This window comes from Trichloromonas sp. (genome assembly GCF_034006665.1).
GTDB lineage: Bacteria > Desulfobacterota > Desulfuromonadia > Desulfuromonadales > Trichloromonadaceae > Trichloromonas.
Genome location: NZ_JAVESI010000001.1, coordinates 1 through 224549, shown reverse-complemented (window position 1 = coordinate 224549; position 224549 = coordinate 1). Strand labels below are relative to the sequence as shown.

220 protein-coding genes, 1 tRNA gene and 2 pseudogenes (1 of these 223 running past the window's edge) are annotated in these 224549 nt (G+C 61.4%); 116 read left to right on the top strand and 107 right to left on the bottom strand.

Annotation, left to right across the window (positions count from 1 at the left end):
* From RBR25_RS01115 to RBR25_RS00945, 35 genes are all read left to right on the top strand, one after another.
* A protein-coding gene (locus tag RBR25_RS01115) for a hypothetical protein (protein ID WP_432817676.1) crosses the window boundary here: on the top strand, nt 1-2360 show its 3' portion. It extends 52 nt beyond the left edge of the window; only the last 2360 of its 2412 coding nucleotides appear in the window; its start codon lies off the left edge, out of view; its stop codon occupies nt 2358-2360.
* Nucleotides 2361-2403: 43 nt separating this feature from the next.
* Entirely contained in the window at nt 2404-2817 is a 414-nt protein-coding gene (gene flgB, locus RBR25_RS01110; protein ID WP_432817675.1) for a flagellar basal body rod protein FlgB, read from the top strand.
* Between the two features lie 10 nt (nt 2818-2827).
* Complete coding sequence (flgC, locus tag RBR25_RS01105) at nt 2828-3259, top strand: flagellar basal body rod protein FlgC (RefSeq protein WP_432817674.1); 432 nt, start codon at nt 2828-2830, stop codon at nt 3257-3259.
* A gap of 3 nt (nt 3260-3262) precedes the next feature.
* Entirely contained in the window at nt 3263-3565 is a 303-nt protein-coding gene (gene fliE, locus RBR25_RS01100) for a flagellar hook-basal body complex protein FliE (RefSeq protein WP_432817673.1), read from the top strand.
* Nucleotides 3566-3622: 57 nt separating this feature from the next.
* Nucleotides 3623-5179 carry a flagellar basal-body MS-ring/collar protein FliF gene (fliF, locus tag RBR25_RS01095; protein ID WP_432817672.1) on the top strand — a complete coding sequence of 519 codons (1557 nt, stop codon included), beginning with the start codon at nt 3623-3625 and terminating at the stop codon, nt 5177-5179.
* A gap of 1 nt (nt 5180) precedes the next feature.
* Nucleotides 5181-6200: a flagellar motor switch protein FliG gene (gene fliG / locus RBR25_RS01090; protein WP_432817671.1), complete on the top strand. Its 1020-nt coding sequence runs from the start codon at nt 5181-5183 to the stop codon at nt 6198-6200.
* Nucleotides 6187-6876 carry a FliH/SctL family protein gene (locus tag RBR25_RS01085; RefSeq protein ID WP_432817670.1) on the top strand — a complete coding sequence of 230 codons (690 nt, stop codon included), beginning with the start codon at nt 6187-6189 and terminating at the stop codon, nt 6874-6876. The genes fliG and RBR25_RS01085 overlap by 14 nt, the downstream gene beginning before the upstream one ends.
* Entirely contained in the window at nt 6877-8181 is a 1305-nt protein-coding gene (locus tag RBR25_RS01080) for a FliI/YscN family ATPase (RefSeq protein ID WP_432817669.1), read from the top strand.
* A gap of 171 nt (nt 8182-8352) precedes the next feature.
* Complete coding sequence (gene fliJ, locus RBR25_RS01075) at nt 8353-8784, top strand: flagellar export protein FliJ (RefSeq protein WP_432817668.1); 432 nt, start codon at nt 8353-8355, stop codon at nt 8782-8784.
* A gap of 14 nt (nt 8785-8798) precedes the next feature.
* The gene (locus RBR25_RS01070; RefSeq protein ID WP_432817667.1) at nt 8799-9314 is read left to right on the top strand and encodes a MotE family protein; all 516 of its coding nucleotides are present in this window, start codon (nt 8799-8801) and stop codon (nt 9312-9314) included.
* Between the two features lie 1691 nt (nt 9315-11005).
* Nucleotides 11006-11926, top strand: coding sequence for a flagellar hook-length control protein FliK (locus tag RBR25_RS01065; protein WP_432817666.1), 921 nt, complete (start codon nt 11006-11008; stop codon nt 11924-11926).
* A 190-nt stretch (nt 11927-12116) separates the two neighbouring features.
* Nucleotides 12117-12860, top strand: a complete 744-nt coding sequence (locus RBR25_RS01060) for a flagellar hook assembly protein FlgD (RefSeq protein ID WP_432817665.1) — start codon at nt 12117-12119, stop codon at nt 12858-12860.
* Between the two features lie 16 nt (nt 12861-12876).
* A complete protein-coding gene (locus tag RBR25_RS01055) occupies nt 12877-13263 on the top strand; it encodes a TIGR02530 family flagellar biosynthesis protein (RefSeq protein ID WP_432817664.1) in 387 nt (128 codons plus the stop codon).
* Nucleotides 13264-13337: 74 nt separating this feature from the next.
* Nucleotides 13338-16025: a flagellar hook-basal body complex protein gene (locus tag RBR25_RS01050; RefSeq protein WP_432817663.1), complete on the top strand. Its 2688-nt coding sequence runs from the start codon at nt 13338-13340 to the stop codon at nt 16023-16025.
* Nucleotides 16026-16219: 194 nt separating this feature from the next.
* Nucleotides 16220-16987, top strand: coding sequence for a motility protein A (locus tag RBR25_RS01045; RefSeq protein ID WP_432817662.1), 768 nt, complete (start codon nt 16220-16222; stop codon nt 16985-16987).
* A gap of 25 nt (nt 16988-17012) precedes the next feature.
* Nucleotides 17013-17750, top strand: coding sequence for an OmpA/MotB family protein (locus RBR25_RS01040; RefSeq protein ID WP_432817661.1), 738 nt, complete (start codon nt 17013-17015; stop codon nt 17748-17750).
* Nucleotides 17751-17806: 56 nt separating this feature from the next.
* The gene (locus RBR25_RS01035; protein ID WP_432817660.1) at nt 17807-18313 is read left to right on the top strand and encodes a flagellar basal body-associated FliL family protein; all 507 of its coding nucleotides are present in this window, start codon (nt 17807-17809) and stop codon (nt 18311-18313) included.
* A gap of 8 nt (nt 18314-18321) precedes the next feature.
* Nucleotides 18322-19311, top strand: a complete 990-nt coding sequence (locus RBR25_RS01030; protein ID WP_432817659.1) for a flagellar motor switch protein FliM — start codon at nt 18322-18324, stop codon at nt 19309-19311.
* Entirely contained in the window at nt 19311-19607 is a 297-nt protein-coding gene (fliN, locus tag RBR25_RS01025; RefSeq protein ID WP_432817658.1) for a flagellar motor switch protein FliN, read from the top strand. Before RBR25_RS01030 ends, fliN begins: the two co-directional genes overlap by 1 nt.
* Nucleotides 19608-19620: 13 nt before the next feature.
* Nucleotides 19621-20010, top strand: coding sequence for a flagellar biosynthetic protein FliO (locus RBR25_RS01020; protein WP_432817657.1), 390 nt, complete (start codon nt 19621-19623; stop codon nt 20008-20010).
* The gene (gene fliP, locus RBR25_RS01015) at nt 20007-20741 is read left to right on the top strand and encodes a flagellar type III secretion system pore protein FliP (RefSeq protein ID WP_432817656.1); all 735 of its coding nucleotides are present in this window, start codon (nt 20007-20009) and stop codon (nt 20739-20741) included. The genes RBR25_RS01020 and fliP overlap by 4 nt, the downstream gene beginning before the upstream one ends.
* 54 nt (nt 20742-20795) lie before the next feature.
* Nucleotides 20796-21065: a flagellar biosynthesis protein FliQ gene (gene fliQ, locus RBR25_RS01010; protein WP_432817655.1), complete on the top strand. Its 270-nt coding sequence runs from the start codon at nt 20796-20798 to the stop codon at nt 21063-21065.
* An 8-nt stretch (nt 21066-21073) separates the two neighbouring features.
* Nucleotides 21074-21853: a flagellar biosynthetic protein FliR gene (gene fliR, locus RBR25_RS01005; protein WP_432817654.1), complete on the top strand. Its 780-nt coding sequence runs from the start codon at nt 21074-21076 to the stop codon at nt 21851-21853.
* Between the two features lie 162 nt (nt 21854-22015).
* Nucleotides 22016-23083: a flagellar biosynthesis protein FlhB gene (gene flhB, locus RBR25_RS01000; RefSeq protein ID WP_432817653.1), complete on the top strand. Its 1068-nt coding sequence runs from the start codon at nt 22016-22018 to the stop codon at nt 23081-23083.
* Nucleotides 23080-25161: a flagellar biosynthesis protein FlhA gene (flhA, locus tag RBR25_RS00995; RefSeq protein ID WP_432817652.1), complete on the top strand. Its 2082-nt coding sequence runs from the start codon at nt 23080-23082 to the stop codon at nt 25159-25161. The genes flhB and flhA overlap by 4 nt, the downstream gene beginning before the upstream one ends.
* Nucleotides 25151-26404: a flagellar biosynthesis protein FlhF gene (gene flhF, locus RBR25_RS00990; protein ID WP_432817651.1), complete on the top strand. Its 1254-nt coding sequence runs from the start codon at nt 25151-25153 to the stop codon at nt 26402-26404. Before flhA ends, flhF begins: the two co-directional genes overlap by 11 nt.
* 5 nt (nt 26405-26409) lie before the next feature.
* Complete coding sequence (locus RBR25_RS00985; RefSeq protein ID WP_432817650.1) at nt 26410-27318, top strand: MinD/ParA family protein; 909 nt, start codon at nt 26410-26412, stop codon at nt 27316-27318.
* Nucleotides 27319-27320: 2 nt separating this feature from the next.
* Nucleotides 27321-28082 carry a FliA/WhiG family RNA polymerase sigma factor gene (locus RBR25_RS00980; protein WP_432817649.1) on the top strand — a complete coding sequence of 254 codons (762 nt, stop codon included), beginning with the start codon at nt 27321-27323 and terminating at the stop codon, nt 28080-28082.
* A 3-nt stretch (nt 28083-28085) separates the two neighbouring features.
* Nucleotides 28086-28490 carry a hypothetical protein gene (locus RBR25_RS00975; protein WP_432817648.1) on the top strand — a complete coding sequence of 135 codons (405 nt, stop codon included), beginning with the start codon at nt 28086-28088 and terminating at the stop codon, nt 28488-28490.
* A gap of 259 nt (nt 28491-28749) precedes the next feature.
* Nucleotides 28750-29478 carry a flagellar hook basal-body protein gene (locus RBR25_RS00970; RefSeq protein ID WP_432817647.1) on the top strand — a complete coding sequence of 243 codons (729 nt, stop codon included), beginning with the start codon at nt 28750-28752 and terminating at the stop codon, nt 29476-29478.
* 21 nt (nt 29479-29499) lie between these two features.
* Complete coding sequence (flgG, locus tag RBR25_RS00965; protein WP_432817646.1) at nt 29500-30288, top strand: flagellar basal-body rod protein FlgG; 789 nt, start codon at nt 29500-29502, stop codon at nt 30286-30288.
* Nucleotides 30289-30450: 162 nt separating this feature from the next.
* Nucleotides 30451-31395 carry a flagellar basal body P-ring formation chaperone FlgA gene (flgA, locus tag RBR25_RS00960; protein ID WP_432817645.1) on the top strand — a complete coding sequence of 315 codons (945 nt, stop codon included), beginning with the start codon at nt 30451-30453 and terminating at the stop codon, nt 31393-31395.
* A 2-nt stretch (nt 31396-31397) separates the two neighbouring features.
* Nucleotides 31398-32087, top strand: coding sequence for a flagellar basal body L-ring protein FlgH (locus tag RBR25_RS00955; protein ID WP_432817711.1), 690 nt, complete (start codon nt 31398-31400; stop codon nt 32085-32087).
* A 21-nt stretch (nt 32088-32108) separates the two neighbouring features.
* Nucleotides 32109-33209, top strand: coding sequence for a flagellar basal body P-ring protein FlgI (locus tag RBR25_RS00950; RefSeq protein ID WP_432817644.1), 1101 nt, complete (start codon nt 32109-32111; stop codon nt 33207-33209).
* 59 nt (nt 33210-33268) lie between these two features.
* On the top strand, nt 33269-33628 hold the full coding sequence (locus tag RBR25_RS00945; protein WP_432817643.1) for a rod-binding protein: 360 nt from the start codon (nt 33269-33271) through the stop codon (nt 33626-33628).
* Nucleotides 33629-33684: 56 nt separating this feature from the next.
* On the opposite strand, the gene RBR25_RS00940 is transcribed toward RBR25_RS00945, so the two are convergent.
* Both RBR25_RS00940 and ttcA read right to left on the bottom strand, forming a co-directional pair.
* Entirely contained in the window at nt 33685-34464 is a 780-nt protein-coding gene (locus RBR25_RS00940) for a PP2C family protein-serine/threonine phosphatase (RefSeq protein ID WP_432817642.1), read from the bottom strand.
* Nucleotides 34465-34504: 40 nt separating this feature from the next.
* Entirely contained in the window at nt 34505-35296 is a 792-nt protein-coding gene (ttcA, locus tag RBR25_RS00935; protein ID WP_432817641.1) for a tRNA 2-thiocytidine(32) synthetase TtcA, read from the bottom strand.
* Between the two features lie 115 nt (nt 35297-35411).
* Here ttcA and RBR25_RS00930 point away from each other — a divergent pair, with 115 nt between their 5' ends.
* A complete protein-coding gene (locus tag RBR25_RS00930) occupies nt 35412-35861 on the top strand; it encodes a Crp/Fnr family transcriptional regulator (protein WP_432817640.1) in 450 nt (149 codons plus the stop codon).
* A gap of 72 nt (nt 35862-35933) precedes the next feature.
* Here RBR25_RS00930 and ccsB read toward each other — a convergent pair whose 3' ends face one another.
* From ccsB to RBR25_RS00915, 3 genes are all read right to left on the bottom strand, one after another.
* Complete coding sequence (ccsB, locus tag RBR25_RS00925; RefSeq protein ID WP_432817639.1) at nt 35934-36776, bottom strand: c-type cytochrome biogenesis protein CcsB; 843 nt, start codon at nt 36774-36776, stop codon at nt 35934-35936.
* A 30-nt stretch (nt 36777-36806) separates the two neighbouring features.
* The gene (gene resB, locus RBR25_RS00920) at nt 36807-38171 is read right to left on the bottom strand and encodes a cytochrome c biogenesis protein ResB (RefSeq protein ID WP_432817638.1); all 1365 of its coding nucleotides are present in this window, start codon (nt 38169-38171) and stop codon (nt 36807-36809) included.
* A gap of 86 nt (nt 38172-38257) precedes the next feature.
* Nucleotides 38258-38659 (bottom strand): hypothetical protein, encoded by a 402-nt coding sequence (locus tag RBR25_RS00915; RefSeq protein ID WP_432817637.1) that lies wholly within the window; start codon nt 38657-38659, stop codon nt 38258-38260.
* Nucleotides 38660-39003: 344 nt separating this feature from the next.
* Here RBR25_RS00915 and RBR25_RS00910 point away from each other — a divergent pair, with 344 nt between their 5' ends.
* From RBR25_RS00910 to RBR25_RS00870, 9 genes are all read left to right on the top strand, one after another.
* Nucleotides 39004-39585, top strand: a complete 582-nt coding sequence (locus RBR25_RS00910; RefSeq protein ID WP_432817636.1) for a MarR family winged helix-turn-helix transcriptional regulator — start codon at nt 39004-39006, stop codon at nt 39583-39585.
* 116 nt (nt 39586-39701) lie between these two features.
* On the top strand, nt 39702-40883 hold the full coding sequence (locus RBR25_RS00905) for a quaternary amine ABC transporter ATP-binding protein (RefSeq protein ID WP_432817635.1): 1182 nt from the start codon (nt 39702-39704) through the stop codon (nt 40881-40883).
* On the top strand, nt 40883-41722 hold the full coding sequence (locus RBR25_RS00900) for an ABC transporter permease (protein WP_432817634.1): 840 nt from the start codon (nt 40883-40885) through the stop codon (nt 41720-41722). The genes RBR25_RS00905 and RBR25_RS00900 overlap by 1 nt, the downstream gene beginning before the upstream one ends.
* 36 nt (nt 41723-41758) lie before the next feature.
* Nucleotides 41759-41908 (top strand): hypothetical protein, encoded by a 150-nt coding sequence (locus RBR25_RS00895; RefSeq protein ID WP_432817633.1) that lies wholly within the window; start codon nt 41759-41761, stop codon nt 41906-41908.
* Nucleotides 41909-42147: 239 nt separating this feature from the next.
* The gene (locus RBR25_RS00890) at nt 42148-43032 is read left to right on the top strand and encodes a glycine betaine ABC transporter substrate-binding protein (RefSeq protein WP_432817632.1); all 885 of its coding nucleotides are present in this window, start codon (nt 42148-42150) and stop codon (nt 43030-43032) included.
* Nucleotides 43033-43060: 28 nt separating this feature from the next.
* Nucleotides 43061-44404, top strand: a complete 1344-nt coding sequence (locus tag RBR25_RS00885) for a hypothetical protein (protein ID WP_432817631.1) — start codon at nt 43061-43063, stop codon at nt 44402-44404.
* A 48-nt stretch (nt 44405-44452) separates the two neighbouring features.
* Nucleotides 44453-44638: a hypothetical protein gene (locus tag RBR25_RS00880; protein WP_432817630.1), complete on the top strand. Its 186-nt coding sequence runs from the start codon at nt 44453-44455 to the stop codon at nt 44636-44638.
* Between the two features lie 103 nt (nt 44639-44741).
* Nucleotides 44742-46496, top strand: coding sequence for a histone deacetylase family protein (locus RBR25_RS00875; RefSeq protein WP_432817629.1), 1755 nt, complete (start codon nt 44742-44744; stop codon nt 46494-46496).
* 52 nt (nt 46497-46548) lie between these two features.
* The gene (locus tag RBR25_RS00870) at nt 46549-47304 is read left to right on the top strand and encodes a GAF domain-containing protein (RefSeq protein ID WP_432817628.1); all 756 of its coding nucleotides are present in this window, start codon (nt 46549-46551) and stop codon (nt 47302-47304) included.
* 31 nt (nt 47305-47335) lie between these two features.
* Here RBR25_RS00870 and RBR25_RS00865 read toward each other — a convergent pair whose 3' ends face one another.
* Nucleotides 47336-48367 (bottom strand): rod shape-determining protein, encoded by a 1032-nt coding sequence (locus RBR25_RS00865; RefSeq protein ID WP_092055619.1) that lies wholly within the window; start codon nt 48365-48367, stop codon nt 47336-47338.
* Nucleotides 48368-48545: 178 nt separating this feature from the next.
* Between RBR25_RS00865 and rnk the strand changes: the two genes are divergently transcribed.
* On the top strand, nt 48546-48971 hold the full coding sequence (gene rnk / locus RBR25_RS00860; RefSeq protein WP_092055622.1) for a nucleoside diphosphate kinase regulator: 426 nt from the start codon (nt 48546-48548) through the stop codon (nt 48969-48971).
* Between the two features lie 266 nt (nt 48972-49237).
* On the opposite strand, the gene RBR25_RS00855 is transcribed toward rnk, so the two are convergent.
* The 7 genes from RBR25_RS00855 to abc-f all read right to left on the bottom strand — a co-directional run bounded on the left by RBR25_RS00855 (nt 49238) and on the right by abc-f (nt 55101).
* Nucleotides 49238-50461, bottom strand: coding sequence for a YbfB/YjiJ family MFS transporter (locus RBR25_RS00855; protein WP_432817627.1), 1224 nt, complete (start codon nt 50459-50461; stop codon nt 49238-49240).
* Nucleotides 50462-50581: 120 nt separating this feature from the next.
* Nucleotides 50582-51460, bottom strand: a complete 879-nt coding sequence (locus tag RBR25_RS00850; RefSeq protein ID WP_432817626.1) for a hypothetical protein — start codon at nt 51458-51460, stop codon at nt 50582-50584.
* A gap of 35 nt (nt 51461-51495) precedes the next feature.
* Entirely contained in the window at nt 51496-52533 is a 1038-nt protein-coding gene (locus RBR25_RS00845) for a PilC/PilY family type IV pilus protein (RefSeq protein ID WP_432817625.1), read from the bottom strand.
* Between the two features lie 53 nt (nt 52534-52586).
* Complete coding sequence (locus tag RBR25_RS00840) at nt 52587-52802, bottom strand: hypothetical protein (RefSeq protein ID WP_432817624.1); 216 nt, start codon at nt 52800-52802, stop codon at nt 52587-52589.
* 27 nt (nt 52803-52829) lie between these two features.
* Nucleotides 52830-52967: a type II secretion system protein gene (locus tag RBR25_RS00835; RefSeq protein ID WP_432817623.1), complete on the bottom strand. Its 138-nt coding sequence runs from the start codon at nt 52965-52967 to the stop codon at nt 52830-52832.
* Nucleotides 52968-52971: 4 nt separating this feature from the next.
* Nucleotides 52972-53358, bottom strand: coding sequence for a type IV pilus modification PilV family protein (locus RBR25_RS00830; protein WP_432817622.1), 387 nt, complete (start codon nt 53356-53358; stop codon nt 52972-52974).
* Nucleotides 53359-53466: 108 nt separating this feature from the next.
* The gene (gene abc-f / locus RBR25_RS00825) at nt 53467-55101 is read right to left on the bottom strand and encodes a ribosomal protection-like ABC-F family protein (protein WP_432817621.1); all 1635 of its coding nucleotides are present in this window, start codon (nt 55099-55101) and stop codon (nt 53467-53469) included.
* A 374-nt stretch (nt 55102-55475) separates the two neighbouring features.
* Between abc-f and asd the strand changes: the two genes are divergently transcribed.
* Both asd and tsaA read left to right on the top strand, forming a co-directional pair.
* Nucleotides 55476-56573, top strand: coding sequence for an aspartate-semialdehyde dehydrogenase (gene asd, locus RBR25_RS00820; protein WP_432817620.1), 1098 nt, complete (start codon nt 55476-55478; stop codon nt 56571-56573).
* A gap of 120 nt (nt 56574-56693) precedes the next feature.
* Nucleotides 56694-57413, top strand: coding sequence for a tRNA (N6-threonylcarbamoyladenosine(37)-N6)-methyltransferase TrmO (gene tsaA / locus RBR25_RS00815; protein WP_432817619.1), 720 nt, complete (start codon nt 56694-56696; stop codon nt 57411-57413).
* 130 nt (nt 57414-57543) lie between these two features.
* On the opposite strand, the gene RBR25_RS00810 is transcribed toward tsaA, so the two are convergent.
* Together RBR25_RS00810 and RBR25_RS00805 are read right to left on the bottom strand one after the other, a co-directional pair.
* Nucleotides 57544-58671, bottom strand: a complete 1128-nt coding sequence (locus RBR25_RS00810; protein ID WP_432817618.1) for a DUF362 domain-containing protein — start codon at nt 58669-58671, stop codon at nt 57544-57546.
* Between the two features lie 85 nt (nt 58672-58756).
* Entirely contained in the window at nt 58757-59926 is a 1170-nt protein-coding gene (locus RBR25_RS00805) for a diguanylate cyclase (RefSeq protein ID WP_432817617.1), read from the bottom strand.
* A gap of 159 nt (nt 59927-60085) precedes the next feature.
* On the opposite strand from RBR25_RS00805, the gene RBR25_RS00800 reads away from it, so the two are divergent.
* Entirely contained in the window at nt 60086-60526 is a 441-nt protein-coding gene (locus RBR25_RS00800) for an Hsp20/alpha crystallin family protein (protein WP_432817616.1), read from the top strand.
* 56 nt (nt 60527-60582) lie between these two features.
* On the opposite strand, the gene glnE is transcribed toward RBR25_RS00800, so the two are convergent.
* The 7 genes from glnE to gatC form a co-directional block, all read right to left on the bottom strand.
* A complete protein-coding gene (gene glnE / locus RBR25_RS00795; RefSeq protein ID WP_432817615.1) occupies nt 60583-63786 on the bottom strand; it encodes a bifunctional [glutamate--ammonia ligase]-adenylyl-L-tyrosine phosphorylase/[glutamate--ammonia-ligase] adenylyltransferase in 3204 nt (1067 codons plus the stop codon).
* Nucleotides 63786-64832 (bottom strand): S-methyl-5-thioribose-1-phosphate isomerase, encoded by a 1047-nt coding sequence (gene mtnA / locus RBR25_RS00790; protein WP_432817614.1) that lies wholly within the window; start codon nt 64830-64832, stop codon nt 63786-63788. The genes glnE and mtnA overlap by 1 nt, the downstream gene beginning before the upstream one ends.
* Nucleotides 64833-64906: 74 nt before the next feature.
* Nucleotides 64907-65233: a nucleotidyltransferase family protein gene (locus tag RBR25_RS00785; protein WP_432817613.1), complete on the bottom strand. Its 327-nt coding sequence runs from the start codon at nt 65231-65233 to the stop codon at nt 64907-64909.
* Entirely contained in the window at nt 65215-65613 is a 399-nt protein-coding gene (locus RBR25_RS00780; RefSeq protein ID WP_432817612.1) for a nucleotidyltransferase substrate binding protein, read from the bottom strand. The genes RBR25_RS00785 and RBR25_RS00780 overlap by 19 nt, the downstream gene beginning before the upstream one ends.
* Nucleotides 65614-65689: 76 nt before the next feature.
* Nucleotides 65690-67138, bottom strand: a complete 1449-nt coding sequence (gatB, locus tag RBR25_RS00775) for an Asp-tRNA(Asn)/Glu-tRNA(Gln) amidotransferase subunit GatB (RefSeq protein ID WP_432817611.1) — start codon at nt 67136-67138, stop codon at nt 65690-65692.
* 112 nt (nt 67139-67250) lie between these two features.
* A complete protein-coding gene (gene gatA, locus RBR25_RS00770) occupies nt 67251-68720 on the bottom strand; it encodes an Asp-tRNA(Asn)/Glu-tRNA(Gln) amidotransferase subunit GatA (protein ID WP_432817610.1) in 1470 nt (489 codons plus the stop codon).
* A 232-nt stretch (nt 68721-68952) separates the two neighbouring features.
* Nucleotides 68953-69240, bottom strand: a complete 288-nt coding sequence (gene gatC, locus RBR25_RS00765) for an Asp-tRNA(Asn)/Glu-tRNA(Gln) amidotransferase subunit GatC (protein ID WP_432817609.1) — start codon at nt 69238-69240, stop codon at nt 68953-68955.
* Between the two features lie 220 nt (nt 69241-69460).
* On the opposite strand from gatC, the gene RBR25_RS00760 reads away from it, so the two are divergent.
* The gene (locus RBR25_RS00760; RefSeq protein ID WP_432817608.1) at nt 69461-70132 is read left to right on the top strand and encodes an OmpA family protein; all 672 of its coding nucleotides are present in this window, start codon (nt 69461-69463) and stop codon (nt 70130-70132) included.
* An 87-nt stretch (nt 70133-70219) separates the two neighbouring features.
* Here the strand turns inward: RBR25_RS00760 and tatA are convergent, their stop codons facing one another.
* Nucleotides 70220-70405 (bottom strand): twin-arginine translocase TatA/TatE family subunit, encoded by a 186-nt coding sequence (gene tatA / locus RBR25_RS00755; RefSeq protein ID WP_432817607.1) that lies wholly within the window; start codon nt 70403-70405, stop codon nt 70220-70222.
* Between the two features lie 45 nt (nt 70406-70450).
* Between tatA and RBR25_RS00750 the strand changes: the two genes are divergently transcribed.
* Entirely contained in the window at nt 70451-70894 is a 444-nt protein-coding gene (locus tag RBR25_RS00750) for a hypothetical protein (RefSeq protein ID WP_432817606.1), read from the top strand.
* Between the two features lie 64 nt (nt 70895-70958).
* Nucleotides 70959-72638: an energy-dependent translational throttle protein EttA gene (ettA, locus tag RBR25_RS00745; RefSeq protein ID WP_432817605.1), complete on the top strand. Its 1680-nt coding sequence runs from the start codon at nt 70959-70961 to the stop codon at nt 72636-72638.
* Nucleotides 72639-72726: 88 nt separating this feature from the next.
* Here the strand turns inward: ettA and RBR25_RS00740 are convergent, their stop codons facing one another.
* On the bottom strand, nt 72727-73284 hold the full coding sequence (locus tag RBR25_RS00740) for a ferritin (protein ID WP_432817604.1): 558 nt from the start codon (nt 73282-73284) through the stop codon (nt 72727-72729).
* A 123-nt stretch (nt 73285-73407) separates the two neighbouring features.
* A complete protein-coding gene (locus tag RBR25_RS00735) occupies nt 73408-73869 on the bottom strand; it encodes a hypothetical protein (RefSeq protein ID WP_432817603.1) in 462 nt (153 codons plus the stop codon).
* Nucleotides 73870-74158: 289 nt separating this feature from the next.
* On the opposite strand from RBR25_RS00735, the gene yihA reads away from it, so the two are divergent.
* The 12 genes from yihA (at nt 74159) to RBR25_RS00675 (ending at nt 84506) form a co-directional block, all read left to right on the top strand.
* Nucleotides 74159-74794 (top strand): ribosome biogenesis GTP-binding protein YihA/YsxC, encoded by a 636-nt coding sequence (gene yihA, locus RBR25_RS00730; RefSeq protein ID WP_432817602.1) that lies wholly within the window; start codon nt 74159-74161, stop codon nt 74792-74794.
* Complete coding sequence (cobS, locus tag RBR25_RS00725) at nt 74791-75546, top strand: adenosylcobinamide-GDP ribazoletransferase (protein ID WP_432817601.1); 756 nt, start codon at nt 74791-74793, stop codon at nt 75544-75546. The genes yihA and cobS overlap by 4 nt, the downstream gene beginning before the upstream one ends.
* Nucleotides 75547-75554: 8 nt before the next feature.
* Nucleotides 75555-76160 (top strand): alpha-ribazole phosphatase, encoded by a 606-nt coding sequence (cobC, locus tag RBR25_RS00720; protein WP_432817600.1) that lies wholly within the window; start codon nt 75555-75557, stop codon nt 76158-76160.
* Nucleotides 76161-76176: 16 nt separating this feature from the next.
* Nucleotides 76177-77943, top strand: a complete 1767-nt coding sequence (pabB, locus tag RBR25_RS00715; protein WP_432817599.1) for an aminodeoxychorismate synthase component I — start codon at nt 76177-76179, stop codon at nt 77941-77943.
* A 65-nt stretch (nt 77944-78008) separates the two neighbouring features.
* A complete protein-coding gene (locus RBR25_RS00710; protein WP_432817598.1) occupies nt 78009-78395 on the top strand; it encodes a sirohydrochlorin chelatase in 387 nt (128 codons plus the stop codon).
* 228 nt (nt 78396-78623) lie between these two features.
* Nucleotides 78624-79835 (top strand): precorrin-6y C5,15-methyltransferase (decarboxylating) subunit CbiE, encoded by a 1212-nt coding sequence (gene cbiE, locus RBR25_RS00705; protein ID WP_432817597.1) that lies wholly within the window; start codon nt 78624-78626, stop codon nt 79833-79835.
* 101 nt (nt 79836-79936) lie between these two features.
* Nucleotides 79937-80953 carry a cobalt-precorrin 5A hydrolase gene (locus tag RBR25_RS00700; protein ID WP_432817596.1) on the top strand — a complete coding sequence of 339 codons (1017 nt, stop codon included), beginning with the start codon at nt 79937-79939 and terminating at the stop codon, nt 80951-80953.
* 7 nt (nt 80954-80960) lie between these two features.
* The gene (cbiB, locus tag RBR25_RS00695) at nt 80961-81896 is read left to right on the top strand and encodes an adenosylcobinamide-phosphate synthase CbiB (RefSeq protein ID WP_432817595.1); all 936 of its coding nucleotides are present in this window, start codon (nt 80961-80963) and stop codon (nt 81894-81896) included.
* 89 nt (nt 81897-81985) lie between these two features.
* The gene (locus tag RBR25_RS00690) at nt 81986-83017 is read left to right on the top strand and encodes a GGDEF domain-containing protein (RefSeq protein WP_432817594.1); all 1032 of its coding nucleotides are present in this window, start codon (nt 81986-81988) and stop codon (nt 83015-83017) included.
* Nucleotides 83010-83978: a tRNA dihydrouridine synthase gene (locus RBR25_RS00685; RefSeq protein WP_432817593.1), complete on the top strand. Its 969-nt coding sequence runs from the start codon at nt 83010-83012 to the stop codon at nt 83976-83978. The genes RBR25_RS00690 and RBR25_RS00685 overlap by 8 nt, the downstream gene beginning before the upstream one ends.
* 2 nt (nt 83979-83980) lie before the next feature.
* The gene (locus tag RBR25_RS00680; RefSeq protein WP_432817592.1) at nt 83981-84214 is read left to right on the top strand and encodes a DUF3820 family protein; all 234 of its coding nucleotides are present in this window, start codon (nt 83981-83983) and stop codon (nt 84212-84214) included.
* Nucleotides 84215-84224: 10 nt separating this feature from the next.
* Entirely contained in the window at nt 84225-84506 is a 282-nt protein-coding gene (locus RBR25_RS00675; RefSeq protein WP_432817591.1) for a hypothetical protein, read from the top strand.
* A gap of 184 nt (nt 84507-84690) precedes the next feature.
* Here RBR25_RS00675 and nikR read toward each other — a convergent pair whose 3' ends face one another.
* Nucleotides 84691-85110, bottom strand: a complete 420-nt coding sequence (gene nikR, locus RBR25_RS00670) for a nickel-responsive transcriptional regulator NikR (RefSeq protein WP_432817590.1) — start codon at nt 85108-85110, stop codon at nt 84691-84693.
* 250 nt (nt 85111-85360) lie between these two features.
* Between nikR and RBR25_RS00665 the strand changes: the two are divergent.
* Both RBR25_RS00665 and RBR25_RS00660 read left to right on the top strand, forming a co-directional pair.
* Nucleotides 85361-87520, top strand: a pseudogene (locus RBR25_RS00665) (ribonucleoside triphosphate reductase).
* 67 nt (nt 87521-87587) lie between these two features.
* On the top strand, nt 87588-88283 hold the full coding sequence (locus RBR25_RS00660) for an anaerobic ribonucleoside-triphosphate reductase activating protein (RefSeq protein WP_432817589.1): 696 nt from the start codon (nt 87588-87590) through the stop codon (nt 88281-88283).
* A gap of 251 nt (nt 88284-88534) precedes the next feature.
* Here the strand turns inward: RBR25_RS00660 and RBR25_RS00655 are convergent, their stop codons facing one another.
* From RBR25_RS00655 to RBR25_RS00645, 3 genes are all read right to left on the bottom strand, one after another.
* Nucleotides 88535-89125, bottom strand: a complete 591-nt coding sequence (locus RBR25_RS00655; protein WP_432817588.1) for a putative metallopeptidase — start codon at nt 89123-89125, stop codon at nt 88535-88537.
* Nucleotides 89122-89397 carry a cytochrome C gene (locus RBR25_RS00650; protein ID WP_432817587.1) on the bottom strand — a complete coding sequence of 92 codons (276 nt, stop codon included), beginning with the start codon at nt 89395-89397 and terminating at the stop codon, nt 89122-89124. The genes RBR25_RS00655 and RBR25_RS00650 overlap by 4 nt, the downstream gene beginning before the upstream one ends.
* Nucleotides 89398-89492: 95 nt before the next feature.
* Nucleotides 89493-89825 (bottom strand): hypothetical protein, encoded by a 333-nt coding sequence (locus RBR25_RS00645; protein ID WP_432817586.1) that lies wholly within the window; start codon nt 89823-89825, stop codon nt 89493-89495.
* Between the two features lie 171 nt (nt 89826-89996).
* Between RBR25_RS00645 and murI the strand changes: the two genes are divergently transcribed.
* The 10 genes from murI to RBR25_RS00595 all read left to right on the top strand — a co-directional run bounded on the left by murI (nt 89997) and on the right by RBR25_RS00595 (nt 99688).
* A complete protein-coding gene (gene murI, locus RBR25_RS00640) occupies nt 89997-90794 on the top strand; it encodes a glutamate racemase (RefSeq protein WP_432817585.1) in 798 nt (265 codons plus the stop codon).
* Between the two features lie 54 nt (nt 90795-90848).
* Nucleotides 90849-91451, top strand: a complete 603-nt coding sequence (locus tag RBR25_RS00635) for a GerMN domain-containing protein (RefSeq protein WP_432817584.1) — start codon at nt 90849-90851, stop codon at nt 91449-91451.
* Between the two features lies 1 nt (nt 91452).
* Complete coding sequence (locus RBR25_RS00630) at nt 91453-93852, top strand: homocysteine S-methyltransferase family protein (RefSeq protein ID WP_432817583.1); 2400 nt, start codon at nt 91453-91455, stop codon at nt 93850-93852.
* Nucleotides 93853-93932: 80 nt separating this feature from the next.
* Entirely contained in the window at nt 93933-94475 is a 543-nt protein-coding gene (locus tag RBR25_RS00625; RefSeq protein ID WP_432817582.1) for a hypothetical protein, read from the top strand.
* On the top strand, nt 94476-95027 hold the full coding sequence (locus tag RBR25_RS00620; RefSeq protein WP_432817581.1) for a type II secretion system protein: 552 nt from the start codon (nt 94476-94478) through the stop codon (nt 95025-95027).
* A 19-nt stretch (nt 95028-95046) separates the two neighbouring features.
* Nucleotides 95047-96534, top strand: coding sequence for a sensor histidine kinase (locus RBR25_RS00615; RefSeq protein WP_432817580.1), 1488 nt, complete (start codon nt 95047-95049; stop codon nt 96532-96534).
* Nucleotides 96535-96536: 2 nt separating this feature from the next.
* A complete protein-coding gene (locus RBR25_RS00610; protein ID WP_432817579.1) occupies nt 96537-97907 on the top strand; it encodes a sigma-54-dependent transcriptional regulator in 1371 nt (456 codons plus the stop codon).
* A gap of 198 nt (nt 97908-98105) precedes the next feature.
* Nucleotides 98106-98273 carry a hypothetical protein gene (locus RBR25_RS00605; protein ID WP_432817578.1) on the top strand — a complete coding sequence of 56 codons (168 nt, stop codon included), beginning with the start codon at nt 98106-98108 and terminating at the stop codon, nt 98271-98273.
* A 109-nt stretch (nt 98274-98382) separates the two neighbouring features.
* The gene (locus RBR25_RS00600) at nt 98383-99033 is read left to right on the top strand and encodes an NAD(P)/FAD-dependent oxidoreductase (RefSeq protein WP_432817577.1); all 651 of its coding nucleotides are present in this window, start codon (nt 98383-98385) and stop codon (nt 99031-99033) included.
* A 220-nt stretch (nt 99034-99253) separates the two neighbouring features.
* Complete coding sequence (locus tag RBR25_RS00595; RefSeq protein WP_432817576.1) at nt 99254-99688, top strand: hypothetical protein; 435 nt, start codon at nt 99254-99256, stop codon at nt 99686-99688.
* A gap of 105 nt (nt 99689-99793) precedes the next feature.
* Here RBR25_RS00595 and speA read toward each other — a convergent pair whose 3' ends face one another.
* On the bottom strand, nt 99794-101707 hold the full coding sequence (gene speA, locus RBR25_RS00590; protein WP_432817575.1) for a biosynthetic arginine decarboxylase: 1914 nt from the start codon (nt 101705-101707) through the stop codon (nt 99794-99796).
* Nucleotides 101708-102021: 314 nt separating this feature from the next.
* Between speA and proC the strand changes: the two genes are divergently transcribed.
* Nucleotides 102022-102831, top strand: a complete 810-nt coding sequence (proC, locus tag RBR25_RS00585; RefSeq protein ID WP_432817574.1) for a pyrroline-5-carboxylate reductase — start codon at nt 102022-102024, stop codon at nt 102829-102831.
* A 92-nt stretch (nt 102832-102923) separates the two neighbouring features.
* Here proC and gspN read toward each other — a convergent pair whose 3' ends face one another.
* The 14 genes from gspN to RBR25_RS00515 all read right to left on the bottom strand — a co-directional run bounded on the left by gspN (nt 102924) and on the right by RBR25_RS00515 (nt 118025).
* Entirely contained in the window at nt 102924-103823 is a 900-nt protein-coding gene (gene gspN, locus RBR25_RS00580) for a type II secretion system protein GspN (protein ID WP_432817573.1), read from the bottom strand.
* Nucleotides 103820-104347, bottom strand: a complete 528-nt coding sequence (gene gspM / locus RBR25_RS00575) for a type II secretion system protein GspM (RefSeq protein WP_432817572.1) — start codon at nt 104345-104347, stop codon at nt 103820-103822. Before gspM ends, gspN begins: the two co-directional genes overlap by 4 nt.
* 3 nt (nt 104348-104350) lie before the next feature.
* Complete coding sequence (gspL, locus tag RBR25_RS00570) at nt 104351-105739, bottom strand: type II secretion system protein GspL (RefSeq protein ID WP_432817571.1); 1389 nt, start codon at nt 105737-105739, stop codon at nt 104351-104353.
* Nucleotides 105740-105746: 7 nt separating this feature from the next.
* Nucleotides 105747-106694, bottom strand: a complete 948-nt coding sequence (gene gspK / locus RBR25_RS00565; RefSeq protein WP_432817570.1) for a type II secretion system minor pseudopilin GspK — start codon at nt 106692-106694, stop codon at nt 105747-105749.
* Nucleotides 106691-107335: a type II secretion system protein GspJ gene (locus tag RBR25_RS00560; protein ID WP_432817569.1), complete on the bottom strand. Its 645-nt coding sequence runs from the start codon at nt 107333-107335 to the stop codon at nt 106691-106693. The genes gspK and RBR25_RS00560 overlap by 4 nt, the downstream gene beginning before the upstream one ends.
* The gene (locus tag RBR25_RS00555) at nt 107316-107696 is read right to left on the bottom strand and encodes a type IV pilus modification PilV family protein (RefSeq protein ID WP_432817568.1); all 381 of its coding nucleotides are present in this window, start codon (nt 107694-107696) and stop codon (nt 107316-107318) included. Before RBR25_RS00555 ends, RBR25_RS00560 begins: the two co-directional genes overlap by 20 nt.
* A complete protein-coding gene (locus RBR25_RS00550) occupies nt 107686-108201 on the bottom strand; it encodes a pilus assembly FimT family protein (protein ID WP_432817567.1) in 516 nt (171 codons plus the stop codon). Before RBR25_RS00550 ends, RBR25_RS00555 begins: the two co-directional genes overlap by 11 nt.
* Nucleotides 108176-108622 (bottom strand): type II secretion system major pseudopilin GspG, encoded by a 447-nt coding sequence (gene gspG / locus RBR25_RS00545; RefSeq protein WP_432817566.1) that lies wholly within the window; start codon nt 108620-108622, stop codon nt 108176-108178. The genes RBR25_RS00550 and gspG overlap by 26 nt, the downstream gene beginning before the upstream one ends.
* 108 nt (nt 108623-108730) lie before the next feature.
* A complete protein-coding gene (gspF, locus tag RBR25_RS00540) occupies nt 108731-109957 on the bottom strand; it encodes a type II secretion system inner membrane protein GspF (protein WP_432817565.1) in 1227 nt (408 codons plus the stop codon).
* 3 nt (nt 109958-109960) lie between these two features.
* Nucleotides 109961-111652, bottom strand: a complete 1692-nt coding sequence (gspE, locus tag RBR25_RS00535) for a type II secretion system ATPase GspE (RefSeq protein WP_432817564.1) — start codon at nt 111650-111652, stop codon at nt 109961-109963.
* Nucleotides 111649-113655, bottom strand: coding sequence for a type II secretion system secretin GspD (gspD, locus tag RBR25_RS00530; protein ID WP_432817563.1), 2007 nt, complete (start codon nt 113653-113655; stop codon nt 111649-111651). Before gspD ends, gspE begins: the two co-directional genes overlap by 4 nt.
* Before the next feature lie 83 nt (nt 113656-113738).
* Nucleotides 113739-114650 carry a type II secretion system protein GspC gene (gspC, locus tag RBR25_RS00525; RefSeq protein WP_432817562.1) on the bottom strand — a complete coding sequence of 304 codons (912 nt, stop codon included), beginning with the start codon at nt 114648-114650 and terminating at the stop codon, nt 113739-113741.
* Between the two features lie 178 nt (nt 114651-114828).
* Nucleotides 114829-116688, bottom strand: coding sequence for a methyl-accepting chemotaxis protein (locus tag RBR25_RS00520; protein ID WP_432817561.1), 1860 nt, complete (start codon nt 116686-116688; stop codon nt 114829-114831).
* Between the two features lie 302 nt (nt 116689-116990).
* Nucleotides 116991-118025 (bottom strand): phospholipase A, encoded by a 1035-nt coding sequence (locus RBR25_RS00515; RefSeq protein ID WP_432817560.1) that lies wholly within the window; start codon nt 118023-118025, stop codon nt 116991-116993.
* 209 nt (nt 118026-118234) lie between these two features.
* On the opposite strand from RBR25_RS00515, the gene RBR25_RS00510 reads away from it, so the two are divergent.
* Entirely contained in the window at nt 118235-118771 is a 537-nt protein-coding gene (locus RBR25_RS00510) for a DUF4136 domain-containing protein (RefSeq protein WP_432817559.1), read from the top strand.
* 123 nt (nt 118772-118894) lie between these two features.
* On the opposite strand, the gene RBR25_RS00505 is transcribed toward RBR25_RS00510, so the two are convergent.
* Nucleotides 118895-119446 carry a Spy/CpxP family protein refolding chaperone gene (locus RBR25_RS00505; protein WP_432817558.1) on the bottom strand — a complete coding sequence of 184 codons (552 nt, stop codon included), beginning with the start codon at nt 119444-119446 and terminating at the stop codon, nt 118895-118897.
* 77 nt (nt 119447-119523) lie between these two features.
* Nucleotides 119524-120153 carry a DUF6515 family protein gene (locus RBR25_RS00500; RefSeq protein ID WP_432817557.1) on the bottom strand — a complete coding sequence of 210 codons (630 nt, stop codon included), beginning with the start codon at nt 120151-120153 and terminating at the stop codon, nt 119524-119526.
* A gap of 195 nt (nt 120154-120348) precedes the next feature.
* On the opposite strand from RBR25_RS00500, the gene RBR25_RS00495 reads away from it, so the two are divergent.
* The 3 genes from RBR25_RS00495 (at nt 120349) to RBR25_RS00485 (ending at nt 124738) form a co-directional block, all read left to right on the top strand.
* A complete protein-coding gene (locus RBR25_RS00495; protein WP_432817556.1) occupies nt 120349-121803 on the top strand; it encodes an ATP-binding protein in 1455 nt (484 codons plus the stop codon).
* Nucleotides 121800-122474, top strand: coding sequence for a response regulator (locus tag RBR25_RS00490; RefSeq protein ID WP_432817555.1), 675 nt, complete (start codon nt 121800-121802; stop codon nt 122472-122474). The genes RBR25_RS00495 and RBR25_RS00490 overlap by 4 nt, the downstream gene beginning before the upstream one ends.
* Nucleotides 122475-122596: 122 nt before the next feature.
* Nucleotides 122597-124738: an exonuclease domain-containing protein gene (locus RBR25_RS00485; protein WP_432817554.1), complete on the top strand. Its 2142-nt coding sequence runs from the start codon at nt 122597-122599 to the stop codon at nt 124736-124738.
* 174 nt (nt 124739-124912) lie between these two features.
* On the opposite strand, the gene zupT is transcribed toward RBR25_RS00485, so the two are convergent.
* Genes zupT through xthA form a run of 4 tightly spaced genes read right to left on the bottom strand, consistent with a single transcriptional unit; the run spans nt 124913 to nt 127306 of the window.
* Nucleotides 124913-125719, bottom strand: coding sequence for a zinc transporter ZupT (gene zupT, locus RBR25_RS00480; protein WP_432817553.1), 807 nt, complete (start codon nt 125717-125719; stop codon nt 124913-124915).
* A gap of 19 nt (nt 125720-125738) precedes the next feature.
* A complete protein-coding gene (locus tag RBR25_RS00475) occupies nt 125739-126140 on the bottom strand; it encodes a HEPN domain-containing protein (protein ID WP_432817552.1) in 402 nt (133 codons plus the stop codon).
* The gene (locus tag RBR25_RS00470; RefSeq protein WP_432817551.1) at nt 126137-126475 is read right to left on the bottom strand and encodes a nucleotidyltransferase domain-containing protein; all 339 of its coding nucleotides are present in this window, start codon (nt 126473-126475) and stop codon (nt 126137-126139) included. The genes RBR25_RS00475 and RBR25_RS00470 overlap by 4 nt, the downstream gene beginning before the upstream one ends.
* 6 nt (nt 126476-126481) lie before the next feature.
* Entirely contained in the window at nt 126482-127306 is an 825-nt protein-coding gene (xthA, locus tag RBR25_RS00465) for an exodeoxyribonuclease III (protein WP_432817550.1), read from the bottom strand.
* A 338-nt stretch (nt 127307-127644) separates the two neighbouring features.
* Between xthA and RBR25_RS00460 the strand changes: the two genes are divergently transcribed.
* The 5 genes from RBR25_RS00460 (at nt 127645) to RBR25_RS00440 (ending at nt 131921) form a co-directional block, all read left to right on the top strand.
* Nucleotides 127645-127845 (top strand): cold-shock protein, encoded by a 201-nt coding sequence (locus RBR25_RS00460; protein ID WP_092057518.1) that lies wholly within the window; start codon nt 127645-127647, stop codon nt 127843-127845.
* 123 nt (nt 127846-127968) lie between these two features.
* Nucleotides 127969-128103: a hypothetical protein gene (locus RBR25_RS00455; protein ID WP_432817549.1), complete on the top strand. Its 135-nt coding sequence runs from the start codon at nt 127969-127971 to the stop codon at nt 128101-128103.
* Nucleotides 128104-128361: 258 nt separating this feature from the next.
* The gene (gene hflK / locus RBR25_RS00450) at nt 128362-129387 is read left to right on the top strand and encodes an FtsH protease activity modulator HflK (RefSeq protein WP_432817548.1); all 1026 of its coding nucleotides are present in this window, start codon (nt 128362-128364) and stop codon (nt 129385-129387) included.
* Complete coding sequence (gene hflC, locus RBR25_RS00445; protein ID WP_432817547.1) at nt 129384-130313, top strand: protease modulator HflC; 930 nt, start codon at nt 129384-129386, stop codon at nt 130311-130313. Before hflK ends, hflC begins: the two co-directional genes overlap by 4 nt.
* Nucleotides 130314-130529: 216 nt before the next feature.
* Entirely contained in the window at nt 130530-131921 is a 1392-nt protein-coding gene (locus RBR25_RS00440) for an MATE family efflux transporter (RefSeq protein ID WP_432817546.1), read from the top strand.
* 94 nt (nt 131922-132015) lie between these two features.
* Here RBR25_RS00440 and RBR25_RS00435 read toward each other — a convergent pair whose 3' ends face one another.
* The 13 genes from RBR25_RS00435 to RBR25_RS00375 form a co-directional block, all read right to left on the bottom strand.
* A complete protein-coding gene (locus RBR25_RS00435) occupies nt 132016-132456 on the bottom strand; it encodes a toxin-antitoxin system HicB family antitoxin (RefSeq protein ID WP_432817545.1) in 441 nt (146 codons plus the stop codon).
* A gap of 403 nt (nt 132457-132859) precedes the next feature.
* Nucleotides 132860-134062, bottom strand: coding sequence for a restriction endonuclease subunit S (locus RBR25_RS00430; protein ID WP_432817544.1), 1203 nt, complete (start codon nt 134060-134062; stop codon nt 132860-132862).
* The gene (locus tag RBR25_RS00425; protein ID WP_432817543.1) at nt 134059-135753 is read right to left on the bottom strand and encodes an HsdM family class I SAM-dependent methyltransferase; all 1695 of its coding nucleotides are present in this window, start codon (nt 135751-135753) and stop codon (nt 134059-134061) included. The genes RBR25_RS00430 and RBR25_RS00425 overlap by 4 nt, the downstream gene beginning before the upstream one ends.
* A 98-nt stretch (nt 135754-135851) precedes the next feature.
* Nucleotides 135852-137894, bottom strand: a complete 2043-nt coding sequence (locus tag RBR25_RS00420) for a DEAD/DEAH box helicase family protein (protein ID WP_432817542.1) — start codon at nt 137892-137894, stop codon at nt 135852-135854.
* 159 nt (nt 137895-138053) lie between these two features.
* On the bottom strand, nt 138054-138338 hold the full coding sequence (locus tag RBR25_RS00415) for a nucleotidyltransferase family protein (protein WP_432817541.1): 285 nt from the start codon (nt 138336-138338) through the stop codon (nt 138054-138056).
* Between the two features lie 109 nt (nt 138339-138447).
* Nucleotides 138448-138720, bottom strand: coding sequence for a type II toxin-antitoxin system RelE family toxin (locus RBR25_RS00410; protein WP_432817540.1), 273 nt, complete (start codon nt 138718-138720; stop codon nt 138448-138450).
* Nucleotides 138704-138928, bottom strand: a complete 225-nt coding sequence (gene relB, locus RBR25_RS00405; protein ID WP_432817539.1) for a type II toxin-antitoxin system RelB family antitoxin — start codon at nt 138926-138928, stop codon at nt 138704-138706. The genes RBR25_RS00410 and relB overlap by 17 nt, the downstream gene beginning before the upstream one ends.
* Before the next feature lie 101 nt (nt 138929-139029).
* Nucleotides 139030-139197: a hypothetical protein gene (locus RBR25_RS00400; protein WP_432817538.1), complete on the bottom strand. Its 168-nt coding sequence runs from the start codon at nt 139195-139197 to the stop codon at nt 139030-139032.
* A 12-nt stretch (nt 139198-139209) separates the two neighbouring features.
* Complete coding sequence (locus RBR25_RS00395; RefSeq protein ID WP_432817537.1) at nt 139210-140496, bottom strand: hypothetical protein; 1287 nt, start codon at nt 140494-140496, stop codon at nt 139210-139212.
* A gap of 109 nt (nt 140497-140605) precedes the next feature.
* Nucleotides 140606-141991: a sodium-dependent transporter gene (locus tag RBR25_RS00390; RefSeq protein ID WP_432817536.1), complete on the bottom strand. Its 1386-nt coding sequence runs from the start codon at nt 141989-141991 to the stop codon at nt 140606-140608.
* A 54-nt stretch (nt 141992-142045) separates the two neighbouring features.
* Nucleotides 142046-142732 (bottom strand): YggS family pyridoxal phosphate-dependent enzyme, encoded by a 687-nt coding sequence (locus RBR25_RS00385; RefSeq protein ID WP_432817535.1) that lies wholly within the window; start codon nt 142730-142732, stop codon nt 142046-142048.
* A gap of 82 nt (nt 142733-142814) precedes the next feature.
* On the bottom strand, nt 142815-143420 hold the full coding sequence (locus tag RBR25_RS00380) for a Maf family protein (protein WP_432817534.1): 606 nt from the start codon (nt 143418-143420) through the stop codon (nt 142815-142817).
* A gap of 52 nt (nt 143421-143472) precedes the next feature.
* Complete coding sequence (locus RBR25_RS00375) at nt 143473-145464, bottom strand: diguanylate cyclase (RefSeq protein WP_432817533.1); 1992 nt, start codon at nt 145462-145464, stop codon at nt 143473-143475.
* Between the two features lie 183 nt (nt 145465-145647).
* Between RBR25_RS00375 and RBR25_RS00370 the strand changes: the two genes are divergently transcribed.
* A complete protein-coding gene (locus RBR25_RS00370; protein ID WP_432817532.1) occupies nt 145648-146001 on the top strand; it encodes a hypothetical protein in 354 nt (117 codons plus the stop codon).
* A 10-nt stretch (nt 146002-146011) separates the two neighbouring features.
* Here the strand turns inward: RBR25_RS00370 and trmFO are convergent, their stop codons facing one another.
* The 6 genes from trmFO to ybgF form a co-directional block, all read right to left on the bottom strand.
* On the bottom strand, nt 146012-147373 hold the full coding sequence (gene trmFO / locus RBR25_RS00365) for a methylenetetrahydrofolate--tRNA-(uracil(54)-C(5))-methyltransferase (FADH(2)-oxidizing) TrmFO (protein ID WP_432817531.1): 1362 nt from the start codon (nt 147371-147373) through the stop codon (nt 146012-146014).
* Between the two features lie 82 nt (nt 147374-147455).
* Nucleotides 147456-149804, bottom strand: a complete 2349-nt coding sequence (gene topA, locus RBR25_RS00360) for a type I DNA topoisomerase (protein WP_432817530.1) — start codon at nt 149802-149804, stop codon at nt 147456-147458.
* A 65-nt stretch (nt 149805-149869) separates the two neighbouring features.
* Nucleotides 149870-150337 (bottom strand): DUF494 family protein, encoded by a 468-nt coding sequence (locus tag RBR25_RS00355; RefSeq protein ID WP_432817529.1) that lies wholly within the window; start codon nt 150335-150337, stop codon nt 149870-149872.
* A 34-nt stretch (nt 150338-150371) separates the two neighbouring features.
* Complete coding sequence (gene dprA, locus RBR25_RS00350; protein WP_432817528.1) at nt 150372-151472, bottom strand: DNA-processing protein DprA; 1101 nt, start codon at nt 151470-151472, stop codon at nt 150372-150374.
* An 86-nt stretch (nt 151473-151558) separates the two neighbouring features.
* Nucleotides 151559-152548: a LysM peptidoglycan-binding domain-containing protein gene (locus RBR25_RS00345; RefSeq protein WP_432817527.1), complete on the bottom strand. Its 990-nt coding sequence runs from the start codon at nt 152546-152548 to the stop codon at nt 151559-151561.
* A gap of 30 nt (nt 152549-152578) precedes the next feature.
* Nucleotides 152579-153262 carry a tol-pal system protein YbgF gene (ybgF, locus tag RBR25_RS00340; protein WP_432817526.1) on the bottom strand — a complete coding sequence of 228 codons (684 nt, stop codon included), beginning with the start codon at nt 153260-153262 and terminating at the stop codon, nt 152579-152581.
* Nucleotides 153263-153537: 275 nt separating this feature from the next.
* Between ybgF and RBR25_RS00335 the strand changes: the two genes are divergently transcribed.
* From RBR25_RS00335 to nudC, 7 genes are all read left to right on the top strand, one after another.
* Complete coding sequence (locus RBR25_RS00335) at nt 153538-154755, top strand: peptidase U32 family protein (protein WP_432817710.1); 1218 nt, start codon at nt 153538-153540, stop codon at nt 154753-154755.
* A gap of 18 nt (nt 154756-154773) precedes the next feature.
* Nucleotides 154774-156051, top strand: coding sequence for a sensor histidine kinase (locus RBR25_RS00330; RefSeq protein ID WP_432817525.1), 1278 nt, complete (start codon nt 154774-154776; stop codon nt 156049-156051).
* 3 nt (nt 156052-156054) lie between these two features.
* Entirely contained in the window at nt 156055-157422 is a 1368-nt protein-coding gene (locus RBR25_RS00325) for a sigma-54-dependent transcriptional regulator (protein ID WP_432817524.1), read from the top strand.
* 266 nt (nt 157423-157688) lie between these two features.
* Nucleotides 157689-159776, top strand: a complete 2088-nt coding sequence (locus tag RBR25_RS00320) for an LTA synthase family protein (protein ID WP_432817523.1) — start codon at nt 157689-157691, stop codon at nt 159774-159776.
* A gap of 224 nt (nt 159777-160000) precedes the next feature.
* Nucleotides 160001-160906, top strand: coding sequence for a diacylglycerol/lipid kinase family protein (locus tag RBR25_RS00315; protein ID WP_432817522.1), 906 nt, complete (start codon nt 160001-160003; stop codon nt 160904-160906).
* Nucleotides 160907-160939: 33 nt separating this feature from the next.
* Nucleotides 160940-161515 carry an NUDIX hydrolase gene (locus tag RBR25_RS00310; protein WP_432817521.1) on the top strand — a complete coding sequence of 192 codons (576 nt, stop codon included), beginning with the start codon at nt 160940-160942 and terminating at the stop codon, nt 161513-161515.
* A gap of 18 nt (nt 161516-161533) precedes the next feature.
* Entirely contained in the window at nt 161534-162385 is an 852-nt protein-coding gene (nudC, locus tag RBR25_RS00305; protein ID WP_432817520.1) for an NAD(+) diphosphatase, read from the top strand.
* A gap of 66 nt (nt 162386-162451) precedes the next feature.
* Here nudC and RBR25_RS00300 read toward each other — a convergent pair whose 3' ends face one another.
* From RBR25_RS00300 to RBR25_RS00220, 17 genes are all read right to left on the bottom strand, one after another.
* Nucleotides 162452-163117 (bottom strand): endonuclease III domain-containing protein, encoded by a 666-nt coding sequence (locus RBR25_RS00300; protein WP_432817519.1) that lies wholly within the window; start codon nt 163115-163117, stop codon nt 162452-162454.
* On the bottom strand, nt 163114-164205 hold the full coding sequence (locus RBR25_RS00295) for a hypothetical protein (RefSeq protein ID WP_432817518.1): 1092 nt from the start codon (nt 164203-164205) through the stop codon (nt 163114-163116). Before RBR25_RS00295 ends, RBR25_RS00300 begins: the two co-directional genes overlap by 4 nt.
* A 64-nt stretch (nt 164206-164269) precedes the next feature.
* Nucleotides 164270-164947 carry a spermidine synthase gene (locus tag RBR25_RS00290; protein WP_432817517.1) on the bottom strand — a complete coding sequence of 226 codons (678 nt, stop codon included), beginning with the start codon at nt 164945-164947 and terminating at the stop codon, nt 164270-164272.
* 33 nt (nt 164948-164980) lie between these two features.
* Nucleotides 164981-165724: a ComF family protein gene (locus RBR25_RS00285; RefSeq protein ID WP_432817516.1), complete on the bottom strand. Its 744-nt coding sequence runs from the start codon at nt 165722-165724 to the stop codon at nt 164981-164983.
* A gap of 46 nt (nt 165725-165770) precedes the next feature.
* Entirely contained in the window at nt 165771-167294 is a 1524-nt protein-coding gene (gene gpmI / locus RBR25_RS00280) for a 2,3-bisphosphoglycerate-independent phosphoglycerate mutase (RefSeq protein WP_432817709.1), read from the bottom strand.
* A gap of 8 nt (nt 167295-167302) precedes the next feature.
* Nucleotides 167303-168685: a tetratricopeptide repeat protein gene (locus tag RBR25_RS00275; RefSeq protein WP_432817515.1), complete on the bottom strand. Its 1383-nt coding sequence runs from the start codon at nt 168683-168685 to the stop codon at nt 167303-167305.
* 37 nt (nt 168686-168722) lie between these two features.
* The gene (locus tag RBR25_RS00270) at nt 168723-169076 is read right to left on the bottom strand and encodes a TraR/DksA family transcriptional regulator (protein ID WP_432817514.1); all 354 of its coding nucleotides are present in this window, start codon (nt 169074-169076) and stop codon (nt 168723-168725) included.
* Nucleotides 169077-169108: 32 nt separating this feature from the next.
* Nucleotides 169109-169585: a 23S rRNA (pseudouridine(1915)-N(3))-methyltransferase RlmH gene (locus RBR25_RS00265; RefSeq protein WP_432817513.1), complete on the bottom strand. Its 477-nt coding sequence runs from the start codon at nt 169583-169585 to the stop codon at nt 169109-169111.
* On the bottom strand, nt 169582-169959 hold the full coding sequence (rsfS, locus tag RBR25_RS00260) for a ribosome silencing factor (RefSeq protein ID WP_432817512.1): 378 nt from the start codon (nt 169957-169959) through the stop codon (nt 169582-169584). The genes RBR25_RS00265 and rsfS overlap by 4 nt, the downstream gene beginning before the upstream one ends.
* Before the next feature lie 5 nt (nt 169960-169964).
* Entirely contained in the window at nt 169965-170621 is a 657-nt protein-coding gene (gene nadD, locus RBR25_RS00255) for a nicotinate-nucleotide adenylyltransferase (RefSeq protein WP_432817511.1), read from the bottom strand.
* Nucleotides 170622-170716: 95 nt separating this feature from the next.
* Nucleotides 170717-171973 carry a glutamate-5-semialdehyde dehydrogenase gene (locus tag RBR25_RS00250; protein ID WP_432817510.1) on the bottom strand — a complete coding sequence of 419 codons (1257 nt, stop codon included), beginning with the start codon at nt 171971-171973 and terminating at the stop codon, nt 170717-170719.
* A 70-nt stretch (nt 171974-172043) separates the two neighbouring features.
* A complete protein-coding gene (gene proB, locus RBR25_RS00245; RefSeq protein WP_432817509.1) occupies nt 172044-173189 on the bottom strand; it encodes a glutamate 5-kinase in 1146 nt (381 codons plus the stop codon).
* A gap of 79 nt (nt 173190-173268) precedes the next feature.
* Nucleotides 173269-174309: a GTPase ObgE gene (obgE, locus tag RBR25_RS00240; protein ID WP_432817508.1), complete on the bottom strand. Its 1041-nt coding sequence runs from the start codon at nt 174307-174309 to the stop codon at nt 173269-173271.
* Between the two features lie 104 nt (nt 174310-174413).
* Nucleotides 174414-174671, bottom strand: a complete 258-nt coding sequence (gene rpmA / locus RBR25_RS00235) for a 50S ribosomal protein L27 (protein ID WP_432817507.1) — start codon at nt 174669-174671, stop codon at nt 174414-174416.
* 12 nt (nt 174672-174683) lie between these two features.
* Nucleotides 174684-174992 carry a 50S ribosomal protein L21 gene (gene rplU, locus RBR25_RS00230; RefSeq protein WP_432817506.1) on the bottom strand — a complete coding sequence of 103 codons (309 nt, stop codon included), beginning with the start codon at nt 174990-174992 and terminating at the stop codon, nt 174684-174686.
* Nucleotides 174993-175079: 87 nt separating this feature from the next.
* Nucleotides 175080-176594 carry an Rne/Rng family ribonuclease gene (locus tag RBR25_RS00225; RefSeq protein WP_432817505.1) on the bottom strand — a complete coding sequence of 505 codons (1515 nt, stop codon included), beginning with the start codon at nt 176592-176594 and terminating at the stop codon, nt 175080-175082.
* Between the two features lie 77 nt (nt 176595-176671).
* Nucleotides 176672-179200 (bottom strand): TIGR03960 family B12-binding radical SAM protein, encoded by a 2529-nt coding sequence (locus tag RBR25_RS00220; RefSeq protein WP_432817504.1) that lies wholly within the window; start codon nt 179198-179200, stop codon nt 176672-176674.
* Between the two features lie 164 nt (nt 179201-179364).
* Here RBR25_RS00220 and RBR25_RS00215 point away from each other — a divergent pair, with 164 nt between their 5' ends.
* Together RBR25_RS00215 and RBR25_RS00210 are read left to right on the top strand one after the other, a co-directional pair.
* Nucleotides 179365-180087 carry a phosphatase gene (locus tag RBR25_RS00215; RefSeq protein ID WP_432817503.1) on the top strand — a complete coding sequence of 241 codons (723 nt, stop codon included), beginning with the start codon at nt 179365-179367 and terminating at the stop codon, nt 180085-180087.
* Nucleotides 180088-180184: 97 nt separating this feature from the next.
* Complete coding sequence (locus RBR25_RS00210) at nt 180185-180808, top strand: carbonic anhydrase (RefSeq protein ID WP_432817502.1); 624 nt, start codon at nt 180185-180187, stop codon at nt 180806-180808.
* A gap of 6 nt (nt 180809-180814) precedes the next feature.
* Here RBR25_RS00210 and RBR25_RS00205 read toward each other — a convergent pair whose 3' ends face one another.
* Nucleotides 180815-181105 (bottom strand): J domain-containing protein, encoded by a 291-nt coding sequence (locus tag RBR25_RS00205; RefSeq protein WP_432817501.1) that lies wholly within the window; start codon nt 181103-181105, stop codon nt 180815-180817.
* Nucleotides 181106-181298: 193 nt separating this feature from the next.
* Here RBR25_RS00205 and RBR25_RS00200 point away from each other — a divergent pair, with 193 nt between their 5' ends.
* The 7 genes from RBR25_RS00200 (at nt 181299) to RBR25_RS00170 (ending at nt 191957) form a co-directional block, all read left to right on the top strand.
* Nucleotides 181299-181478, top strand: a complete 180-nt coding sequence (locus RBR25_RS00200; protein WP_432817500.1) for a hypothetical protein — start codon at nt 181299-181301, stop codon at nt 181476-181478.
* Between the two features lie 134 nt (nt 181479-181612).
* The gene (locus RBR25_RS00195) at nt 181613-182677 is read left to right on the top strand and encodes a branched-chain amino acid aminotransferase (protein ID WP_432817499.1); all 1065 of its coding nucleotides are present in this window, start codon (nt 181613-181615) and stop codon (nt 182675-182677) included.
* A gap of 375 nt (nt 182678-183052) precedes the next feature.
* A complete protein-coding gene (locus tag RBR25_RS00190) occupies nt 183053-184159 on the top strand; it encodes a class II glutamine amidotransferase (protein ID WP_432817498.1) in 1107 nt (368 codons plus the stop codon).
* Nucleotides 184147-185790, top strand: a complete 1644-nt coding sequence (locus RBR25_RS00185) for a glutamate synthase-related protein (protein ID WP_432817497.1) — start codon at nt 184147-184149, stop codon at nt 185788-185790. The genes RBR25_RS00190 and RBR25_RS00185 overlap by 13 nt, the downstream gene beginning before the upstream one ends.
* A gap of 85 nt (nt 185791-185875) precedes the next feature.
* The gene (locus tag RBR25_RS00180) at nt 185876-188188 is read left to right on the top strand and encodes an FAD-dependent oxidoreductase (protein ID WP_432817496.1); all 2313 of its coding nucleotides are present in this window, start codon (nt 185876-185878) and stop codon (nt 188186-188188) included.
* A 301-nt stretch (nt 188189-188489) separates the two neighbouring features.
* Complete coding sequence (locus tag RBR25_RS00175; RefSeq protein ID WP_432817495.1) at nt 188490-190100, top strand: diguanylate cyclase domain-containing protein; 1611 nt, start codon at nt 188490-188492, stop codon at nt 190098-190100.
* Between the two features lie 57 nt (nt 190101-190157).
* Complete coding sequence (locus tag RBR25_RS00170; RefSeq protein ID WP_432817494.1) at nt 190158-191957, top strand: hypothetical protein; 1800 nt, start codon at nt 190158-190160, stop codon at nt 191955-191957.
* A gap of 120 nt (nt 191958-192077) precedes the next feature.
* Here the strand turns inward: RBR25_RS00170 and RBR25_RS00165 are convergent, their stop codons facing one another.
* The 3 genes from RBR25_RS00165 to RBR25_RS00155 all read right to left on the bottom strand — a co-directional run bounded on the left by RBR25_RS00165 (nt 192078) and on the right by RBR25_RS00155 (nt 195429).
* Nucleotides 192078-193820: a carbon starvation CstA family protein gene (locus tag RBR25_RS00165; protein WP_432817493.1), complete on the bottom strand. Its 1743-nt coding sequence runs from the start codon at nt 193818-193820 to the stop codon at nt 192078-192080.
* A gap of 89 nt (nt 193821-193909) precedes the next feature.
* Nucleotides 193910-194413, bottom strand: a complete 504-nt coding sequence (locus RBR25_RS00160; protein WP_432817708.1) for a DUF6933 domain-containing protein — start codon at nt 194411-194413, stop codon at nt 193910-193912.
* A 14-nt stretch (nt 194414-194427) separates the two neighbouring features.
* On the bottom strand, nt 194428-195429 hold the full coding sequence (locus tag RBR25_RS00155) for a methyltransferase (protein WP_432817492.1): 1002 nt from the start codon (nt 195427-195429) through the stop codon (nt 194428-194430).
* A gap of 71 nt (nt 195430-195500) precedes the next feature.
* On the opposite strand from RBR25_RS00155, the gene RBR25_RS00150 reads away from it, so the two are divergent.
* A tRNA-Thr gene (locus RBR25_RS00150) sits at nt 195501-195576 on the top strand.
* 135 nt (nt 195577-195711) lie between these two features.
* Here RBR25_RS00150 and RBR25_RS00145 read toward each other — a convergent pair.
* The 8 genes from RBR25_RS00145 to RBR25_RS00110 all read right to left on the bottom strand — a co-directional run bounded on the left by RBR25_RS00145 (nt 195712) and on the right by RBR25_RS00110 (nt 202587).
* Nucleotides 195712-195942 carry a GSU3473 family protein gene (locus tag RBR25_RS00145; RefSeq protein ID WP_432817491.1) on the bottom strand — a complete coding sequence of 77 codons (231 nt, stop codon included), beginning with the start codon at nt 195940-195942 and terminating at the stop codon, nt 195712-195714.
* 47 nt (nt 195943-195989) lie between these two features.
* Nucleotides 195990-196283 carry a DUF2845 domain-containing protein gene (locus RBR25_RS00140; RefSeq protein WP_432817490.1) on the bottom strand — a complete coding sequence of 98 codons (294 nt, stop codon included), beginning with the start codon at nt 196281-196283 and terminating at the stop codon, nt 195990-195992.
* Between the two features lie 137 nt (nt 196284-196420).
* Nucleotides 196421-197707 (bottom strand): amidohydrolase family protein, encoded by a 1287-nt coding sequence (locus tag RBR25_RS00135; protein WP_432817489.1) that lies wholly within the window; start codon nt 197705-197707, stop codon nt 196421-196423.
* A 21-nt stretch (nt 197708-197728) separates the two neighbouring features.
* Entirely contained in the window at nt 197729-198742 is a 1014-nt protein-coding gene (locus RBR25_RS00130) for an adenosine deaminase (protein ID WP_432817488.1), read from the bottom strand.
* A gap of 256 nt (nt 198743-198998) precedes the next feature.
* Complete coding sequence (locus tag RBR25_RS00125; RefSeq protein ID WP_432817487.1) at nt 198999-199328, bottom strand: cupin domain-containing protein; 330 nt, start codon at nt 199326-199328, stop codon at nt 198999-199001.
* Nucleotides 199329-199556: 228 nt separating this feature from the next.
* On the bottom strand, nt 199557-200267 hold the full coding sequence (locus RBR25_RS00120) for a type IIL restriction-modification enzyme MmeI (RefSeq protein WP_432817486.1): 711 nt from the start codon (nt 200265-200267) through the stop codon (nt 199557-199559).
* A 181-nt stretch (nt 200268-200448) separates the two neighbouring features.
* Nucleotides 200449-201765: a putative bifunctional diguanylate cyclase/phosphodiesterase gene (locus RBR25_RS00115; RefSeq protein ID WP_432817707.1), complete on the bottom strand. Its 1317-nt coding sequence runs from the start codon at nt 201763-201765 to the stop codon at nt 200449-200451.
* Between the two features lie 9 nt (nt 201766-201774).
* Nucleotides 201775-202587: a PAS domain-containing protein gene (locus RBR25_RS00110; protein WP_432817485.1), complete on the bottom strand. Its 813-nt coding sequence runs from the start codon at nt 202585-202587 to the stop codon at nt 201775-201777.
* 317 nt (nt 202588-202904) lie between these two features.
* Between RBR25_RS00110 and RBR25_RS00105 the strand changes: the two genes are divergently transcribed.
* The 6 genes from RBR25_RS00105 to RBR25_RS00080 all read left to right on the top strand — a co-directional run bounded on the left by RBR25_RS00105 (nt 202905) and on the right by RBR25_RS00080 (nt 210842).
* The gene (locus RBR25_RS00105) at nt 202905-203897 is read left to right on the top strand and encodes an NAD(P)H-quinone oxidoreductase (protein ID WP_432817484.1); all 993 of its coding nucleotides are present in this window, start codon (nt 202905-202907) and stop codon (nt 203895-203897) included.
* 240 nt (nt 203898-204137) lie between these two features.
* Nucleotides 204138-204818 carry a winged helix-turn-helix domain-containing protein gene (locus RBR25_RS00100; RefSeq protein ID WP_432817483.1) on the top strand — a complete coding sequence of 227 codons (681 nt, stop codon included), beginning with the start codon at nt 204138-204140 and terminating at the stop codon, nt 204816-204818.
* On the top strand, nt 204805-206169 hold the full coding sequence (locus RBR25_RS00095; protein ID WP_432817482.1) for a sensor histidine kinase: 1365 nt from the start codon (nt 204805-204807) through the stop codon (nt 206167-206169). The genes RBR25_RS00100 and RBR25_RS00095 overlap by 14 nt, the downstream gene beginning before the upstream one ends.
* 183 nt (nt 206170-206352) lie before the next feature.
* Nucleotides 206353-207750, top strand: coding sequence for a DegQ family serine endoprotease (locus RBR25_RS00090; RefSeq protein WP_432817481.1), 1398 nt, complete (start codon nt 206353-206355; stop codon nt 207748-207750).
* An 11-nt stretch (nt 207751-207761) separates the two neighbouring features.
* Nucleotides 207762-208781: an SPASM domain-containing protein gene (locus RBR25_RS00085; protein WP_432817480.1), complete on the top strand. Its 1020-nt coding sequence runs from the start codon at nt 207762-207764 to the stop codon at nt 208779-208781.
* Nucleotides 208782-209333: 552 nt separating this feature from the next.
* Nucleotides 209334-210842, top strand: a complete 1509-nt coding sequence (locus RBR25_RS00080; RefSeq protein ID WP_432817479.1) for a hypothetical protein — start codon at nt 209334-209336, stop codon at nt 210840-210842.
* Between the two features lie 286 nt (nt 210843-211128).
* Here RBR25_RS00080 and RBR25_RS00075 read toward each other — a convergent pair whose 3' ends face one another.
* Nucleotides 211129-211365 (bottom strand): hypothetical protein, encoded by a 237-nt coding sequence (locus tag RBR25_RS00075; RefSeq protein ID WP_432817478.1) that lies wholly within the window; start codon nt 211363-211365, stop codon nt 211129-211131.
* A 314-nt stretch (nt 211366-211679) separates the two neighbouring features.
* Here RBR25_RS00075 and RBR25_RS00070 point away from each other — a divergent pair, with 314 nt between their 5' ends.
* Nucleotides 211680-212111: a universal stress protein gene (locus RBR25_RS00070; RefSeq protein ID WP_432817477.1), complete on the top strand. Its 432-nt coding sequence runs from the start codon at nt 211680-211682 to the stop codon at nt 212109-212111.
* A gap of 133 nt (nt 212112-212244) precedes the next feature.
* Here the strand turns inward: RBR25_RS00070 and RBR25_RS00065 are convergent, their stop codons facing one another.
* Nucleotides 212245-212772: a hypothetical protein gene (locus RBR25_RS00065; RefSeq protein ID WP_432817713.1), complete on the bottom strand. Its 528-nt coding sequence runs from the start codon at nt 212770-212772 to the stop codon at nt 212245-212247.
* Between RBR25_RS00065 and RBR25_RS00060 the strand changes: the two are divergent.
* A pseudogene (locus RBR25_RS00060) lies at nt 212674-212985 on the top strand (SLC13 family permease); the annotation flags it as partial. The gene RBR25_RS00065 and the pseudogene RBR25_RS00060 overlap by 99 nt on opposite strands.
* 343 nt (nt 212986-213328) lie before the next feature.
* The gene (locus RBR25_RS00055; protein ID WP_432817476.1) at nt 213329-214036 is read left to right on the top strand and encodes a 16S rRNA (uracil(1498)-N(3))-methyltransferase; all 708 of its coding nucleotides are present in this window, start codon (nt 213329-213331) and stop codon (nt 214034-214036) included.
* Nucleotides 214037-214222: 186 nt separating this feature from the next.
* Here the strand turns inward: RBR25_RS00055 and RBR25_RS00050 are convergent, their stop codons facing one another.
* The 4 genes from RBR25_RS00050 to RBR25_RS00035 are packed head-to-tail and all read right to left on the bottom strand — an operon-like array spanning nt 214223 to nt 217975.
* The gene (locus RBR25_RS00050) at nt 214223-215467 is read right to left on the bottom strand and encodes a GGDEF domain-containing protein (RefSeq protein ID WP_432817475.1); all 1245 of its coding nucleotides are present in this window, start codon (nt 215465-215467) and stop codon (nt 214223-214225) included.
* Between the two features lie 43 nt (nt 215468-215510).
* Entirely contained in the window at nt 215511-215975 is a 465-nt protein-coding gene (locus RBR25_RS00045) for an SRPBCC family protein (RefSeq protein ID WP_432817474.1), read from the bottom strand.
* 2 nt (nt 215976-215977) lie between these two features.
* The gene (locus RBR25_RS00040; protein ID WP_432817473.1) at nt 215978-216448 is read right to left on the bottom strand and encodes a hypothetical protein; all 471 of its coding nucleotides are present in this window, start codon (nt 216446-216448) and stop codon (nt 215978-215980) included.
* A 45-nt stretch (nt 216449-216493) separates the two neighbouring features.
* Nucleotides 216494-217975 carry a helicase HerA-like domain-containing protein gene (locus RBR25_RS00035; RefSeq protein WP_432817472.1) on the bottom strand — a complete coding sequence of 494 codons (1482 nt, stop codon included), beginning with the start codon at nt 217973-217975 and terminating at the stop codon, nt 216494-216496.
* Between the two features lie 286 nt (nt 217976-218261).
* On the opposite strand from RBR25_RS00035, the gene RBR25_RS00030 reads away from it, so the two are divergent.
* The 3 genes from RBR25_RS00030 (at nt 218262) to nhaA (ending at nt 221966) form a co-directional block, all read left to right on the top strand.
* Nucleotides 218262-219572, top strand: a complete 1311-nt coding sequence (locus tag RBR25_RS00030; RefSeq protein WP_432817471.1) for an HDOD domain-containing protein — start codon at nt 218262-218264, stop codon at nt 219570-219572.
* A gap of 311 nt (nt 219573-219883) precedes the next feature.
* Complete coding sequence (htpX, locus tag RBR25_RS00025) at nt 219884-220741, top strand: zinc metalloprotease HtpX (RefSeq protein WP_432817470.1); 858 nt, start codon at nt 219884-219886, stop codon at nt 220739-220741.
* A 46-nt stretch (nt 220742-220787) separates the two neighbouring features.
* Nucleotides 220788-221966 (top strand): Na+/H+ antiporter NhaA, encoded by a 1179-nt coding sequence (gene nhaA, locus RBR25_RS00020; protein ID WP_432817469.1) that lies wholly within the window; start codon nt 220788-220790, stop codon nt 221964-221966.
* 58 nt (nt 221967-222024) lie between these two features.
* Here nhaA and selA read toward each other — a convergent pair whose 3' ends face one another.
* From selA to RBR25_RS00005, 3 genes are all read right to left on the bottom strand, one after another.
* Complete coding sequence (gene selA, locus RBR25_RS00015; protein ID WP_432817468.1) at nt 222025-223425, bottom strand: L-seryl-tRNA(Sec) selenium transferase; 1401 nt, start codon at nt 223423-223425, stop codon at nt 222025-222027.
* Between the two features lie 158 nt (nt 223426-223583).
* Nucleotides 223584-223811: a hypothetical protein gene (locus tag RBR25_RS00010; protein ID WP_432817467.1), complete on the bottom strand. Its 228-nt coding sequence runs from the start codon at nt 223809-223811 to the stop codon at nt 223584-223586.
* Between the two features lie 55 nt (nt 223812-223866).
* Nucleotides 223867-224091, bottom strand: a complete 225-nt coding sequence (locus RBR25_RS00005; protein WP_432817466.1) for a hypothetical protein — start codon at nt 224089-224091, stop codon at nt 223867-223869.
* Nucleotides 224092-224549 lie beyond the last annotated feature (458 nt).

Here is a 224549-nt window from a genome sequence, read left to right as displayed (position 1 = left end):
TGCCGGCGGCGGCGCCGATCCAATTGCACCGCATCACCAAGGCGGACGAGACTACCTCGACCCACCTGAGTCTCGACTTTTCCGCTCTCCCCGCGCATCGCCTGGAAGTCTCCGGGCAGCGTGTCGACCTTTTTTTGACCGACGCCGATGCTTCGACCTTGCCGGCGCCGCCGGAGGACGGCAAGGTGCTGAAGGTGCTGCTCGCCCGGAAAGGGCCGGAGCTGATGGTTTCTTTTTTGCTGCGCACGGCTCCGGCGAGTGTCAAAGTCTTGACCGATGCGGAAAATCGCCGCCTGCTTCTTCACCTCGACTGGGGGAACGGTCGTGCGCCGGCGCGCCTGGCCATCTCCCGAAATGCGCCCCGGCTGACGGCGCTGCAGGGCGGAGAGGTGGTGAAGAACATTCTCGAAGGGAAGGATTTCGCCGCTTCCTGGCAGCGTTTCTGCGAGGATCATGAAACGCCCCTGCGTGTTGCCGTTCCGGTGCGCTACGCTTTGCCCCCCTTGCCGCTGCTGGTTTTCAGTCCGGCGACCACCGGTGCCGTTGGCGCCCGTCTGGCCCAGGGTGTGGAGGCGTTGCGGGGCGGGAGCTGGCGCCGGGCGCGGGAGCTTCTCGACGCTGTCGCTCCGGAGGGACTCCAGGGCGTGGATCGCGAAGCGTACGCCCTGCTGTTTGGCGAAACCCTGCTGCGCCTCGGTGAATCCGCACGTGCCCAGACGGTGCTCGACGAGTTCCTGCGCGCTTTTCCCGAATCGCTTCTGCGCAGTCGCGCCCTCTACCTGCTCGGCTATCTGCGGGCCCTGCGGGGGGAACCCTATGATTCGGGCTTTCTTCTCGATACCCTCCAGCAGACGGCGACGGACGCCGCCTACTACCGGCAGTTGGGACGGTTGCTGCAGGCCGAGGTCGAACTTGCCACCGAGCGGCCGAAGGCGGCACTGGCGAACCTCGACCAGGAACCTCTGGCTGCGCCGCTCTCCCTCTACGGCGAGCGCGTCCGCGCCGACGCCCTCTTCGATCTCGGCGATAGCGCCGCGGCTCTCGACCGTTACCGGGCCCTAGGCGAACAGATCAGGGCCTGGGGGGCCTTTCCCCAATCCCTGGCGCGTCTGGCCGAGGCCTGTTACCGCAAAGGGGATTTCGCCGCCGCCGTCGCCCGCTACGCCGAGCTGGCCCAAGTCGCCGGCAATGACTCTGCCGGGAATCTTGCCGCTTTCGGCCATGCCCGCGCCCTGATCCGCGACGGCCGGGTGGATGCGGGAATGTCGCAGCTGCGGACCCTGGCCGCCGGACCGGAGGGGGAGGAAGCCGCGCAGCGGGCACGACTGCTGATTCTCGATCGGGAGGTGCTGGCTGCCCCCGCCGAGAAAGGGTTCATGAAAGTCCTCGACTATCAGCAGCTGGGCGTGACCGCCGCCAGTCGGGAGTTGCGCGAGGAGGCGGCCTTCAAACATGTCCTGCTCGCGGCTCTGCAAAGTGTCGATCGCTCTTCCCTGGGGTTTCTCGAAGAATTCATCCGTCAGCACCGCCAGGGCCGGTTCCGGGATTTTGCCCAGGCCCTGCTCAATGAAATCCTGCCCCGGGTTATCCGCCTGGAGGTCGGTCGGGAGAACTATTTTGGGGCCTTGGTCTTGGTGGAAAAATACCGGGACCGGCTGGTGGCGCTCGGCGCGGACAGCGGCCTGCTCCTCGATCTGGGCAGTGCCCTGCGCCGCTTGGGGCTGCTTGACAAGGCCGCCGAGGTCTATTTCTACATGCTCGATGCCTACCGGGGGGAGGCGGGGGAGGAGCCTTTCTATGAACCGCTGTTGACGGTTTTGGCGGCCAGGGACGATCACCGGCTGGTTATCGAATACGCCGACCGTTATCTGGAGCGCTTCCCCAAGGGCGCGTTGCGTTCCGAGGCGTTGTTTTACAAACTGAAGGCGCTGACGGCACGAAAGGCGTATCCGGAGGCTGCCAAAATTTTGACTTCCACCGAACTGAAGCGTACCCTAGAGCTCGATTTTCTGGCCGGAACGGTCTTCTGGGAGGTGGCGGACATGAACCGGACGGCCGAGTCTCTGGCCCGGGCCTTGGCCGATCCGGCGGCTCGCGCGGCGCACCCGCAGCACTTGCTGTTGTGGGCCGAGGCCGAGTTCAGCCGCAAGCGCCACGACGCGGCCCTGCCCCTCTATCGCGAGCTGGAAGGGGTCGCCGGCCTCGCCGATCAGGCCCGCTACCGGCAGGGGCAGATTCTTCTTGCCCTCGGTCGCCGGGGAGAAGCCCTTAAGTTATGGGAGGATCTGGCCGAAAAGGGGGAAGCTCCCCAGTGGCGCCAGGCCGCTTCGGGCGCGTTGTTTGCAGAGACATCCCGGTAGCGGGATCATTCATCCCGTCATCTGCGGTAAAGGAACCCAAACCATGCCCAAATTGGAACTTTTCGATTCATCGATCCGCCTGCTGGAAAAGACCCTGGATATGCGCCAGCGCGCCCAGGAGGTCATCGCCTCGAACATCGCCAACGCCGAAACTCCCGGCTATACGCCCTCGCGTCTGGAGTTCGAAGAGCAGCTGCGCCAGGCCCTCAAGCCTTTGCCCGGGGGCCCGGCGACGAGTCATCCCGCCCATTTCCCCATTGGCGCCGGCGACCTCTCAGGGGTGCGAGGGAAGCTCATCCGCGAACCGGACACCCTCGGCTTCGGCGACCGTAACGGGGTCGATCTGGAGCGGGAGATGATTGCCCTGGCGGAAAACCAGCTTTTGTACGAAACCGCCACCCAGGTCATCAGCAAGAAGCTCGGATTGCTCAAATACGTTGCCCAGAACGGGCAATAGGGAGGACTAGATGGACATCTTCGATTCGCTCAAGATCAGTTCCTCGGCGCTGGCGGCGCAACAGGTTCGCCTCAATACCATCAGTTCCAACCTGGCCAACATCGAAACCACCCGCACGCCCGACGGCGGTCCCTATCGTAAGCGGGAAGTGGTCTTTCGTTCCACCGAGAGCCCTTTTGCGAAAAAATTGGAACAAAGCTTGAAAGGAGGGGTGCAGGGCGTGGAAGTCGCCGCCATCCAGGTCGACAACGCTCCCCCCCGAGTCATTTACGATCCCTCCCATCCCGATGCCGACGAGGCCGGTCAGGTGCTGCTCCCCAACGTCAACCTGCTCGACGAGATGGTCGACATGACCAGCGCCACCCGGGCCTACGAGGCGAACGTCACCGCCATCAAGGCGGCCAAGCGGATGGCTCTCAAAGCTCTTGAAATAGGACGGTAAGCCATGAGCGATATTACCCTGCTCTCCCATCTGCGCCAGATTTCCACTCCCCCCGCCCCATCCGGCGCTCCGGCGCAGGGGGGTAACGGCGGTTTCGCCAAGGCTCTGGGCGAGGCTCTCGACTCGGTGAACAGCGCCCAGGCCGAGGCCGATCTGGCGGTGGAACAGTTGCAGACCGGTGAATCGCGGAATCTGCACGAGATTATGATCGCCATGGAAAAAGCCGATATCTCGCTGAAACTGGCGGTGCAGATGCGCAACAAGGTGCTTGAGGCCTATCAGGAAATCATGCGGATGCAGGTCTAATCTCCCGGGTCGGAGGGATGGTCGATAATTCGATTGTGTTGAAGAGAGGTTTCGGCAATGGCGGTGGCAACGAATAGAAATCTGATGCGCACGGTGGGTGCTTGGCCGACGTCCCGCAAACTGAGTCTGCTGGCGGTGGCGCTGATCTGCGCGGCGGTCTTTGCCGCCATCATCCTCCAGGCGCGGGTGGCCGACTATCACCTGCTCTTCGCCCAGATGGAGAGCGCTGATGCCGCCGAGGTGGTGGCGTGGCTCAAGGAACGGAAGATCCCCTATCGCCTGGAGAGCAACGGCACCGCCATCCACATTCCCGCCGACCAGGTCTACGAGACCCGTCTGGAACTGGCCGGCGCCGGCCTGCCCCGGGGGGGCGGCGTCGGTTTCGAGATCTTCGACCAGCAGAGCTTCGGGATGACCGACTTCGCCCAGAAGATCAACTATCTGCGCGCCCAGCAGGGGGAACTGTCGCGGACCATCGCCTCCCTGGCGCCGGTGGAAGGGGCGCGGGTGCATCTGGCCCTGCCGGAAAAACGCCTCTTCAGCGAACAGCAGAAAGTCGGCAGCGCCTCGGTCATCCTCAAACTGGGGGCCGGTCGTCAGCTCAAGGAGAGCCAGATCCAGGGGATCATCCATCTGGTCGCCGGCAGTGTTGACGGCATCGAGCCCGAGAATGTCACGGTTGTCGACTCCAGCGGCAAGATTCTCAGCACCAACCCCTCTGATGAAATCGCCGGGCCGATGACCCCGGGCATGCTCGATTACCAGCAGACCCTGGAGCGGCGTCTGGAAAGTCGCGCCCAGTCCCTTCTCGACCAGGCCCTCGGGGCCGGCAACTCGGTGGTGCGGGTCACCGCCGCCGTCGATTTCATGCAGCAGGAACAGACCGAGGAGAGTTACGATCCCAACCGCACCGCCGTGCGCAGCGAGCAGAGCAGCCAGGAAAAGAACGGCGCGCCCACCGCTGCCGGGGTGCCGGGCGTGGCCTCGAACCTGGGGGAGGCGGCGCCGGCGACCGGCATGAGTGCATCGAGCCGCAATGAAGAGACGATCAACTACGAGGTCAGCAAGGTCGTCAGCCGCAAGGTCTTCCCCGTCGGTACCGTCAAACAGCTCTCCGTGGCGGTGCTGGTCGCCGACCGCCCGGCACCGGCGGGCGAAGGGGAGGCGGAGGCCGCGCCGGTTCCCCGCGATGCCAAGGAACTGGAGGCGATTCGCGCCATGGTGAGCAGCGCCCTGGGCATCGACGCGACCCGCGGCGACAAGCTCGAAGTCAGTTCCATGCCCTTCGAGAGCACCCTCTTCGAGATGGCCTCCACCGAGAGCCTGGAAGGTCCCGGACTGTACCAGTACATGCCCTTCATCAAGTACGGACTGCTCCTCGTCGGCGCGCTCCTGCTCTATCTCCTTCTTGCCCGGCCGATGCTGCGCACCCTGCAGGGCTCCGCCCGGGTGGTGACGCCGATGAAGACCGTCGAAGAGCTGGAGGCCGAGCTCAATCGCACCGAGGCCCTGCCCCGGCCGCAGAACGATCCGGCCGAGCGCCTGCGCGAGCTGGCCCTGCAGGAACAGGGGGCGTTCGCCCAGATCATCAAGACCTGGTTGAGAGAGGGCTGAGATGGCGGGAACGGGTCTCTTATCGCGTCTGTCCGGAGTGGAGCGGGCCGCCATGTTGCTCTTCTGCCTCGGCGAGGAGGCGACCGCGCGCATCTTCGAGCGTCTCGACGACAGCGAAGTGCGCAAGATCAGCCGCTGCATGATGAGTATTGAGCATGTGCCCGCCGATGTCGCCAAGCAGGTGGTGGATCATTTTCTCAAGGCCGAGGAGGAACTGGCGGGGCTTTTCGTGCGCGGCGACGAGTTCGTCAAGAAAGCCATCTCCGGCAGCTCCAACAAAGACCGCAGGGCGGCGCTCATGGATCAGCTCGCTGCCGGGGCCAGTTTTCGCCCCTTGGAGACGATCGCCATGATGGAGCCGCGTATGGTCGCCGGCATCCTCCAGAACGAGCATCCCCAGACCATCGCTCTGATCCTTTCGACCCAGACCCCGGAGCATACCAGCAAGATTCTCGAAGGCTTCAGCGAGGCGATGCGGGCCGAGATCGTCTATCGCATGGCGCGCATCGACAAAGTTTCGCCTGAGGTCATCAACGATATCGAGGAGTCCCTGCGCCGGGAGATCGGCGCCGTGGTCGACAGCGAACAGCAGCAGGTCGGCGGCGTCGACAAGGTCGTCGATATCCTCGGGCGCATGAAGAAAGGAAAGGATCGCGTCATCCTCGGCATGATCGAGGAGACCGACGCGGAACTGGCGGAGACCATCCGTCGCCGGCTCTTCGTCTTCGACGATCTGGTCTACATCGACGGCCGGGGCTTGCAGCAGATTCTTCGCGAAGTCAACAACGACACCTTGGTGGTGGCCCTTAAAACCGCCTCCGAGGAGCTCACCAACAAGCTTTTCGCCAACATTTCCAGTCGCGCCGTGGACATGATCAAGGAGGACATGGCGGCGATGGCGCCGGTACGCCTCGCCGACGTCGAAGCGGCCCAGCAGGAGATCATCCAAGTGGCGCTGAAGCTGGAGGAAGAGGGCAAGGTCGTCATCCCGGGAAGAGGAGTCTCCGATGTCCTGGTCTAGAATTTACAAAGGGAACGAGTGCAGCGACCTGCAACGCCTGGTCTTTGCCGACTTCGCCGGTGGCGACGGCGGAATGGTGCCGGGGGGTGCGGTTTTCCGCGAGGCCGTTGCCGCTGCGCCGGCGGCCGCCGCCGATGGCGCCCGGGTTCATGCCCCGGCAGGTCCGTCCCGGGAGAGCGAGGCCCAGGCCGCCGAAGCCTATGCCCGGGGCAAGCGGGAAGGGGCCGAAGAGATGGAAAAACGCCTCGGTCCGACCATTCAGGCCTTCGCTTCGGCGGTTGAGGAGCTCAGTCGCCTGCGGGAATCGATCCTGAAAAACAGCTCCGACGACATGCTGCGCCTGGTTCTGGCCATTGCCGAACAGATCATCCCCTGCGCCGTCTCTCTCAATCCCGAAATCATCCATCACACCATCGTCAAGGCCCTGCAGGCCGCCGCCGATGCCGACAGCTATCACATCAAGGTGCATCCCGACGACATGGCGGTGGTCATGGAGAAAAAGCCTCTGCTTATGGCGAGTATCAGCGGGCTGAAGAATCTGACCGTAGAGGAAGACTCGGCCATCGCCCGGGGCGGTTGCCTGGTTGAGTCGGAACTGGGGCAGGTGGACGCCACCATCGAAAGCCAGCTGGACGAGATCCGCGAAAAGATTCTGCGCGCCGCCGGAGGGGGTTAGATGACCAACCTGGTTGGTGAGCTGCAAGGCTTCAATCCCATGCGGGTGCGGGGCAAGGTCACCAATATCGTCGGCTTGGTGGTGGAGGGCTACTGTCCCGACGCCTCGGTCGGCACCCTGTGCATGCTCACGCCCAAGGACGGCGGCGCGCCGGTTCCCGCCGAAGTCGTCGGTTTCCGCGATTCCCGGGCGCTACTCATGCCTCTCGGCGAACTGCGCGGCCTCGGGCCGGGAAGCCTCATCCAGGTCTGCCGCAGCAGCGCCACCCAGAAGGTCGGCGACGGCCTGCTCGGGCGGGTGGTGGATGCCATGGGCGAGCCTATCGACGGGCCGCCCCTGCCCCCTCTCGATCACGAAATGCCCATTTACGCCCTCCCCGCCGGTCCTCTGGAACGGCGCAAGATCACCACCCCTCTCGATCTTGGGGTGCGGTCCATCAACGCCCTGCTGACCTGCGGCACCGGTCAGCGCATGGGCATCATGGCCGGTTCTGGGGTCGGCAAGAGTGTTCTCCTCGGCACCATGGCTCGCTTCGCCCGGGCCGATGTCAACGTCATCGCCCTGATCGGCGAGCGCGGTCGCGAGGTCGGCGAATTCATCGAGCGCGACCTAGGGCCCGAGGGTCTGGCCCGGTCGGTGGTGGTCGTCGCCACTTCCGACCAGTCACCGCTGTTGCGCATGCGCGGCGCCTTCGTGGCGACCACCATCGCCGAGCATTTCTGCGCCCAAGGCAAGAACGTGCTGCTCATGATGGATTCGGCGACCCGCTTCGCCATGGCCATGCGCGAAGTCGGCCTGGCTGTCGGCGAGCCGCCCACCACCAAGGGTTATACCCCCTCGGTCTTCGCCACCCTCCCCAAGCTGCTGGAACGAGCCGGAAATTTCAAGGCCGGTGGCAGCATCACCGGCCTCTACACCGTGCTCGTCGACGGCGACGACATGAACGAGCCGATCGCCGACGCGGTGCGCTCCATTCTCGACGGCCACATCGTCCTTTCCCGGCAGCTGGCGGCCCGCAACCACTATCCGGCCATCGACATCCTCGCCTCGGCCAGCCGCGTCATGCGCGACATCGTCGATCCCCAGCATTTCAAGCGCAGCGGTCTTTTGCGGGAGGTTCTCGCCACCTACCGCGAGGCCGAGGATCTCATCAACATCGGCGCTTACGTCGCCGGCAGCAACCCCCGCATCGATCGGGCGGTAGCCAAGATCGATGCGGTCACTCGCTTTCTCCGTCAGGAGATGGGGGAATGGTTCGATATGCCGACGACGCTCACCCAGCTCAAGGAACTGGGCCTCGACTGAAAGGCTGATAAAAAACGCCTATCTGCGGCGTTGCCCTCATCCTCATCGCTGCGACGTACCTACGGGTACGCCTCACTCTTCGGATTTCGGGCGCCTTGCATCTGGGCATTTTTGATCAGCCTTAGGTAACGATTCCAGAAAGCTCGCACCACGGCGTAAAGGATTTTGGTCATGGCGAAATTCAAGCTGCAAACCGTGCTCGACTACCGGGAACGCCTGGAGAGCCTGGCGCAGCAGGCCCACGCCGAGGCTCTCGACCAGGAGAACCGCCTGCTCGGGGAATTGACCGCCAAACGCCGTGAGTTGGATGCCCTGCGGGAGGAATTCGAGGATTTGCAGCGCAAGGGGCTGGATGCTTTCGAGTTCTCGCTCTACAGCAATCACATCGGCCATGCCATGGGCCAGGTGGCGGAGCTGGTGGAGCGCTTAGAGGCCGCCCGCGACGAGGTCGAGCGCCGACGCCAGGCGCTGTGCGTCGCCAGTCAGGAGCGGCAACTGCTGGACAAGCTCAAGGAAAAGCATCTGCGTGAAGCCTATGCCGAAGAACTGCACAAAGAGGCGGTGCAGCTCGATGAAGTCGCCGTGCGAAATTTCAGGAAGTAGTCAGGAGTAAGGCCATGCGTCCCGGATTTCTGCTCTTATCGATCACCTTGACGGGCCTTCTGCTCGTTGGCGGAGCGCCGCCCACCGGCGGCGAGGATAGCCTGCTCCCCGCCATCGATTCCCTGGAACAGCGCCGTCTGCTCTTTTCCCTGCAAGAGGAGCGAGAGGCGTTGCAGCAGGAATTCGCCGCTCGGGAAGAAAAACTCACCCTGCGGGAATTAGAACTAAAGACCCTGGAGACCGAGGTCGATAAGAAGTTAGCCCAGCTCCAGCAGGCGCGGGACGACCTGAGTCGTCTGCTGGAAGCCAAGGACGAGGTGGAGGCCCAACGGATCCAGGGGCTCGGCAAGATGTACGAAAAGATGGACCCCGCCCAGGGCGCGGTTCTTCTCGCCGAGCTCGAACGGGAACTGGCGGTGCGGATTCTGGCCGGTATGAAGGCCAAGGCCGCCGGCGCCCTGCTGGAAAACATGCCTCCGGAACAGGCGCGTCTCCTGAGCACTTCCTATTCCACCCTCGTCAAGGATTAAGCCGGGCTCTTCCATTCTTCCGTGAAGGGTGAGCCAGTATGCAAATTCCCCCCGTTTCCCTCGACAGCCTGTTGCCTACGGCGAACCCGACCGCCCCTCCCGCGTCGGACGGCGGTGGTTTTGCCCGCTCCTTGCGGCAGCAACAGGACGCCCTCGCGTCGACGGTGACCACATCCGCCGCCCCCCCACAGAATCAATCCTCCTCACGGGAAGGCGACTTCCCCCAGAATAGCGATAATTCCCTTTCAGCAGAAAAGGGAACCTCCTCCCGGGATAAATCCACTCCCGCGACCCCGGGACGGGTATCCCAGAAAACTGAAATCCTTCCGCTTGCCGAATCGCAGCCTTTGTTCTCTGCTACAGGTCCAGTGGTGGAAGCGAAGGCCCTTTTCGCCTCCGCGCCCCAGGCTGCCAAAAGCCCTTTGGTTGATGGCACGCAGATAGCGTCGTCGCCGGAGGTGTTGCCACGCCCTTCGCTAACCTCTCCCGCTACCGCCGGCATTGGCCATTCCGATACCCCTGACCTGCTCGCCGGCGTTCCCGAAGCGATTCTCGATTCTTCTTCAGAGGTTCTGGAGACAGCCTCCGTACCCCCGGCGGGTCAAAAGCCCGGGCTGGCCTTGAATAAGGGAAACCGGATTTTACCGTCTTCCACAGATTCGGCTGTGGATCTGTCTTCCGCGGACATTCACTCGGTCACAGTTTCGGCCCAAAGCCTTGGGTCGCCTCCACTGAAAGAGGCGGGCGGCAGAGATGAAGGGAAATTTCCCCCGGTTTCTTCATTTGTGACGGAAGAGGACGTCGTTCCAGTCTCTGCCGCGACTTCCCCCGAAGGAGCGGAGGCGCCGACAATTGCTCCAGTCTTGGAAAAATCTGACGGTGCTGCCTCAGTCTCGGAAAGGACGCCTGAAATCGACTTGGCATCGGCACAAGCTGGTGAGGGAACTTCTCTGTTCGCTGATCAGCCTGGGGTAGAGCCCGTTCTTATGGATAAGGCGGGGGCGCTTCCGGCCGCTTCGCCGCTGCCGGAAGCCGAAGATGTGGCGTCCATTCCGGAGCGGGCGGCAAAGACCGTTGAGTTCGCCGCCCCGACCGTTGTGCCTGAGAATGTTGCACCTGAACGGGCGACACATGCGTCAATCCCCGATTTGACTCGTCCTGTCGTTGATCCTCTGGCGGCAGAAGTCGGCATGCAGGCAGAATGGACTGTTGAAAATCCCGTGGTGCTCGACCGACCAAGGTTTTCGGGAGAAGAGCTTGATTCGGAATCTGTTGCCATAAATAAGGCGGGTGCGCCTTCGGTTGCATCGTCGCGCCCGGGAGTCGACATTGCGTCCACTCCGGGGCGGGTGACGGCTCAGGTCGTTGAGTCCGCCGCCCCGACCGTTGCGCCTGAGAATGTTGCTCCTGAACGGACGACAAGTGCGTCAATTCCCGATCCGGTTCGTCCTGTTGCCGATTTCACGGGGGGGGATGCGAATTCTCCCGTGAAACGAGCCGTCGCAAATCCGGAGTCGGCCGCTCCGCACATTTCTTCGAGAACGGAAGCCGCGCCTGGGGAGGGGGACACAGAGCCCGTTCTTTCACAAAAGTGGATTAATGGCGAAAGGGCTGATTCTCAAAAAGTTGCAATGCCTGGATTACAACCACAACCTTCCGGAAACAAGGCGGTTGTCCCCCCGACTTTTCGCATGGGTGAGCGCGGGGCGGAAGTGATCGAGTCCTTGCGGGTCGCTTTGCCGCAATCGCCTGCCGTGCAAAGTTCCCCATCCTCCCCCAGCACTCCCACCTTCGATCCGATTTCGGCTTCGGCCGTCGTCATTCCGCCGGAAATGACGACGCCGTTAAGGTTGCGGGAAGATTTTCGTGGGCAACGACTGGATACCTCTTCGGATCGCCGTTTCGCCCAGCTCTTGGGCGAAGCGCCAGGGGCGGTTCGTGTTTCGGTCGCGCAAGGGGAATCGTTGCCGGTGATGGACGCCGGCAAAGGGGAGGGGGTCGAATTGCTCTTCCGTGAGCCCGGGGCGCAGGCGGAAACGGGAATTTTCCGGGCCTCTGCCGATAATGGGGCGAATTCCCCGGTATTTTCCGCCGTGGGGCAAGGGGCCGCAACCCCCCAGGCCGCCTCTGCCGGCGCCGGTACGCCGGCCGCCGCCACGCCCTTGACTTTGCCGGTGCCCGAGGAGCAGGTCTATCAGCAGGTGGCAAGCCGTCTGACTCTGGTCGACGGTCAGCGGCACAGCCGTCTCACCATGCGCCTCTATCCGGAAGAATTGGGGCAGGTCAAGCTCGATCTGACGGTGGAAGGGGACCGGGTGCGGCTTCAGTTGCACGCCCAGAACCAGCAGGTTCAGGAAGTGCTGGAAAAATATTTGCCGCGTCTGCGCGAATCTTTTGAACAGCAGGGTTTGAAGCTGGAAGAGGCCCAGGTCACTTACGATTCACCGGGGCAGGGGGGGCGCGGCTCATTTCAGGAATCCCGCCAGTCCTTTTTCGCCGCCCGATCTGCCGGACGTTCCGGCGAGCGTACGGCCGGCGAGGAGGAACCGCTGGTTACGCCCCCGCCTTCTCCGGCCAACTCCCGCCCCGGCGGTATCAGCCTGCGGGTCTGAGGGTCTTTTCTTCAAGATTGACGCCCCTGTTCGAGAAATCGGATGGGGGTTTTTTATGAGTGAAAATTTCGTGCAAGGTGAAAAGAGCCCTAAAGACTTCCCCGAGAGATTCCGATAAGTCTGGCAAAGAGAAGCTATTTCGCCGAACCGGGCGATGAAGTTTCGCGCATTGGAAGGGAGTGTCAAAGTTATGACAGACGTCAGCGCAATAGGCGCCGCCAGCGCCGTTTCCACGAAGAGCGGCGAGAGCAAGTCTGCCGCCTTGAGCAAGGAGATCGGCAAGACCGAGTTTCTGACGTTGTTGGTGGCGCAGCTGCAGAACCAAGATCCGCTCAATCCTCAGGATCCCACGGAATTTACCGCGCAACTGGCCCAGTACAGCTCGCTGGAGCAACAGTTTGCCACGAACGAGCATCTGGCTAAAATGAGCGAATCGAGCGCCGATGTGCAGCGTCTCACTGCTCTCAGCCTCATTGGTAAAGAGGTGGTGGCCGAGTCGACAGATCTGACTCTCGCCCCTTCCCCGGATGCGGAATTGAACGATCGTCTCGGCTTCCCCGCCGGCGTTCTCGACGGCCAACTCGGCTATCGGCTGGAGAGTGCTGCGACCGAGGTGGAGCTGAACATCTTCGATGATCAGAATGTTTTGGTAGCCACCATCAAGGAGCCGCCGGCGGCCGCCGGCGATCACTTCGTCGCTTGGGACGGCAAGGGTTCCAGCGGCAATCTCCTTCCCGCTGGGAACTACACCGTCGAAGTCAAAGCCAAAAACGCGGCGGCCGCCAGTGAGGATGAAAGCAAGGTCACGGCTTCAAGCCTCATCCGCGGAACGGTCTCCGGAGTCGAGATCGGCGCTGCCGGCAACGAACTGATGACCACGGCCGGCGCGGTTTCCCAGGCCGCCATCAGCAACGTCAACCAACTGCTCATGTAACCCGGGCGAGGATGACATGGACGAGCAACTGCGGATTTTCCCTACCCCGATCCAGCCTGCCGGTAACCCCGGCCCGGCCAGGGTCAACAAGGGTTCGCCCCGGCCCGGCCCTTCCTTCGGGGAGATCCTCGAAGGCCGGCTGGGAAAAGAACCTTTACGCTTTTCCCAGCACGCCCGCCAGCGCATGGAGAGCCGCGGCATTGCCCTGGCGCCGGAGCAGTTGGCCCGGGTCGAACAGGCGGTTGCCCAACTCGACGCCAAAGGGGGGCGAGATTCCCTGGTCCTGATCGATCAGACTGCCATGGTCGTCAGTGTCAAAAACCATACGGTCGTTACCGTGGTTGATCAAAACAGTTTGAAAGACAACGTCTTCACCAACATCGACAGCGCAATCATCGCATAGCCGAACCGGTCCCCGCGCGGGAGGTTCGCGGATCGCCAACCGACAGCGGCGATCCTCTCGACAGGAGGCACATCATGAGTATCCTCTCTTCATTGTACAGCGGCGTTAGCGGTCTCAACACCAACGGGAACGCTCTCAGTGTCATTGGTAACAATATCGCCAACAGCAACACCATTGGTTATAAGTCGGGACGTTCGGTCTTTGCCGACCTGCTTTCCAGTACCATTTCTGGCTCCGGTGGGGCATCTCAGATTGGTCGCGGAGCAGGCATGTCATCCGTCGACAATATCTTTACTCAAGGTACCTTCGAAAATACCGCCAAGAACACAGACCTAGCGATTGAAGGGGACGGTTTCTTCATCATTCGTGACCCCGGCACCAATACGGATTCTTATACCCGAGCCGGGTCTTTCCGCTGGGACGCTGAGGGCTACTTGGTGTCCCCCGAAGGGTATCGCGTTGTCGGTTACTCTCTCAACGATGCTGGTAACGTTTCCGGTGACCTGACTGAGATCAAGGTCGACACCACCACTCTGAGTCCGCCTAAAGCGACCGAGAACGTCACCTTTACCACCAACCTCGATGCTGCTGCACAATATCCGGCGCCGATCATCGGCAAATTCATCGGCGTCGGCCGTACCCTTCCTACGTCCGAACCCACGGTTCAGTGGGTAGAAGCTACAACTGGGACGTATGATGTGGGTAGCCGTGTTTATGATGGTCCGGCAGGAGACGCCACAGACCCCAACTGTGCCGCAGACCCCAACGGTATTTTGAAGATCAATGGAGCACTCCTCGCAGTTGCTGGAGCTGGCACCTATAATCAAGGTTCAGCCAAAGAAATCAAAGCAGCCATCGACTCCAGTGCTGCTGATCCTGCAGTTGCTTCTACAATCAATCCAAGTTCTATCAACTTGGGTAAGATTATAGTTGCAGATCCTCCGGCCGACTGGACGATTACAGGTCTGACAATAAATGGGGTTTCTTTTGATACAAAAGTCATAACCGGAGCGGACCAAGCAACTTATAACAATAACTTGATAAATACACTGAATGCTGACTTGGCCGCAAAAGGGGTCGAGGCTTCAGTTGGGGCAGATAATACCCTGATTATAAGAAGCCTTGATGGAAGTAACATTGAAATAAATTCTCCTGCAGATCTTTCTGCGAAAATAGAATCTCTTTCACTAGGCTATGAAAAAACAGTTTTCAGTGCTTTAAGTATTGAATCCGCTCCATTAAATATAGAAGTTGGTACGGGAGAGGCTTTCGGTCTGGCTTTCGAACAAGGGATCTATGGTCGAGAGGCTGGCTACTATCCTGTTGGAGGCGGTGCCACAGACTTTACTGATCCTAGTGGACAACTTGTAATAAATTTTGACGATCCTAGTGGCCAACTTGAAATAGATGAATATGCGCTCGAAGTCGAAGGGGCAGGAACTTACAATCAGGGTTCTGCACTCGAAATTAGTAAAGCAATTGCCAATGTTCCAGGGATCAATGCCGAAGGTATCGTTATTCCAGGCTCTTTTAGCTTGGGTAAAGTAGAAGATCAGCATCTTACTGGCTGGTCGATCGTTGATACCGAACTCCCTGAAACTGAAGGTGCACCTCTTCCTGAAAACCCCATGCCCAAACTGCTCATTAATGGAGTGAGCCTCGAGGGGACGATTAGCCCGACATTAGATCAAGCTAGTTATGATAGCGCCGTGGAGCAACATTTCAATGATAAGCTTAACCCTGTCGGTGTAAAGGCTGTTATAGATCCGAATACCCATGTGATGACTTTGACCAGCATCGATGGGAGCAATATTGAAGTGATCAACATTGGGGCGGAGGCGAATCTTTCCGAGTATATTGTGGGTCTCAATGGAAATCTGAAAACTACTGTTTTCAGCGGGCTTGAAATTCAAGCCAAGGGAACCGACATTGGCGAATTGACGATCAATCGAGGAACGGATAGTACTTACGGTTTGGTTTTCAACGAAGGTACAAACGGCCGCGATGCTGGTTTTGACATCGCTGTTCCGGAAGAAACATCCAACTACGCCAACTCGGTGACGATTTATGACTCTCTGGGAAACCCCCATCAGGTCACGGTTTACTTTTCCAAGCTGAATCCTCAGACAAACCCCCTAGAGTGGGAATATAACATCACTGTAAACGCCGCCGAATTAAATCTGAACCCTCCGCAAGATGGACCTTATTTGATCTCCAGCGGCGTTCTACGATTTCTTGAAGACGGTACCCTTGATCCGAATTTTCCTAGCGGTCTGACTTCCTCGCCCAATGACCTGTCGTGGAACAACAACTCGGATCCGTCCGTGCAACTCAATATCGACTTCAACACCACCCAGTGGTCCAACGCCTCGGTGGTTATCAGCCAGGATCAGGACGGCTATGGTACCGGGACCGTCGCCCAGCTCTCCCTCGACAACGAAGGAAATATTTTGGGTAACTATTCCAACGGTCTGCCTCGCAGCCTGTACCGTATCGCCTTGGCCAAGTTCAGTAATGCCGCAGGGCTGACCAAGGTTGGTAATAACATGTTCAGTGCTTCGGGATCGTCTGGTGCCGCCATCGTCGGTACCGTCGGTTCCGGTATCGGGCAGATCTTCACCAACTCGCTGGAGCAGTCGAACGTCGACTTGGCCGCCGAATTCGTCGCCATGATCACCACCCAGCGCGGCTTCCAGGCCAACTCGAAGATCATCACCACCACCGACGAGATGCTCAACGAGCTGATCAACCTGAAGCGTTAATCTATAAGTCAATATTTTGACAGAAAATGGCCGGGATGGGTTCCCGGCCATTTTTTTGCCGCGGGAATGGAGGTTTCATCCGCTTTTCGCCGCATTTTCATCAACCGCACTCACTGGCATGGCATTTGCTCATAGTCTCGGCAGGCATGCCGGACGGCTCGCGCCGCTGGCCTTTCTCTCTGGAGTAGCCCCTCGTGGATCTCTCGACTGTCGTCGGAATTGTTGCCGCTTTTGCCCTCATGATCGTCGCCATCATGTCGGGGGGATCGTTGATGCTCTTTGTCGATCCGCCCTCGATGATGATTGTGCTCGGCGGAACCGTCGGCGCCACTCTGGTTCACTATCCCTTCAAGTCCGTCTTTGGGGCCATGGCGGTTTTCAAAAAGACCGTCTTTCATCAGGAGACGGCGCCCCAGGCGATCATCGCCCAGCTTATTCAATTCGCCGGCAAGGCGCGCAAGGAAGGGATCCTGGCCCTCGAATCCTTTCTCGACGAAGTCAAGGATCCTTTCTTCCAGAAGGCGCTGCAGATGGCGGTGGACGGACAGGAGGCCGAGGCGATGAAGGAAATGCTCGACAAGGAGATCGAATACATTCAGGAACGGCACGAGTCGGGGGCGGATATCTTTATCGCCATGGGCAGTTACGCCCCGGCCATGGGGATGATCGGCACCCTGATCGGCCTGGTGCAGATGCTCCAGAGCATGAGCGACCCTTCTTCCATCGGTCCGGCCATGGCGGTGGCGCTGTTGACCACCTTTTACGGCTCGATCATCGCCAACATCCTTTGTCTGCCCATCGCCGGGAAATTGAAAAACCGCAGCGGCGAGGAAATTTTGAGCAAAACCCTCATCGCCGAGGGGATGCGCTGCGTGCTGGCGGGGGAGAATCCCCGGTTGATGGAGCAGAAGCTGCATACCTTCGTGGCGCCCAAGCTGCGCGAGAGCAATTTCAAGAAGTAGCGGCACCCCAAAAGGCGGCATGCAGATGGCAAAAAGACCGAAAAAACAAGACCCCGGCGCTCCGGCCTGGATGGTCACCTTCAGCGACATGGTGACCCTGCTGCTGACCTTCTTCGTGCTCCTTTTGTCCATGGCCAATATGGATAAGATCAAATTCGAGGAAGCGGCCGGATCGCTGCGCAGTGCCTTCGGCGTAATGGGTGGCGGGAGCCAGACGACGATTTCCAAGCCGAAAGTGGTTGAGTTCGCGCCGATTCAGGACGATTTCACCAGCCGCCTCTATCAGCGCATGCTCACCCAGATGAATCAGCTGAAGATCGACCGGCGTATTCAACTGGTCAAGGATCGCGGCGCGGTCATCCTGCGGGTCGACGCGGCGATCCTTTTTGCTTCCGGCCAGACCGAGGTGAGCCCCGAGGCCTACCCGGTACTGCGGGATGTCGCCGCCCTGATCGCGAATCTGCCTCTCAATCTGCGTATTGAAGGGCATACGGACGATACGCCTCCCGCGAGCGGTCTTTCCAACTGGGATATTTCCATCGCCCGAGCCGTTTCGACCCTGAAGTTCTTCGAGCGGGAAAACCTCGTCCCCCTCGATCGCATGTCGGCGGTGGGTTACGGTTCCCGCCGTCCCCTGACCCCTGATAAAAGCGAGGCGGCCCAGGCCCTCAACCGGCGGGTCGAGTTTGTTCTGGAAAGTATCGGCGGCAATCGCGAGGGGCTCCCCTATCTGATCGATGCCGGAAAACAAGTCCCCTTTTAAGGCGGAAATGAATCTCACGGGGCGTGCCCCGTTCCGCCGGGAAACGAGAAGAAATCATGGCCGAAAACAAGAGCGACGATAAAGGCGAAGCAAAAGGCGGCGGCAAGCTCAAGCTCATTCTCATCATCGTCGGAGCGGTGCTGCTTCTTGCCGGGGTAGGCGTCGGTGCCTACTTTCTTGGTGCCGGCAGCGCCGCCAAGCCGGAAGCCGCCAAAACGCCCGCCGCCGCGGACAAGCCGGCCGAGACGGGGGTGGCGCCGGTTGGGCCGATGCTGCCGCTGGACGATTTTATCGTCAACATCCTCGACGCCGAAGGCACCCGCTATCTCAAGGTCTCCATGACCTTGGAGCTGCTCACCCCCGAAGGGCTGGCGGAAGTCGAGGGGCGCAAGGCCCAGGTGCGCGACACCATTCTGCTTTATCTGGGAAGCAAGACCTTCGATGAAATCCGCGATCTTCAGGGAAAGCTGCAACTGCGCGCCGATCTGATCGGCAAGCTCAACGCCCTGTTGACCACGGGCAAGATCAAGACCATCTATTTCACTGATTTCGTGGTTCAGTAGAGGCGACCGTGGATCGTATCCTCAGCAGGGAAGAAATTGCGGAACTTCTCTCGGCGGTCCAGCACGGGACCATCGAGACCGCCGTCGAGGTGCCGCCGCCGCCGAGCGATCAGCCGGTGCGCGGACTCAACCTGGTCGGTGGCCGGGGCGGTCTGGGGCGCTGGCGGATTCCCAATCTCGATCTCATCTTCGAGGCTATCGGCCGCAGCTACGGCATTACCCTGACCAATCGCCTGCAACGGCAGGTTACGGTCAAATATACCGGTAGCGACTCCCTCGGCTTCGCCGAATATCTGGAGACGGTGCAAAACAACGCCGCCATTGGTCTGCTCGATCTCGAACCCTTCAAGTCGGGGGCGCTGCTCATTTACAGCGGCGAGCTTGCCTTTATCCTTCTGGAAATTCTCTTGGGCGGCGCGATCAAGAAGATCGTCCCTTTGCAGCGCTCCCTGACCAGCATCGAAACCACCCTGCTCAAGGGTTTGATGACCTCCCTCTGTCCCGATCTGAAAAAGGCCTTCGAGCCGGTGGAGCAGTTACATCCGCAGCTGCTCAAGGTTGAGACCAACCCGCGGCTGGTCAACATCGTTCCCCCCGAGGCGGGGATTCTGGTCGTGACCTTCGGGGTGAACCTGGAGGGTCTTTCCGGGGTGATGACCCTGGTCATTCCCCACGCCTCCCTGGAGCCGTTGCGGGAGAGGCTGCGTGAGTCGACCCTGTCGGTGGAACTGCGCAACAGCGACGAATGGCCGGGACTGCTCGCCGAAGGGGTGGCGGCTATGCCGGTGGAAATTTCGGCCCAGGTCGCCGAGGTGGTGGTCATGGTGCGGGACATCCTCAACTTTCAGGAGGGGGATATTATCGACCTGGGCTGCGCCCCCAACGTTCCCCTCAAGGTGCTGGTCGAAGGCCGTCCCAAGTTCTGGGCGACGGGGGGAACCCAGAACGGCAATAAAGCGATTCGCATCATCAACCGGATGCCGCAACGGAGTAAATAATGGACAACGGCAAACAGGCCCAGGGCCAAGGCGAGGTGAAGAACCTCGAATTTCTGCTCGACATTCCCCTGCAGATTTCCGTGGAGGTCGGCCGCAGCCGCATTCTCATCAAGGAACTGCTGGAAATGCAGGAGGGAACGGTCATCGAGCTCGATAAACTGGCGGGGGAGCCCCTCGACGTCTACGTCAACGCGCGGCTCATCGCTCGGGGCGAGGCGGTGTTGGTCAACGAGAAGTTCGGTATCCGCTTGACCGATGTGGTCAGTCCCGCCGAGCGCATTGAGAACCTGGGCTGAAAAGGCGGGCGGTATGCGGTTGATGATGAAGGCGCAAGCCATCCTTTTGCTCTTGGCAACGGCTTCTCCGGTCGGGGCCGAGGCGGTCTCCGGCGGCGGGGATCTTTTCATCCCCTGGGTGAAGTTGATCGTCGCCCTGCTGCTCGTCCTCGGCTTGATCCTTCTGCTCTATGGGGCGAGCCGCAAGGGTTTCGGCCTGCTGCCCGTAGCCCGGGGAGGGCAGATCAGGGTCCTGGAGATGCGCTCCCTGGGAACGAAAAAGGGCGTCTGTCTGATCCGGGTGCGGGACGAGGAATTCCTCCTCGGCCTGGGGGGCGACCGGGTCGAGCTGCTGGCGCGCCTGGAGGGCCCGAAGACGAGCTTCGCCGAGACCCTGGAGAAAGAACCGGGGGAATCTTCATGAAAGCCGCCTTTGCCGTCGTTTTTCTGCTGCTGTTGCCCGCCCTGGCCCAGGCCCAGGGCTTGCCGACGTTGACTTTCGGCATCGGCGAGGCGACGGCGCCGGGGCAGGTCTCCACGGCGCTGCAAGTCTTGATGGTGCTGACGGTTCTCTCCGTGGCGCCGGCGATCCTGCTCATGACCACCGCCTTTACCCGGGTGGTCATCGTTCTCTCCTTCGTCCGCCAGGCGATGGGCACCCAGCAGCTTCCTCCGAATCAGGTGGTGATCGGGCTGGCGCTTTTTCTGACCCTTTTCATCATGGCGCCGGTCTGGACCAAAATCAACGAGACCGCTCTGCAACCCTATCTCAAGAACGAACTCAACCAGCAAATCGCTTTGGAGCGGGCCCTCGATCCCATGCGCGACTTCATGCTCGCGCAGACCGCCGAGAAGGATCTGGCGCTGCTCATGGAGATCGCCCGGGTCGAGGCGCCGGCGACCAAGGACGACGTGCCGACTCTGACCCTGATTCCGGCTTTCATGCTCTCTGAGCTGAAACGGGCCTTCCAGATGGGCTTCATGATCTACATCCCCTTTCTGGTGGTCGACATGGTCGTCGCTTCGGTACTCATGGCCATGGGCATGATGATGCTGCCGCCGCCGATCATCTCGCTCCCTTTCAAGATTTTGCTCTTCGTGCTGGTGGACGGCTGGGCGCTGGTGGTCGGTTCCTTAGTCAAAAGTTTTTATTAGCAGACGGATGAAAAACGCCCATTCGCAAAACGCAGGAACCACCGGAGGAACCTTATGACCCCCGAATTCGTCGTTGCCCTCGGTCGCCAATCGGTAGAGCTGGTTCTGCTTTTGGCCGCGCCCATGCTCATCTGCGCCCTGGTGGTCGGCCTGCTCATCAGCATCTTCCAGGCCGCGACCCAGATCAACGAGCAGACCATGACCTTCATCCCGAAGATCGTCGCGGTTCTGGTGTCGCTGATCATCTTCGCTCCGTGGATGATCCAGAAACTGCTCGCCTTCACTTCCGGCATCCTCGTGGGCATCGCCGGCACCGGGATCTGAGCCGCCCCATGGACGGCCTGCCCTTCACCGTCGCCGGTTTCCAGCTCTTTCTCATCTGTCTGGCGCGCATGGCCGCCATGCTCGGCACCCTGCCGGTCTTCGGCAGCGGCACCGCCCCGGCGCGGGTGCGCCTCGGTCTGGCGGTGATGCTGGCGCTGCTGATCTTTCCCGTGGTCCGTCCCTATCTTCCTGCCCCCGACTTTTCCCCCGTCATCCTGGTTCAGCTGATTCTTGCCGAATCGCTGCTCGGCCTGATGGTCGGGTTCATTGCCCAGCTGGTGCTGACCTCCGTCGAGGTCGGCGGCACCATCATCGGCTACAAGATGGGTTTCGCCGCGGCCAACGTCTTCGACCCCCAGAGCCAGCGCCAGATCGAGCTGGTCTCCCAGTACCAGAACGTGATCGCGGTTCTCATCTTTCTCGCGTTCGACGCCCATCATCTCTTCATTCGTGCCGTGGTGCGTTCCTACGAACTGCTGCCGCCGGGCGGCATCGATCTGGGCGGCGACGCGGTTCCGTTTCTGATGACCCTGGTCAGCCGCATGTTCGTCCTCGGCATTCAGCTTGGCGCGCCGATTCTGGCGGTGCTGATTTTGGCCAGCCTGGTGATGGGCATCCTTGCCCGTGTCTTCCCCCAGCTCAACGTCTTCATGCTTTCTTACCCCCTCAATATCGGTGTCGGCTTCCTTGTCATGGGTTTGACACTCAGCCTTCTGGTGCTGGTGCTGGAGCGGGAATTCGCCATGGTTCCCGATCGGATTCTCCATCTCATCCAGGCTCTCAGATAGCGGGAAGCGACGCTCTTTTCGCCCTTCATCCCTTCCGCAGGCCGGTTTTAGACGAAAAAGCCGCGCCCGTTTCATCCCTCAGGAAAAATTGGACCGGGTTTTGCTGATGAGAAACCGTAGGCCGCGGCGTGGTGCCGCGGCTGGATGAAAAGGTAAGGCGGCATGGCCGACGAGGACAAGGATTCCAGAACCGAACAGGCAACAGCGAAGCGGCGCCGGGACTTTCGCGAAAAGGGGCAGGTCGCCCAGAGCCGCGAAGTCCACACCGCCGCGCTGATGACCTTCTTTTTACTCCTCTGGTTCTTTTACGCCCCCTATTTTTGGGATCAGCTGGAATTGCTGACCCGGGGTCTGCTGGGGATGGTGGGGAGCTTCGACGTGACCCCCGTCTCGATCCAGGGCCTTTTGCTCTTTATTCTTACCCGTCTCGGTCTGCTGGTCGCGCCCCTGCTGGTGCTCGTGCTGGTGGTCGGTTTCTTCTCCAGTTTCATGCAGATCGGCTGGCTCTTCACCACCAAGCCTCTGGAGCCGGATCTGACCAAGCTCGATCCGATCAAAGGGGCGAGCAAATTCATCTCCAAGCGCTCCTTTATCGAGGTGCTCAAGTCGCTGGTCAAGGTTCTGGTCATCGGCTATTTCGCCTATCAGACGGTGCGTAACGAGTTCGAACAGTCCCTCTATCTGATCGACATGCCGCCGGTCAGCACCCTGGTTTTTACCGGCCAGCTGGCTTTTTCCGTGCTTCTCAAGACCTGCGGCATCCTCATCGTCCTGGCGCTGCTCGACTACCTTTTTGTGCGCTGGGAGATGGAAGAGAAGATGAAGATGACCAAGCAGGAGCAGAAGGAAGAGTACAAGGAGACGGAAGGGGATCCGCTGATCAAGGGGAAGATCCGCCAGATCCAGATGCAGATGGCGCGCAAGCGGATGATGGCCGAGATCCCCAAGGCCGACGTGGTCATCACCAACCCGACCCATCTTTCCGTCGCTATCGCCTATCGCCGTGACGAGATGGATGCCCCGCAAATCGTCGCCAAGGGCGCCGATGCCCTGGCCATGAAGATTCGCGAGATCGCTAAGGAGCATAAGGTGCCGCTGGTGGAGAACGTGCCGGTGGCGCGGGCTCTGTACAAGTTCGAAGTGGGGGAGGCCGTGCCCGAGGAGCTCTATACGGCGGTGGCGGAAATCCTCGCCTACGTCTACAGCCTTAAAGGGAAAACGAAACAATGAGTTGGGTCACCGAGAACAAATGGGCGGCGCTGATCGTGCGCAGCGACGTCATCGTGGCGTTGGCCCTGGTCGCCATCCTGCTGGTGATGATCATTCCCATCCCGCCGTTTATGCTCGACATTTTTCTGGCGACCAACATCACCATTTCGCTGATGATCCTGATCATCTCCCTTTATACGGCCAGGGCCCTCGATTTCACCGTCTTCCCCTCGCTGCTGCTGGCGACTACCCTCTTTCGCCTCTCCCTCAACGTCGCCTCGACCCGGCTGATTCTTCTCAATGGTCATGAGGGGGTCGGAGCGGCGGGGGCGGTGATCATGTCCTTCGGCCAGTTCGTGGTCGGCGGCAACTATGTGGTCGGGATCGTCATCTTCGTCATCCTCGTCGTCATCAACTTCATGGTCATCACCAAGGGCGCCGGGCGCGTCGCCGAAGTCGCCGCCCGTTTCACCCTCGACGCCATGCCGGGCAAACAGATGGCCATCGATGCCGACCTCAACTCCGGCATGATCAATGATGAAGAAGCCCGCACCCGACGCAAGGAAATCTCCATGGAGGCCGACTTCTACGGCGCCATGGACGGTGCCAGCAAATTCGTCCGCGGCGACGCCATCGCCGGCATCATCATCACCCTGGTCAATATCGGCGCCGGTTTTATCATCGGCGTCGCCCAGCAGGGGCTGGCCATGGCCGACGCGGCCCAGACCTACACCATTCTCACCGTCGGCGACGGTCTGGTCGGACAGATTCCGGCCCTGATCATCTCCACCGGCGCCGGTATCCTGGTGACCCGCAGCGCCGGTTCCGGCGATTTCGGTTCCGACCTGAAGACCCAGTTCACCCTCCACCCCCGCGCCCTCTGGGTCGTCTCCGGCATCCTCTTCTTTTTCGCCCTGATCCCCGGCTTGCCGACCTTTTCCTTTCTGGTTCTTTCAGCGGCTCTGGCCGGTATCGCCTGGCTGGTGCAGAAGCAGGAGCAGGCCAAGGCCGCCGCGCCGCCACTTCCCGTCGAGGAGATCGAGGCCCCCCGCGAGGAGAACTACGAGGAGATGCTCACCGTCGACCTGCTGGAACTGGAGGTTGGCTACGGGCTTATACCCTTTGTCGACGCCGCCCAGAAGGGCGAACTTTTGACGCGCATCCAGGCAATCCGCCGTCAGTTCGCCCTGGAGATGGGCTTCATCGTCCCGCCGATCCACATCAAGGACAATCTGCAGCTCAAGCCTAACGAGTACGCCGTCTTGCTCAAGGGGGTGCGCATCGCCGGCGGCGAGATGCTTCCCGGGCATTATCTGGCGATGAATCCCGGCACCGCGAGCGACAGCCTGCGCGGAGTGGCGACCACCGAGCCGGCCTTCGGCCTGCCCGCTACCTGGGTTTCCGAGGACAAGCGCGAACGGGCGCAGATGCTGGGCTACACGGTGGTCGACTGCACCACGGTCATGGCCACGCACCTGGGAGAGATCATCAAGAAACACGCCCATGAGCTGTTGGGCCGCCAAGAGGCACAGAACTTGCTCGATAATCTTGCCAAGAACTATCCGAAACTGGTCGAAGAGCTGGTGCCCAACCCGTTGAGCCTCGGGCTGGTCATGCGGGTGCAGCAAAACCTTCTGCGCGAACAGGTGTCGATCCGCGATATGCGAACTATTCTCGAAACCCTGGCCGATTGGGTGGCCTCGACCCACGATCCCGACTTGCTTACGGAGTATGTACGCCAGGCCATGGGTCGCTCGATTAGTACCCGCCACGCCGCCGACGGCGAAACCCTGCCGGTGCTGGTCTTCGATCACGATGTGGAGTCGCGCCTGCAGAATGCTCTGCAGCAGTCGGCCCAGGGCAGCTACCTGGCTCTCGACCCGGGGACCGCCCGCTCGGTTCTGGAAGGGCTCTCCGAGCGCATCAAGGCGCTGGTCGGCGTGGCTCAGCCGGTGCTGCTCTGTGCCCCGACCCTGCGGCCCCATGTCAAAAGGTTGACCGAACGCTATCTGCCCAATCTGGTGGTTCTCTCCCACAACGAGATCGCGTCCCACCTCAAGGTGAAGTCGGTCGGAACGGTACGCCTCCATGCAAGTTAAAGTCTTCGAAGCTCCGGATATGGCGACCGCCCTCAAGCTGGTCAAGGAAAGCCTCGGTCCCGAGGCCCTGATCCTCTCCACGCGTTCGGTGCGCAAGGGTAAGGGCGGGCTGCTCGGCAAGCCCGTGCTGGAAGTCACCGCCGCCATCGACTCTTCGGAGCCGGCTCCCCGGCCGATGGTACCGCCTGCGGCGGCGGCCAATCTCTACGGTCGCGCCCTCGGTGCCGAGCCCGTCGCTGAGCGCGCCCCGGTCGAGCCGGAACTGAACTATGCCGACATCTGGCGGCGGCGGAAGGTGATCGACCCCCTGGAGCAGGAACTTGATGCCCTGAAAGGGCAGGTTTCCTCCCTTAATGTCGATTCCCTGCGCAGTGAAATCAACGAACTTAAAGAACTGGTCAAGGGCGCCGTCGAGGCGCGGATCCCGGTGGAGTCCGCGCCCCCCGCGCGCCGCCCCGGGCAGCCGGCCATCGTGCGCATGATGGAAGCGCTGCTGGCCCGCGGCCTCAGCGAAAACGTGGCGGAGATGATCGTCAAGCGCGCCCTGCGCAACTATCCCCCCAAGGATCGTTCGGTCACTCTGGAAGCTTTTCTCGCTGCCGCCATGGTTGACCTGATTCGCGTCACGCATCCTCTGGCGCCGGGGCGTGGCCCGCGCACCCTGGCCCTGATCGGCCCGACCGGGGTCGGCAAGACCACCACCGTAGCCAAGCTGGCCGCCGATTTTCTGCTCAACCAGGGGCGTAAGATCGCCCTGGTGACCATCGACATCTACCGCATCGCCGCCGCCGAACAGCTCAAGGTCTATGGCGAAATCATGCAGGTGCCGGTTGACGTCGTCCTCTCTCCCGAACAGCTGCGCCAGGTGCTGGAGCGCCATCGGGACAAGGAGTTGATTCTCATCGACACCGCCGGGCGCAGCCCCCGGGACAAGGCCGGAATCGACGAACTGGAGAAATTCATCGGTGCCGGCAGCGGCGTGGAAAACCATCTGGTGCTTTCGGCGACCACCCGCGAGCAGGAACTTTTCGGGGCTATCCGGCGCTTCGGGCGGTTGCCCGTCGACAGCCTGATCTTCACCAAGCTCGACGAGTGCGAGGGCCTTGGCTCGATTCTGAATGTGCACTTCAAGCATGATTGCCCGATTTCGTATCTGACCAACGGCCAGCGCGTCCCTGAGGATCTGCTGCCGGCTGATCCCCGTCGTCTGGCGGGGATGGTCATGGGGAAACTCAAGGAATGAGAGATATGGATATGGTCAAGGAACCTGTCGATCAGGCCGGAACCCTGCGCTCCCTCAGCGGCAACTTCGCCCGCCCGGCGTTTTCTTCGGCAGAGGGGCGCAAATTCCCGCAGGTCATCTCCGTTACCAGCGGCAAGGGCGGAGTCGGCAAGACCGCCGTGGCGGCCAACATCGCCATCGTTCTGGCGCGCTCCGGCAAGAAGGTGCTGATCATCGACGCCGACCTCGGTCTGGCCAACGTCGATGTCGTCTTCGGTCTGACCCCCCAGTACAATCTCAACCATTTCTTCGCCGGGGAAAAGACCCTTAACGAAATCGTCGTCGAAGGCCCCGAGGGGGTACGCATCCTGCCCGCCGGGTCCGGTCTCCAGTCCACCACTCATCTCAGCGCTGAGCAGCGGCTGCGGTTCCTCGACGCCATGGAAGCCTTTCACGGTGATTTCGACATCATCATCATCGATACCGAGGCGGGCATCTCCGAGAACGTCACCTATTTCAACGTCGCCGCCCAACAAATTCTGGTCGTGACCACCCCCGACCCGACGGCCATCACCGACGCCTACGCGATCATGAAGCTGCTCTCGACCAAGTATCACGAAAAGCGCTTCAATCTCATCGTCAACTCGGTGGTCGATCCCGACGAGGCTCTCGACGTCTACAAAAAACTGACCCTGGTGGCCAATCGCTACCTTGATATTTCCATTGACTACCTGGGCTGTATTCCCTACGACAAGCGCATGCGCGAGTCCATCTCCCGGCAGAAGGTCATGGTCGAACTCTATCCCAAGAGCAAGATCAGCAGCGCTTTCGAGGATCTGGCCGAAAGTCTGACGGCGATGATCCAGAACGTGCAGGCCAAGGGGACCCAGCAGCTCTTCTGGCAGCGGCTCCTTTCCTTCGGTCAGGGCGAATAGCCATGGATCTGGAGACCTTCATCTATCCTCAACCGCCGCTGGTGCCGGTGGATCGCGAAGCGCTGATCCGCGAGCATCTGCCGATGGTCGACTTTATCGTCGAGCGCATGGTCTGTCAGGTGCCCGCCTACATGACCCGGGACGATATGGCCAGCGCCGCCATGGTTGGGCTGATGGATGCCGCGAGTCGCTTCGATCCCGGCAAGGGGGTGCTCTTCAAGACCTTCGCCGAACAGCGCATGCGCGGGGCGATTCTCGACGAGGCGCGGAAGATGGGCTGGTTTTCCCGGGGTCTTCGGGACAAGCAGGGGCGGGTGGCCGATGCCCTTTCCACCCTCGAACATCGCCTCGGGCGTTCCCCGGAGGAAGAGGAGGTGGCCCGCGAGCTGGGGCTGAGCCTGGCCGATTACCATCAGCTTTTGGGCGAGGTTAATCATCTCGGCCTGGTCAGTCTGCAGGAGACCCTGGACGATGCCGGCCAGGGGCGCAGCCTGCAGGATACCCTGGTGGACCGGAACGCTCCGAGCGCTCTCGATCGTCTCGAAGCCAAGGAATTGACCCGGGAGATCGCCGCCTGTCTGAAGACCCTGTCGGAAAAGGAAACCCAGGTCATCGCTTTGTATTACTACGAGGAGTTGACCCAGAAGGAGATCGCCGAAGTCCTCGGCGTCACCGAGGGACGGGTTTCCCAGTTGCACAGCCAGGCCCTAGCCAAGCTCAAGGGCAAGCTTGCGCGGCGCGGCCTGGGCCGCGATGGCAGGTAGATCATGCCCGGGCGGGATCTTTTCTTTGTCTTTCTGCTCCTCGCCTGTCTCGGCCTAGCGCTGCGTTGCTGGCTGCTGGAGCGGCGCCTGGAGCAGCGGCGCAAACAGCTGGCGGAACAGGATCAGCTGCTGCGCGAGGTGGTCGAGCGTCTGCGCCTGATGCCGGATCGCGCTCCGGCGAAGGAGGGGGCGCGGCCCGAGGCCTTCGCCGCCGATCTCGCCCAGGCCGATTTCAAGCAGCGCCTCAAGGGGGGGGACGGGTCCAAGCCGATCCCTGAGCGCTACCGGCTGGTCGCGGCCCTGGCACGACGCGGTCTGGTCGCCGCGGACATCGCCGAGATTCTGGAGATCGCGCCGGGGGAGGCGGAGCAGCTGATCGCGCTGGCCCGGGTTTCGGGCGAACGGTAAGGACTGATGAAAAACGCCCATCTGCGACGTTGCCCTCATCCTCGTCACTGCAACGTACCTGACTGGTACGATTCGCTCCTCGAATTTCGGGCGCCTTGCACCTGGGCATTTTTGATCAGCCCTAAGGCATAATGGATTATTTATGACAGTCAGAGGCGACGCATGCGTCGCTTTTTTTTTGAGCGGCAAAGAAATCCCTAAAGGAATGGGGCGTGAGCGCCGATAACATGGGCAAGATGAGAACTACAGCGAGGTAGCCATGAGTTCAGGAAAATACGCAGCGCTTTCGGCGGCCCGGACCGCCATGCAGAGCCTCGATACCATCACCCACAACATGGCCAACTTGCGCACTTCCGGTTACAAGCGGGGACGCGTAGCTTTCGCCGCGGCGCTCAGCGAAGCCCAGTCCTGCAACCAGGGAAAGGGGCTCAACTTCGCCAAGGGGCAGGAAGGTTTCAGCGATTTCTCCCAGGGTGTCATCACCACCACCGGCCAGCCTCTTGATCTGGCCATCGCCGGTTCCGGCTACTTCAAGGTCGGCGATGATCTCGGCAACGTTTTTTACACCCGCCAGGGCAATTTTTCACAGAACACCGAAGGCAACATGGTCGCCGCCGGCGGCTTCAAGCTGCTCAACGAGGGGAACGCGCCGATCGTCATCGACGGCAAGGTCAAGATCATCGGTGAAGACGGCACCATCCAGATGGAATCGGGCGCGACCGCGAAAATTCCCCTCTACGAACTGGACGACAGCACCCTGCTGGAGCGCTCCGGCGGCGCCTACTTCACTCTGCAAGAGGGTGCGGCGGTCGAACCGTCGCCCAACTCCCGGGTGATGCAGGGGAGCATCGAGGAATCGAACGTGAGCATCCTGCAGGAAATGGCGCGCATGGTGGAAATCCAGCGGGTCTTTGAAAACAGCCAGAAGGCCATGCTCAATTACAGCACCATTTCCGAAAAAATTAACGAAATCGGCATACTCGCGTAAGAAAGCGAAGGAGGATAGACTATGATCAGGTCACTGTGGACCGCCGCGACGGGGATGGAAACGCAACAGCTGAATATGGACGTGATCGCCAACAACCTGGCCAACGTCAACAGCAACGGTTTCAAGAAGAGCCGCGCCGATTTCCAGGACATCCTCTACCAGACCAGCAAACTGGCGGGGGCCACGGCGGCTGGCGGCGGCGAAGTTCCCACCGGTATCCAGGTCGGTCTGGGTTCAAAAGTAGCGGCGGTGCAGAAGGTCTTCACCACGGGCGACATCCGCACGACCAATAACGAACTCGACCTGGCCATCGAGGGGGAAGGCTTCTTCCAGGTGACCCAGCCCAACGGTGAGATCGCCTACAGCCGCGGCGGTGCCATGAAGATGGACAGCACCGGGCGCATCGTCACCTCCGAAGGTCTGGCTATCGAGCCGGAAGTCGTCATCCCGGCGGGCGCGACGCAGATCTCCATCGGTTCCGACGGCATCGTCGAAGTGCTCGAAGACGGCAGCAACACCCCGACCGAGGTGGGAACCATCGAACTGGCCCGCTTCAGCAACCCGGCCGGTCTCAAGAGCCTCGGCCACAATCTCTACGGCGAAACCGTCTCCTCCGGCGCGCCGGAAACGGGCATCCCCGGCGAGAACGGCATGGGTTCCATTTCCCAGGGCTACCTGGAAGGTTCCAATGTCAGCATCATGGAAGAGATGGTCAATATGATCGCCGGCCAGCGTGCCTACGAGATCAACTCGAAGGCCATCCAGACCGCCGACGAGATGCTGCAGATGGCCAACGGACTCATCCGCTAGGCGAAAAATTTCTAACAACGAACCACGAAACTCAGGAGTCGGAATGGGGAGAGAGGGCCGAGCCGGCCGTCTCGAACCCGAAATCCGGTTCCTGAGTTGCGTTTTTGGCACGCCAATCGCAGTGCTTATGGGGCAAGACCAACCTCAGTCGCAAGGAACGCCATGCCACAGCTCGTACCGATTGCCCTGCTTCTTTTGTTCCTGTTTGGCGCTGCCGGCGCCTCGGGCCAGGAAATCTCCTTGCGTTCCGACGCCTTGGTGGCGGATGCCATGGTGACCCTGGGGGAACTGGCCGAGCTTGACGCGGAAACCGCCCCCTTTGCCGAACTTCAGCTCATGCGGAGCCCGGAACCGGGGCAGGAGCGCACTCTCTCCGCCGCGCTGATCCGCCAGGCCCTTCTGCAACGGGCTCCCGAACTGAATCAGGCGACCTGGGCCGGTGCGCAGACGGTGACGGTGCGCCGCGACGGCCTGGTCATCGATCAGCCGGCGTTGGAGAAACTCCTTTCCGGTTACCTGGAGGCCAACCGGGAGCGTCTGCCCAAGGCCCGCATCGCCTTCAAAAATATGCAGTTTCCCCCGAGTTTCGTGCTGCCCAAAGGCAAGCTTGCGACCGAAGTGATCCCCGCCGATTCGCGCATTCTCGGCAGTCGGCGCTTTACCGTGATCTTTCGGGTGGATGGGCAGGTCGTGCGCAATCTCAGCCTGCGCGGCGAACTCGAAGCCCTGGCGCCGGTGGTGGTGGCCGCCGCCGATCTCGACCGGGGGACGATTCTGAATGAGGCGGATCTCGATAGGGTGGAGATGGATCTGACCTCCCTGCGTAACCCCTGTCTCGACCCCGACGAGTTTCTCGGCAAGAAGCTCAAACGCCCGGTGCGTCAGGGAACGCCCCTTGATCCGGCGACGGTGGAGATGCCGCCGGTCGTTAGCCGGGGGGAGACGGTCACCATTCTGCTCCGTCGCGGGACGCTGAGTCTGACGGCCCGGGGCCAAGCCCTGCAGAACGGACTTCGGAACGAAACCATCCGCGTGCGCAACAACGACAGCCAGCGGGATATTTCCGGGCGGGTCGTGGAACCGGGCGTGGTCATTGTGGAGCAGTAATGATGAAACGATTGGCGGCAATAGTAATCTGCGGGCTGGTTCTCGGCGGGTGCGCCCATCAGACCAGGCCTCTCAGCGAGACCGAGGAGTTGCCCGACGCCTCGTCGGTGGTCATCGAGCCCCCGAAACCGGCGAGCCCCGGTTCCCTTTGGACCCAGCAACAGGGAAGTCTCTTCTACGATACCAAGGCGCGTTCGGTGGGGGATATCGTGACCGTAGCCATCTACGAGCGGGCCAGCGCCAGCAAGGAAGCCAAGACCAGCACCGGTCGGTCGAGCAGCATGTCGGCGGATATCTCCAAGGCTTTTGGCCTGGAGCGCAATATGGCCACCATCAACAAGGCGATCGATCCCACCGCCCTGGTTTCAGCCGGTTTCGACAACGATTTCGAAGGGTCGGGACGGACTTCGCGTAAAGAAGATCTCATCGCCACCCTGACCAGCCAAGTGGTGGAGGTCTATCCCAACGGCAATCTGCGCATCTCCGGAGCGAAGACAGTGACGGTCAACAACGAAAAGCAGATCGTCAAACTCACCGGCATCGTGCGGCCCAAGGACATCTCGGCCCAGAACGTGGTCAATTCGGAAAATATTCTCGATGCCCGTATTGCCTATACCGGCAAAGGGGTGCTCAGCGACAAGCAGAAACCAGGTTGGCTGATGCGCCTTCTCGACAATGTCTGGCCCTTCTGAACCACGATGGGGAACCTTTCTATGAAAAAGCCTCTTGGCCCTTTCGCTCTCTGCCTGCTGCTGCTGCTTGGCGCCGTTCCCAGCGAGGCGGCGCGCATCAAGGACATCGCCACCCTCGAAGGAGTCCGGGAAAACCAGCTGGTCGGCTATGGCCTGGTGGTCGGCCTGAACGGCTCGGGGGACAGCGATAAGACCCAGTTTACCGTGCAGTCGCTGGTCAACATGATGGAACGTCTCGGCGTCACCGTCGATCGCGAGGAGGTCGAGGTCGACAACGTGGCGGCCGTCGTCGTCACTGCGGCTCTGCCCCCCTTTGCCCGCGCCGGCAGTACCATCGATGTCCAAGTCTCCTCAGTCGGGGATGCCGACAGCCTCGTCGGCGGCACTCTGCTGATGACCCCTCTGAACGGGCCGGACGGCCAGGTTTACGCCGTCGCCCAAGGGCCGCTGGTGGTCGGTTCCCTGGCCTTCGGCGGCAAGGCCGCCAAGGTGCAGACCAACCATCCGACGGTGGGCAGGATTCCCGGCGGGGCCATTGTCGAGAAGGAGGTCGGTTACGAGTTCGGTACCGGCGAGGTTCTGGTTTATCGCCTCAAGACCCCCGATTTCACCACTTTGACACGCATGAGCGAAGCCATCGCCGGGCGCTTCGGCGGCAGCATCGTCCGCCCGGTGGACAGCGGCAGCCTGCGCGTCCTCATCCCCGACGACTATCGCGGCCGCGCCGTGGAGTTCGTGGCGGCGTTGGAAAGTCTCGATGTCACCCCCGATCTGGCGGCGCGGGTGGTGGTCAACGAAAAGACCGGCACCATCGTCATGGGCGAGGATGTTCGCATCTCGACGGTGGCCGTTTCCCACGGCAACCTCAGTCTGGTGATCAGCGAAGAAGCCGAGGTTTCCCAGCCTGCGCCCTTCTCCCAGGGGCAGACGACGGTGGTACCCCGGACCACCATCGAGGTCTCGGAAAAGGACAGCGAACTGGTGGTGCTCGAAAAAGGGGTCAGCATCGGCGACGTGGCCCGCAGCCTGAACGCCATCGGCGCCACCCCCCGCGATCTCATCGCCATCTTCCAGGCGATCAAGGCCGCCGGGGCGTTGCATGCGGAGCTGGTTATTCTGTAATGCGGAGTGATGAATGATGGGAGGGCGTTTCCGATGAGAACCAGCGATAGGGGGGTGTCATGAAATTGACTCAGGTCGATCCGAGTTTGCTCGTCGCTCAGAATCTTAAAGCGGCCGCGAAGGACACAGCCACGCAGGACGACGCGGCGCTGCGCCAGACCTGCCGGGAGTTCGAGGCGATTTTCGTCCAGTCGATGTTCAAGGCGATGCGTTCCACCGTCCCCGCCGGCGGCCTCTTTCCGCGCGGCATGGCCCAGGATTCGTTCCAGGACATGATGGATCTCGAAGTTGCCAAGGCTTCGGCCGAGCAGGGCCGGTTCGGCATTGCCGAGGCCCTCTATCGTCAGCTGCACCGGGATGTGGAGGTCGAGGGTGCCGCGAACCTTGAGGAATCCGTTCCACCCCCCGCCGAAGATTGAAAACCACATTCAGCCGCATTCCGGCCCGGCGGCTGCCGCTGGTCCGGCGGAATCCCTTATGACACGGAGTAAGCAGAGAGCGGGTCGTGAAAGTCGGCGACGATGGCGGTGCAGTCGTCCTTGAGGGTTTCGGCGGCGCCGAAGGCGGCGATGGCCCGGTAGATCTCGTCGAGGAATTCCAGGTGATCCCCCTGGAAGGAGCGCAGAGACGCTTCCAGGCGCCCGTAGCCGAAGAATTCGCCGAGGTCGTTGTTCGCATCGGTGATGCCGTCGGTGGTGAGCAGCAGACGATCCCCCTTGAGGAACTGGAAGGAGCACATGAACATTTCCGGATCGTCGAAAAAGCCCAGAGGAACGCCGGTGGGCAGGAGATGGAAGATTTCGTCGCCGCGGCGCACCATCGGGGGAACATGGCCGGCATTGACGTAGCGCATGCTCAACGTCGCCGGATCGATGACGCTGAAGAAGAGGGAGGAGGAGAAGAGGTAGTCGAAACGGTCGGAGCGGGTGGCGAAGGAGCGCAGGAAGCTGTTGACCCTGGCCACCGTCTCCAGGGGGGTACACTGGCGCGCGGTGGCGTGGTGCAGGTAGCCGTAGATCAGGGACATGACCACCGAAGCGGTGAGCCCGTGGCCGGTGACATCGCCGAGAAAGATCACCTGGCAGCCGTTGGGGGCGGTGAGAAAGTCGAAGTAATCCCCGCCCAGGCCGATGGCCATGCGGTTTTTCACTCCCAGACAGCACCAGTCGCAGGTCGGGGAGTTCTTCGGCAGCAGCAGTTGCTGAATCTCCCGGGCCAGATCGATGTCGAAGACGATATGGTCGGCGCTTTTCATTATTCCCCCGTTTCCCGCACTATTCATCACTGCGACCATTCTACACTATATCGGGCTGCTTGCCGAGGGGCGCGAAGGGGGTCAGGCGAGGATCCATGAGATGCCGGGGCTGGACGTTGCCGCAGGCGCTGAGCAGGCTTCGGCGCAGCTGGGGGTTTTCCCGGGAAAGTTCGGCGATCAGCTGTTTCATGCGCTGACGCTTCTGATCGACGGCGCCGACCACCGGGCAGGAACAGCAGACGATGGGAAAGCCGTTGCGCGCGGCGAACTCGGCGATGTCGGCTTCCTCCACGTAAACCAGGGGACGGATTACCGTATGGCGGCCGTTGTCGGCGAGCAGGCAGGGACTCATGGCCGCCAGGGTGCCGATGTAGAACTGGTTGAGGAGCAGCGTTTCGATGACGTCGTCGAGATGATGACCGAGGGCCAGCTTGTTGCAGCCGAGGCGGTCCGCCACGGTGTAGAGGACGCCGCGCCGCAGGCGGGCGCAGAAGGCGCAGTAGGAGGAGCCGGGGCGCAGCTTGGCGTCGATGATTTCCGCGCAGTCGGTACTTTCGAAGTGCTGGGCGAAGCCGTGCTCGCGCAGATGCTTCTCGATATGCTCCTTGCGGTAGCCGGGAAAGCCCGGGTCGACATTGACCGCCACCAGCTCGTAGCGCACCGGCGCCCGCCGGCGCAGACTGTCGAGAATGTGCAGCAGGGTGTAGGAGTCCTTGCCGCCGGAGATGCCGACGGCAATACGGTCGCCGTCTTCGATGAGGTTGAAGTCGCCGATGGCCTTGCCCGTCAGTTTTCTGATCTTGCGAAAGAGCTGGTCTTCGATAAGGGGCACGGGGTCTCCGGAAAATCCTTGAATACCGGGGCTTCGGGACAATGGTTTTGCGATGAGTGCGGGCTTAAAATTTGCAGCGGATTGAGCGTTGCTGACCAGAAGGAGGACTTGTCCCATGCCCGTCGCCGGACTTCGCAGGCTCTTCCCTTTTTTTAACAACCTGGAGAACGAGGAGATCGAGCGTTTTCTCTCCTGTTGCCGGCGGGTCAGGGCCGAGGCCGGAACCGTTCTCTGGCAAGAGGGAGAGACCGATAACTTCACCGCTTTCATTCTTTCCGGCAAGCTCGGCATCAAGAAGCGAACGGAATTCGGCGGCGGCCAAGTGGTCGTCGGACTCTATGGGCCCGGCTCGATTGCCGGTGAACTCTGTCTGCTGACCCGCAATCCCCGTACCGTAAGCGCCGAACTCATCGAAACCGCCGACCTGCTTCTTTTGCACAGCGGAAAATTCGAAGAGATGCTTTGCCACTATCCCCAACTCGGCCTTGCCCTGCTGCGGCACATGTTTTTGACCACTGCCCGACGTCTCAGCAAATCCTACGAACGTATTGCTTCGATCTTCTGACACCCCTGGGGCGTGGAGTAAACGCCTTTCCTCGCCTTTCCCTCACCCCTTACCCCTTACCCCTCACCTTCCCTAACTCCCGTAGGAGTGCAGGCCCGCGAGCAGCAGGTTGACGCCGAGATAGCAGAAGATTGTTGCGACGAAGCCGATGACCGACAGCCAGGCCGCCTTGCGCCCGACCCAGCCCCGGGTGAAACGGGCATGCAGGAAAGCCGCGTAGATGAACCAGATGATCAGACTCCAGGTTTCCTTCGGGTCCCAGCTCCAGTAGGTGCCCCAGGCGTAGTTTGCCCAGGCGGCGCCGGTGATGATGCCCAAAGAGAGCATGGGAAAGCCGAACATGATCGCCTTGTAGTTGATGTCGTCCAACACCTTGGCGCTTGGGAAAATCCCCGTCAGCCCCTGCTTGTCCCCTTTGCGCTCTTCGCGCCCAATCACCAGCAGATACATGATCGATGCCCCGCAGGCGACGGCGAAACCGGCGTAACCGAGGAAGCAGGTGATGACGTGGTAGGTCAGCCAGTTGCTCTGCAGGGCCGGCACCAGCGGCTGGATCTGGGCGTTTAAGCCGAGCTGCGCCCAGATCATGAAGATGAAGGCGAAGGGGATGACGAAGGCCCCGACCGCGCGCTGTTTGTACTTGAAATCCATGAGCAGATAGCAGAGAGCGATGCTCCAGGCGAAGAAGACCACTGACTCGTAGAGGTTGGAGAGGGGTGCCTGCTCAAAGCCCAGGGCGTAGGCCTCGCGCCAGCGCAGGCCGATGGCCAGGGTGTTGGCGGCGAAACCGGCCCAGACCGCCCCGGTCGCGGCCAGGGCGACGGCTCGGCTGCGACTGACGAGGTAGATGATGAAGAGCACCATCGCGGCGAAATAGGCGATGGTCGTGATATTGAAAAAGAGGGAACTGGTCATGATGGCATTCTCCGTGGATTAGCGCGAAGTTCAGGCTTTGATGGCGTCGTTGGTTCGTTGTTTCAGATCATCGAAAAAGAGAGCGAAGGCCGGCTGGTTGCGATGGGCGTTGCCGCCGAGAAGAATTTTCGAGCCTTTGCCCGCCGGCACGATGCACGCCCAGAGGCGGCGGTGCGAGAGGGTGAAGGCGGCGATGGAGCCGAGCACCAGCAGAGCGCAGCCCAGCCAGACCACCCAAACCCCAGGGTCTTTTTTCACCTGCAGGCCGGTGTAGTGTTTCTGCTGGTAGTCGAGCAGGGCGAAGCTGAAGGGCGAGTCCTGCTTGCCGCCGAAACCAGGGAAATTCTTTAGCACCACGAAGGGCGCTTTGTGCAGTCCCTCCGGGGTATTGACATGCATTTCCACCGCCGGACCGAACTGCCCGTAACTGTCGGTATAACCAGTCACAGCAAAGGAATAGCCAGCGGAGAGGGGATAGTGGCGGCCCTCGGTGACCGTGACTTCCCGCACCTCGCCGCTCGCCTTGTCCGTGATTTCAAGGTTCAGTTGGGGATTGCCGGCTGGGCCGAAGCTCGACTGGTAGAAGGTGATCCCCTTGTATTTCAACGGGTCGTTGACGACAACCTTGCGATTGCTGACGACCTCCTCGCCGTTGTCGATGATATTGAGGATGCTCATGTACTCTTTGGGGCGATTGGTTCCGTCATAATAGGTCACCGCGAAGTCGTCGCAGCGCACCGTGAAGCCGAGATCCAGAGGCTCTTGCCCGCCCGCGGTCCAGACCTTGTCGGTCGAAGTTCCCTCCTCGATGGAGACGAAAGCCTTGAAGCCCCAGAGATTGCCGATGATTGCCCCGACGAAGATGATCAGGATCGACAGGTGGGTCACATAGACCCCGAAACGCGACCAAGGATGTTTTTCGGCGTAAAGGTGGATGCGTCCGTCGGCCTCGGTCGTTACCGGGGCGGCCAGCGCCTCGCCGAAAAGCGGAGCCAGGCGGTCGCGGGCGGCTTCCGGAGCCAGCGGCACACGCAGTTCGTGGCGGTTGCTCAGGCTGTTGTAGTGGGCGTCATCGGCGACCGTCAGGGGCTCGAAAACCTGCTTCCAGACCCTGGGCAGACGCTTCAGCGAGCAGGTCGTGAGGTTGACGGCGAAGATGCCGAGCAGCGCCAGGAACCACCAGGAGTGGTACATATCATAGAAGTTCAGCAGGTCGAAAAGGCGATGCAGGGTTTCACCGTACATCTGCTGATATTCCTGGGGAGAGCGGTTCTGCTGGATGAGCGTGCCGATGATCGAGGTGGCGGCGAGCAGGATGAGGAGAATGATGGAAAGTTTCAGGGAAGCGAAAAAATCCCAGAGGCTATAGAGAAAGGAACGTTTTTGTGTCGTCACGGGGAAGACTCCTAGCGAAAACGAGGTCGAGCGACGGGGCCGGAACGGACCCGGTCCGGAAATCGGCGTCGGACGGGGACGGGCGGCTAGACGATGAGGACCACCGTCCCCAGATGGCGCTGCGCCAGAAGAGGGCCCAGCACCCAAGGCTCGTGGTAATCCCGGACCGGTTCCCGGGGGGGTGCCCCCCAGGTCGCGAGGTTGCGCGGCGGCTTGGCGGCGGTTGGCGGCAACGGCCCCGAAAGGGCGGCGCGGTGCGGCGGGGTCTGGGAGAGGAGGTGGAGCTGTCCATCGAGACACCGGCCGTGACAGGTCCCGGCTTTGTCAGCGAAGAGCGGGCAGGGGGAAAATGCGTTTTCCGGTGCGTGGTGGGCGTGCTCTTCGGCCGCAGCGCATCCGCCGCAGACCAGGGTCAGCGCCACGCTGCTCATCACATAGAAGAGCAGGATCAGTCCGGACAGATGTTTAGCAAGCCAGTATCGCACCAAGGAAGCTCCATTCCCATATGTCATAAAATTTAACCGGATTAGTCAGCTGGACGCAATAGTCAATGGAACAGTCCATTACTGCGCATTCCCGCGAGAGACTCAGTCGTTGCGCACGATGTCGATCCGATAGCCGTCGGGGGCGGCGGGAAAACGAAAACCGAAGCGAACCCCCGGTCAGCCTTTCAGGGGGCTGTGTCGCGGGAGCGGCAGCGATTTCGAGTGCCGCGCATCATGCCACAGCTTGGCTGAGAAGAAAAGACAGGTCGGTTTTTTGACAGGGAGAATGGTTTGTGTTATAAACGTTTGGATTCAAACTATTGGATTCGAATGTTTCAGGAGCAGTCATGGAAATCAGGCAGGGTCTGCAAGATACGGGGTTGACGGAAGAAAATCACGCGGGAGAAGTCATCCCTCTGCACGAGTCCCCCACAATTCCCGACAGCCAGTATGATTTGCGTATCCTCCAGTCGTTACGGCGTATCATCCGGGCGATTGAAATCCATTCGCATAAGCTGGCGCACAGCTACGGCATTACCGGGCCGCAGCTCTCCTGCCTGCTCGCCATCCGCGATCAGGGGAAGCTTACCGCCGCCCGGCTGGCCAAGATCGTTTATCTCAGCCCCAGCACTCTGGTCGGTATCCTTGATCGGTTGGAAGAAAAGGGGTTGGTCAGCCGCTCTCGCAGTCCCCGTGACCGTCGGCAGGTGCTGATCGAGGCGACCCCTTCCGGGGCGGCGCTGGCCGCCGACGCGCCCTCGCTGCTCCAGGATACGCTTAGGGATTCCCTGGCGGCCCTGTCGGAACTGGAGCGGGTCTCCATCTCCCTCTCCCTCGAAAAAGTCGTTGATCTGATGGAAGCCCGCAACATTTCCGCCGCGCCGGTTCTGGAAACCGGACCGCTGAACCCTCCCGCCGGAGAGCCCTGACGGTTCTCTTTCTTCCTCGTTTGTCGCTTACCTCCGTACCGCTCGTTTTTATCTGAAGCCACCAGGGAGTTCCGGGCGGGTCGAAGTGCTTTGCTCTCTTCCCGCCGGTCATTGTCATGCATCCAAAAATAACCGTTGAAAATCTCTACAAAATATTTGGTCCGTCGGCGAAGTCGGGGATTGCCCTGCTGCGCCAGGGGCTCGGCAAAGAACGTTTGCTGCGCGAGCACGGCCTGGCCGTCGGCATCAACAACGCCTCCTTTTACATCGACCCCGGCCAGTTCCTGGTCGTCATGGGCCTTTCCGGCAGCGGCAAGTCGACCCTCATCCGCTGTCTGAACCGACTCATCGAGCCGACCGCCGGAAAAATTCTCATCGACGGGGTCGACGTCACCACCCTGGACGAAAAAGCCCTGCGCGAGGTGCGACAGCACAAATTCGGCATGGTCTTCCAGAAATTCGCCCTCTTTCCCCATCGTACGGTGCTCAAAAACGCCGAATACGGACTGGAGATCCAGGGGGTCGCACCTGAGGAGCGGGCCCGCAAGGCGCTGGAATCCCTCGACCTGGTTGGACTCAAGGACTGGGCCGATGCCTATCCCGAACAACTCAGCGGCGGCATGCAGCAGCGGGTCGGCCTGGCCCGGGCGCTGGCCCTCGACCCCGATATTTTGCTCATGGACGAAGCTTTCAGCGCCCTCGATCCGCTGATCCGCCGGGAGATGCAGGACGAATTGCTGGCCCTGCAGAGCCGGGTGAACAAAACCATCGTCTTCATCACCCACGATCTCGATGAAGCCCTCAAGCTCGGCGATACGATCATTATCATGAAGGACGGCGTCATCGTCCAGCAGGGGACGCCGGAGGAGATTCTCACCAGCCCCGCCGACGATTACGTGGAGAAGTTCATCGAAAATGTCGATGTCTCCAAGGTGCTCACCGCCGAAACGGTCATGCACAAGGCCACCGCCGTGACCTTCCCCAAGGACGGTCCCAAGACCGCCCTGCACAAAATGAAGGAAATCGGTACTTCCAGCATCCTGGTGGTGGATAAGGAGCGGCGCCTGCTCGGCATTGTTCACGCCGAGGAGGCCTCGCGCCTGGCCAAGAGCGGCGCAACCAGTCTCGAAGCGATCATCGTCCGCGACATTCCCCGGGTCGAGCCGGGCACGCCCCTGCAAGAGCTCTTTTCGATCGAATCCTTCCCCGTGGTGGTCGTCAATGAAGAACAAAAGCTCAAGGGGATTATCGTCCGCGGCGCGTTACTGGCTGCCATGGCCGAAGGGAGGAACAACTGATGGAGATGCCGCTGCCCAAATTCCCCCTCGGGGCGATGGTGGAAAGCACCATCGATTTTTTCACCGAACATTTCGCCTTCATCACCAAAGGGCTGTCGAAGATCACCGAAGTCGGCATCGAGGCCCTGGTCGACGGCATGCTCTTTCTTCCCCCTTGGCTGTTGATCCTGCTCTTCACGGCCCTGGCGTTCTGGCTGAGCACCCGGCGCATCGCCCTTTTTACCCTGTTGGGGCTGCTTTTCGTCTGGAATCTCGGGCTCTGGGAGCCGACCGTTTCGACCATCGCCCTGGTCCTCATCGCCACTTTGGTGGCGGTCGTCATCGGCATCCCCATCGGAATTATGGCGGCCCTGTTTAACCCCGTGCATCGGGTGACCATGCCGATTCTCGACTTCATGCAGACCATGCCGGCCTTCGTCTATCTCATCCCGGCCATCCCCTTTTTCGGCCTCGGGCCGGTTTCGGCGATTTTCGCCACGGTGATTTTCGCCATGCCGCCGGCGATTCGCATGACCTGCCTCGGCATCGAGCAGGTGCCGGCCGATCTCATCGAGGCGGCCGACGCCTTCGGCTCGAACCGTTCGCAGAAACTCTTCAAAGTCCAGCTGCCCCTGGCCAAGGGGACGATCATGGCCGGTGTCAACCAGACCATCATGCTCTCGCTGTCGATGGTCGTTATCGCCGCCATGATCGGTGCCGGCGGCCTCGGCGGCGAAGTCTGGAAGGCGATTCAGCGGCTCAAGCCGGGGATGGGCTTCGAAGCCGGTCTTGGCGTGGTAATCGTCGCCATCATCCTCGATCGCATTACCCAGCGTATCGGTCGCGACGCCCGCGGCTGATTTGGTTTACGCCCCGAAAAGAAAGGATTATTGCCCATGAAACGACTATCCCTGCTCGCCGTCGCCGCCTTCGGCCTGTTTTTGTTCAGCGCCTGCGCCGGGACTCAAGGAGCGCCGGAAAAAGGGCCCCGGGTCAAATGCCCGGCCTGCGGCTATGAGTTCAACGTGCCGCCCCAGGGTCGGTAGGTGATGGCGTCGCAAAAACTCACCAACTGCTGCGTTGCTGCAATCGGCTCGCTGCTTCGACGTACGTAAGTACGCCTCATTGCTCGCTAATTGCGCGCCTTGCATTTGGCGCTTTTTGCTTAGCCATCGAATCTTGATGATTTTTGCGAAAGCATCGTTAGTGGGCTGACGACAAACGCGGCATTTATGCCAAGCCGCAGAACGACTGCCATCTACCCCTTCTTAGGAGGAAGTACCCCATGAAACGTATTCTGCTCATTACCCTGCTCTGTTTCACTTCGTTGCTTTGGGCCTGCACCCAGGAGCAAAACCCTGCTGACGGCACGAAAGCGGTCGCGCCGGCGGCCAAGAAAGAGGTGACCCTTGTCTATGTCGAATGGGTCGCCGAGGTTGCCAGCACCAACGTCATGCGTGTCGTTTTGGAAGAACTCGGCTACGAGGTGAAAACCCTGCCGGTGGGCGCCGCCGCCATGTGGCAGGCGCTGGGCAGTGGCGATGCCGACGCCATGACCTCGGCCTGGCTACCGACCACCCACGGCCATTATCTGGAGGAAGTGCGGGAGACGGTGGAAGACCTTGGCCCGAATCTCGTCGGCACCCGTATCGGCTTGGTCGTTCCCGAGTATGTGACGATTGACTCCATCGCCGAACTCGACGCCCATGCCGACAAATTTTCCGGCCGCATCATCGGCATCGACCCCGGCGCCGGGATCATGAGTCTCACCGAAAAAGCCGTCGAGGAGTATGGGATCAAAAACCTGCGTCTGGTGGAAGGCAGCGGCGCGACCATGACCGCGGCCCTGTCCGACGAGATCAAGAACAACAACTGGGCGGTGGTCACCGGCTGGACGCCGCACTGGAAATTCGCCCGCTGGGATCTCAAGTATCTGGAAGATCCCCAGGGGATTTACGGCGGCGAAGAGACGATCAACACCATCGTGCGCAAGGGTTTGAAGGAGGAGATGCCCGAGGTCTACGCCCTGCTCGACCATTTCAACTGGACCGCGCCCCAATGCGAGGAACTGATCGCCGCCAACCAGGAAGATGGCGCCGATCCCTACGTCAACGCCAAGTCCTGGGTGGAAAATCATCGTGATCTGGTCAACGGTTGGCTCGGCAAGTAAGGCCGCATAAATGAAGAGGAGGACCCCCGTGTCGACATCTCTACGCCTGCCTTTGCTTCTGTGTTTTTTGGCCTTGATCGCCCTGCCGTTCCCGACCCTGGCCGGGGAGACGGTCCCTATCGAAGAGTTCAACGCTTTAAAGGCCCGGGTCGCCGAACTGGAAGCTCTGCTCCTGCGCGGCCAGGGGGTGATGCCGACGCCCGCTCCCCAGGCCGCCGCCGCGCCGGTCACGGCCGAACAGAAAGCCGAAGCTCCCTCGGAAAGCGAAACCCTTGCCGTCGCCGTGACCGAGAAAGAAGGCGAGACGACGGATCATCTCAAAGTCGGCGGCGCCCTGCGTTTCAACTACACCTACAACGATGATGATCGCTGGCATGAGGACGGCAAGGAGAAAGGGGGGGATTTCAAGTTCGATCTCTTCCGGCTTGACGTCAACGGCTCGTACAGTGATGTGAAACTCTCCGCCCAGTACCGGTTCATGGAGGATCGGCATTTCATTCACCACGGCTGGCTCGGCTACAATTTCAGCGATGAGACCGGCGTACAGCTTGGCCTGACTCAGGTTCCTTTCGGTCTGCTCCCCTATGCCTCGCACAACTTCTGGTTCGGGCTTCCCTACTATCTCGGTTTCGAGGACGACTACGATCTCGGTCTGAAGGCGATTCATCAGAACGGTCCCTGGGATCTGCAACTGGCCTTTTTCAAGAACGCCGACTTCGGCAACGCCTCTGATCTCGACCGCTATTCCTACGACATCGTCAAGGAAAATGATCAGAACAACGAGGAGAGCAACCAGTTTAACGCCCGCCTCGCCTACCGTCTCGACCACGGCGATCTGGGTGATACCGAACTTGGCGTCTCCGGGCAGTGGGGCCAACTCTACAATGGCGACACCGGCCGCAACGGCGACCACTGGGCCGCCGCCGCCCATGTCAACGGCACCTATGGGCCCTTCAACCTGATGCTCGAGGTCATCGAGTACGAGCACAATCCGAAAAATCCCGCTGGAGTCGACGACAAAGTGGTGCGTATGGGCGCCTTCGGCTGGGGGCATGACGTCGCCGCCAAGGGGACGGTCTACGTCGCCGGATTGAGCTACGACGTGCCGGTGAGCTGGGGGCCGGTCAGCAAGCTGACCTTTTATAACGACTACAGCCGCTTGGTGAAGGCCGAAGAAGATTTCGAGGATTCGGAGATCAACACCCTCGGCTGCCTGGTCACCGCCGGTCCCGTCTACACCTACATCGACTTCATCATGGGCAAGAACGCCACCTGGATCGGCAGCATCGGCGAAGACGGCTTCGGTGCCGGGCGCCATCGAGATGAAGGCTGGAACACCAAGTTCAATATCAATGTCGGTTACTATTTCTAGTCGGAAAAATTTGGTCAAAACGGTGCTTCACCGTGGGGGAGGCCCCTGGTGAGTCTCATTATCGCGATCCCCATCGGGGTACTCTGTCTCTACCTTTCCTGGTTGTGCATCGGCAAGAACTCGCGGACCAGCCTGGTTCTCTTTCTGGTCGGTTGCGGTGCGCTGGGCGGCAGCTTTCTGATGATCCTGATCAGTTGGCTCTTCTGGCCCGAATTCACCTCCGCCATGCCCTGAACCGTGGCGCCCCGTTCGATACGGGGCGCCGTTTTTCGCTTCTGTCCATTTCTCCGACCTAGGTTAGAATGAAAGGGCATCCTTGCTTTTCTGACGAGGCCCCATGTTCATCATCCGCCGCTTTTTCGACGAAGTCGCGCCGCGCAACCGCGAGGCGCTGCGCCAGGTCCAGGCTATCCTCCGCGAGCAGTTTCCCGCGCTCAAGCCGGAGGATGTCGACAAAATTCCCGAACTGTTGCGCAATCCCCTCAAGCACCGCTTCCGCTCCATCCTCTATGTCGCCGAAGACAGTCGCGGCACGGTGACCGGCTTCGCCCTCCTCTCCCACGAACCGGAACTGCACTTTGCCTACCTCGACTACATTTCAGCGGCCAAGGCGGCCACCGGCGGCGGTATCGGCGGCGCCCTCTACGAACGGCTGCGCGAGGAAGCGGTGGTGCTCGGTTGCCGGGGGATTTTTTTCGAGTGCCTGCCCGACGATCCGGCCCTGTGCCGCGACCCGGAAACCCTCGCCCAGAACCGGGCCCGACTCAAATTCTACGAGAAGTACGGTGCCCGTCCCATCGTCGGGACCGCCTACGAGACGCCGGTGAAGCCCGGCGACGATAATCCCCCCTATCTCGTTTTCGATAATCTGGGGCAGGAGCGGCCCCTGCCGGCAGCAGAGGCCCGGCGCATCGTTCGTGCCATTCTCGAACGGCGCTATGGCCACCTCTGCTCCCCGGCTTACATCGATATGGTGGTCACATCCTTCCAGGACGATCCGGTGCTTCTGCGTCCGCCCCGCTACCGGCGCAAGACGCCGACGGTGGCCGAGGTTGCGGTGAGCGGCAAGCTGCGGCGCATCCCCCTGGTGGTCAACGATCAGCACTCCATCCACCATGTGCGGGAACGGGGTTACGTCGAGGCGCCGGTGCGCATCGACGCCATCCTCAAAGAACTGACGCCCCTGGGGATGTTCGAGCGGACGGCGCCTGCGGATTATCCCGAGCGGCACATCCGCGCCGTGCATGACGGAGCCTATGTCGATTACTTCAAGAAGGTCTGCGCCAATCTCGGCGGCGACCGTTCCCTCTACCCTTACGTCTTCCCCATTCGCAACCAGGCGCGGCCGCCGAAGGAGTTGGCGGTGCGCGCCGGTTATTACTGCATTGATACCTTCACCCCCATCAACCGCAACGCACAGCTGGCCGCGACCCGGGCCGTGGACTGCGCCCTGACCGCCGCCGACCGGATTCTCGCCGGGCACCGCCTGGCCTATGCCTTGGTGCGCCCGCCCGGACATCATGCCGAAGTGCGGGCTTTCGGCGGTTTTTGCTACTACAACAACGCGGCGGTGGCGGCCCATTATCTGAGCCGTTTCGGGCCGATCGCCATGCTCGATATCGACTATCACCACGGCAACGGCCAGCAGGTGATCTTCTACGGGCGCAAGGATGTGCTGACAGTTTCCCTGCACGGACATCCGAGTTTCGCCTACCCTTATTTCAGTGGTTTCGAGGACGAAAAAGGGGAGGGGGAAGGACTCGGCTTTAACCGCAACTACCCGCTGCCCGAGACGATCGATTTCGATCTGTATCTGAAAACCCTGGACAAGGCGCTGCGCAAGATCCGCATCTTTCAGCCGAGCTATCTGGTGCTTTGCCTGGGGCTGGATACGGCCAAGGGGGATCCCACCGGCACCTGGCCTTTCACCGCTGCGAATTTCGAAGTTTTGGGACGGAGGATCGGCGCTTTGCGCCTGCCGACCCTGGTGGTGCAGGAAGGGGGCTATTATACCCGTCGGCTCGGCGTCAATGCCCGGAACTTTTTCGTGGGGTTATGGTCCGGAGCCTTCCCGCAAGAGAAGGATTCCTGATATACATTAAGCGAATCTTGTGAACGCTGATCCATAACCCTGGGAGTCATCTATGGAATCCTTCAACGCATCGGTCATGAAACTGGTCGGTCTCGCCGGTTTTCTCGAAGAGCAGGGTAATTTCGACGAAAGCCTCAATGAGATGGCGGCGCTGGCGGCCAATCTGCTCGATTCGGAGAACTGCTCGCTGATGCTGTTTCAAGACGAGGGGGAAGATGAGCCGGTCATGCGCATCTACGCCAGTCACGGCTATCTGCCGGCGGCGGCCTACACGGAAAAGGCTCGGCACAAGGAGGGAATCGCCGGGCAGGTGGCGGCCACCGGCCAGGCCCTGCTCATCCCCGATATCGAGCAATCCCCCTTCGCCCCCAAGGCGCGCTGGCCCGAGCGTCGGCACAAGGGCTTTGTCTCGGCGCCGATCTTCATCGGCGGCAAGGTGGTGGGGGTGATCAACGTCAACTCCCCGGCCGATGACCGCACCTATGGCGAAAAAGACCTCTATCAGCTCACCACCGTCGCCCTGGTCGCGGGCAAGTCGATCCAGGTGCGCCAGTTGCAGAATCTGCTGCGCAGCCGCTTCGCTCAACTCGCCGTGCTCAACGAGGCCAACGCCGTGGTCGAGGATGCCGTCGAGGCGGCGCTGAAGAATCCGGCCTTTCTGGCGAAAAGTTTCGGGCGGGCGTTTTACCGGGAACTGCGCAAGGCGGGCTTCAGCAACAACCATATCATCAACGCCGCCACCGAGGTTATCGCCCAGCTCAGCGAACGGGTGGAGAAGCATCGGGCAAGAGGGGAGGAAGAAGGCTGAAGGCTGAAGACTGAAGGCTGAAGGGAGTTGCTCAGTCGTGTTTTTCCAGGCGGCGGAGGACGCTGAGATAGTCGAGGACCCGGGCCGCGCCGAGGACGCTGCCGGCGAGGGGTTGGGGGACGCGGGCGACGGGCAGGTCGATGTGTTGGGCGAGGCGTTCGGCGAATCCCGGCAGGAGGGAGCCGCCTCCGGCCAGAAGGACAGCGCGGTCGAGATGGTCGATGGTGGCGTCCGCAGGGATTTTCCCGATGGCGGCGGCGATGGCGGCGAGCAATTCGTCGAGGGGGGCTTGCAGGGCGGCGGCGATTTCCTCGGCGTCGACGACAGCCTCTTGCGCCGTGCCCTTTCGAGGGTTTCGGCCGCGAATGCGCAGGCTGCGGCAAGGGGCTGTGCCCCCGCAACGGCCCAGGGCTATCTTCATCGCTTCGGCCGTCGGCGGGGCAATGCGCAGCTCGCGCGTGCGCTCCAGGTGGTCGCTGATGGCCTGATCCAGGGCCGCGCCGCCGATGTGCAGGCTGTGCTGATGCTGGATGGCGCCGGCGGCGACCAGTACGACTTCCGTCAGGTCGGCGCCGATATTCACCAGCAACTGTCCCGCCGGTTCGTCGATGGGCAAATCGGCGCCGATGGCGGCGGCCAGGGGCGTGTCGATGAAGTAGACCTCTTGAATCCCCACCCTATGGAAGAGATCCTTGGCCTGTCGCCGCTCCGCCGCCGTGGCTTGGGTGGGCAGGCCCAGCACCGCCCGCCGGTGGCGACCCGGCAGAAAACGCGGCAGCTTGGCGAAGAAGGCTTCGAGCATCGCGGCCGCTGCCGGCGGGTCGGTCACCGCGCCGCCGCGCAGCGGGGCGGTCACGCGCACGCCCCGGGGTTCCCAGCCCCAGAGGGCCTTGGCTTTTTCCCCCACGGCCAGGATTTCTCCCGACGCCGTCAGGGCGATCAGCGAGGGTTCGGCCAAGACCAGCCCCCGGCCCTTGCGCCAGATGCGGGTGAAGGCGCTGCCGAGATCGACGGCGAGGTCGTCGGCAAAGTGATCGAGAATCGGGTCGAGAAAGTGGGACATGGCGCGGCGCTCGGCATGGAAAAACGGGTGAAGGTCAGACGCCGGAAGTCTAGCATCGACAAACGGAATTTTGAAGAGGAATGGGGATCGCCCTTGCCTAATGGGGCAAAGTCTGTATGATGCCGGGTTTTATCCGGTGAAGGGGAGAGCCCCCAGGCCGCGAAAGGAGATAGATATCATGGCCCGAGCCAAAAAGGAAAAACCGATCTACATTACCGAATTCGATCTCGAACGTCTGGAGCGACTGCTGGAACAGACCGGGCGCGGCGCCCGCACCGCCAAGCACTTAGAGGCGCTGGAGGACGAACTGAGCCGGGCCGAAGTGGTCGAGCCCAAGGATATTCCCGCCAACGTCATCACCATGAACTCGCGGGTGCTGCTCAAGGATCTCGACAGCGGCGAGGATACGGAGTACACCCTCTGCTTTCCCGCCGAGGCCAATCCCGCCGAACGCCGGGTCTCCATCCTCGCTCCGGTCGGCACCGCGCTGATCGGCTACCGCACCGGCGACACCATCACCTGGCAAGTCCCCGGCGGCGCCCGCCGCTTCAAGGTCGGCAAGATCCTCTATCAACCCGAGGCGGCGGGGGATTTTCATCGATAGGCGGCGGATTGAAATGGCTGTTTGCAGGGGGTAAAAAATCGATCTCACCACAGAGGGCACAGAGAACACAGAGGAAAAACAAGGAGTTAAGGCTTGATGTTGGAAGGTCGGGGGTGCCTGATTGCTGGGGTTTCGCTTGATTTGATTCTGATTTTGATTTCTCTGTGTCCTCGGTGTTCTCTGTGGTGAAAAATCTGGTTTAGCCTGTAGGATGCGGTGACGAAAGGAACCGCATCTTTTTTTGGGCGGACTCGTAGGGGGTTTGTTCAATGTGGCTCCGCCGGTTTCGGCAGCAGGCTGGTTAGCAGGGCCGCCAGGGCGGTCGAGGCGGCGGAGAGGAGGTAGGCCGGGGCGAAGCCGCCGACCGCCTCGGCGAGCATCCCGGCGCCGGAGGGCCCCAGGGTTTGGCCGATGGCGAAGCAGAAGGTGAGCAGGGAAAAGGCCGCCGCCGCTCGCGACAGACCGAGATAGTCCCCCACCGCCGCCGCCATGATGGTCGGAATGGCGAACATCCCCAGCCCGTACAGCACCACCGAGACGAACATCGCCCAGGGGCCGAAGCCCGATCCGGCCAGGCCGTAGGCCGCCGTTTGCAGGATGAAGACCGCCATTAGCCCCCATTTTCGGCCGATGTGGTCGGAGAGGGCGCCGAAGCTCACCCCGGAAAAGATCGCGAAAAATCCCACCCACGACCAGAAGAGCCCCGCCGTCCCCTCGCCGAAAGCATATTCCTCCACCAACGTCGTGACGATGAAGGTGCCGTAGATCAGATAGGTGGCGCCGAAGATCGCGTAAAGCAGCCCGAGCTGCGCCAGCACCCGCCCCGCCCCCGGCGCTTCGTGGGGTATCAGCTCAGCCTCGCGCGGCGCCTGAATGCGGCCGACCGGCTCCAGGCCGAGATCGGCCGGGTCGTTGCGCAGGAGCAGGCCGACCACCAGGGCCAGCAGCAGAATGAGGCCGCCGAGGATCAGCCAACCGGCGCGCCAGCCGTCGGCGCCCAGCACATCATTGAGGTAGGGGATAAGGAAGCCGGAGAGGATGATGCCGACGCCGTTGCCGGCGACCATCAGCCCCGCCGCCCGCCCGCGTCGTTCGCGGCGGAACCAGTGGGAAACGAGAACCATGATCGGGATATTGGCAAAGCCGCCGCCGACACCGACCAGGGCGTAAAGCCCGACGATGACGACGAAACTGCTGCTTTGGCTGATGCCGAGCAGGGCCAGGGCGATCAAGGCCAGGGCCAGGGAAATGAGCAGACGCGGCATGACCCGGCGCAGCACAAAGGGAACGAGAGCCACCGACAGCAGATAGCCGACGAAGTTGCCGGTGCTGACGAAGCCCATGCGGTCGTAGCCGAAACCGAGATCGGCGCGCATGGCCGGCAGCAGCATGCCGAAAGAAAAGCGCGCCAGCCCGAAACAGCAAAAGAGCGTCAGCGCGCCGCAGAGGGCGATGATCCAGGCATAGTGGAAGGGAAGGGGTCGTTTCATAATCGGCCAATTCCGGGTTCGGGCTGCAAAGGGAGGGCTAAATTAGCATCCCGAAAGGGAATTTGGCCAATGAAAAAAGGCGGCCGGAAAGGCCGCTTTTTTTCATTGGGGGTGTCGACGTCAGCGAATTTGGCGCCAGAAAAATTGTTTCAATCGAGCATCGTCGCCATCGGATAGATCTTCTCCGAAGGCGTTAGGACCTCCACCACCTCCACCACCTCCACCACCTCCACCACCTCCACCACCCTGGGCAATCCCGAGGAGTTTAGGGCCACCGGGGGCTTCTATGATACTCGGAGGGGAGGGGATGCCAGTTCCTACCTCTTTGTCTCGCCCATCTGGGAATCTCCATTCACCGGTCATGTAATCGATGGCGTAAAGCCGAGCATCCCCCATATCCACGTTGCTGGTGCAGGGGTCGGAGGAGCTTTCGGTGTCGGTGCCGGGGGTGTAGGTCGTGAAATAAAGCACCTTGTTATGAAGAAGTGGCGAAGAGACGACTTTTTCCCCCGGTCTCAAGCGAATGAACCAACCCTTTTTTTCCGCCAGAGCCGCCCGGATTTCGGACTTTTCCTCTTCGCTACCGAGTTGAATTCTGTTGTCGGTCACATCGACCAGATCGGCTGGGGTCAGCGTCTTGTACTGGGGCTCAGTGCCGACGTCGGTATTGACCCAGGTGCTGGGGATGGCATAGATCGCATTCACAAAGTCGGTGTCGGTGGGATCTTTCCGGTCGCCGGTGCCGATGTAGAGCATTTCGCCGAAGGCCGCGGCACCTACTTCCGGTGCGTACATGAACTTTTGCCCGAGTTTGATCGTTTGGCCGGCGACCATCAGGGTCGCGGGCAGATCGAAGAGCCGATGTTTTTCCCAGACCCCTGTTTGCTCCTTGTCGCGCAGGGCCAGAATATTCCCTCCCAGATCGCCGGCATAGATGATGTCGTCATGGCCGTCAATGTCCCGGTCGATGGGGCTGGCGTCGAGGATGCTGTGGGTCATGGTCGACCAGAGTGCTCCGTTTACATTCAGACCGGTCACTTCGCCGGTGTCGGGGTCGATGGCGAAAATGGCGCGACCGGCCGTATCCGTCGCGGCGGGGATTCCGTATTGTCCTGATTCTCGGCGTCATAGCCGCCGGTGAGGAGCAGCAGATCATGGGATTCCTCGCCGATCTTCAGTTTGATCTCATGCGGACGGGACCACGACTGCCCCAGGGTCGCGCCAATCGCGTCGATTTCCATTTCGCCGTCGTCATCCCAGTCCAGTTGGTCCAGGTGCGCTTCGTTGATGGCATATTTGTAAACGGGTTGCAGGGGGTTGGTAATGTCGAGGGCATGGTAGTACGGTCCCCCCCGGCGTTCGCCGAAAAAGAGCAGGGTGCTGTCTTCCCGTTCGATGACCGAAACCGAACCGTCGACGAAATAGTCATGACCGTCGTCGAGTAATTTTTTCAGGCGGGAAAGTTGATCGGGGGGAATGAAGGCCCAGAGTTCTTCGCCGGTATCGCCGTCGAAGGCGTGCAGCATGCCGTCATTGGCGCCGACATAGATATACGATTTGCTTCCGTCGTCAGTACCGTCCGCATTGGAATCGAAGGGAATTTTTTGTACGGCCGGTCCCGAATGGACGATGTCGCCCAAGGGCCAGTCCTGGTCTTCGGCGCGAACCGAGGTGATGATGCCGTCACGCAGGGCGGCGCTCACATCGAGCAGCCCCTCGGTGATGAGGGGATTATCCACGCTGAAGCGGTTGTCGGCATGGGTCAGGTTGGTGGAGTTGCCGGTGATGAAGGTATAGAGGTTACGGCTGTCGTTCGTGACCAGTTTCCCACCGGCGCCTCCTTGGTCGACGTTGTAACCGTCAGGAGACGTCGACCACAGGGATTGGGCCGTCGCCTTGAACGTGCCGTTGGCGTTGAGCGCCGGTTGATCGTTGGCGTCGAGAATCTCCCCGGCATCATCCAGTTTAAATGCTTTGAGGTTCCCCTGCCAGCGGCCGCTCTGCTTGGGTTTGAAGAGCCCGAAATAGATCCGGTCGCCGGCGAACATCTGATTGTTGTCACTCGGCGGCACGGTGGGCGCGACAAAGGAGGCGTTGTGCTCTTGAATGCTGTCGAAGGCGTTTTTCAGTTCGTCGGAATTTTGGGCTGTGAAATATTCTCCTCCGGCAACGAGCCGTTGGCGAATTCGAAGGTAACCCGCTCTTCGGCACCTTCTTCGATCTCGCCGCTCAGATCTTTATCGAGGATCAACCGCAACTTGGTGGCCGTCGCTTTTTCAATGCCGTTGAAGTCTTCTTGCTCCATGGGATTCAGCCCCGCCTCACGGAGTATCCGCACCATCTTGTCGATGGTTTCGCGACCGGCGGATTACAGGTCAACCGTCTTGTCCTGATTGGAAAGCGTGTCGCTCAGGTTGATAAAAGACGAAACGACAAGCCAGCCGATGATCCCGACTATCGCCATGACGACAATCAATTCGATCAGGGTGGTCCCTTTTTGGCCCATATGCTTATTCCCGAACCAGCCTCTTGAGTGAAAAATTGTGCGATTCCGACGTCACCGTAATCCAGATATGGTCCGGCTTTTCCGGGTCACTAGGACCGAGGACACGATAGAACTCGCAACTTTCAGGCGCGCATTCATAGGTGCAGACTAGGTCACTTTTCGGGTCGGTGTTCCCAGGGCAGGCGTCGAGATTGATCAGGGTGTCGACCGGGGTGTTCTGCAGGATTTCCAGTTTTTCCTGGGCGAGAAGTCGGGCTTCCGTGATGGTCTGGGATTTGGAGTTGCCGCGAATTGCGGTAATGACCATGGTCAAAATGGCCATGGTCGCAATCGTAAAGATCACCAGGCCGACCAGCAATTCGATGAGGGAATAGCCTTGACCGTTCTTCAAGGGTGAAAATCTTCGATCCACCGGCAACGTTCTTTCGTGAGAAGAGGGAGCGATCGGGGTGGTCTGTGGCCCTAAGTTTCGGCTAATGGCGCAATTTTTATGCCGAGGCTACCCCGCTCGGTGTTCCCGATCGGTTTTGTCCAGGTAGTATTCGTAATCCCCCTCGTAGATCCGCATTTCGCCGTGGTCGATTTCGAAGACCCGGTTGACCAGGCTGCGCAGAAAATGGCGGTCGTGGCTGACCAGAACGACGGTGCCGGTGAAGCCTTGCAGGGCTTCAAGGAGGATTCCCCGGGAGGCGATGTCGAGGTGGTTGGTCGGTTCGTCGAGGATCAGAAAATTGAGCGGACGGCCGAGCAAGGTGGCCAGCACCAACCGGCTCTTTTCGCCGCCGGAGAGCTTGTCGACCCGCTTGTCGACGTCGTCTCCTTGAAAGAGGAAGGCGGCGCAGAGGTTGCGCAGCACGCCGATGTTCACCTGTGGCAGGGCGTCCTGAACGGTCTCGAAGACGGTGCGTTTGGGGTCGAGCAGATCCATGGAATGCTGGCTGAAATAGCCGGGAAAGACGTTGGCGCCGATGGTCACGCCGCCGGTGGTTGGCTCGGTCTGGCCGGCGAGCACTTTCAGGAAGGTTGACTTGCCGGCGCCGTTGACGCCGACCACGGCGATCTTCTCGCCGCGTCGGATCAGCCCCGAGACTCCGCCAAATACCGATTTCTCTCCGCCATTTGGCAGGGGCCAGGTTTTGCTCAAGGCCTCGATCTTGACCACGTCGTCGCCGCTGCGGGGTGGTGCGGCGAATTCGAATTTGATGGTCTTCTGCTCCGGGGGAATCTCGATGCGCTCGATCTTCTCCAGTTTCTTGACCCGCGACTGCACCTGGGCGGCGTGGCTGGCGCGGGCGGCGAAACGGGCGATGAAGTCCTCCTCCTTGGCCAGCATCTCCTGCTGGCGACGGTGGCTGGCCAAAAGCTGCTCGCGGCGGATCTCCCGCTCGCGCAGATAGAAATCGTAGTTGCCGCCGTAGGTGGTGATGGTGCCGCCGCCGACCTCGATAATCCGCGTCACCAGGCGGTTCATGAAATCGCGGTCGTGGCTGGTCATCAGCACCGCCCCCTTGAACTCTTCGGCCAGCCAGTTCTCCAGCCAGACGATGGACTCGACGTCGAGGTGGTTGGTCGGCTCGTCGAGGAGCAGCACGTCGGGGTTGATGGTGAGAATCTTCGCCAGAGCGATGCGCATCTTCCAGCCGCCGCTGAAGCTTTCCACCGGCCGGTCATAGTCGTCAGGGCCGATGCCGAGGCCGGTGAGGACCGCCTGGGCGCGGGCTTCGAGATCGTAACCGCCGCGATGCTCGAACTCTTCCTGGGCCTCGCCGTAGCGCTCCAGCAGGGTGGCGAGGGCGTCGTCCTCCATGGGTTCGGCCATGGCTGCTTCCATCTGCTGGATCTGTTCGCCCAGGTGCATGGTGCGGGCGGAGGCGGCCATAACCTCCTGAAGCGCACTGCGCCCGGCCATGTCGCCGACTTCCTGGGAGAAGTAGCCGATTACGGTTTTCTTGGAGCAGCTGATGTCGCCGCCGTCGAGGTCTTCCTCGCCGGTAATCAGGCGGAAAATGGTCGATTTGCCGGCACCGTTGGTGCCGACCAGGCCGCTGCGACTGCCGGGGAGGATCTGAAAACTGGCGTCCTTGAAGAGGACGTGGGCACCGTGCTGGCGGGTGATGTTGGTCAAGTGGATCATAAAGGAAGCTCCGTCAGGAAAAAAGTCCCGCTCTGTTAGCACAGGGGCAAGCCCGGGCGCAAGGGGTTTTAAAGGCTTTTGGGTCCACGGAAGGCACGGAAAACACGGACAAAAGCAGGAATAGAACCGATAATCACGAAGCCAATCTCGTAAATACTGGAGATTGGATTGTCTTATGGTCTTTTTCCGTGCCTTCCGTGTTTTCCGTGGACATCCAAGGTATTACGGTTTTTTCATCCGTGACATTCGCAAAAATAGAAAATATTTTTATTTTTCTGCCGTATACGCTATCGCGCCCCTTAAATTTTTTTCCCGTTTCGGTTATACTCCGGAAACTTTCATCCACAACCCCTAGCGTAAAAGGAGTCCACATAATGAACGTCGGTATTGTCGGTTGGCGGGGCATGGTCGGTTCGGTCCTCATGCAGCGCATGCAGGAAGAAAACGATTTCGCCGGTATTGAGCCGGTCTTCTTTTCCACTTCCCAGGCGGGCGGGGCTGCGCCCATGGGCGCCGGTACCCTGAAGAGCGCCGATGACATCAATGAGCTGAAGAAACTCGACGTCATTCTCACCTGCCAGGGGGGCGACTATACCAAGGCCGTCCATCCCGAACTGCGCAAGGCCGGCTGGAAGGGCTACTGGATTGACGCCGCTTCCACCCTGCGCATGGAGAAGGACGCGGTCATCATCCTCGATCCGGTCAACCGCAACGTCATCGACAAGGCGCTGAAGAACGGCCAGAAAGATTTCATCGGCGGCAACTGCACCGTCAGCCTGATGCTTATGGCTCTGGGTGGCCTGTTCCGCAATAATCTGGTGGAGTGGATGACCTCCATGACCTACCAGGCCGCCTCCGGCGCCGGTGCCCCCAACATGCGCGAACTGCTGTCACAGATGGGCGCGCTTTACGGCACCGTCGACAAAGAGCTAGCCGACCCCGCTTCGGCGATCCTTGAAATCGACAAGAAGGTTACCGCCGCCCTGCGCGACGGCTCGCTGCCGACGAAAGAATTCGGCTTTCCCCTGGCCGGGAGCCTCCTCCCCTGGATCGATCGCGAGGTCGAGGACGGCCAGAGCCGCGAGGAGTGGAAAGGCTTGGTCGAAACCAACAAGATTCTCGGCACCGAGAAGCCGATTCCCATCGACGGCATCTGCGTCCGCGTCGGCGCCATGCGCTGCCACAGCCAGGCGCTGACCATCAAGCTGACTAAGGACGTGCCCATCGCCGACCTTGAAGCGATGATCGCCAACGACAACGAGTGGGCCGATCTGGTTCCCAACACCAAGGCCGAGAGCCTTGCCAAGCTGACCCCGGCGGCGGTTTCCGGCACCCTCAAGACCCCCGTCGGCCGGGTGCGCAAAATGAAGATGGGTCCCCAGTACCTGTCGGCCTTCACCTGCGGCGACCAGCTGCTGTGGGGTGCCGCCGAGCCGCTACGCCGCATGGTGCGGATCCTTGCCGAGAAATAATCCGGTATCCGGTAGGGGCGAACACAAGGTTCGCCCCTACGTCAAATGAGGGGCCAGGCATTTCAGCCTGGCCTCTGCCTTTTCCTCTTTTTGGCAATGTGGAGGAGAAAGGGGGAATTTGTGAAATTCTCTTTCCGTCCCGTCGGCATCATCCGCTCCTGCTTCAAGGAGAAGTTTGGTATTCCCCGGCAGCCGGGGCTGGTTCACGCCGCCCGCGCCCGTCTCGAACTCCTTCCCCCCTTCAACCGCGCCGAGGCTCTGCGCGGTCTGGAGGAATTCTCCCATCTCTGGCTGCTCTTCGTCTTTCACGCCTGTCCGCATACGCCGACGCAAACGACGGTGCGTCCGCCGCGCCTCGGCGGCAACCGCCGCCTCGGCGTCTTCGCTACCCGCGGCACCCATCGCCCCAACCCCCTCGGCCTGTCGGTGGCGAAACTGCTCGACATCGTCGAAGAGAACGGCCAGTGGCGTCTGGAGCTGCAAGGGGCCGATCTCCTCGACGGCACCCCGGTGCTCGATATCAAACCCTATCTCCCCTACGCCGATGCCCTGCCGGACGCGCGCGGCGGTTTCGCCGACGCGCCCCCCGCGCCGAGTCTGCGCGTCGACTTTACCCCCGAGGCTCTCGACCGCTGTCGCGAATTGGAGGGAGAGCGGCCGGGCTTGCGAGAATTGATCGAGCAGATTCTGCAATACGATCCCCGCCCGGCCTATCGCAAAGATCAGGAAGTCGAGCGGATTTACGGTCTGCGGCTCTTCGATCTGGATGTGCGCTGGCGGGCTGGGGAAGGTTGGGCGCGGGTGGTGGAGCTGGTAGAGGTAGAGGACAAAGCGAACTAAGGTCTAAAACAAACCCCTCTAAATCTCCCTTTATCAGGAGAGATTTAGAGGGGTTTGCTACATACACAAGCATCAATTATCGCTGGGGACCAGGGCGCACATCGAGGCGCCCTGCCGCAGCCTTTTTCCCCTACCAGTTCCGGTTCTTCGGTTCCAGCCTTACCAGCTTATAATCCTGGGTGCCGAGGCCGATCTTTTCGGCATGGTCGAGGGTGACGTGCCAGTCGATGTCGGGGTGGACGCCGCGGAACTTGTCGCCGCCCGGTTCGTGGCCGTTCGCCAGGGCGGTGTCGGGCAATCCTTGGGCGTTGTTGACGAGATCGGCGCAGGCCCGGTCGAGAGCCACCGGGTCGGTGGAGATGAGGATGCCGAGGTCGGGAACGATGGGGGCGTCCGTATGGCCGTAACAGTCGCAGGCGGGGGAAACCTGGGTGACGAAGTTGACGAACAGGGCCTTGCCGGCCTTGCCGTGGAGGGCGCCCTGGGCGTATTCGGCCATCTTCTTCATGACCAGGGGTGCCTTCTCGTTCCACTGGACCTGGATCGCCTTGGCCTCGCAAACGGCGATGCAGCGTCCGCAGCCTGTGCATTTTTCGCCGTCGATGCGGGCTTTGCCGCCGCTGATCAGGATTGCCCCGTGAGCGCAGGCACGCAGGCAGACGCCGCAGCCGGTGCAACGTTGGTCGTTGACTTCCGGCGCGACGGTGGAGTGCTGTTCCATCTTGCCGGTGCGGCTTGAACAGCCCATGCCCAGGTTCTTCAGGGCGCCGCCGAAGCCGGTCTGATCGTGGCATTTGAAGTGGCTGACGGTGATCAGGGCGTCGGCTTCGAGAATCTCCAGCCCGATGTCGACAGTTTTGAACATCTCCCCCTGTACCGGGACGCGCCGCGCCGAGTGGCCGCGCAGGCCGTCGCACATGATCAGCGGGGCGCCGACGACGGCATAGGCGAAACCGTTTTCGATGCCGCAGGTCAGAGCCGAGACGGCTTCCTTGCGTTCGCCGGGGTAGAGGGTACAGGATTCGGTGAGAAAGGGCTTGCCGCCAAGCTGTTTGATCCGGTCGACGATGCGGCGGATGAAGATCGGGCGGATATAGGCATGTCCCCCTTTTTCGCCGAAGTGGATCTTGATGGCGGTGAGCTCGTCGCGGCCGACGATGCGGTCGATACCGGCGGCATCAAGCAGCCGCAGCAACTTGTCGAAGAGATTTTCTTTATGCCCGGCGCGGAGATCGGCCAGATAGACGGTAGCGGACATGGTACTCCTCCTAGGGAATTCGGGGTGAGGCTCGCGGGGGAAAAGCTACCACGGATGGGGGCCGAATTCAAATCGTCGGGGGCATTCAATCCCGGCTCGGGGAGAAGAGGGAAGCCATGCGGGGACGTTCCGGAAGCAGCTGCAGGAGGCTTGCGGGGAGATCCACGAATTCCAGGCCAATCCGCACCAGCCCGTTTTCCTGCTGCTTTTCCACATGCCGGACACGACCGTCGAGCTCACAGGTAACGGGCCAGAAAGGCTGTCTGAAACGGATGCCGAGAACCGCTCCGGCGGCGAGTTGGTCAAAGCTGCACCCGAAAGAGAGGCCGGTGCGGCTGATGTCGAAACTTAGACCCGGCTGGAAGGGTTCTCCCGGTGCCAGGGTGAATTCCACCAACGACAGGCGCCTGTGGCGGATTTCCCGGCGCTGGCCGTTAAGGGGAGGGCTGATGCAGTTGCGCTGTTCCTTGGCCCGGTAGAGTTCCTCATCGGCCAAGGCCAGCAGATCCATGGCCGAAGCGCCATGCGTCGGGTAGACGGCGATGCCGGCACTGATCGTCAGATTGCCGCGGTCCATGAGTTCCTGACCCAGATAGGCGGTCTCTTCGACGGCGGCGCGAATCCGCTCGGCGACGGCGAAGGCATCGTCTTGGCCGGCGCGATGGAGCAACAGGGCGAACTCCTCGCCGCCGTAGCGGCAGGCAAGATCCCCTTGGTGCAGGTTGAACTGAAGGATTTCGGCGGTGCGGCGCAGGGCCTGGTCCCCGGCGAGATGGCCGCAGCGGTCGTTGTACTGCTTGAAATGATCGAGATCGAGGAGAACCACGGCGAAACGGCGATCCCCGGACCCGGTCCGACGGTCGAGCAGGTGTTCGAGATGGGCTTTGTAGTAGGTTTGGTGGTAGAGGCCGGTAAGCCCGTCGGTGATGGAGGCTTGGCGGATGGTTTCCAGATGCCGGCCCTCAACGATGCGCGGATCGTCGATTTCGTTGGTGACGGCGTGCAGATAGTCGAGAAGGGCGGCACGCAGCCGTCCGGAGCGGTTGTTCGCGGGAAAGAGCCGGTCGCGGTGGAGCAAGGCGTGACGCCAATGTTCACGGGCGGCTTTGTGCGGGAAGTTTTTGGAGGTCAGTTGCCGCAGGGCTTCTTGATAGACCTCGTCGCCATGGCAAGTGGCCAGTCGTTCGATACCGGCGACCAGCCTGATATCATCGTTTCCCGATTCCTGAAGTAGTTTGCGGATCAATCCTTCCATGATACCCCCCCCCCGGTTTCATTTCAGACCGGCTGTTTATAGCATTGTTTTTTCAGGAACTCCAGTCGTATCATAGGGAGCCTTCATGATAGGCCACAAACGTGGGGCGAATGGTTTGCGCCCGATGGAGTCAACAACCGACGGGAGGTAAGAATGGTCATGTCCCGATGGAGTCCCTGGCCCGAGCTTCGGGCCATGCAAGAACGTATGGACCGCCTGCTGGAGATGAGCCGGGAACGGAGCGCCGGCGAGCCTTTCACGCAGGAGGGAGGGTGGCAGCCGGCGGCTGATATCTACGAGGATGAGCGAGAGGTCGTCATCAAGCTCGACCTCTCCGAAGTCGAGCAAGAGGATATCGATGTGCGCATTGAGGAGGGGGCCTTGATCGTGCAGGGGGTGCGGCACTTGGAACGGGAAGGGCGCCAGGCTTCTTATCAGCGGATTGAACGGGAGCACGGCCCCTTTCGGCGGGTTTTTACCCTGCCGGCGAGCGTCGACCCCGACCGGGCCGGTGCCCACTGTGATCGGGGCGTACTGAAGATCGTGCTGCCGAAAAAACCGGACGCCCAGCCCCGCCAGATCGAAATCAGCGTTGCCTGATTCCTGCCATCAGCCCCCGCACCGACACCGCGATGCGGTTCCTGCGTCACCGCATCCTACATGGTTGAGTTTTCCGTCGTCTCGTCGTCGCCGAGCAGACGGTCGAAGATGGCCCGGATCTTTTCCGTCACCTGGCGGTATTCCTCCAGAAAAACCTCATCCGGCCGTCGGGGGCGCTCGGGGTAGCCGAGGCGGCGGGCGAGTTTGAGCAGATAGGCGCGGTCGCCGGAGAGGTCGTTGATCGACTGGTCGTGAACCAGGCGCAGGCGGTTTTCCAGGCGGCGCAGGAATTTGTAGCCGCTCTCCAAAGCGACGCGATCCGCAAGGGCGAGAATGCCTTCTCCTTCCAGGGCGGCCAGCGCTTGCAGGGTATTGCCGACCTGTACCTTCGGGTGGGCGGCGCCGTGGAGAATCTGCAGGTATTGGACGATGAATTCGACATCCACCATCCCCCCGCGTCCGGTCTTGATGTTGAAATGACCGGCCCTTTCTTTGGCGATCTCACTTTCCATGCGCGCCCGCAACCGGCGTATTTCGGTTTGCAGTTCGGTTGGCACCGGGCGCAGGTAGACGATCTCGCGGTTGATCTCCGCAATCTGTTTTGCCAGGGGCTGGGGGCCGAGGACGACCCGCGCCTTGGTCAGGGCCTGGCGCTCCCAAGGGGCCGCTGATAACTCGTGGTAGCGCCGGTAGGCGGCCAGGCTCGTCACCAGCGGTCCCTGGTTCCCCGAAGGACGCAGCCGGGTGTCGATCTGGTAGACGGAGCCCTCCCGGGTCATCAGGGTCAGCACCGAGATGATCCGTTGCGCCAGTCGGGCGAAGTATTCGGGATTGGTCTGTCTCTTGAAACGGTCGGGTTCGGTCCCCTCGACCGGCCGGGTTTCCCCCTCCCCCTCGTAGATGAAGATGATGTCCAAATCCGAGTGATAGTTCAGCTCCATCCCCCCCAACTTGCCCATGCCGACGATGGCGAAACCCGCTTCCTCGCCGCTGTCCTTGCAAAAGGGGAGGCCGAAGCGCGGGATCAGCTCTTCCCGGGCGATGACCGTCGCCTGCTTCAGGCAGGCATCGGCGAGATAGGAGAGCTGCGAGGTCAACCCTCCCTGCGGCGTCTTGCCGTGGGTGTCGCTCATGGCCAGGCGTAAAAATTCCTCGTTGCGGAAGCGCCGCAGCACTTCGAGCTTCTCTTCGTAATTGTCCGCTTCGGCGAGGAGCGCGGAAAGATCCCTTTCCATCGTTTCACGATTCTTGTAGGCTCGGCCGTGACCTCCCGAAACCAGGGAATCGAGAATTTCCGGATGCTGGATGAAAATCCGCGAGAGGAACTGGCTAGTGCTGAAGAGGGAGATGAGGATGGCGATGATCTCGCGATTCTCCGCTAGCAGGGCGTAGAAGGTGCCCCGCGCTCTTCGTACCGCCGTGGTCATGAAGCGGTCGAGGTTGAGCAGGGCCATTTCCGGTTCGGGGGAGTCGAGCACCGCCTGCATCAGCAGGGGCGCAATCCGCTCAAGCTGGCGTCGGGCACGGCGGGTGAGATGCGAGTGGGGCGGCCCGTCGCGGAGGGTGAGCAGAGTCTCATAGGCGGCGTCGGGATTTTTGAAACCCTTCTCTTCCAGAAGATCTTTGACCAAATCGACGTCGGCCGCAGGATCGAAAAGGAAGTTCACCTCCGGGCGGAGTTCTTCGCGGCTCTCCGCCTCGCTGGTGTAGAAGAGGTCGCGGTAGATCGCTTCGACGCCCCCGCGATGCTTCTCCAGATCGCGGGCGAAGGCGGCATGGTCGGGAAAGCCGCAGCGGCGGGCCAGGGCGCGGCGTTCGGCCTCGCTAGCAGGAAGATTGTGGGTCTGGCGCTCCTGCACCACCTGAATGCGGTGCTCGGCGGTGCGCAGGAAGATGTAGGCCTCGCGCAGGGTCGCGCGCACATTAGCACTGATCAGTCCTTCTTTGTGCAGGCGGTCGAGAGCGCGCAGAGAGTTTTTTTCCCGCAGGGCGGGTTTGCGCCCGGAATGGATCAGCTGCAGGGCCTGGATGAAAAACTCGATCTCGCGGATCCCTCCCCGGCCGAGTTTGAGATTGGTTTCCGCTTCCTGCTTGCGGGCCAGGCTCTGGTCGATCTTCTGCTTCATCCCCTTGATGTCCTCGACCATGCCGTAGTCGAGGTAGCGGCGGAAGACGAAGGGCTCCAGGCTTTTCAGCAACCGCTCGCCGAGGGGGATGGAACCGGCTACCGGCCGCGCTTTGATCAGCGCCGCCCGTTCCCAGCTCTGCCCCCAGCTTTCGTAGTAAACCTCGGCGCTGCGCAGGGAGTTGGCCATATCGCCGCTGTTCCCTTCCGGGCGCAGGCGCAGATCGACGCGAAAGACGAAGCCGTCTTCCGTCGGTTGGCTGATGGCCTTGGTGATCAGCTCGGCCAGTTTGCAGAAGTAGGGATGGAGGTGGATGCGATTCTTGACCGCGCCGGTGGGATCGGGGACGCCGCTGCTTAAGCCCCGTTCCGAGGAGTAGAAGTAGATGAGATCGATATCCGAGGAAAAGTTGAGCTCGCACCCGCCGAATTTGCCCATGCCGAGGATGATGAATTCCGCCTCGGTTCCCGGTACGCCGGTTCTGTCGTCAAGGATCGGCGCGCCGTATTCGGCCCGCAACAACACCGTACAGACCTCGAAGGCCCGTTGCAGGGTGGCGGTGGCCAGAGCCGAGAGCTCGGCGGTGACCTCCACCAGGTCGGCCAGTCCCCCCAAGTCGCGGGCGCCGATGCGGAGGATTTCCCGGGACTTGTAGCGGCGCAGCCCTTTCTGCAGTTCGGCGAAGGGGGCTGTTTCCGGAATCCGCTCGCGCAGTTCGGCGAGCATCGCCGTTTCGTCCTTGCTCCGGCGGATTTCCCCGGCGGAAAAGAGCTCCTGGAAATAAGAGGGCGTGCGGCAGAGGATGCCGGTGAGGAAGGGGGAAGCGCCGAGCACGGTGAGCAGCAGACGACGATCCTCCGGTGCGTTCAGCACCGCCGTCAGACCTTCGCGGGGCAGGTTGTTGCCCAGGCGTTCCAGGCTGTTCAGGGCCAGGTCGGGATCGGCGGCGGTGCGGGCATCTTCCGTCAGGGTTGCGAGCAGCGTCGTATCCCCCAGCAACTCGTGCAGCAGCTCCAGGTTGGTCGCGGTCTTCTCCGGCTCGGTGAAACCGAGTTCCCGCGCCAGTTCCCGGCGGGCGTCCGGCCGTCCGGTGAGGGCCCGGCTAAGGCGTTCGGCGAGAGCCGCCACGGTCATCAGCGCACCCGGGCCATGAGGGTCTTGAGCCCTTCGCCGTAGTCGCCGCAGGCGATTCCCCATTCGGTGATGATGGCGGTAATGAGCCGGGCCGGAGTCACGTCAAAAGAGGGATTGCGCACCGCCACGCCTTCGGGGGCGATTCGTTTGTCGCCGCAGTGGGTCACCTCGCAGGCGTCCCGCTCCTCGATGGGGATGGCGCTGCCGTTGGCCAGGCTCATATCGATGGTCGAAGTCGGCGCGGCGACGTAGAAGGGCAGGCCGTGCTCCTTGGCCAGCACCGCCACGGTGTAGGTGCCGATTTTGTTGGCGGTATCGCCGTTGGCGGCGATGCGGTCGGCACCGACGATGACGCAGTCGATCTCGCCTTTGCTCATCAGGTAGCCGGCCATGTTGTCGCAGATCAGGGTGACCGGAATGTTATCTTTCTGCAATTCCCAGGCGGTCAGCCGCGCGCCTTGCAAAAAGGGGCGGGTTTCGTCGGCCAGCACCGAAATGTTCTTGCCCGCCGCCCGGGCGGCGCGAAGCACGCCGAGGGCGGTGCCGTAGCCGCCGGTGGCCAGCGCCCCGGCATTGCAGTGGGTGAGGACGTGGGCCCCGTCGGGAATCAGTTCCTGACCGTGGCGTCCCAGGGCCATATTGACCCGGATGTCCTCGTCGGCGATGGACATCGCCTCATATTCCAGGGTGACCTTGATGTCTTCTACCGGATAGGAGCTGCTGGCCCTAGCGAAGTTTTTCATCCGTTCCAGCGCCCAGCTGAGATTGACCGCAGTCGGCCGGGTCGCCGCCAGGGTCGCGCAGACCTTTTCGAAGCGGGCGAAGAAGCGGTCGAAATCGTCCTCGTCGATATCGCGGGCGCCGAACCAGGCACCGAAGGCCGCCGCCACGCCGATGGCCGGCGCCCCGCGCACGACCATGGTCCGAATCGCCTCGGCGATTCCCTGATAGTCGAAATAATCCCGCCAGACCTCGTCGGTCGGCAGCAGGCGCTGGTCAATCATCCGGCAGACGCCGTCATGGTATTCGATGGGTTTTATGGCCATGGAGTTTCTCCGAAATCGATGATTGGTTATCAGTGATTGGCAAAGGTGAAAACCAATCACCATTCACTTATTTATTATTTTTCCGGCAATGGATAAAACCGCCGACCTTCCCGACGGATTTTTTCCTTCAGCGGAATTTCCCCCAGTTTGTCCCAGTGCAGCAGGTCGAGTTTGAAGGCCAGGGGCAGGTCGTCGATTTCGTTCCAGAGCTGGGAGAAGTCTCTGTCGCTCAGGGTCGGGGCGACGACCGCCAGATCGAAGTCGGACCAGGGTTTGTCGGTCCCCTTGGCGCGGGAGCCGAAGATGAGCACCTGTTCGATCTGGGGATAGCGCCGGAAGATCTCCGCCATGTCGGCATAGTGCCGTTCGGCCAGACCGAAAATCAGGCGTTCGTCTGCCATGTCCGGCACTTCTCGGCCAGTTGCCGAAAAAGGACGATCCCCGTGCCGACAATGAAGTCGTAGACGTCGTCGGCCAGTTTTTCATGATAGGTGTGGCTGGTGAGATTGCGCATCTTCTGCATGTCGGTCCAGAGATTGCCGTTCTCGATCAGTCCGGCCTGCAACGCCTCCTGCACCGTTTCACGCGGGGTCCGTACCGGCAACCCTTCCGCTTCGAGCTTCAGCTTCATCATCTTCCAGCCCAGCTCATGGGTGAATTCGAAGCGCTGAATCACCGAATCGCGGACGAATTCATCCTTGGGCAGGGCCGCCGCTTTTTCCAGTTGCGCCAGCGCCTTGAGGTAGTCGCCGATGCGTTCCCGCAGCCGAGTCTCGTCCATGGATATTCTCCGGCATGTTGGTTGTAGGGGCGAGCCTTGTGTTCGCCCAGGGCGATGACAAACATCGCCCCTACGGTTATCCCGCCAGCTTCTTCTTCAACAGTTCGTTCACCGCCGCCGGGTTGGCCTTGCCTTGGCTGGCTTTCATCACTTGGCCGACGAAGAAGCCGAAGACTTTTTCTTTGCCGCCCCGGTATTCCTCGACCTGGCCGGGGTTGGCGGCGATGATCTGGTCGATGACGGCCTCAATGGCCCCGGTGTCGGTGACCTGTTTAAGGCCCTGCTCGTCGATGATGGCGTCGGCGCTTTTGCCGCTTTTCCACATGGCGTCGAAGACGGTCTTGGCGATCTTGCCGGAGATGGTGTTGTCGTCGATGCGTTTAAGCATCCCGACCAGTGCCTCGGGGGAGACGGGGGCGTTAGCAATGGAAATTCCCTCGTCGTTGAGGCGGCGCTGGACCTCGCCCATCACCCAGTTGGCGCAGGCCTTGCCGTCGTCGTGGAGGCGCACGCAAGCGTCGAAGTAATCGCCCATGGCCCGCTCGGCGGTGAGCACCTCGGCATCATAGCGCGACAGGCCGTACTCGCGGACGAAGCGCTCCTGCTTGGCTTCCGGCAGCTCCGGCAACTCCTGGCGGGCGCTCTCGATCCACTCGGGAGAGACGACGATGGGTACCAGGTCGGGATCGGGGAAGTAGCGGTAGTCGTGGGCTTCTTCCTTGCCGCGCATGGAGCGGGTCGTGCCGGCGTTGGCGTCGAAAAGACGGGTTTCCTGCACCACTTTGCCGCCCTCCTCGATCACCTCGATCTGCCGCTCGATCTCATACTCAATGGCCTGCTTGATGAAGCGGAAGGAGTTGATGTTTTTCAGTTCGGCGCGGGTACCGAGTTTCTCTTGCCCCCAGGGGCGAATGGAGACGTTGGCGTCGCAACGGAAGGAGCCCTGCTCCAGGTTGCCGTCACAGACGCCGAGATAGACCACGATCTGATGCAGCTTTTTTAGATAGGCGATGGCCTCGTCGGAAGAGCGCATGTCCGGTTCGGAGACGATTTCCAAGAGCGGCGTGCAGGCGCGGTTGAGGTCGACGAAGGAGGCGCCGGCGGTTTCCGGGGTGTCGCCGTGGATCAGCTTGCCGGCGTCCTCTTCCATGTGGATGCGGGTGATGCCGATGGTCTTGCGGCCGCCGTCCTCGGTTTCGATCTCCAAATGCCCGTGCTCGCAGATCGGCAACTCGAACTGGCTGATCTGATAACCCTTGGGCAGGTCGGGATAGAAGTAGTTCTTACGCGCCATAACCGAGCGGGGGGCGATGGTGCAATGGGTGGCCAGGCCGGTGCGGATGGCGTATTCCACCACCTGCTTGTTGAGCACCGGCAGGGCGCCGGGCAGGCCCAGGCAAACCGGGCAGGTCTGGGAGTTGGGCGCCTGCCCGAATTCGGTCGGACAGCCGCAGAAAATCTTGGTCTTGGTGGTCAACTGGACGTGGACTTCCAGTCCGATGACGACTTCATATTTGGATTTCATGCTCGATCCTCGATTCAATCTATCGCAGTAGGGGCGAATTTTGTATTCGCCCTTGATCGTTTTATCCCGGACGGAAAACGGGCGAACACGAGGTTCGCCCCTACGACATCCTTCAGATTTTCGGCGCCTGTTTGTGCCAGTCCGTCGCCTGTTCAAAGGCATAAGCCGCCTGCAAAATGGTCTCTTCGCCGAAAGGGCGGCCGATCAGTTGCAGGCCGATGGGCAACCCGGCAGAGGACAATCCGCAGGGGAGGCTGAGGGCGCAGGTACCGGCGAGGTTGACCGGGATGGTGAAGATGTCCGACAGGTACATCTGCAGGGGGTCGGCGGTCTTCTCGCCGATCTTGAAGGCCGCCGTCGGCGCCACCGGGGTGAGGAGTACGTCGACCTGGTTGAAAGCGTCGAGGAAGTCCTGGCGGATCAGGGTGCGCACCTTCTGCGCCTTGAGGTAATAGGCGTCGTAATAACCCGAGGAGAGGGCGTAGGTGCCGAGCATGATGCGTCGTTTGACTTCGGCGCCGAAGCCGGCGGCGCGGCTCTTCATGTACATGTCGATGAGACCCTGGCCCTCGTCGATGCGCAGGCCGAAGCGCACGCCGTCGTAGCGGGAGAGGTTGCTCGACGCTTCGGCGGTGGCGACGAGATAGTAACAGGCCACGGCGTAGGCGGTGTGGGGGAGGGAAACCTCGACGAACTCCGCTCCCAGTTCGCGGCAGACGCGAATTGCATCATCCACGGCCCGGCGCACCTCAGGGTCGAGGCCGTCGATGAAATATTCCTTGGGCAGGCCGATCTTCATCCCCTTGATTCCCTGCCGGAGATTTTTGCGGTAATCGGGAACCGCCCGGTTGACCGAGGTCGAGTCGGCGCGGTCGTGACCGGCGACGGCGCCGAGGAGAATGGCGCAGTCTTCCACGTCGCGGGTCACCGGCCCGACCTGGTCAAGGGACGAGGCATAGGCGATCACCCCGTAGCGGGAGACCCGGCCGTAGGTCGGCTTGAGTCCGACCACGCCGCAGTGGGAGGCGGGCTGGCGGATCGAACCGCCGGTGTCGGTACCGAGGGCCGCCACCGTTTGCAGGGCCGCGACCGAAGCCGCGCTGCCGCCGGAGGAGCCGCCGGCGACGCAGTCGAGATTCCAGGGGTTGCGCACCGGCCCGAAAGCGCTGGTTTCGTTCGAACTGCCCATGGCGAACTCGTCCATATTCAGCTTGCCGAGAATGACCGCCCCCTGTTCCTTGAGCTTGCGCACGGCGGTGCCGTCGTAGGGGGGGATGAAGTTGTCGAGGATTTTCGAGGCGCAGGTGGTGCGAACTCCCGCAGTGACGAAGATATCCTTGAGGGCCAGGGGGATGCCGGTCAACACGCCGAACTTGCGCTCGCCGCATTCGCTGGCGAGCAGCTTGTCCGCCTCGGCGGCGGCCTGGCGGGCGCTGTCGCCGGTGACGGTGATGAAGGTGTTGAGTTGCGGGTTACTGGCTTCGATGCGGGCGAGAAAGGCCTCGGTCATCTCCAGCGCGGTGATTTCGCGCCGGAGCAGCCGCTGATGCAGGCCGTGGATAGTAAGATCCGTCAGTTCCATGCGGGTTGACTCCAATAAATGATGGCGTTGCAAAAACTCACCAACGGCTGCGTTGCCGCCATCGTCTAGCCGCTTCGACGTACGTCAGTACGCTTCATTGCTCGACCATGGCGCGCCTGGCATTGGGCGCTTTTTGCTTAGCCATCCAACGGGATGCTTTTCGCTAAAGCATCGGTAGTGATTACGGGCGCCGGCGGGAGGCTTTTCCCCTCACGCCTCACTCCTAACAAATTTACTCGATAACCTTGGGCACCCGGAAACAGCCGTTGTCGGCGTCCGGCGCGTTGCTCAGCGCCTTTTCGGCGCCGAGGGGGGGCGCGACCTGGTCGGGACGGAAGGCGTTTTCCATGGGAACAGCGTGGGCCGTGGGGAGGATGCCCTCGGTGTTCAGTTCGTTGAGCTGGTCGACATAGCCGAGAATGGCGTCCAGTTGACCGGTGAGGGCCTCCAGTTCGCTCTCCTCCAGGGCCAGCCGGGAGAGGCGGGCGACCTGCTCGACCTCAAGACGGGTGATTTTCATGGCATGACCTCAATCTCTGAAATGGCTGAAACAGGGCCGGACGATAGCACGGAAACGGCGGATTTTTCAACTTTTAAGGCCGGCGACTTGACACGGCCTCCTGGTCTTCGAGCCAATGCCGGGGGGGGACGAGGTTGCAATCGGTGCCCTTGGCGGGTATTATTCCTTCAGTCGCCATCCCGGCGGCACGTTAATCCGAACTCGAACACAGGAGACGGCAATGAAAAGATTGATCGTTTTGCTTTTGGCTTCGACCCTGGCAGCGGCGGGCTGCGCCGCGCCTCAGACCAAGACCGGCAAGGGCGCCCTGATCGGTACCGGCGTCGGCGCGGCGGCGGGGGCCGGTCTCGGCCAGGCGATCGGCGGGAATACTGAAGGAACCCTCATCGGTGCCGGCATCGGCGCCTTGGTCGGCGGCCTGGCCGGCGGCTCCATCGGTCGCTATATGGACAACCAGGAAACGGCCATGCGCGAGCAGTTGGCCTACACCGAAAGCGCCAGCGTGCAGCGCCAGGCGGAAACCATCGCCGTCACCTTCAAGTCGGATGTGCTCTTCGACGTCGGCTCCTCGGTGATCAAGCCGGGCGGCATGACCGAGCTTAACCGGGTGGCGCAGGTGCTCAATCAATATCCGCAGACCACCATCCTCATCGCCGGGCATACCGACAGCAGCGGCGCTGAGGACATGAACCAGCGCCTTTCCGAGCAGCGCGCCATGGCGGTGAAGAACACCCTGGTGTCCCAGGGCGTCGACGGCATGCGTATGAACACCCTCGGTTTCGGTGAGACCAAGCCCATCGCCGACAACAACACCGAAGCCGGCAAGCAGCTGAACCGCCGGGTCGAAATCACCATCACCCCCACCCAAGGGGCCGGAGCCGCCCAGGGCTAAGTCCCGGGCACTTTCCGCGATCACGAAAAAAACCCGCCTTGCCGATGACCGGAAGGCGGGTTTTTTTCGTGATGAAGGGATGAACCGCTACTCGTCCTTCTTCTCCTCGACCTCCCTCTTTTTTCCCTCGGCATCATCATCCTTCATCCCCTGCTTGAAGTTGCGCAGCCCCTTGCCGAGCGCGCTGCCGACCTGGGGCAGTTTGCCGGCGCCGAAAACAATCAGGACGAGGATGAGAATGATGATCAGCTCTTGCGTGCCTAATCCGAACATGGCCTGGTCTCCTTTGTTGCGTGGATGGGGGAAGGATACATCGGGATGCCGTCATTGTCGAAGGAAAATCAGGCATTGGCCCGCCCCGGCGGCAGGCGCAGCACGAGCACTTCCGCTTCTTCCCCGGGGGATGACGGCGCAGCCCTCCTCGCGCAGGCGGGCGGCGAGCAGGTGTTGGTTGGCGTTGACGATCCGGCCTGGTTCCGGCGTCTCGCCCAGTTCCACCAGTTCGTCGCCGGTGGAAAGGAGCGCCACTCGGGGAGCGGGGCAGGCGAAAAGCGGCTCCAGACCTTCCGGAGTCCCGGGCAGAATGACGTCGTATCCGGCGCGCCGTTCCAGCAGGGAGCGGATCAGTCCTTCGTCGATAAAGGCCTCATCCTGAAGAGTCTGGATCGGTTTCCACAGCTTTTCGGCGGTGGAGTTTCTCCCGAAATCGCCCTGCCGACAGAGGCTGATTTAGGGGTGGAAGTTGACGACGAAAAAGACTAAGATTCAGGCTTTTGAAAGAACGATACGCCCATCTTAATCCATACACAGGGAGGTTTTACGTTTCATGAGCAACGAAGGCAACAAGGTCATCTATTCGATGATCCGGGTCAGCAAGTTTTATGACAAAAAACCGGTTCTCAAGGATATTTCCCTTTCTTATTTTTACGGCGCCAAAATCGGCGTTTTAGGTCTGAACGGTTCGGGCAAAAGTTCGCTGCTGCGTATTCTCGCCGGGGTCGACAAGGAGTTTAACGGCGAGACGATCCTCTCCCCCGGCTACACCGTCGGTTATCTGGAGCAGGAACCGCTGGTCAACGAGGAGCGCACGGTGCGGGAGGTGGTTGAGGAGGGGGTCCAGGAGACCGTCGATCTGCTTAAAGAGTTTGAGGAGATCAACCTCAAATTTGCCGAGCCGATGGACGACGACGCCATGAACAAGCTCGTCGAGCGCCAGGGGGAGGTTCAGGAGCGCCTTGACAACCTCGATGCCTGGGATCTCGACAGCCGCCTGGAGATGGCCATGGATGCCCTGCGCTGTCCGCCCGCCGACACTCCGGTCAAAATCTTGTCCGGGGGCGAGAAGCGCCGCGTCGCCCTCTGCCGACTGCTGTTGCAGAAGCCGGACATCCTGCTTCTCGACGAGCCGACCAACCATCTCGACGCCGAAAGCGTCGCCTGGCTGGAACATCATCTGCAACGTTACGCCGGGACCATCATCGCCGTGACCCACGATCGTTACTTCCTCGACAACGTTGCCGGCTGGATTCTCGAGCTGGATCGCGGCGAGGGCATTCCCTGGAAGGGAAACTACTCTTCCTGGCTGGAGCAGAAGGAAGAGCGCCTGCGCCGTGAGGAAAAGTCCGAGTCGAATCGGCAGAAGACCCTGGAGCGGGAGCTGGAGTGGATCCGCATGTCCCCCAAGGGGCGCCACGCCAAGAGTCAGGCGCGCATCACCGCCTACGAGAAACTTCTCGGCCAGGAAGCGGAGAAGCGCGAAAAAGATCTCGAACTCTATATTCCGCCGGGACCGCGCCTAGGCGATGTGGTCATCGAGGCGAAGGATGTGAGCAAGGCCTACGGCGACCGGCTCTTGGTTGAAGGGCTGAATTTCCAGCTGCCCCCGGGCGGGATCGTCGGTGTCATCGGACCCAACGGCGCCGGCAAGTCGACCCTGTTTCGAATGATCTGCGGCCAGGAGCAGCCTGACGCCGGCACCATCCGCATCGGCGATACGGTGCAGCTGGCCTATGTCGACCAGAGCCGCACCCTCGATTCGGAGAAGTCGATCTGGGAAGAGATCACCGGCGGGCAGGAACAGCTCCAGCTCGGCAAGCAGCTGATCAATTCCCGCGCCTACGTCTCCCGTTTCAACTTTTCCGGCACCGAGCAGCAGAAAAAGGTCGGCACTCTCTCCGGCGGTCAGCGCAACCGGGTGCATCTGGCCAAGATGCTGAAAGAAGGGGCCAACGTGCTCCTGCTCGACGAGCCGACCAACGACCTCGACGTCAACACCATGCGGGCGCTGGAGGAGGCGCTGGAAAATTTCGGCGGCTGTGCTGTGGTCATCAGCCACGATCGCTGGTTCCTCGACCGCCTGGCTACCCACATCCTCGCCTTCGAGGGGGAGAGCAAGGCGGTCTGGTTCGAGGGGAACTACTCCGAATACGAGGCGGATCGCAAGAAGCGCCTCGGCGCTGCCGCCGATCAGCCGCACCGCATCAAGTACCGGCATTTGACCCGCTGACTCCGTCCTCTGCCCGCTTCGCTGGACAAACGAACAACAAAGGCGAACCGAAAGGTTCGCCTTTGTTGTGTTGGGAGGGTGGGAACTCTCAGACCGCCGTGGTCGGCGGCACGAAGACCCGTTGCGCCAGTTCCTCATCGAGGCGCAGCAGGCCGTTGCCATCGCTGCCGATTCGTTCGAGCTTGCGTACGATGAGGGAGAAGCCGGCCTCTTCCTCGACCTGCTCGGTGACGAACCACTGCAGGAAGATCTGCGCCGCGTGGTTGCCTTCTTCCTTGGCCAAGTCCATGAGTTTGTTGATGCGGTCGGTGACGAAGTTTTCGTGTTTAAGGCTGTACCGGAAGGCGTCGAGAGGCGATTCGTAGATGTTTTTCGGCGCTTCGAAGCCCCGGAAGTCGGTACGGCCGGCGGTGTCGGCGATGAAGTTGTAGAACTTCTCGCCGTGGGTCATCTCTTCCAAGGCCTGCACCCGCATCCAGGAAGCAATGCCGGGGAGATCTTCGGACTGGAAGTAGCCGGCGATGGCCATGTACAGATAGGCGGAGAAAAACTCGTTCTTCATCTGCTCGTTGAGGGCGTCCTGAAGTTTCGGGCTGAGCATGGCGGGCTCCTTGGGTTCGGGATAGATGACTATTTTTATCTTCATTTAAGTTTATAGCAGAATTTCCAGGAATGTCCAGAGGGAGAAGGCAAAGCGCGTCGGCGTCGGGAATAAAAAAACGGGATCCGTTGCCGGATCCCGTCAGGAATGTTCGTGAAGGTCAATCGCCTACATCGTGTCGTTGTCGAAGATGATCTTGCGTAGCCCGTCCACGGCGGTATTGCCTTGGTTGATCTCTTCGGTGAAGGGGTTGCGGTAGGTGTAGGTGATGTAGGTGCAGTCACAGTCCGAAGGGAGGAAGGCGTCTTGAATCAAGAACTTCTTGCCGTCCGCTTTGCGGGTAACTTCGATGGTGCCCGAACTGATGTCGTTGCCGAACATGCTGTAGTTGATGTCGGGACTGTCGAAGAAGACGATCTGCGAAACCGTTTCCAGAGGGATGTCAATGGCGGTTCCGTTCAGCCAGCCTTTGATGACCGGGCGCCCCTGGATCTGGAAGAAACCGATTTCTTGGCCGTCAATGGTCACGAATTTTCCGGGACGGGACTCCCCACCAAAAACAAGGCCTGCCTGAAGTACGAAAAACAGGATCGGGATGGCGAAAAGGCTGATCCGTATGCGGACGTTCATTGCAGAGGTCTCCTTGGGTGTGGATTTACATATGTAAAGTTGAAATCGGCAGCCGCTGATGGGGCGCTCCGGTGGGGGTGGGGCGCAAAACCAGCCTACTTGGTAACAGCTTTGGAAGAAAAAAGCAATGGTTTTTACGGGTAAGGGTTGCGATTCAAACCCCTTGACGCCGATTTAATCATTGCCGTGGTCGGGTTTGGGTGGTGAGGGTGTTTTTTTCCCTTCGCCTGTGCTAAAGTTCCCGCGTCACCTGGTTTTTTCTCGTTTCTTCAGCGCTGAAGAGGTTTTCGTGATTATCCGTTCCACCGCCTTCATCAAGAGCGCCACCCACCCCGGCAACTACCCTGAGGAGGAACGCCCCGAAGTGGCTTTCGCCGGGCGCAGCAATGTGGGCAAGAGTACCCTGATCAATACCCTGGTCAATCGTCGCGGCCTAGTGCGCACCTCCTCGACGCCGGGTCGCACCCAACTGCTCAATTTTTTCGACATCAACGGCGAATTTTCCCTGGTCGATCTCCCCGGTTACGGCTTTGCCAAGGTTCCCCTGGCGGTAAAGAAGGCCTGGGGGCCGATGGTGCGGACCTATCTGGAACGACGGGAGCAGCTTCGGGGGGTGGTCGTGCTCTTCGATATCCGCCGTGTTCCTCGGGAAGAGGATCTCGATCTGCTCGACTGGCTTGAAGAATTTGAGGTTCCGACCATTCCGGTCATCACCAAGATCGACAAGGTCAGCCGCAACCGGCGCGCCGCCCAGATAGGGCCGATCCTCGAAACCACCGGCCTGCCCCTGGACGCTTTCACCCTCTTTTCCGCTCTGAGCAAAGAGGGGCGGGAGGAAATCTGGGAACGGATTGAGGAGGCGCTCCATGCCCCGCGCAAGGCCGAAACCGTCGCCGCGAAGGTGGTTGAAGGGAACGAGCAATGAAGCGCTGGTGGGAAGAGTTTCGCATGGCTGGCGGGTTCCTGACCGTCTTTCCGGTGGCCGACAATCTTTCTGGTGATGCCGAGCGCCTGGGGCGCGGCATGGCTTTCTGGCCCGCCGTCGGCCTGCTCATGGGGCTGGGGCTGGTGGCTATGGATCAGGCCCTGACGCCGATTATCCCCCGGGCGGTGGTCGACAGCCTGCTGGTGCTGACCATGATCGCCATTACCGGCGCTGTGCATCTTGACGGCATCGCCGATCTCTGCGACGGTCTGGCCGGCGGCAAGGACCGCGAGGGGACGTTGCGCATCATGAAGGAGAGTCGGGTCGGCCCGGTGGGGGTCAGCGGCTTGGTCATGGTGCTGCTGCTCAAGTACGTCATCCTGCATAACGTGCCGTTTCAGCTCAAGGCTCCGGCCCTGATCTTCATGCCCATGGCCGGGCGCTGGATCCAGGTGCTGCTCGCTGCTTACAGCAGCTACATCCCTTCCGGCGGCGGGACCGGCGGTACGTTTGTCGAACATGTCGGCGGGCGCGAGTTCGCCATCGCCTCGGCGACCTTCGCCATCGCGACGCTGATCCTCTTCGGTCTGAAGGGGCTGGCGCTACTGCTGGTCTTCGGCCTTGTCGGCCTTGCTCTGCTCAGGTATTTCCACTATCGGCTGGGCGGTGTTACCGGTGACGTTCTGGGCGCAGGGAACGAAGTCATGGAGATCTTCGCCCTGCTTTTGGTTCATTTGCTCCGGCACGCGTGAAAAACGGCATGGAACCTACCCCGACCCGCATCCATCTTATCCGTCACGGCCAAGTCGAAGGTTTCGAGGAGAAGCGTTACAACGGCCAGGGGGATGTGCCGTTGACCGCCGCAGGACGGACCCAGTACCGGGCGCTGCTCCCCCGCCTGGGAAAGGTGCCGCTGCGCGCCGTCTACAGCAGCGATCTGAGCCGCTGCCGGCAGGGGGCGGAGCTGCTTGCCGCGCCCCACGACCTCATCCCGACGGCGCTCGCCGAATTGCGCGAACTGCATATCGGCGAATGGGAAGGGCTGACCTGGAAGGAACTGCAGGAACGCTATCCGCGAGAGTGGCAGGCGCGTCTCGCCGACATCGTTCATTACCGGGTTCCGGGAGGGGAAACCCTTCTCGAACTCGCGGGGCGTCTGCGTCCCGCCCTGCGTCGCATCCTCGATCGGCATCCCGGCGAAGAAGTGCTGGTGGTGGGGCACGGCGGCGTCAACCGGGTCATCCTGCTCGACGCCATCGGCGCCCCCCTCGACCGACTTTTCCATATCGAACAGAACTACGGCTGTCACAACATCATCGACTATTATCCCGACGGCGTCGCCGTAGTGAAGCTGTTGAACGGATAGGTTGGGGTGGTTGACCATGAGTCGGACCGGTTGTCCTCAAGCGCTTTTCGAATCCCATGCTCCTTGGGACCGTTTTCCCGCGTCGTATCGCTTCATCGGGTTGGAGCAGGTGATCTTGGCGCGAACAGCGGACGCGGTCATGCCGGTGCTGACGGCGGTGGAGGAGGCGGTGATGCAAGGGTTCCACGCCGCCGGTTTTGTCTCTTACGAGGCCGCCTCAGGAATCAATCCGACACTTCCGGGGCGGGAGCCGGTTGCCGGCTTGCCGCTGGCCTGGTTCGGGATATTTCGGGAGCGGATTGAGGGGGATGGGTACGGAGGCGCGGATTGGGTCGATTCCTTCGCATCCGTCGATGGCGAAAGAGTCCTTTCGGTCGCCGCCGATTGCTACACGGCGGCCGTCGCCGCCATCCATGCAGCGATCGCCCGGGGGGAGAGCTATCAGGTCAACTACACCTTGCGGCAGCGTTTTCGTGTCGCGGGCGACCCCTTCGCGCTCTACCGGCAACTGGCCGCGGCCCAACGGGCGCCTTTCTGCTCTTGGCTCGACACTGGCGACCGGCGCATCCTCTCGGCTTCGCCGGAACTTTTTTTCGCCCGCCGGGGGCCCGATATCCTCATGCGTCCCATGAAAGGGACCGCCCCGCGCGCGCCGGAGGCGGCGGCTGACCGCGCGGTGGCCAGAACCCTGCAGGAAAGTGTCAAGGAACGGGCTGAAAATCTGATGATCGTCGATCTGGTGCGCAACGACCTTGGCACCATCGCCGAAACCGGATCGGTGCGGGTCGAATCCCTGTTCGACGGCGAGCGCTATCCGACGGTACACCATCTGACCTCGACGGTCGCCGCCCGGCTCAAGTCGGGGACGACATTGCCTGACCTCTTCGCCGCTCTCTTCCCTTGCGGCTCGGTGACGGGGGCGCCAAAACGGCGCACGATGGAGCTGATCGCCGAGTTGGAGCCCGAGCCGCGCGGGGTTTACTGCGGCGCCATCGGCTTTGTCTCGCCGGGGGAGGAAGCGGTCTTTTCGGTGGCGATCCGCACCCTCGTGGTCGATGGGGAAGGCCAGGCCGAACTCGGCCTGGGCAGCGGCATCACCTGGGATGCCCGGGCAGAAGCCGAGTACGCCGAGTGTCTGGCAAAGGGGCGCTTCATTGACTTGTCGCCCCGGGAGTTTCGCCTGATCGAGGCGCTGCTCTGTCGCGACGGCGGTTATCCCTTGCTGGATCGCCATCTCGCGCGTCTTTCCGCCTCGGCCGACTACTTCGGCTTCCGTTGCGATCTGGCGGCGTCACGCGCGGCCTTGGATGCAGCGGGCCGGAGTTTGCGGGGCAAACACAAGGTTCGCCTGTTGCTGGCCCGTGATGGTCGGCTCGGTATTACGAGCGAGCCCTTGGGACCGGATCGGTCTTCTCCTTTACGGGTGGCAATGGCTGAGGTCCCGGTTGACTCGCGGGACTGTATGCGCTACCACAAGACCGAGCGCCGCGAACCACTTGACGACGCCCGGCGCCGTCACCCCGAGGCGGACGAGGTGCTCTTCGTCAACGAACGCGGCGAGCTGACCGAAGGGAGCTATCACAACTTGGTGGTGCGGCTGGATGGACGGCTTCTCACTCCGGCTCTGGCCTGCGGTCTGCTTCCCGGCGTCCTTCGCGCGGAACTGCTGGAGCGGGAGGTCATCGCCGAAACGGTGCTGACGCCCCAGGACCTCCGCCGCGCCGATAGCCTGTGGCTAATCAACAGCGTGCGCAGTTGGCGTTTTGCTTTTCTCGTGTCCTGATCCGGTCCCTTCGCGCAGGTCAAACGTTCACGACTCTCCCGGCCGTTCGGAGAAATGAATTTGTCTTGAAAACCGCCATTCTCCTGCTTGGTCACGGTTCCCGGGCCGCCGGGGCCAACGATGCTCTCTACGCTGTCGCCGCTCTGGTCAAAGACGATACGGGCGCCGCGATTGTCGAGGTCGCCTTTCTCGCCCCCCACCTCACCAGCATTCAGGAAGGAATTGACCGTTGTGTCGCGCAGGGTGCGGCGCGTGTCCTGCTTTATCCCTACTTTCTCTATGCCGGCGCCCATGTGCTCAAGGATCTTCCCGATGAGATCGCGCAGGCGCGCAGGCGCCATCCCGGACTGGAGATGATTCTGGGGCAGCCGCTGGGCGTTCACCGCAAGCTGGCCGAGATCGTGCGTGAGCGGATTGACGCATCTTTGCAGGAGGCCGGCTGGAGTCTCTGAACGGGCGCCTCCGTCGGTCTTGACGACGCCTCGGCGAAAACGCTAAACTTGATGGCATCGCAAAAAGCGCCATCCAACAATATGCTTTTTGCGAAAGTATTAAGGTTCACCGGTAGGCGCAATAATGTCTATGAAAAGAATGGTCTTTGCCCCCACGGACTCCAACCCGGGGCAACGGGTTCGCCATCATCTGGGGATTCCCCCGGTTTTCGAGAGGAGCGGGACAGCATGAACAAGATTTACGTCATCGGTGCCGGCGTCGAAGGGCATGAGGGTTTCAGCCGTCGCTCCCTGGAACTGATCTCCCAAGCTTCTCTACTCTGCGGCGGTGAGCGGCATCTGCGCCTCTTCCCCGATTTCGCCGGGGAAAAGCTGGTGATCGACGGCAACCTCGCGCATCTGGTCGAACGGCTCAATGCCCGCAAGGGTCCGGCGGTGGTTCTCTCCTCCGGCGACCCGCTCTTCTTCGGCATCGGCCGCATTTTGCTGCGCAATTTCAACCGTGACGAACTGGAGTTCGTTCCCAACGTCAGCTCGGTGCAGTACGCTTTCGCCAAGATCAAGGAGCCCTGGGACGACGCGGTCTTCGTTTCGATCCAAGGCCGGGGAATCAGAGGGGCGGTGGATCGCATCGTCGCCAACGACAAGGCCGCCGTCCTCACCGACGAGGTCAACACCCCGGCAGCCATCGCTGCCGAACTCATCGAGCGCGGTCGCGACGGCTATACCGCCTGGCTTTGTGAAAATCTCGGCGGCGTCGACGAACGCATCCGCAATCTTTCCCTTCCCGACCTGCTGCGGGTTTCCTCCTCCCCCCTCAATGTACTCATTCTCATCAAGGAATATGAAGGGGAGGGGGACGATTACATGCCGACCCTCGGCATCCCCGACGAGGAATTCGCCAGCATCAAGAAACACATTACCCGGGAAGAAGTCCGGGTTGTGGCCCTGGCTAAGCTCAAACTGCGCCACGACATGTGCCTGTGGGACGTGGGTGCCGGCAGCGGTTCGGTGAGCATCGAGGCCGACCATCTGCTTCCCAACGGCCGTATCTTCGCCATGGAGCGCAATGAACAGAGTCTTGCCTTCATTAAGCAGAACCTCAACAAGTTTCACACCCGCCATATCACTCTGGTCGCCGGCGAAGCCCCGGACTGCTTCGAGGATCTGCCCGATCCCGACCGGGTCTTCATCGGCGGCTCGGGGGGCAATCTCTTCCGCATCCTCGAAGCGGTCGATGCCCGACTCCCCGCCGAAGGGCGCATCGTCATCAACGCCATTACCCTCGAAACCCTCACCGCCGCCACTGAATTCTTCGAGAACGCAGGCTATCAGGTCGAAGTGACCACCATCAACGTCGCCCGCACCCGGCCACTGACCGAGTACAAGATGTTCGAGGCTTACAACCCGGTCTACATTATCGTCGGCGAAAAGGGCTGAGGCACTGACCCCCCCTCCCAGATCATCCTGTCAAGGAGAGGGGTGAGGGACCGGGGCAATCTCGCACCAGGAATTGTTTCTCACGAATTCGGGAGTCTGAATTGAGTCTCGCTATGGTCGCTATCACGGATGCGGGGGCGCGGCTGGCCCGGCAAATCGCCGCCAGGACCGGTGATTGCGTCTTTTATCTTCCGGAACGGCTGTGGGAGGGGGATGGCGGACACTATTTCGAGATGCCTCTGGCGGAGTTGCTGCCGGAACTTTTCAGGCGCCATCGGGAACTGCTCTGCATCCTTCCCGCCGGGGTCGTGGTGCGCTTGCTCGCTCCCCATCTGCGGGGCAACTCCCTTGATCCGGCGGTGGTGGTGATGGACGAGGCGGGCAATTTCGCCGTCAGTCTCCTGGCCGGCCGCCTCGGCGGGGCCAACGAATTGGCGCGGAAAATGGCGGGGATCACCGGTGGGCGGGCGGTCATTACCACTGCGCCCGGTGTCGACGGTCAGACCTCCTGGGACCAAGCGGCTCGGCAGACGGCTCTGGTGGTGGAACCGCCGGCCAATCTGCGGGATCTCAACGATAAGCTGGCGCGCGGCGAGAAGATCGCCTTGGTCGACCGGCGGGGCCGCATCGCCCATCATTTCATCGAGACGCCCGGTGTGGAACGCGCGGAGACTTTTAGCGCCGCTCTGAACAGCGGTGCGGCGGGGATGGTCTTTGTCACCCATCGCCTGGTTCCCAATCTCGATCGGCTGCCCAATCTGCTCTTGCTGCGCCCCCGGGATCTGGTGCTGGGCATCGGTTGCGAGCCGGGTGTCTCGGCCGGGGAGTTCGAGCGGGCGGTGGCCTGGGAGTTGGAGCGGGCTTTTCTGGCGCTGGCGAGCGTGGCCTGTATCGCCAGCGCCGCCGACCGGGTCGAAGAGCCGGGGCTGCGCGACTTCGCCCGGCGTTTCGATCTGCCCGTCGAGGGGCATGAAACCCCCGCTTTGGCAGCCGGGGAGGGCGACTGCGAAGGGGCCGCGATTCTCTCCTCGCGGGGCGGGCGACTGCTGGTGGCGAAAAAGAAGCATGGCCGCATCGTCTTGGCGATCGCTCTGAAAAACGACTCAAACGGGGAGTGAACTCGCCATGGACTGGCTGATTCCGGCGGCTTTCGCCCTCGATCTGCTGCTGGGCGATCCGCCCATGCCTCATCCGGTGATGCTGGTCGGTGCCGTCATCAACCGTCTCGAAATTCTCTTCGCCAGTTTCTTCGATAACCGTCGCCTGGCCGGGGCGCTGCTGGCCGCTCTGACCCTGCTGGTGACCGGGGGGCTCGCTTGGGCCCTGTTGCGCTTGGCGGCGGAGATCCATCCCTTGGCCGCCCTGATCGTCGGCATCTGGTTGGCCTACACGACTCTCGCTTTGCGCGCCCTGCATCGGGAAAGCCGCGAGGTGGTGCGTTGTCTCGAAGGGAAGCGGCCGGCCGAGGCCCGGCGCGCCCTGGCGCTGATTGTCGGACGGGAGACCGCGACCCTCGACGAAGAAGGCATCCTGCGGGCTTGCATCGAAACGGTGGCGGAAAACACCTCGTCCGGGGTGGTCGCCCCACTCTTCTACCTGGCCGTCGGAGGGCCGGTTTTGGCTCTGCTCTACAAGGCGGCAGGCACCCTCGATTCCATGGTCGGTTATCGCGACGACGGTTACCGCGAGCTCGGCTGGGCCTCGGCCCGCCTCGACGACCTGTTCAATCTGCTTCCGGCGCGCTTGACTGGAATGCTGATGGTTCTGGCTGCGCCTTTGGCCGGGCTTAGGATTCGTGGAGCCTGGCGCATCATGCTGCGAGACGCGCGCAGACATGCCAGTCCCAATGCCGGTTTTCCCGAAGCGGCCATGGCCGGTGCCCTGGGCGTGCGGCTGGGCGGAGCGGCTGTCTACTTCGGTATCCGGGTTGAAAAGGCAACGCTGGGGGACGACGCCCATCCGGTTTCGGTGGCCGACTACCACGCCGCCGTGCGGCTGATGTATCTCACCTCCCTGCTTGCTCTCGGGTTGGCGGTGTGGCTGGTAGCGGCGGCGGGATAGACCAGAACATTTTTCTTTCCCCCCTTGCGCCGGAAACTCGGCTTTCCCGGATTATTTCAATGACCAGGAACTTCCCCGGGAGAGGGGCCATGGATCAACTTACCCTGATAGAACGCTTCCGCGAGAACGAAGAGTTGGCCCGCAAGTTTCACGAGGTGGAGAGTAGCATTCTTTCAGTCCTCAATTTCCGGGATTTCTTCGAGCATTTGCTCCTCGATATCGGTGAGATCTTCGCCATCCCCCAAGTCTGGTTCAGCCTCCTCGACGACGTGGATCTCTCTCGTCTGATCCGCCATTCGGCGACGAGCAAGCTGCTGCGCGAGCGGATCAAGGTCGTCGACCGCGAGACCTTCGCGCAGCTTCTTCCCGACACCGAGCGACCGCTGCTGGTCAACGAGGGTCTGCATCGCTACCTGCGCCTGCTTCCCGCTTCGGGGCTCCAGGCGCTCGGTTCCCTGGCCTTGGTGCCGGTTACTTTGGACGGTGAGGTGGTCGGCAGCCTCAATCTGGCCGACCGTTCCGTTTCCCGCTACGCCCCGGGGTTGAACACGGTGCTGGTGGAACGGCTGGCGCTCAAGGTTTCCCTTTGTCTTTCCAACGTCACCGCCCATGAAAAGCTGCAGAAGGTCGCCCATTACGATCCCCTCACCGAGCTCCTCAACCGGCGGGCGATGGAGAGCATTCTGCAGCGGGAGTTCGACCGGGCCCGCCGTTATGCCCGCCCCCTTTCCCTGGTCTTCATCGATCTCGACGACTTCAAGCGCGTCAACGATACTTACGGACACGATTGTGGCGATCTGCTGCTCAAACACTTGGCGGCGGGATTGAGCCGTCTCTGTCGTGCCTCGGATGTGGTTACCCGCTTCGCCGGCGACGAGTTCGTGCTCATTCTCCCCGAAACGGGCAGGGAGCGGGCGGAAAAGCTGATGGTGCGGATTCTTGGCGACCTGGCGCGACATCCCCTCTTGGTCGACAGAGAGCCGATCAGGATAACCGCCAGTTACGGGATCGCCTCCAGCGAGAACGACGCCATCGGCGATACCGCCGCTTTGCTCAAAGTCGCCGATCAGCAGCTCTATGCCTCCAAGGAGGCGCGCAAACAGGAAGATCTCGATGTCTAACCGCGCCGCGCTGCCTTGGAGTGACGGCACCCGGCCGCTGATGCTGGCGCCGATGCAGGGCCTGACCAACCGCGCACTGCGCGCCGAGTTTGCCGCCTGGGTGTGCCCGGATGTTCTTTTTACCGAGTTCGTGCGGGTTCACGGCGCCTCGGTCAAGCGTCGCGTTTCCGCCGCCGATCGCCGGGAGATTGCCGCCACGGAAGGAGGCATCCCCCTGGTGACCCAACTCATCGGCCACGGCGTCGACGCGCTGACGGCGGCGGCGCGCGAGGCACAGGCGGCGGGGGCGGTCCACATCAACTTCAATATGGGCTGTCCCTACGGGCGGACCACCTCGGGCTTGACCGGTGGCAACATGCTGCGTCGTCCCGATCTGCTCTGTGATCTGCTGCCGGCTCTGCGCGCGGCTGTCGCCGGCGGTTTCTCCGTCAAGTTGCGCGCCGGTTATGACGATCCCCGGCAGATCTTCTCGTTACTTCCGCTTTTCGAGAAGTCCGAGGTCGATTTCCTCATTCTCCATCCCCGCACCGTCAAGCAGGAATACGCCGGAGAGGCCGATCATGCCCTCACCGCCGAAGTGGTACGCGCCACCACCCTGCCGGTCATTGCCAACGGCGACATCCGCTCCGCCGAGGGGGGCTTGCGGGTGCTGGGGGCGACCGGTGCCGCCGGGCTGATGCTCGGGCGCGGGGCGATCGCCGACCCGCTCCTTTTTGAACGGCTGCGGGGGCGGGCGTCGGCAACGCCGAGCCGGTCCGAGCGTTCCGCGATGCTGCGCCGATATCTGCGCGGATTGCATGGCCGCTACCGGGAGCTTTTCTGCGGTGATACCCAGGTGCTGGCCAAGCTCAAGGCGGTGCTCTGCGCCATGGACGATCCCGATTTTACTATGGCGGTACGCGACCTGAAGCGGGCTGCGACCTTGCCGCGTTTTCTCGCACTGGTGGAGAGGCTGGGCTGAGGATGGAGACCCCGAGACTTGATCCGGCGCATCTGCTCGAACTGGCGCGGGCGCGCATGCCTTACGGCAAATACCAGGGTCGGCGGCTGATCGATCTGCCCGAGCCCTACGTCGTCTGGCTCGCCGGTCAGGGGTTCCCCCCGGGGAAGCTCGGACGTCAGCTGCAAGAGGTGCACGAAATCAAGGTTAACGGGTTGGAGTATCTCTTCGCCCCTTGGCGGGGGAGAGAGGAGTGAGGAGGGCGCGATGAATCTTGCGGGGATGATCGTTGAAACAGTCAAAGCGTTCTGTGCTGAATCGCCGGCGAATTCCCTGACCGGTGACGGTGGGGAGGCGGTTTGGGGGTTGCCGCTGGTCGGGGCAATTGATGAAAGGGGATACGACAAGGTCAAATGTCACGCCTATATCCGCGAAGTTACGGCGATTCACGCCCGAACTCTGCTCGGCGCCGAAGTCACCCCCTGCGGCCTCTGTCAAGTGGGTATCCCTTGCGAGGAACGGATTCCGCCGGGGGTGGCGGGAGTTTGACGGGGGGCAAAAAACGATAGCCAAGAGGCATGCAAAAAAAGCCGGTCACTTCCGTCAGGGAGGGCCGGTTTTTACGTTGTTTGGCGGTTCAGATCGGCGGTGGGGTCGTCGGTGACGACCTGGCCTTCGTGCAGGGCATTGGCGCTGGCGGATTTATGTCGCTCCCCAAAGGGGTAAGGAGCGATCAGGGCAAACCCGCGCCGGTGGTGGTTGTCACCAGCTTGCCGTGGATGACTCCCTTGGTGCCGATCAGCTCGTCGGCCAGGCGCTTGACTTCCCGGGCTGGTCCCCGGACCACCACCACCTCCAGGCAGTTGTGGGCGTCGAGGTGGACATGGAGGGCCGAGACGATGGCGTCGTGGTGGTTGTGCTGGTGCTCGGTGAGTTTGTCGGAGAGGTCGCGGGTATGGTGGTTGTAGACCAAGGTGACGGTCCCCACTGTTTCCCCCTCCCCCCGCGCCCACTGTTCTTCGATCAGGGCGTTGCGGATCAGGTCGCGGATCGCCTCCGAGCGGTTGCTGTAACCCTTCTCCGTGATCAGTTCATCAAAACGCTTGAGCAGACGTTCATCGATGGAAATGCCGAAACGGGTCAGGTTACTCATGGATCCTCCGGGGCGGGCAGGTTTTTGCCTGTGTAGCACGCTCGCCCGAACGGGTCAAGGGGATAGCGTCCGGGGGCCGGGCGGCACCTGCCGGCGGGACTTTCATCCACAGTTTTGTCCACGGGATATTCACAATATGTTGTGGCCTGCGAGAAAATTTTCGCCAATATATGGGGTTTTTGTCCTTGACTGGAACGGCGCCTGTGCTAAGGTTCTTCCGTTGTTTGAATACGGTTGGGAGGGTGGAAAAATGGTGAAATTCATTCGCAAACGGGACGGTCGTCTGGTTTCCTTCGAGGAAGAGAAGATCGTCGGCGCGATTCAGAAAGCGGTGCGCGCCGTAGGCGGCAGCGACATGGACAAGGCCGGGCGCATCGCCCGTCAGGTCGTCGGCATTCTTGAGGTGCTCTACAAGGATGGCCAAGTGCCGACGGTGGAGAACGTCCAGGATCTGGTGGAAAAGATCCTCATCGAAAACGGCCACGCCAAGGTGGCCAAGAACTATATCCTTTATCGCAAGCAGCGCGAGGCCCTGCGCAAAACTCGGGAGTTCATGCGCGAGTCCATCGCCTCGATCGATTCCTACCTCACTCAGGAGGACTGGCGGGTCAATGAAAACGCCAACATGGGTTATTCGCTGCAAGGGCTCAACAACCACATCGCCGCCAACATCACCAGCAACTACTGGCTCAACAAAATCTATCCCGCCCCCATCGCCGATGCCCATCGCCAGGGAGATTTTCATCTCCACGACCTGGGGATGCTCTCGGTCTATTGCTGCGGCTGGGATCTCAAGGATCTGCTCCTGAAAGGTTTCACCGGCGCCTACGGCAAGGTGCAGAGCGCCCCGGCCGCCCACTTCCGCACCGCCCTCGGCCAGGCCGTGAATTTCTTCTATACCCTGCAAGGGGAGGCCGCCGGAGCCCAAGCCTTCTCCAACTTCGATACCCTGCTCGCCCCTTTCATCCGCTATGACAAGCTTGGGTACGCCGAGGTCCACCAGGCGATGCAGGAGTTCATCTTCAATATGAACGTGCCGACCCGGGTCGGCTTCCAGACGCCGTTCACCAACATCACCTTGGACATGAGCCCGCCGAAAAACATGGCGAACGAGGCGGTGATCATCGGCGGCAAGCTGATGGACGCCGTTTACGGCGACTTCCAAGAAGAGATGGATCTTTTCAATCGCGCCTTCTGCGATGTGATGATGGCTGGGGACAACTCGGGGCGGATCTTCTCCTTCCCCATTCCCACCTACAACATCACCGCCGGTTTCGACTGGGAGAGCCCCCGTTTCCGGCCGATCTGGGAGATGACCGCCAAGTACGGCATCCCCTACTTCAGCAATTTCATCAATTCGGACATGGATCCGGAGGACGCGCGCTCCATGTGCTGCCGCCTGCGTCTCGACAACCGCGAGTTGCGTCGGCGCGGGGGCGGGCTCTTCGGCTCGAACCCGCTGACCGGCTCCATCGGCGTCGTCACCATCAACCTGCCCCGCGCCGCCTACTTGGCCGAGAGCGAGCAGTCCTTTTTCGACCGCATTGCCGAGTTCATGCGCCTGGCCCAGGAGTCCCTGGAAATCAAGCGCAAGCAGCTGGAACGTTTCACCGCGGACGGGCTCTATCCCTACAGTCGTTTCTATCTTGAGGGGATCCGTGAGCGCAGCGGCAACTTTTGGGACAATCACTTCTCTACCATCGGCCTGATCGGCATGAACGAGGCTTGCCTCAATCTCGTCGGCAGCGGCATCGATACCTCCGAAGGGAAGAATCTGGCAATTCGCACCCTGCAATTTATGCGCAGTCTGCTTGAAGCCTATCAGGAAGAGACCGGGCATCTCTACAATCTGGAGGCGACCCCTGCCGAGGGGACGAGTTTCCGTCTCGCCCAGCGGGATCGGGCCATGTTCCCCGACATCATCACCGCCGGCGAGGACGAGCCCTACTACACCAATTCGACTCAGCTGCCGGTGGGTTGTACCGACGACATCTTCCAGGCCCTGACCCACCAGGACAGTCTGCAAACCCTGTACACGGGCGGCACGGTCTTTCACGGTTTTCTCGGCGAACGCATCGATGACTGGCGCGGCGCGCGGCTGCTGGTGAAACGCATCGCCGAGAATTTCCGTCTGCCCTACTTCACTATCAGCCCGACATTCACCATTTGCCCGGTACATGGCTACATCGCCGGTGAGCATTTCGAATGTCCGCATCATCAGGCGGCGTGACCACTCTGTATCTATCATCCGAGGAGAAAGCGAATGAACGAAAAATGTACTGAAAAGACTGAGGTTTATTCCCGCGTCTGCGGTTTTTTCCGGCCGGTGCAGCAGTGGAATCGGGGGAAGAAGGAGGAATTCAAGGAGCGCACCGAGTTCGTTATTGCCCCGGCGCCGGCGCGGGACTGAGGTTACGGTATCCATCCTCCGTTTTCAGGGATGGGAGCGATCCCGTTCTTTTACTGGCGGAACTTTCATGAAAATCAAAGGTTTTCAGGGCACCAGCCTGCTTGACTTCCCGGGACGGATCGCCTCGCTGATCTTTTTCGGCGGCTGCAATCTGAGTTGCCCCTTCTGTCATAATTCGACCCTGGTGCTCGATCCCGAGCAGTATCCCGACTATCCCCTGGAAGATCTTCTTGCCGAGTTGTGCGAGCGGCGAAATTTTATCGACGGGGTTGTGGTCTCCGGCGGCGAACCGACCCTCGACCGGGATCTGCCGCTGCTGTTGCGCGAGGTCAAGGCGTTGGGACTGGAGGTCAAGCTCGACAGCAACGGCCTCGCTCCCGCCGTGCTGGAGCGGCTTCTTGCCGAAGGTTTGGTCGATTACCTCGCCCTCGACCTGAAAACCGCTCCGGAACGCTATGGAGAACTCCACCGCGCACCAGTCGACCCCGACGCCTTGCGCCGCTCCATCTCGGTGCTTCTTGCTTCCACCGTTCCCTACGAAATCCGTACCACCTGCGTGCCGAAACTGGTGGAGGAGCCCGATTTCTCCCCTATGGGAAAGGCGATCGTCGGCGCCCGCCACTGGGTGCTTCAGCAATATATCCCCCGCTATGCTCTGGCCGAGGAGTGGCGTGCCATCAGGCCGCATTCGCCGGAACGTCTCGCGGAATTCGCCCGCGTCGCCGAGGGCTATGTGGAGCGGGTTTCCCTGCGCGGTCTCTGATCCGGCGAAAAAACCCGAAAAGGCAAACGACAAAAACCACGACCTGTTCGGCCGTGGTTTTTTTTACCGGAAGAAGAAATCCTCGCGGGTCAGGGTTTCCCCCGAGCCCACAAGCGAACAAGATTTTTTTCGGAGGCCCTGTGGCGTTTTACGGGAATGAAAACTTTTCGGATGGCAGGATGTGGTTCCGCTCGTCACCACCTCCTTGCTTTTTTCAGTAGGACTTCATCTTTACAGTCGCAAAAAGCTCTTCAAGCGCGCGTGCGAGCGACGATCTTGGCTCGCGGGACCGCCACCCGCAACCCGGTGAGACGCAGAGCGCCTCCTTGCCAGGCGGTTTCCTCCAGGTGGAGAAAGGCCAGAACGTCCGGGGGCGGCGAGCTCTTCAGGTAGGCGTCGGCGAGGCGGGCGACGATGCGGTCGAACCCGGCCCGCGAGGAGCCGTGGGCAAAGGTGCGGCCGGGAAACCGGCGGATGTCGCCGTCACAGGCTGCGGAGATATGGTAGAGTTCGTGGATGATGGTGGCCAGCTTTTCGGCGAAGGAGAGGCGGAGAAAGCGGGGGACGAAGACGGTGATCAGATAATGGATTTCCCGGCCGCCGTGGTTGAGGGTCGGCATCCGGTAGGTTTCCCGCCAGGGGCCCCGGCGCCGGGTCAGTTCCCGCTCGCCGCCGGCGAAGCGCAAAGGGGCGATGCGGGCAAGCATGCCGTGCCGTCCCTCGGCGCGGGAGCGGGCGACGGCGAATAGCACCCGCGCCGAGTCGATGTGGGACAGTTCGGGCAGGGTTTCGGTCAGATGGCGGCAAAGAGTCTCCAGGTTCGCCGAGAGGTCGAGGATCAACGCTCTTCCCACTTGTGGCAGATCAGGCAGCGGGAGGGGGATTTGTGGTTCTGGTCGTCGGGCAGGGGAGCGGGGCCGCCGCTATAATGGCATTCGCTGCAAAACTTTTCGGCCGCTATCTTGCCGTCGCTCTGGACCACGGCCAGGTATTGCTTGTGATTGTCGTCATAGGGAACACGGGCGGTCTTGATGTCGCCGGAGATGGCGTAAAAAATGCCGAAGACCGCGGCGACAATGACGACAAAGAGCAGATCACGTTTTTTCAGGGACATGCGTACCTCGTGTGGAGCAGGGCCGCTGAGCGGCCGGTAGATGATAATGATGAGGAGGAGGAGGGGGGGGGCGGCACGGTATCGGTGCGACGCGCCTATTCTCCCCGGATGAAAAGAAAGTAGATGGCGGCGAAGACGATGGCGGCGCCGACCAGGATGAAAACCGCCAGCGGTTGGGTACCGAGCTCGCCGGCGGTTGCCCCCTTGCTCAGGGTATGCACCACCAGGCCGGCCATGCCGGCAACGGTTAAGAGAGTGACGAGCAGCACCCGCCAGCGCATGATCAGGGCGGTAATGGTCAGCAGGGCGATGCCGCCGAGCAGCCAGGGGTTGTGCAGCAGGTTGTTCAGGTCGACTTCGCGCAGTGCGGCGATCACCCGACCCGTTTCAAACTGCTGCAGAAATTCGAGAAAAGAGGAAAAATCCATGGCAACTCCGCGGATTCCTCCGGAATCCGACTTCTCCTATATATTTGCTGAACGATAACAGGTTTCGCCGGTAAAGGTAAAGTGCAAAAACCCCTCGTATCCTTGACTTTCCCGGGGCGCTTCACTACTATCGACCCCTATTTTAATTTTCGTGGAAAGAAGATTCGCGCCTTGTCCGAACGTGCTATCGGGGTTTTCGATTCTGGGGTGGGCGGTCTGACCGTCCTCAAGGAAATGCTGCGCCTGCTCCCTGGCGAGGAACTGGTCTATCTCGGGGATACCGCCCGTGTCCCCTACGGCAGCAAGAGCCCGGCGACGGTTCTGCGCTACGCCCTGGAAGCGGCGGCTTTTCTCGTCGAACAGCGGGTCAAGATGCTGGTGGTGGCCTGCAATACCGCTTCTTCGGTCGCTCTGACCGAGTTGGAGGATCGCTTCCGCCTGCCGGTGGTCGGGGTGATCGAGCCCGGCGCGCGCAAGGCCGTGGCGGTGACCCGCGGCGGCCGAGTTGGGGTCATCGGCACCGAGGGAACCATCGCCAGCGGCGCCTACACCCGCGCCATCCATGCCCTCGATCCGACCATCGAGGTCTTCTCCGCCCCCTGCCCCCTCTTCGTGCCCCTCGCCGAGGAAGGCTGGGCCGAACATCCGGTGGCGCGGCTCACCGCCCGGGAATACCTGGCGCCGCTGATGGCAAGGGGGATCGACACCCTGGTGCTCGGCTGTACCCACTATCCCCTGCTCAAGCAGACCCTACGCGAGGTACTCGGCGATCAGGTCGCCCTGGTCGACTCGGCAGAGGAGACCTCTCGCACCGTCGAGGCCATGCTCAACGGCCATCGCCTGCCACGCCGGAGCGACCCCGCCGCGCCGCGTTTTTTCGTCACCGATATTCCGACCCGCTTCGTCCGGGTGGGCGGCGCCTTTCTCGGCCGCGACCTGACCTGGGTGACCCAGGTCAGCCTCGACTGAACAGAATCGGTCTTCGCGAAAAAAGGACGACTGTGTCCCTTGAGGAGGTTCTCCATGGTTGCGCCACGAAAAAAAACCGTCGGTCACAGGCTGTGGCCGATGCTGGTGATTGCTCTGATCGGCGTGGCCGGACTGCTGCTCGGGCGCTGGTTTTTCGCGCCGTCGTCTCCGCCCCCGCCGCCGTCCGAACCGCCGCCGGTGATGCGCGAGGTCCAGCTTTATTTCGCCACCGTCGCCGGTGACGGCTTGGAGGCGGAGACGGGTCGGATCGAGGATTGTCCGGAACTGGAGGAGTGCCTGCGCCGTACCCTGGAAGTTCTGGTCGCGGGCCCCAAGGGGGCCCTGGTTCCGGTGCTGCCACCCCGCACCCGGGTGCAGACGGTGACTATTGACGGGACGACGGCCTGGGTCAGCTTCAGCCGCGAACTGGTTTCCGGTCATCCCGGGGGGAGCATGAGTGAGCTGCTCACCGTGCAGGCCCTGGCCAATACCCTGGCCGCCAATTTTTCTCATATCCGCCAGATCCGGATCCTCATCGAGGGGGAACCGGTGCAGACCCTCAAAGGGCACGTCGATCTGCGCGGCCCGATCCCCGCCGATTTTTCCCTGGTCCGGTCCCGGTTTGACGCCGGCGCCGCTCAACCCAACGAGGAATGACATGGCCGATTTTCTTCAAGCCATCAAGGAGCGGGTGCTGGTGCTCGACGGCGCCATGGGCACCATGCTGCAGGAGCGCGGACTCAAACCCGGCGCCTCTCCTGAGGCGATGAACCTGGAGTTTCCCGCAGTGGTTGAGGGCGTGCATCGCGCTTATGCCGAAGCGGGGGCGGATATCCTGGTGAGCAACACCTTCGGTGGCAGTCGGGTCAAGCTGGCCCATTACGGTCTGGAGGGACGGGTCGCCGAGATCAACCGGGCGGGGGTGGAGATCGTACGTCGGGCCGCCGGTCCCGGGCATTTCGTCGCCGCCTCCGTCGGTCCGACTGGACGCTTTCTGCAGCCGGTGGGGGATGCCGGTTTCGACGAGATGGTCGAGATCTTCGGTGAGCAGGTGCGGGCCTTCGTCGAAGGTGGCGCCGATCTCATCTCCATGGAAACCTTCCTCGATATCCGCGAACTGCGGGCGGCGGTGATCGCCTGCCGCGAATTCTCGAAACTGCCCATCATCGCCCAGATGACCTTCGACGACGCCGGGCGCACCGTCCTTGGTACCCCGCCGGAGGCCGCTGCCGTCACCCTCGATGCCTTGGGCGCTGACGTCATCGGCTCCAACTGCGGCCTCGGCATCGACGGCATCTACGCCATTCTCGAAAAGATGCGCACCGTGACCGCCCGCCCGCTCATCGCCCAGGCCAACGCCGGATTGCCGCAACTGGTCGACGGCCGCACCGTCTTTCCCGGCACTCCCGAGGAGATGACCGCCTACCATGATCGGCTGATCGCCCTCGGCACCCGGGTTATCGGCGGCTGCTGCGGCACCACTCCGGCTCATATCCGCGCTATGCGCGACGCCCTCGACGTCCGGGAGCAGGGCTGGACGCCGCCGAAGCGCCGCGGCTTCCTCTCCAGCCGCTCGGCGGTGGTGGAGATCGGCGGCGACGCTCCCTGCGCGATCATCGGCGAACGCATCAATCCCACCGGTAAGAAGGCCTACAGCGCCGAGCTGCGGGAAGGGAAGACCGCTTACATTCGCCGCGAGGCCCAAGAGCAGACCCGGGCCGGGGCGGTGCTGCTCGACGTCAACTGCGGCACCCCCGGGGTTGACGAGGCGGCCGCCCTGGAACGGGCGGTTTATGCCGTCAGCGGTGTCAGCGGCGCGCCGCTGGTTCTCGATTCCTCCGACCCGGCGGCGCTGGAGCGGGCGCTCAAGGCGGTGGACGGCAAGGTGTTGATCAATTCCGTCTCTGGCGAGGAGAAGAGCCGGTGCGCTATCCTGCCTCTGGCCCGCAAGTATGGCGCGGCGGTGATCGGACTGGCCCTAGACGAAACCGGCATCCCCGAAACCGCTGAAGGACGGACACAGGTTGCCGGCAAGATTCTGGAAGCGGCACTGGCGGCCGGGCTGGCGAAGGAGGATGTGGTTATCGACTGCCTGACCCTGACCGTTTCCGCCGAGCAGAAGCGGGCCATGGAAACCATCCGCGCTCTGCGCGCGGTACGGAACGAACTGGGGCTGGCCACGGTCCTTGGGGTGAGCAACATCTCCTTCGGCCTGCCCAACCGGCCGGTGCTCTCGGCGACCTTCTTCGCCATGGCGCTGGAGGCCGGACTCGCCGCCGCCATCGTCAATCCTAAGGAAGAACGGATGATGGACGCCTTCCGCGCGGCTATGGTCCTCCTCGGCAAGGACGAACGGGCCGAGGAGTACATCGCCGTCTACGGCGGTGCCCAGGCGGTGCCGGTGGTGCCGAAAGGGGAAGGGCCGGAACCGGCAATCCGCGAGCTCCTTGGGTATGCCGTCATCGAAGGGGACAAGGACGGCATCGTCGCTTTGGTGGAACGGGCCCTCGCTGAGGGGCTTTCCCCGTTGCAGATCAGCAATGAAGGCCTTTTGTCGGGGTTGGAGGAGGTCGGGCGGCGCTTCGGGCGTAATCAGATTTTCCTCCCCCAGGTGATGCTCTCCGCCGAGACCATGCAGACCGCTTTCGCCCGCCTCAAGCAGGAGCTGCGCGGCGACGCCGCCCAAAGCCTCGGTAAGATTCTGATGGCGACGGTCGAAGGGGATATTCACGACATCGGCAAGAACATCGTCTGCACCCTACTGGAAAACCACGGTTTCGAGGTCATTGACTTGGGCAAGAACGTTCCCGCCGCGCGCATTCTCGACGCCGCCCGCACGCATCAGGTCGATGCTGTCGGTCTTTCGGCGCTGATGACCACCACTTTGCAGCAGATGGAGGTGGTTCTGGGGCAGTTGCGTGAGGCCGGAATCAAGGTCTTCACCATGGTTGGTGGAGCGGTGGTTACCCAGGATTACGCCGACGCCATTGGCGCTGATCTCTACGCCGCCGATGCCCTTGAAGCGGTGGCCAAGGTCAAGGCGCTGCTGGCCCGTTGAGAGTCCAGAGGGCGGATCTTGCGCCATTTCGCGTAATGTGTTAACAATGAACCGTTATTTCACTAGGTCGCGAGGCGGGCATGGTCTTTGGTTTCAACCATAATTTTCGTTACAAGGGGGGCGTTTACCACGTCCAGACCGAGGACGGCGGGGAGAAGAACCCCCAGGTTGTCACCCTCCTTTACCATGGCGGCACCATTCTCGCGTCGACCAAGACTTCCTACGCCGATCAGCGTGGCGTGGAGCAGCTGGAAAAGCGGGTCGAGGAGCTGATGAAACAGCAGCATCGGGATATGCTGCGGCGGCTCAAGGAAGGGGAGTTCGACGGGCGTATCGAGAACCTCAGGTTCGCAGCCGCTACGCAACTTTCCGGCGCTTCGGGACCTGGAGCGGCTTCGGCTTCGGCCGCATCCGGTCCCTCCCCCTCGTGCGCGACTCCTGCGGGTCCCGCTTCGGCGCCGGGAATTTCGGCCGAGGTGGTGCGTCCCGTCGCCCCACCAGCCGCCGGACCCGCCCCGGTCGCGGCCGCCTCTCCGACGGTCAAGCCGCCTCCGACGAAAGTCCCTGAAGCCCCCAGCCTCGATGACATCATTCTCTCTTATCTTATGGGTGAGGATTCTTGAGTGATGACAGGATTCGCCTCGCGACGCGGTTTTTCCGGAAACCAGCGGGGCGTGACCCTGCTTACGGTACTGGTCATGGTGGTGGTCATCGGTCTCACCCTCGGCATGGCCGGAACGAGCTGGCGCTCGCTCATGCAGCGGGAGCGGGAAGAGGAACTGCTCTGGCGCGGCGATCAGTACCGGCGCGCTTTCGAAAGCTATCGGCAGATCAATCACGGCGGCCTCCGGCGTTCCCCTGAGCGCCTTGAGGATTTGCTCCGTGACCCGCGTTCACTCCAGGTCAAACGCCATTTGCGACGGCTTTATCCCGACCCTATGACCGGCGGCGACTGGGTGGTGGTGAAGGATCCCGCCGGGGGGATCAAGGGGGTGCGCAGTTCGAGCAACGACGAACCCTTCAAGAAAGACGACTTTCCCGAGGAATACGACACCTTCGCCAACCGCGGAAAATACAGCGAATGGGAATTCTCCTACTCGTCCGAGAAGAATCGCGTCGGCACCACGCAAGGCGCGGGCGTACCGACCGCCGCCGGGGATCTTCCGGCCAACTGATTAAAAGCCTGGGGGCGCATTGTTTTTCAAAAGTCTCGTTACGCGCGTCATCTTTTTGCACATTCTGTTGCTAACCGTCGGGATCAGCATTCTGACCCTGTTCCATCTGCAGCGGGAGCATCGGCATCTGGTCGGTTCGACCCGGCAAAACGCCGTCCTGCTGCTGGCCACCATCGAAAAGGCCATCTTTAACAACATGTGTACGGGGCAGAACGACGAGGTGCAGGTGATTCTCCAGTCCGTCGGCGAAAATCCCCAGCTCAGCGCCCTGCGCGTCTTCTCCACCGACGGCACTATTCTCAAGTCGGCGCACCCTGAAGAGATCGGCCAACAGGTGGGCTTCAATGAACTGGCGCTCTTCAAGAACCGGCGTGACCACGCCATTTTCCGCTATGGCGAGCAGGAAATGCTGGGAATTATCAAGCCGATCATGGGCGACACGCGTTGTTACGGCTGCCACGGCAGCGGGCATCAGGTCCTCGGGCTGCTTAACCTGAACTACTCCCTCGCCGATACTCGGCAGAAGCTGCGGGCATCGACCCAGTTTTTCGTCTTTTCTACCCTCGCCATCCTCGTTCTGCTCTCGGTCGGGGCGGCCTTTCTGCTGCTGCGCTTCGTGCGCCGGCCGATTCATTCCCTGATCGAACAGATGTCCCGGGTCGAGCAGGGCGATCTGAGCGGTCGGGTCACCCCCCTGGCTTCCGATGAAATGGGCAGTCTGGCCGGCAGTTTCAACTCGATGGTAGACAACCTGGAGAAAGCTCGTAAAACCCTGGAACAGTACCATTACCAGCAGATGGTGCGAGCCGATCGTCTCGCATCCGTGGGGGAAATGGCTTCCGGCGTGGCTCACGAAATCAAGAATCCCCTGGCCGGCATCGGCAGCGCCATCGCCGTGCTCGCCGATGACTACGCAGAGGACGATCCCCGGCGGCGGATTGTCGCCGAGGTGCTCGAACAGATCAGCCGCCTGAACAAGACCGCCGGCGATCTGCTTTTCTTCGGAAAGCCCGGCGAACCTGATCCCACCTATGTCGATCTCAACGAGCTGGTCAACAAGACGTTGTTCTTCGTCGTCCAGCACCCGGAATCGCGTAATGTTCACCGCGTCAAGAGTCTAGACCAGGATCTCCCCCCTGTCTGGGCCGACGAAAAGCAGTTGCAGCAAGTACTCTTCAACGTCATGATCAATGCTCTCCAGGCCATGGAGCAGGGCGGCACCCTGACCGTGGAGACCGCCCGAGTCGCCGGCGGCAAAGAGTCGCTGGCGCGAATCAGCGTCAGCGATACCGGGCCGGGCATCGCCGAGGGCGAACTGGAGAAGATTTTCTCTCCCTTCTACACCACCAAGGCCCAGGGAACCGGATTGGGCCTGGCCATCTGCCGTCGCCTGATGGAGCAGCAGGGAGGCGACATCCGGGTCGAGAGCCGACTCGGCGAAGGGACTGTCTTTTCCATCGAACTTCCCGTCTCCGCCGGGGACATCGCCAATTGTCAAAGAGGATAACCGTGCGTCAACAGAAAATACTGGTCGTCGACGATGAACATCTGATTCGCTGGTCCCTGGAACAGAACCTGAAGAAGCAGGGGTACGACGTGGTTACCGCCGCCAGCGGTGAAGATGCGCTGAAGCTGGTCAAAGATGACGTTCCCGATCTGATGCTTCTCGACATCCAGCTCCCCGGCATCGATGGGCTGACCGTGCTGGAGCGGGTCAAGGAGATGGAGGCGGAGATCATCGTCATCATGGTCACCGCCCTGGAGGTGCTTGAAACTGCGGTCAAGGCCATGCGCATGGGTGCCTACGACTATATCAACAAGCCCTTCAATCTCGACGAGCTGGCCATCGTCATCAAAAAGGCCCTGGAGAACGGCGAACTCCGTCGCGAGGTGGCGCACCTGCGTTCCGAGCAGTCCCGTAAGTACAGCTCCGGCAGTATCGTCGGCCGCAGCCGGCACATGCAGAATGTCCTCGCCATGGTGGAAAAGGTCGCCAAGAGTGATGCCGGCACGATTCTCATCCAGGGGGAGAGCGGTACCGGTAAGGAGCTGATCGCCAAGGCCATCCACTACCAGAGCAGCCGCGCCGAGCGCCCCTTTTTGGCCATCAACTGCGCGGCGGTACCGGAAACCCTGCTCGAAAGCGAGCTGATGGGGCACGAGAAGGGGGCCTTCACCGATGCCAAGGTGCAGAAGAAAGGCCTGTTGGAGCTCGCCGACGGCGGTACCCTCTTCCTCGACGAGATCGGCGACATGGCTCCCGGCATGCAGGCCAAACTGCTGCGGGTTCTTGAGGACCGCTCTTTCCGTCGGGTCGGCGGCATCAAGGATATCCAGGTCGACGTGCGCATCATCTCGGCCACCAACAAGGATCTGCTCCAGGCCATTGAAGAGAAGGTCTTCCGCGCCGACCTCTACTATCGCATCCAGGTCATCCCCATCCAGCTTCCGGCCCTGCGCGAGCGTCGTGACGACATCATGCCCCTGGTCGAACACTTCATCGCCCATTTCAATCGCGAGTTTGGCAAGTCGGTCAAGGGCGTGTCGAAAATGGCGGAAAAGTTTCTTATTGAGTACGCCTGGCCCGGCAATATCCGCGAGCTACGCAATATCATCGAGCGCGCCATCATCCTCGAAAACGAAGAAACCCTGCTGCTCGAACATCTGCCCCAGGAACTCGTCGCCAAGACCGGCGGTTCCTCCGTCGGCTCTTTCAGCGTTCATCTGCCCGAGGAAGGCATCGACATCGAGGATGTCGAGCGTGAACTGATTCGCCAGGCTCTGGAAACCTCCGAGGGTAACCAGTCGAAGGCGGCCAAGAAGCTCAATCTTGGCATCGACGCCTTCCGTTACCGGATGAAGAAGTTCGGTTTTCTCTGATCGGCAAAGGCGATAAGCCTGTTGTCTTCCGGGCCTGTCGGGTATTTGACGGAAGAATGGTCCTTCCCCGTTTTTTGATAGGGCGCGGCGGGCGGTAAAACGCCGACGCGCTCTAAATTTTTTTCCTCCCCTCCCTTCCCCCCCCCAAGTTTTTCCCCGACCCTTCGATTTCGAGCTCATCTCCATTGCGTCCTGCACATGAAATCCGCGACTGCCGGTCGTTCTATTCCGGATATCGCCACCGAAGCGGTGCGCCGGGCTTGGCGCGAGGACCAGGAGGATCTGTCCGCCAGCGACCGGGGCCGGTTTTCCCACGGCGCGGCAGGCATTCAGCAGCAGGGCGAGCAGGATGAAACAAAGAAATAACGGATGCGCCTGGAGTCTTCCGGGGAGCGTTGGTTGTGGGGAGTTGGTGAAGGAAAAAAGCAGCGGTTGTGCTATTCTTTAATCCTGACTTTTTCGCGGAGGATTTGCCATGGACAAGCCTGATATCGCCCCTACTCACCGTCCCCGGGTGGTCATCATCGGCGGCGGTTTCGCCGGCATCAACGCGGCCAAGGCCTTGCGCGACACGCCGGTGTCGGTACTGGTCGCCGACCGCCGGAACTACCATCTTTTCCAGCCGCTGCTTTATCAGGTGGCGACGGCGGTGCTCTCGCCGGCGGACATCGCTTCGCCGATCCGCAACATCCTCAAGGATCAGGTCAACGCCGAGGTGCGTCTGGCCGAGTTGATCGATATCGACCTCGGGTGGCACGAGGTGTGTTTCAACAATGGGTCGGCCCATTACGACTACCTGATTCTCGCTACCGGCGCCACCCATTCCTACTTTGGCAAAGACGACTGGGAAGAAATCGCCCCGGGCCTGAAGACCATCGATGATGCCCTGGAGATCCGCCGGCGCATTCTGCTTGCCTTCGAGGAGGCGGAATGTGAGGCGGATGAGGAGATCCGGCGCGGGGATCTGACCTTTGTGGTGGTCGGTGGCGGGCCGACCGGGGTAGAACTGGCGGGTGCGCTGATGGAGATCGCCGCCCGCACCATTCCTCACGACTTCCGTTACATTGACACCACCGCCGCTCGTGTGATCTTGGTCGAGGCGGCGGATCGGCTGCTCCAGCGATGAGCCGCCGCGCCGAGCGGAAACTGCGCGAAATGGGGGTGAAGGTGCGTCTGAACAGCCTGGTGAGGGAGATGGAGGAGGGTGCGGTTCTCATATCGGCGAAGAGCGTCTCGCCACCGCCAACGTCATCTGGGCGGCCGGAGTCCAGGGGTCACCGGCGGCGCAATGGCTGAAGACCAATCTCGACCGGGCCGGGCGGGTCAAGGTTGCCCCCGATCTCTCCGTGCCGGGACATCCGGAAATCTTCGTGGTCGGCGACCTCGCCCATGTGGTTGATTCGACCAGCGGCGCGCCGGTGCCGGGGGTGGCGCCAGCGGCCAAGCAGATGGGGGAGTTCGTCGCCAGCGTGATCCGCCGTGAAATCGTTGGTGAAATCACCCCGCCGACCCGTCCCGCCTTCGTTTATCACGACAAGGGAACGATGGCGACCATCGGCCGTTTCAAGGCGGTGGCTGCCATCGGCAAGCACAAGTTCGCCGGAACGTTCGCCTGGCTGCTCTGGTCGCTGATCCATATCTTCTGTCTCGTTGGTTTCCGCCGCCGGGTCTTCGTCATGTTCTCGTGGATCTGGCACTACGCCTCTTTCCACAAAGGGGCGCGCCTGATCACCGGCTCTCCGCGTTTGCGTATCAAAAGCCCGCGTTTGGCGGACGATTAATGCCGCCTTCACGTCCCTGCTTCTCCCTTCTGCACAAAAACAAAAGCGCTTTTCTCGAAAGAAAAGCGCCTTTTGCACGATTCGGCCAAAAGAGCGGTCGTTCGGCTACTTCTCGAAATAGGTGTAACCCTGCAAGCTGGCGGAGAACTCGTTGAGAATCTGCTGTCGCTCCTCGACGCGAATCCGTTTCTCGCGCACCGCCACCTCGGCGATGGCGCGAAAATTCTCGAAGAGCGCCTGGGGGTTGTATTCGACGTAGCTGAGCACGTCGGCGATGCTGTCCCCTTCGATCTCCTTCATGACGTCGTAGCTGCCGTCCTCGTTGATGCGCACGCTGACGATGTTGGTATCGCCGAGCAGGTTGTGCAGGTCGCCGAGGGTTTCTTGGTAGGCGCCGACCAGAAAGACACCGAGCAGGTATTCTTCGTTGGGGTTGACGGCGTGCAAGGGCAGGGTCGGCCGCACCCCGCGACCGGTGATGAAGGTGTCGACCTTGCCGTCGCTGTCGCAGGTGAGGTCGGCGATGATCGCTTCGCGGGTCGGCGCCTCGCCATTGCGGTGCAGGGGAACGATGGGGAAGATCTGGTTGATCGCCCAGGTGTCGGGCAGCGACTGGAAGACGCTGAAATTGCCGTAATAGATGTCCGAGAGACTCTGCCGCAGCCCTTCAAGCCCGGCGGGGATCTCGTCGAGGCCGTCGATGCGCCCGGCGATGGACTGGGCCAAGGCGAGGAATATGTTTTCCGAGAGGGAGCGTTCGCGCAGACTGATTTGCCCCTGGCGGAAGAGGTCGCGGATCTGCCCGCGGATGGCCAACGCCTCGGTGTAGCGGTCGGCCAGGTTGTGATCCTCGATATCCTCGCACAGGTCGAAGAGATGGCGCAGTCGCTTGTGGCTCCCCTCGGGCAGGGTGTCGGGGAGGGAGACCGCCTCGAAGTGCATGACATCGAGGATGTTGAACATCAGCACCGAGGAGAAGGCGACGGTTGCCCGTCCCGATTCGGTGACGATGTGCGGGTGCTTGATCCCCTGTACGTCGAAAGTGGCGCGAATGACGTCGATGATGGCGCGGCAGTAGTCGGCCAAGTCATAGTTGCGCGAGTGGGGATGAATGCTTTGGGTGCCGAGATAGTCGACAGCCAGGCCGCCGCCGAAATCGAGGTAGCCCATGGGCGCGCCTTCCTTGACCAGCGCTGCGTAGTAGCGGCAGGCCTCGAGCACCCCGGCGCGGATGTCGGCGAGGTTGGGGATCTGCGAGCCGAGATGGCAGTGGAGCAGTTGCAGGCAGTCGATCATCCCCAGGTCGTTAAGTTTTTCGAAGATCTCGATGAGCTGGGTCGAGCTGAGGCCGAAGCTGCTGCGGTCGCCACTCGATTCCGTCCACTGGCCGCCGACCTTGGCGTAGACCTTGGCGCGGGCGCCGATCAGCGGACGCACACCAAGGGCGCGGCTGCGGGCGATGACGATGTCCAGCTCGGCCGGCGATTCGATGACGAAGAAGCAACGATAGCCGAGGCGGGTGGCGCGCAGGCCGAGATCGATGAATTCCTCATCCTTGTAGCCGTTGCAGATGAGCAGGGCACCCGGTTGCAGGGAGGCCATAGCCAGCACCAGCTCGGCCTTGCTCCCGGCTTCGAGGCCGTGGCCGTAGCGGGCGCCGAAGCGAGTGATCTCCTCGATGACGTGGCTCTGCTGGTTGACCTTGACCGGGAAGACGCCCCGGTATTCCCCCTGGTAGCCCGTTTCGGCGATAGCTTCACGGAAGGTTTCGTTGAGGTAGATAATCCGGGCGTCAAGCAGATTCTCAATACGCAGCAATACCGGCATGGCGTGATCGCGCTGGGCGATGCCCCGGGCGATTTCCATGAGAGAGACCGCGACCTCACCGTTGGGGAATTTCACCTTGACCGTGATGTCGCCGTTGGCGTCCATGTCGAAAAAGCCGGCGCCCCAGCGCCGGATGCCATAAAGTTCCGCGGACTTTTCCACCGTCCAGCGGGGTGTGGTGCGAGGATTCATGGCGATGAGTTCTCCTGGATCAAGGGGCTGAAAAAGAAAGGGGCGAGGGAAGGAAGGATTTAGCCGCCCTCATGCCGATAGCGGCGCTTTCGGGAAAGGTTTTTTTTACAGTAGCAAGTTCCCGTTGCGACCGCAATCCCGGCTGCGGGTAAGGACGTCCCGCGCGCGGCGGAACCGGGGCGTTATACCGCTAAAGCCCCGAGGGGTCAATGGTTTTTTCATCCTTGCGGGCGCTGGGCACAACCCTTGACAGAGATAAGGCTTTTCGCTTTACTGAAGAGGTCTTGTTGACGACGAAAGGAAGGGAAACCCCCATGGAAAAAATCGACAAAATCGGATTTATCGGAGGCGGCAACATGGCCGAGGCCATCATCAAGGGGCTGCTCGGCGGCGCCTTCCCCGTGGCCCGGCTACTGGTCGCCGAGCCCAGCGACGAGCGGCGGCGCTTGCTGGAGGATCGTTACGGCGTCCGGGTGATCAGCGACAATCGGGAACTGGTCAGAGACTGCGACCTGCTGGTGCTGGCGGTCAAGCCCCAAGTGCGGGAAACGGCGCTGGCCGGGTTTGGCGAACTCTTCAGCGACGACAAGCTGCTGATCTCCATCCTTGCCGGAGTCGGCACCCCTGAGCTGGAGCGGCTTCTCGGCGGACCGCGACGGATCATCCGCGCCATGCCCAACACCCCGGCCCTGGTCGGCGCCGGTGCCACCGCCCTCTGCTCCGGCCGCCACGCCCGCGTCGCCGATCTGCGCACCGCCCAGCATCTGTTCGAAACCGTCGGCATCGTTCAGATTGTCGACGAAGGGCAGATGGATGCCGTGACCGGGCTTTCCGGTTCCGGTCCGGCCTATGTCTTCACCGTCATCGAGGCTCTCGCCGACGGCGGCGTACTTCAGGGTCTGCCCCGGCACACGGCCCTGATGCTCGCGACCCAGACCCTCTTCGGCGCGGCGCGCATGGTCAAGGAGGGCGGCGAACATCCGGCGGTATTGCGCGACAAGGTCTGTTCCCCCGGCGGCACCACGATCGCTGGCGTCCAGGCTCTGGAAGAGGGAGGCCTGCGGGCAACCCTGATGGACGCTGTGGCCAGGGCCACGGAACGGTCGCGGGAGCTGGGTGGGTAGAAAGTGGGGGGGGAGGGAATAGGAAATTCTTCCCCCCTGACAAGGGGGGATTGAAGGGGGTTGAGAAAAGGCCGGTCGCTGACCGGCCTTTTTTAATTCAGGTTGGGGCGGGCGAGGGTGCCGGAAAGGCGCAAGGTAAGGCTGCCATCGGCGGCGGGGGGGGCGAGCAGGGTGAGCAGCTTCCGGAGTTCTCCGTCCATTTCCGCCGTGGTTTTCAGGTTCAGGGTCAGATTCATCCGGCTGGCGGGGAAATTGTCGGCGAGGAGCAGCGAACCGCTGCCGGTCCCGATCAGGTGACCGTCCCGCCCTTCCAGCCGTTCGATTTTGAAGGATTTTCCCTGACCGGTGCCGACCAGTTCCAGGTTGCCCAGTTCCAAAGCGTCACCCTGGGCGCCGAGGGTGCTCAGTCCGGTGAGACGGACCCCGGTCAGGGTCAGGGCCAAGCGGCTCTCGCTTCCGTCCCGAGGGGGCCAGAGACCCGTAAAGGCGCCTTGGGTCAGAACCCCTTCAATCGCCAGCTGTGAATTTTCCAGCAGCGGGAAGGCAAGGCGCAGGTCGCGCAGTTTCAGGTCGAGCTCGCCGTCGCGGCGGGCGAAGCCCTGGGCCTCCCCGCCCAGCAGTTGGGCAGAAAAACTCAAACCGGGATTGCCGCCGAGAAGAGAGCGCCAGAGGGGCGCGGCGACGAGATCTTCGGCCGTGATCGCCATGGCCGGTTGGACCAGGTTCAAGGTGCCCGCGCGGACGCCGATGGTGAAGGGGAGTTGTGGTGTCAGCCCTTCAAGTTCCAGTCGTCCCTGGCCTCGCAGGCGGCTGTTCACTTCCTGCTCCAGGCGCGCTTCCAGGGCCGGTGAGGGAAAGTCGATGAGCAGCCCCGCGAGCCAACCGCAGAGCAGGACCGGCAGGGCTAAAAGGAGCATGAGCAAGGGGCCGCGTCCGGTCGCACCGGGCTGACCGTTGGCGGCGTGGCGATGGAAGGGATTCCAGCGTTTCATCGGTTTCTTCCGTACGCGGCGACGGTCAGCACCGAATCGAGGCGACGCTTATCGTCGAAGCGGGTTTTGATACGCAGGCTCTTTACCTGCAAGGGGGATTCGGCGGTCTCCATGTCGCGCAACAGGCCGACCAGCTGTCCCAGGGCAACCCGTTCGAGTTTGATTTCCACCGATTCTTCGCGGAAGCCTTCCCTTTCCAGCGCCGGTTGCGGGCGCATGGAAACCAGGTTGGCGCGATCGACATGGCGTGCCGCCAGATTTTCCATGAAAGCAAAGATGGAGAAGGTGGTGGCCTGTTCCATTTGCCGCTCGGCCCGGTCGAGGCTCTGCTTCAGCTCAAAATACTGCTCTTGCATGTTGCGCAGTTCGGCCAGCTGTTGCTGCCGGGCGCCAATCTTTCCGTCGAGGCCGTCCATGGCCTGACGGTAGGGGGAGATGACGGCGAACCAGGTAAGCACCGCCAGCAGGAAGAGGCCGCCGGCGAGGAGGATCAGGCGTTCGCGTTGGCTCAGCTGTTGGAACATCGCTTAAGGCTCCTTGCGCAACGGAAGGGTGAGACGGAAATCGACCTGTTTGCCGTCCAGGCTCATGCGTGCGTCGTCGATGCGCACCTCGGCGAAGAGGGGGGATTGGCGCAGACTGTCGCTGAAACGGTTGATGGCGTCGAAGGAAGCGGTTATCCCTTCGAGGCGTACCGCTTCCGCCGTGTAGGTGAACTCGCGGATATCGACGGTGAGATCGGCGGGGGTGCGGCGCGAGATATCATCGAGAGCAAACAGGGCCGAAGGCCCCTCGCCAGTGCCGAGCAGCCCGCTGATTTTGCGCAGCTCTTCCAGCTGCGCGCGCATCTGCAAGGGGGCATCGACGATCGCTTGGTTACCGGGGAAGGTCGCGCGGAAGAGTTGATGCATTTCCTCGCGCAGGTTTTCGGCGACGCGGGCCTTCTGCGCGTAATCGAGATAGGCCGAGACGCCGAGCAGCAGCAGGGAGAAGCCGAGCAGGGCGGCCATGCCCGCCAAGCGTTTTTTCAGCCGTCCCCATTCGCTCTTTAAAGCGAACTCGCCGGTGCGCAGGTTGAAGGCTCGTTCCCGCTCACTGATCCCGGCCCGCCGGGCCAGGGCAAAGGCCGGCAGGAATTCCGCCGGCAGGGGTTCTCCGTGCAGTTCGACCCGAGGGGTTGTCGCCGCCTCACCTGCCTCAAGCAGCGCCTGGACAAGGTGCTCCGTGGCGCCGCTGCCGATCAACAGCCAGGCCGGATGTTCCAGACCGTGGGCGGCGCGCAGGGCATTGCCGGCGCGGCACATCTCCTCGCTCAGTCGGACGCTGTCGCTGAGGACGGCTGGGGGCAGCAACCGGTGATCGACGACCGCGCCGCCGTCGACCAGGGCCAGGGAGCCTTCCGCCTCACCGAGGATGGCGAGGAGGCCGTCGGGCATCATCTCCCCCAGGCCCCGGACGTGACTGTGGGGGGTCAGGCCGAGGATGTTGAGGGGGATATCCCGGCGGTCGAAAGGCTCCAGGGTAGCAGCGATGGTGGCTCGGTCCACGGCCGCCGCCGCCAGGGTGAAGCCCGCTTCCCCGGGGATGGCCTTCTCCATGGCGAAGCCGAAACTCTCGCCGGTGACAGGTAACTGTAGGGAAAAGGCCATGGGGAGCGCGGCGGAGATTTTTTTCTCTTCGGCGAAAGGGAAGCTCAGTCGCCGGAAATAGGTGCATCCGGCGGGGAGGGCGGTGGCCATCCGGTCGCCGAGACGGGTTTCGCCGAGGAGGCGGCGCAGGCTTTCCGCCGGATCCTCGCCCTCGGTCCGGGGCTCGCGTCGGGCGTCGATCAGGGTCCGTTTGCCCTGGCTTTCCTCGATTAAAACGGCACGCATATGCCGGGCGTCAATATCGATGCCGATCAGTCGTCTCGCCATGATTCTCCTAATCCACTTTCAGATAGAGCAGTTGGTCGCCGGTTTTGTTGACGACGGCCTCAGCTCGGCGGACGCCGTCGTTGACCGTGGCCGTGGCTTCGATGCGGTAGATGTCGCTGGTCACGGTGAAGGGTTCGCGCAGCAGATTGGCGAGGCCGGGCAGTTCGTTGATCCAGCCCAGTTCCGCCGGACTTTTGAAGGGCGTCTCCGAGCGTCGTTCGATGATTGCCTCGGCCGCGTCGCGGGTGATCTCCGGATCCTCCGACAAGGCCATGAGCACTTCGGCGGGGGCGCTGTTGACATTGATCTTGTCATTGCCGTGGAGGCGCACGAAGGGGGCGATTTCTTTAAAGATTTCCGGGGTGAAGCCGCGCACCAGGAGGAGTTCCTCAAGATTGTCCAGGGGGCCGTTTTTGCACCGAACCGGTTTTTCTCCGCCCAGATAAGCGCCGGTCTCGGCACCCATCGCCCGCCGTCCCTCGGGATCGACGTACACCCGATCGTCCGGATCGAGCCAGTCGATGAGCGCAGCGATCAGTTCTTCGCCGGTGGAAAGGGCTAATTCGTCGAAGAGGCGCATTAGTCGGGACTTAATCACCGGATTGACGTTGCCGGCGCTGACCAGAGCGTTGAGATTGATGCGCCCCCCTAGGTCCTCAATGGTGACCGAAAGGTACCCCTCGGCCACCGGATACTGGGCGACCCCCAGGCTCCAGAGCTCCGCCGGATCGTTCGGGGCGTCATAGCCGTTGCTGTCCATGCGCAGAATCCCTCGCCCGGCTCGCACTCCGCCCTTGGCCAGATAGTAGGCGCGGCTGGTGTCGCGGAAGGTTTCAGTGAGGCGCAGATCGACCAGGGTTGAAAAGGCCAGCTCAATCACCAAAGCGCTGAGCAGGGTCACCACCACCAGCACCAGCAGCAGCACCATCCCCGATTGCTGACGCAGGATTCTCATCGTCGCCCCTGGATGACCGGCAGTTCGAAACTCGACCGGAAGGGAACGGCGATTTCGCCGGAGCGGATGCGCATGGCGATCTCGACCCGTTGCGGCGGCCCCTGGCTGCGGGAATCCCAGTTGTCTTTCCACTCCGTGCCGTCATGAAAGCGCAGATATGCCTCCTCGATGCCGATGGCGAGACGGTAGCCCTCTTCATCCCTCTCTTCCGGCTGCTGGACGCCGCGTTCACGGCGCATCAGGACCAGGGTTTCCCGGCTGTTTTCAGGGTCTTCCAGCCATTCGTAGCGGACCTGGGAGAGCCCGCCGCCGTTCCCCTGGGGGGTGGTGGCGGTGGTCGTCAGGGTCAGCGAGGGTTCACGGATATCGCCGCCGCGTCCTTCGAGAAAGGTCTCGACGTTGCCGGGTACGAGGTAGGCGCCGCGGACTTCCCGGCCGATACGGTCAAAAATCACCCGGGCGCGATGATAGGCTTCGCTGTCGTCGCTTAAGCGCCGGCGGGTGCCGTCGACCGAAGCGAAGACGCCGTAGACCGCGAGCAACACCAAACTGGTGAGGGCCACCGCGAGCAGTACTTCGATCAGGGTAAAGCCCGCGGAGTGGTTGCGGCCGGTTCGCCGCCTAGAAGAGGAAGGAGTCAATTGTCACCTCTTCGTTCTTTTTCTCATCCCCCCAGAGAACCCGCACCGTGACCATGCGGATCGAAGGGATCGGGGTCGGTTCAAAGGCGATGCGCCAGCGGAAGTCCTCGAAGGGGGGATCAAAAACCCCTTCGCTTGCGTCCTCGCTCAGTGTTCCGCTTTCAAAGGCTGCTTCCGTCTCCCCCATCTTGTCTTGAGCCAGCAACGTCGCCTGGGTGATCTTCTGCAGGCGCGCGTTGACCGCGATAGAGCGGTTGCTCAGAGCCAGCAGGGCGATCAGGGCGATGCCGGCGACGGCCAGGGCGATCATCACTTCGAGCAGGGTGAACCCGGCCGGTTGCCGGTGTCGCTCAGAATTCACGATCCCCCTCATGGATTTCCGTGGTGCCGGTGAAGGGGTTGATGCGCAGGGTCAAAATCCGTTCCCGGTCGTCGTCAAGGCGGATGGTCGTTTCCTCCATATAGCCCACCGGCAGAATCTCGGCGGTAATCTCGCCGCTGCTGAAGGTGCCGCGCCCGGTGATGCTCAGGTTCCGGAAGTGCACCCCGCCCTTGAGGCGCTGTTCCCGGGCCGGCCCCGTTCCCTCATCGGTCAGGGTACCGTCGACTTCCAGGCGCGCCGCCCAAAAGGTGTCATTCTCCAGATCGAACGTCAGCCGGTAGGGGCGGCCCGAGAGGGCGGACTCGTTGTAGAGATATTTCACCGTGCCGGCCAGGCGCCGCGCCGCGCTGTCGAGGGCGCCGTCGCCGAGCCGTCCCATGAGCGGGATGCTCAGGACGCTGAAGAGGGCGATGAGGAGCACCGCCAGCGCCGTTTCGATCAGGGTGAAACCCCGTGCGTTATTCCAGTTCCCAGCTGTTGACATCCGCGTTGTTGCCTTCCCCCCCCGCTTCGCCGTCGCCGCCGTAGGAGATGATGTCGAAGTCGCCGTGAATGCCCGGCGACAGATAGATGTAGGGATTGCCCCAGGGGTCGGCGGGGACTTTTTTCAGATAGCCGCCTTCGTGGTAGCGGGGCGGGATGCGTCCGGTCTCCGGCTTCGTGACCAGGGATTGCAGGCCCTGCTCGGTGCTGGGGTAGAAGCCGTTGTCGAGTTTGAAGAGGCCGATCGCCTCCTCCAGCCCCTTGATATCCACTGCCGCCTTGGTCCGCCGCGCCTCTTCGGGACGTTCCAGCAGGCGGGGAACGACGATGGCGGCGAGAATGCCGAGAATGACGACGACGACCATGATTTCGATGAGGGTGAAGCCGCGATTGCCGCGTAAAAGCGATTTTTTCATTTGCATAACTCCTGTGTTGATTTCCGACCAGCAATTACAGGCGCGAGGAAAAAGGGGTCAGTAAGAGACTCAAAATCCTTCAGCCTTCAGTCTTCAGCCTTTTTTCTGTCTTCCCTACCCCATCCCCTGACTGGCTTGGAAGATGGGGAGGAGGATGGCGAGAACGATGAAGCCGACGGCGGTACCCATGACCAGGATCATCACCGGTTCGAGCAGGGAGAGGAGTCCGGCGATGCGCAACTCCACCTGATGCTCGTAAGTCTCCGCCACCCGCAGCAGCATTCCCTCCAGTTCGCCGCTGCGCTCGCCGACCGCCGCCATCTGCGCCATCATCGGTGGAAAGACCCCCGAGCGCTTAAGCGGTTCCGCCAGGCTCTCACCCTCGCGTACCGCGTCGATGGCCTCCTCTACCGCCTGGCGCAGAACCCGGTTGGGGAGCAGGTTGACGGCGATGGCCAGGGCCTTGAGCAGCGGCACACCGGCGTGCAGCAGGGTGCCCAGGGTCCGGCTCAGGCGGGCGGTGGCGAGAAGCAGGTTGAGAGAGCCGAAAAGGGGCAGTTGCAAGCTCAACCGGTCGAGTTTCAGCCGTCCCGCTTCGCTTCGGGCATAGCGCCGAGCCGCCAGGACGGCGCCGCCGGCCAGGAGCAGGAGCAGCCACCACCAGCCGGCGAGAAAGTCGCTGCCGGCAATGAGCAGGCGCGTCGGCAGGGGCAGGCTCTGCCCCAGATCTTCGAGCATGCGCGTGACCTTGGGCACGACGAAGGTGATGAGAAAGACCAGGACTGCGCTGCCGATCACGCCCATGAGAATGGGGTAGGCCAGGGCCGACTGTAAACGGGAACGGAGCCGGGCCTGATCCTCAAGGAAGTCGGCCAACTGCCCGAGGACCTGATCGAGAGTGCCGCTGTGTTCTCCGACCTCGGTCATATTGATGAAGAGCGGGGAGAAGATGGCGGGGTGCCGAGCCAGCGTCCGGTGCAGTTCGCTCCCCTGCAGAACCTCGCCGCGCACCGCTCCCAGGGCGCGGCCCAAAGGGGAGGCGGCCAGCTGTCCGGCCAGGGTGGCGAGGGCTTCGTCAAGGGGGAGTCCGGCGCCAAGCAGGGTAGCAAGCTGGCGGGTGGTGGCGGCCAGCTCTTGGGGGGAAACCTTGCCGGCGAAAGGTCTGAATCGACGCGAAAACAAAGAGACGCCGGGTGCGGTTGCCGCACCCTCGGCGAGCCGGGTCGGGAAGATGCCACGGGCGCGCAGCTGCTGGGTGGCCGTCTTCTTCCCCGGCGCTTCGACGGTCCCCGCCACCTTTTTGCCTTGGGCGTCGAATCCGGCGTACTCGAACAGGGGCACGATCTAGGTCTCCTCCTGAGTGACGCGGAGCACCTCTTCGATGGTCGTTTCGCCGCGCAGGGCCTTGGCCAGACCGGCATCCCGCAGGGTCCGCATGCCCCGGGCGACGGCGGCGGCCTTGATACCGGCGGCGTCCTTGTTGCGCAGGAGGAGATCGCGGATCTCATCGTCGACGGTCAGCAGTTCGTAGATGCCCGTTCGCCCGCGGTAGCCGATGCCCATGCAGCGCGGACACCCCTTGCCCCGGTAGAGGAGGGCGTCGGCCGGTACCGCTCCGGTCAGCCCCATTTCTCGCAGCATCTCGGCGCTTGGCCGGTAGCTCTCGCGGCAGTCGGGGCAGATCCGGCGCACCAGGCGCTGGGCGAGGATGCCGACAATGGAGGAGGCAGCGAGGAAGGGTTCGATGCCCATTTCCACCAGCCGGGTCAGGGCACCGGCGGCGTCGTTGGTGTGCAGGGTGGAAAAGACCATGTGCCCGGTGAGGGCCGACTGCACGGCGATTTCCGCCGTCTCGCCGTCGCGGATCTCGCCGACCATGATGACGTCCGGATCCTGACGTAAAATGGAGCGCAGGCCGGTGGCGAAGGTCAGGTTGATCTTGGGATTGACTTGGATCTGACCAACCCCGGTGAGCTGGTATTCGATCGGATCCTCGACGGTGATGATGTTTTTTTCTTGGGTGTTCAAACGGCTCAGGGCGGCGTAGAGGGTGGTGGTTTTGCCGCTTCCGGTGGGGCCGGTGACGAGGAAGATGCCGTGGCTCTTACTGATCATGCGCAGGGTCAGCTCGAGAATCTCGGCATCCATGCCGATCTCCTCCAGACTCGGAACGCTGGCGCTTTGTTCAAGCAGGCGCATGACCACCCGTTCACCGAAGGCGGTGGGCAGGGTCGAAACGCGCACGTCGAGATCCTTGCCGGCGATGCGCACCCGGAAGCGGCCGTCCTGGGGAAGGCGTTTTTCGGCGATGTTCAGACCGGACATGATCTTGATGCGCGAGACGATGCTCGCTTGGGCCTGACGCGGCGGCCGCAAGACTTCGTAAAGGATGCCGTCGATGCGGTAGCGCACCACCACTTCGCTCTCAAAGGGTTCGATGTGAATATCGCTCGCCCGCTCCTTGTAGCCCTGGGTGATCAGGCTGTTGACGAAGCGGATGATCGGCGCCTCGTCCGAGGTGTCGAGCAGGTCGGCCGGTTCCAGACCGTCGCCGAGTCGCGCTTCGCCGCCGATCTCCTCCACCACTTCCCGGGCCCGTTCGGCGCGTCCCTCGTAACCGCGATTGATGGCGGCGACGATCTCCGTCGCCGGAGCGACGGTCACCAGGATGGTTTCGCCGCTGAGCACTGCCAAGTCGTTGAGCGGACGGCTGTCGAGAGGGTCGGCCATGGCCAGGCGCAGCCCGCGATCATCCCGTCCCAGGGGGAAGATGCGGTGTTCCTTGGCATAGCCGATGGGGATCAGCGCCAGCAGTTCCGCCGGGGGATCGCCGGGGATGGCGGTCAGGCAGGGAAGTCCCTGCTGGTCGGCCAAAGCCTCGGCCAACTGCGTCTCGCTGATCGCCTTGGCGGTAAGGAGGATTTCTCCCAGGCGTTTGCCCCTTCCGGCGGTGGCGGGCAGGGCCTCTTCGATAGTTTGCGGGGCGATGCCGTGCTTGGCGACGAGAATCTCGCCCAGGCGTTTCCAGGTTCTCATCGCGACCCATTCTCCGCTTCCGCGGCGGCGGGTTGCAGGTTGTCGATCACGTCCGGTGAGGAAACTTCATGAATGCGGGAGAGGTCCATGGCTTTGGAGGCGGTATCGGTCGCCTCCTGCAGGTCTTCGGCGTTGCGGATGATCTTGGGCGTGATGAAGACCAGCAGGTTGGTCTTCTTCTCTTCGGTCCGTTCCCGTTTGAAGAGCCAGCCAAGCCCGGGGATGTCGCCGAGGAAGGGGGTCTTGGCGATGGTCTTCTGCAGGTTGGTACCGATCAGTCCGCCAAGGATGATGGTACGGCCGTCCTGTGCCAGGACGGTGTTGCGCACCGAGCGCTTGGTCAGGGTCGGACCGACTTGGTCGACGTCACCGACATTGGTCGCGGCGAGGTCGGTGATCTCCTGGTTCACCTGCAGGCGTACCTGATCCCCTTCGGTGATCTGGGGCGTCAGTCGCAGGGTCAAGGCGACGTCCTTGCGCTCCACGGAAACGCTTTGCGCCAGACCGTCACTGCCTCCGGTATCGGTCAGGCGGTTGGTGATGATCGGCACGTTCGAACCGACGATGATCTCCGCTTCCTCGTTGTCCGAGGTGAGGAGGCGCGGGGCCGAAAGGATGTTGATGTCCGAGTCGGTCTTGGAGAGGTCGATCAGGGCGGAGAGAGCAGGGATCGTCACCTCCTGGCCGTTAATGACAGTGGTGATGGGGTTAAAGAGGCCACCGAGGAGAATACCGTTGATCGACTGGGTCAACAGGGAAGGAACACCATTGTCGTCAGGACTTAGGCTGCCCAGGTTCACTGGCCCGCCGTTGAGATTGCTGGTACCGAAGATTACGCTGTCGCTGCCGACATCGATGCCGCCCTGAAGAGAAGCGCCGAGCTCTTTGGTGGCGTCCATGGAGAGTTCGAGGATCAGCGCCTCGACGAAGACCTGTTTGCGCTTGATGTCGAGTTGCCGGATGATGCCCTCGATGATGTCGTAATCCGCCGGGGTGGCATTGATGACCAGCGAATTGGTCGGCTTGTCGGCGATGATCCCGACGTTGCCGCTGGTCGGGGCGGCGGCCGGGGGCTGGCCGGCGGCTGCGGGAGCGGTCGCTGGCATGATCTTGTTCAGGGTTTCGCTCAGGGTTTTGGCCAAGGCCTCGGCGTCGGCGTTTTCCAGATAATAGACATTGATGTGCGAGCGCTGCTGGGAAGGCTTCTGGTCAAGTCGTTCGATCAGGGAGCGGATGCCGGGAATGTCTTCGTCGGAGGCCATGACCACCAGCATGTTGGTGGCGGCGTAGGGGACGACGCGACTGCCGTCGCCGGCCGGCTGGGCGGCAAGACCCCGGGCCCGGGGCGAGGTTGTCGCTCCTTGGGCGAGCACCTGGTTGGCGATCTTGGCGACTTCTTCGGCCATGGCATGGCTCAGAGGAATCACCTCGATCCGTTCAAGGGCGCTGGCCCGATCCAGTTCGCCGACGATGCCGGCCAGGCGCTCGATGTTGGCGGCGCTGTCGGTGATCAGCAGGGCGTTGGCCGGGGCAAAGGCGGCGATGTGACTGGTCTTGGGAAGCAGCGGCGGCAGCACCGTAGTCGCCAGCAGAGTGGCGTCGGCATTGCGCAGCGGCACCAGGCGGGTGACAAACTGCTCACCGCCCCCCCAGCCACCTACCGGCAGGGTGCTCTCCTTGGCGTCCTTGATGGGAACGATTTTGTGGATCTTGCCGGACGGGACGACGGTAAAACCTTTCACCCCGAGGACCGTGAGGAAGAGGTTGTAGGCTTCGTTACGGCTGAGTTCCAGGGGAGACGAGACGGTCACGCTCCCCTTGACGGTTTCGTCATAGACGAAATTCCGCCCGGTCACTTCGCTGATCACCTGCACCAGGGCGGGAAGTTCGATGTCCTTGAAGTCGAGATTGAACTTTTCCTCGGCCGCGCCGCTGCCGGCGGTCGCCAGCCAGAGCAGAAACGCCGTGAACAGGCTCACTGTTATGCCTTTATAGAATGCCACCGGATGCTACCTCCTCCCAGGGGTTGTCGGGTCGGGATGTCTCACAGGGTTATCGGGCCGAGCTCAGGTTGAAGCGCTCTTGTTCAATTGACTTCGTATTCGAAGACGGAGGGCTGCCCCTGCCGCTCGACATGGACGCGCAGAGAACGGGCTTCACGTAGCTGCTGGAAGATCTGCAGAGCCTTTTCCGGACTGTCCAGGGGCATGCCGTTGACTTGCAGGACCACATCCCCCTTGCGGAAGCCCATCTGGGTCAACAGGGAACCCGGTCGGACCATGGCGATGACAAATCCGTCGGTCGCGCCGTTGACCAGACGCGGCTCCATGCGTGCCGATTTGAGCACCTCGCCGAGATTGCCGCGCGCCTGCTCAACGACGCCCCCCTCGATCAGCCAGCGATTCGGGGCGACCGGGCGGATACCGCCAGAATCTTTTTGTTGGGCCAAGGCGGAAGCGGGAGCTTGGCGACGAGCGGAGGAGGCAGCGGAAGCGGATGGCTCCTGATGCAACAGCAGCAGACTCAGGCTGCCGTCGGCGTTCTCGATGTGGGCGACGTTACGATCGACCGCGAGCAGTTGCCCTCCTCCGGGCAGGGCATCCCCCGGGCGGTATGCGGTAATCTCGTTGTTCGCCATGATCAGGGCCAGGGAGTCTTCGGCGCGGCCGGTCACGGTGCCGATGAGCTTGAGATCGGTACGGGGCGGCGCGACGGCCGCAGGCGCTCCAGCCGGCGCGCCGCGCCGCCTGGGTGCGGCGGCCGGGATCGATGCGGCGGGAGCGCTGGAATCGAAGATGTTGCGCTGGGTGATGGCGGAATAATCCCGCGAACCGGCAGCGGCGGCGGGGCGCGGTCTTTGTTTGAGGGCGGTGGGGGCAGGGGAAGGCTCAAGGCCAAGGCCGAGCAAGCCGGCGGTCAGGCTGCCGAGGCACAGCCCGCTGAAAGCGAGGAGCAGCAGCCAGACGGCCCGGGCATGTCGTTGGAGAAAGAGCAGCATGTCCATCCCAAGGAAAAGAAAGAAGAATTTCGCTAATCATACGGGCTCGGAAAAGAAAAGACAAGGGGCATCTGCCGTTGTCTCATTAAGGAGCGTCGCCTTGGGCATCCTTTCCCGGAGGGGCGAGTGCTCCCATAAAAAACCGGGCCGGTTGATAACCGGCCCGGTGGGTGTGCCTTTAGTATTTACCGAATTCGTGGTCGTCGAGGGCGATGAAGTCGCTTCCCTGGAACTCGGTTGCCGGCTTGTCCGGCGGGGGCGTTTCACCCCAGCCGGTTTCCTTGGCGGGGGGCAGAGGGCGCCGGACGGTGGCGGCCGCCGGAACCGGCGAAGGGGGGAGTCGCTTGGGGCGGGTCGGCGCTTGGGTCCAAGAGGTCGCGCCGCGAATCTTGAAGCGACCGAGCATCTCCTGCATCTGGTTTGCCTGGGCGGCGAGTTCTTCGGCGGCGGCGGCGCTCTCTTCGGCGTTGGCGGTTGCCTGCTGGGTCACCTGATCAATCTGTTCCATGCCGATGCTGACTTGGCTGACGCCGTTAGCCTGTTCGCTGCTGGCAGCGGCGATTTCCGCGACCAGGTCGGAAACCCGGGCGACGCTGCTGACGATTTCCTTGAGGGCGGAACTGGTCTGCTCGGCGATGGTCGTGCCGTTGTGGGTTTTCGCCACCGAGCCTTCGATCAGGCCGGCGGTCTCGTGGGCCGCCTTGGCGCTGCGCGCTGCCAGGTTGCGGACCTCCTCGGCGACCACGGCAAAGCCCTTGCCGTGCTGTCCGGCCCGTGCCGCTTCCACCGCCGCGTTCAGCGCGAGCAGGTTGGTCTGGAAGGCGATCTCGTCGATGACCTTGATGATCTTAGAAATGTTTTGCCCCGATTCGTTGATCTCCCGCATAGCCGAAACCATCGACTGCATCTGCAGGCTCCCCTTTTCGGCGGCGGCGCGGGCAGCGCCGGCGAGTTTCTGGGCTTGGGCGGCGTTTTCGGCATTGTGCTTGGTCTGCGAGCCGATTTCCGTCATCGAACTGGCCACCTCTTCCATGGAACTGGCCGAGGTCGTCATCCCTTCGGATAGGTTTTGGCTGCCGTCGGAGACTTCGGCGCTGGCGGAAGCGATCTGCTCACCGGCGACCTGGATCTGTTTCACCAGATCGTTGAGGTCGTGGCCGAGGCGGTTGAGGGCGCCGCGGATGGCGTCTTGGTTGTCGCGAGGCTGGACCTCGATGGTCAGATCCCCCGCCGCCAGTCGCTTGAGGTTTTCCACCATCTCTTTTTCCAGGTCGTCGGCGAAGCTGTCCATGGTCGCCGCCAACTGGCCGATTTCATCGTGGCGGTCGAGACGCAAGCGGCTGCCGAGGCGTCCATTCGCCATTTCCTTGAGCATGGTCACGGCCTGGGCCATGGGGCCGGAGATGTCGCGGGCGGTGAGGTAGACCAGAACCAGGGCCAAAAGCAGAACGGTAACGACGATGGCGATGAGCAGAGTCCGGGTTCGGGAGAGATCGGCAGCAATATCGTCGAGATAGATGCCGGCGCCGATCACCCAGCCCCACTGGGGTACGACCTTGACGAAGGAGATTTTGGGGACCGGCTCGCTGGATCCGGGTTTGGCCCACAGGTACTTGACGAAGCCTTCCCCCTTGCTGCGGGCGACTTCGACCATCTCCACAAAGAGCGCTTTGCCTTCCGGATCACGGTTGTTGGAGAGATTTTTCCCGTTCAGTTGGGGCGAGAATGGATGCATGATCATGACCGGGGTCAGGTCGTTGATCCAGAAGTAGTTGTTCCCTTCAAAGCGGGTGTGGCGCAACGCTTCGATGGCGGCCTGCTGCGCCGTTTCCCGATCCATTACGCCGCTCGCGGCCTGGTTTGCGTAATGCTCGACCACCCCCCAGGCGGTGGCCACGGCGTTGGCGACCATGGCTTCCTTGCCGGTATGGAGATCGCTGCGCAATTTTCCGTAGATCCAGGTAATGGCGAGGATGAAGGAAAGGCTGATGACGCCGCTCAGAAGAATGATTTTGGTGGCCAGTTTGAGATTTTTCACGGGAAACTCCTTTGCTGCAGGGGCTTGCGCCGGGTTGTCGATCTTCGCGATTCAGAAAAAAGCCGGAAAACCGACAGGGCCTGTCAAAAAAACCTGTCGCTGTTTCGCGCGGCACCCGGAAGACACGTCATTTCGGTTCAGGGTTTTGTCTGATAAAATACTCAGGGAGGTGAATAAGCAACCATTGTGCCACAAGTGGGATCTTTTTTACTAATGAGCGAATGCACGGCAGGGAAGGAGGGAGTCGGGGCGAGCCTTGCTCGCCCCGGGAGACGGATTGGTTGGCGCTGGGTGGGCGCTTTTCAGTTCCAGTCGGTGAGGATGAAGCCGAGGCCGATGCGGTTGGTGTGCTGGTCGTAATCGAGCAGGTTTTCGCCGTAGCCATTAAAATACTGCACGTAAAAGCCGACTTTTTCCAGAATCGGATAGCTCCACTCCAACTGCATGCTAGTGCGGTTTTCGCTCTGGAAGTTGTTGCGCAGCATCATGCCAAAACGGTGTTTTTCTTTGAGATAGTAGACCTGAAGCTCTCCCGGTCCGAGGTAGTCGTCGATGTCGCGGTTGTCGTCGTCGTCACGGCTTTCGGGGATGCGGTACCAGCCCTTCAGCAGCAGGGTCAGGGGGCCGCTTTCCAAGCCGACCTGGCCGGTTATCCGATTCCAGCTGCGGGACATGGGTTCGGAGCGGCCGTTGGACTGATGATTCAGGGCGGCGGTAAGGGTGCGCAGGCGCAGCCCGCCGAAACCGAGATCGTAATGGGTTCGGTAGTTGAGGAGCAGCTCCGGCTCGTAGTTTGTCTCGCGGAAGGGGGCCGACTCGTCGACGTTGTAGATCTGCCAGTAAGATTGCTGGGTATAGCCGAACCAGAGATCGGCGCGGCTGCCGAGAATGTCCTGCCAGAGCTTGGTCTTGACGCTGATCTGGTATTTGGCTTCGGTCGCCTTGACTTCCTCGACGGTGTAGTCCTCGCCTTCTTTCGGTTGATAGTAATTGTTGTTGTAAGTCGCCGGCATCAAATAGTTGTCCCGATGCATCATCAAAGTAAAGCGTCCGCGCGGACGCTTTTCGTCCAGATCCCAGCGGCGGGTCAGGAGAGAGGGGACTTCATTCTCGGGGGCGGGGAGCGCACTTTCCGCTTCGCCTTCTGGTGTGAACGGGAGGGCGACGATTTCGGCGTCCGCGCTGTTGACGCCGGCCAGCCGGTCGTAACAGGAAAGACGCTCCTGGTCGTCTTCCAAGTGCGCGCAGTCGCGCAGATCGGTGGCGAGATCCGCCAGAGCCGGAAGCGGCGCCAGGCAGAGCAGGGTGAAAAGCAGGCAGTTCGCGAAACGGTTCACGGTCGATCCCTTTCTTTCGGCTCGGCAAAAAAGTTCTGAGCAAAACGCACAGATCCTATACCAGCCTCCATCCTGACGGCAAACGGAGATTTTTCCCGGAAGGGCCCATCTTTTGACATAAGGCACGTCATCGGGGCGCGATTCTGGTAAACTTTCGGCTACAGACCCTTCGCCCGAAACCCCCATCCCTGCCGACAAGGAGTGTCCCGATGAAAATTCCGAGATGGTTGTCGCTGCTTTCGCTACTGCTGCTGATGGTTGCCTGCGCCAAGCCGATGAGCGTTTCCAGTTCCTTCGACTGGAAGGCCGACTTTGACGGTTACCGCTCCTGGTTCTGGGTGGACGGCAAGCCGGCGCTGATGGATGCCCTGCTCGGCGACGATATGACCGATCAGTTCATCCGCCGTGCCGTGACCGAAGAATTGATCGGCAAAGGTTTGGCGGTTCGGGCTGACGAGCCCGACCTGCTGGTGCGCTACACTACGCGCATCCGCGAGGCGGTGGCGGCGACCCCCGGAGATCTCGGCTACAGCTATCAATGGCGCTGGGTTCGGGAAGGTGTGGGGCGTGGGCAGGCGGAATCGGTGGGACGAGGTTTCCTCAATGTCGAGCTGATCGACCGGCGAGCGGGCACCTTGGTCTGGCAGGGGACGGTGAGCGGCGGGATCACCGACGAACGGGATGCCCAGGGGAAAATCCCCAATGCCGTCAAGAAGATTTTTGAACAGTATCCGCCCCGGCGCTGACCCCCCTGTGTCAGGGTGAGTTTGTGTGTATGGGGGGCTTCCCATCAGCAAAAAGAGTCGCGGCCGACGGATTTTCCGTCGGCCGCGTTTGTCTGTGATCCGCTTTGATCAAATCTGCGCGGCTCAGCGCTTCCAGTGCCAGGGGGGAAGATTCCCGCCCCGGCGGGAGTAACGCTCACTGTCCCAGAACCGCCCCTTGCCGCGCCGGCCGTCCTTCATCCCCGGGCGCAGCTTGTCCGTCAATGCCCGTTGTTCGGGGGTCAGTTCGGCCTGGATCCGACTCTGGGTGCGCGCCTTGGCGACGCTCAGTTCGGTGTGGATTTTAGCCTTCTTTTCGGCCAGGGCACGCACCGCCGCTTCGTCGAAGGATCCGGCGGCGGAGAGTTTACTCATCTCGTCGCGGGTTTCCGCCAGTTGGGCGCGTAGCGGCTCGACTTTCTGCCTTTCCTCAATGATGATCGCCTGGATTTTGGTTTCCTGTTCCTCGCTCAGGTTGAGCATTTGGGCCATTCCCCCATGGTGTCGGCTAAAACCCCGGTCATCGCAGGAACGGTCAGGGCCGCCGGCTCTCATCCCTTTGCCCATGCCCGGCTGGGCCAGGGCACTCCCCAGGCCTCCCGCCAGGGTCAGAGTTGCCATCAGCAGAATGAGCAGGCCTTTTGTGGTGTGTTTCATCGTCTTTCTCCTTGGTGTGGGGTACGTTTCGTACCTTTGTTGATACCCGTTACGGGGTCGTTTTCGCGGGTTCCAGGTCAGCGCAGGGTGAAGTCAGCCATGATCCAGCCCCGCACTCCGTTCGCTTGCTGGATATAATACCAGCCGTCTCGGTCGCCATGCACCGGAAGTCGAGTTCCGCGTCCGACTTGGCCGGCGATGCCGAAATGCAGGCCGGGGCCGGTGCGGATGTTGAGCAGGGCGGAATTGATGGTGACGTATCGCGACGCCTTTCCAGCGTAGGCACGGTCCGGCCGCCGGCGCGGCTCGTCGACAACCATATAGCCGGAAGGAACCCGACTGTAGAAGGTGCTGCCGGCCTGGAAGTAGGTGTCGCCGCCGAAAAGCTGGACCGAAAAGCCAAGGGGCAGGCTCCCGACGATGGCGCCGATGGGGGCGCGAACCGAAACCAGGCCCAAGCGGCCGGGACGGAAGAAACGGCCGTTGCGATGATAATAGTCATGTTTGCCGACACGGACATGTTCATGGCCGCGGTAATGATGATTGACCGGAGCCCGCTGGGGAGCGTGCCTGGTGAAGCGCGGGGCGCGTTCTTCCCGTCGCTGGGCAGGGTGGTCCCGGCGGTCGGCCAGGGCGTCGCTGGACAGGGCGGTGGCGGCAATCAGGCTGCTTATCAAAAGCGTGGCGAGGTAAGCGGGTCTTTTCATGGTGCCCTCCTTTGACGGATGGGGGCGGCATCGTTTTTGTCGCCCCATGTGCTTGGGGAAATAAATACCCCAGGATTTTGCACGAAATATGGAAGAAATGAGGAAAGGTGCGCTGTTAGGACGCGATGTTGGTTTTTTGGGGGAGGGGTGTGCTAAAAGGAAAACCGGACAGCAAACATCACGGAGTCTTCCCGCATGCGCTTGAGTCTTCGATATCGCCTCTTTTTTACCCTGCTCGCGGCCAGCGCCCTGATCGCTTTGGGGCTGCTGCTCATTGTTCAGTGGAGTCTCGACCGGGGCTTTCTTCAGTATGTCAACACCCTGGACGAGGAACGGCTGGAGCGCCTTGCCGGTGAACTGGAAGAGCAGTACGGCGCGTATGGGGATTGGGCTTTCCTGCGGAGCGACCCGGGCCAATTTCATCGGCTGGTTCTGCTGACCGGCTCCGAGCGCATCTACAGTCCCGAACAGCTGGAACGCTTGGAGCGGCGTCTGCAGCGACACCGCGACCACCCCCAAGGCGGTGTGCGCGAACCCCGGGGGCCGGAGGCGCAGCGCTTCGACCAGCGCCTGGTCCTGCTCGACGGCCAAAAAAGTCTGCTGCATGGATCGGAGAAATTTCCCGACGGACTTTCCTTTCGTGAACTCTATCATCAACGGCAGGTTGTCGGCTATCTCGGGCTGGTGCCGCGCAAGGAGCTGGCCGATGCCAACCAGCTGCGCTTTGTCCGCGAGCAGCAGTGGGCGATGCTGCTCATCGCCGCCCTGGCGCTGGTCGTTTCGGCGCTCCTCGCCCTGCCTCTGGCCCGGCGCCTGGCACAGCCGATCCATACCCTGGCGACGGCGACGCGCCGGCTTACGGCGGGCGACTTCACCGTGCGTACCCCGGCCGAGCGGGGGGATGAGCTGGGGCAACTGGCCCGGGATTTCAACTCCCTGGCCTTGACCCTGGAAAAGAACGAAGAGGCCCGACGCCGCTGGATCGCCGATATCTCCCATGAGCTGCGTACCCCCCTGGCCGTGCTGCGCGGCGAGATCGAGGCCCTGCAGGACGGCATCCGCCAGGCCACCCCTGCGACGCTCGCCTCCCTGCACGGCGAAGTCCTGCGTCTGGGGCGCCTGGTGGAGGATCTCTACCAGCTGGCCCTCTCCGATGTCGGCGCCCTGACCTATCGCAGAGCCGACGAGGATCTGACGGAATTGCTGGGACAGGCGTTGGCGGCGGCGCGGAGCGAATTCGATCGCAAAGGTATCGCGCTGCGTTTCGAAACGGATGGGGGCGGCGAAATGTTGCTCTTTGCCGACGGTGCCCGTCTGGGTCAGCTCTTCGTCAATCTGCTGGAGAATTCCCGTCATTACACCGATCCCGGCGGCGAACTGGTCGTCCGTCTGGAACGGGAGCCGGGCTGGGCCGTCATCCACTTTCAGGATAGCGCCCCCGGTGTGGCCGAAGCCGATCTGGGACGTTTGTTCGAGCGACTCTATCGGGTGGAAAGTTCCCGCAATCGCAACCGCGGCGGAGCCGGGCTGGGGCTCTCCATCTGCCGCAATATCGTCGAAGCCCACGGCGGGACGATTTCCGCCCGCCCCTCGCCCCTGGGCGGGGTGTGGATCACTGTCAGACTGCCTTTGGAGGAGGTTGCGCGATGAGCGGCAAGATCTTGATTGTTGAGGATGAGCCCAAGCTGGCCGAACTGTTGGCGGATTATCTGCGCCAATCCGGCTTCGAGGTGTTGCTGGTGGACGACGGCCTGACGGCGGTTCCCGCCATTCACGAGCACAAGCCCGATCTGGTGCTCCTTGATCTGATGCTGCCGGGGAAAGACGGCATGGAGATCTGCAAGGAGGTGCGACGTTTTTCCAGCGTGCCGATCATCATGGTCACCGCGCGGGTCGAGGAGATCGACCGCCTGCTCGGCCTCGAATTCGGTGCCGACGACTACATTTGCAAACCCTACAGCCCTCGCGAGGTGGTGGCCCGGGTCAAAGCCGTACTCCGTCGCGGCGGGGCGGCCGCCGAGAGCAACCACGGGCTGGTGCTGGACGAGGCCCGCTACCGCGCCGCGTTGCATGGCGTCGATCTCGATTTGACCGCTGTCGAGTTCAAGCTGCTCGCCATCCTCTTCGCCAGCCCCGGGCGGATCTTTTCCCGGGATCAACTCATGGATCGCATCTACCCCGACGAGCGTATCGTCAGCGAGCGTACCATCGACAGCCATATCAAGAAACTCCGTAAAAAATTGAGCCTTGCCGCTTCCGATGAAGAGCTGATTCATTCGGTCTACGGCGTGGGTTACAAGTACGAACTTCCCGAGCGGTGATGGCGCACTTTCGGGGAAATGAAAACAGCGTTATTTTTTCGTTCAAAGTGCTGGACGGGCCTCGGTCGGATTGCGTACAATGTGAAACTCCCTCTTCTGCGCATCCCTGATTCCGGGCGTTTATGAAACCTCAGTACCGTTACTGGATATTCCTCTTCGCCATTGCCAACGTCATCTTCGGCGTGATCTGGGCTGCGCTTTTCGGTTCCTGGTTTTCCTTGGCGCCCGACGAACAGGACTACATCAAGGGACTGCTCGACAAGATCCTGCCCTTCCCCATGCTCGGCTCGGTCATTCTGGTCACCGCCATCGGCGGTCTGGTCAGTTTGCTTTTTTACTATTACGTTATCCCCATCCTGCAACTGGCTGAAAAGACTCGGCTGATGGCTACCGCCAATCCCGACTACCGGATCTTCCCCCGCGGCGCCCGCGAGGTCGTCTATCTCACCGGCATCATCAACGATTACGCCGATGCGTTCCAGAAGCTCAAGACCGAGGTCGACGCCCGCATCCAGGAAGCCCAGGCCCAGGTCGACGAAGAGCGCAACCGGCTGGCGGCACTCATGTCCGAACTCCCCAGCGGGGTGCTGGTCTGCAACACCGAGGGGCTGATCCTGCTCTACAATCAGCAGGCCCAGAGCCTGCTTCAGACGGGAAACGGCCAGGAGGGTGCCGGGATCATCGGCCTGGGGCGCTCGGTCTTCGGTCTGCTGCGGCGTGAGCCGCTGATGCATGCTTTCGAGCGTCTGCGTCAGGCGCTGCATCGGGATCAGGCCCTGTCGACTCTCGGCTTCATGCTGACCCGCCCCGATGGCGCCTGTCTGCACCTGAACATGGCTTTGGTGCTTGGGCAGAAGGTTGAAGAGCAGGAGATTTCCGGATTCGTCCTGACCTTGGAGGACATGACCCCGCAGATCGAGGCGGATAATCGTCGCGACCGGTTGATCCAGACCATGGCCGATTCTTTCCAAGAGGGAATCGCCGACATCCGCCGGTCTATCTCCACCATTCTCGCCCGACCTGAGCTCAAGCCCCATCAGTTGCAACGATACCGGCGGGTGATCGACCGGGCTTCCCTGGCCCTGCAACAGAACCTCGATCAGGTGCGCGAGCACTACACCCATCACCGCCACGCCCTGAGCAAGGTCGAGGATATCCACGCCGAGAACCTCATGGAGATTCTGCGCAAGACCCTCTTCGACCGTTTCGGCGCCGAGTTGCAGGGAGAGGCCCAGGACGGTCTCTGGCTGCGCCTCGACAGCTATTCCTTGGTCCAGGCCTTGGCCCATCTCGCCGGCCTGCTCAAGGGGCAGAAACTCTTCGGTGCTTTCCAGGTGACCCTGCGGCCAACCTCTCCGGAAAGCGCCTCCATGACCATCGGCTGGCCCGATTACTGTCTCGATTATCAGTTCATCGCCGACTGGATGGCGGCGCCGGTGATCGTCGAAAGTGAAGGGCAGGCCATAAGTTTCAGCGATCTGGTCGGCAGCTTTGGCGGCGCCGTCTTCATCGAATCGGCGGGAGGCAAGGCCTGCCACGAAGTGCGCATCGAGCTGCCCCTCGCCGCCCCCTTGGCGCACCCGGAACTCCTCTCGCCGCACAAGCCGCGCCCGGTCTATTACGAATTCGACCTCTTCAACCGACCGGGCATGGACGATCTCGGCAAACGCCCCCTGCGTAAACTCACTTACGTGGTTTTCGATACCGAAACCACCGGTCTCAACCCTTCGCAGGGGGATGAAATCATCCAACTCGGCGCCATCCGCATCGTCAACGGCCGGCTGCTGCACGATGAAATTATCGACCAACTGGTCGATCCTCGCCGCAGCGTTTCCCCCGAGTCGGTGGCCATCCACGGCATCGATCCGGCTCGCCTGAATGGCCAGCCGACCATCGATCAGGTGCTTCCCCATTTCCACAAATTCACCGAAGGGGCGGTGCTCGTCGCCCACAACGCCGCCTTCGACATGCGTTTTCTGCAACTCAAGGAGCGCCGCACCGGGCTGCGCTTCGAGAATCCGGTGCTCGACACCTTGTTCCTTTCTTCGGTGGTTCGCCCCAACCAGAAGGATCATTCCATCGATGCCATCGCCGAAATGCTTCATCTCACCATCCACGGGCGCCACACTGCCCTCGGCGACGCCGTCGCCACCGCCGAGGTACTGCTCAAGCTCATCCCGCTGCTCGAAGCTCACAACATTTTCACCCTCGAAGACGCCCTCAGAGCCTCGTCCCAGTCCCCCTTCGCCAAAATGGCTTTCTGAGCGGTCCCGGTCGAAGTCCGCAAAAAAGAGGGCTCGGACCACTCCTCATCGGGAGTTTCCGCGCCCTCTTCGTTTTCGGAATTTTTTGTCGGAGCGTTATCCGATCGCTCGATGGCCAAGCGGATCAAAAACGCCCATCTGTGGCGGCACCCCTGGGCATTTTTCATCCGCCTGTTACATGAACAGGAGCAGGCTTACCGCCATGACCGCCATTCCTACCACCAGACCGTAGATCGCAAGGTGGTGTTCGCCGTATTTCTGCGCCGAGGGGAGGAGTTCGTCGAGGGAGATGAAGACCATGATGCCGGCGACCAGGGCGAAGAGGAAGCCGAAGACCATGTCGTTGAAAAAGCGATAGAGGAGAGCGTAGCCGACGAGGGCGCCGACCGGTTCGGCGAGACCGGAGAGGAAGGAGTAGCAGAAGGCTTTGCGTTTGCTGCCGGTGGCGTAATAGATGGGCACCGACACGGAGATGCCCTCGGGAATGTTGTGGATCGCTATGGCCAGGGCGATGGAAATACCTACCGTCGGGTCGGAAAGGGCGGCGGCGAAGGTCGCCAATCCCTCGGGAAAGTTATGGATGCCGATGGCCAGGGCGGTGAAGATCCCCATGCGCAGCAGTTTTCGCTCGCGCTCGCTCGGGAGCGCGCTCATCTCTTCGACCCCTTTGATTTCGTGGGGGTTTTCGATGCTGGGGATGAGTTTGTCGATGAGGCCGATAAGCAGGATGCCGCTGAAAAAGGCGGCCACCGTCAGCCAGGCCCCGGGGCGCTCACCGCAGGCGTTTTCCAGGGCGACGCGGGCCTTGGCGAGGATTTCCACCAGTGAGACGTAGATCATCACCCCCGCGGAAAAGCCAAGGCTCAAGGAGAGAAAGCGGGTGTTGGTTTGTTTGGCAAAAAAGGCGATAGCGCTCCCCACGCCGGTGGAAAGTCCGGCGAAGAGGGTCAGGCCAAAGGCGAGGAGGACATCTTCCGGCACGGGGGAACCTCGGAGTAAATTATGGATGCTCGTTTTTGAGCGTTTGGGTCATACGGGCGTGAAATTCCTGGGCATAGGCGAAAAACTTGTTTGCATCGTCGAGGGAAGGTTTGCCGTTGGGCAAGAGCCCAAACTCACCGGGATAACGGGCTTCGATATAGAGCCCATCTAAAGTTTTGATTAGAAACAGGTTGTAGTCCTGACGAAATCTTGCCGGTAAGAGCGCGAAAAGGGTTTGTAGTTTGTGAACTCTCGGGAACTCGACGCGGGTTTCTTCCAGTACGGCTTTCAGTGTTTTTTCCATGGCCTGTTGCGCATGGAAGGCGACGATCCCCGTCAGGTTCTCATTGTCGATAATCGCGGCGATCGTCTCCAGGTCTAAGCTCGCGGCCGCCAACCACTCACCGGTAACCTCCCTCATGAGAGCAGGACTCCGTCGCGCAGGATTTTTCGACTGAACATGCTGTCTATTTCGACGAATCTTTTATGCATGGGACGGGTGTGGACGATCAGATCGATCGGGGTTTGTTCCTGGAGGTCATCCAATGCGCTGCTTGTTTCGATAAAAAGGCGGTTTTTTTCCTGCCAGTTGGCGGGGACAAAGTCGTCCCTGGTCACCACATACAGGTCGATATCACTATCCGGAGTCGGATCCCCCCAGGCGTAACTGCCGAAGAGGATGATCTTTTCCGGATTCAGCGGAGCCAGTCGCGCAACGATCTCGCGTTTGAGTTGTTCGATGTCGGCGGTTTTCATCCATCCTCACAAATCGGAAATTTCGATTTCGGCCCAAACCGGGCAGTGATCCGAGGGCTTGTCCATGGCGCGGATGTCATAGTCGATGCCGGTGGCGCGGCAACGCTCCATCAGGGGGCGGGTGAGCAGGATGTGGTCGATGCGCAACCCCCGTTTCGGCTCGCTCTCGAAACCTCGGCTACGGTAGTCGAACCAGCTGAAACGGTCGCTGACTTCGGGGTTCTGTTCACGGAAACTGTCGTGCAAGCCCCAGTCGAGCAGAGCCTGGAACCATTCCCGTTCTTCCGGCAGGAAACTGGTCTTGCCGGTGCGCAGCCAGCGTTTGGCGTTCTCCGCGCCGATGCCGATGTCAGAGTCGACCGGGGCGATGTTGAAATCCCCCATGACCGCCAGGGGTTGATCGGGGTGACTATGGGCGCGCAGGTAGGCGAGCAGGTCGGCGTAGAATTTCCGCTTGGCGGGGAATTTGAGGGGATGTGCGCGGCTTTCCCCCTGGGGGAAGTAGCCGTTGACGACATGCAGGGTTGTGCCCGAGGCAAGGGCGAAGTCACCGCCGATAAAGCGTTTTTGCGCCTCGTCGCCGTCGTCGGGGAGGCCGTGCTGGACTCGCGTCGGTTCCTCGCGGGAAAGCAGGGCTACGCCGTAGTGGGTCTTTTGCCCCTGAAAGGCGGCGCGATAGCCGAGGCGTTCGATATCCGCCAGGGGGAAGTCGGCATCCTGGACCTTGGTTTCCTGCAAACCGAGAATGTCGGGGCGCTGCCGCTCGACCAGCGCTTCGAGCTGGTGCAGACGGGAACGCAGGCCGTTAACGTTGAAGGAGATCAGTTTCATGACTGCAGAATAGAGCAGAAACGGATTGAGGACAACCGGGATTTTTCGGGCCCGCAAGAGGCGGCTTTTTCCCGGTGGGTATCTAAACCGATGAGTGTGCTCAAATTTCAGGATAAGGATTTATGCAAGTAAAGATCATAAAAGCTTGCTTTTCGAAAGTCACCTGTGGTAGTGTCCTTTTACTTAAGCAAGTTTGTGTGGATTTTTGACGCTCACCGGATGGACAAGGTGTCGGTCCGGACCAAAAACACAAGCCCTCTTGGGCGTGTGTTTTTTCATTTTATGGGTGGTTAAAGTGCGCACGACAAAAAGTTCCCCAGGGGAACGTGGAGAAAAAAATGGCAGAAGGTACCGTGAAGTGGTTTAACGACGCAAAAGGTTTTGGTTTTATCGAGCAGGACAATGGGCCCGACGTATTCGTCCATTTTTCTGAAATTCAAGGGGATGGTTTCAAATCCCTGGCTGAAGGAGATCGCGTGAGTTTCGCGGTGACCCAAGGTCAAAAAGGCCCGCAGTCGGCCAACGTGCGCAGAATTTAAGCAGGATTTTGCATAGCATGAAAAAGAGCCCCGCGAATTTTCGCGGGGCTCTTTGTTTCAGCGGTTCCATTCCCACCGTGCTCGCACCTGGCGCTCCAAATCCCCGAAAGGACAAGCACCCGCATGGCCAGAAAACCTAATTATGGTTACGAAAAACGTCAGAAGGAAATCGCCAAAAAAGCGAAAAAAGAAGAAAAGAAAAAGAACAAGCAAGAGACCCGGGAGATCCCGTCCGAGGAAGCCTCCGCTCAGGAGTAATCCCCGGGCCTTTCCCCGCGCCCTGTATTCTTGGTAATCGGGCGCGCGTTTTTCCTCCTGCCGGCGACTTCCGAGCGTTTTAAGGACCGTCGACCCCTTCCCGCTGGGCAAATCTCCCATCCCTTTTTCAGGTTTTGCCGTTCCCTTTGTTATAGGTGAGCCGATTTCACTCCGTCCTCAAAGGTGGGTATGGTAAGTTGCCCCTCGAATGTTTCCAGACGACGAGGCTCGCTTCTCGTTGCAACCGACGGAGGATCCATGCAGAACTGGCAAGGTGGGGGAGATCCCGATCTCCTCGAACGCAAGATCAACGAATTTATCGCCCGCTTCAAAGGTCAGAAATTTCCCCTCAAAATCTTTGCGGGTATCCTCCTTGTGCTGTTGCTGGTTTTCGGCGCTGGCAGCAGCTTCTATCAGGTCGGCACCGAAGAAACCGGAGTCGTGCTGCGTTTCGGCCACTTTACCGGCTTTGCCCAGCCGGGCCTGCATTTTAAACTCCCCTTCGGAATCGACACGGTCTATCTGGTCAAAACCGGAAGGGTCATGAAGGAAGAGTTCGGCTTTCGCACGGCTCAGTCCGGGGCGCCCTCGACCTATACCAAGGAGGGGCTGAACGAGGAAGCCCTGACCCTCACCGGTGACCTCAATGTCAGCGACCTGGAGTGGATTGTCCAGTATCAGATCGCCGACGCCTTCAAGTTCCTCTTTCGCATCGAAGATCCCCAATCGACCATTCGCGACGTCGCCGAGGCGGCGGTGCGCAAGGCAGTGGGCAATTCCAACGTCACCGAGGTGCTCACCACCGAGCGGGCTCTGCTTGCCACCGCCATCGAGAAGGATTTGCAGGCGATTCTCAACAGCTACGATATCGGCGTGCGCATCGTCACCGTCAAGTTCCAGGACGTCAATCCCCCCGAGTCGGTCAAGGCGGCCTTCAACGAGGTCAACGAAGCCGAACAGGAAAAGGAAAGCCTGATCTTCCAGGCTCGGGAGCAGTACAACCGTGAAGTGCCCAAGGCGAGCGGGGTGGCCAAGAGCGCCATCCTCGAAGCCGAAGGTTATGCCCTCGAACGGATCAATCAGGCCAAGGGGGAGGCCGGCCGCTTTCTCGCTCTGCACACCGAATACCGCAAGGCCCCGGAAGTGACCCGCGAACGCCTGTACCTCGAAACCCTCGAAACGATTCTGCCCCGTCTGGAGGAGATCTACATCATGGACGAGAAGGGTTCCGGCGCACTGCCAATGCTTCCTTTGCGGAGTCCGAAGGAAGGGGGTAAAGGATGAAAAACCAGCTTCTTATCGCCATCGCCATTTTACTTCTGCTGCTCGGCCAATCTGTACTCTTTGTCGTTGAGGAGGGAGAACAGGCGATCGTCACCCAGTTCGGCAAACCGGTCGGCGAAGTGAAGTACGCCGGTCTGCACGTCAAAATTCCGTTGATCCAGGAAGTGCGCCGTTTCGACCGCCGGATTCTCAAATGGGACGGCGATCCCAACCAGATTCCCACCAAGGATAAGCGCTACATCTGGGTGGATGCCACGGCCCGCTGGCGGATCGTCGATCCGCTGCTTTTCTATACCACCGTAGCCACCGAGCAGGGGGCCTTGAGCCGGCTGGACGATATTCTCGATTCGGTGGTGCGCGACGCCGTTTCCAGTCACCTGCTGGTGGAGCTGGTACGGGGCAAGGATTACCAGCCCCCGGCGGGAACGGTCGAGGTGCTCGATTTCGAGGGTCAGAAAATTGAGGCCGAGAATCTGATCGGTCGCGAAGAGATCCTCGGCAACATCCTCACCGAAGCGCGCAAGAACATCCCCGAATACGGCATCGAGATGATTGACTTGCAGATCAAGCGGATCAACTACGTCGAACAGGTGCGGTTGCGGGTTTACGAGCGGATGATTTCCGAGCGGAAAAAGGTCGCCTCCCAGTTCCGTTCCGAAGGGGAGGGAGAAAAGGCCAACATCCTCGGCCAGATGCAGAAGGAGCTCAAGCGCATCGAATCCGACGCGTATCGCGAGTCGGTACAGATTCGCGGCCGCGCCGATGCCGAAGCCGCCGCCATCTACGCCGAAGCTTACGGCCGCGACCAGGAATTCTACGCCTTTGTGCGAACCCTCGAATCGTACCGCAAGGCGCTCAAGGCAAATTCCCGACTGGTTATTTCCACCGATTCGGACTTTTACCGCTTCTTGCAAAAAAATCGCTAGAAGGGGGATCAGTGCTATAAAAAAAGGAGAGAAGGACCGCGCCGGGTCTTCTCTCCTTTTTCGGTTTGGGGAGGGGAAAGGCTTTCACCACAGAGCGCACAGAGTTCACAGAGAGAATCCTGAGATTTCTGATTTTCTTTGTTTTTCCTCGGTGTCCTCTGGTGAGCGAAGCGAAGGGTGGTGAAGGCTTCTATCCTTTTGATGGATGAACGGCACATGACGGAATCGTTGACTTTACCTGTAACCCGAAGCGCCCGTCCCGGCGGCTTGCGGGAGATGCTCGCCGTCGCCCTGCCGATGGTCGCTTCCCAAGCCTGCGAAACGGCGATGATGTTTGTCGACCGGCTCTTTCTCTCCCGGCTCGGCACGACGGAGATGAGCGCCTCCATGGCCGGCGGGCTGACTGCCTTCATGATGACGACCTTCTTCATTGGCCTCATCGGCTACACCACCGCCCTCGTCGCCCAGTACCTCGGCGCCGGGCGCAAGGAACGCTGCCCCCGGGTCATTACCCAGGCGCTGCTCCTCGCGGTTGCCGCCTACCCGCTGATTCTCGCCGCCCGCCCCCTGGCTCATGGGCTCTTCGCCGCTTCCGGCATCGCCCCCGAGCAACTCGCGCCGCAACAGGCCTACTTCGACATCCTCCTCTACGGCGCCCTGCTCACCCTGCTGCGCACCGCCCTGGCCGGCTTCTTCTCCGGCATCGGCCGCACCCGGGTGGTCATGCTCTCGACCTTGGTTGCCATGGTCGTCAACATCGGCGCCAACTACGTCCTCATCTTCGGGCATCTGGGCTTTCCCGCCTTGGGCATTCGCGGCGCCGCCCTCGGCACCTTGCTCAGCGGCTTCTGCGCCCTGCTGGTCTTGGCCGGGGCCTATTGGGGGCGCTCCATCCGCCGCGAGTTTTCCGTCGGCGCGGCCTTTCGCTTTGACCGAGAGATTCTCGGCAAACTGGTGCGTTACGGTTACCCGGCGGGGATCGAGCTCTTTCTCAACCTGATCGCCTTCACCCTGACGATTCTCCTCTTTCATGCCCACTCCCCGGCCACCGCTTCGGCAGTGACCATCGTCTTTAACTGGGACATGGTCTCCTTCGTGCCCCTGCTAGGCATCCAGATCGGTGTGGTCAGTCTGGTCGGTCGCCACCTCGGCGCCGGGCGTTCCGACATCGCCCAGCGGGCGGCGCGCTCGGGGTTGAAGATGGCCCTGACCTATTCTTCGCTGATTCTCCTCCTTTTCGTCAGCTTTCCCACCCAACTCGTCGCCCTCTTCACCCCCGTTGTCGCCGATGCTGTCTATGCCGAAGCCGCGCCTTTGGCCGCAGTTATGCTGCGCCTGGCCGCCTTCTACGTCCTCGCCGACGCCCTCATGGTCGTCTTCAGCGGCGTGCTGCGCGGCGCCGGCGACACCTTTTGGGCCATGTGCATCTCCGTCGCCATGCACTGGCTGCTGCTCCCCGCCCTCTACCTCGCCCTCAAGGTTTTCCACCTCCCCCCGCAAACCGCCTGGCTCGCCCTCATCTTCCTCTTCCTCGCCTTCAGCGCCATCTTCTACCTGCGCTACCGCGCCGGGCACTGGAAAAGGCTGCGGGTGGTGGGGGAGGGATAGCTCCTTCGGCAAACAAAACGGCCCCGGAGGTGAATTTCCGGGGCCGTTGCGAGAGTTTTGGGGATCATTTTTCCGTCGGCATCGCTGCCGATTGTCAGCTATGGGCGAGACGCGGCTTTCCTCCTCCGGCGGCGCGCTTCCGGTTCTCCTCATGGCCTTGCAACATCCGTTTCACTTCATCCAGCGCATGTCTTTCCGACAGCAGATTGACGATATGCTGATTGAGGCTGATTCCGTCCAACGACGCGGCCTTGGCCAGCTTTTCGTGCAGAGATTTGGGCATCCGCAGAGGGAACTTGCCGCTGTAGTTTTCTTTGCGCAGGCTTTCGGGGAGCGGAATGTCCAAGCCGTCCTCGATGGCGACATGCAACCACTCCCGCATCGCATCTTCGATCATCTCGAGGGCTTCGGTCTTGGTGGTGCCCACGGACATACACCCGTCAAGTTCCCTGACCCGGACGAAAAAGCCATTTTCATCGGGCACGATTTCGATGGTGTAGGGCAGGGCCATATAGTATTCAACGGTTTTGCTCATGCCATTCCTCAAGATCCAGAAGGTTGATCACCTGGTCGACGTAGGTTTTGTTGACAGGCCGGTTTTTGGGGACGCTGATTGGAAAGGTTTGTGGCCGTCGAAAAACATAGTGGCTGCTGCCGCCACTCGAAGCCGAACCCTTCCAAGAGACGTTTGAGATCGTTGAATTCGACATTTTTTCGATTTGCAAGGATCTTCCCCGCCAGTTTCACAAGCCTATGGTCTGCCATGACATGCTCCATCGAGGCTTGTGATGATATTGCATATGATATCACGAAAAAGCAAATTTTGTCTGCTCCGGAAATTTTTTGTCAATCAAACCTCCATCTGACCGATTGCCAGGTTCTGGAGTTGCCGCTAAGGGGCACTGGCGGAAAGGATTCTTGGCTTTCCTGGCGTGACATTAGTTGAAAAACTGGGCCATGAGGGATTGCCGCAAGGCCTCGGCTTGGGCAAGGTGGTATTCTTGCTGGGCGATTAAAGCACGAACATCGGCACATTTGCCCTCGAATTCTTGCTGTCGATCCAACGGCGGAACGGGCACAGGTAACGTTTTCAATTTCGCCTGGGAAATGTTTCTCATGCTGTCGCTCGTTCCGGTGGCGAGTCGGCCCAATTCCTGACGTACATGTCTCGATTGCAAAAAGTGTTGCAAATACGCGGACAAAACAGGTGAAGGCTTCAGCCATACAAACCGCCAGAGTTTGTCAGGCAGCAGGAGGTTTGGATAGTCCGCCTCAACCAGTGCTGTTGCGCCAACCAATTCCACGGTGTTTGCCCGCGAAAAGAGCAAATCTCCCTTGCGTACAAAGTGATGGGCAGGCGGCCTATAATCATCGGGCGCGGGTTTCGCCTCTTCAGGACGAAAGTAACCCGAGGTAACCGCACTGACCTTGAGGATTCGGAAAGGGTTGGTGGGGCTGTCTTCTCCCGCCTGGATATTTTTCCCGCCCTCAAGTCCTGCGACGATTTTGCCCAGGGAAAGAATTTCCCACCCCTTCGGATTGGTCGCCGGGTCGCCGAACATGTCGACAAACAGGGCCGGGATCAGTTCGCGCGTCGTCTCCAGCGCCTGCTTCCGCAACCGCCGGATGCTGTCCGCCCGTTTCAGGATGTCGACGATGCGACGTTGTTCGTCGAGGGGTGGGAGGGGGATCGTCAGCTTTTTCAGTTCGCTTGCTTTGAACCCCGCTTGACTGACCCACTGTGTCGCGATTTTCGCAAAGTAGCCTGATTGAAAAAGCCTGAGAAAAAAGTAGTTTACCCACCATGGCTCAGCGGCATCGGCGTTAATATGCAACTTGGTAAGATGGTTGGAGAACCCTGCAACCATCTTCTCTTCGACAACAACCGACTTGCCAACCAACTCTTTGCTATTTGTGTTGTTGAATAAAATTTCTCCTGGCTCCAGCGACCTCTTTGTGGCCGGGGCCTCACTCAGAGGCACAAAATACTGATTACTAAGATCAAGGGAACCGTCTGTTCCAATATTGAACGGGCGTAGATGTGCAAGCCCATTTGCTACCAGTTTGGATTTACTGCATGCAAAACCAGACTCAGCGCTAGTAATCAACTCTCCAAGTCGCACAATAGGCCACTGGCTCACGCTCGACCCTCCCGTAGAGCTTCCCGTAAACTTTCCACCTCCTCCAAAATCTCCCGCTCAATCGCCGCCAATTCGTCCAGCAGTTCCAGCGGACTGCGATGCTCGACCTGCGTCCGCGACAGCGGCCGGTAGCGGCCGGCCGAGAGGTTGAAATCGTTGGCGCGGATCGTGTCGGCGGTGGCGAACCACCAGTTTTCGGTCCATGGGGCGTCACCCCCACCCCGACCCTCCCCCGTCGAGGGGGAGGGAGCATGAAAGGCCTGCCAGGTCCGCCAATTCTCTTCCCGATTTTGGTAAGCCGCGACCAGCCCCGGCAGGTCATCCGGTTCGATCGGCGCCGTGTGCTGGGCGTCGAGTTTGTAGCCGTCGTTGTCGGCGTGAAGGAACAGCACCCGCTCGGTCGTGCCCCCTTTGCGGAAGACCAGCACCGAGGTCTTGACCCCGGAGTAGGGTTGAAAGACTCCGCCCGGCAGCGACAGCACCGCCTCGACGGTGTTGTTTTCCAGCAACTGGCGGCGCAGTTCCTTGTGCGCCCCGGTGGAGCCGAACAGCACCCCCTCGGGAACGACCACGGCGCAGCGGCCGCCCTCACCCCCAGCCCCTCTCCCGGAGGGCGCGGGAAGCCGGAGGCTGTCGATCATGTAACGCAGAAAGAGCAGCTCCGTCGCCGTGGTGGCGCCGACCTTAACGTCGTCGACGATGCGGTCCTTGTCGACTCGTCCGGAAAAGGGGGGATTGGCGAGCACCACGGCATAACCGTCCGGAGGCAGCTCCAGCGCCTGTTTCTGCTGGGTGTCGAGGGTGGTGGTCAGCACGTTGCGGCGGCGGATGGCGACCTGGGGAAGACCGCGCAGGCTCAGGTTCATGGTGGCCAGGCGCACCATCTTCGGGTCGACGTCGTTGCCGTAGAAGGTGCGGCGGGCCAATATCTCCCACTTGGCGGCGGAAAGCATGTCGCCGGGGCCGCGCGGAATCGGCTTGCCGTCGACCTCGACCTGTTCGATGGAACCGGGCGAGCTGTTGGTCAGGCGCATGTGATCGTAGGCGGCGACGAGAAAGCCCGCCGTGCCGGCGGCCGGATCGTACACCGTCTCGCCGACCTGTGGGTCGAGGATGCGGACCATGGCGCGGATGACGTGGCGGGGGGTGCGGAACTGGCCCAGTTCCCCCGCCTGGCTGATCTGCTTGAGCACGTGTTCGAACAGATCCCCCTTGGTGTCGGCGTCGGCCTGGTCGAGACGCAAATCGTCGACCAGCCCGACCACCTGGGTCAGCACCGTCGGATCGTCGATGCCGAGGCGCGCCCCCTCCATGAAGTTGTAGGCCGAGCGCTCCGCGACCTTGGCGTAAAAGGCGAAAACCTCGTCGCGAACGAAGCGCACCAGCCCCTCGCCGGTCAGCGCCTTGGCCCAGACCGACCAGCGCAACCGGTCGGCCGGGATGGTTTTTTGCCCTTCGGCCGGGGCGTTGAGCGGGTTGCGCAGGGTCCACTCGCCGGCGAAGGCGTTCGCGTATTCCTGTTTCGCAATGCGGGCGCGGGCGGCGTTGTCGCGGTCGAGCCCTTCGGAGAGATAGAAGTAGAAGAGAAACGCCAACTGCTCGGCGTTGGACATGGGGTCGGGATAGCCGCCGCCGTAAAGGTAATCGCGAATCTGGTCGACCTTGCGGCGCAAGTCGGGGGTCAAGGGCATTTGGGGGAACTCCTAGCGGGATTGCCGGTCGTGATCGGTGGGGCCATCACCGTCGCCGTCGCCGAAGACGGCCCGGTTCAGGTCGCCGAGAACGGCGGTCAGCCGTTCTTCGCTGCCAGGGCGCGTTGCAGGCCGCCGACATGGCTGAAGGGGGGGAGCATGAAGTGGTCGAGGGTGAATCCGTCCAATTGTCCGGCGTTGGCTTTGAGGTATTCGCCGATGGAACGCAGAAGCCGGTGTTGCTCCGAATGAAAATCGTCACGGGCCGCAAGCCAGGCCTCGAAGCGGGCGGCGACTTGGGTCTGGGCCAGGGCATCGGCATCGACAAAGACGAAATTGCCGTTTTCGTCGATGGTCACCCATTCGCGGGTGTTCGGGTCGATGTGGTCGTCGATGTCGAGGGTCAGCAGGTTGCGGGGATTCGGCTTGTACTTTCCCCGCTCGCGGATAACTCCGCCCTCGACCGTCGTCTCGTCGTCGTCGTGAACGTCGGTGACGCCGACGAAGTCAAACATGGTGAAGCGGTTCTTGCCGGGGGCCTTGCGGGTGCCCCGGCCGCGCATCTGCCGGTAGAGCACCACCGAGCGGGTAAAGCGGGCCATGACCAGGCCGACCACCTCGGGGGCGTCGAAGCCGGTGTCGAGCATGTTGACCGAAACCAGAATCCGGGGGAATTTTTCCTTTTTGAATCGCTTGATTTTAGTCGCGGCATCGAGGGTGTCGTCCTTGCCGAATCCGGAGACGACGAAGTCGGCGTAACGCACCTCGGGGGAGGGCTTTTGGTCGGCGAACGCCTCGTCGAACATCTGGGCCAGGGTCTCGGCGTGGCGTTTGGTGACGGCGAAGACGATGGTCTTGCCCGGCACGGGGTAGCGCATCGTCCCTTTTTTGTCCCGGTAGCCGTTGGCCAGAACGTCCCGGTATTCGCGGACGATGGCCCGGTTGCGCTCGGGGATGGTGAAGCGCCGCTCCAGGGCATTGGGATCGACTTTGACCGAATCCTTGCCGGCGAACAAGAGTTCCAGTTCGTCGCGGTCCCCGGCCGTGAGGGCCGACCAGTCCAACTCGGATTTTTTCACCTCGAAACCGTCGGCCGATGCGGTTTTGACGGTCTTGGCCTTGTAGATCTGGTACGGCACCAGATAGCCCTCGTTGACCGCCTGCTTGAGGGTGTAGCGGTACGTCGGCTTGTCCACCTCGAAGAAGCGCAGGGTGTCGCGCACGAACAGTTTATCCTCGTCGTCGCCGGTTTCGATCTCGCTGGTGAAGGGCGTGGCGGTCAGGCCCACCTGCACGCCGTCGAAGTATTTGAGGATGCCGCTCCACTGGCCGTAGATGCTGCGGTGACACTCGTCGGTGACGATCAGGTCGAAGTAACCGGCCGAGTAGTCGCGGTAGATGTTGGTCATCGACTGGAGGGTTGTGACGGTAATCAGCTTCTCGTCCTGAAAACGTCGCCCGGTGCGCAGGACGTAGCAGGGGTAATCCGGCAGGTGCTCGGCGAAGGCGTCCTCGGTCTGTTTTGCCAAAGTGATCCGGTCGACCAGAAATAGCACGCGGGTCACGGCGTTGGCCTCGAAGAGGCGCTTGATGAAGGCGGCGGCGGTGCGGGTCTTGCCGGTTCCCGTCGCCATTTCGACCAGCAGCTTGCGCCGACCGGTCGCCATCTCGCGGCACAGGGTGTCGATGCAATCCTTCTGGTAGTCGCGTCCGGCGATGCGGGTGTCGACCGGCTTGGTCAGGGGGTCGACCCGCAATTTGCGCCGGGCATGACGGCGCTCAAGGTCGATTTGGCTGAAGAAACCGGCAATGGGGCGGGGGAAGGCTTCGGTTTGGTAATCCCAGAACAGGATTTGCTCGCCGTCGGCGAGAAAGACATAAGGCACATTGTCGAGTTGGACGGCGTAACCTTTGGCTTGTTCGACCGCCGATTGAAGGCTCTGGCCGGGGCGCTTGGCTTCGACGACCGCCGCCGAACGGCCGTGGCGGTCGCACAGAACATAGTCGGCGAAAGTGCCGTCCGGCAGCCGGTATTCGTAGCGGACACTGACGCCGTCGGTCAGCTCCCAGCCGACCTCTTTCAACTGAGCGTCGATCTCGACCCGCGCGAACGCTTCTTTCTTTTTTCCGGGACCGGCCATGCACACCCCCCGCTGAAACGGCAAAAGATCATTGAAAGCAAGGATTTTTGTCGGGGAATCCTAGCACTATCGGCAGGGGAACCGAAGCGGAAAATCTCAGCCATGGCGATCAAGGTTTGACCCGTCGGGAGCGCTTACCTAATAGCCGTTGGGTTACCTTCACAGATCCACCGCCTGTTCAAGCACCTTGTCGCGAATGCGGGGATGCAGTGCCGCCGGCGTGACCACATCAACCCGGCGGCCGAGACGCTCCTGAAGATCCATCAGCAGCCCGCCCAGGGCCAGGGCCGAACGCCCCTCCTCAAGATCGACCAGCAGGTCGACATCGCTTTGCGGCCCTCCCTCGCCTCGGGCGAGGGAGCCAAAGAGACGCACGCGCACGACGCCCCGGTCGGTCGCCAGCTTTTTGATCGTGTCCCGGTGTTGTTCGATGAACGGGTCCATGTTTGCTCCCAGGGTGGTTTAGAATTTCACGGTCTTCCGGCACCCAAGCCGAAAGCTCTTTTCGCGGATCAAAATAAGGCTTTACGAGGAGGGGCGCTTGCCCCAGCGCTCAACTCCGGTCATAAACCGTGCTCCGGTGGCCGACCATCAGCACCAGCACCAAGATTTTCCGGTCCTGGATTTCACAGATCAGCCGGTAGTCGTCGACCCGGTACTTCCAGCGGCCGGCCAACTCCCGCCGCAGCGGCGCGCCGTAGCGGCGCGGGTCTTCGTCGCCGGCGATGCGCTCCCGCAAGTAGCGCACGATGTCGGCCTGAATCTGTCGGTCGAGCTTGGCGAGCTGTTTTTTCGCGGTCTCGGTGACCTCAATCCGCCAGGCCAAGTTCCCGCTCCAGCTCATCGAGGGTCAGGGTTTTTTCCTCTCCGCTTTCAACCCGCTTGAGAATTTCGTCGGAAAGATAGGCCGCCTCCAAGTTGTCGAGATGCTCCAGAATGGCCTCGCGGGCATAAAAGGATTTGGAGCGGCCGGAGCGTCTGGCCAAGGCCTCCAGACGGCGTTCGATATCCTCGGGCAAACGTAGTGCAAGCATGAATTCCTCCTTTGCTATACACGTATACTACAGGGGTGGTTCAAGCCCGGCAACCCAATTCTCGTCGTCGGTAAAGAGTGGTTCAAGGTAAGGCGGGGAGATTAGTTCTCGGGGGGATGCTCGCAGGTCCGGTTCATCCTCTCGAACAGCTCGATCTGCTCGGCCATCGACAGTTTTTTTTTGCAGCCGGTGCGCAGGCACTGGCGGCAGCGGTCGTCCGAGCACCACTGGCACATCTTGCAGTCGGGGCAGGGGTGTTTTTTGTCCATGGCGCGCTCCTTTTAATTCATTGTACGCCGAAGGCGCCGGCGGCGGTGGTGCAGGTACCAGGCTTCGCAGAGCTCGGCGGCCACGAGCAGGAAGACGGCGACGGCGACGCCGGGGACGGAGAGGGGGTTGAGGAGTAGCGCGCCCCAGCAGAGTCCGAGAAAGAGCACTTTGTAGACGACCGAACGGCCCAGTTCGGTGGTGCGATCCTCGTTGGTGAACCAGCCGCGCAGCAGGCTGACGGCGCCGTACAGGTAACAGTAGAGGGAGCAGGCCGCCAGGGGCAGGGCGATGTAGGCGCGGGTGGCGGTATCGAGGCCCATGAGCGTGCCGAGGATCGGGCCGCTGAAGGGGAAGGCGATGAGGATGGTGACCACGGCGAGGGCGCTGCCGACCCAGCGGAAGAAACGCACCAGCACCAAGTAGTCGGCATCGTTCTTGACCATGGTCTGATAGGCCTGGAGCAGATTGCGCATGGGTCCGGCGAGGAGAAAGATGAAGCCGCGGATGACGCCGAAGGAGGCCAGGGCCAATGCCCCGTCGGGGAGGCGGCCGATGATGGCGTTGATCATGAGCGGCACGCTTTGTTGCAGGCACGAGGCGTAGGCCAGCGGGAAGGAGAATTTCAGAATTTCCAGCGCGCCTCGTTCGTCGGCACCCCCTTCGTACTGGATGCGGCAGCGCCAGGCGAAGGCGCCCATCAGCGTGGTTTCGATGACGATGCAGGCGAGCAGAGCGAAGGCGCCGAGTTCGGCGCCGGAAAACCAGCGACGGCCGAGAGCGAGAAAGCCGAGCAGGGCGACGACCCGGACGATGGTCGCCAGCGACACCAGCGCGGTGTGGCGCGCCTGCATGACCAGCCCCTGGAAGAAGCCGCGAAAGCCAGTGAGAAAGGGAAGAAAGACGAGAATCCCTAAAACGGCCTTGGCGTGATAGGTGATGTCGCTGGATACGCCGAGCAGGCGGCCGAGAACGAAGTCGCCGACGGGGGTGAAGGCGACGGTGGCCAGAAGGAGCGAGACCAGACTTGCCACCAGTATGACGAAGATGACGGTGCCGCGCAACGAGCGGCGGCCGCGGACCATGGCAATGGTGATGGTGTGGTTCTGGTAGGAGGCCGAGGCGAGCAGGCCGTGCAGGGCCATGGCCACGGCGAAGGCGGCCAGGGCGGTGACGAAATCCGTATCCCGCGCCAATCCGGCGTTGATGATCGAGTGGGAGACGCTCATCATCTGCACGTTGAGCAAAAGAGGGAAGAAGAAGAGGGAAATTTCCCGTAGGGTCAGGGGTTTGGCGGTCACGGCGTGGCTCCGGGGTAGAACCGGGTGAGGTCAAGCGGCGCCAGCTCCCGCTCGCCGCGCAGCGAGCCAAGGAGGAGGCCGCCGAAATTGAAAAGAAGGGTGGCGAAGGTCATTGCAACCGGGTGGCGAGCCAGGTGAAAAGGCCCGTTTCTCTCATCTTGAAGTAAAGAACGACGGCCACCGCCAAGGGGGAGACGTAGCGGATGAGGAAATGCCAGGTCGGGTAGACCCAGCCGGCGCCCCCGGCGATGAGTTCCTGTTTTTCTTCCGTGCCGCTCCAGAACCAGCCGACGTAGATGGCGATGAAGAGGCCGCTCAGGGGAAGGAAGTAGTTGGAGACGAGCATGTCCGCCGAATCGAAAAAAACCCGGTCGCCGATGATTTTCCAGTCGGCCAGGGTGTTGTAGGAAAGGGCGGTGGGGATGCCGACGACGAAGGCCAGTCCCGCCAGAAACCAGGTGGCGCGAGGGCGGCTCCAGCCCCGTTCGTCGATGAGGTAGGCGACCGTAGCTTCGAGCAGGGAGATGTTGCTGGTCAGGGCGGCGAAAGCGAGGAGCAGGAAAAATAGAATGGCGAGTACGAAGCCGCCGGGCAGTTGGGAAAAGACCACCGGAATGGTCTTGAAGACCAGCCCTGGGCCGGCGGCCGGTTCCATCCCGACGGAGAAAACTACCGAAAAGATGGCGATGCCGGCCATCAGGGCGATGACCGTATCAAGCACGACCACACGTAGGCTCGCCCCGAGCAGATCCTCCTGGCGGCTCAGGTAGGAGCCGTAGGTGATCATCGCCGCCATCCCCAGGGAGAGGGTGAAGAAGGAATGGCCCATGGCTTCCAGCACCGCGGCCGGAGTGAGCTTGGCGAAGTCGGGTCGGAACATGAAGGTGATGCCTTTCCAGGCGCCGGGGCTGAGCAGGCCGTTCATGAAGAGCAGGGCCAAAAGCGCAAAGAGAACCGGCATGAGAATCTTGTTCCAGCGCTCGATCCCCTTTTGCACGCCGCCGATAACGATCCCCAGGCACATCGCCATGAAGACGAAATGCCAGAGCAACTGGCGCGGGCCGTCGGCGGTGAGGCCGCCGAACATCCCTTCGATGTTTGCGGTCGATTGCCCGGAAAAACTCCCCAGCAGAGCCCGATAAAGGTAATCGAGGGTCCAGCCGGCCACCACCGAATAGTAGGAACAGATGATGAAGGCGGCAGCGACGCTGATCCAGCCCGGCGCCTGCCAGAAAGAGCGTTTTCCCTCCAGGTGGATGAAGGCGCCGACGGCGTCTTTGCGGGTGTGGCGGCCGATCATCAGCTCGGCCATCATGATCGGCAGACCGACCACGGCGATGCAGACGAGATAGACCAGGACGAAGGCACCGCCGCCGTTCTGGCCGGTGATATAGGGGAATTTCCAGATATTTCCGAGGCCGACGGCGCTGCCGGCGGCGGCGAGGATGAAGCCGAGACGGGAGGCCCAGAGGGCGCGGGGAGCGGCGTAACTCATGGATCAAATCCCAAGGGGGTTCGTCTGTTGCGAATCATTCTAAATCAATCGACCTTACCCGCGTCCCCCGAAGATAGCGGTGCCGACGCGGACCAGGGTCGCCCCTTCCTCGACGGCAACTTCGAAATCGTTGCTCATGCCCATGGAGAGCTCGGCCATGGTCACGCCGGGAATGGCGAGAGCGTCGATACGGTCGGCCAGCTCCCGCAGGCGGCGGAAGTAGGGGCGCACTTCCTCCGGGTCGTCGAGCCAGGGGGGGAGGGCCATCAACCCGCGCAGACGCAGGAAGGGCAATTCCGCCGCCCGGCGAGCCAGTTCGATCGCTTCGGCTTCGCCGGTTCCGGCCTTGCTCGATTCGTCGCCGAGATTAACCTCCAGCAGGACGTCCACCGGCCGGTCGAGCCTGGTCCACTGGCGGTTGATCTCTTCAGCCAAAGAGAGGCGGTCAAGGGAGTGGATCATTGTTACCTTGCCGCGCAGGTATTTGACCTTGTTGCTCTGCAGGGCGCCGATGAAATGCCATTCCACCGGGGCGCGCACTGCTTCAGCCTTGTCGATGAACTCCTGGACATAATTTTCGCCGAAGAGCCGGTGTCCGGCGGCGGCCGCCTCTTCGATCAGTGCCGCCGGCTTGGTCTTTGAGACCGCGACCAGGCGCACTTCGCCGGGGTCGCGGCCGACGCGGGCACAGGCGGCGGCGATACGGGACTGAATCCCTTCGATGTTTTCACGGATGGACATGGGTGGGTTCCCTTGGGGCGCACCGATGTGTGCCCGGTTGCGGGTCATCCTGTTGGATACAGGGCGAGGCGGCGCCTCGCCCCTACGTCGGGTTGTCGAAGAGGTGTACGGCGCCGAGGCGTTCGAGAGTGGCGACCACCTCACACAGGGGCAGGCCGACGACGTTGGTGTAACTCCCGGCGATGGCCTCGACCATGAAGACGCCGATCCCCTGAATGGCGTAGGCGCCGGCCTTGTCCATCGGTTCGCCGGTGGCAATGTACCCCGCGATTTCCGCCGCTGTCAACGGTTTGAACCGGACCTGGGTGGTGACGACGTCGGCGTGGGTCGTGCCGGTGACCCGGTCATGCACGGCGTAGCCGGAGAGAACGCGGTGCTCTCGCCCGGAGAGAGAGCGCAGCATGGTCGCCGCTTCGGCTTCATCGACCGGTTTGCCGAGAATGGCGCCGTCGCGCAGGACGATGGTGTCGCTGCCGATGAACCAGCGGCCGGGAATGTCGGCGCGTCCGGCGATCTCCAGGGCCTTTTCGCGGGAGAGGCGCAGGACGTGCGTTTCCGGAGATTCACCGGGGAGTTCTTCCTCGGAGATGGCGCTGGGAACGACGCGGAAGCGGATGCCGACGCGCTCCAAGAGCTCGCGACGGCGGGGGGAGGCCGAAGCCAGAACGATATCGTTGATGGATTTCATGGTCGGGAGGATAGCGGAAAGGAGGGGAAAATGCCAGCGCCGCGAAGGCGGTTCAGCCGGTCTTCTTGATCCGGGAAGGGATGACTTCGAAACTGGCCAGACGGTTGCGCCCCTTGCTCTTGGCCTGATAGAGGGCGACATCGGCGGCGTTGATCAGGGTTTCGAACTTCTCGCCGGCGTCGGGGTAACAGGCGACGCCGATGCTGGCGGTGAGGCGCCCCGTGGGCAGGGCGGTTTCGCCGGGGAAAATTTCCGCTTCGATTGCCCGCCGGATGCGTTCGGCAACAAAGAGGGCCTCTTCCTTGCTGGTGTTGGGCAACAGCAGGCAGAATTCTTCGCCGCCGTAACGGGTGACGATGTCCATTTCCCGGGCCGATTTTTTCAGCAGCTGGGCCACTTTTTTCAGGGCGTGGTCGCCGGCGACATGGCCGCACTGGTCGTTGTAGATCTTGAAGTGATCGAGGTCGATCATCATGATGGTGAAGTGTTGCTTGAGCCGGAAACAGCGGCTGAGTTCCTCCTGGAAGCGGGCTTCGAGCATGCGCCGGTTGTAGAGGCCGGTCAAGGGGTCGCGGGCCGCCAACTCCTCCAGTTTGCGGGCGTTTTCGTAGACGGCGACGCGCTCGATAAGAAGGGCGGCGTGGTCGATGAGCAGGCGCAGGGTGGCGAGATCCTCGTCGGTGAACGTAGTGCCGGTCTCCTTGTCCGCCAGGTTGAGGACGCCGACGGTTCGTTCATGGGCCTTGATGGGGATGCAGATGAAGGATTTGGTCTGAAAACGGGGACGGTTGGCGATCCCCACCCGGCTGTCCTTCTCGATGTCGGTCACCAGCAGATGCAGACCGCTTTGGGCGACCCGGCCGGCGATTCCCTCTCCGAAACGCAGGGGGATGCCGGCGGCCACTTCGAGATTGATGCCCCGCGCCGCGACGATACGCAGCCATTCCCCGGTTTCGTCGAGGAGCATGAGCGAGCTCCGCGCCGCTTGCAGCAGTTCGCAGCTCATGGCGACGATTCGCTGGTAGAGTTCTTCCCGGGTTTCCACCAGGGAGAGTTGGCCGAGCATGACGATCAGTCTTTGCGAGGTGGCCTGCCGTTGCTGGTGCAAAGCCGCAAGGCGCAGGCGGTTCAGCTTGGCCGCCGCCCGGCCGGCGAGCAGTTCGAGGAGCAAGAGATCCCGTTCCGGCATCTCGCTGTCGAAAATCACGGCCAGGCCTAGATCCAGCCCTTCGCTGCGCAGGGGGACACAGATCGCCCGGTCGCTGTCGATGTCGGGGAAGAATTCGCCGATCTCCTGACGCAACAGCAAAGGTTTGCCGTCGGGATGGGTGCCGAGCAGTTCGCGCAAGCGGGGACAGGCGCAGTTCTTGGTCTGGGCGGCCGGTCCCAGTTCGACGCGAACGCTGAAAGCCTCCCCCTCGCCGGCGAGGATGATGACCCGGGGGAGATCGAAAAGGAGGATCAGGGTCTCGCCGAGAAGTTCGAGAACGGCGTCACTGCTTGGGACACGGTCGATTTCGGCGGAGGCGCCGGCGATGCCGGCGAGGCGCTGGGTCAGACCGCGCAGGGGCCGGGCCAGGGTCTGCTCGTCCGCCAGAATGGTCAGCAGGGTCAGGGTTTTGCCGAGGATCTCTTCAAATTGTGCCCGTTTGATCTGCGGCCGTCCCAGCAGCTTTTCCAAGAGCGTGCCGCCGTCGCCGCTGGGCGCGTTGGAGAGTTTCTCCAGTACGGCGAGATCCGGGGCCTCGTCTCTGACGCCGCCGGCGAAGAGGCAGCAGTTCCGGTCCCGGTCATCGCGAAAAGGGATGGCGAAAAAGAGCAGTCCGGTCGCGCAGGAAAAGATGAGCGGGCGATTGTTTTGGCAGGCGTCGCGAAAGGCGTCTTCAAAGCTCGCCCGGCAGTCGGCGTCGCAGAGACCGTTGTTCCCCAAGCTGCCGCAGAAGGAATGGTTCTGGCTGTTGTGGGGGAGATGGGTTTCCTGTTCGCAACTGATGGCCAGTTGCAGGGGAGCTAGGGCCGCCACCCGACGCAGGGTAGCGAGCAAATCCTGGAGATGAACCCGGATTCTCAGGGGGCTCGGCAGGCTGCTTCCCGTTATGCCTTGAGTTTTTGTCCGCACCGGTTCATGGGCCTCGTGAGCGATTTGAACGGAAAAACCCTGAGCCGCCGCCGATGCTGCCTGGTTTGCGTTGCCGCGGCGTCGGGAAAGGGACAATAGGGTCCAATCATGCGGGAGATTTTTCACCGGGTCGCAGGCCGGGAAATCTCAAAGGTTCATGCTTGGATGAAATTCGCCCTTAACACTAGCAGGAAAAAAATTGAAAGCAACGATTCGCTCGTTCTTCGCCGGGGGATCCCCCCGGTTTTTTTCGTCAGCCGGTTTCTGTCAAAAATTTTAACTATAGGAATGGTCGATGGAATCTTGTCGGCAAAAGCGGTTTTCTTTTATCCAGCAAAAAAAATGCCAATGATTTTTAACCAATTTTTGCGAGCGGTTGCGTCAGGGAGTGCTCTCAGTCGCTTTGCGGGATGTAAGCATTTTCGACAAGAAAACTCTTCAATTCCTTCATTCTGGAGCTAAACTACTTAATTTATTGTTGAAATTCGTTGTCGGAAACATCGACGGCGAACCCTACCGCCGTGTCGGGGAGGGCTTCCCGTCGCCAGGGTTCGAGATCCGCCAGTGCCCGTTCGGCCATGGCCAGGCGGCGGTCGGCCCGTTTCCTCCGTTGCCCCTCAAGAGGGGGGAAGAGGCCGTAGTTGACGTTCACCGGCTGGAAGTTCTCGGGTGAGGAGTCGGCCAGATGGCCGAGCAGGGCGCCAAGGGCGGTGGTCGCCGGGGGGAGAGGAAGCGCTTGATCCCGCTGCCAACGGGGGACGAAGAGGCCGGCAAGAAAACCCGTGGCCGCCGACTCGACGTAGCCTTCGATGCCGCTGATCTGCCCGGCGAAGAAAATCCGCGAAGCGCTTTTGAGTTGCAGGGTTCGGGTCAGGCATCTCGGAGCGTTGATGAAGGTGTTGCGGTGGACGCTGCCAAGGCGGGCGAAGCGCGCTTCTTCGAGGCCGGGAATGGCGCGGAAGATGTGTCGCTGCTCGGGATAGGTGAGTTTGGTCTGGAATCCGACCAGATTGTAGAGGGTGGCGTGGCGGTCATCCTGGCGCAGCTGGACCACGGCGAAGGGGGGCTTGCCGGTGCGCGGGTCGGGGAGCCCCACCGGCTTCATCGGTCCGAAGGCCAGGGTCATTTCGCCGCGTTCGGCCATCTCTTCGATGGGCATGCAGCCCTCGAAGTGGAGCATCTTCTCGAAATCCCAGGCCGGCACTTTCTCAGCGGCCTTGAGGGCGGCGACGAAGGCGAAATATTCCTCCTTGCTTAAGGGGCAGTTGACGTAGTCGTCCCCACCTTTGCCGTAGCGGGAGGCGCGCCAGGCTTTCGCGAAGTCGATGGAGTCCGCCTCGACGATGGGCGCGATGGCATCGTAAAAATAGAGGTGCTCGCTGCCGGTGAGCCGGGCGATCTCCTGGGACAGAGCCTCCGAGGTGAGGGGTCCCGAGGCGACGATCACCGTTCCCGTTTCGGGAAGGGTCGTGACTTCTTCGCGGCGTAGCTCGATCAGGGGATGGGCGGCAATCTTTTCCGTGATGTAGGCGGAGAAGCCTTCGCGATCTACCGCCAGGGCTCCGCCGGCGGGGACGGCGGTGGCGTCGGCGGCTTCCATGAAGAGGGTCCGGCAGCGTCGCAGCTCTTCCTTGAGGCAGCCGACGGCGTTGTTCAGCCCTGCTCCGCGCAGGCTGTTGGAGCAGACCAGTTCCGCCAGCCCTTGCGCCTGATGGGCCGGGGAGAAGCGCTTCGGCTTCATTTCGTAGAGGATGACCGGCGCGCCCTGGTTGGCCGCCTGCCAGGCCGCTTCGCAACCGGCGAGGCCGGCGCCGATAATGACGATGGGTTCCACGGGGGATGTCTTTCCAGGGAGGGGTATTCTGAGTCATGGGCGTTCCGGGGATGATGAAACCCGGAACGCCCATGACGGCGTCTTACTCTTCAGACTTGGTTTTCTTTGCCGGAGCCTTCTTGGCTGCCGGCTTCTTCGCCGGGGCCGCTTTGTCGGCGCTCTTCTTTTCCGGCGGTACCAGTTCCAGTTTCCAGTCGCAGTTTTCCGTCGGGCATTTGCGGAAAGTGCCGTAGCGCTTGGTGACCTTCTCGACGATCACCGGATGGCCGCATTTGGGGCAAGGTTCGTTCACCGGTTGATCCCAGAGGGCGTATTTGCATTGGGGGTAGCGGCTGCAGGAATAGAAGATCTTGCCGTAGCGGCTTTTCTTTTCCATCAGCACCCCTTCCTTGCACTCGGGGCAGGGGATGTCGAGGGACTTGGGTTTGACCAGTGGTTGGATGTTCTTGCAGTTGGGGTAGGCGCTACAGGCCAGGAACTTGCCGTAACGCCCCATTTTGATGAGCATCGGCGCGCCGCACTTGTCGCACTTCTCCTCGGAAAGTTCCGGTTCCGGCTGTTCCTCGGCGGAGAGGGGCTCGGTGTAGCGGCACTCGGGGAAGCCGCTGCAGGCCAGGAAGCGGCCGCTGCGGCCGAGCTTGATGACCAGTGGTCGGCCGCAGTCGGGGCAGACCCGGTCGGTCTTTTCCGTGGTGAGGTCTTCCTTGGTGACCTCCTTCTCCTTCTGCTTGAGCAGGGCGATGAAGGGCTCCCAGAAACCGCGGATGACCGGCCGCCAGGTTTCCTCGCCCCGGGAGATGGCGTCGAGGTCTTCCTCCAACTTGGCGGTGAAGTCGTAGTCGACGTAGCGGGCGAAGTGGTTGACCAGCAGGTCGTTGACCACCATCCCCACATCCTCGGCGAAGAAGGCGCGTTTTTCCAGGCGCACGTACTTGCGCACCACCAGGGTGTTCATGATTGAAGCGTAGGTCGAGGGGCGGCCGATGCCGTATTCCTCCAGGGTCTTGACCAGGCTGGCTTCGGTGAAGCGGGGGGGCGCCTGGGTGAAGTGCTGTTCCGGCAGCAGTTCCTTACGCTTAACGGCCTCCCCTTCGGCCAGGGCCGGCAGGGTGCCTTCCTGCTCCTCATCGGGACTGTCGGTCCCTTCGATGTAGAGCTTCATGAAGCCGGGGAAGCGGATGACCTGGCCGCTGGCGCGGAAGGTGAAGCGCTCCCCCGCCGCCAGGTCGACGGTGGTCGCTTCGAGGACGGCGGCGGCCATCTGCGAGGCGACGGTGCGTGTCCAGATCAGCTGGTAGAGGCGGAACTGGTCGGAGGAGAGGAAGGGCTTGAGCTTCTCCGGGGTGTTGGCGATGGTTGTGGGCCGGATCGCCTCATGGGCTTCCTGGGCGTTCTTCGCCTTGCTCTTGTAAACCCGCGGATGGTCGAGGGCGTATTCCTGGCCGAAGCGCTGGCTGATGACTTCGCGGGCTTCGTTGGTGGCCACCGTCGACAGGGCCACCGAGTCGGTACGCATATAAGTAATCAGACCGACGGAACCCTGGCCGATGTCGATCCCCTCGTAAAGCTTCTGCGCCGTGGACATGGTCTTGCGCGCCGAGAAGCCGAGCTTGCGGCTCGCCTCCTGTTGCAGGGTGCTGGTGGTGAAGGGGGCCGCCGGGTTGCGTTTTTTCTCCTTGCGCACCAGGGAGGTGACCCGGAAATCCTCCTGGGCGATGGCCGTCACCAGCTGCCGGGCGGCCGCTTCGTCGCCGATCTCCAGTTTGTCCAGGCGCTTGCCGTCGACGGTGAAGAGCCGCGCCTTGAAATCCTGCCCGCTCGCGGCGCGCAGCAGGGCGTCGATAGTCCAGTATTCCTGGGGAAGGAAGGCGGCGATCTCTTTTTCCCGCTCGCAGATCAGGCGCAGGGCCACCGACTGTACCCGGCCGGCGGAGAGGCCGTAGCGGATCTTCTTCCAGAGGAAGGGAGAGAGATTGAAGCCGACCAGGTAGTCGAGGATCGAGCGGGCCTGCTGGGCGTCGACCAGATCCCGGGCGATATGCCGAGGTTCGCTCATCGCCTTGAGGATGGCGTCCTTGGTGATCTCGTGAAAGGTGACGCGCTTGACGGTCGGTTTGCTCCCCTGCTCGTCGATGCCGAGGGCTTCGAGCAGATGCCAGGCGATAGCCTCCCCTTCGCGGTCAAGGTCGGTGGCGAGAATCAGTTCGTCGCTCCCCTGCGCTTCCTTTTTCAGCAGGTCGAGCTGCTTCTTGCTCTCCGGCAGGACATGATATTTGGGTTCGAAGTCATGGGCGACATCCACCGACCCCTGCTTGCTCGGCAGGGCGCGGACGTGACCGTAGGAGGCGAGGACCTTGAAGCCCTTGCCGAGAAATTTTTCGATGGTTTTCGCCTTGGCGGGGGACTCGACGATGACCAGTGATTTTGCCATGAATGCCTCGGTTTGGTTAAAAGCAAAAAGGCTGCGGGGGTCCGCAGCCTGGAAAAAGTCTTTTTTCAGTGGAACATCCGCCCCCAGTCGTCCTCCATGAAACAGTCGACTTCCCGGTGCCAGTCTCGCGTACTTCGGGAAAAGAGGACGAGGGCCGCCAGCGCCTTTATTTCATTGAGGGAGACATCGTCCTCGGCGATTTGCAGGGCGCGCTCTATGATCTCTTCCTCGGCTTCGTCGTCGACGATACCCAGGGCGCGCAAGCGGATGAGAAAGCCCCGGGCCTCGGCGGACAGCCCCCAGGTTTCTTCCAGGGTGAAGACCCGATGGGTCGGAAGGTGCAGCGGGGAGGCGGCGGATGAGGACGTTTGCAGGTTGAGATCTTCCATCCAGCGAAAGGCGGCGTCGATTTCCGCGGCGTCGAAGCCTTCGGCCATCAATCCTTCGACAATGTCACTTTCGGTGAGTTGCGTGCTGTCGGCCATGACATACTGGGCGATGATGCTCACGATAGCCAGAACCCGCTCTCTCAAGATGTCTCCTGCGGCAAGTGGTTCGTTGTCGGTTTCAGGCTTCCCGGCCGCGCAGATAGCGCATTCCGGGGATCTGTTCAACCCCCCCCCGGAGTTCCAGGTGCAACAAAATAGCGGAAAGCTCCATGGGTGTCAAGCCGGTTTTCCGCGCTAATTCATCGATGTGGAGCGGTTCCCGGCCGAGGTTCCGATAGACGGTCAGGGCCGTTCCTGAGAGCTTTTCCAGGAGGGACTCTTCCTTTTGCCGTTGCCCGCGGGATGGGGTTCCTGGCCAAAGGACTTCGAGGATGTCGGCGGGTTCGGTGACCAGATGGGCGCCCTCTTTGAGCAGGCGGTTGACCCCGCCGCTTGTTTCGGCGTAGACCGGCCCAGGCACGGCGAAGACCTCGCGCCCTTGTTCCAGGGCGAAGTCGGCGGTGATCAGCGAACCGCTCCCCTCGGCCGCCTCGACGATCAGCACCCCTTGGGCGAGGCCGCTGATAATGCGGTTGCGGGCGGGAAAATGTCCAGCCAGCGGGGCCGTTCCGGGGGGATATTCGGAGAGCAGTGCCCCTTCTTCGGCGATGCGCTGGAAGAGGCGGCGGTTCTCGGGGGGATAGACCTGATCGATGCCGCAGCCGAGCACGGCGACGGTCTGTCCCGACCCGCGCAGGGCCCCTTCGTGGGCCGCCGTATCGATACCACGGGCGAGGCCACTGACAATGGCGATCCCGCGCGCGGCGAGTTCGGCGCAGATTTCGTCGGTGAGGCGCCGTCCGGCCGTCGTTGCCTGGCGGGCGCCGACCACCGCCAGGGCCGGCTGATCGGTAAGTTGGCCGCGCCGGTAGAGCAGGGCGGGCGGGTCGGGCAGCTGGCGCAGCAGGGGAGGGTAGTCCGCTTCATCCCAGAAGCTGATGAGGCGCACGTCGTCGCGCTCCAGCAACTCCTCGGCCTGGCGCAGAAGCGGGGCATCGGCGGCGGGCAGGGCTTCAGCCACCGCTGGCCGGATCCCCGCCCGGCGGGTCCAGTCCCGGGGGACGGCGGCGAGAATCGCCTCGGGGGAGGCGAAGGCCGCCATCAGCCGGTTCAGTCCGACGCGTCCCAATCCCCGGGTGAGATGCAGGCGCAGCCAGGCGCGTTCCATAGCCGTCGGCATCAATCCCTCCATGCGTTCGCAAAATTAAAGAAGGATTGAAGTCTCCCTCAATCCTTCTTTGCAATCTATGACCGTTTGTTTCCGGTCTATTCCATGACCGTCGACATGCGATCCCCGCGGTAGAGGGGTTCGGCGATTTTCAGCACCAGCGCGGCGGCGGCACGGGGGTGGGTCTCGATGACCACGGCCGCGCCGAGGAGAACATCGGGGAGTTTGAGCCCCGAGGTGTTCAACCCCATGGCCGAGGCGTCCCGGGGGCGGGTGATGTTGAGCAGGTTGCCGACCTGCAGGCCGTCGTCGCTGCCGAGATCGAGATAGACGATGTCGTACTGGCTCAGGGCGAGTTTACTGTCGTGGGCTTCGATCAGGGTGCCAGTCAGGGCGCTGGTGGCCCGCTTCAGGTCGATGGAGGCCGGAGCCGGCTGGTAGGGACGCAGCCGGGCGCCGCGCTCGATCTCCTGGTAGGCCTTGTCGATTTCCCCCGTCGCCACTTCTTCATTGACGGTAACGATGCGCACCGTCCCGATATCCTCGACCAAATAGCCGACCTTTCGGCCGGTTTGGGGATGAGTGACCGGCTCGCCGACGTCGAAGAGGGAGTAAAGGTCGCCGGGCTGCACCGATTCCAAGTTCTTGATGTCGAGAAAGACCGTTTCGCCGCTGGCGATGAGCAGGCGGTTGTCGGTGGTGTCGACCAGGGTGCCGGCGGCGTTGAATTCATCCTCGCTGACGAAGCCGCGTCCCCCTTGCTGGATGGTGATGGTCGTTTCCTCGACCGGCTCCGGCGGAGGCGCCGGTTCGGTGATTTCCGCCGCAGTTTCGGCGACCGGCACCAGTTGCACGCGGCCATCGTAGATGGTGATTTCCTGGCCGGGGTAGATCAGGTGGGGATTGGTCAGATCCGGGTTGTTGGACCACAGGCTGGGCCAGTAATAGGGATCCTTGAGAAACCGTTGGGAGATCCCCCAGAGGGTATCCCCCTTCTTGATGACGTAGGTCTGTATTTCCCCCTGGGCGAAGGTAAAGAGGGGCCAGAGGAGCAGGGCGAGCAGCAGGGTGGGTTTGGCGAGGCGCATGAATTCCCCCAGGTTGAGGTGTGACGAAAGTCAGTTCCGGTTGAGGCTGTGTGCCGCCCGGCTCTCCGGATAGCGACTGCTCAGGGCCTGCAACGCGGCGTCGGCATGTTGGGTTTGTCCCAGCTGTTTCAAGGCTTCGGACATTTTGAGCAGGGCGTCGGGAGCCTTGCTCCCCTTTGGGTGATTTTCCACCGCGCGTTTGTAGGCCGCGACCGCCTCTTCGTATCGTTGCTGGCTGTAGAAGCATTCTCCGAGCCAATATTTGGCGTGGCCGGTATATTCATGCTCGGGATATTGCCGCAGGAAGTCCTGAAAGCCGTCGACCCCCCGCGCGAAGCGGCCGGCGGCGTAGTGGGAAAAGGATTGGCGGTAGAGTTCGGCGGCGCTGTCCGGCCCTGTATCGTCTGCAGGGGCGGGGGCGATGATCGCGGGCGGGGGCGTCATTTCCCGCTCGGCGGTGACTTTTTTGGCTTCCGGTTCTGCCGATGCTGGGGCGCTCAAGCGTTCTTCCTGAGCTTGCAGCCGTTCTTCGAGATTCGCCAGTCGGCTCTCCTGTCCGTCGAGGCGCTCGGCCAGCCGTCGTTGCTCCTGGCCTAAATCCTTAAGATCCCCTTCGATCGGGGTGAGATCGACGGTCGGACGGGGAGCGAGGCAAGCGGTCAGCCCGGTCAGAAGAAGAACCGACAAAAGCAGGATGCCGAGATGATGAAACATGCGGTTTCCCTCCCTCATAAAAAAATCGCGTCGCCGCGCGCAATAGCTAAAAAAATATAAATTTTTTAAGCCCTTGTCAAGATGGAACGGATTTTCACCGCCGTCGTCGTTCGGACAGGTCCTTGCCATTTCCGGCGGATTATGTGGTATTCTCCGAGCATTTCCCGAAAAGGATGAAAGAGAACATGTCTCTCCCCGAACTGCTGGCTCCCGCCGGCGAGCCGGAAAAACTATTCATCCCCGAACTGCTCGCTCCCGCCGGCAGGCCGGAAAAACTGTCTTTCCCTGAACTGCTAGCTCCCGCCGGCGACCCGGAAAAACTCCGGGTGGCTTTCGACTACGGGGCCGATGCCGCCTATCTCGGCGGCGATGATTTCGGCCTGCGCGCCCCCGCGGGCAAATTCGATCTCGATGCCCTGGCCCGGGCCCGGGAACTAGCCCAGCGCCGGGGCAAGCGCCTTTACCTGACCCTCAACGCCTACCTGCGCCAAGCGGATCTGCCTCGGCTGCAAGCCTATCTTGAAGCTTTGAGGCCTCTCGATTTCGACGCCTATATCGTTGCCGACCCCGGTGTCCTCGCCTTGATCCGGCAACTCGATCCGGGTCGGGAAATCCACCTTTCGACCCAGGCCAATACCACCAACGGCGCGGCGGCCCGTTTCTGGGCGGCGGCGGGAGCGCGGCGAATCAATCTCGCCCGGGAATTGTCCCTGGATGAGATCGCCGCCATTCGCCGGGAAACGGAGGTGGAACTGGAGGTTTTCGTCCATGGCGCCATGTGCGTCGCCTATTCCGGGCGCTGTCTGCTCTCGGCGGCCATGACCGGCCGCAGCGCCAACCAGGGGGCCTGCGCCCATCCCTGCCGTTGGCGCTACGCCCTGGTCGAGGAGACCCGCCCCGGGGAATATTTTCCCATCGAGGAGGATGACCGGGGCAGCTATCTGCTCAACAGTCGCGACCTCTGCCTGATCGAGCATCTGCCCGCGCTCATCAAGGCGGGGGTCCACAGCCTGAAGATCGAAGGGCGGATGAAGACGGTCTACTATCTGGCAGCGGTCACCCGGGTCTATCGGGCGGCCCTTGACCGCTACCGGGACGATCCGTCAAACTACCGCTGCGATCCTCTCTGGCTTGAGGAGTTGGAAAAAGTCAGCCATCGGCCTTACGATACCGGCTTTCTCTTCGGTGGAGCGGAAGCCAGGGTGCACACCGCCGACTCCAAATATCGCCGCACCTACGATTTCGTCGGTGTGGTGCGCGAATGTTTCGCTGACGGTCGGGTGCTGGTGGAGGGACGCAACCGCTTCTTTCCCGGCGAGACGCTGGAACTGATCGGGCCGGGCATGCGCCAGGGGAGCTTCACCGTCGGCGAACTGCGAAGCGAAACGGGCGAATCCCTGGCTGCCGGTCAGCCGAACGGGCGCATCCTCATGGCGCTGCCGGTCGGGGCTCAGGCCGGTGACCTGCTGCGGCGGCAAGGGCAGAAGAGCTGACGCAATGACGGAGGGCCATTGAGCACCTTTCTCTATTCCCCCGCCGGGCGCCTGACCAAAAGCCTGATCCTGGCCCTGCTCATCGTCCTGCTCTGCCTCTTCAGCAAAGGGGAAGATCTGCTGCTCGATGCCCTGCCCTTCGCCCTGCTTGCCGGCTACCATCTGGTCACCGACCGCCGTTTCACCATCGAACAGATCCAGTCCGCTGGGCTGATGATGGCCCATGTCGGCCTCTATCTGCTTCTTTGCACCCTGATCATCTGGGCGACCACCAGCGAGGAGGAGAGTGTCTACTGGATCGTCTATTTCCTCCCCATCACGGTCGCCGCCTCCAATCTCAACCTGCGCCTGACCCTGTTGACCTGTACCCTGGCGACGGTTCTCTTTTTCAGCCAGATTCCCGCGGCCCTCTACCTCGACCCAAAGCAGCGGCACGAAGAGCTGCCGGAATTTCTCGTCTTCGGCATCACCTTCTTCATCGTCGGGCTGCTGGTGCAGAGTTTTTCCGACAGCCATCGGCGGCAGCTGGCGGCGGAAAAAGAGCTGAATGAGCGATTGCTGGACAATCAGACGGCGCTGAAGGAGTCTCTAGCCCGGCTGGAAGCCGCCGAGGACTCCCTGCGGCGCAGCGAACGGCTGGCCGCCCTGGGGGAAATGTCGGCGGGGATCGCCCATGAGATCCGCAATCCGCTCGGGATTATCTCTTCCTCGGCACAGCTCATCGACAGAAAACTCGCCGGCACTTCCGACAGCGTGCGCCAGTTGCTCGACATCATCCAGGAAGAAAGTTCCCGCATCAACGGCCTGGTGACCGATTTCATCGCCTTCGGCCGTCCCGCCGAGCCGGTACCGAGCCCCACCGATCTGCGTGCCCTATTGCGGCGGGTGGCCGCCCATGGCGAGGGGCTGGCCAGGCAGCAGGGGACAACGCTCGAAGTCGAGGAGGAGACGACACCCCTCTTCGCCGCCGTCGACGGCGACCTGATGCAGCAGGTGCTACTCAATTTGCTGCTCAATGCCCTGGCGGCGGTCGGCGCCAACGGGCACATCCGGTTGCGGGCCGGCCGTCAGGGGGAGCGGGCCTGTCTGGAGGTGGAGGATGACGGCTGCGGTATCGCGCCGGAGCTGCACGGCAAGATCTTCGATCCCTTCTTCACCACGAAAGATCAGGGGACGGGGCTGGGGCTGGCCAACGCCGTTCGCATCGTCGAGGCCCACGGCGGCAAGCTGGGGGTGCGCAGCGCGCCCGGGGCGGGGGCGGTCTTTACCGTCTGCCTGCCGGTTTTGGAGGAATAGCCCATGGCCCATATCCTGGTGGTCGATGACGAAAAGAATTACCGCACGGTCCTCGCGCACCTGCTGGAAGATGCCGGCCATCGGGTGTCGACGGCGGATAACCCCTTTGCCGGGCTGGAACTGCTCGGCCGCGAAAGCGTGGCGCTGATCCTCTCCGATCTGCGGATGCCGCGCATGGACGGCCTGGCTTTTCTCGAAGAGGTGCGGCGGGAGGTCGGGGACGTTCCCTTCGTGGTGCTGACCGCCTTCGCCACGGTGGAGACGGCGCTGGCGGCGATGAAGGCCGGGGCTTTCGATTATCTCCTGAAACCCTTCAAGAATGACGAAATTCTGCTGGTCGTCGAAAAAGCCCTGGAAGACGCCCGTCTGCGCACGGAAAACCAGGTGCTGCGTCGGCAGCTCGAACGGGCCGGAGAGCGCGAGCTGCTCGGCGAGAGTCCGGCGATTCGCAAGCTGCTGGCCGACATCGCGCGGGTGGCGCCGGCCCGGGCCTCGGTCCTGATCACCGGCGAAAGCGGTACCGGCAAGGAGCTGGTGGCCCGCACCCTGCATCGCGCCGGCCCCCGCGCCAAGGGGCCGCTGGTGACGATCAACTGTGCCGCTCTCACCGAAAGCCTGCTCGAAAGTGAACTCTTCGGCCACGAGCGCGGGGCCTTCACCGGCGCCGTCGAGCGTAAGCGCGGCCTGCTCGAAGTGGCCGACGGCGGTACGTTGCTTCTCGACGAGATCGGCGAATTCCCCCTGGCATTGCAACCCAAGTTGCTGCGGGTCTTGCAGGAGCGGAAATTCCGCCGGGTCGGGGGGACGGCGGAAATCGAGAGCGACGTGCGCATCGTCGCCGCCAGCAATCGCGAGCTGCCGACAATGATCGCGGCGGGGGCCTTTCGTGAAGACCTTTATTACCGGCTCAATGTCGTCACCCTCGAAGTTCCGCCCCTGCGCCGACGGAGCGAAGACATCCCCCTGCTCGCGCTCCATTTCCTCCAGCGTTTCGGTAACGAGCTGGGGCGGCGCATCCGCGCCATCGCCCCCGAGGCTCTCGCCATCCTCCGGGCCCATCCCTGGCCGGGGAACGTGCGTGAGCTGCGCAACATCATCGAACGCGGCGCCCTCTTCTGCACTGGCGATACCTTACGGCCGGAGGACCTTCCCGAGTCGCTTTCCGGGCGGGCGGTCGAAAGCGTCGCGACGGTTTTTCCCGAACTGGGGCGGCCGCTTCCCGAGCAGCTCGACGAAATGGAGGAGCGCCTGATCCGTCAGGCCCTGGTCCGCGCCCGGGGGGTGCAGGCCCAGGCCGCCGAACTGCTCGGTGTCAGCCGCAGCAATTTGCAGTACAAGTTGAGGAAGTACGGAATGGTGAGTGAGGAGTGAGGGGTACAAATATTGGGCGGCCGGCTTCCGGGGCGATGGCTCCGTGTTGAAAAATTTGTACGCCGGAAACCACCGGAAAAAGATTTTTTATGGAATTGCGGCAAGTTAGGGTTTTGGCAGATATATTGCTTTATCTATAAATAAGAGCCGACAACGCTCTCATTTTTGCCTCCGGGGCCTTTAAATTGTTTAAAGGCCCCATTTTTTGATTTGGATTTCGACTTCGCCGAAAAGGCGGGGGCGCCGCGTGAAAGGAACGTTTCCGCATGGCGAGATTGCTGCAAGGGATTTCTCGACTTTTTCCCGGCGAGGTTCGCTTCATCGCCGGACTTTATCTGCTGCTGGCGGGGCTCTTCGCGGCCCTGCGCCTGGTGCTGCTGGTGCGTAACACCAATCTGGCCGAAGGGGTGGCAACCGGCGAGTTGCTGAAAAGTTTTTTGATCGGCGCACGCTTCGATCTGGCGGTTGCTTCATATCTGTTGATCCCGCTCTTTCTGCTGCTGCTCGGGCTGTCCCAGCGGTGGCGCGGACGGCTCGTTTTCGGTCTCGGAATTTTGACCGCCGCCCTGCTGCTGCTCGGGATCTCTGAGGCCGAATTCTACGTTGAATTTGAAAGCCGTTACAACGCGCTGGTTTACGAATATCTCAGCCATCCAAAAATTGTCGGAGAAATGATCTGGGAGGGCTATCCGGTGGTTCGTTATACGCTCCTCTGGCTGCTTTTCGCGGCGGTAATGGCCGTGGTTCTGCGCCGCCTGTTTCGCCGCTATCTCGCCGCGCCGACAGACGCCGAATCGCCCCGAGGCGCCCTGCTGCGGATCATGGGTACGACGCTGACCCTGGCGGCGATGGTTGTGGTTCTGCGTGGCGGCATCACCGGTGAACCCCTGCGCTGGGGGGATGCCTTCTTTTCCGAATCGACCTTCGCCAATCATCTGGCGTTGAACGGTCTCTTCACCCTGGGGCGCAGCGGCTGGGACAAGATCTACAGCAAGCAGGCCTTCTGGGCCAAGTCGCTCCCCGCCGACGAGGCGTTGGCCACCAGTCGCGCCATGCTGGCGCTGCCCGGCGAGACGTCGCTGGCGGATGAACAGCATCCGTTGTTGCGCGCCGAACCGCAAGCCGCGCCCCTGGGGGATGGCCGGCCGCTCAATGTGGTGGTGATTCTCATGGAGAGCTTTTCCGCCCGCTTTGTTGGCGCCATGGGGGCCGAGAGGCCGTTGACTCCCGAGTTCGACCGCCTGGCGGAAGGGGGCATCCTCTTCGAGCGGGCCTTTTCCAACGGCACCCACACCCATCAGGGGGTTTACGCGACGCTGACTTCTTTCCCCAATCTGCCCGGTTACGAATATCTGATGAAGATGATGGAGGCCAGCCAGGAATTTTCCGGTTTGCCGACCCTGCTGAGTCGGCGCGGCTACGACTCGATTTTTCTCTACAATGGCCTGTTGTCCTGGGACAACAAGGAGGGCTTTCTCCGTCAGCATGGTATCGATCGTTTCGTCGGCACCGACGACTATGTCAACCCGACCTTCGTCGATCCCGTCTGGGGAGTCTCGGACTACGACGTCTATGCCCGGGCCAACGAAGAATTCAAGGCGCTGGCGGCCCAGGGCCCCTTCTTCGGCAGCATCCTGACCCTTTCCAACCACGCCCCCTTCAATCTACCGGAACCCTTGCCCTTTGAGCGGATTCGCAGCGACGACGGCTACGAAGGGCGCTATAACGGCATGCGCTACGCCGACTGGGCGTTGGGGGAGTTTTTCCGCATGGCGGAGAAGGAAGACTATTTCAAGGATACCCTCTTCGTCGTTACCGGCGATCACGGTTTCGGTTATCCGCCGATGATCACCCCCATGGCCCTGGGGCGCTTCCACGTGCCCCTCCTCTTTTATGCCCCGGGATTGCTTGACGAACCGGGACTGCGGCGGCGGACGGTCGCCAGTCAGGTCGATATCGGCCCGAGTGTCCTCGGACTGCTCGGGGTGAATGCACCGCACCAGGGCTGGGGTCGCAATCTCTTTTCGCCGACCTTGCAAGACGAAGGTTTCGCCGTGATCAAGCCTTCCGGGGGGGAGGAGCTGGTGGCGCTCATCGAAGGGGATCGGCTGCTGCTCGTCGCGCCCAAGGAGAAGCCGGAGATCTATCGCTACGATCTGGGCTTTCCTCCCGTCGGCAGCGAGGATCGCTATCGGGATGAGAAAGACTTGGCCAAAGAGATGGAAAAGCGCTTGCTGGCCTATGTGCAGACCGGTATCCTGTCGCTGCGCGCCCGCAATCTCGGCCTCCCCGACGGGGAGGTTGCGCGGCTGGTGCAGAGCAAGCCGGTTGCGGCGGGAACGGCGGCGAACTGACCGGGTTCGCGCCGATTAGCCGAGGAATCAGTAGGGCGTCACCCCTTTAACAGGTTGTTCAAAAACTCGTTTTCCAAGGCTGATCAAAAATGCCCAGATGCAAGGCGGACGAAATCCTGAGGAATAAGGCGTACCTGGAAGGTACGTCGTTGACGAGGGATGAGGACAACGCCGCAGATGGGTGTTTTTCATCAGCCTGTTAAATCGTCCAAGGATTCTTTCTGATGTCCGATGAACGTCACGCGCCCCGGCGCATCTTGCTGATCGCCAATCCCGTGGCCGGCGGCGACGCCCTGGCCAAGATTCATCAGGCCCGGGAAGGTCTCGCCGCCAGGGGCGACCGGGTTGAGCTGCGGCTCACCGGCGCCCGGGGGGATGCCGCCCGTTTCGCCCGGGAGGCGAAGTCCGGCGACATCGATCTGCTCGTCGCCGCCGGTGGCGACGGCACCCTCAACGAAGTCATCAACGGCCTGGCGCCCTCGGCTCTCCCTCTGGCCTTCATCCCGCTGGGGACGACCAACGTCTTCGCCCTGGAAGCGGGGATTCCCTTCGATATTCCCGGCGCCTGCCGGGTCGCCTTGAACGGCGCGGCGACCCCGGTCAGCCTCGGGCTGGCGGGGGAGACGCGCTTTCTCCTTATGGCAGGCGCCGGTTTCGACGCCGAGGTGGTGCGCCGGGTCGATCTGCGCCTCAAGCGCCGTCTCGGCAAGCTGGCCTATGGGATCAGCGGCCTGCGGGTCTTTTTCGGGCCGCCCTTTCCTCCCATCGAAGTAGAGCTCGAAGACGGCTCGCTTCTTTCCGGCCATACCGTCGTCATCGGCAACGGCCGCCTCTATGGCGGGCGCTTTTCCCTGACCCCCGGCGCTTCCCTGTCCGACGATATTTTCGAGGTCTGCCTGTTGCGGAAGCCGGGACGCTGGTCACTGCTCCACGCCCTGTTGCGCATGGTCCTGCACCTCCCCCTGGAACCGGCCGGGGCGTGTCTCTTCAAAGCCCGGGAGCTGACGGTGCGCGGCGCGGGGGTGGCGGTGCAGATCGACGGCGATGACCACGGCGAGCTGCCCATGAGCTTCCGCGTCGTCCCCGGCGAGCTGGTGCTGATCATGCCCGGAGTCGCCGGAACGCCCTGAGCGCCCTCCCCCTGGCCCCTCTCCCGGAGAGCGATGGGGCGATTCCCCCTTGTCGGCTCCGCCGGCACCTGCTATGGTCCCGTCATGAAAATCGCTGAACGAAAAATCTTTGACGGGCGCATCGTCGCCCTGGCCATCGAGGAGCACCGCCTCCCCAACGGGCGTTGCGCCGAGTTCGAGGTGCTGCATCATCCCGGCGGCGCCGCTGTGCTGCCGCTGCTTGACGATGGCCGGGTAGTGTTGATTCGCCAGTACCGCTCCGCTTTGAACGGGATGCTGCTGGAAATCCCCGCCGGGCGTCTGGAACCGAACGAATCTCCCGAAGCCTGCGTGCGGCGGGAACTGGTGGAGGAGGTCGGTTATCGCGCTGGCCAAGTCGAGAAGCTCGGCGAAATGCTGCCGGCGGTCGGCTTCTGCGACGAGCGCATCCATCTCTTCGTCGCCACCGGTCTGAAGGCTGTCCCCCAGGCGCTGGAGCCGGAGGAGTATATCGAAGTGCTGCCGCTCCCCCTGGATGAGGCCCTGGCCATGGTCGCCCGGGGAGAGATTCCCGACGGCAAGACCCAGCTGGCCCTGCTCCTCTGGCAGGGGCGTCGGGCCGTGCGCTGAATCCGAAAGAAGAAGATCATGTCGCCGCTCCCCGAGGTCTATCCATCCCCGCTGCATCTCCCTTTCAACAACGAAGCCCTGCAAGCCCACTTGCACCGGGAATCGCCCGACGCCGATCCCGGCGGCGAAGGTTTCTGGCTGCTGCTGCGCGGCTCCGAGCTATTGTTGAACGATCTGGCGTTGCCCGTGTCCTTGCCGACCGGGCTCGATCCTTCAGGGGCCATTTATCTCGGACGTTGGCAGGGACGCCCCTGCCGGGCGCTCGCCGTTTCCCGTTCCGCCGCTCTGCCGGAGGGGCTTGTACCGGAGAGTCTGCAAGCGGCCGAGCCCCGGCTGTGCATCGAACTTCTCTCTCTTGGCGCCTTGGCCGCGCAGCAGCTCTATTGGGACAAGAACAGCGCTCGCTGTTCCCAGTGCGGCGGCGAACAGGGGCGGCTGCCGGGGGAGTGGGGGAAGAAGTGCTGCGCCTGCGGCGCCCTCCATTTCCCCCACATTCATCCCTGCGTGATCGTTGTGGTGCGCCGCAATGACGAGGTACTGCTGGTGCGCAAGGCCGAATGGGTGGCGGGGCGTTACGGGCTGGTGGCGGGTTTTCTCGACATGGGCGAATGCCTGGAGGAGGCGGTGGTGCGGGAAGTGCGGGAAGAGACCGGCATCCGCATCAAAAACCTGCGCTACGTCGGCAGCCAGTCCTGGCCCTTCCCCAGCCAACTGATGGCCGGTTACGTCGCCGACTACGACGGCGGTGACATCGTCATCGAAACCAAGGAACTGGAGGATGCCCGCTGGTTTCCGGTCGACGCCCTGCCCCTGCTTCCCCCCAAACGCAGCATCGCCCGTTACCTCATCGACACTTTCGCCAAGGCGTAGTCCGGGCCTTTTTCCTGCTTTCGGAAGAAAAAAACACGACCCCCTCCTTGACACGGAGGGGGTTTTTTACTGTTGGGATTTGGCGAAGGGGCAGAGCTCTTGCAACGGGCAGTCCGCGCAGAGGGGCTGGCGTTTGCGGCAGAGCTGTTTGCATTGTTCGACGATGAGGGCGTGATACTCGTTGAAGAGGTCGGACTCGGCGGGGAGGCGCTCCATGAAAAAGGCGCGGATGCTTTCGTAGGGGGCGGTCGCGTCGAGCAAGCCGAGGCGGCTGAAGAGGCGGCGGGTGTAGGCGTCGACCACGAAAGAGGGGAGCCCCCCGGCGTAGAGGAGGATGGAATCAGCCGTTTCCGGGCCGACCCCCTTGAGCGCCAGCAGTTCCCGGCGCGCTTCCGGCAGGGGCGCGGCGAGCAGGCGGCCGAGGTCGCCGTCATGATGGTCGAACAGGTAGTCGACAAAGAGCTGCAGGCGCTCGGCCTTCTGGCGGAAGAAGCCGGCCGGGTGAATCCACTCTTCCAGTTGCGCGCGGGGCGCGCCGCGCAGCGCCTTTGGGGTCAGTGCCTCGGCCCGACGGAGGTTTACGATGGCCTTCTCGACGTTGGTCCAGGCGGTGTTCTGGGTGAGGATGGCGCCGATCACCACCTCGAAGGGGCTCTCGGCGGGCCACCAGTGCAACGGGCCGAAATGGGCGAGGAGGCGGTCGAAGACCGGTTGCAGGGGGGCGGTACTCATCCTTTGCCCCCGCCTTGCTCGCGCACCAGTCGCGCCAGCTTGTCGGCGATGACCACGTCGCCGCCGCTCGCCAGTTCTTCCGCCGCTTCCGGCTGCGCCAGTAAATCCGCCAGCGCCGCGCCCCAATTCCCCCGGCGCAAATCATCGTTACCGATCTCCCGTGCTCGACCATAGCGGCGCAGGCCCTCGATCAAGAGCGCCTGCTCGCGGAAATCCCCCCGCCCTGTATAGAGACAGGCGGTGCCGTTGACCAGACATTCGGAGACGATGCCGTAGCCCGGTTTGGTTACCACCACATCGGCGGCGCGGACGAGATCGGGATAGGCGTAATCCCCCGGCGGCAGCGGCCGCACATTGGCGGGCGCGCCGTCGGGCCGGGTTTCACTCAGGAAGATCCAATCCTCCAGTTTACGCAAAGGGGAGGGGTCGAAGTCCTTGAGCCCGAAGCCGCCGAAAGAAATCAGTCCCACCCGGCATTCCGCCGGCAGTCCCAGCGCCTTTCGCCGCTCCTTTTTTTCGTGGGGACTGACCCGCGCCACCAGCGGTTGGTCCTCAACGACGCGGATCACCGATTCCCGGGTGTGAAAAGGCAGGCGCAGCAGCAATTCGGCCTTGCGGTAGTCCTGCTCCAGCGATTGCAGAACGTCGTCGTAACCGCTATGGCGTTCGGCCAGCCCGGCATAGATCCAGTCCCAGGTGAAGTTGGAAACCCCCACTGAATAAACGTCAGCGGCAGCGGCAGCGGCGGCGGCGAAGGCGGCCGCCACCAGTTTGACCTTCTCTTTTCGCAGCGAGGCCGCTTCCCGTACCGTCAAGCGTTGCCGCTGAGGCAGGAATGCCCGGTAGGCGCGCAAGGTCTCTTCCTCGCGCATGACCAGGCTGTCCTGTTGCAGTACGCCGAAGTCAAGGGCAAGCGGCCGCACCGGGACGGACTTATCGAGAAATCGCCGGAAAAACCAGGACGCCGCCGTCGACACCACCTCGACGGAGATTTCCGGATGACGACGGCGCAGGGTGTTGATGATCTGGCAGGAGCGGCTGGCGTGTCCCAGACCGTGACCGGTGATGTAATAACGAATGTCGCTCATGAAGGGATAGATAACACGGGCCGGTAACGAGGGCAATAAAGAGAGGCTCGGCGTGCCCTCCCGTTCACGCCCCCCGGGCGGCGAGCCAGATGATGTGCCGGTCGCCCTTGTGGCCGTGGGCGCGGGCCTGGGTTTGGCGGACGCTGAAACCGACCTTGCGCAGGCGTTCGTGAAAAGCGCGATCGGAACCGGCTGACCAGACGGCCAGCAGGCCCTGGGGGCGCAGGGCGGTGTAGGCGGCGACCAGCCCGTCCAGACCGTAAAGCCAGTTGTTTTTTTTGCGGGTCAGGCCCGCCGGACCGTTGTCGACATCAAGCAGGATGGCGTCGAAGCCCTGTCGCTCTTCCTTGAGTACATTTCCTACATCTCCCTCCCGTACCCGGGTTCGGGCATCCTCTAAGGGGTGTCCGGCAAACTCCCCCAATATCTCCCGGTTCCAGCGGATCACCGCCGGCACCAGTTCGGCGACCACCACTTCGGCTTCGGGGCCTAGGTGTCGGAGGGCGGCGCTCAGGGTGAAGCCCATGCCGAGACCGCCGATCAGCACTCGGGGGCGCGACCGCCCGTCGATTTCACGGCAGGCCCGCTCGGCCAGGGCATCCTCGGAGGCATGGGCATGGGTGCTCATCAGTACCCCGCCGCCACTGATGTTGATGGTGAACTCCCGGTCGCGCTGATAAAGTTGCAATTCTCCATCTCCACGGGGGATGGGGGCGGAATCGATCAGTTGCCAGGGGATCATCACGGGTCTCCGGAAAGGGCTGCGGGGAGAAGGTCATTGGTGGCGGGGAGCGCGACCGATGACGGCCACTAGGATTTCGCCGGCGCCGCCGGCATGGAGAACGTTGGCGCATTCCCGCAGGGTGGCGCCGGTGGTCATGACATCGTCGACGAGCAGGATTCTTTCACCGTGCAAGGGCTCGCTCAGGCCGAAAGCGCCGCACAGGTTATGCCGGCGGGCGGCGAGGGGGAGTCCCTGCTGGGGCGGCGTGGGGCGTCGGCGCCGCAGGCGCCGAGGCGCCGTCGGAACCTGTAGCTCTTTGCCGAGGCGTCGGGCGAGAAGCAGAGACTGGTTGTAGCCCCGTTCCTGCAGGCGAGACAGATGCAGGGGAACCGGAATGATCAGCTCGGGGCGAAAATCAGGCGTTTCCGTCGCCAGGCGTTGGGCAAGCAATGCCGCCAGGGAGCGATCGAGATCGATCCCCTGTTCGTATTTGAAGCGGTGGATGCTTTCCCGCAACAGGTCGTGATAAAGACCGACGGCGACCACCCGTGAAAAGTTCGGCGGGCGGCGCAGGCAACTTTCGCAGAGATGGGGAGTGCCGTCCGCTGTGGCATAAGGCAACGCGCAGCGGGGACAGCGGGCGGCGGGAAGAGGGGGGAGTTGCGCCAGGCACTCCGGGCAGAGCCCGAAAGGGGCGATAAGTGGCGACTCGGCGCGGCAGAGGGGACAGGTTGCCGGCAGCAGGAGGTCAAACAGGCCGCTCAGTTCGGATTTGAGTAGGCTGAGCAGCGCCATGGGGCCCCGTGAAAAAAACCGGCGTCCGCGGACGCCGGTCGAAGGATCAGGGAATGAGTAGCGAAGAGCCGGTCATTTCCCGGGGTTTCTCCAGCCCGAGCAGTTGCAGCAATGTCGGCGCGATATCGGCGAGGATGCCTGGGCGCAGTTTGACGTCGCGCAGCTCGGGATCGACGAGAATCAGTGCCACGGGATTGGTGGTGTGGGCGGTATGAGGCTTACCCTGCTCGTCCACCATCTGCTCGCAGTTGCCGTGATCGGCGGTGACGATCAGGCGGCCGCCGGCGGCGAGGATGGCGCCGGCCACCCGGTTGAGGCAGCTGTCGACCGTTTCCATGGCTTCGATGGCGGCGGACAGGATGCCGGTATGCCCGACCATGTCGGGATTGGCGAAGTTGAGGATGATCAGGTCATAAGCTCCTGATTCGATGCGCGCCACGGCCTCGTCGGCGACCTGGGGGGCGCTCATGGACGGCTTCTGGTCGTAGGTGGCGACTTCTTTCGGCGAGGGGATAAGAACCCGGTCCTCGCCGGCGAAGGGTTTCTCGCTGCCGCCGTTAAAGAAGAAGGTGACGTGGGCGTACTTTTCCGTTTCGGCGATGCGCAACTGGCGCAACCCGGCGTGGGCGACGACTTCGCCGAGCAGGTTGGGCATACTGGTGGAAGGGAAGGCGACGGGGAGCTCGAAGGTGGCGTCGTATTCGCTCAGACAGACGAAGTCGGCAAGTTGTGGAGTCTTTTCCCGCGAAAAGCCCTTGAACTCTTTTTCGGTCAGGGCGCGGGTGATCTCGCGGGCGCGGTCGGCGCGGAAGTTGAAAAAAATGACCGCATCGCCGTCGTCGATTGTTGCGGCGTTTCCGATGATCCGGGGCTCGACGAACTCGTCCCCCTGACCCGCCTGGTAGGCCTCGGCAATGGCGGCGGCGCTGTCGGCGGCAGGCTGGCCGAGACCCTGGACCAGTGCCCGGTAGGCCCGCTCTACCCGCTCCCAGCGGTTGTCCCGGTCCATGGCGTAGAAACGGCCACAGATGGTGGCAATGCGGCCGACCCCGATCTCCGCGATTTTCCTTTCCAGTTCCGCTAGGTAGTCGACGGCGCTGCGCGGCGGGGTATCGCGACCGTCGAGCAGGGCATGGACGCAGACCTCCCGCAGTCCTTGGCGTTTGGCCAACTCAAGCAGGGCGTAGAGGTGGGTGTTGTGGGAATGGACGCCGCCGTCGGAAAGCAGCCCTATCAGATGCAGCTTGCCGCCGCTCGTCCGGACGTTGTCGATAGCCTGGGCAAAGGCGGGGTTGGTGAAGAAATCGCCATCCTGGATGCTCTTGCTGATCTTGGTCAGATCCTGGTAGACGATGCGGCCGGCGCCGAGATTGAGATGGCCGACCTCCGAGTTGCCCATTTGCCCTTCGGGAAGGCCGACATTCAACCCCGAAGCGCTGATACGGGTGTTGGGATAATCGCGCAAGAGGGCGTCGATGTACGGCGTCCTGGCCAGGCAGGCGGCGTTGTTTTCGCAGCTTGCGTTGATCCCCCAGCCATCGAGTATCACCAGCGCCAAGGGGCGCTTCACGGTCATCGTCATACGCCGCCCTCTCCGTGGTGAATGGCGCGGGCTTCCGGTGCCTGGGGGATTCGGGCGAGTTTATCCATTTCCTGACGGCCTTCCAGGACGTAGGATCCCCAGGTGCCGCACTTGGGACAGCGGCTCAGCCATACGGGGGAGCGGTTCTGGCATTTCTCGCAGATGAAACCGAGGCGCAGCTGGGGATCGAGGCCCAGGGCCTTCTGGTATTCGGCGATCGCCTCGTCCATGCGGTTGCGGCGGCGATAGGCCTCGCCGAGGAGCAGGCGCAACTGCGGGGTGTCGACCCCGGCGTTCTCGATGGCGTGCAGCTGTTCAAAGGCTTCGTCGACCATTTCGAGGCGCAGGAGAAGCTTGCCGAAGAAGAGCCGGAAGGTCAGATCATCACTTCGCTCATTGGCGACGGAGCGGTAGATGGCCAGAAGGGGCGAAGGGTTATCGGTGGAGAGATAGAGGTCTTCGATGCGGGTGAGGAAGACACTCTTGCCCAAGGCCTTGTAGCCGTCGAGCCAGGCCTGCGAGGCTTCCTCGGTCTTGCCCTGGGTGCGCAGGGCATCCCCCAAGGAGACCCGGGCCGGCGTGAAACTGGGTACGGCCTTGATGATGTCGCGCAGTTCCTTGAGGTCGTTTTTGCTCTGCCCCTTGGAGTCCTCCAGACCCTGACGGGCAACTTCATAGCGCAGGTAGAGAAGTTTTTCCTGCTCCTCGCTCTGCCGGCGGGTGCCCTGGCTGGCCTTGAGGATCCGTTTTTGCAATTCCAGCGCCTCTTTCCACAGATTCTGTTTGATCAGCAGGTCGCGCAGGCTGCGCATGGCCTTGCGGTTTCCGTTATCGATGGCGAGAATGTCCTCATAGATCTTGCCGGCCTCGGAGTTGCGGCCGCACTCCTCGTAGGTTGCGGCCAGCTTGAAGAGCACCTCCAGGCTCTTCGGCTCTTTTTCACGGGCCTTGAGAAGAACCGCCAGAGCCTTTTCCGCCTCCCCTTCCTGAAGTTTCACGCTGGCCATGGCTAGGTGGGTTTCCAGTCGGGAGGGGTCTCGTTCCAAGGCCCGCTGCAGGCGGTCATCGGCCTTTTTCAGGTCGCCGGAGAGGAGGCGGGTCATGCCCTCGCGATAATTGGCGACGACTTCCTTGTTGCGCTTCTCCCGACGGGTGTTGCGGATATTGCGCACCTGATAGCTGAAGAGGTTGTAGGCGTTGGCCAGTACCCCGCCGAAGAGGCCGACGGCGATGCAGCCGATGACGAGGATGGCCGCCGAAGTGGAAAAGCTGTGGTCGCCGTAGAGAAAAATGGTGACGGATTGGGGGTTGAGACCGGAGAAGTAGATGAAGAAGGCGAGGAACAGGATGATCAGTAAAAGGCCGACAAGCAGGGTCATGACATCCTCCTGGGGGCGGAACCGCCCGAAACGGATTCTATTCGCCGAATTTCTCGACGTCGGTTTTACATTCGATGCAATACCTGGAAAAAGGCCGAACTTCCATGCGTCGGGGGTCGATTTCTTCGCCGCAGCGGGCACAGATGCCGTATTCCCCCTGTGCCAGGCGTTCAAGGGCCGCGTCGATGTCGCGGATCTTTTGACGCTGGTTTTCACTCAGATTGAGGAGCACGTCCCGGTTGTAGGTGCTGGCCGACATGTCGCCGATGTCGGGAACCCCGTCCTGCCCCATTTCGCGGGAAGCGTCGGTGGTTTCGCGCACCTCGCGCATAACTTCCCGGCGTAGGCGTAACAGACGCTCCCGCGCGGCTTCGAGCTGTGCCTCATCCATTCTTTCGATACGTCTCCCGGAGAAGATTCCCCTTAACGATTATGATAAGGTTCGTTGCGCAGGATGGTGCAGGCGCGGTAAAGCTGTTCGAGCAGAAAAAGCCGGGCCATCTGATGGGTGAAGGTCATGGCCGACAGGGAGAGGATCATATCTCCCCGTTCCCGGACCTTTTCGCTCAGGCCGTAAGCGCCACCGATGATCGCCGTCAGTTCCGGCGTGCCCCGCACCATGTGTCGTTCCAGCAGTTCCGCCAACCCCTCGGAAGTCAGCGCCGTGCCCCGTTCGTCAAGGATCAGGACGAAAGCTTCCGGCGGGATGCGCCCGAGAATGCGTTCCCCCTCCAGTGCGCGGATGATCCGGGGGTCGGCCTTTTTCCCTCCGGCCTTTTCCTCCTTGAGTTCCAGGCAGGAGAAGGGCAGATAGCGGTGCAGGCGCTGTGTGTACTCGTCTACGCCGTTGCGCAGGAAGGCCTCAGAGAGTTTGCCGACGCAGACCAACTTCAGCTTCACTGGGCGGCGGCGCGCTCCCAGTGATATTCCTCGGGGATGGCCACTTCGGCGGCTTCGCTCCAGAGGCCGTCGAGATCGTAGAATTCTCGTACCGGCTCCTGAAAGACGTGGACCATGACGTCGCCATAGTCGATGAGCACCCAGCGCCCTTCATTCATGCCCTCGACGGCAAGGGGGGCGGTGGCGTGATCTGTCTTGAGCCCCAAGCGCACGCCTTCGGCAATGGCCTGAACCTGACGATCGGAACGGCCGCTGGCGATGAGCAGATAGTCGGTCAGCGAAGAAAGCCCCCTGACTTCGAGCAGGCGAACATTGAAAGCCTTCTTTTCCAGGGCGTAGGCGGCGCAGAGAACGGCCCGATCTAGTGACTGCAAAGTTTTCAGAACCTTTCCTGACCACGGTAGAGACCGTAGCGATCGATATAGTCGAGAACCGGCGCCGGAACCAGATAGCGGATCGAGCGACCTTCGGCGACCATCCGGCGAATCCGGGTGGATGAGATGTCGAGCAGGGTCTCCTCAACGAAAAAGATCGAATTTCCGCTGTGATGCTCCAGTGAATTGGAGGCGTGATTATAACAGAAGTCTTTCATGATCGCAATGGGCAGGAGGCTTTTTGGATCTCCCTCCGCGACCCCGGGGCGAGCCGCCACCACCAGGTGTGTGAGCTCGAAAAGACGCTGATATTCCTTCCAGGAAGAAAGGTCGCGAAAGGAGTCGAGACCGATGATGAAAAAGAAGTCGTCCCCGGGGTGTTCCCGGCGCAGAGCTTCGAGGGTATGGACGGAATAGCTCTTGCCCGGTCGGCGGTTTTCAATATCCGAAGCGGCGAAGGCAGGGTGGTCGGCGATGGCCGCCTCGACCATGGCCAGGCGCTGGGCGAAGGGAATGTCCCCGGCCAAGGGTTTGTGCGGCGGGACGGCGGCAGGGATGAAGATCACCCGGTCGAGGGAGCAGGCTTCCCGCACTTCTTCAGCGATCCGCAGATGCGCCAGGTGAATGGGGTTGAAAGTGCCGCCGAGGATGCCGAGTCTCATGTCGTTATGTCGTAGTCGTGGGGGCGAATCTTGTATTCGCCCTGAGCCTTGGTGTGTTTGCGATAAAGGGCGATCCTTGCGATCGCCCCTACCGTTTATTGCCTTATCTGTCCATCGCCCAGGACGATGAATTTGCGGGTAGTCAGATCCTCCAGTCCCATGGGTCCGAAGGAGTGGAGTTTGGTGGTGGAGATGCCGATCTCCGCGCCGAGTCCGAGCTGGTTGCCGTCGGAGAAGCGGGTCGAAGCGTTGACCATGACCACACTGGAGTTGATTTCGCGGAGGAAGCGTTGGGCGTTGGTGTAGTCGCGGGTGATGATCGTCTCGGTGTGCAGCGAGCCGTAACGGTTGATGTGGTCCGCCGCTTCTTCAAGATTGTCGACCACCTTGACCGCCAGGATCAGGTCGAGGTATTCGGCCGGCCAGTCACTCTCAGCGGCGGGGGTGACATCCGGCGCGAAGCTGCGGGTCACTTCACAGCCGCGCACCTCCACCCCGGCCTGGCGCAGGGCGGCGACGATGCGGGGGACGAAGGTTTCGGCGAGATCCTTGTGAATGAGCAGGGTTTCCAAGGCATTGCAGACGCCGGGACGCTGGGTCTTGGCGTTGAGGCAGATCTTTTCGGCCATGTCAAAATCGGCGCTGGCGTCGACGAAGGCGTGGCAGACCCCCTTGTAGTGCTTGATCACCGGAATCCGCGAATTCTCGCTGACGAAACGGATGAGTCCTTCGCCGCCCCGGGGGATGATCAGGTCGATCTCCTCTTCGAGCTTGAGCAGTTCGAGAACTGCCGCGCGGTCGGTAGTGGCGACCACTTGCAGGGCGGCGGCGGGCAGGCGCAGGTGTTTCAGTTCCTCTTTAAGCAGAGCGCCGATGGCGGTGTTGGAGTGGATTGATTCGGAGCCGCCGCGCAGGATCACGGCGTTGCCGCTCTTCAGGCAAAGCCCGGCGGCATCGGCGGTGACGTTGGGGCGGGATTCGTAGATGATGCCGATGACGCCGAGAGGGATGCGCATGCGTCCGACCTGGATGTCGTTCGGGCGGCGCCACATGCCGGTGATTTCTCCGACCGGGTCGGGGAGGGCGGCGACTTCCCGCAGACCGTCGGCCATGGCTTTGATGCGCTCGTCATTGAGCACCAGACGGTCGATCATCGCCGGTGCCAGACCCCGCTTCCGGGCTGCCGCCAAGTCCCGTTCGTTGGCCGCGATGAGCTCTTCCGCGCCCCCTTCGAGGGCGGCCGCCATGCGCCCGAGCAGATCGTTTTTGACGGTCGAGGAAAGATTGGCCATGACCCGGCCGGCCTCTTTGGCCTCCCGGGCCAGTTGCAGCATCTCGTTGCGAATGGTCATCGTCGTCTCCTTGTTCCCTGAATATCCCAGGCATACGCCGCTCGGGAAGAGCGGATGTCGCATCTCGCCGTCAGGCTTGGTTCTTCGGCGGTGGGGGATCCTTTAGTGCCAGATTATCCCGGTGGACCACCTCGTTTCCATATTTATAGCCGAGAATGGCTTCGATTTCCGAGGTTTTCTTGCCCATGATGCGCAGCAGTTCGGCGAGGGAATAGTTGATGACTCCTTTGGCGAACTCTTCGCCGTCCGGGCCGCACAGACGCACTGCGTCCCCGCGGTCGAAGCCTCCCTCGACGCCGCGAATCCCGGAAGGGAGCAGGCTCTTGCCGCGCTCGACGATAGCGGTCACGGCGCCGGTATCGAGGATCAGCTTGCCGCGCGGCTTCTTGGTAAAAGCGATCCAGTGTTTTTTCGCCGCCATGCGGTTGCTGGCCGGAAAAAAGTAGGTGCCGACCGGTTCGCCGCCGAAGAGCCGTCCAAGCATTCCCGGTTCGCGGCCGTTGAGAATGACCGTGCCGACGCCGTAAAGAGCGGCGCGCTTGGCCGCCCGGACCTTGGTGGCCATGCCGCCGGTACCGACGTCGCTGCCGGAACCGCCGGCCATCGCCTCGATCTCCTGGGTGATGCGCGGTACTTCATGGAGCAGGCGGGCCTCCGGGTTGTCCCGGGGGTCGCGGTCGTAAAGACCGTCCACATCCGAGAGGATAACCAACAGGTTGGCTTCGGTCAGATTGGTAACCATCGCCGAGAGATTGTCGTTGTCGCCGAAGCGGATTTCGTCAACCACCACCGTATCGTTTTCGTTGATGATCGGCAGCACGTCGTAGTCGAGCAGGGTCATCAGGGTGTTGCGGGCGTTGAGATAGCGACGCCGGTTGGCGAGATCGTCGCGGGTCAGCAGCACCTGCGCGACCTTGCGCCCGTGGGCGTGAAAGGCCTCTTCGTAGAAGCTGATCAGACGGCTCTGGCCGATGGCGGCGGCCGCCTGCTTGAGGGGGATGGTGCGGGGACGGCCGACGATGCCGAGATCCCCCTTGCCGGCAGCCACCGCTCCGGAGGAGACCAGCAGCACTTCGTAGCCCCGTTCGCGCAATTCGACGAGATCGCGGCTGAGCTGCTCGATGGCCCGGCGGTCCAGACCTTCGCCGTTGGAGAGGACGCCGCTGCCGACTTTGACGACGACGCGCTTGACGTGAAAGAGGAGATTTTTTCGCATGATCGGGATGGATTGTCTCGGCTGAAAGGGGCTCCGAAGGTAAGGCGGGCGCCATCTTACCTTTGCAGAGAAAGGGCTGTCAAGGCTGCTCCGGCATATCCTCCGGCGGCTCGTCCCGGCGCCGCCGCTCCAGTTCCTGACCGACGGCTTCGACCAGCGCTTTGGTGCCGTCACCGGTGGCGGCGGAGATAGGGAAGACTCGGTAGCCCCGCGCCTCGAAATAGGAAATGAGCTCGTCCCGGCGTTCGCGGACCTCAGTGATATCCTGCTTGGTCAGGACCACGAACTGCCGTTTGGCCAAGAGTTTGGGGTCGTGCCGTTCCAGTTCGCGGTTGATGATCTTGAAGTTCGCGATGGGATCCCCTTCTTGCATGGAAGAGGCGTCGACCAGGTGCAGGAAGAGATTGGTGCGCTCCACATGGCGCAGGAAACGGGTGCCGAGGCCGTGTCCTTCGCTGGCCCCCTGGATGAGGCCGGGGATGTCGGCCATGACGAAGGATTTGTAGCCGCCCCAGGAGACCACGCCGAGATTGGGAATGAGGGTGGTGAAGGGGTAGTCGGCGATCTTCGGCCGCGCCGCCGAAACCGCCGCAATCAGGGTCGATTTGCCGGCGTTGGGCATGCCGACCAGGCCGACGTCGGCGAGCAGTTTAAGTTGTAGGCGCAGATTGCGTTCTTCCCCCGGCAGGCCCGGCTGGGTGTGGCGCGGGGCGCGATTGGTGCTGGTGACGAAGCGGGCGTTGCCGCGGCCGCCCATGCCGCCCTTGAGCAGGAGTACCTGCTGATCCTTTTCGGTGAGGTCGGCGAGCAGTTCGCCGCTGTCGTCGTCATAGATCAGGGTACCGGGGGGGACGCTGATGAAGAGATCCTCGCCGCCTTTGCCGTGGCGGTTCTTGCCCATGCCGTGAGCGCCGCGCTCCGCCTTGTAATGGACCTTGTAGCGGAAGTCGAGGAGGGTCGACAGACCGCTGTCGACGCGGAACCAGACACTGCCGCCGTTGCCGCCGTCGCCGCCGTCGGGCCCGCCTAGGGGGATGAATTTCTCGCGGCGAAAGGAAAGACAGCCGCGCCCGCCGTCGCCGGACTTGACATGGATTTTGACTTCATCGACGAATTTCATGGTGCGTGCTCGTTCGGTCAGGGCCGGTAATTAAGAAAAAAGCCCGAAGTTCTTGAAGACGAACCTCGGGCTTCGAGTTTTTTGGCGACTCCGCCGGCGGGCCGTTACTCAGCGGCGTAGACGCTGATCTTCTTGCGCAGCTTGTCCTTGCGCTCGAATTTAACCACGCCGTCGATCAGCGCGAACAGGGTGTAGTCCTTGCCGCAGCCGACGTTGTTGCCGGGATGAAAGGTGGTGCCGCGCTGGCGGACCAGAATCGACCCCGCGGTGACTTGCTGGCCACCGAACCGCTTCACCCCCAGCCGTTGGCCGGCGCTGTCGCGGCCGTTCTTGGAGCTGCCGACGCCCTTTTTGTGTGCCATGGGTAAGCCTCCTTAAGCCTCGATGCCTGTGATTTTCAGGCGGGTGATCGGTTGACGGTGTCCGTTCAGCTTACGATGGGTTTTGCGCCGCCGGGAGTGGAAAACCAGGATTTTTTTGTCCTTTCCCTGCTCCACGATGCGCGCCATGACCTTCGCGCCAGGCAATAGAGGTGTTCCGATTTTAACCTCTTCTCCGCCGACCATGAGGACTTCGCTCAGCTCAATGGTGCTGCCCACCTCGCCTTCGATTTTCTCGACCTTCAGCAGGTCGCCTTCGGAAACTTTGTACTGTTTTCCTCCGGTCTTGATTACCGCGTACATGCAATTCACCTCGCTCTCGGTTTGGTTGTCCTTTAAAGACGAAAAAGCACTATATTTGTCGCCCCTGGGGCTGTCAAGGGAAAATCCTTACTCCATGACGATTTCGAATTCTTCCAAGTGATAATCGGGGCGGGCGGTGATGCTGATCTGCTTGGCGAAGAGCTGCTCCAGTTCCTCGATGCCGGAGCGTTCCTCGTCGTAGAGGAGCGCGGCGATGTCCGGATGAACCAGCAGGCTCAGGCGATTGCCGGGCATCCCGGGAATTTCCCGGCGCAGCTCGCGGAAAATTTCGTAGACGGTGGTGACCCGGCTCTTGACGTAACCCTTCCCCTCGCAGTAGGGGCAGGGTTCGCAGAGGGTGCGGCCGATGCTCTCCCGCACCCGTTTGCGGGTCATCTCCACCAGACCCAACTCGGAAATTTTAAGGATATTGGTCTTGGCCTTGTCGTTCTTGAGGGCTTCCTCCAGGGCCGAGTGGACCTTTTCCCGGTGGACCTCTTTCTCCATGTCGATGAAGTCGATGATGATCAACCCGCCGATGTTGCGCAGGCGCAGCTGGAAGGCGATCTCCTTGACCGCTTCGAGATTGGTCTTGAGGATGGTGTCTTCCAGGTTGTGCTTGCCGACGAAGCGGCCGGTGTTGACGTCGACGGCGGTCAGGGCCTCGGTCTGTTCGATGATGATGTGGCCGCCGCTCTTGAGCCAGACCTTGCGCCCGAGGGCGCGGGCGATCTCCACTTCCAGGCCGAAGGCGTCGAAGATCGGCTCCGTTTCATCGTAAAGTTCGATGACATATTGCAACTTGGGCATGAAGGTGCCGAGAAAGCGGACGATCTTGTTGTATTCGACCTGCGAGTCGACGACGATGCGGCTCACGTCCTCGGTGAGAATGTCGCGCAGCACCTTGCTGGTGACGTCGAGGTCCGAGTGGATCAGGCAGGTGGCGTGTCGCTCCTCGCGGCGCCGGGCGATCTCTTTCCAGAGCCCAACGAGAAATTGCATATCGGCGCGCAGATCCTCCTCGCTTTTGCCTTCGGCAGCGGTGCGCACGATGAAGCCGGTGCCTAAGGGGCGGATCTCTTCGACGATGCGGCGCAGACGGTCCTTTTCCTCTTCGTTCTCGATGCGCCGGGAGATGCCGATGTGGTCGACGGTGGGCATATAGACCAGGTGCCGACCCGGCAGGGAGATGTGTGAGGTGATACGGGCGCCCTTGGTGCCGAGGGGCTCCTTGGCGACCTGGACGAGGATTTCCTGTCCCTCCTGGAGCAGATCTTCAATCGGCGGCAGGGGCGGGCGTTCCGGTTTGCCGCCGTCGTCCTCGGGCTTGGCGTGGGAGCTGCCCCCGTCGATGAATTGCTCGACCGCCTCCATCTCGTCGAGGACGTCGGCGACGTAAAGAAAAGCCGCTTTTTCCAGGCCGATGTCGACAAAGGCCGCTTGCATGCCGGGAAGCACGCGGATGACCTTGCCGAGGTAGATGTTACCCACGATCCCCCGTTCCCGGGTGCGCTCAATGTAGAGTTCGGCGATATGGCCGTTTTCCAGCAGAGCGACGCGGGTTTCGTGGGAGGTGGTGTTGATGACCAGTTCTTTGGCCATGGGACCTCCGTCTGTCTTAAGATGAAAAAGGAAAAACTCGTAACTCGTTATATCGATGGAAGTTCGTGTAAAAAAATTTATTCGGCCCCGGCCCCGGCAACGCCTGCGGCGAGGCGCACGGCGGTCTTGCGGATGTCGAGCCGCCGCGCCTGATCGATATCCAGGCTAAGCAGATGCCCGGCGAGCAGAGTCGGGCTGCCCTTGGCCAGGGTCAGCAGTAGGTCGTCTTCCCGCCGTTCCAGCTCCAGCACTCCCCGACGCAGGTCGACTTCGACTGTTCGCCCGTCCCCCTTTTCGCGCAGGGCGGGAACATGCTCGGCGGTGAGAAAGGCAGCGAGGCGTTCGTCCAGGTCCGCCGGCGGGTCCGCCGGCAGGCGCACATGATAAACAGAAGCGACGATGCTTGTCGAAGGGGCCGGGGTACGCCAGTCGACCATGGCTCCCGCAAGAATCCGCAGACCTTCCGGAAGCTGGGTGGCGAGGGCCCGGACCGCTTCTTCGGCGTCAACCGGACGATAGAGTTCCAAGTCGATGATTTCGGCGTCGCTCGCCACCCCGGTGGGCAGGGCATCGGGGAAGGAGATGCGCGGCGCCGGATGAAAGCCCTGGGAGAAGCGCAGGGGGAGCCCGGCCCGCCGCACCGCCCGCTGCACGACGTTCATGAATTCGAGATGGGAGATCATCCGCGCCCGGCCGTCCTTGGAAAGACGCAGACGCAGCCGGTAGCGTCCTTCCTGGTCGGGGGTGAACTGTTCCCGAGCCGGCGGACGCGGCGGCATGCGGGTATCGTCGCTCAGGCGCATGCGTAAGGTTTCAAAGTCGCAGATGCCGCAGCCATGGCACTTTCCGCCCCGGCAGTCGGGGGTGGGGTCGCCCCCCCGCGAGCGGCGGCGCTCGGCGGCGAAGAAGCTCTTGGGGATGCCGCAGTCGATGTACTCCCAGGGGAAGATTTCATCCTCCGCACGCTCGCGCAGATACCAGGTCGGGTCGATGGCGCAGGCGGCAAAGGCCTCCAGCCAGGCGTCGAAACGGAAGTGCTCGTGCCAGCCGTCGAAACCGCAGCCGAGATCGACGGCTTTTTCCAGGACCGCGCCAAGGCGCCGGTCCCCCCGGGCGAAGACCCCCTCCATGAAGGAGAGGCGGGCGTCGTGCCATTTCAGCCGCAATTTTTTCTGGCGCAGGCCGTCACGCAGCCGTTGCTGACGGCGCAGGGTCTCGTCGATGCCGAGCTGCGCTTCCCACTGAAAAGGGGTGTGCGCCTTGGGGACGAAGGTCGAGACGGCGACGTTGACGTCGGCGCCGCCGGGGGTGCCCCGCCCGGTGCGCTTGACCTGGGCCGCCAGGTCGACGATGGCGTCGAGGTCTTCATCCGTTTCCGTCGGCAGGCCCATCATGAAATAGAGTTTGATGATGCGCCAGCCGAGGGCGAAGGCGGCGCGGGTGGTGTCGAGCAGGTCCGCTTCGGTGATCCCCTTGTTGATGCTTTGGCGCAGGCGTTCGCTCCCTGCTTCCGGGGCGAGGGTAAAGCCGGTTTTGCGGACCTTCTTGATCTCCTCCATCAGTCCTTCGGTGAGGGAACCGACGCGCAGGCTGGGGAAGGAAATCGCTACCTTGTCGTCGGCATGACGGGCCATCAGCTCCTTGAGCAGCGGCTCGATGCAGGTGAAGTCGCCGGTGGAGAGGGAGAGGAGGGAGACTTCCTCGTAGCCCGAATGGTTCAGGGACTCCTCGATGATCGAGACGATGCGTCCCGGGCTCCGCTCCCGTACCGGCCGGTAGATGTAGCCGGCCTGGCAGAAGCGGCAGCCGCGGGTGCAGCCGCGGGCGATCTCCACCGCCACCCGGTCGTGGACGGTGCTCATGAAGGGGACGATGGGACGGGTCGGATAGGGCGCGCTGTCGAGATCGACGAGAAAGCGCCGGCGCACTTTGGAGTAGCCTTCGCGGAGGGGACGGATGGCGGCGATGCGGCCGTCGGTCTGGTAGTCGACGGCGAAGAAGGACGGCACGTAGACCCCCTCGATGGCCGCCAGGCGTTCGAGCAGGCGCGCGCGTGATTCGCCCGCCTGTTTCGCGGTGCGTACCGTTTCCGCCACCTCGACCAGAGCTTCTTCGGCATCACCGATAACCGCCGCGTCGATGAAGTCGGCCAGCGGCTCAGGATTGAAGGCGCAGGGGCCGCCGACCAGGATCAGCGGTGCTGAGGCGTTGCGTACTTCGCGACGGCGGGGAATGCCGGCCAGATCGAGCATGGCCAGGACATTGCTGTAAGAAAGTTCGTATTGCAGGGTGAAGCCGACGATGTCGAAGGTCGCCAAAGGGCGGTTCGATTCCAGGGTCGCCAGGGGGCGTCCCTGGTCCCGCAGCTCTTTGGCCATGTCTGGCCAAGGGGCGTAGACCCGCTCGGCGGCGAGGCCGTCCCGGGCGTTGAGGATATGGTAGAGAATCGCCAGACCGAGGTGGCTCATTCCCACTTCGTAGACGTCTGGGAAGGCCAAGGCGATGGTGAGATCGACGGTCGCGGGGTCTTTGCGCAGGCTCCCCAGTTCGCCACCGAGGTAGCGGGCCGGACGGGCGATCTGCGGGGGGATGTCGACGGTTTGCATGGAGGGCCTGTCGGTTGCGGGTTTTAAGCAAGACTACAATAAATAGCACGCTCCGTCCCGGCTCACAAGGCCTTTGCGCGATTCCCGCTCGGCGAAGCTGGCCATTCCCGGCAAACTGTGTTATGTGTACGCTTTCACACGAATTGCTCCGGGAGGCAACTTTCATGGCGTATCCGCATCATCCTCAGGCCGATTTGCATGTCCATACCCTGGCTTCGGGCCACGCCTACAGCACCATCAATGAAATTGCCATAGAGGCGGCCCGGCGGGGATTGCGCATGATCGCCATGACCGATCACGGTCCGGCCTTGCCGGGAGGGCCGCATCCCTATCACTTCGCCGCCTTGCGTTTCATTCCCGAAATGCTGCACGGGGTGCGGGTGCTGCGCGGCATCGAGGCCAACATTCTCGGGATCGGGCAGCTCGATCTCGACGAGCATCTGCTGGAGCGTCTCGATCTGGTGATGGCGGGATTTCACGAAGACTGCGGTTTCGACGGACGCGGCCTGGAGGAGAACACCCGGGCGCTGCTGGCGGTCATGGAGCATCCCCGGGTCAAGGTCATCTCCCATCCCGGCAACCCCCATTTTCCCATCGACTACCGGGCGGTGGTGGAGCGCAGCGTCGCCACCGGCACCGCGCTGGAAATCAACAACTCTTCCTTCGTCATCAGTCGCAAGGGGAGTTGCGGCAACTGTCGGGAGATCATTCGGCTCTGCGCCGAATTGGGGGCGCCGGTGACCATCGGCAGCGACGCTCATATCGCCCAGGGGGTCGGTGAGTTCGAAGTGGCCCTGCGGGAACTGGAGTCTCTCGGCCTTCGCTGGGAACAGATCGTCAACCGTGAGTTGGAGACGGTTCTCGATTTTCTCGGGTTGGACCATTGAGCCATCGGGATTAACGGCTTGACAATGCTTTTCATTACAGCTATTTTCCCGTCGGAAGGCCTACTAAAATACTCTGGTTTCTTTTCCAGGAGGTGTGATGGAACGACTGTTCAACGGCTACATGAAATTCATGGCGGAGGACTTTGAACGTCATCGCGATCTTTTCCAGGAGATCAGCCGCAAACAGAATCCCCACACGCTCTTTATCGGCTGCTCTGACTCGCGGGTAGTGCCCAATCTCATCACCCAGACCGATCCCGGTGAGCTCTTCATTGTTCGCAACATCGCCAACATCGTTCCCCCCTACCGGCAGACCGAGGAGTATGTCGCCACCACCTCGGTCATCGAATACGCCGTCCTCGCCCTCAAAGTCGATACCATCGTCGTCTGTGGCCACTCCAACTGCGGCGGCTGTGCCGCCCTCAATCTGCCGCCGGAGCGGCTCGACCATCTTCCCCACGTGCGCAAGTGGCTGGAGGTTTCCCGGGAGGTCAAGGGGCGTGTCGATCGGTTGATGACGGGAGATTCCCCCGAGGAGCGGGAGTGGCTCACCGAGCAGGTCAACGTGCTGGTGCAGATGAAAAACCTGCTGACCTATCCCTATGTGGCCGAGCGCTACCGGCAGGGCAAGCTCAACATCCACGGCTGGCACTACATCATTGAAACCGGGGAAATCTACAACTTCAACGACGATACTCAACTCTTCGAACTGCTGGGCTGAGCCCCGTCAGTTCCCGCCCCAGACCGGGTCCTGAGCGAACTGCCGGCGCAGCCGCTCTTCCGGATTCTGTTCGAGAAACTCCTCCTGTGTAAAACAGAAACGATAGTTGTTGCAGTATTCCGTGAGTACCCGGTAGGCGGCGTTGATTTCCCGGATCCGTTCCGGGATATGACCGCTGTTCTGGTCGGGATGGTGGCGCTTTACCAGGGCCCGGTGCCGGGCCTTGATCTCCTTGAGGCCGGCCCGTTCGCCCAGACCGAACAGCTCCCGGGCCTTGCGCAGTTCTTCGTAGGTCATTCCCGCTCTCCTTTATCTGTTTGTTCCCCTTTCTAGCACGGTTCTCGTCATCGGCCAAGAGGCCCTCTTCGGGCTGTTTTTTGATATCAGTAAAATTCAACTATTAAGAGTAAAAAATACCTTGACTGACAACATGCCGGTGTTACCATCCAGGGTAATTATTCCCTTTTCCCTCTGGCGAAGGAGTTTCTCCATGGAAGATCTCTGGCGGGTTCACGAGCAGGATTTCCGGCTGTCGGGCCGGGTGATGGAGCGGGCCGAGTATGAACGGCTGGTGCGGCGTTTTCATCAGGAAGAGGTGCGGGAAAACGCGAAAAATCTCCTTTACGGCGATGCCCACCTCACTCGCGAGGACGATCTCGGCATCGATTGACGCCTCCCGACGCCTCCCGGCGGAGAGCGTCGGGAGGCGTTGAGAGATCCCTTTTAAATCCCTTGCCCGGCTGTCTGGGTTGTGATAGTAAATCAGCTTTAGGTTTTTCAGTCATAACCGGAGGCGCGAAACGCATGAATATCGATATCCAACCCCTGACGACGAAAAAAGCTCTCTTCGAGGATGAGTCCCAGCTGGGTTTCGGCAACCTTTTTACCGACCGCATGTTTCTTATGGACTACGATGCCGGCGAGGGCTGGCATTCCCCGCGCATCGTCCCTTATGGTCCCCTGCACCTTGATCCGTCCTGTGCCGTTTTGCACTACGCGCAGGAAATCTTCGAGGGGCTCAAAGCCTTTCGCCGTCCGGACGGGAATATTGCCCTCTTCCGCTCCCGCGACAATTTCGAGCGCTTCAATCGCAGTGCGGCGCGCATGTGTATGCCCGAGCTTGATGTCGATTTCGTGCTCAAGGCCCTCAAGGCGCTGATCCATCTGGAATCCGACTGGGTGCCGAAAAGCCTCGGTACCAGTCTCTATATCCGGCCGACGATGATTGCCGTCGATCCCTATCTGGGGGTGCGGCCCTCCAGCAAGTATCTGTTCTATATCATTCTCTCGCCGGTTGGCGCCTATTACAAGAACGGCTTCAGCCCGGTCAAAATCTTCATCTCCGACGAGTATGTCCGCTCGGCCGCCGGCGGCACCGGCGAGGCCAAGACCGGCGGCAACTACGCCGCCAGTCTCAAGGCCTCGATGGAAGCGGCGGCTCTCGGTTACGATCAGGTGCTGTGGCTCGACGCCGTCGAGCGCAAGTATGTCGAGGAGGTCGGCAGCATGAATATCTGCTTCCTCTATGACGGCAAGGTGGTGACCTCGCCTCTGAAGGGAACCATCCTCGACGGCATTACCCGGCGCTCGATTCTGACCTTGGTGCGGGAGCTGGGGCTACAGGTTGAGGAACGGGCCCTTTCCGTCGACGAAATTCTGGAGGGCGCCGGCAACGGTCGCCTCAAGGAAGCGTTCGGGACCGGCACGGCGGCGGTGGTCTCGCCCGTCGGCCAGTTCACCTACCGCGATCGCATAGTGACCCTCGGCAACGGCCAGATGGGGGAGCTGACCGGTAAGCTCTACGACATGCTCACCGGCATCCAGTACGGCAAGCTGCCCGATCCGCACGGCTGGGTCGAAATGATCTGACAACCGCTTGCTGCAACAACAAAAAAGCCCCCTTCCTTTTGGAAGGGGGCTTTTTTGTTGTCCAAAGCGGGACATCGCCGAAACGGGCGAGAAGGACTGCCGTCGACGGCAGTCCGGGGTTATCAAGTAATAAAATACATTCTATGAGTAAGTTATTCATGGCGAAGATAGGCTTTTTTTCTTGTTTTACGCAACTTTTGATATTTATTTTTACTAAATTAATAAATAAAAACAGAATGATAAGACAGATATAAAATATTCTAGAGGGGAAATTAAGTAATTGGATAATGTTTTGCAATTTATAGCTTTGCGTCTGGTCTGTAGCCAAATTGAGTTGTCGTCCATGCCCTATCGCCCGCACAGGAGGTTTTGCCCATGTGTCGTATCGGAGCCATCAAAAGCCGCAACTACATTCACCCCAGCCGCGCCCTGCTGCTCATGCAGTCGCAGCAGAAGGGGCATGATAATTCGGGTTTCGCCATGGTCATGCACGACCTCGGCGGCATTTTCAAACCTTACAAGCATCTGCCCACCCTCTCCCTGGCCTGTACCAACGAGGGGGTGCGCATCGCCGAGGATATGCTCCATGCCGCCGGTTTCCAGCGGGTGATGCAGTGGATGCCGGAGACCGATCTGCGCCCCGGGCTCGATATCAACGCCATGCCCAACTACATCTTCCAGACATACGACTATCCCAAGTTTTACAAGAAGGAAGACCGCCAGACCAAGGAAGATCTGCTTCTCGACATGCGCCTGAAGCTTCGTCGGGCGCTGGAGATGGATGACCAAGGCTACGTCTACTCTTTCTGGCCGGATGTGGTGACCCTCAAGGAGATTGGCGATCCCAAGGATATCGGCACCTATTTCAAGCTCTGGGAGCCCAATGACCGCTTCACCGCCCGGGTCATCACCGCCCAGTGTCGGCAGAACACCAATTACGATATCGTTCGTTATGCCGCCCATCCCTTCTTTCTGCAGGGCTACACCGCCCTGGCCAACGGCGAAAATACCTTCTACCTCAAGAATGTGGAGCTTCAGCGCAAGCTGCACCGGGGCTACATCGGTTTTGAGTCCGACTCCCAGTGTTTTCTTTACAGCCTCCATTATGTGCATCGCCAGCTTGGCTGGCCTCTCTCCTATTACAAGCACGTCATCACGCCGCTCCCCTTCGAGGAGATCGAAACCCGTGAGGACCGGACGTCCCTTTTGGCTATCCGTCAGTCGATGGCGCATCTGGAAATCAACGGGCCCAATACCATCATCGGTGTCTTGCCCGACAACACTCTCTTCACCTGCTGCGACACCAAGAAGCTGCGGCCGGTGGTGGTCGGCCGCGACGCCGACACCGTGGTGATTTCCTCGGAGGTTTGCGGCATCAATGAAATTCTGCCGGAGCGGAACTGGGAGAAGGATATCTACCCCCATGAGCGGGAAACGGTGATCATCGACAACCAGCTGGAGGTGCACAGATGGAGACAGTAAAGGTTCAGGATATTACCGCCAATGACCTGCCCTGGGTCATTCGTTACGACGCCTCCCGCTGCACTCTCTGCGGCTCCTGCGTGGCGGCCTGCTCCTTCCGGGCGATCGAGTTCAAGGTCGAGCGGCGGCGCATGGTCTTTTCCGAGGGGGATTTGCCCGAGCCGAAACAGCGTTTTTCGGCGGTGCCGGTGATCCGCCAGGTCAGCAACCTCAAACAGTATTGCCGGGGCTGCGGCATCTGCACCAAGGTCTGTCCTAACGACGCCATCGAGGCGGTACGCAACCCCGACACCCGCCACCCCATCGTCATCCGCTGCGTGGCCGGGGATTCCATCAAGCGCGGCGGACGCAAGAACCTCGAAGCGGGCACCCGCACCCTCGACAAATTGCGGATCGGGCGCATCTCCCAGATGACCGACCCGAGTCTCGATGCCCAGCGCCACACCTTCGATCTGCTCGCCCCCTTCGGCCGCATCATGCCTCCGGGCAAGCTCCCTTTCCGAATCGGCGCCGACGGCAAACTGGAGCCGGAAGGGCAGGCACCGCCGGTGCGCTGGATCTATCCGGTGGTCATCGGCGACATGTCCATCGGCGCCCTCTCCTGGCGTATGTGGGAAGCGGTCGCCATGGCCACCGCCTATCTCAACGAGGAGTGCGGTTTGCCGGTGCGCATGTGCAGCGGCGAGGGCGGCGTGCCGGTGCGCCTGCTCAAGTCGAAATATTTGAAATACCTGATTTTACAGATCGCCTCCGGCCACTTCGGCTGGAACCGCATCGTCAAGGCCATGCCGGACATGATCGAGGACCCCGCCGGTGTTCTCATCAAGATCGGCCAGGGGGCCAAGCCCGGCGACGGCGGCCTGCTCATGGCACAGAAGGTCGCCGAGCACATCCAGGCCATTCGCGGCGTACCCAAGGCCGATCTGCTCAGTCCGCCGAACCACCAAGGGCTTTACTCCATCGAGGAGAGTGTGCAGAAGATGTTCCTCTCCTTCAACGCTGCTTTCAAATTCCGGGTGCCGGTAGCGATCAAGGTAGCGGCCTCGGCGACTTCCGTCAGCGTCTTCAACAACTTGGTGCGCGACCCCTACAACATCGTCGGCGGTTTCTTTCTTGATGGCATCGACGGCGGCACCGGTGCGGCCCATGAGGTTTCCCTCGACCACACCGGCCATCCCATTGTCTCCAAGTTGCGGGACTGCTACCTGGCCGCCGTTTCCCAGGGGCGCCAGGGGCAGATCCCCCTGTGGGCGGCGGGCGGTCTTGGCCGCGCTGGGGATCTGGCGGCGGATGCCTTCAAGATGATCGCCCTCGGCGCCAACGGGGTTTTCACCGGCAAGCTGATTTTGCAGATGGCCGGCTGCATTGGCAACGAGATGGGGCGCTGTAATGCCTGTAACACCGGTCTCTGTCCGGTCGGCATCACCACTCAAGAGCCCCGACTGGTCCACCGTCTCGACCCGGAAAAGGCGGCTCAGAACATCGTCAACTACTTTCTGGCCATGGATCAGGAACTCAAGAAACTGATGGCCCCCATCGGCAACTCGTCGTTGCCCGTCGGTCGTGCCGACGCCCTGGTCGCCACCGACCGAGGCGTGGCGGAGCGGTTACAGATCCAGTACGTTTGTTAAGTCTGTGAGGAGTGAAGAGTGAGGGGTGAGGCGAGAGAGCCTTTCCTCTTCACGCCTCACCCCTCACTCCTTACGGGAGTTAACAATGGCAGCTCAAATCATCGGTTTCGACGACAAGAATCAACGCATTTCCACCCAGGTGCTGCTGCAGAAAATCTATCATGGTCTGGAGGCGGGGGAAAAAGAGTTCGAGATCCTCTCCTCAGGGCATCACAACATCGGCGGCCCCCTGTGGACCGAGGACGGTTCGCCCCTCAAGTTCACCGTGAAAAACCCCGGCCAGCGGGTCGGCTCCTTTGGCCTCGACGGTACCGAGATCGTCGTCGAGGGGAGCGCCTGCGCCGATGCCGGTTGGCTCAACGCCGGCGCCACCCTGGTCATCAAGGGGGATGGCGGCGACACCACCGCCCATTGCGCTGCCGGCGGCAAGATCTACGTCGCCGGCCGGGTCGGGGTGCGCAGCGGCGCGCTGATGAAGCACGACCCGGCCTACGAGCCGCCCCAGTTCTGGGTGCTGAAAAATACCGGCTCCTTCTCCTTTGAGTTCATGGGCGGGGGGATTGCCGTGGTTTGCGGCTATGGCCGGGAATATCTCGATTCCGTCCTCGGCGATCGCAGCTGCGTCGGCATGGTCGGCGGCACCATCTATCTGCGCGGCCCCGTCTCCGGCTTGTCCGACGACGTCTGGCTGCTCGATCTCGACGAAGCCGACCGGAGCTTTCTCGCCGAGCAGATGCCGGTCTTTCTCGACAAGATCGAGCGTCCGGAACTGCTCGAAAAGCTCACCCACTTTGCCCAATGGCGCAAGATCGTCGCCAAGACCCTGGAAGAGCGCAAGCACCACAGCCGCCCGACCATGCGCGAGTTCCGCCGCAACAAGTGGATCGAGGGCGGGATTTTCGGCGACGTGGTGCGGGATGATTACGAGCAGGTCGCCGGTCTGGTCAACAGTGGCGACGACCGCCTCAAGGTTCCCCACTGGCAGGATAAGCGCTATGCCGCTCCCTGCCAGGCCAGCTGCCCCTCGGCGATTCCCACCCAGGAGCGCATCAAGCTGCTGCGTCAGGGCAAGGTAAAGGAAGCCCTCGAACTGGTGCTGCACTATTCCCCCTTTCCCGGAAGTGTCTGCGGCGAGGTCTGCCCCAATCTGTGCATGGACGCCTGCACCCGCCGGTACCTCGATCATCCGGTGGCCATGAAGGAACTCGGCCGGCTCTCCCTCGAAGTCGCCGCGCCAACGCCCAAACCCGACAGCGGCAAGACCGTGGCGGTCATCGGCGGCGGTCCCGGCGGCCTGGCGGCGGCCTGGAAGCTGCGCCTGCTCGGCCATCGCGTCGTCGTTTACGAAGCCGACAAGGAGGTGGGCGGCAAGCTGATGCAGGTTATCCCCGACGAACGCCTGCCCCGTCAGGTTCTGCACACCGAAATCGAGCGGATCAAGGCGCTGGGGGTTGAGATCCATGTCGACACCCCGGTCGACGCCTCCCTGTTCGAAAAGCTGCGCGCCGAAAGCGCTGCCGTCGTCATCGCCAGCGGCGCCCACAACCCGGTGGTGATTCCTTTCCCTGGCCATGAACGGATGCTCAAGGGCCTCGACTTCCTCAAGGACGTCAACGCCGGACGCAAGCCGAAGGTCGGCGAACGGGTGGTGGTGATCGGCGCCGGCAACGCCGGCATGGACGTCTGTCTCGGCGCCTACGCCATGGGCGCCAAGCAGGTGACGGCGATCGATGTCCAGCGCCCGGCCGCCTATCCCCAGGAGATCGAGCATGTCCAGGCTCTGGGCGGCAAGATTCTCTGGCCCTTCTTCACCGACAGGATCACCGATAAAGGGGTGGTTGGCAAGGATGGTCGCCTGCTCGAAGCCGACACGGTCATTATCGCCATCGGCGAGCGCCCCGACCTCTCTTTCGTCCCCCGCGACTGGCTCAGCGACAAGGGGATGATGGTGGTTGACGGCTGCGGCCAAGCGGTCAAGGCTCCCGGCGTCTTCGCCATCGGCGACACCATCCAGCCCGGCCTGCTGACCCACGCCATCGGCAACGGCACCGAGTCCGCCGAGTACATCGACACCTTCCTCGTCGGCGGCGAACTGGTTGCGAAAAAGAAGCCGGAGAGGATCCCGCAGAGCTGCCTTTCCAAAGAGCTCTTCCGCCCGCGCAACCGTGGCCGCTTCTGCGTCACCGACGCCATGGACGAAACCAACCGCTGTCTCTCTTGCGGCACCTGCCGCGACTGCTCCATGTGTCTGGAGGCCTGCCCCGAAGGAGCGATCCGCCGGATCGAACAGGCCGACGGCGGTTACGAATACGTCTCCGACGACCACCTCTGCATCGGCTGCGGCCTCTGCGCCGGCATCTGCCCCTGCGGCATCTGGGCGATGGAGTTGATGGTGTAGCATCCCGGTTCGCGCTCCGTCATCCAGCGTCAGCCACACAAAACAGCCACCTCGAACCGGGTGGCCGTTTTGTTCCCGGCGATAAAAACTTTTCGCCGGTGGCGGCCGCGCGCGGGCGACCATGACGATTCATGTGTGGAATGATCAGAAATATTCCCCGGCGACGGGTGTTTTCGGCCATAATGACCTTTCGAAAAGAACCCGACGGACTTGGGTTTGTCGCCGATCGGCGCACGGTGGGTGATCAGTTTTTGCCGCCGGGAGAAGAACCCCAGGCGAGTTTTTCCCACGGGATGAAGGGATGACGAAATTTTTTACACACAGCCATAAATCCTTTTTGTTGGTCGGCCTGCTGATTTTTCTCCTCGACATTCTCTTCGTGGCCATCAACTACCGTTCGGCCCAGCAGGTTCTTTACGCCGGTATCACCTCTCATGCCCTGGACCATGAGAAGCAATTCGGCTTTGCCCTGGAGATGGCTTACACGAATCTCGGCCAGCTTTCTTTGCTCATCTCCCGGAACGATGAACTGAACCAGCTCTTTCTCGCGGGGAAAAAGGCGGTCGAGGCCGAAGGCGGCGGCGCCGGGGGCCCTCAGGCGGAGCGGTTTCGCCAGGCCTTGCTCGCCAGGGTCAAGGGCGGCTGGGACGAAATGGCCAAGGCCTTCGGCGTTCGCCAGTTGCACTACCACCTGGGCCCCGGGAGCCTGAGCTTTCTGCGGGTGCATCGTCCGGAAAAATACGGGGATCGCATGGACGATCTGCGCCATACGATCGTCGATACCCACGAGGAAAAAACCGGCCGCTACGGATTCGAAACGGGTCGGATCTACAGTGGTCTGCGCAGCGTTGTTCCGATCTGGACCCACGATCCCGAAAGCGGGGAAAGAACCTACGTCGGCGCCCTCGAAGTGGGCACGTCCTTTGACCAGTTGCTCTCTTCCTTCGCGGATTCCTACTCCGTGCACGCGGCGGTCCTGCTGACCAAGGACCATGTGGAAAGCAAGATGTTTCCGGAGTTTGTCCGGAAGTTTTTCGCCGACAACCCGGCGTTCAACTTCTATCTCGAAGCGGCCTCCTCGCCACCGGATGAAGAGGCTGTCGCGATGATTCTGCCCAAGATCGATCTTGCCGCCGACTTCGCGACCCCCCAAGCGCAACTCATTCGCGTTTCAGGAAAGTTTCTGAGCGCCTACTTTTTCCCTTTGTACGACTACCAGGCAGATCGCCAGGGGAGCCTGTCTCCCTCGGGTTTCGTGCTCTTCTGGGACGATGTCTCCGAACTGGTCGCCGAATTTCGTCGGTCGGTGTGGATCAATATCCTTTTTGCCGTATCCGGTTTCATCGTGATTGAAGCGATTTTGCTGGCGGTCTTCAGGCGGGAATTGCGTCTCGAAATATTGAAAAAGCAGGCCATGACCGACGGCCTGACCGGATTTTTCAATCGCCACTATTTTGATAAGACCCTGGAGCGGGATCTCAACCTAGCACGCCGTGCCGGGAAGGAACTCTCGCTGATCGTCTGTGACGTGGATTCTTTCAAAAAGTTCAACGACCGCTATGGGCACCAGGCGGGGGATCGTTGCCTCGTCGAGGTTGCCGGGGCGATTGGCAAGGCTTTACGCCGGGAAAGCGACTGGGCCGTGCGTTTCGGTGGGGAAGAGTTTGTCGTGGTCCTGCCGGGGACCGATCTGGCGGGGGCCCGGCTTATGGCCGAACGGCTTCTGGAAGCGGTTCGCCGTTTACGCATTGCCCACGAGGCGTCGGAGGTGAGCCCTTTTGTGACCCTGAGCGCCGGCATCGCGACCTCCCGGGAGGCGGATGATCCCGCCGAGCTGTTCAATGCGGCGGATCGCCACCTCTACCAGGCCAAGGAGCAGGGCCGCGACCGCTGGCACGGTGCGTTGGAATGAGTGTCAGCGGGCGGCGGATGGCGCTGAAAAAGAGCGTCTGAAGCGGGAAGGGGGAGGGTGACTTTGCCAACGGAAGATTCGGTGGTTTCGCGACGGTGCTTCACCTCGGCTCTGGTCCTTTTCGCGGCCATGCTGATTTTCAGCGCGGTCGCTCCGGCCAGGGCCGTCGCCGTGCGGGAGACGGATGCGGTGCGGGTGTGGCTTGCGCCTTTGACTCCGCGCTCCGGCGAGCCGCTGCGGATTCTGGTGGTGGCCGTCGACGGCGAGTTGACCGGCCTGCGGCTCATTCGGCCCGACGGCAGCGGGGAGGAGTTGCCCACGGTTCGCGCCGGCGGCCCGCCCTGGAGTCTGCGCGCGGTCGTGCCCGCTGCCGTTGCCGGCGACTATCGCCTCGAAGCCCTGCGCGCGGGCGTGGTCGTCGCCCATGCTGAGATCAAGGTCGGCACTGAAAGCGCGAAGCGCGGCTCGGGGCGTTGGGACTTGGTCAACGAGGCGTTGTACGCCGCCTGGATCGAGCAGCTTTTCGACGCTCCGCCGGATGAATCTTTGAGTTTCCCTTCCCTTGAACCGGTCCTGCGCGATCCCGCCCGCAACTTTCTGCACGACTACCTGCGCCCGGGGGAAGATGAGCGGATTTCCGCCGAGCCCGACTGCGCCGATCTCCCCTATTTTCTGCGCGCCTATTTCGCCTGGAAACTCGGTCTGCCCTTGGCTTACCGCCCCTGTGACCGGGGGACCGCCAAGCGCCCGCCCCAATGCGGCCCGGTTCGCATCGACACAGGCTTTGTCGGTACCAAGGCTGCGCCCCAGGCCTTTCGCAAAGCCGGCCTCAACCTGATGAACGTCGTGCACTCGGGCAACGCCCGCACTGCCCTTGACGACGAAGCCTGCGACTTCTATCCGGTGCCTCTCACGCGCGAATATCTCTGGCCCGGAACCCTTTTCGCCGATCCCTACGGCCACATTCTGATCCTGACGAAATGGATTCCCCAGAGCGACGCGAGTCCCGGCATGCTCCTGGCGGTCGATGCCCAACCCGACAATTCCGTCGCCCGCAAACGCTACTGGGAGGGCAACTTCCTCTTCGCCGACACTCCGAGCGCCGGTCCTGGCTTCAAGGCCTACCGTGCGCCGATCCTCGTCGGAAAAAATTGGCGCCAACCGGCCAACGCCGCCCTCGACGGCGGCTCGGGCTTACCGCCGTTGGCCATGGAGCAGGCAGAAATGGCGCCAGGCGATTTCTACGCGCGGTTGGAAGGGCTGATCAATCCCGCCGGACTCGATCCGGAAGCCGCCTATGACAGCACCCTCGACGCGCTGATGGAGCAGCTCGAAACCCGGGTACAGTCGGTGGACAACGGCGAAAACTACATGCGCGTCCAGCGCGGAAAAGTGGTTTCCATGCCCAAGGGTTCGGCCATCTTCGAGACCGTCGGCCCTTGGGAGGATTACGCCACCCCCTCGCGGGACATGCGCCTGCTCATCGCCATGAAGGTGTTGGCCTCTCTGCCGGAGCGCATCCGCCGCCATCCCGAACTGTTCAACCTCGGCGATCGCGACGCAGAAGAGGCCGCCATTGAGATCGAACGACTCCATACCCGGATGGCGGAAAAACATTTTATCCATTACACCCGCAGCGACGGCGGGACTTGGCGGCTGAGTCTGGCCGAAATCTACCGGCGGCAGGAAGCCCTGGAAGTCGCCTACAACCCTAACGACTGCGTGGAACGGCGCTGGGGCGCAAGCCCCGATAGCGAAGATTTCGTCACTTGCAAGCGCCGCGCCCCCGCCGACCAGATCGCCCGCATGGAACAATACCGCCTCTGGTTCCGTGAAACCCGCCGCCCACCCCGCTGAAACCGGAGGCCCTTCAGTCGGGGTCACGTCTTGAAAAGCCACTTTTGACAAACGGAGTTCCCGATTGACGCGGTTCACTTTCGTTTACCGCATCCTACGGGCTTGTTTGATGGAAAGGGTTTATTCCCCCGGCTCCGGCTCCAAGTCTTCGCTGGACCGCGTGCGTTGTCCGCCGCGCAGGGAGCAGGCGGCGCCGATGAGAAGCCAGAGGGTGAGGAGCAGGATGATGACCGAGAGGGAGAAGAGCAACATGTTGCCCCGGGCGTAAAAATCCCTCAGGTTGATGGCCATGGCCCAGGTGGTCATCACCAGCATGAAGAGCATCGGCAGAAAGGTGATGAGGATGTTCTTGCCCTTTTTCGCCAGATAGACGGTGGCGACGGTCAGGCCGAGGGCGGCCAGCAGCTGGTTGAGAGCGCCGAACATCGGCCATAGCACCAGGGCGCCTTTGGCTCCGGGCTGGGCGAAGCAGAGCGCTGCGGCCATGACGACCACCACCAGGGTCGCCGCATAGTTATTGTGCAGGGGACGCATGACCACACCGTCGCGGTTGCGGAAGATTTCCTGCAACGACAGTCGCTGGATGCGGGTTGCCGAGTCGAGGGTAGTGCCGGCGAAGGAAACGATGAAAACAGCGATGAGGGATTTTCCCAACTCCGGGGGGATGCCAAGGGCGCCGAGCAGGTTGGCGGAGCCGACGACGAAGGCTTCGATCATTGCCGCCATCCCCTGGGCCGAGGCCCAGCTGGCGTAATGGACGCGGAAAGCCTCGGCGCCGGTGTAGAGGACATCCCCTTTGACCAGCCCCATGCCCATGCCGCCGGCGATGGCCGCCAGGGCCAGAGCCGCCAGCAGCCCTTCAATGAGCATGCCGCCGTAGCCGATGGCGAGCATATCTTCTTCTTTGTCGATCTGTTTCACCACGGTGCCCGAGGCGGCTAGGGAGTGAAAACCGGAAATGGCGCCGCAGGCGATGGTGATGAAAAGGATTGGGAACAGGGGCGGAATGTCCGTCCCCGGGGCGAGGGCCGCCGGGTTGAGGGCCGGGGCGGTGATTGGCGGGTGGGCGACGCAGAGCCCCAGGGTGAGCAGAGCCATGGCGATGAGCAGCTGGTTCGAGTTGATGTAGTCGCGGGGTTGCAGCAGCACATGGACCGGCAGGGTCGAGGCGATAAAGGCATAGGCCAGCAGGATGAGGGTCCAAGTGACGATGGGCGAGCCGGCGACGGGGGGGACGGTAATGGGGACGTAGAGGCCGAGCCCGATGCTCAGATACATGAGAACGAGGGCGATCAGAGATTGGAGGGCGTCGCTCTTGCCTCGGTAGAGCCGCCGTCCCAGCCAGACGGCGATGGGGATCTGCAGCCAGATCGGCAAGACTGACTGGGGATACATGGTGAAGAGGATGCCCATGATCATGGCGAAAATGGCGACGACAATCCAGAGCAGAAACTGGATGATGAGCTGAAAGGCGTGACGGGTCGTCGGGTTGAGCAGATCACCGGTCAAATCCCCCAGGGTGCGGCCGCGATGGCGAGCGCTCATGACCATGGCGGCGAAGTCGTGGACCGCGCCGAGAAAGATCGAGCCGAAAATGACCCAGAGGGTAGCGGGAAGCCAGCCCCAGATGATACCGATGGCAGGACCGACAATGGGGCCAAGCCCGGCGATGGTGGTGAAGTGGTGGCCGAGAACGATGTGCCGCTTCGAGGGGATGTAGTCGACATCGTCGCGGAAGCGGTGGGCGGGCATGCGGTTGCGGTTCGACAGTTCGAAGATCCGCCGGCCGAGAAAGCGGCCGTAGAAGCGATAGGCGAGCAGATAGCCGGCGGCGGCAAGGAGCATGTAGACCAAGGTGTTCACGGCGTAGCCTCCCGACAGGAATAAGGATTGATGAGGATTAGTTACTCCTCAATTTTTCTTCTGTCAATATCCACGGAAGCCCCCGAAATTCACAGCCGCGTTATCTTCTTCAGCATCCCCTGCTCCGGCAGAAGACAGGCGCCCCGTGCCGTCACCGGGCGCCGGTTGAGCATGAGCGTCACCTTCACCGGATCGATTTCCAGCGGATTGTCGACCTCCTCCAGATGAATACTCAGTTCCGTGGCGGCGACATTCAGTGAGCCGAGGACCGAACGGTCGGTGGCCCGGTCGAAACGGGGTGGGCCAAGGGCCAGCCCAGTCCGCATAACCCGGCCATCCGGCACCTCCAGCGCGGCCAGACTGAGCAGGAAGAGATCCCGATGCAGACGCCCCAGTTCCTTGAAGTGACTCTTGGTCACCCCCGGCAGGAAGAGCATGTAACGGGTTTCGTCGTGACAGAAGAGCAGGCACTGGCGGCGTTTGAGCTGGAAGAGATGGGCGTGCCAGCTGCCCAGCACGGCTGTTTCCTCCAAGGCCTCGGCGACAGGCTCCGTCAGGCGTTCGGCGACTTTTTTCGTGCAATGCAGCAGCATCAACTATTCTCCGTTCAGGCCTTGAATCCGGCGATAATGCCCGCGCCGTTGGGCAGTTCCGTCGGCAGGCGCTCGATCCGTTTCAGCCCGGCTCCGGCCATCAGGCGCCGGATTTCCGGCTCGCTGTAGGCCTGGCCGTTGCGGGTCACCAGCAGCATGTTCAGTGAGAAGAGGGCCGGAAAGAGAGGCGCGGCGCGGTTACCGTCGAGGACGAACTCCTGCACCAGCAGCATTCCTCCCGATTCCAGGGTCGCCGCCGCCTTTGCCAGCATCTGGGCGCACTCGTCCGGCCCTTCACCGTGCAGCACGTGGGAGAGCCAGGCCACGTCGAAAGAGCCGGGGATGGCGTCGTGCCGGAAATCCCCCGCCGCAAAGCGGATACGCTCGCTCATGTCGAAGCGCGCCAGGGTCTTTTCGGCAAAGGGACGGGTGGTGGCAAGGTCAAAGATCACCCCTTGCAAATCGGGATTCTCCCGGCAGAAGTGGATGGCGTAGGTGCCTGGCCCGCCGCCGAGGTCGAGCAGCCGTTTGCGGCCCGAAAGGTCGACCTGTTCGGCGACGCGCGGGGCGACGAACATGGCCAGATTGAACATGCCGAGCAGAAAGCTCTCCCGCTCTTCGTCCTCGGCCTCGTGGGAAACGCTGCGTCGCACCGGCGCGCCGGTGCGCACCGCCTCGTCGAGCCGTTCCCAACTCGCCATCAGATGATGGTGGTGCATGACCATGTGACCGAGGTAGCTTGGCGCGGCGCGGTCGAGAAATTCGCGGGCGAAATCGGTCGCTGCGTAGCGCTCGCCCTCTTTGGTCAGCAGTTCGAGCGCCGTCAGGGCGTCGAGGAGCATCGCCAGACCGCGCACCGAAAAGCCGCGCCGGGCGGCGAGTTCAGCGGCGGAAAGAGTCTCGGCGCAAAGCGGCGAAAAAATATCGAGCTTCACCCCCGCGTGCAGGGCGCAAGTATTCCAGTAGCTGCCCGAAAGTTTCAGCAGTTCGGCGGGGTTCCAGAATCCGGCGGGCATAATACCTCCATGGGAAGATTTCATTGACAATCCTTCGAGGTTTGCGTTAAAAACAGAGCTTCGGAAACAACGCCGCTATAGCTCAGTTGGTAGAGCAACTGATTCGTAATCAGTAGGTCGTCCGTTCAAGTCGGATTAGCGGCTCCATTAAAATCAAGGGGTTACGGGATTTTTCCCGTAGCCCCTTGGTCGTTTTGGGATTTTGGGTGCCAAGATGGAGGCGAAAGGGGTCAGGCGGCGGAACGCGGAGGCGGCTTCGGCCCTTTTTTATGCGACGGCGGTTCAGCGGGCAGAGCTACGGCGCTCCACGCCTTGGTAGCCGTTGTCGCCGCGCCGGGTTCGCACTGGATCGACGCCCAAGGCGACCCAGCCGTTGGAGCGCTTGAAGGAGCGAATCCCTTTCTGGTCGATGAGGCGGTCGAGGATGAAAGGTTTGACCAGATCGTGTCTGCCGTCGGAATAAATCACGCGAATCAGCATGTTGCCCCCTTTCATGTAGGTCGTCTTGTTCATTTGCGCATAGTTACCGAAAAACCTTCCGGGTGGGCCGATTCGGCTTTTCAATCCAGTTGTTTTACGGATGAAACCCGCGTCCCATTGATAATAATGACATAATCTTTGCCATAGTCGAGTTTTTCGTAAAACCATTCGTCGGTGCGGGTTTTGACCTTGATATTCTGCGCTTTGACCGTGGTGCTGCCGATGGGGGCGACGTGGGTTGGCGTGCCGCAGTACTTCAGAACCTCGTATTTTGAGACGCCGGGCTCAATGATCTGTCCCCGGCAGCGCACCGAATCGGCCAGGGCCGGCGAGGCGAGGATGAGAAGGGCGAAGATGAAGAGCAGGCTTTTCATGGTGATCTCCTACAAAAACAGCTGGTAGTCGGCATTCAGTACCGGCCGCCGGTTTGCGGGCGTTACCTTGCCGACGCTTTTTTTACGCCAAGATTGCGTACCGCTACGCACAATCGAACTTTACCTGCTTTCTTCAGTTATTGTAGGTATGCATTACTGGTCAAATCCAGTTCTTTTTTGCTTCCATTCAGATACAACTCAGGTTTGTGTTCCGAAGTCATTGCGATAATCTCGCCACGGCGGATCACGTACAGGCGCGGCGGTCGCAGGCGCAGGGCATCGACACGACTGCGCGCCTGGAGAAGAACCATATCCGCATGACATCCCGGTTCCAGGCCGTATCCTGCGAGGCCGAGTACCCGTGCCCCGCGCTCGGTGATCATGGCAAAGCTCTCCTCCATCTGTGCCAGAGCAGTCATATGGGTGGCATGGATGCCCATGTGGGCAACATCGAGCATGTCGTGGGAGCCCAGGCTGTACCACGGGTCCATGACACAGTCATGGCCGTAGGCCACGTTGATTCCGGCATTGAGAAGTTCCGGCACCCGCGTTACGCCGCGGCGTTTCGGATAGGTGTCCTGGCGCCCCTGTAGATTCATATTCACCAGGGGGTTGGCAACCACGTGCAATTCGGCTTCCGCCATCAGCGGCAGAAGTTTGCTGACATAGTAGTTGTCCATGGAGTGCATGGAGGTGAGGTGAGAGGCAGTGACACGCCCGTGCAAGCCGAGGCGACAGGTCTCGGCCGCGAGGGTTTCCACATGGCGTGACAGGGGATCATCCGACTCATCGCAGTGCATATCCACCCGCAAACCCCGCTCTGCGGCGATCTCGCACAGAGCACGGATGCTTGTGCTCCCATCTTGCATGGTGCGTTCAAAGTGGGGAATTCCTCCGACGACATCCACCCCCAGGTCGAGGGCGCGTTGCAGATTTGCAGCGGCATCGGGGCAGCGCAGGTATCCGTCCTGGGGAAACGCCACCAACTGAAGATCGAGATAATCCGCCATGCGCTCGCGAACTTCAAGCAGGGCGCGCACCGCTTCGAGGCGGGAATCGCAGATATCCACGTGGGTGCGGATATGCAGCACCCCTTGCGCTATGGCCTGATGGCACACCGCAAGGGCGCGCTCCACTACGCCATCAAAGGATAGCTGCGGTTTGAGTTCCTTCCACAGGGCGATCCCCTCCAGAAGGGTGCCGCTGCGGTTCAGGCGCGGCTGCCCGAGGCTCATGGCCGCGTCCATATGGAAGTGAGGATCGACAAACGGGGGGCTGAGCAGATATCCACGAGCGTCGATTACCCGCTGCGCCTGCTGTTCGATGTTGGGTGCAATGGCGCGGATACATCCATCCGCCACTCCCACATCCATGCCGCTACGTCCATCGGGCAGGGTCGCGTTTTTAATCAGCAGAGTGAACATAGAACCTCAATACCGAATGGCTCAAAAACCAAACACCTGTTTCACCGCCTGGATATGCCGTTGCTTATCCGCCTCATCCAGCCATGAGCCGGCAAAGCTGTTGCACGCCAGACGGCACAGGTGTTCCGCCGTTATGGGCAGGTGCTCAATCAGGGCGGCGAAGCTGGCATTGACATAGCCGCCGAAATACGCCGGGTCGTCGGAGTTGACTGAAACCAGCAGCCCTTTATCCAGCATGGTGAGAATGGGATGAGTGGCGATATCCTTAACCACGCGCAGCTTCAGATTCGACAGAGGGCACACGGTCAGGGGGATGTGCTTGCGCGCCAGGCGTTTCACTAAGGCGTCATCCTCCAGCGCGCGGTTGCCGTGGTCGATACGATCCACGCCGATGAGTTCCAGCGCCTCGTGCACATACTCCGGCGGGCCCTCCTCCCCGGCATGAACCGTAATCCGGAAACCCAGCTCACGGCAGCGTTGGAACACACGCGCGAATTTGTGCGGCGGATGTCCCACCTCGGAGGAATCGAGGCCGAAGCCGTCAATGCGCGGGTAAAAGGGGCGCGCCAGCTCCAGGGTTTCAAAGGCGCTCTGTTCTGAGAGATGGCGCAAAAAGGAGAGGATCAGGCGGTAGGTGATGCCGAGTTCCCGCTCTCCCTCCTCCAAGGCACGCAGAATGCCGCGCATCTGCACTTCCAGGGCGATGCCGCGTTCGAGATGCGCCTGGGGATCAAAAAATATCTCCACATGCACCACGTTGTCCGCGTGAGCGCGTTGCAGATAGGCGCGGGTCAGGGCGTAAAAATCGTCTTCGCGCTGCAGTACCGCCATCCCGGCATAGTACACATCGAGAAACTCCTGAAGATTGTTGAAGGCATACGCGGCGCGCAGGGCTTCCACATCAGGATAATCGAGCTCCACCCCGTTGCTTCTGGCGAGCTGAAATACCATCTCCGGTTCCATGCTGCCCTCGATATGCAGATGTAGCTCCGCCTTGGGCATCTTGCGTGTCAACTCCAGGAGTGCTTCAGGCATGGGCAAGAACCTCGGTTTTTACATCTGTTCCCTGGGCCTCAAGGTCAAAAAAGCGTTCCATGTATCTGGCTCCTGATGTTTGCTGAATCAGCCGGGTATATTCCGGCGCGACCGTCTGGAGGCGGGCGCGCTGTTCCGGATAATCCGCGAGGAATTTGAAATCGGCAAAGTCAAACCCCGGTGTTACGCTGCACAAGCCTCTTCACTTCTGCGTTCATGGTGATTCTCCGACCTTATCAGAATCCTGGATAACGACTCAAGCCTTTGGGTAAAACACCGTCAGCCACAGCGTATCGTCTTCGGGATTGGTGAATTCCACCCGATGGCGTCGGTGAGCGGCTATGGTGAGATAATCACCGGGGTTCAGATCCACCATTTCAGGCGGATTCTGTAGTTCCAGACGCGCAAAACCACTCAGGAGAAGAACAAACTCATCCTCCTCCTGATCGTACCAGAAGTTGGGTTCCGAACGGTGCCCGCGTGAGACAATGCGCTCGATGCGTACTTGGGAGTTTCCCCCGATCACCTCGCACAACTCATCGGGGAGTTCCGCGGGGATGCTGGCCCACAGATTGGCAGGTTTCATTGTATTTCCCTCCTGAAGGTTTTGGTCTCTGGTCCTGTGAAAAAAACATTCAATCAAAGCATCTGTCGATAACCCGGACTCCAAACGTCGAATGTGAAGCGCATCGTTCCCTCATTTTCCCTCAACTCACATATCGTCCATCCTCCATTTCACGCGCCTGACCGATGGAGGCGAGGGCGGCGAGGATTTCGCGGACTTTGGGTTCGCGGGCGTTTTTGAATTGCTCTTTCAGTTCCCGGGCGGAAACGGGCGCGGTTTGGCGATGCGGGCAAGCTGGTCGGCGACCTCGCGGGTGACCTTGGCGCTGCGCCGGGCCGGGTCGAGAAGGTCGGGATCGGTCCAGACCAGGCGCAGCCGCTCGCGCACCTCGGGTCGCTTGAGGTCGGTGAGGGAAATGCGGTGCGAGCGGGGGTCGGGAAAGGGAAGGTAGGTCTTGCCGCTGCGGGAAAATTCGCTGAACAGCTCGATGCTGTGACCGACGTCGACCACCACCAGAAAGGGCGGCCAGCCTTCCTCGATGGGGAGCGCCTTGGCGTAGCGTTCGGCCTGGTTTTTCGCCGCCTGCATGGCTCGGTCCCAGCCCGAGGTGCCGCGCCGGGCGGTGCCGGTTTTGAGTTTGCGGGCCAACTCGGGGAACTCCGTCGCTACGGTTTTGTCGCTGCCCTGTTTGGCTTCGAGGATGAAGCAGCCGCGTTTGTAGAGGTCGATGAAGTTGGCGCTGGAGCCGCCGTCGCCGTGCTGCCAGGTGACGCTGCGCTCGAAAACGTAAGCGTTGTCGCGGTTGTCGGGCTTGGTCGGTTCGGGACGGGGGACGTCGAGCAGGTCGCACAGCTCATGGATAAAGGTCTGGCAGTTGGCCCGCTCGGCCCCGCCGGACGCCTGCCAGGTGGCGATAAAAGCGTCGATGGCGGCGGACGGCGAATTGGTGTTTTCAGACATGGAACCCTCCCACGAAAATGGCATGAAAGGTCAAAATGTACTCGGTTCGGCGGGAAAGGGGAAGGGTTTTGCGGGGAACGGAAGTGAACCGCATCTATGTGGCGTGAGTTTAGAAGATTCTTGCCGAGGCGACGCAGATGGGGGGAATTTTGACACCCTTTCCGTCAAAAAACGAACCCCCTCAGGTCGGCGGGGCAACTCCTCGTGAAGCGATTTGCCGGACGAAGGGGAGGATGTCTTCGTCGGGAAGGGGTCGGGAAAAATAGTAGCCTTGAATATCGTCAATCCCCATCTCGGTGATCAGCTTCAGTTGCTCACGGGTTTCCACCCCTTCGGCGATGACGTTGAGCTTCAGACTCCTGGCCATGGCGACGATGGCCCGGATGATTTCCAGATGCTCGATACTGGCGGGAATCTCCCGCACAAATTCCTGGGCAACCTTGAGCCGGTCAATGGGAAATTGCTTGAGATAGCTCAGCGACGAATAGCCGGTGCCGAAGTCGTCGATGGCCAGGGAAATCCCCATGTTCTTGAGTTTTCGCAAGCACTCGCTGCGTCCTTTATCCTTCTGCAGCAGCACCCCTTCGGTAATCTCCAGTTCCAGAAAACGCGGGTCAAAGCCGGTTTCGGTGAGCACTTTCTGCACCATGGCCGGGATGTCGGAGCGCCGGAACTGGATGGGGGAGAGGTTGACGCCCAGGCGCAGATCCGTGAATCCCATCTCCTGCCAGCGGCGGGTTTGCAGGCAGGCCTGGCGCAGGATCCATTCCCCCAGGGGCAGGATCAGGCCGGTCTCTTCGGCCAGGGGGATGAACTGGTCCGGTGAGAGTGTGCCCAGGGTCGGATGCCGCCAGCGGGTCAGAGCCTCGACGCCGGTGACCCGGCCGTCGCCGGCCGACACCTGGGGCTGGTAGAGCAGAAAAATTTCTTCTTCGCGCAGGGCGCGGTGCAGATCGACTTCCAGTTGCAGACGTTTTGACGCCCGTTGGTTCATTTCGCGGGAGTAGAAGCGGAAGGTGCCGCCGCCGGTACTTTTTCCTTCGTACATGGCCAGTTCCGCGTACTTCAGCAACTCGTCGGCGGATTCTCCGTCGTTGGGATAAAGAGCGATGCCGAGGCTGCCGTTGATGAAGATTTCCATCCCGGAAAGATTAACCGGAGCCTCCAGGTTTTTCTGAAAGTGCTCAATGGTTGTCAGAATTTCGCGGTCTTCGTTCGTCGATGAGAGGCCGATGGCGATAGCGAATTCATCGCCGCCGGGGCGGCTCAGGGTGTCGCTCTTGCGCACATGTCCCTTAAGCCGTTCGGCGACGATTTTCAAGACCTGGTCGCCGGCATTGTGCCCCAAGGTGTCGTTGATTTTCTTGAAATTATCCAGATCGAGGAAGATGACGCCGAGGGCGCGTTTCTCGCGGCGGGCCAGGTGCAGCGCTTGTCCCAGCCGGTCAAGAAAGAGGGTGCGGTTCGGCAGGCCCGTCAGGGAATCAAAATAGGCCAGTCTTTCAATCTACTTGGCCGCCTCTTTGCGGGCGGTAATGTCGCGGTAGACATGGACCAGTTGCCGGATCTCGCCCGTTTCGTCAAAAATCGGCGAGGTGGCGATGTCCAGCCACATCTCTTTCCCCTCGGGAGAAACGATGTGATGCTCCGTCACCACCGACTTTTTCGTGAGGACCGCTTCTCGCAGGGCGCAGAGGTTGTGACCGTCTTGGCGAAAGGGCGCGGAAGGTGGAAAAGGGATGTCGTGACAGCGCAGACCGACGGCGGTTTCCGCTGTTATGCCGAAACGACAAACGAATTCTTTGTTGGCTCTGACAATCTTTAACGAGTGGCCGTCGATGATCACCACGGCATCCTTCATCTCTTCGAAAATAGTGTTCAAAAGACGGTCATGCTCTTTCAACTCACGCTCCGAGGATTTGAGTTCGGAGATATTGAGAAAGGTGGTGACGACCCCGTCGATGTCGCCGTTCGGGCCGATCAAGGGAGCCTTGATGGCGAGGAACTGACGTTCATCGCCATCGGCCATACGCAGCTGGCCTTCGCAAGAACAGATGCCGCCGTTGTTGAGAACTGCCTGGTCCATTTGCAGGCATTTGTTCTGGCACTCGTCGGGGGCGATTTCCTTCAGGGTGCGGCCGATGACCTGTTCTTTCGCCAGACCGAGCCATTGCTCCAGTTCGTGGTTGCAGCGCAGGTAGTGACCGCTTCTGTCCTTGATCAGCACCGGATGGGGCAAGGCATCGAGAACCGCCTGGGAGAAGTGCGCATCCTCCCCTTCGTTGCGCGGGGCGTCATGAGTAGTGTCGTGAGAAAGCATCTCTGCTCCTTGGTGCTTTGGGAGAACGGGGCACTCCGGAAAATCCGGGGTCCGTTTTAAGGGAAGAGGTTGTAATTATACGGCAAAAGCAAAATGGGTGCCAACTGCTTGTTTTGGTTGTGGAAAAAGGTTTTTCAGCAGGTTTCGGCCAAAGTGGGGGTATAAGGGTTTCCCCGTCGGCATTGTTCCGTCGGTCTTTTCTCCGAACCCTCTTTCTCCTTGCAACCGAATCTTTATTACCTATAATCAACACGTTGTTTTATAGTCAGGAAATCCCCGTCGGCGGTTTTCCCGCACTTATTTCAAGGAGAGATTTTATGCGTGCAGTAGTGATGGATGGTTTCGGCGGCGTCGAGGTGATGCGGGTGGATGAAGTGCCCAAGCCGACGCCGAAGGAGAATGAAGTTCTGATCAAGGTCGCGGCGACGACGATCAATCGCCCCGACCTGGTGCAACGCCAAGGAAAGTATCCGCCCCCGCCCGGTGATTCGGAAATCCTCGGTCTGGAAGTTTCCGGCATCATCGAGTCGGTCGGTTCGGCGGTGAGCGAGTGGAAACCGGGCGACCGGGTGCTGGCCTTGGTCGGCGGCGGCGGTTACGCCGAATATGCCGTGGCCTACGCCAATCATGTCATGCCGATGCCGGCGTCGATGAGCTTTGAGGAAGCGGCCTGCGTCTGCGAATCGTACATTACCGCCTTTCTCAATGTCTTCATGATCGGCGATCTGAAGAACGGTCAGACCGCCATTCTCCACGGCGGCGGCGGCGGGGTCAACACCGCCGCCCTGCAACTGGCCAATGCCCTGACCCCGCAGGCGAAGAAGATCGTTACCACTCATCCTAGCAAGCTGGAGCGGGTCAAGCAACTCGGCGCCGATCTCGTCATCGACTACACCACTACCCCGGACTTTTCCGAGGCGGTCAAGGAGTTCACCAACAAGAAAGGGGTCGATCTGATTCTCGACCACGTCGGCGCCAAATATCTCGGCCCCAACATGAACTCCCTCGGCTACAAGGGCAAGCTGGTGGTCATCGGCGTCATCTCCGGCATCAAGGCTGAACTCAACCTCGCCCTGATGATGGTCAAGCGCCAGCAGATCATCGGTTCGGTGCTGCGCAGTCGCCCGGTCTCGGAAAAAGGGGAGATCATTGCCGAATTCACCAAACGCGCCCTGCCGAACTTCGCCGACCGGACCATCGTGCCGATCATTGAGAAGGTCTTTTCCATCAACGAGGTGGTCGAAGCCCATCGCATGATGGAAGAGGACAAGCATTTCGGCAAAATTGTTCTGAAAATCGCCGATCTGTAAAGCCTCTGTAGCAGAATGCCGCCCCCGCGTTGAGTCCGCGCGGGGGCGGCGTTACTCCCCACCGCCTTCCCCTTCGCCTTCTGGCCAACCTTTCCAAATTGTAATCTTTTGGCAATCTCCCGGTAAACGCCTGCCCGTATAATCTCTTCAGCTTCGCGGATCGCCAAGGGCGCGCGGTTGCCCGTTGGCTCCCTTGCGGCTACAATGACCCATGATTAACTTGATGAAATCGAGGCAGGCATGCGCATTCTGATTATTGAGGACGACGCCGAGACGGCGGCCTATCTGGTCAAAGGGCTCAGCGAGAGCGGCCACCGCGCCGAGTGGGTCGGCGACGGCAAGGACGGGTTGTTCCGGGCGCTGGAGGAGGATTTCGACACTCTGGTGGTTGACCGCATGCTGCCGGGGCTCGACGGTCTGGCCCTGATCCGCTCCCTGCGGGCGGCGGGCAAAAAGACTCCGGCGCTCTTTCTCAGCGCCCTCGGCGAGGTTGACGATCGGGTCGAGGGGTTGCGCGCCGGCGGTGACGACTATCTGGTCAAGCCCTTCGCTTTTTCCGAGCTGCTCGCCCGCCTCGAAGCCCTGATCCGCCGGGGGGAGGGGGAACAGGCTCCGCGCACGTTGCTCAAGGTCGCCGATCTGGAGATGGATCTTTTGACCCGCACGGTGCGTCGCGCCGGGCGGAACATCGAGTTGCAACCCCGGGAGTTTCGTCTGCTCGAATATCTGTTGCGCCATAGCGGCCAGGTGGTGACCCGCACCATGCTGCTGGAGAACGTCTGGGATTACCATTTCGATCCGCAGACCAACGTCATCGACGTGCATATCAGCCGGTTGCGGAGCAAGATCGACAAGGATTTCGAAGGGCCGCTGCTGCACACCGTACGCGGCGCGGGATACGTGCTCCGTGCCGAAGCCTAGGCTGCTGGCCAGCAGCACCTTTCGCCTGGCCATTCTGTACATGGCCCTCTTCGGCATCTCGGTGCTGCTGCTCCTCGGTTTCATCTACTGGTCGACGGCGGGCTACATGGTGCGCCAGACCGATGCCGCCATTGAGGCCGAGGTGGTGGGGCTGGCGGAGCGCTACGACCGCACCGGCCTGCCGGGGCTGACCGCGCTGATCTCCGAGCGCATGGCCCGGGAACCGAACGGCCCGATCCTCTATCTGCTTGCCGACCGTCGTCTGCAGGCGCTCCTCGGCAATCTGAGCCGTTGGCCGCAGGGAGAGGAACCCCGGACCGGCTGGCTGAGTTTCCGTCTGGAAGAGGACCGGGGCACCGCCAAGAAGGGGCACGCGGCCCGGGCCCGGCTCTTCAGGCTGGAAGGGGGATTGAACCTGCTGGTCGGACGGGACGTGCACGAACTGGAGAAGATCCAGCAGCTGATCGTCTCGACCCTGACCTGGGGGCTGGCCCTCACCGCCGTGCTGGGATTGGTCGGGGGTGCCACTATCAGTCGCGGTTTTCTGCGCCGGGTCGAGAGCATCAACGATACCTGCCGGGAGATCATGAGCGGCGATCTTTCCCGACGCATACCGGTGCGCGGCGCGGAGGACGATTTCGACCAGCTGGCGGGCAATCTCAATGCCATGCTCGACCGGATCGAGGCCCTGATGGCCGGGGTGCGTCAGGTCTCCGACAACATCGCCCATGATTTGCGTACCCCTCTGGCGCGGTTGCGCAATCTGCTGGAAACGCTGTGCGCCCAGACGCCAGAGGAACACAATCGTGAGCTGCTCGACCGGGCGGTGGCTGAGGCCGATGGCCTGCTCAGTACCTTCAAGGCGCTTCTGCGCATCGGCCAAGTCGAGGCGGGAAGCCGCCGCGCCGGTTTTCAGGAGGTTGATCCCGCCGAACTGCTGCGGGACGTTATCGAACTTTACGAACCCCTGGCCGACGAGAAGGAGCAGCACATCGAGGCCCATCTGCTTTCCGCTCCGAAACTGCGCGGCGACCGCGACCTGCTTTTTCAGGCCTTCGCCAACCTGCTCGACAACGCCATCAAGTACACTCCGGCCCAAGGGCGCATCTGGGTGGCCCTGGCCGGAACGCGGGTCATCGTGGCGGATAACGGTCCGGGCATCCCGCCGGAAGCCCGGGACAAGGTCTTGCAGCGCTTCTATCGGCTGGAGGCAAGCCGCTCCACCCCCGGCAACGGTCTCGGTCTGGCGCTGGTGGCGGCGGTGGCGCAACTGCACAATGCCCGCATCCGCCTGGAGAACAACGGGCCGGGGCTGCGGGTGACCCTGGATTTCGCCGAGGGGAGCGACTGATGAAAAACGCCCGTCCGCGGCGTTGCCCTCATTCGCGTCGCTGCCACGGACCTTCCGGCACGCCTAACTCCTCGAATTTCGGGCGTCTTGCATCCGGACATTTTTGATCAGCCGCAAGAGTAACGAAAGCGTTAAGCTACCCTTCTGGGCTTGTCCCACCAACCACGCATCACGGAGGAACCCATGAAACCTCGTCCGGCACATTTCATCATTCTGCTCTTGTCTCTGCTGCTGAGCCTGCCCGTTTCCGGGTTGGCGGCAGCCCCCCCCGACTTTGTCGCGCTTGCCAAGGAACTCAAGCCGGCGGTCGTGCATATCAGTATTGAACAAAAAGCCAAAACCCGGCGGCCCATGATGCCGCGCAGTCCCTTCGGTCCGCATAACGACTTTTTCGACGATTTCTTCAACCGCTTTTTCGAGGAAATGCCCCAGGGGCCGCGTCATAAGCAGGCCCTGGGGTCGGGCTTCATCATCTCCAAGGACGGCTACATCCTGACCAACGACCATGTGGTCAACGGTGCCGACACGGTGACGGTCAAGCTCGTCGACGGCCGCACCTTTGATGCGACCATCAAGGGGCAGGATGAAAAACTCGACCTGGCGCTGCTCAAGATCGAGACGAAGGAAGCCCTGCCGGTGGCGGTGCTCGGGGATAGCGACAAACTGGAAGTCGGCGAATGGGTGATGGCCATTGGCAACCCCTTCGGTCTGGAGCAGACCGTGACCGCCGGCATCGTTTCGGCCAAGGGGCGCGTTATCGGCGCCGGACCCTATGACGATTTCATCCAGACCGACGCCTCCATCAACCCCGGCAACTCCGGCGGTCCGCTCTTCAATCTCGACGGTCAGGTGGTGGGCATCAACACTGCGATCATCGCCGGTGGCCAAGGGATCGGTTTTGCCACACCGGTCAACGCCGCCACGGAGATCCTCGACCAGCTCAAGGAGACCGGTCATGTCATCCGGGGGTGGCTGGGGGTGAGCGTGCAGCCGATGACCGAAGAACTGGCCGACTCCTTTGATCTCAAGGAAGCCAAGGGGGCGCTGGTCGCCGAAGTCACCGCCGACTCGCCGGCCGGTCGTGCCGGGGTCAAGCGCGGCGACATTATCGTCCGTTACGACGGCTCCGAAGTGAACGAAACCAAGGATCTGCCCCGACTGGTGGCGGCGACGCCGGTAAACAAGACGGTCACCCTCGGCATAGTGCGCGACGGCAAGGAGAAGAGTCTCAAGGTCAAGATCGCCAAGCTGGAGGATGGTTCGGGTGTCGAGAGCGGCACGACGGAAAGCGGCGAGCCGGGACAGCTTGGGCTCTCGCTCTCCAATATCTCACCGGAACTGGCGGCGCGCTTCGGCCTGGATGGCACCGACGGGGTCCTGATCAATGCGATTGACCCCAACAGCTCGGCGGCCGCCGGCCAACTGCGGCACGGTGACGTGATCCTCGAAGTCAACGGCAGGGCGACCCCGAATGTCGCTGCTTTCAAGTCAGCCGTGGGCAAGGTGAAGAAGGGGGAGGTGCTGCGCCTGCTGGTGAAGCGCGGCCAGTCGGTACTTTACACCACGCTGAAGGCCGATTGATGAAAGCGGGGATGGACGATTCCGCACGGCGGATCTGCACCCATCCCTTTGCCTGGTGTGAAATCCATCCCGATGGGTCGGTCTTTGCCTGCTGTCCGGCCTGGTTGAAGACCCCCATCGGGAATCTGCTCGAACAATCTCTCCCGGAAATCTGGAACGGCCCCGCTGCGCGGGGCCTGCGCCGCAATATTCTCAACGGCACCTTTCACAATTGCAGCCGCAAGCGCTGTCCGCGCTTGGCGTGCGATGCGCCGCCGGTGATGACCACGGCCGAAGTTGTCGATCCGGAGTTGCGCGCCGCTCTGGATCGGGGCAAGGTCCATCTTCCCTACGGCCCGAAAATCCTCAATCTCTGTTTCGACCCTCGCTGTAACCTGAGCTGTCCCACCTGCCGCCGGGCGCCCCTTGCCCTCGATGATGCCGGCCGGGAGCGGGTCGGCCTGCTCACCCGGCGCATTGTCGAGCAGGCCGCGCCTCACGCTGAGGAACTGATTGTTTCCGGTTACGGCGATCCTTTCGGCAGTCCCGCTTACCGCGAGCTGTTGGCCGCGATCACCCCGCGCACCTGGCCGCGCCTGCGCCGTGTGGGCCTGCACACCAACGGCCAGCTCTGGGATGCCGCCGCCTGGGCGCAACTCGCCCACCTGCATCCGCTGGTCAAGAGCGCGGAAATCTCCATCGACGCCGCGACTGCCGCGACCTATGACGCAATCCGTCGGGGCGGCGACTTCGGCCGCCTGCTGCGTAACCTCGACTTCATCGCCACCCTCGCCATTCCCCTCACCTTCAGCTTTGTCGTTCAATGTGTCAACTACCGGGAACTCCCTGTCTTCGTTGAACTGGCCCGCCGTTACGGCGCCGTCGTCTACCTTGGGCAACTGGTCAACTGGGGCACCTTCGACCGCGCCGAATTCACCCGCCGCGCCGTACACCTCCCCGGCCATCCCGAATACAACGAGCTGCGCGCCATCCTCCGGCAACTCGACGAACTCTGCGATGTCGACCTTGGCAACCTGCGACCGCTGCTGTGAATTTATCGACAGGGTGTTTTTATGGGGGGACGGTGACCCGGAGGGGCGAGAGTTGGCGGATAAAAGGGAGCGGATCGTAAAATAAATCCGACCCTTTTTTCTTTTTTTGTGCGTTGTGCAAAAAAGCTCTCCTACAAGACGTGACGCCGGATGAGTTTTCTCACCGAGGATGTAAATGCAGCCAAGAAGATAAGCGTCAACACTGTCTTGGAAATGGAAATGCCTAGTTCTGCTCAATGGGATTTTTTTGTTTAACCGAAACTTAATTCTTGACTCCTGTTTTGGTCTGAAGTAATTCTTTTTCCCGAAAATAAACTTAATTTTACAATGATATAAATACTAAGAAACATGTATGTATAGAGATATGATTAATGCAATATGTGTATATGTAGACATGTTCCCCTTCCGTACATATTACTTTAATAAGGGATCGATTGGTTTACCAAGGGTCGAAGATTTCGACTTTCTGCCACGTGTTGTCCAGTTGTCTTATTCAATGGGGGATAAAGCAACGTAAAGGACAACAAAATTGTTTAAGGGAGGAATGGATTGATGAAGAAGAATGGATTGATGAAGAAGTATCTGTTTTTGTCGGTTTTTTGTGTTTTCTTTTTATGTTGTGGAAATTTGTATGCGTTTACCTCGTCCGGAATTGAGCCTTTCAACGTAATCGCAAAACTTCCTGTAGATCGTACTCAAGTAGATATCCACGAAGTTGTCAATGAGGTATCTCAGGCTATTAAGGATCAATTCGGTTCAAGAAGCTACTATCGTCTTAAGCCGATAACAGCAACTGAGAACATGGAAAATCTTGACGTCGTGGATGTGGTGCACTTTCCGCCCGTAAACATCCAGGGCTCTACCGAATATGCTGCCTTGGTTGAACTCTGGGCAACAAGTGATGATTATTATCTGAACCGCCTTGGAGCGGAATATGGCATCAACGCTCCGTGGGCAGTCAGTGTATACACCATTTCTGCTCCCACCTTGCAGATGCTCAGCATGGCTTATCCGAATGTAGATGTGGCGAATAACATGGATCAGATCACTGACTATGTCGTTGTCGCCGCTCTCAACCCGGATTCAGTAGCAAAAGTAGGGTACAACGATCTTTCCGCATTCAATAAATCGCTTTTCAATACCCATTGCGACAAAACAAGCGCCCAGATTTCCCTCGGCGTCAAGAATGCACTGTGTTACGGAACCCACTATGCATGGGATATTGAAGGTTCGAGCTTGGCATTTAGCTGGTGGCAACAACCTTCCTTCAACGTAGCGGATCTGTTGCGTGGCTCTGAAATTACTAACGAAGACATTGAAGCCCTTCCGGCTGACGTAGTTACTCCCAGCGTTAGAATCCCCAATGCAGATGCAACTCAGATTGCCGCTGCTCTTAAAGGGTACATGAAGCAAACAGCCCCTCTGTACAAAAATGCAACCATGCTGAAACCTTTTAGTGACATGGTACGTCAATTCATGGCAGAGCTGTTCGCATGGGATGGCCAGCAGATGTTCGAAGGTCACTACCAGAATCCTATGTATGACCCCAGCAACCCAGCAACAGGCACCCCGGTAGTTTCTGTTTATTTTGCAGATCTCGAGGACATGAAGGCACAACTTCCTTCCTTGCTTAACCAGTTTTTCCTGCCTATGTGGGAAGGTCAAAATCCTGCAGGCATCCCTTTGACTACTCAGGCCTGGAAGTTCCCCAGAGCTTTTGCTCTTGGTTATAACGATGAAGTCCAGATCGTGGAGCTTTGCAGCCAGTTCTATGCTGAGATGGCACTTGGAACCGGAATGCACCACACTCCGGCAATGCCTTGCATGGCCTCTGTTTACCAGGACGGAACTGATGCCGTTGCTCAGATGTTCACCGCCAAAGCTACTTTTGCAGCGTTTTTCAAAGATTCAGTTATCGCAATGAAAAACATGAACATGGAAGTTCAAACCTATCTGTTCGCTTTGTTCCCGGATATAATCTATAACGATGTAGCCGCTATGTACAATGGTGCTTTCCAGGCTGCCGGGATTGACACAAGGTTCCCTATCCGTTCTTTTTAACAGATAAGTACATCTCATTATTTCAAGGACTCTGTTAAATATCAGAGTCATAAGTAACGCAAAGGGGACTTCCCGTTATCATCTTGACGACGGGAAGTCCCCTTTGGTTTTTATTTGCCTAAAAACGGATGAGAAATGTGATGGTACGGCACAATACGGCCAGGCAAGGTCGCGTAATCAAGCGGGTGAGGCTTCCAGGGGTCGGGTCTTGAATTGCAACAAACACCATTTAAATCTCTCCCATTTCCGAGCCGCTGGTGAACTGGGTCTGAAACTGTCCCAAACTCTACTTGCAGGGTTTATCGCAGCCGCGGGCATGATGAACCAAGGCCGGATCTGTGCCGTCGTGCCGGGCGAGAAAAACGGCGAGGCTTTCGGCTTCGACGAACCAGCGTTCGCCCACTTCGTGACCAGCAATGAGCTTGCGCTTGATATGCATGTAGATGCTGATCGAGGTGGTGTGCAAGGTGCGCGCCGCTTCCTCGATGGGAACCAGGAGGTTGATCTCGCGGGCGACATACATGACGGTCTCCTTTCGCGGATGAGGAAGAAGGGTTACCTTCCCCGTTTGCAGGGGGCGGGCCAAGTCATTCACCATCCCATGTAAAGGCGAAATATGACGTGATGTCGGTAATCTGCCGGGATTTGCCAAGTTCTAAGCGGTACTCTTTTGTCGGCGCTGGTGCCGCTGGAACAGGCTTGTGCCGGGGGATTTGCGGAAAAAACAGGCAGCACTCGCCTGTGAAAAATCCTGATCGGGACCGTTGACAGAGCGCTAAAGCCGACTATGCTCAGGGAAAATGTTGCCGACATCCGCATACAAATAAGGAAGAAAATATGAGCGAAATAAATAAGAATATCCTCGTGGCCTTTGACGACTCCCCCGCTTCCCATAAAGCTTTCGACCTGGCCCTAGAATTTGCCCGAGGCCGGGAGGGAAGTAAGATCATCGTCCTGTCGGTGGTACAGATTCCGGATCTGATTGACGTGTCGATGGATTTCGAACCGATCATTTGCGCTTCTCGCGCCAAGTTCGAAGGAGCCCAGGAACTGCTCAAGGCCAAGGCTGCCGGGCTCGGGGTGGAAATCGCCACGGACTGTGTGGTCGGTCATGCCGCCGAGGTAATCGTCGATCAGGCTCATCAAAAAGAAGTGGGAATGATCTTCATCGGCAATCGCGGCCGTGCCCGCATCGCCGAATGGCTGCTCGGCTCCGTTTCTCACCAGGTTGCGAGCCAGGCCCGCTGCACAGTGACCATCGTCAAGTAGGATGGCGTCGCAAAAAATTCGTCAACTGCTGCGTTGCTGCCATGGCCTTGCGGTGTCGACGGACCTAAATCCGCCTCATTGTTTGACCATGGCGCGCTTGGTATTAGCCGTTTTTTCCTAACCATTCGGAAAATCAAAAAGACGCCAAGAGCCACCCCAAAACGGGGTGGCTCTTGGCGTTTAAGCGGATGGAAGTATTCAGAACATCATTCCCTTCGTTTTTTCTTCGATTCGACAGGTACTTGCGGAAGAGGCTTGACAAAATTCCAGGAAAGGAAGATGAAACCAGCCGTTTCTTTTTTCTTCGCTGCTGAAATGATGTTTCGATGATCGAAAAAACGATGCGTTTCCGGCTTCGGTCGGTCTTCCCCATGAGCCCTTTGCTGTTGGCCTTCGTTGCCCTGCTGACGATTCTGCTGTTTGTGGGCGGGTATGAAAGCGCGACGGGGACGCCGGACTTTGACGACGGGTGGCGCTCGGTGCTCAATGCGCGAACGATCGCGACGGTTTCCGCGCCCGGCGAGTTGCCGCATATCGAGGAGAAAAGCAGTGCTCTTCCAATCTGGTTGGCGAGCATCTTTCCGAAGCCCCTTTCGGTCACCGCCAGATCGTTTTTTTCCTGATGGGTGCCATGACCGTCGTTGAGGTGGTCGACGCCCATAATGGCTTCGAGGTCATCACCTCGCGGATCAAGACCACCAGGCTCTCCTCGCTCATGTGGCTGACAGTTTCGCCACCTTCTTCCTCAGCGCAGTGCTTGACAACCTGACCACCACCATCGTTATGATCATCGTTGATGAAAAAGCTCCACGACCGGCAGGACGACCGGTTCTTCTTTGCCGGGATCATCGTCATCTCGGCCGCCGGGGTGGCGGCGATGGGGCTGGAGAAGGTTCACTTCTTTTGGTACGTCAGGGAAATCAGCGGTCTGGCCCTGATCGGCTACTTCGCTGGCGCCGTCATCTATATTGTCCAGTACGGGTTGTTGCACGGCTGATGGGAGGGTTTCCTTGGCGTCCCGCCGCCCTAACCGGAACCGACGAACAAGGCACAGGCACGTAAGACGAGGCATTTTTATTCATTTTCCGCTCTTTTCGGAGGGGGTGTATTGTGGCATCCATCTGTAGCGGATTTTGTTGCGATGGCAAGTTCAGGTTCGGCGGGTTTTTGATGAAAAAAATGCTGTCTCGGAGCCGGTCGCATGAAAGGAGGGCGGCATGAATCTGATCCTGCTTTTTCCCGAGGATTTTGTCGCGCCGGATCGGGTTCTTCTGACCGGACGGCGTTTGCGTCATGTCCTTGAGGTGCATCGGGCGGCGGTGGGGGAATCCCTATGCGTGGGGGAGGCGGGGGGATTGATCGGTTCCGGACGGGTGCTGCGTCTGGAGGAGTCCGGACTGGAGATGGCGGTGGCCTTCGAGCAGAAACCGCCGCCGCCTCTGCCGGTGACGCTCCTTCTGGCTCTGCCGCGTCCCAAGGTGCTGAAGCGGGTACTGCTGACGGTGACTTCCCTGGGGGTGAAACGGATCGTTCTGCTCAACAGTGTGCGGGTGGAGAAGAGTTACTGGAAGAGTCCGGCCCTTTTCGGCGAAGGGCTGCGGGAGCCGCTGATCCTCGGGCTGGAACAGGCACGGGATACGGTGTTGCCGGAAGTGTTGCTGAAACCCCTGTTCAAACCCTTCGTTGAGGACGAACTGCCCGCCCTGAGCGCTGGGACCATCTGCTTGGTCGCCCATCCCCCGGCGCAACTTTCCTGCCCGCGGGAAGTCTCCGGCCCCGTGACCCTGGCGGTGGGGCCGGAAGGGGGATTCATTCCCTATGAGATCGGCAAATTGCAGGAGGCGGGATTCGTTCCCCGCGCCCTCGGCGAACGCATCCTGCGGGTGGAGACTGCCGTCGTTGCGCTGCTGGCGCGGCTTTTCTGAGGGTCTTAGGCGGCGAAATGATTCTCGGTGTATTCCTTGAGGGACTCGAAAAGCCGAGCGATTTCAGTTCTTTCCGCCCTTCGTCGATGGCAAGAACCAGCGGGTTGACCGGCTCGATCAGGGAGCGATGCTGGTTGTCGATAAAGTCGCTGCCGACGGCGTTTTGCTGGGTCCGGTACAGCAGGCTTACGGGGTGGTTTCCTGGTGAGCGCGATTGGTTTCCGCGCAGTAGACCCGGTCGCGGCCGGTGCTCTTGGCATGGTGAAGGGCTTCCTCGGCCCGTTGCAGGGTGCCGGTCAAATCGAGGATGTCACCGGTAAGAACGGCGACGCCGAGGCTGATGGTGACCGGTAGATTTTGTCCTTCGAGATCAAGGGGTGTCTCTCCTACGGCCCGACGCATGCGTTCGGCCACGGCTCGAGCGGCGGAGTTGTCGGTACCGGGGAGAATCGCCAGGAATTCCTCGCCGCCATAGCGGCCGAAAAGGTCGTAGTCGCGCAATTCGATGCGGATGCGGCGCACCACCTGGCGCAGTACTGAATCCCCCGCCGGATGTCCGTAGCGGTCGTTGATCGTCTTGAAGCGGTCGATATCGATCATCACCAGAGCAATCGCCTGATCCGGCGCCTGGGTCATGGAACGGCGCAGACGCGAGGCTTCCTTGCGCGCCCGATTGAGAATCTCGCTGCGATTGAAGGCGCCGGTCAGGGGATCGATCGTCGCCAACTGCGTCAGCTGCTCTTGGGCCTGGCGCAACTGCACCACCCCTCGGCGCAAGATCAGAAAGGCGGCGGTGAAGACAACGGCGAGCACCAGAGTCAGCAGCCCGGTCGCGGTCAGTACCCCGCGGTTGATTTCGTCGCGATAGCGGGTGACGTCCATGTACAGTTCGAAGCAGCCGGCGACCTGCTGGCCATTACGGATCGGCACGTAGGTTTCGACGACATCGACGTCGAACTGCCGCTCGTTGACCAGGTCGAGAACCGTCTCCCGGCTCTCCAAGTGGCTGTCGGGGACTCCCCCCAGCGCTTTGGTCAGGCGCCGGTTGCCGTCATCGATCTGACCGACGATGGTCGGGTCGGTGCTGTAGAGGATCTTTTGTCCGGCATCGTAGATCTTGATCTTGACGACGTCGAAGGGAGCGGAGAGGGTGCGCAGGCGGCGGTCGAGACGTTCTCGGTTCGTGGTGGGGAGGGTCAGCTTTCCGGACTTGTCGAAAAGCAGTCGGCATTCTTCCGCGAGGAGCTCGCTTAAACGCACGGCGGTCTCTTCGGCATTGTGGGTGACGTGGGCGGTGAAGACCCGGTGGATGCCGTAGCCGGCCAGAGAGAGAATCACCAGCAGGGAAAGGACTGCGACCCAGGTCATCAGCCGGAGCAGGCCATCGGGATCAAGGTGGGGCATGAGCTTAATGGCGGTGATCTCTTTCATTTCCGTCTCCAGCGCCGGGGCCGTATCCGGGGCGCTCCGGGCTTCATCTTTCGCCGAGAATACTCCGAATCGCCTCTTTCCGGTAGTCGAAAATCCGCCCCAGTTGCAGCCGGATCAGGGGCAGGGCGAGTTCTCCCAGGGGCGCGAGGGGGAGCTGGTAACGAACCTCGTCCTCCATCATCGTTCCCCCCGCAACGGGGCTGAAGCGGTGCCGGTGAATCCATTGGCGGTAAGGGCCCCGGCGCTGCTCATCGACGAACTGGTGGGGCGGTTCCCAGCAGGTGATTTCCGTTTTCCACGCGAAGGGAATGCCGAAGAGGCGCAGGCGGTAATCGATGACGGTGCCCTGGTCGACAGCGATGGGCAGGGGCGTGAGAATGCGGAAATTGAGTTCCGGCGGAGTGATCCGTTCGAGGTTGCCGGCATCGGCGAAGAAAGCGAAAACTTCCTCGATGGGCAGTGGAAGTACCTGGCGGGTGCACAGGCTGTGGACGGTGGCGTGTTCCATGGTCAGGGCTCCTGGCGCTGGGCGCTGAAGGGGACGTGACGGCCGGCGGCGAAGCGCAGGTTGTCCCGGAAAAAAGTCAGTTCGTAGTTGTCGTCCAGGCGCCGGTAGTCAAGCAGGTCGGGGTGCAGCCGCCGCCGGCCGGGCAGATCCACGGTCAGCTCGTCCAGGCTTTCGGGATAGTGTCCCTGTTTTTGGTGAAAGCTTTCCAGCGAGGCGCGGATCACATTCCCCCGCTCCAGGCATTCGTGAAAGGCGCGCCGATTCGTCGCCTGCCCCGCCGACCAGCTGCCGAGAATGAGAATCAGCGCGGCGGCCATGACATAGTACTTTTCCTGCCGTCGGGGGGAGGGAGCCAGCCCGGCGGCGCCGAAGACGAAGAGCAGCAACAAGGCAGCGCCGCTCAGGGAACCGAGGGGGACGCCCCCTTCGCCCAGCCACCAGCCGGCCAGGGCGGCCAAGCCCAGACAGATCAAGCACAAACCTTGACGCAATGCAGGGGATAGGTTCATGGGCGAAAATCAGCGGCGTCCGCCGAAGAGGGATCCGAGGACGCCGCGGATGAGGGTGCGGCCGACCTGGGTGCCGATACTGCGGGCGGCACTCTTGGCCAGGGACTCTACCAGACTGTCCGGCTGGCGGCCGCGCCGCGCCGGTTCTTTGCGGGCGGTGGGGCGACTCTGCGCCAGTTCCGCTTCGAGGGCGGCGCGCTCCTGCTCGCGCTGCGCCCGTTCGCGCAAAATTTCATGGGCCGATTCCCGGTCGACGACCTGCTCGTAGCGACCGAAGAGGGGGGAGCCCTGAAGAACCTGACGTCGCTCCCCCTCGTCCAGGGGGCGCAGGCGGCTGCGGGGCGGGCAGACCAAGGCCCGCTCCACCATGGTCGGCGTTCCCTTGGCGTCGAGCACCGAGAGGAGCGCTTCACCCACCCCCAGTTCGGTGATGACCCGGGCGGTGTCGATCTTGGGGTTGGGGCGGAAGGTTTCGGCGGCGGTACGCACCGCCTTCTGATCCCGCGGAGTGAAGGCGCGCAGGGCGTGTTGGACGCGGTTGCCGAGTTGGCCGAGGACCTCGTCGGGGACGTCGCTCGGACTCTGGGTTACGAAGTAAATCCCTACCCCCTTGGAGCGGATCAGGCGCACCACCTGCTCGATTTTGTCGCGCAGGCTCTTGGGCGCTTCGTCGAAGAGGAGATGGGCTTCGTCGAAGAAGAAGACCAGGCGTGGTTTTTCCGGGTCGCCGACCTCGGGGAGGCGCTCGAAAAGTTCCGACAGCAGCCAGAGCAAAAAGGTGGAATAGAGCTGCGGTGAGAGAATGAGCTGATCCGCCGCCAGGATGTTGACCATTCCCCGGCCGGAAAGGTCGGTGCGCATGAGATCGGTCAGTTCCAGCGCCGGTTCACCGAAAAAGCTGTCGCCCCCCTGATCTTCAAGAGAGATCAGGGCACGCTGGATGGCGCCGACGCTGGCGGTGGAGATATTGCCGTAGCTGGTAGTGTACTGGGAAGCGTTCTCTCCCAGGTGACGGACCATCGCCTGCAAGTCCTTCAGGTCGAGGAGGAGCAGACCATTGTCGTCGGCGATGCGGAAAGCCAGATTGAGCACGCCCGTCTGGACTTCGCTGAGGTTGAGAAGCCGGCCGAGAAGGAGCGGTCCCATATCCGAGACGGTGGCCCGTACCGGATGCCCCTGCTTGCCGAAGAGATCCCAGAAAATAACGGGAAAGGCCTCCGGGGCGAAGTCCTGCAATTTCAGTTGCGCTGCTCGTTCCACGATTTTCGGATGGCCTTCCCCAGCTGCCGCCATCCCGGAGATATCCCCTTTGATATCGGCGAGAAAGACCGGGACGCCTTGGCGGCTGAAGCCTTCGGCGAGCAGACGCAAGGTGATGGTCTTGCCGGTGCCGGTGGCGCCGGCCACTAGGCCATGGCGGTTGGCCATGCGCGGGAGCAGGGCGATGTCCTGGTCGCTGCGGGCCAGCAGCAGGGGGGGCGGTGCGGTCATGGAGCCTCCTGGTCAATCATGCAAAGGAATGAATTATTATGGATCGGGTCGGTTGCCGGAAAGCGCGGACCCTCCGACCAACAGAATGAAAATATACCGGCGGCCATGGGAATGGCAACCGTAAAAGCCGTATGGCCCGGGATTTGCAAGGACTTACCTCGCATTCGGTCGCGCCGGGGCCGGGGTTGACAATTCCCCCCGTTCGGCGAATATCTACAGGAAACGATGCGGTTTGGATCGTTTTTTCTTTGGGTTTTCCGCGGGAGGGTGAGGGAGGTTTCGGTTCATGAATCAGGCCGCCAACGATATGCGACCGCTGGAGGTGTCAAACTCGTTGCAGGGGGATCTGGGGCTGATGTCTCTCGAGGATCTCCTCGCCTGGATCGAGGCGAGGGCTTTGACTGGAGCGCTCACCCTGGTTTACGGCACGGTCCATAAAACCCTGGCACTAGAAGTGGGGATGCTGGTCGGCCTGGTCAGCAACCGTGCGGAGGAAAGCCAAGAATACATCCTTGCCGGCGCTGGTTTTCTCGACCCCGAACGGCTCGCCGCCGCCCGCCGGGAGAGCTTGGCGCGCAACCTTCCCCTGGGGCGCTACCTAGTGGAACGAAAGCTGCTCGATTCCTCGGCCCTGAAGCGCTTGCAGACCTTTCGGCTGCTGCTGGCGCTGGCCGATGCCCTGCGCCGTCCACGAGGCTTTTTTATGCTGCGCCAAAGCGAACCGGCGACCGGTTCCCGGATCGTCCGCCTCGGGTTGGGGGAGTCGGTAAAACGGGCGCGGCAGCTCAATGAAAAGGCTCTCGCCGAGCAACGGTCAGGGCAGGATTCCTGGTACGAAACCGTGGCTCGCCGTCTGGGGCGCGGCGATTTTTCCCTGCCGCCCATGCCCAAGACTCTGCTGCATCTGCGCCGGGCGATGGAGGATCCCCAGGGTTCGCCCCATCAGGTGCTGAAAATTGTCATGGCCGACCAGCTTCTGACCTCGCGCATCCTCAAGGTCGTCAATTCTTCCTTCTACGGCCTGGCCAATTCTGTAACCTCGATCCAGCACGCCCTCGTTCTCCTTGGCTACAAGAAACTGCTCGGCATTGCCGTCACCCATTCCATAACCCCCGCTGACACGGCGGAGCGCACCCGGCTGGTGGAGCTCATGCGCCATGGCTTCAAGTGCGCCTACGTCGCCCGCAAGCTCGCCGGTCTTTGCGGCGAGGACGAGGAGACTGCCTTCGTCGGCGGCCTGTTGCACGACATCGGCAAGGTGGTGTTGTGGCGGATTCTGGCGGAGCAGGAACTCTCCGAGGCAGAATGCGAACGTCTGGTCGTCGACCATCACGTTCAGGTGGGGGCGCTTCTGGCTGAAAACTGGCATCTGCCCGAAGCGGTGAAGCAAGTCATCGCCCGTCATCATGAGCCCGAGCTCCTGGCGGGGGAAGAACGCCTTCCCGCCCTCGTTCAGTTGGCCGACCGTTTCGTCAATGAAGGCATCTTCCCTGCGCCGACGGAATCTCCCTTGGGCACTCTCCTGGCCCGGTTCGATGTCGGGGCCGCTGCCGCAGAACTGGAGCAGGTGGAGAGTTTCGTTGCCGGCATCTTCTGAGAGGCGCGGTCTGTTCGTGATGATGGTCGGAACAACCACCGCCGCGGACTTTTTGCGCTGCCGCCGATTTTTGTTGACAGAAAAATATCCGTTTTCGTATCCTTTAGATCGTTAAAGGGGAGTAGCAACCGGCGGGAGACATCGCCGGCCCGCGTTTCGTCATTACGGTGACCGAGTCGCCCGGGCGCGGGGTAGCCGACCAGCAGGTCGCGATTTGCCAGACCTTTATTCATGGCGTTTCAACAGTCAGCCGTGGGTAAGGGTCTTTTCTTTTACCGACGGCGCAACCCGAGGTACGGAGGAATAAAAGCATGAACACCTTGAAAATCACCTTCTTTCTCACCTGTCTCACCCTGCTCATGGTGGCCATGGGCAATGCCATCGGCGGTCAGGGGGGGATGGTCATCGCCCTGCTTCTGGCCGGCGGCATGAATTTCTTCAGCTACTGGTATTCGGACAAGATTGTTCTGAAGATGTACAAGGCCCGCGAGGTTTCCGAAACCGAAAGCCCAGCCTTTTACCGCATGGTCAAGGGCCTGGCCGAGCGCGCCGGGATGCCCATGCCCAAGGTTTACATCATCCCTTCGGACAGCCCCAACGCCTTCGCCACCGGCCGCAATCCGGCCAATGCCGCCGTTGCCGCCACGGAAGGGATCATGCGCATTCTCACCGCCGAAGAACTGGAAGGAGTGATGGCCCACGAACTGTCTCATGTCCGGAACCGCGACACCCTGATCTCCACCATCGCCGCGACCTTCGCCGGGGCTATCGCCATGCTCGGCAACATGCTGCAATGGGCGGCGATTTTCGGCGGCGGCAGCAGTGACGACGAAGAGGGGGGCGGAAGCATGCTCGGCGGCCTGGCCATGGCCTTTATCGCGCCGATGGCCGCCATGCTCATCCAGATGGCGGTTTCGCGCAGCCGCGAGTTTCTGGCCGATGCCTCCGGGGCAAAGATCTGCGGCAATCCCCTGGCTTTGGCCAGTGCCCTGAACAAGTTGCAACTGGCGTCCCAACAGGTGCCGATGAACGAGGCGACCCCGGCCACCTCGCACATGTTCATCGTCAACCCATTGAAGGGGGCGTCGCTGGCCAAGCTCTTCTCCACCCATCCGCCCATGGAAGAGCGTATCGCCCGGCTGCAGGCTATGGCTGGAGGCCGGGCTTGATGGGGGTGTTCCGTTGCCGGCGTGGCCGCGACGGGAGAGGTGACCGATGACGATAAGCGCGATACGGGAGTTTCTGAAACTGGAATCGGCCAGCGGCATACTGCTGATCTTCGCCATGCTGCTGGCGTTGCTCTGCGCCAACACGCCGCTGGCCGGTCTCTACGACCTGTTTCTGCAAACCCGGCTGGCCGTCGAAATCGGCGAACTGTCCCTCGCCAAGCCCCTGCTGCTGTGGATCAACGATGGTTTGATGGCGATCTTCTTCCTGCTCGTCGGCCTGGAAGTCAAAAGGGAGGTTCTCGACGGCGAGCTGTCGAGCCTGTCGCGGATCGTCCTTCCGGCGCTGGCGGCGGTCGGCGGGATGGTGCTGCCGGCGCTGATCTACGCCTGGTTCAACGGTGGCGACGTTCAGGCTCGCGACGGCTGGGCGATCCCGGCGGCGACCGACATCGCCTTCGCCCTGGGGGTCCTCGCGTTGCTGGGCAAGGGGGTTCCCAACAGTCTCAAGCTGTTTCTGCTGACCCTGGCGATTCTCGACGACCTGGGCGCGATCGTCATTATCGCCCTGTTTTTCACCCACGAGTTGTCGATGCTCTCGCTCGGGCTGGCCGGGTTGGCCATCGTCATGCTGCTGGTTCTGAACCGTCTCGGCGTTACCCGGTTGGCGCCGTACATCCTGGTCGGCGTCTTTCTTTGGACCAGTGTGCTCAAGTCGGGGGTGCACGCGACCCTGGCCGGCGTGGTCATGGCTTTCGCCATCCCCTTGCGGGAGTGCGATGTCCACGGGCATTCCCCCCTGCGGCATCTGGAGCACAGCCTCCATCCCTGGGTGGCTTTCGGCATCCTCCCGCTTTTCGCCTTCGCCAACGCCGGCGTCTCCCTTTCCGGCATGTCGTTGGATTTCTTGCTGGAGCCCCTGCCGCTGGGCATCGCCCTCGGGCTTTTTCTTGGCAAACAAGTGGGAGTGTTCGGTTTTTCCTGGCTGGCCGTGCGGCTGCGGGTGGCGAGTCTGCCCGACGATGTTCGCTGGCGGGAGTTCTACGGGATGTCCCTGCTCTGCGGTGTCGGTTTCACCATGAGTCTGTTCATCGCCTCGCTGGCCTTGGATGGCGGGGCGATGCCGGGAGCCCGTCTCGGGGTGCTGCTCGGGTCCCTGCTGTCGGCGATTTGCGGCTACCTGATCTTGCGCCGCACGGCGCGGTTTCGACGCCGGTGTTCATGTTGACCGAGCGATAGCCGAGAAACTTTTCGCGGCCCCGGAACCCAAGGTTCCGGGGCTTTTTTCACGAGCGGAAGGCGATGCGCAGGGCTTCGATGAGGTGCGGTTCTTCGTCGGGGAGGATGGTGCGCAGGTTGAGGAGCAGGCGGTTGTCCTGAACGCGGCCGACTACCGGCGGTTTCCCCTGGCGCAGGCGCAGGGCGAGGAGGTCGACGCTGATCCCTTGCGGGGTCAGGGCGACGGCGAAACCGGGGAGTTCGGTCAGGGGCAGGGCGCCGCCGCCGATGGCCGAAGGCTCTTCGATCACGGAGATCTCTGCCGCCGTGCCGAGGGTAGCGTCAAGTCGCTCGGCGAAAGCGCGGCTGCGCTCTTCCACTTCCGCCGCCGTCATGTTGAGCATGCGCAGTACCGGCAGTTCCGACAGCGCCCGCTGTTCGTCAAGGTAGGCGGCCAGGGTCGCTTCCAAGGCCGCCAGGGTCAGCTTGTCGATGCGCAGGGCGCGGGCCAGGGGGTGGTGGCGGATTTTGTCGATAGCGGTGCGGCGGCCGACGAGAATTCCCGCTTGGGGGCCGCCGAGGAGTTTGTCGCCACTGAAGGTGACGACGTCGATCCCCGCTGCTACCGCCTCGCGCACCGTCGGCTCCCGAGGGAGGCCGAAGGGCGTAAGATCCATGAGCATGCCGCTGCCCAGATCTTCCATCACCGGCAGGCCGTGGCCATGGGCCAGTTCGACCATCGCCGCTGCCGGCACCTCCTGGGTGAAACCGACGATGCGGTAATTGCTGGTGTGGACCTTGAGCAGCAGACCGGTTTCCGCGTTAATCGCCCCGGCGTAATCCTTGAGATGGGTTTTGTTGGTCGTTCCCACCTCGCGCAGTTTCACCCCGCCCGCCTCCATCACTTCGGGGATGCGGAAGGCCCCGCCGATCTCGATCATTTCCCCCCGCGAAACGATAGCTTCTTTCCCCTTCGCCAAGGCGGTCAGGGCGAGCAACACTGCGCCGGCGTTATTGTTGACCACCGCCGCCGCCTCGGCGCCGGACAAGCGGCAGAGCAATCCCTCTACATGGGAGAAACGATGACCGCGCTTGCCTGTTGTCAGATCGAGTTCGAGGTTGGAATAGGAACGGCTGACGGCGGTGATGGCGGCCAGCGCCGCTTCGCTCAGGGGGGCGCGACCGAGATTGGTGTGCAGCAGGGTGCCGGTGGCGTTGAGCACCGGCCGCAGAGAGGGCCCCTGCTTGTTCGCCGCGCGGCAAGCCGCGAGTTCGGCGACGCCATCGACGGCCAGATCGGGGGAGACGCTTCCAGAAAGAATAGTGTGGCGCAATTCGGCGACCGTCTCCTGGGCCGCTTCCACCAGCAGCACATGGGGGCAGGTGGCGGCCAAGGCCTGTAGGGGCGGAGCGTTGAGAATGCGGTCGACGGCGGGGAGTTGGCGCAAAAGAAGGTTTTTATCGGTCATGGAGGGCTCGTTGATAGACTCGGGATTGCAGGGATAATGACTTATTCGCTGATACTAGCATAGCCGGACCGCCTGGTAATCCATTTTTCTCATCCCCCAAAACAACGAAAGCCGAAGCATAGGCTTCGGCTTTCGTGCAGGATTGTTGAGATTCGTGGTTACCGGGCCGACTGGTCGGCGGCGCTGCCGCTGGTCACCCCCTGGACGATGCCGACCAACAGCATCAAGGCGGGAACAAGCTGGGTAGCGACGATCAGACCGACGAAGCCGAGGAACAACCAGACGAGCAATCCCCCGCCGGAAGCGGCGCTCGAAGCGGCGAAAGCGGACGTGGCGACGGTCGACAGGAGGGCGGTGGCGGCGGCGATGCGGGCGGTGGCTTTCATGATGTTCTCCTTTTCAAGTATGAGATCCGTGTGATTCGGGGACGTTGCTCGTTTCTTAGCGATGACTGCCGGCTTCCTTGTTCCCTTTGCCGAAGATGCTCTTGGCACCGGAGATGAAGAGGGTCAGTCCCGGAAGCAGCTGGGTGGCGATGATCACGGCGAAAAAGCCCAAGAAAGCGATGGTGACCAGACCGAAGCCGGAACCCTCGGCGGCGCCGGAAGCAAAAGCGGTAGAAGCCGAAGCGGCGGTGATGATCAGGGTCGAGAGAGTGCGTTTCATGATGTGCTCCTTTCCAAGGCCGTTTGCCTTGCTCTTGTCTTTCTATATAGCGAGGAGCGTGCCAAGACTGAAAATAAATTTTTTAAATTTATAATAATATGAAATTACTAGGATTTATTTTTAATGGAGGTTCTGGGGAGGGTTTGGCGCGGGGATGGGTCGTATGAATAAAATATACTTTTTCTCGTTGTTCGCAATTTGTTAAACTGGTCTAAAAATAACTTAAATATCCGGAATTGATAGATAATATGGCAAATATGAGGTGTATGTAGATTTTATTCAAAATCGGTGGAAGGAAGGCCAGGGGTTTAAAGACCAGAATGCAACATGCCGGGGTCACCCATTAAAAGGCTGTCCGTCAAGGGCAAAAACATTCCCTGAGCATGAGATTGTGGTTTTCATGCTTTGCTGCGTTCAGTCACCGACATCCTTACCATTGCCGATATTTCTCTCTGCTT

What these genes read in the sequence shown, in the direction of transcription:
- flgB (WP_432817675.1), top strand. Translation starts at nt 2,404, where the DNA reads ATGCCCAAATTGGAACTTTTCGATTCATCGATCCGCCTGCTGGAAAAG.
- flgC (WP_432817674.1), top strand. Translation starts at nt 2,828, where the DNA reads ATGGACATCTTCGATTCGCTCAAGATCAGTTCCTCGGCGCTGGCGGCG.
- fliE (WP_432817673.1), top strand. Translation starts at nt 3,263, where the DNA reads ATGAGCGATATTACCCTGCTCTCCCATCTGCGCCAGATTTCCACTCCC.
- fliF (WP_432817672.1), top strand. Translation starts at nt 3,623, where the DNA reads ATGGCGGTGGCAACGAATAGAAATCTGATGCGCACGGTGGGTGCTTGG.
- fliG (WP_432817671.1), top strand. Translation starts at nt 5,181, where the DNA reads ATGGCGGGAACGGGTCTCTTATCGCGTCTGTCCGGAGTGGAGCGGGCC.
- RBR25_RS01085 (WP_432817670.1), top strand. Translation starts at nt 6,187, where the DNA reads ATGTCCTGGTCTAGAATTTACAAAGGGAACGAGTGCAGCGACCTGCAA.
- RBR25_RS01080 (WP_432817669.1), top strand. Translation starts at nt 6,877, where the DNA reads ATGACCAACCTGGTTGGTGAGCTGCAAGGCTTCAATCCCATGCGGGTG.
- fliJ (WP_432817668.1), top strand. Translation starts at nt 8,353, where the DNA reads ATGGCGAAATTCAAGCTGCAAACCGTGCTCGACTACCGGGAACGCCTG.
- RBR25_RS01070 (WP_432817667.1), top strand. Translation starts at nt 8,799, where the DNA reads ATGCGTCCCGGATTTCTGCTCTTATCGATCACCTTGACGGGCCTTCTG.
- RBR25_RS01065 (WP_432817666.1), top strand. Translation starts at nt 11,006, where the DNA reads ATGGGTGAGCGCGGGGCGGAAGTGATCGAGTCCTTGCGGGTCGCTTTG.
- RBR25_RS01060 (WP_432817665.1), top strand. Translation starts at nt 12,117, where the DNA reads ATGACAGACGTCAGCGCAATAGGCGCCGCCAGCGCCGTTTCCACGAAG.
- RBR25_RS01055 (WP_432817664.1), top strand. Translation starts at nt 12,877, where the DNA reads ATGGACGAGCAACTGCGGATTTTCCCTACCCCGATCCAGCCTGCCGGT.
- RBR25_RS01050 (WP_432817663.1), top strand. Translation starts at nt 13,338, where the DNA reads ATGAGTATCCTCTCTTCATTGTACAGCGGCGTTAGCGGTCTCAACACC.
- RBR25_RS01040 (WP_432817661.1), top strand. Translation starts at nt 17,013, where the DNA reads ATGGCAAAAAGACCGAAAAAACAAGACCCCGGCGCTCCGGCCTGGATG.
- RBR25_RS01035 (WP_432817660.1), top strand. Translation starts at nt 17,807, where the DNA reads ATGGCCGAAAACAAGAGCGACGATAAAGGCGAAGCAAAAGGCGGCGGC.
- fliN (WP_432817658.1), top strand. Translation starts at nt 19,311, where the DNA reads ATGGACAACGGCAAACAGGCCCAGGGCCAAGGCGAGGTGAAGAACCTC.
- RBR25_RS01020 (WP_432817657.1), top strand. Translation starts at nt 19,621, where the DNA reads ATGCGGTTGATGATGAAGGCGCAAGCCATCCTTTTGCTCTTGGCAACG.
- fliP (WP_432817656.1), top strand. Translation starts at nt 20,007, where the DNA reads ATGAAAGCCGCCTTTGCCGTCGTTTTTCTGCTGCTGTTGCCCGCCCTG.
- fliQ (WP_432817655.1), top strand. Translation starts at nt 20,796, where the DNA reads ATGACCCCCGAATTCGTCGTTGCCCTCGGTCGCCAATCGGTAGAGCTG.
- fliR (WP_432817654.1), top strand. Translation starts at nt 21,074, where the DNA reads ATGGACGGCCTGCCCTTCACCGTCGCCGGTTTCCAGCTCTTTCTCATC.
- flhB (WP_432817653.1), top strand. Translation starts at nt 22,016, where the DNA reads ATGGCCGACGAGGACAAGGATTCCAGAACCGAACAGGCAACAGCGAAG.
- flhA (WP_432817652.1), top strand. Translation starts at nt 23,080, where the DNA reads ATGAGTTGGGTCACCGAGAACAAATGGGCGGCGCTGATCGTGCGCAGC.
- flhF (WP_432817651.1), top strand. Translation starts at nt 25,151, where the DNA reads ATGCAAGTTAAAGTCTTCGAAGCTCCGGATATGGCGACCGCCCTCAAG.
- RBR25_RS00985 (WP_432817650.1), top strand. Translation starts at nt 26,410, where the DNA reads ATGGATATGGTCAAGGAACCTGTCGATCAGGCCGGAACCCTGCGCTCC.
- RBR25_RS00980 (WP_432817649.1), top strand. Translation starts at nt 27,321, where the DNA reads ATGGATCTGGAGACCTTCATCTATCCTCAACCGCCGCTGGTGCCGGTG.
- RBR25_RS00975 (WP_432817648.1), top strand. Translation starts at nt 28,086, where the DNA reads ATGCCCGGGCGGGATCTTTTCTTTGTCTTTCTGCTCCTCGCCTGTCTC.
- RBR25_RS00970 (WP_432817647.1), top strand. Translation starts at nt 28,750, where the DNA reads ATGAGTTCAGGAAAATACGCAGCGCTTTCGGCGGCCCGGACCGCCATG.
- flgG (WP_432817646.1), top strand. Translation starts at nt 29,500, where the DNA reads ATGATCAGGTCACTGTGGACCGCCGCGACGGGGATGGAAACGCAACAG.
- flgA (WP_432817645.1), top strand. Translation starts at nt 30,451, where the DNA reads ATGCCACAGCTCGTACCGATTGCCCTGCTTCTTTTGTTCCTGTTTGGC.
- RBR25_RS00955 (WP_432817711.1), top strand. Translation starts at nt 31,398, where the DNA reads ATGAAACGATTGGCGGCAATAGTAATCTGCGGGCTGGTTCTCGGCGGG.
- RBR25_RS00950 (WP_432817644.1), top strand. Translation starts at nt 32,109, where the DNA reads ATGAAAAAGCCTCTTGGCCCTTTCGCTCTCTGCCTGCTGCTGCTGCTT.
- RBR25_RS00945 (WP_432817643.1), top strand. Translation starts at nt 33,269, where the DNA reads ATGAAATTGACTCAGGTCGATCCGAGTTTGCTCGTCGCTCAGAATCTT.
- RBR25_RS00940 (WP_432817642.1), bottom strand. Translation starts at nt 34,464, where the DNA reads ATGAAAAGCGCCGACCATATCGTCTTCGACATCGATCTGGCCCGGGAG.
- RBR25_RS00930 (WP_432817640.1), top strand. Translation starts at nt 35,412, where the DNA reads ATGCCCGTCGCCGGACTTCGCAGGCTCTTCCCTTTTTTTAACAACCTG.
- ccsB (WP_432817639.1), bottom strand. Translation starts at nt 36,776, where the DNA reads ATGACCAGTTCCCTCTTTTTCAATATCACGACCATCGCCTATTTCGCC.
- RBR25_RS00910 (WP_432817636.1), top strand. Translation starts at nt 39,004, where the DNA reads ATGGAAATCAGGCAGGGTCTGCAAGATACGGGGTTGACGGAAGAAAAT.
- RBR25_RS00905 (WP_432817635.1), top strand. Translation starts at nt 39,702, where the DNA reads ATGCATCCAAAAATAACCGTTGAAAATCTCTACAAAATATTTGGTCCG.
- RBR25_RS00900 (WP_432817634.1), top strand. Translation starts at nt 40,883, where the DNA reads ATGGAGATGCCGCTGCCCAAATTCCCCCTCGGGGCGATGGTGGAAAGC.
- RBR25_RS00895 (WP_432817633.1), top strand. Translation starts at nt 41,759, where the DNA reads ATGAAACGACTATCCCTGCTCGCCGTCGCCGCCTTCGGCCTGTTTTTG.
- RBR25_RS00890 (WP_432817632.1), top strand. Translation starts at nt 42,148, where the DNA reads ATGAAACGTATTCTGCTCATTACCCTGCTCTGTTTCACTTCGTTGCTT.
- RBR25_RS00875 (WP_432817629.1), top strand. Translation starts at nt 44,742, where the DNA reads ATGTTCATCATCCGCCGCTTTTTCGACGAAGTCGCGCCGCGCAACCGC.
- RBR25_RS00870 (WP_432817628.1), top strand. Translation starts at nt 46,549, where the DNA reads ATGGAATCCTTCAACGCATCGGTCATGAAACTGGTCGGTCTCGCCGGT.
- RBR25_RS00865 (WP_092055619.1), bottom strand. Translation starts at nt 48,367, where the DNA reads ATGTCCCACTTTCTCGACCCGATTCTCGATCACTTTGCCGACGACCTC.
- rnk (WP_092055622.1), top strand. Translation starts at nt 48,546, where the DNA reads ATGGCCCGAGCCAAAAAGGAAAAACCGATCTACATTACCGAATTCGAT.
- RBR25_RS00855 (WP_432817627.1), bottom strand. Translation starts at nt 50,461, where the DNA reads ATGAAACGACCCCTTCCCTTCCACTATGCCTGGATCATCGCCCTCTGC.
- RBR25_RS00850 (WP_432817626.1), bottom strand. Translation starts at nt 51,460, where the DNA reads ATGACCCACAGCATCCTCGACGCCAGCCCCATCGACCGGGACATTGAC.
- RBR25_RS00840 (WP_432817624.1), bottom strand. Translation starts at nt 52,802, where the DNA reads ATGGTGCGGATACTCCGTGAGGCGGGGCTGAATCCCATGGAGCAAGAA.
- RBR25_RS00835 (WP_432817623.1), bottom strand. Translation starts at nt 52,967, where the DNA reads ATGGGCCAAAAAGGGACCACCCTGATCGAATTGATTGTCGTCATGGCG.
- abc-f (WP_432817621.1), bottom strand. Translation starts at nt 55,101, where the DNA reads ATGATCCACTTGACCAACATCACCCGCCAGCACGGTGCCCACGTCCTC.
- asd (WP_432817620.1), top strand. Translation starts at nt 55,476, where the DNA reads ATGAACGTCGGTATTGTCGGTTGGCGGGGCATGGTCGGTTCGGTCCTC.
- RBR25_RS00810 (WP_432817618.1), bottom strand. Translation starts at nt 58,671, where the DNA reads ATGTCCGCTACCGTCTATCTGGCCGATCTCCGCGCCGGGCATAAAGAA.
- RBR25_RS00805 (WP_432817617.1), bottom strand. Translation starts at nt 59,926, where the DNA reads ATGGAAGGATTGATCCGCAAACTACTTCAGGAATCGGGAAACGATGAT.
- RBR25_RS00800 (WP_432817616.1), top strand. Translation starts at nt 60,086, where the DNA reads ATGTCCCGATGGAGTCCCTGGCCCGAGCTTCGGGCCATGCAAGAACGT.
- glnE (WP_432817615.1), bottom strand. Translation starts at nt 63,786, where the DNA reads ATGACCGTGGCGGCTCTCGCCGAACGCCTTAGCCGGGCCCTCACCGGA.
- mtnA (WP_432817614.1), bottom strand. Translation starts at nt 64,832, where the DNA reads ATGGCCATAAAACCCATCGAATACCATGACGGCGTCTGCCGGATGATT.
- RBR25_RS00785 (WP_432817613.1), bottom strand. Translation starts at nt 65,233, where the DNA reads ATGGCAGACGAACGCCTGATTTTCGGTCTGGCCGAACGGCACTATGCC.
- RBR25_RS00780 (WP_432817612.1), bottom strand. Translation starts at nt 65,613, where the DNA reads ATGGACGAGACTCGGCTGCGGGAACGCATCGGCGACTACCTCAAGGCG.
- gatB (WP_432817611.1), bottom strand. Translation starts at nt 67,138, where the DNA reads ATGAAATCCAAATATGAAGTCGTCATCGGACTGGAAGTCCACGTCCAG.
- gatA (WP_432817610.1), bottom strand. Translation starts at nt 68,720, where the DNA reads ATGGAACTGACGGATCTTACTATCCACGGCCTGCATCAGCGGCTGCTC.
- gatC (WP_432817609.1), bottom strand. Translation starts at nt 69,240, where the DNA reads ATGAAAATCACCCGTCTTGAGGTCGAGCAGGTCGCCCGCCTCTCCCGG.
- RBR25_RS00760 (WP_432817608.1), top strand. Translation starts at nt 69,461, where the DNA reads ATGAAAAGATTGATCGTTTTGCTTTTGGCTTCGACCCTGGCAGCGGCG.
- tatA (WP_432817607.1), bottom strand. Translation starts at nt 70,405, where the DNA reads ATGTTCGGATTAGGCACGCAAGAGCTGATCATCATTCTCATCCTCGTC.
- RBR25_RS00750 (WP_432817606.1), top strand. Translation starts at nt 70,451, where the DNA reads ATGCCGTCATTGTCGAAGGAAAATCAGGCATTGGCCCGCCCCGGCGGC.
- ettA (WP_432817605.1), top strand. Translation starts at nt 70,959, where the DNA reads ATGAGCAACGAAGGCAACAAGGTCATCTATTCGATGATCCGGGTCAGC.
- RBR25_RS00740 (WP_432817604.1), bottom strand. Translation starts at nt 73,284, where the DNA reads ATGAAGATAAAAATAGTCATCTATCCCGAACCCAAGGAGCCCGCCATG.
- RBR25_RS00735 (WP_432817603.1), bottom strand. Translation starts at nt 73,869, where the DNA reads ATGAACGTCCGCATACGGATCAGCCTTTTCGCCATCCCGATCCTGTTT.
- cobS (WP_432817601.1), top strand. Translation starts at nt 74,791, where the DNA reads ATGAAGCGCTGGTGGGAAGAGTTTCGCATGGCTGGCGGGTTCCTGACC.
- cobC (WP_432817600.1), top strand. Translation starts at nt 75,555, where the DNA reads ATGGAACCTACCCCGACCCGCATCCATCTTATCCGTCACGGCCAAGTC.
- pabB (WP_432817599.1), top strand. Translation starts at nt 76,177, where the DNA reads ATGAGTCGGACCGGTTGTCCTCAAGCGCTTTTCGAATCCCATGCTCCT.
- cbiE (WP_432817597.1), top strand. Translation starts at nt 78,624, where the DNA reads ATGAACAAGATTTACGTCATCGGTGCCGGCGTCGAAGGGCATGAGGGT.
- cbiB (WP_432817595.1), top strand. Translation starts at nt 80,961, where the DNA reads ATGGACTGGCTGATTCCGGCGGCTTTCGCCCTCGATCTGCTGCTGGGC.
- RBR25_RS00690 (WP_432817594.1), top strand. Translation starts at nt 81,986, where the DNA reads ATGGATCAACTTACCCTGATAGAACGCTTCCGCGAGAACGAAGAGTTG.
- RBR25_RS00685 (WP_432817593.1), top strand. Translation starts at nt 83,010, where the DNA reads ATGTCTAACCGCGCCGCGCTGCCTTGGAGTGACGGCACCCGGCCGCTG.
- RBR25_RS00680 (WP_432817592.1), top strand. Translation starts at nt 83,981, where the DNA reads ATGGAGACCCCGAGACTTGATCCGGCGCATCTGCTCGAACTGGCGCGG.
- RBR25_RS00675 (WP_432817591.1), top strand. Translation starts at nt 84,225, where the DNA reads ATGAATCTTGCGGGGATGATCGTTGAAACAGTCAAAGCGTTCTGTGCT.
- nikR (WP_432817590.1), bottom strand. Translation starts at nt 85,110, where the DNA reads ATGAGTAACCTGACCCGTTTCGGCATTTCCATCGATGAACGTCTGCTC.
- RBR25_RS00660 (WP_432817589.1), top strand. Translation starts at nt 87,588, where the DNA reads ATGAAAATCAAAGGTTTTCAGGGCACCAGCCTGCTTGACTTCCCGGGA.
- RBR25_RS00650 (WP_432817587.1), bottom strand. Translation starts at nt 89,397, where the DNA reads ATGTCCCTGAAAAAACGTGATCTGCTCTTTGTCGTCATTGTCGCCGCG.
- RBR25_RS00645 (WP_432817586.1), bottom strand. Translation starts at nt 89,825, where the DNA reads ATGGATTTTTCCTCTTTTCTCGAATTTCTGCAGCAGTTTGAAACGGGT.
- RBR25_RS00635 (WP_432817584.1), top strand. Translation starts at nt 90,849, where the DNA reads ATGGTTGCGCCACGAAAAAAAACCGTCGGTCACAGGCTGTGGCCGATG.
- RBR25_RS00630 (WP_432817583.1), top strand. Translation starts at nt 91,453, where the DNA reads ATGGCCGATTTTCTTCAAGCCATCAAGGAGCGGGTGCTGGTGCTCGAC.
- RBR25_RS00625 (WP_432817582.1), top strand. Translation starts at nt 93,933, where the DNA reads ATGGTCTTTGGTTTCAACCATAATTTTCGTTACAAGGGGGGCGTTTAC.
- RBR25_RS00605 (WP_432817578.1), top strand. Translation starts at nt 98,106, where the DNA reads ATGAAATCCGCGACTGCCGGTCGTTCTATTCCGGATATCGCCACCGAA.
- RBR25_RS00600 (WP_432817577.1), top strand. Translation starts at nt 98,383, where the DNA reads ATGGACAAGCCTGATATCGCCCCTACTCACCGTCCCCGGGTGGTCATC.
- speA (WP_432817575.1), bottom strand. Translation starts at nt 101,707, where the DNA reads ATGAATCCTCGCACCACACCCCGCTGGACGGTGGAAAAGTCCGCGGAA.
- proC (WP_432817574.1), top strand. Translation starts at nt 102,022, where the DNA reads ATGGAAAAAATCGACAAAATCGGATTTATCGGAGGCGGCAACATGGCC.
- gspN (WP_432817573.1), bottom strand. Translation starts at nt 103,823, where the DNA reads ATGAAACGCTGGAATCCCTTCCATCGCCACGCCGCCAACGGTCAGCCC.
- gspM (WP_432817572.1), bottom strand. Translation starts at nt 104,347, where the DNA reads ATGTTCCAACAGCTGAGCCAACGCGAACGCCTGATCCTCCTCGCCGGC.
- gspL (WP_432817571.1), bottom strand. Translation starts at nt 105,739, where the DNA reads ATGGCGAGACGACTGATCGGCATCGATATTGACGCCCGGCATATGCGT.
- gspK (WP_432817570.1), bottom strand. Translation starts at nt 106,694, where the DNA reads ATGAGAATCCTGCGTCAGCAATCGGGGATGGTGCTGCTGCTGGTGCTG.
- RBR25_RS00550 (WP_432817567.1), bottom strand. Translation starts at nt 108,201, where the DNA reads ATGTCAACAGCTGGGAACTGGAATAACGCACGGGGTTTCACCCTGATC.
- gspG (WP_432817566.1), bottom strand. Translation starts at nt 108,622, where the DNA reads ATGCAAATGAAAAAATCGCTTTTACGCGGCAATCGCGGCTTCACCCTC.
- gspE (WP_432817564.1), bottom strand. Translation starts at nt 111,652, where the DNA reads ATGAGAACCTGGAAACGCCTGGGCGAGATTCTCGTCGCCAAGCACGGC.
- gspC (WP_432817562.1), bottom strand. Translation starts at nt 114,650, where the DNA reads ATGCTGCTCTTTCTCCAACGACATGCCCGGGCCGTCTGGCTGCTGCTC.
- RBR25_RS00510 (WP_432817559.1), top strand. Translation starts at nt 118,235, where the DNA reads ATGAAAATTCCGAGATGGTTGTCGCTGCTTTCGCTACTGCTGCTGATG.
- RBR25_RS00505 (WP_432817558.1), bottom strand. Translation starts at nt 119,446, where the DNA reads ATGAAACACACCACAAAAGGCCTGCTCATTCTGCTGATGGCAACTCTG.
- RBR25_RS00500 (WP_432817557.1), bottom strand. Translation starts at nt 120,153, where the DNA reads ATGAAAAGACCCGCTTACCTCGCCACGCTTTTGATAAGCAGCCTGATT.
- RBR25_RS00495 (WP_432817556.1), top strand. Translation starts at nt 120,349, where the DNA reads ATGCGCTTGAGTCTTCGATATCGCCTCTTTTTTACCCTGCTCGCGGCC.
- RBR25_RS00490 (WP_432817555.1), top strand. Translation starts at nt 121,800, where the DNA reads ATGAGCGGCAAGATCTTGATTGTTGAGGATGAGCCCAAGCTGGCCGAA.
- RBR25_RS00485 (WP_432817554.1), top strand. Translation starts at nt 122,597, where the DNA reads ATGAAACCTCAGTACCGTTACTGGATATTCCTCTTCGCCATTGCCAAC.
- RBR25_RS00475 (WP_432817552.1), bottom strand. Translation starts at nt 126,140, where the DNA reads ATGAGGGAGGTTACCGGTGAGTGGTTGGCGGCCGCGAGCTTAGACCTG.
- RBR25_RS00470 (WP_432817551.1), bottom strand. Translation starts at nt 126,475, where the DNA reads ATGAAAACCGCCGACATCGAACAACTCAAACGCGAGATCGTTGCGCGA.
- xthA (WP_432817550.1), bottom strand. Translation starts at nt 127,306, where the DNA reads ATGAAACTGATCTCCTTCAACGTTAACGGCCTGCGTTCCCGTCTGCAC.
- RBR25_RS00460 (WP_092057518.1), top strand. Translation starts at nt 127,645, where the DNA reads ATGGCAGAAGGTACCGTGAAGTGGTTTAACGACGCAAAAGGTTTTGGT.
- RBR25_RS00455 (WP_432817549.1), top strand. Translation starts at nt 127,969, where the DNA reads ATGGCCAGAAAACCTAATTATGGTTACGAAAAACGTCAGAAGGAAATC.
- hflK (WP_432817548.1), top strand. Translation starts at nt 128,362, where the DNA reads ATGCAGAACTGGCAAGGTGGGGGAGATCCCGATCTCCTCGAACGCAAG.
- hflC (WP_432817547.1), top strand. Translation starts at nt 129,384, where the DNA reads ATGAAAAACCAGCTTCTTATCGCCATCGCCATTTTACTTCTGCTGCTC.
- RBR25_RS00440 (WP_432817546.1), top strand. Translation starts at nt 130,530, where the DNA reads ATGACGGAATCGTTGACTTTACCTGTAACCCGAAGCGCCCGTCCCGGC.
- RBR25_RS00435 (WP_432817545.1), bottom strand. Translation starts at nt 132,456, where the DNA reads ATGAGCAAAACCGTTGAATACTATATGGCCCTGCCCTACACCATCGAA.
- RBR25_RS00425 (WP_432817543.1), bottom strand. Translation starts at nt 135,753, where the DNA reads ATGCCCTTGACCCCCGACTTGCGCCGCAAGGTCGACCAGATTCGCGAT.
- RBR25_RS00420 (WP_432817542.1), bottom strand. Translation starts at nt 137,894, where the DNA reads ATGGCCGGTCCCGGAAAAAAGAAAGAAGCGTTCGCGCGGGTCGAGATC.
- RBR25_RS00415 (WP_432817541.1), bottom strand. Translation starts at nt 138,338, where the DNA reads ATGGACCCGTTCATCGAACAACACCGGGACACGATCAAAAAGCTGGCG.
- relB (WP_432817539.1), bottom strand. Translation starts at nt 138,928, where the DNA reads ATGCTTGCACTACGTTTGCCCGAGGATATCGAACGCCGTCTGGAGGCC.
- RBR25_RS00400 (WP_432817538.1), bottom strand. Translation starts at nt 139,197, where the DNA reads ATGGACAAAAAACACCCCTGCCCCGACTGCAAGATGTGCCAGTGGTGC.
- RBR25_RS00390 (WP_432817536.1), bottom strand. Translation starts at nt 141,991, where the DNA reads ATGAGTTACGCCGCTCCCCGCGCCCTCTGGGCCTCCCGTCTCGGCTTC.
- RBR25_RS00385 (WP_432817535.1), bottom strand. Translation starts at nt 142,732, where the DNA reads ATGTCCATCCGTGAAAACATCGAAGGGATTCAGTCCCGTATCGCCGCC.
- RBR25_RS00380 (WP_432817534.1), bottom strand. Translation starts at nt 143,420, where the DNA reads ATGAAATCCATCAACGATATCGTTCTGGCTTCGGCCTCCCCCCGCCGT.
- RBR25_RS00370 (WP_432817532.1), top strand. Translation starts at nt 145,648, where the DNA reads ATGCGGGAGATTTTTCACCGGGTCGCAGGCCGGGAAATCTCAAAGGTT.
- topA (WP_432817530.1), bottom strand. Translation starts at nt 149,804, where the DNA reads ATGGCAAAATCACTGGTCATCGTCGAGTCCCCCGCCAAGGCGAAAACC.
- dprA (WP_432817528.1), bottom strand. Translation starts at nt 151,472, where the DNA reads ATGCCGACGGCTATGGAACGCGCCTGGCTGCGCCTGCATCTCACCCGG.
- RBR25_RS00345 (WP_432817527.1), bottom strand. Translation starts at nt 152,548, where the DNA reads ATGCGCCTCGCCAAACCCACCCTGCTGCTCGCCCTGCTCCTCTGGCCC.
- ybgF (WP_432817526.1), bottom strand. Translation starts at nt 153,262, where the DNA reads ATGTTTCATCATCTCGGCATCCTGCTTTTGTCGGTTCTTCTTCTGACC.
- RBR25_RS00325 (WP_432817524.1), top strand. Translation starts at nt 156,055, where the DNA reads ATGGCCCATATCCTGGTGGTCGATGACGAAAAGAATTACCGCACGGTC.
- RBR25_RS00320 (WP_432817523.1), top strand. Translation starts at nt 157,689, where the DNA reads ATGGCGAGATTGCTGCAAGGGATTTCTCGACTTTTTCCCGGCGAGGTT.
- RBR25_RS00315 (WP_432817522.1), top strand. Translation starts at nt 160,001, where the DNA reads ATGTCCGATGAACGTCACGCGCCCCGGCGCATCTTGCTGATCGCCAAT.
- RBR25_RS00310 (WP_432817521.1), top strand. Translation starts at nt 160,940, where the DNA reads ATGGGGCGATTCCCCCTTGTCGGCTCCGCCGGCACCTGCTATGGTCCC.
- nudC (WP_432817520.1), top strand. Translation starts at nt 161,534, where the DNA reads ATGTCGCCGCTCCCCGAGGTCTATCCATCCCCGCTGCATCTCCCTTTC.
- RBR25_RS00300 (WP_432817519.1), bottom strand. Translation starts at nt 163,117, where the DNA reads ATGAGTACCGCCCCCCTGCAACCGGTCTTCGACCGCCTCCTCGCCCAT.
- RBR25_RS00295 (WP_432817518.1), bottom strand. Translation starts at nt 164,205, where the DNA reads ATGAGCGACATTCGTTATTACATCACCGGTCACGGTCTGGGACACGCC.
- RBR25_RS00290 (WP_432817517.1), bottom strand. Translation starts at nt 164,947, where the DNA reads ATGATCCCCTGGCAACTGATCGATTCCGCCCCCATCCCCCGTGGAGAT.
- RBR25_RS00285 (WP_432817516.1), bottom strand. Translation starts at nt 165,724, where the DNA reads ATGGCGCTGCTCAGCCTACTCAAATCCGAACTGAGCGGCCTGTTTGAC.
- RBR25_RS00275 (WP_432817515.1), bottom strand. Translation starts at nt 168,685, where the DNA reads ATGACCCTGCTTGTCGGCCTTTTACTGATCATCCTGTTCCTCGCCTTC.
- RBR25_RS00270 (WP_432817514.1), bottom strand. Translation starts at nt 169,076, where the DNA reads ATGGATGAGGCACAGCTCGAAGCCGCGCGGGAGCGTCTGTTACGCCTA.
- nadD (WP_432817511.1), bottom strand. Translation starts at nt 170,621, where the DNA reads ATGAGACTCGGCATCCTCGGCGGCACTTTCAACCCCATTCACCTGGCG.
- RBR25_RS00250 (WP_432817510.1), bottom strand. Translation starts at nt 171,973, where the DNA reads ATGACCATTCGCAACGAGATGCTGCAACTGGCCCGGGAGGCCAAAGAG.
- proB (WP_432817509.1), bottom strand. Translation starts at nt 173,189, where the DNA reads ATGCGAAAAAATCTCCTCTTTCACGTCAAGCGCGTCGTCGTCAAAGTC.
- obgE (WP_432817508.1), bottom strand. Translation starts at nt 174,309, where the DNA reads ATGAAATTCGTCGATGAAGTCAAAATCCATGTCAAGTCCGGCGACGGC.
- rpmA (WP_432817507.1), bottom strand. Translation starts at nt 174,671, where the DNA reads ATGGCACACAAAAAGGGCGTCGGCAGCTCCAAGAACGGCCGCGACAGC.
- rplU (WP_432817506.1), bottom strand. Translation starts at nt 174,992, where the DNA reads ATGTACGCGGTAATCAAGACCGGAGGAAAACAGTACAAAGTTTCCGAA.
- RBR25_RS00225 (WP_432817505.1), bottom strand. Translation starts at nt 176,594, where the DNA reads ATGGCCAAAGAACTGGTCATCAACACCACCTCCCACGAAACCCGCGTC.
- RBR25_RS00220 (WP_432817504.1), bottom strand. Translation starts at nt 179,200, where the DNA reads ATGCAAACCGTCGACATCCCCCCGCAGATCGCCCGTCCGGCCCGCTAC.
- RBR25_RS00215 (WP_432817503.1), top strand. Translation starts at nt 179,365, where the DNA reads ATGGCGTATCCGCATCATCCTCAGGCCGATTTGCATGTCCATACCCTG.
- RBR25_RS00210 (WP_432817502.1), top strand. Translation starts at nt 180,185, where the DNA reads ATGGAACGACTGTTCAACGGCTACATGAAATTCATGGCGGAGGACTTT.
- RBR25_RS00205 (WP_432817501.1), bottom strand. Translation starts at nt 181,105, where the DNA reads ATGACCTACGAAGAACTGCGCAAGGCCCGGGAGCTGTTCGGTCTGGGC.
- RBR25_RS00200 (WP_432817500.1), top strand. Translation starts at nt 181,299, where the DNA reads ATGGAAGATCTCTGGCGGGTTCACGAGCAGGATTTCCGGCTGTCGGGC.
- RBR25_RS00195 (WP_432817499.1), top strand. Translation starts at nt 181,613, where the DNA reads ATGAATATCGATATCCAACCCCTGACGACGAAAAAAGCTCTCTTCGAG.
- RBR25_RS00190 (WP_432817498.1), top strand. Translation starts at nt 183,053, where the DNA reads ATGTGTCGTATCGGAGCCATCAAAAGCCGCAACTACATTCACCCCAGC.
- RBR25_RS00185 (WP_432817497.1), top strand. Translation starts at nt 184,147, where the DNA reads ATGGAGACAGTAAAGGTTCAGGATATTACCGCCAATGACCTGCCCTGG.
- RBR25_RS00180 (WP_432817496.1), top strand. Translation starts at nt 185,876, where the DNA reads ATGGCAGCTCAAATCATCGGTTTCGACGACAAGAATCAACGCATTTCC.
- RBR25_RS00175 (WP_432817495.1), top strand. Translation starts at nt 188,490, where the DNA reads ATGACGAAATTTTTTACACACAGCCATAAATCCTTTTTGTTGGTCGGC.
- RBR25_RS00160 (WP_432817708.1), bottom strand. Translation starts at nt 194,413, where the DNA reads ATGCTGCTGCATTGCACGAAAAAAGTCGCCGAACGCCTGACGGAGCCT.
- RBR25_RS00155 (WP_432817492.1), bottom strand. Translation starts at nt 195,429, where the DNA reads ATGCCCGCCGGATTCTGGAACCCCGCCGAACTGCTGAAACTTTCGGGC.
- RBR25_RS00145 (WP_432817491.1), bottom strand. Translation starts at nt 195,942, where the DNA reads ATGAACAAGACGACCTACATGAAAGGGGGCAACATGCTGATTCGCGTG.
- RBR25_RS00140 (WP_432817490.1), bottom strand. Translation starts at nt 196,283, where the DNA reads ATGAAAAGCCTGCTCTTCATCTTCGCCCTTCTCATCCTCGCCTCGCCG.
- RBR25_RS00135 (WP_432817489.1), bottom strand. Translation starts at nt 197,707, where the DNA reads ATGTTCACTCTGCTGATTAAAAACGCGACCCTGCCCGATGGACGTAGC.
- RBR25_RS00130 (WP_432817488.1), bottom strand. Translation starts at nt 198,742, where the DNA reads ATGCCTGAAGCACTCCTGGAGTTGACACGCAAGATGCCCAAGGCGGAG.
- RBR25_RS00125 (WP_432817487.1), bottom strand. Translation starts at nt 199,328, where the DNA reads ATGAAACCTGCCAATCTGTGGGCCAGCATCCCCGCGGAACTCCCCGAT.
- RBR25_RS00120 (WP_432817486.1), bottom strand. Translation starts at nt 200,267, where the DNA reads ATGTCTGAAAACACCAATTCGCCGTCCGCCGCCATCGACGCTTTTATC.
- RBR25_RS00110 (WP_432817485.1), bottom strand. Translation starts at nt 202,587, where the DNA reads ATGCTTTCTCACGACACTACTCATGACGCCCCGCGCAACGAAGGGGAG.
- RBR25_RS00105 (WP_432817484.1), top strand. Translation starts at nt 202,905, where the DNA reads ATGCGTGCAGTAGTGATGGATGGTTTCGGCGGCGTCGAGGTGATGCGG.
- RBR25_RS00100 (WP_432817483.1), top strand. Translation starts at nt 204,138, where the DNA reads ATGCGCATTCTGATTATTGAGGACGACGCCGAGACGGCGGCCTATCTG.
- RBR25_RS00090 (WP_432817481.1), top strand. Translation starts at nt 206,353, where the DNA reads ATGAAACCTCGTCCGGCACATTTCATCATTCTGCTCTTGTCTCTGCTG.
- RBR25_RS00085 (WP_432817480.1), top strand. Translation starts at nt 207,762, where the DNA reads ATGGACGATTCCGCACGGCGGATCTGCACCCATCCCTTTGCCTGGTGT.
- RBR25_RS00080 (WP_432817479.1), top strand. Translation starts at nt 209,334, where the DNA reads ATGAAGAAGAATGGATTGATGAAGAAGTATCTGTTTTTGTCGGTTTTT.
- RBR25_RS00075 (WP_432817478.1), bottom strand. Translation starts at nt 211,365, where the DNA reads ATGTATGTCGCCCGCGAGATCAACCTCCTGGTTCCCATCGAGGAAGCG.
- RBR25_RS00070 (WP_432817477.1), top strand. Translation starts at nt 211,680, where the DNA reads ATGAGCGAAATAAATAAGAATATCCTCGTGGCCTTTGACGACTCCCCC.
- RBR25_RS00065 (WP_432817713.1), bottom strand. Translation starts at nt 212,772, where the DNA reads ATGGGCGTCGACCACCTCAACGACGGTCATGGCACCCATCAGGAAAAA.
- RBR25_RS00055 (WP_432817476.1), top strand. Translation starts at nt 213,329, where the DNA reads ATGAATCTGATCCTGCTTTTTCCCGAGGATTTTGTCGCGCCGGATCGG.
- RBR25_RS00050 (WP_432817475.1), bottom strand. Translation starts at nt 215,467, where the DNA reads ATGAAAGAGATCACCGCCATTAAGCTCATGCCCCACCTTGATCCCGAT.
- RBR25_RS00045 (WP_432817474.1), bottom strand. Translation starts at nt 215,975, where the DNA reads ATGGAACACGCCACCGTCCACAGCCTGTGCACCCGCCAGGTACTTCCA.
- RBR25_RS00035 (WP_432817472.1), bottom strand. Translation starts at nt 217,975, where the DNA reads ATGACCGCACCGCCCCCCCTGCTGCTGGCCCGCAGCGACCAGGACATC.
- RBR25_RS00030 (WP_432817471.1), top strand. Translation starts at nt 218,262, where the DNA reads ATGAATCAGGCCGCCAACGATATGCGACCGCTGGAGGTGTCAAACTCG.
- htpX (WP_432817470.1), top strand. Translation starts at nt 219,884, where the DNA reads ATGAACACCTTGAAAATCACCTTCTTTCTCACCTGTCTCACCCTGCTC.
- nhaA (WP_432817469.1), top strand. Translation starts at nt 220,788, where the DNA reads ATGACGATAAGCGCGATACGGGAGTTTCTGAAACTGGAATCGGCCAGC.
- selA (WP_432817468.1), bottom strand. Translation starts at nt 223,425, where the DNA reads ATGACCGATAAAAACCTTCTTTTGCGCCAACTCCCCGCCGTCGACCGC.
- RBR25_RS00010 (WP_432817467.1), bottom strand. Translation starts at nt 223,811, where the DNA reads ATGAAAGCCACCGCCCGCATCGCCGCCGCCACCGCCCTCCTGTCGACC.
- RBR25_RS00005 (WP_432817466.1), bottom strand. Translation starts at nt 224,091, where the DNA reads ATGAAACGCACTCTCTCGACCCTGATCATCACCGCCGCTTCGGCTTCT.